Origin of the sequence: Litoreibacter ascidiaceicola (assembly GCF_900129235.1) — a bacterium.
GTDB lineage: Bacteria > Pseudomonadota > Alphaproteobacteria > Rhodobacterales > Rhodobacteraceae > Litoreibacter > Litoreibacter ascidiaceicola.
Genome location: NZ_FQUV01000001.1, coordinates 226,862 through 455,334, shown reverse-complemented (window position 1 = coordinate 455,334; position 228,473 = coordinate 226,862). Strand labels below are relative to the sequence as shown.

The 228,473-nt window shown below is 59.5% G+C and carries 212 protein-coding genes, 2 tRNA genes, 2 pseudogenes and 1 riboswitch (1 of these 217 cut by a window edge); of the genes and pseudogenes, 113 read left to right on the top strand and 103 right to left on the bottom strand.

The features are described from left to right. Positions 1–131 precede the first annotated feature (131 nt). The 8 genes from BUB72_RS02105 to serS all read right to left on the bottom strand — a co-directional run bounded on the left by BUB72_RS02105 (position 132) and on the right by serS (position 12,297). A complete protein-coding gene (locus tag BUB72_RS02105; protein ID WP_073139792.1) occupies positions 132–794 on the bottom strand; it encodes a hypothetical protein in 663 nt (220 codons plus the stop codon). A gap of 18 nt (positions 795–812) precedes the next feature. After that, positions 813–5,492, bottom strand: a complete 4,680-nt coding sequence (locus BUB72_RS02100; protein ID WP_217653834.1) for a PKD domain-containing protein — start codon at positions 5,490–5,492, stop codon at positions 813–815. A gap of 815 nt (positions 5,493–6,307) precedes the next feature. After that, positions 6,308–7,363 carry a Hint domain-containing protein gene (locus BUB72_RS02095; protein ID WP_073139786.1) on the bottom strand — a complete coding sequence of 352 codons (1,056 nt, stop codon included), beginning with the start codon at positions 7,361–7,363 and terminating at the stop codon, positions 6,308–6,310. 122 nt (positions 7,364–7,485) lie between these two features. Then, positions 7,486–8,631, bottom strand: coding sequence for a M23 family metallopeptidase (locus tag BUB72_RS02090; protein ID WP_073139783.1), 1,146 nt, complete (start codon positions 8,629–8,631; stop codon positions 7,486–7,488). A 78-nt stretch (positions 8,632–8,709) separates the two neighbouring features. Next, positions 8,710–9,363, bottom strand: coding sequence for a protein-L-isoaspartate(D-aspartate) O-methyltransferase (locus BUB72_RS02085; protein ID WP_073139779.1), 654 nt, complete (start codon positions 9,361–9,363; stop codon positions 8,710–8,712). After that, entirely contained in the window at positions 9,360–10,145 is a 786-nt protein-coding gene (gene surE, locus BUB72_RS02080) for a 5'/3'-nucleotidase SurE (RefSeq protein WP_073139776.1), read from the bottom strand. The genes BUB72_RS02085 and surE overlap by 4 nt, the downstream gene beginning before the upstream one ends. Positions 10,146–10,205: 60 nt before the next feature. Then, positions 10,206–10,910: a hypothetical protein gene (locus BUB72_RS02075; RefSeq protein ID WP_073139775.1), complete on the bottom strand. Its 705-nt coding sequence runs from the start codon at positions 10,908–10,910 to the stop codon at positions 10,206–10,208. 97 nt (positions 10,911–11,007) lie between these two features. Next, the gene (serS, locus tag BUB72_RS02070) at positions 11,008–12,297 is read right to left on the bottom strand and encodes a serine--tRNA ligase (protein WP_073140478.1); all 1,290 of its coding nucleotides are present in this window, start codon (positions 12,295–12,297) and stop codon (positions 11,008–11,010) included. A 172-nt stretch (positions 12,298–12,469) separates the two neighbouring features. Between serS and yajC the strand changes: the two genes are divergently transcribed. Genes yajC through BUB72_RS02050 form a run of 5 tightly spaced genes read left to right on the top strand, consistent with a single transcriptional unit; the run spans position 12,470 to position 16,539 of the window. After that, positions 12,470–12,790: a preprotein translocase subunit YajC gene (gene yajC / locus BUB72_RS02065; RefSeq protein ID WP_073139774.1), complete on the top strand. Its 321-nt coding sequence runs from the start codon at positions 12,470–12,472 to the stop codon at positions 12,788–12,790. A 3-nt stretch (positions 12,791–12,793) separates the two neighbouring features. Next, a complete protein-coding gene (gene secD, locus BUB72_RS19010) occupies positions 12,794–14,464 on the top strand; it encodes a protein translocase subunit SecD (protein WP_245814688.1) in 1,671 nt (556 codons plus the stop codon). A 3-nt stretch (positions 14,465–14,467) separates the two neighbouring features. After that, positions 14,468–15,436: a protein translocase subunit SecF gene (gene secF, locus BUB72_RS19005; RefSeq protein ID WP_245814687.1), complete on the top strand. Its 969-nt coding sequence runs from the start codon at positions 14,468–14,470 to the stop codon at positions 15,434–15,436. Next, a complete protein-coding gene (locus BUB72_RS02055; RefSeq protein WP_073139771.1) occupies positions 15,429–16,181 on the top strand; it encodes a sulfite exporter TauE/SafE family protein in 753 nt (250 codons plus the stop codon). Before secF ends, BUB72_RS02055 begins: the two co-directional genes overlap by 8 nt. Positions 16,182–16,185: 4 nt before the next feature. Next, positions 16,186–16,539, top strand: coding sequence for an Mth938-like domain-containing protein (locus tag BUB72_RS02050; RefSeq protein ID WP_073139768.1), 354 nt, complete (start codon positions 16,186–16,188; stop codon positions 16,537–16,539). Positions 16,540–16,549: 10 nt separating this feature from the next. Here BUB72_RS02050 and BUB72_RS02045 read toward each other — a convergent pair whose 3' ends face one another. The 5 genes from BUB72_RS02045 to BUB72_RS02025 form a co-directional block, all read right to left on the bottom strand. Beyond that, on the bottom strand, positions 16,550–17,086 hold the full coding sequence (locus BUB72_RS02045; RefSeq protein ID WP_073140475.1) for a flavodoxin domain-containing protein: 537 nt from the start codon (positions 17,084–17,086) through the stop codon (positions 16,550–16,552). Positions 17,087–17,211: 125 nt separating this feature from the next. Next, a complete protein-coding gene (locus tag BUB72_RS02040; RefSeq protein ID WP_073139764.1) occupies positions 17,212–17,646 on the bottom strand; it encodes a VOC family protein in 435 nt (144 codons plus the stop codon). Beyond that, on the bottom strand, positions 17,646–18,560 hold the full coding sequence (locus BUB72_RS02035; protein WP_073139761.1) for a DUF817 domain-containing protein: 915 nt from the start codon (positions 18,558–18,560) through the stop codon (positions 17,646–17,648). The genes BUB72_RS02040 and BUB72_RS02035 overlap by 1 nt, the downstream gene beginning before the upstream one ends. A 1-nt stretch (position 18,561) precedes the next feature. Further along, positions 18,562–19,914 carry a surface lipoprotein assembly modifier gene (locus BUB72_RS02030; RefSeq protein WP_073139758.1) on the bottom strand — a complete coding sequence of 451 codons (1,353 nt, stop codon included), beginning with the start codon at positions 19,912–19,914 and terminating at the stop codon, positions 18,562–18,564. Between the two features lie 25 nt (positions 19,915–19,939). After that, on the bottom strand, positions 19,940–20,893 hold the full coding sequence (locus tag BUB72_RS02025; protein ID WP_073139755.1) for a hypothetical protein: 954 nt from the start codon (positions 20,891–20,893) through the stop codon (positions 19,940–19,942). Between the two features lie 251 nt (positions 20,894–21,144). Between BUB72_RS02025 and thyX the strand changes: the two genes are divergently transcribed. Together thyX and BUB72_RS02015 are read left to right on the top strand one after the other, a co-directional pair. Next, the gene (gene thyX, locus BUB72_RS02020) at positions 21,145–22,050 is read left to right on the top strand and encodes an FAD-dependent thymidylate synthase (RefSeq protein ID WP_073139751.1); all 906 of its coding nucleotides are present in this window, start codon (positions 21,145–21,147) and stop codon (positions 22,048–22,050) included. A gap of 89 nt (positions 22,051–22,139) precedes the next feature. After that, positions 22,140–22,979 carry a TIR domain-containing protein gene (locus BUB72_RS02015; protein WP_073139750.1) on the top strand — a complete coding sequence of 280 codons (840 nt, stop codon included), beginning with the start codon at positions 22,140–22,142 and terminating at the stop codon, positions 22,977–22,979. Positions 22,980–23,478: 499 nt separating this feature from the next. Here the strand turns inward: BUB72_RS02015 and BUB72_RS02010 are convergent, their stop codons facing one another. Then, positions 23,479–23,688, bottom strand: a complete 210-nt coding sequence (locus tag BUB72_RS02010) for a cold-shock protein (RefSeq protein ID WP_021099906.1) — start codon at positions 23,686–23,688, stop codon at positions 23,479–23,481. A gap of 286 nt (positions 23,689–23,974) precedes the next feature. Between BUB72_RS02010 and BUB72_RS02005 the strand changes: the two genes are divergently transcribed. Continuing rightward, on the top strand, positions 23,975–24,283 hold the full coding sequence (locus tag BUB72_RS02005; protein ID WP_073139742.1) for an arsenate reductase family protein: 309 nt from the start codon (positions 23,975–23,977) through the stop codon (positions 24,281–24,283). Here BUB72_RS02005 and thrS read toward each other — a convergent pair. The 4 genes from thrS to BUB72_RS01985 all read right to left on the bottom strand — a co-directional run bounded on the left by thrS (position 24,276) and on the right by BUB72_RS01985 (position 29,155). Next, positions 24,276–26,222, bottom strand: a complete 1,947-nt coding sequence (gene thrS / locus BUB72_RS02000; protein WP_073139738.1) for a threonine--tRNA ligase — start codon at positions 26,220–26,222, stop codon at positions 24,276–24,278. The two genes, BUB72_RS02005 and thrS, sit on opposite strands and share 8 nt — an antisense overlap. A gap of 88 nt (positions 26,223–26,310) precedes the next feature. Then, positions 26,311–27,399 (bottom strand): ABC transporter ATP-binding protein, encoded by a 1,089-nt coding sequence (locus tag BUB72_RS01995; RefSeq protein WP_073139736.1) that lies wholly within the window; start codon positions 27,397–27,399, stop codon positions 26,311–26,313. Then, complete coding sequence (locus tag BUB72_RS01990) at positions 27,396–28,196, bottom strand: ABC transporter permease (RefSeq protein WP_073139732.1); 801 nt, start codon at positions 28,194–28,196, stop codon at positions 27,396–27,398. Before BUB72_RS01990 ends, BUB72_RS01995 begins: the two co-directional genes overlap by 4 nt. Then, positions 28,193–29,155 carry an ABC transporter permease gene (locus BUB72_RS01985; protein ID WP_083588523.1) on the bottom strand — a complete coding sequence of 321 codons (963 nt, stop codon included), beginning with the start codon at positions 29,153–29,155 and terminating at the stop codon, positions 28,193–28,195. The genes BUB72_RS01990 and BUB72_RS01985 overlap by 4 nt, the downstream gene beginning before the upstream one ends. 42 nt (positions 29,156–29,197) lie before the next feature. Here BUB72_RS01985 and BUB72_RS01980 point away from each other — a divergent pair, with 42 nt between their 5' ends. The 5 genes from BUB72_RS01980 (at position 29,198) to BUB72_RS01960 (ending at position 33,949) form a co-directional block, all read left to right on the top strand. Beyond that, positions 29,198–30,478 carry an MFS transporter gene (locus BUB72_RS01980; protein ID WP_073139728.1) on the top strand — a complete coding sequence of 427 codons (1,281 nt, stop codon included), beginning with the start codon at positions 29,198–29,200 and terminating at the stop codon, positions 30,476–30,478. 63 nt (positions 30,479–30,541) lie between these two features. Beyond that, the gene (locus BUB72_RS01975; protein WP_073139724.1) at positions 30,542–31,282 is read left to right on the top strand and encodes an alpha/beta fold hydrolase; all 741 of its coding nucleotides are present in this window, start codon (positions 30,542–30,544) and stop codon (positions 31,280–31,282) included. After that, positions 31,282–32,262: an alpha/beta hydrolase gene (locus BUB72_RS01970; protein ID WP_073139721.1), complete on the top strand. Its 981-nt coding sequence runs from the start codon at positions 31,282–31,284 to the stop codon at positions 32,260–32,262. The genes BUB72_RS01975 and BUB72_RS01970 overlap by 1 nt, the downstream gene beginning before the upstream one ends. 108 nt (positions 32,263–32,370) lie before the next feature. Next, on the top strand, positions 32,371–33,012 hold the full coding sequence (locus BUB72_RS01965) for a hypothetical protein (RefSeq protein WP_073140469.1): 642 nt from the start codon (positions 32,371–32,373) through the stop codon (positions 33,010–33,012). A gap of 241 nt (positions 33,013–33,253) precedes the next feature. Continuing rightward, positions 33,254–33,949 (top strand): alpha/beta fold hydrolase, encoded by a 696-nt coding sequence (locus tag BUB72_RS01960; RefSeq protein WP_073139718.1) that lies wholly within the window; start codon positions 33,254–33,256, stop codon positions 33,947–33,949. Here the strand turns inward: BUB72_RS01960 and phaZ are convergent. Next, entirely contained in the window at positions 33,946–35,238 is a 1,293-nt protein-coding gene (gene phaZ / locus BUB72_RS01955) for a polyhydroxyalkanoate depolymerase (RefSeq protein WP_073139715.1), read from the bottom strand. The two genes, BUB72_RS01960 and phaZ, sit on opposite strands and share 4 nt — an antisense overlap. Positions 35,239–35,351: 113 nt before the next feature. On the opposite strand from phaZ, the gene BUB72_RS01950 reads away from it, so the two are divergent. Next, positions 35,352–37,163: a PHA/PHB synthase family protein gene (locus BUB72_RS01950; RefSeq protein ID WP_073139712.1), complete on the top strand. Its 1,812-nt coding sequence runs from the start codon at positions 35,352–35,354 to the stop codon at positions 37,161–37,163. A gap of 207 nt (positions 37,164–37,370) precedes the next feature. Further along, positions 37,371–37,820 (top strand): phasin, PhaP, encoded by a 450-nt coding sequence (locus BUB72_RS01945; protein WP_073139709.1) that lies wholly within the window; start codon positions 37,371–37,373, stop codon positions 37,818–37,820. A 99-nt stretch (positions 37,821–37,919) separates the two neighbouring features. On the opposite strand, the gene BUB72_RS01940 is transcribed toward BUB72_RS01945, so the two are convergent. After that, positions 37,920–38,519 (bottom strand): hypothetical protein, encoded by a 600-nt coding sequence (locus BUB72_RS01940; protein ID WP_073139706.1) that lies wholly within the window; start codon positions 38,517–38,519, stop codon positions 37,920–37,922. Between the two features lie 176 nt (positions 38,520–38,695). Here BUB72_RS01940 and phaR point away from each other — a divergent pair, with 176 nt between their 5' ends. Both phaR and trhA read left to right on the top strand, forming a co-directional pair. After that, positions 38,696–39,262: a polyhydroxyalkanoate synthesis repressor PhaR gene (gene phaR / locus BUB72_RS01935; protein ID WP_073139703.1), complete on the top strand. Its 567-nt coding sequence runs from the start codon at positions 38,696–38,698 to the stop codon at positions 39,260–39,262. 71 nt (positions 39,263–39,333) lie between these two features. Then, the gene (trhA, locus tag BUB72_RS01930) at positions 39,334–39,984 is read left to right on the top strand and encodes a PAQR family membrane homeostasis protein TrhA (protein WP_073139700.1); all 651 of its coding nucleotides are present in this window, start codon (positions 39,334–39,336) and stop codon (positions 39,982–39,984) included. Here trhA and BUB72_RS01925 read toward each other — a convergent pair. Together BUB72_RS01925 and BUB72_RS01920 are read right to left on the bottom strand one after the other, a co-directional pair. Next, on the bottom strand, positions 39,981–40,769 hold the full coding sequence (locus BUB72_RS01925) for a CatB-related O-acetyltransferase (RefSeq protein WP_073139696.1): 789 nt from the start codon (positions 40,767–40,769) through the stop codon (positions 39,981–39,983). The two genes, trhA and BUB72_RS01925, sit on opposite strands and share 4 nt — an antisense overlap. Before the next feature lie 11 nt (positions 40,770–40,780). Continuing rightward, positions 40,781–42,163 (bottom strand): aminotransferase, encoded by a 1,383-nt coding sequence (locus BUB72_RS01920; protein ID WP_073139693.1) that lies wholly within the window; start codon positions 42,161–42,163, stop codon positions 40,781–40,783. A 91-nt stretch (positions 42,164–42,254) separates the two neighbouring features. Between BUB72_RS01920 and BUB72_RS01915 the strand changes: the two genes are divergently transcribed. After that, positions 42,255–43,223 carry a LysR family transcriptional regulator gene (locus BUB72_RS01915; protein ID WP_073139690.1) on the top strand — a complete coding sequence of 323 codons (969 nt, stop codon included), beginning with the start codon at positions 42,255–42,257 and terminating at the stop codon, positions 43,221–43,223. Here the strand turns inward: BUB72_RS01915 and BUB72_RS01910 are convergent. From BUB72_RS01910 to secG, 14 genes are all read right to left on the bottom strand, one after another. Beyond that, positions 43,220–44,404 (bottom strand): DegT/DnrJ/EryC1/StrS family aminotransferase, encoded by a 1,185-nt coding sequence (locus tag BUB72_RS01910; RefSeq protein ID WP_073139687.1) that lies wholly within the window; start codon positions 44,402–44,404, stop codon positions 43,220–43,222. The genes BUB72_RS01915 and BUB72_RS01910 overlap by 4 nt on opposite strands. A 73-nt stretch (positions 44,405–44,477) precedes the next feature. After that, positions 44,478–45,773, bottom strand: coding sequence for an NAD(P)/FAD-dependent oxidoreductase (locus tag BUB72_RS01905; protein ID WP_073139684.1), 1,296 nt, complete (start codon positions 45,771–45,773; stop codon positions 44,478–44,480). Beyond that, a complete protein-coding gene (locus tag BUB72_RS01900) occupies positions 45,770–47,152 on the bottom strand; it encodes a glutamine synthetase family protein (protein ID WP_073139681.1) in 1,383 nt (460 codons plus the stop codon). Before BUB72_RS01900 ends, BUB72_RS01905 begins: the two co-directional genes overlap by 4 nt. Beyond that, a complete protein-coding gene (locus tag BUB72_RS01895) occupies positions 47,142–47,843 on the bottom strand; it encodes a type 1 glutamine amidotransferase (protein WP_073139678.1) in 702 nt (233 codons plus the stop codon). Before BUB72_RS01895 ends, BUB72_RS01900 begins: the two co-directional genes overlap by 11 nt. Positions 47,844–47,957: 114 nt before the next feature. Next, on the bottom strand, positions 47,958–49,292 hold the full coding sequence (locus BUB72_RS01890; protein ID WP_073139674.1) for a glutamine synthetase family protein: 1,335 nt from the start codon (positions 49,290–49,292) through the stop codon (positions 47,958–47,960). A 3-nt stretch (positions 49,293–49,295) separates the two neighbouring features. Continuing rightward, on the bottom strand, positions 49,296–50,102 hold the full coding sequence (locus BUB72_RS01885) for an ABC transporter permease (RefSeq protein WP_073139671.1): 807 nt from the start codon (positions 50,100–50,102) through the stop codon (positions 49,296–49,298). A gap of 85 nt (positions 50,103–50,187) precedes the next feature. Beyond that, positions 50,188–51,054: an ABC transporter permease gene (locus BUB72_RS01880; protein WP_073139668.1), complete on the bottom strand. Its 867-nt coding sequence runs from the start codon at positions 51,052–51,054 to the stop codon at positions 50,188–50,190. An 84-nt stretch (positions 51,055–51,138) separates the two neighbouring features. Further along, on the bottom strand, positions 51,139–51,870 hold the full coding sequence (locus BUB72_RS01875; protein ID WP_073139664.1) for a transporter substrate-binding domain-containing protein: 732 nt from the start codon (positions 51,868–51,870) through the stop codon (positions 51,139–51,141). 39 nt (positions 51,871–51,909) lie between these two features. Then, positions 51,910–52,689: an ABC transporter ATP-binding protein gene (locus BUB72_RS01870; protein ID WP_073139661.1), complete on the bottom strand. Its 780-nt coding sequence runs from the start codon at positions 52,687–52,689 to the stop codon at positions 51,910–51,912. Between the two features lie 84 nt (positions 52,690–52,773). Beyond that, positions 52,774–53,499, bottom strand: a complete 726-nt coding sequence (locus BUB72_RS01865; protein WP_083588522.1) for a phosphate/phosphite/phosphonate ABC transporter substrate-binding protein — start codon at positions 53,497–53,499, stop codon at positions 52,774–52,776. Positions 53,500–53,531: 32 nt separating this feature from the next. Then, positions 53,532–53,978 (bottom strand): tellurite resistance TerB family protein, encoded by a 447-nt coding sequence (locus BUB72_RS01860; RefSeq protein WP_073139654.1) that lies wholly within the window; start codon positions 53,976–53,978, stop codon positions 53,532–53,534. A 38-nt stretch (positions 53,979–54,016) separates the two neighbouring features. After that, positions 54,017–54,310 (bottom strand): DUF1330 domain-containing protein, encoded by a 294-nt coding sequence (locus BUB72_RS01855; protein WP_073139651.1) that lies wholly within the window; start codon positions 54,308–54,310, stop codon positions 54,017–54,019. After that, entirely contained in the window at positions 54,310–55,953 is a 1,644-nt protein-coding gene (locus tag BUB72_RS01850; protein ID WP_073139646.1) for a CTP synthase, read from the bottom strand. Before BUB72_RS01850 ends, BUB72_RS01855 begins: the two co-directional genes overlap by 1 nt. Positions 55,954–56,133: 180 nt before the next feature. Then, the gene (gene secG, locus BUB72_RS01845; RefSeq protein WP_073139643.1) at positions 56,134–56,502 is read right to left on the bottom strand and encodes a preprotein translocase subunit SecG; all 369 of its coding nucleotides are present in this window, start codon (positions 56,500–56,502) and stop codon (positions 56,134–56,136) included. Between the two features lie 142 nt (positions 56,503–56,644). Here secG and BUB72_RS01840 point away from each other — a divergent pair, with 142 nt between their 5' ends. Next, positions 56,645–57,940, top strand: coding sequence for an adenylosuccinate synthase (locus BUB72_RS01840; RefSeq protein WP_073139640.1), 1,296 nt, complete (start codon positions 56,645–56,647; stop codon positions 57,938–57,940). A 4-nt stretch (positions 57,941–57,944) separates the two neighbouring features. Beyond that, complete coding sequence (locus BUB72_RS01835; RefSeq protein ID WP_073139639.1) at positions 57,945–58,184, top strand: DUF2842 domain-containing protein; 240 nt, start codon at positions 57,945–57,947, stop codon at positions 58,182–58,184. A gap of 388 nt (positions 58,185–58,572) precedes the next feature. Here BUB72_RS01835 and BUB72_RS01830 read toward each other — a convergent pair whose 3' ends face one another. After that, entirely contained in the window at positions 58,573–60,918 is a 2,346-nt protein-coding gene (locus BUB72_RS01830) for a hypothetical protein (RefSeq protein WP_139250587.1), read from the bottom strand. Between the two features lie 99 nt (positions 60,919–61,017). On the opposite strand from BUB72_RS01830, the gene BUB72_RS01825 reads away from it, so the two are divergent. From BUB72_RS01825 to BUB72_RS18740, 10 genes are all read left to right on the top strand, one after another. Beyond that, positions 61,018–61,722, top strand: coding sequence for a thiamine diphosphokinase (locus BUB72_RS01825; protein WP_281250171.1), 705 nt, complete (start codon positions 61,018–61,020; stop codon positions 61,720–61,722). Positions 61,723–61,818: 96 nt separating this feature from the next. After that, positions 61,819–62,904, top strand: coding sequence for a Hint domain-containing protein (locus tag BUB72_RS01820; protein ID WP_073139633.1), 1,086 nt, complete (start codon positions 61,819–61,821; stop codon positions 62,902–62,904). Positions 62,905–62,965: 61 nt separating this feature from the next. Further along, complete coding sequence (gene rpiA / locus BUB72_RS01815; protein WP_073139630.1) at positions 62,966–63,754, top strand: ribose-5-phosphate isomerase RpiA; 789 nt, start codon at positions 62,966–62,968, stop codon at positions 63,752–63,754. A gap of 15 nt (positions 63,755–63,769) precedes the next feature. Further along, positions 63,770–65,128: a glutathione-disulfide reductase gene (gene gorA, locus BUB72_RS01810; RefSeq protein WP_073139627.1), complete on the top strand. Its 1,359-nt coding sequence runs from the start codon at positions 63,770–63,772 to the stop codon at positions 65,126–65,128. A gap of 72 nt (positions 65,129–65,200) precedes the next feature. After that, positions 65,201–66,388, top strand: coding sequence for an FtsH protease activity modulator HflK (hflK, locus tag BUB72_RS01805; RefSeq protein ID WP_073139624.1), 1,188 nt, complete (start codon positions 65,201–65,203; stop codon positions 66,386–66,388). Continuing rightward, on the top strand, positions 66,388–67,272 hold the full coding sequence (hflC, locus tag BUB72_RS01800; RefSeq protein WP_073139621.1) for a protease modulator HflC: 885 nt from the start codon (positions 66,388–66,390) through the stop codon (positions 67,270–67,272). Before hflK ends, hflC begins: the two co-directional genes overlap by 1 nt. After that, a complete protein-coding gene (locus tag BUB72_RS01795) occupies positions 67,272–67,475 on the top strand; it encodes a DUF2065 family protein (protein WP_073139617.1) in 204 nt (67 codons plus the stop codon). Before hflC ends, BUB72_RS01795 begins: the two co-directional genes overlap by 1 nt. Before the next feature lie 45 nt (positions 67,476–67,520). Further along, positions 67,521–68,522: a sterol desaturase family protein gene (locus tag BUB72_RS01790; protein ID WP_073139614.1), complete on the top strand. Its 1,002-nt coding sequence runs from the start codon at positions 67,521–67,523 to the stop codon at positions 68,520–68,522. A gap of 251 nt (positions 68,523–68,773) precedes the next feature. Continuing rightward, positions 68,774–70,192, top strand: coding sequence for a DegQ family serine endoprotease (locus BUB72_RS01785; RefSeq protein ID WP_073140463.1), 1,419 nt, complete (start codon positions 68,774–68,776; stop codon positions 70,190–70,192). 110 nt (positions 70,193–70,302) lie between these two features. Further along, complete coding sequence (locus BUB72_RS18740) at positions 70,303–70,479, top strand: hypothetical protein (RefSeq protein ID WP_175549106.1); 177 nt, start codon at positions 70,303–70,305, stop codon at positions 70,477–70,479. Between the two features lie 66 nt (positions 70,480–70,545). Here the strand turns inward: BUB72_RS18740 and BUB72_RS01780 are convergent, their stop codons facing one another. Next, entirely contained in the window at positions 70,546–71,106 is a 561-nt protein-coding gene (locus BUB72_RS01780; RefSeq protein WP_073139612.1) for a peptidoglycan-binding domain-containing protein, read from the bottom strand. A 204-nt stretch (positions 71,107–71,310) separates the two neighbouring features. Between BUB72_RS01780 and BUB72_RS01775 the strand changes: the two genes are divergently transcribed. Continuing rightward, positions 71,311–71,634, top strand: a complete 324-nt coding sequence (locus BUB72_RS01775) for a 2Fe-2S iron-sulfur cluster-binding protein (protein WP_073139609.1) — start codon at positions 71,311–71,313, stop codon at positions 71,632–71,634. 2 nt (positions 71,635–71,636) lie between these two features. After that, complete coding sequence (locus tag BUB72_RS01770) at positions 71,637–72,383, top strand: FG-GAP repeat domain-containing protein (protein WP_083588520.1); 747 nt, start codon at positions 71,637–71,639, stop codon at positions 72,381–72,383. 75 nt (positions 72,384–72,458) lie between these two features. Here BUB72_RS01770 and purD read toward each other — a convergent pair whose 3' ends face one another. Then, a complete protein-coding gene (gene purD / locus BUB72_RS01765) occupies positions 72,459–73,721 on the bottom strand; it encodes a phosphoribosylamine--glycine ligase (RefSeq protein ID WP_073139606.1) in 1,263 nt (420 codons plus the stop codon). A gap of 64 nt (positions 73,722–73,785) precedes the next feature. On the opposite strand from purD, the gene xseA reads away from it, so the two are divergent. Beyond that, a complete protein-coding gene (gene xseA, locus BUB72_RS01760) occupies positions 73,786–75,336 on the top strand; it encodes an exodeoxyribonuclease VII large subunit (protein WP_073139602.1) in 1,551 nt (516 codons plus the stop codon). 111 nt (positions 75,337–75,447) lie between these two features. Here xseA and BUB72_RS01755 read toward each other — a convergent pair whose 3' ends face one another. After that, a complete protein-coding gene (locus BUB72_RS01755) occupies positions 75,448–75,849 on the bottom strand; it encodes a hypothetical protein (protein ID WP_073139599.1) in 402 nt (133 codons plus the stop codon). 31 nt (positions 75,850–75,880) lie between these two features. Then, on the bottom strand, positions 75,881–76,924 hold the full coding sequence (locus BUB72_RS01750) for an alkane 1-monooxygenase (protein WP_073139596.1): 1,044 nt from the start codon (positions 76,922–76,924) through the stop codon (positions 75,881–75,883). Positions 76,925–77,108: 184 nt separating this feature from the next. Here BUB72_RS01750 and BUB72_RS01745 point away from each other — a divergent pair, with 184 nt between their 5' ends. Together BUB72_RS01745 and BUB72_RS01740 are read left to right on the top strand one after the other, a co-directional pair. After that, on the top strand, positions 77,109–78,794 hold the full coding sequence (locus tag BUB72_RS01745) for an NAD(P)H-dependent oxidoreductase subunit E (RefSeq protein WP_073139593.1): 1,686 nt from the start codon (positions 77,109–77,111) through the stop codon (positions 78,792–78,794). 4 nt (positions 78,795–78,798) lie between these two features. Further along, positions 78,799–79,386, top strand: a complete 588-nt coding sequence (locus tag BUB72_RS01740; protein WP_073139590.1) for a lysoplasmalogenase family protein — start codon at positions 78,799–78,801, stop codon at positions 79,384–79,386. On the opposite strand, the gene BUB72_RS01735 is transcribed toward BUB72_RS01740, so the two are convergent. Continuing rightward, entirely contained in the window at positions 79,383–80,252 is an 870-nt protein-coding gene (locus BUB72_RS01735) for a lytic transglycosylase domain-containing protein (RefSeq protein ID WP_073139587.1), read from the bottom strand. The two genes, BUB72_RS01740 and BUB72_RS01735, sit on opposite strands and share 4 nt — an antisense overlap. A 580-nt stretch (positions 80,253–80,832) precedes the next feature. Here BUB72_RS01735 and ftsY point away from each other — a divergent pair. From ftsY to BUB72_RS01720, 3 genes are all read left to right on the top strand, one after another. Beyond that, on the top strand, positions 80,833–81,969 hold the full coding sequence (gene ftsY, locus BUB72_RS01730) for a signal recognition particle-docking protein FtsY (protein WP_342742144.1): 1,137 nt from the start codon (positions 80,833–80,835) through the stop codon (positions 81,967–81,969). A 73-nt stretch (positions 81,970–82,042) separates the two neighbouring features. Further along, on the top strand, positions 82,043–82,948 hold the full coding sequence (locus tag BUB72_RS01725; protein WP_073139579.1) for a DMT family transporter: 906 nt from the start codon (positions 82,043–82,045) through the stop codon (positions 82,946–82,948). Positions 82,949–82,951: 3 nt separating this feature from the next. Then, a complete protein-coding gene (locus tag BUB72_RS01720; protein WP_073139576.1) occupies positions 82,952–83,557 on the top strand; it encodes an inner membrane-spanning protein YciB in 606 nt (201 codons plus the stop codon). On the opposite strand, the gene arsH is transcribed toward BUB72_RS01720, so the two are convergent. The 6 genes from arsH to BUB72_RS01690 all read right to left on the bottom strand — a co-directional run bounded on the left by arsH (position 83,554) and on the right by BUB72_RS01690 (position 88,853). Next, the gene (gene arsH / locus BUB72_RS01715) at positions 83,554–84,255 is read right to left on the bottom strand and encodes an arsenical resistance protein ArsH (protein WP_073139573.1); all 702 of its coding nucleotides are present in this window, start codon (positions 84,253–84,255) and stop codon (positions 83,554–83,556) included. The genes BUB72_RS01720 and arsH overlap by 4 nt on opposite strands. A gap of 120 nt (positions 84,256–84,375) precedes the next feature. Continuing rightward, positions 84,376–84,612 carry a thioredoxin family protein gene (locus BUB72_RS01710; protein WP_073139570.1) on the bottom strand — a complete coding sequence of 79 codons (237 nt, stop codon included), beginning with the start codon at positions 84,610–84,612 and terminating at the stop codon, positions 84,376–84,378. 14 nt (positions 84,613–84,626) lie between these two features. Then, the gene (locus BUB72_RS01705; protein WP_073139567.1) at positions 84,627–85,637 is read right to left on the bottom strand and encodes a permease; all 1,011 of its coding nucleotides are present in this window, start codon (positions 85,635–85,637) and stop codon (positions 84,627–84,629) included. A gap of 199 nt (positions 85,638–85,836) precedes the next feature. After that, positions 85,837–86,928, bottom strand: a complete 1,092-nt coding sequence (folE2, locus tag BUB72_RS01700; RefSeq protein WP_083588519.1) for a GTP cyclohydrolase FolE2 — start codon at positions 86,926–86,928, stop codon at positions 85,837–85,839. 88 nt (positions 86,929–87,016) lie between these two features. Next, positions 87,017–88,198, bottom strand: a complete 1,182-nt coding sequence (metZ, locus tag BUB72_RS01695) for an O-succinylhomoserine sulfhydrylase (protein ID WP_073139564.1) — start codon at positions 88,196–88,198, stop codon at positions 87,017–87,019. 58 nt (positions 88,199–88,256) lie between these two features. Further along, positions 88,257–88,334: riboswitch (SAM riboswitch) on the bottom strand. An 87-nt stretch (positions 88,335–88,421) separates the two neighbouring features. Then, complete coding sequence (locus BUB72_RS01690) at positions 88,422–88,853, bottom strand: Lrp/AsnC family transcriptional regulator (protein ID WP_073139560.1); 432 nt, start codon at positions 88,851–88,853, stop codon at positions 88,422–88,424. Positions 88,854–88,979: 126 nt separating this feature from the next. Here BUB72_RS01690 and BUB72_RS01685 point away from each other — a divergent pair, with 126 nt between their 5' ends. From BUB72_RS01685 to BUB72_RS01605, 17 genes are all read left to right on the top strand, one after another. After that, on the top strand, positions 88,980–90,038 hold the full coding sequence (locus BUB72_RS01685; RefSeq protein ID WP_073139556.1) for a saccharopine dehydrogenase family protein: 1,059 nt from the start codon (positions 88,980–88,982) through the stop codon (positions 90,036–90,038). Positions 90,039–90,165: 127 nt separating this feature from the next. Next, a complete protein-coding gene (locus BUB72_RS01680) occupies positions 90,166–91,614 on the top strand; it encodes a TrkH family potassium uptake protein (protein WP_073139552.1) in 1,449 nt (482 codons plus the stop codon). A gap of 1 nt (position 91,615) precedes the next feature. After that, entirely contained in the window at positions 91,616–93,199 is a 1,584-nt protein-coding gene (locus BUB72_RS01675) for a thiamine pyrophosphate-binding protein (RefSeq protein WP_073139549.1), read from the top strand. Positions 93,200–93,842: 643 nt separating this feature from the next. After that, complete coding sequence (locus tag BUB72_RS01670) at positions 93,843–95,078, top strand: ABC transporter substrate-binding protein (protein ID WP_073139546.1); 1,236 nt, start codon at positions 93,843–93,845, stop codon at positions 95,076–95,078. 83 nt (positions 95,079–95,161) lie between these two features. Next, positions 95,162–96,184 carry a carbohydrate ABC transporter permease gene (locus tag BUB72_RS01665; RefSeq protein ID WP_073139542.1) on the top strand — a complete coding sequence of 341 codons (1,023 nt, stop codon included), beginning with the start codon at positions 95,162–95,164 and terminating at the stop codon, positions 96,182–96,184. A gap of 12 nt (positions 96,185–96,196) precedes the next feature. Beyond that, positions 96,197–97,078, top strand: coding sequence for a carbohydrate ABC transporter permease (locus BUB72_RS01660; protein WP_073139539.1), 882 nt, complete (start codon positions 96,197–96,199; stop codon positions 97,076–97,078). An 11-nt stretch (positions 97,079–97,089) separates the two neighbouring features. Beyond that, complete coding sequence (locus BUB72_RS01655) at positions 97,090–98,142, top strand: ABC transporter ATP-binding protein (RefSeq protein ID WP_073139536.1); 1,053 nt, start codon at positions 97,090–97,092, stop codon at positions 98,140–98,142. After that, positions 98,142–98,627: an ester cyclase gene (locus BUB72_RS01650; RefSeq protein ID WP_073139531.1), complete on the top strand. Its 486-nt coding sequence runs from the start codon at positions 98,142–98,144 to the stop codon at positions 98,625–98,627. The genes BUB72_RS01655 and BUB72_RS01650 overlap by 1 nt, the downstream gene beginning before the upstream one ends. A gap of 12 nt (positions 98,628–98,639) precedes the next feature. Further along, positions 98,640–99,971: a histidinol dehydrogenase gene (gene hisD / locus BUB72_RS01645; RefSeq protein ID WP_073139527.1), complete on the top strand. Its 1,332-nt coding sequence runs from the start codon at positions 98,640–98,642 to the stop codon at positions 99,969–99,971. After that, positions 99,968–100,732 (top strand): SDR family NAD(P)-dependent oxidoreductase, encoded by a 765-nt coding sequence (locus BUB72_RS01640; protein ID WP_073139524.1) that lies wholly within the window; start codon positions 99,968–99,970, stop codon positions 100,730–100,732. The genes hisD and BUB72_RS01640 overlap by 4 nt, the downstream gene beginning before the upstream one ends. After that, positions 100,732–101,745: a LacI family DNA-binding transcriptional regulator gene (locus BUB72_RS01635; protein WP_073139520.1), complete on the top strand. Its 1,014-nt coding sequence runs from the start codon at positions 100,732–100,734 to the stop codon at positions 101,743–101,745. The genes BUB72_RS01640 and BUB72_RS01635 overlap by 1 nt, the downstream gene beginning before the upstream one ends. 3 nt (positions 101,746–101,748) lie before the next feature. Beyond that, entirely contained in the window at positions 101,749–102,759 is a 1,011-nt protein-coding gene (locus BUB72_RS01630; protein WP_073139515.1) for an ester cyclase, read from the top strand. Beyond that, the gene (locus tag BUB72_RS01625; protein ID WP_073139512.1) at positions 102,756–103,727 is read left to right on the top strand and encodes a nuclear transport factor 2 family protein; all 972 of its coding nucleotides are present in this window, start codon (positions 102,756–102,758) and stop codon (positions 103,725–103,727) included. The genes BUB72_RS01630 and BUB72_RS01625 overlap by 4 nt, the downstream gene beginning before the upstream one ends. Before the next feature lie 140 nt (positions 103,728–103,867). Beyond that, positions 103,868–104,836: a cupin domain-containing protein gene (locus BUB72_RS01620; protein ID WP_073139509.1), complete on the top strand. Its 969-nt coding sequence runs from the start codon at positions 103,868–103,870 to the stop codon at positions 104,834–104,836. Positions 104,837–104,899: 63 nt separating this feature from the next. Continuing rightward, complete coding sequence (locus BUB72_RS01615) at positions 104,900–106,024, top strand: cobalamin-independent methionine synthase II family protein (RefSeq protein ID WP_073139506.1); 1,125 nt, start codon at positions 104,900–104,902, stop codon at positions 106,022–106,024. Continuing rightward, the gene (locus BUB72_RS01610) at positions 106,021–106,716 is read left to right on the top strand and encodes an alpha/beta fold hydrolase (protein WP_073139503.1); all 696 of its coding nucleotides are present in this window, start codon (positions 106,021–106,023) and stop codon (positions 106,714–106,716) included. Before BUB72_RS01615 ends, BUB72_RS01610 begins: the two co-directional genes overlap by 4 nt. After that, on the top strand, positions 106,713–107,405 hold the full coding sequence (locus BUB72_RS01605; RefSeq protein WP_073139500.1) for an RraA family protein: 693 nt from the start codon (positions 106,713–106,715) through the stop codon (positions 107,403–107,405). The genes BUB72_RS01610 and BUB72_RS01605 overlap by 4 nt, the downstream gene beginning before the upstream one ends. A gap of 17 nt (positions 107,406–107,422) precedes the next feature. On the opposite strand, the gene BUB72_RS01600 is transcribed toward BUB72_RS01605, so the two are convergent. Further along, the gene (locus tag BUB72_RS01600; protein WP_073139497.1) at positions 107,423–109,162 is read right to left on the bottom strand and encodes a serine protease; all 1,740 of its coding nucleotides are present in this window, start codon (positions 109,160–109,162) and stop codon (positions 107,423–107,425) included. A gap of 190 nt (positions 109,163–109,352) precedes the next feature. On the opposite strand from BUB72_RS01600, the gene BUB72_RS01595 reads away from it, so the two are divergent. The 8 genes from BUB72_RS01595 (at position 109,353) to glmM (ending at position 119,993) form a co-directional block, all read left to right on the top strand. After that, on the top strand, positions 109,353–110,294 hold the full coding sequence (locus BUB72_RS01595; protein WP_073139494.1) for a glycine--tRNA ligase subunit alpha: 942 nt from the start codon (positions 109,353–109,355) through the stop codon (positions 110,292–110,294). Continuing rightward, positions 110,291–110,815 (top strand): DUF6446 family protein, encoded by a 525-nt coding sequence (locus tag BUB72_RS01590; protein ID WP_073139491.1) that lies wholly within the window; start codon positions 110,291–110,293, stop codon positions 110,813–110,815. The genes BUB72_RS01595 and BUB72_RS01590 overlap by 4 nt, the downstream gene beginning before the upstream one ends. Position 110,816: 1 nt before the next feature. Further along, complete coding sequence (glyS, locus tag BUB72_RS01585) at positions 110,817–113,063, top strand: glycine--tRNA ligase subunit beta (protein WP_073139487.1); 2,247 nt, start codon at positions 110,817–110,819, stop codon at positions 113,061–113,063. A gap of 61 nt (positions 113,064–113,124) precedes the next feature. Then, positions 113,125–115,716: a putative PEP-binding protein gene (locus BUB72_RS01580; RefSeq protein WP_073139484.1), complete on the top strand. Its 2,592-nt coding sequence runs from the start codon at positions 113,125–113,127 to the stop codon at positions 115,714–115,716. 159 nt (positions 115,717–115,875) lie between these two features. After that, on the top strand, positions 115,876–116,547 hold the full coding sequence (locus tag BUB72_RS01575) for a cell wall hydrolase (protein ID WP_073139480.1): 672 nt from the start codon (positions 115,876–115,878) through the stop codon (positions 116,545–116,547). Positions 116,548–116,650: 103 nt separating this feature from the next. Next, positions 116,651–117,589, top strand: a complete 939-nt coding sequence (locus tag BUB72_RS01570; protein ID WP_073139478.1) for a dihydroneopterin aldolase — start codon at positions 116,651–116,653, stop codon at positions 117,587–117,589. Positions 117,590–117,598: 9 nt separating this feature from the next. Next, a complete protein-coding gene (folP, locus tag BUB72_RS01565) occupies positions 117,599–118,600 on the top strand; it encodes a dihydropteroate synthase (protein ID WP_073139475.1) in 1,002 nt (333 codons plus the stop codon). A gap of 49 nt (positions 118,601–118,649) precedes the next feature. Next, positions 118,650–119,993 (top strand): phosphoglucosamine mutase, encoded by a 1,344-nt coding sequence (gene glmM, locus BUB72_RS01560; RefSeq protein ID WP_073139472.1) that lies wholly within the window; start codon positions 118,650–118,652, stop codon positions 119,991–119,993. Here glmM and BUB72_RS01555 read toward each other — a convergent pair. Further along, positions 119,983–120,903, bottom strand: coding sequence for a DMT family transporter (locus BUB72_RS01555; RefSeq protein WP_073139468.1), 921 nt, complete (start codon positions 120,901–120,903; stop codon positions 119,983–119,985). The two genes, glmM and BUB72_RS01555, sit on opposite strands and share 11 nt — an antisense overlap. 90 nt (positions 120,904–120,993) lie before the next feature. Next, the gene (gene ilvC, locus BUB72_RS01550) at positions 120,994–122,016 is read right to left on the bottom strand and encodes a ketol-acid reductoisomerase (RefSeq protein WP_073139463.1); all 1,023 of its coding nucleotides are present in this window, start codon (positions 122,014–122,016) and stop codon (positions 120,994–120,996) included. Positions 122,017–122,152: 136 nt separating this feature from the next. On the opposite strand from ilvC, the gene BUB72_RS01545 reads away from it, so the two are divergent. From BUB72_RS01545 to BUB72_RS01530, 4 genes are all read left to right on the top strand, one after another. After that, the gene (locus BUB72_RS01545) at positions 122,153–122,608 is read left to right on the top strand and encodes an Lrp/AsnC family transcriptional regulator (protein ID WP_073139459.1); all 456 of its coding nucleotides are present in this window, start codon (positions 122,153–122,155) and stop codon (positions 122,606–122,608) included. After that, the gene (locus tag BUB72_RS01540; RefSeq protein ID WP_073139455.1) at positions 122,605–123,057 is read left to right on the top strand and encodes an Lrp/AsnC family transcriptional regulator; all 453 of its coding nucleotides are present in this window, start codon (positions 122,605–122,607) and stop codon (positions 123,055–123,057) included. Before BUB72_RS01545 ends, BUB72_RS01540 begins: the two co-directional genes overlap by 4 nt. Positions 123,058–123,127: 70 nt before the next feature. After that, positions 123,128–123,409, top strand: a complete 282-nt coding sequence (locus BUB72_RS01535; protein ID WP_139250584.1) for a hypothetical protein — start codon at positions 123,128–123,130, stop codon at positions 123,407–123,409. Between the two features lie 213 nt (positions 123,410–123,622). Then, positions 123,623–124,750, top strand: coding sequence for an aminotransferase class V-fold PLP-dependent enzyme (locus BUB72_RS01530; RefSeq protein WP_073139448.1), 1,128 nt, complete (start codon positions 123,623–123,625; stop codon positions 124,748–124,750). Here BUB72_RS01530 and BUB72_RS01525 read toward each other — a convergent pair. Next, positions 124,747–125,931 (bottom strand): UbiH/UbiF family hydroxylase, encoded by a 1,185-nt coding sequence (locus BUB72_RS01525; RefSeq protein ID WP_073139444.1) that lies wholly within the window; start codon positions 125,929–125,931, stop codon positions 124,747–124,749. The two genes, BUB72_RS01530 and BUB72_RS01525, sit on opposite strands and share 4 nt — an antisense overlap. Positions 125,932–125,970: 39 nt before the next feature. After that, the gene (locus BUB72_RS01520; RefSeq protein ID WP_073140454.1) at positions 125,971–126,618 is read right to left on the bottom strand and encodes a pyrimidine 5'-nucleotidase; all 648 of its coding nucleotides are present in this window, start codon (positions 126,616–126,618) and stop codon (positions 125,971–125,973) included. A gap of 102 nt (positions 126,619–126,720) precedes the next feature. Here BUB72_RS01520 and BUB72_RS01515 point away from each other — a divergent pair, with 102 nt between their 5' ends. Continuing rightward, positions 126,721–127,371 carry a GntR family transcriptional regulator gene (locus BUB72_RS01515; RefSeq protein WP_073139441.1) on the top strand — a complete coding sequence of 217 codons (651 nt, stop codon included), beginning with the start codon at positions 126,721–126,723 and terminating at the stop codon, positions 127,369–127,371. Here BUB72_RS01515 and BUB72_RS01510 read toward each other — a convergent pair. Further along, the gene (locus BUB72_RS01510) at positions 127,300–129,279 is read right to left on the bottom strand and encodes a glycosyltransferase family 2 protein (RefSeq protein ID WP_073139437.1); all 1,980 of its coding nucleotides are present in this window, start codon (positions 129,277–129,279) and stop codon (positions 127,300–127,302) included. The two genes, BUB72_RS01515 and BUB72_RS01510, sit on opposite strands and share 72 nt — an antisense overlap. A gap of 60 nt (positions 129,280–129,339) precedes the next feature. Then, a complete protein-coding gene (gene carA / locus BUB72_RS01505; RefSeq protein ID WP_073139434.1) occupies positions 129,340–130,494 on the bottom strand; it encodes a glutamine-hydrolyzing carbamoyl-phosphate synthase small subunit in 1,155 nt (384 codons plus the stop codon). Positions 130,495–130,662: 168 nt separating this feature from the next. Between carA and BUB72_RS01500 the strand changes: the two genes are divergently transcribed. Next, positions 130,663–131,121 carry a GatB/YqeY domain-containing protein gene (locus BUB72_RS01500; RefSeq protein WP_073139431.1) on the top strand — a complete coding sequence of 153 codons (459 nt, stop codon included), beginning with the start codon at positions 130,663–130,665 and terminating at the stop codon, positions 131,119–131,121. A 323-nt stretch (positions 131,122–131,444) separates the two neighbouring features. Here BUB72_RS01500 and BUB72_RS19145 read toward each other — a convergent pair whose 3' ends face one another. Continuing rightward, a complete protein-coding gene (locus BUB72_RS19145) occupies positions 131,445–133,913 on the bottom strand; it encodes a Hint domain-containing protein (RefSeq protein WP_073139427.1) in 2,469 nt (822 codons plus the stop codon). A gap of 583 nt (positions 133,914–134,496) precedes the next feature. Between BUB72_RS19145 and BUB72_RS01490 the strand changes: the two are divergent. After that, positions 134,497–134,817: pseudogene (locus BUB72_RS01490) on the top strand (GatB/YqeY domain-containing protein); the annotation flags it as partial. A gap of 404 nt (positions 134,818–135,221) precedes the next feature. Then, positions 135,222–135,632: a hypothetical protein gene (locus BUB72_RS01485; protein WP_073139423.1), complete on the top strand. Its 411-nt coding sequence runs from the start codon at positions 135,222–135,224 to the stop codon at positions 135,630–135,632. 54 nt (positions 135,633–135,686) lie between these two features. Here the strand turns inward: BUB72_RS01485 and BUB72_RS01480 are convergent, their stop codons facing one another. The 4 genes from BUB72_RS01480 to BUB72_RS01465 all read right to left on the bottom strand — a co-directional run bounded on the left by BUB72_RS01480 (position 135,687) and on the right by BUB72_RS01465 (position 139,349). Beyond that, positions 135,687–136,217: a DUF2244 domain-containing protein gene (locus BUB72_RS01480; RefSeq protein WP_073139420.1), complete on the bottom strand. Its 531-nt coding sequence runs from the start codon at positions 136,215–136,217 to the stop codon at positions 135,687–135,689. A gap of 6 nt (positions 136,218–136,223) precedes the next feature. Continuing rightward, on the bottom strand, positions 136,224–137,894 hold the full coding sequence (ctaD, locus tag BUB72_RS01475; RefSeq protein ID WP_073139417.1) for a cytochrome c oxidase subunit I: 1,671 nt from the start codon (positions 137,892–137,894) through the stop codon (positions 136,224–136,226). 196 nt (positions 137,895–138,090) lie between these two features. Next, positions 138,091–138,810: an anti-sigma factor gene (locus BUB72_RS01470; RefSeq protein WP_073139412.1), complete on the bottom strand. Its 720-nt coding sequence runs from the start codon at positions 138,808–138,810 to the stop codon at positions 138,091–138,093. Continuing rightward, the gene (locus tag BUB72_RS01465; protein ID WP_073139409.1) at positions 138,807–139,349 is read right to left on the bottom strand and encodes a sigma-70 family RNA polymerase sigma factor; all 543 of its coding nucleotides are present in this window, start codon (positions 139,347–139,349) and stop codon (positions 138,807–138,809) included. Before BUB72_RS01465 ends, BUB72_RS01470 begins: the two co-directional genes overlap by 4 nt. A 303-nt stretch (positions 139,350–139,652) precedes the next feature. On the opposite strand from BUB72_RS01465, the gene BUB72_RS18735 reads away from it, so the two are divergent. Further along, positions 139,653–139,802, top strand: coding sequence for a hypothetical protein (locus tag BUB72_RS18735; RefSeq protein ID WP_175549105.1), 150 nt, complete (start codon positions 139,653–139,655; stop codon positions 139,800–139,802). A 13-nt stretch (positions 139,803–139,815) separates the two neighbouring features. Here BUB72_RS18735 and lipB read toward each other — a convergent pair. Continuing rightward, positions 139,816–140,475: pseudogene (gene lipB / locus BUB72_RS01460) on the bottom strand (lipoyl(octanoyl) transferase LipB); the annotation flags it as partial. Between the two features lie 108 nt (positions 140,476–140,583). Here lipB and BUB72_RS01455 point away from each other — a divergent pair. Further along, positions 140,584–141,948, top strand: a complete 1,365-nt coding sequence (locus BUB72_RS01455; protein ID WP_073139402.1) for a peptidoglycan-binding domain-containing protein — start codon at positions 140,584–140,586, stop codon at positions 141,946–141,948. Positions 141,949–142,078: 130 nt separating this feature from the next. Continuing rightward, positions 142,079–142,165 (top strand) — tRNA-Leu (locus BUB72_RS01450). 72 nt (positions 142,166–142,237) lie between these two features. On the opposite strand, the gene BUB72_RS01445 is transcribed toward BUB72_RS01450, so the two are convergent. After that, a complete protein-coding gene (locus BUB72_RS01445; RefSeq protein ID WP_083588516.1) occupies positions 142,238–143,215 on the bottom strand; it encodes an autotransporter outer membrane beta-barrel domain-containing protein in 978 nt (325 codons plus the stop codon). 250 nt (positions 143,216–143,465) lie between these two features. Between BUB72_RS01445 and BUB72_RS01440 the strand changes: the two genes are divergently transcribed. Next, positions 143,466–144,104 carry a Hint domain-containing protein gene (locus BUB72_RS01440; RefSeq protein WP_175549104.1) on the top strand — a complete coding sequence of 213 codons (639 nt, stop codon included), beginning with the start codon at positions 143,466–143,468 and terminating at the stop codon, positions 144,102–144,104. Here the strand turns inward: BUB72_RS01440 and BUB72_RS01435 are convergent. Genes BUB72_RS01435 through BUB72_RS01405 form a run of 7 tightly spaced genes read right to left on the bottom strand, consistent with a single transcriptional unit; the run spans position 144,070 to position 150,433 of the window. After that, positions 144,070–144,999 (bottom strand): AEC family transporter, encoded by a 930-nt coding sequence (locus tag BUB72_RS01435; protein ID WP_073139389.1) that lies wholly within the window; start codon positions 144,997–144,999, stop codon positions 144,070–144,072. The two genes, BUB72_RS01440 and BUB72_RS01435, sit on opposite strands and share 35 nt — an antisense overlap. Continuing rightward, positions 145,000–145,794 (bottom strand): MBL fold metallo-hydrolase, encoded by a 795-nt coding sequence (locus tag BUB72_RS01430; protein WP_073139386.1) that lies wholly within the window; start codon positions 145,792–145,794, stop codon positions 145,000–145,002. Then, positions 145,791–146,576, bottom strand: a complete 786-nt coding sequence (locus BUB72_RS01425; protein ID WP_073139383.1) for a TatD family hydrolase — start codon at positions 146,574–146,576, stop codon at positions 145,791–145,793. The genes BUB72_RS01430 and BUB72_RS01425 overlap by 4 nt, the downstream gene beginning before the upstream one ends. Before the next feature lie 11 nt (positions 146,577–146,587). Further along, the gene (locus BUB72_RS01420) at positions 146,588–147,712 is read right to left on the bottom strand and encodes a DNA polymerase III subunit delta' (protein WP_073139379.1); all 1,125 of its coding nucleotides are present in this window, start codon (positions 147,710–147,712) and stop codon (positions 146,588–146,590) included. Continuing rightward, positions 147,709–148,338, bottom strand: a complete 630-nt coding sequence (gene tmk / locus BUB72_RS01415) for a dTMP kinase (protein ID WP_073139375.1) — start codon at positions 148,336–148,338, stop codon at positions 147,709–147,711. The genes BUB72_RS01420 and tmk overlap by 4 nt, the downstream gene beginning before the upstream one ends. Next, the gene (locus tag BUB72_RS01410; RefSeq protein ID WP_073139372.1) at positions 148,335–149,504 is read right to left on the bottom strand and encodes a D-alanyl-D-alanine carboxypeptidase family protein; all 1,170 of its coding nucleotides are present in this window, start codon (positions 149,502–149,504) and stop codon (positions 148,335–148,337) included. Before BUB72_RS01410 ends, tmk begins: the two co-directional genes overlap by 4 nt. A gap of 23 nt (positions 149,505–149,527) precedes the next feature. Next, positions 149,528–150,433 carry an SPOR domain-containing protein gene (locus BUB72_RS01405; RefSeq protein ID WP_073139367.1) on the bottom strand — a complete coding sequence of 302 codons (906 nt, stop codon included), beginning with the start codon at positions 150,431–150,433 and terminating at the stop codon, positions 149,528–149,530. Positions 150,434–150,656: 223 nt separating this feature from the next. Between BUB72_RS01405 and BUB72_RS01400 the strand changes: the two genes are divergently transcribed. Then, positions 150,657–150,746: transfer RNA gene (locus BUB72_RS01400), tRNA-Ser, on the top strand. 797 nt (positions 150,747–151,543) lie between these two features. Here BUB72_RS01400 and BUB72_RS01395 read toward each other — a convergent pair. From BUB72_RS01395 to BUB72_RS01350, 10 genes are all read right to left on the bottom strand, one after another. Beyond that, on the bottom strand, positions 151,544–151,726 hold the full coding sequence (locus BUB72_RS01395) for an RraA family protein (protein ID WP_073139363.1): 183 nt from the start codon (positions 151,724–151,726) through the stop codon (positions 151,544–151,546). 92 nt (positions 151,727–151,818) lie between these two features. Continuing rightward, a complete protein-coding gene (locus tag BUB72_RS01390; RefSeq protein ID WP_073139360.1) occupies positions 151,819–152,742 on the bottom strand; it encodes a sugar kinase in 924 nt (307 codons plus the stop codon). Positions 152,743–152,754: 12 nt separating this feature from the next. Continuing rightward, a complete protein-coding gene (locus BUB72_RS01385) occupies positions 152,755–153,498 on the bottom strand; it encodes an SDR family NAD(P)-dependent oxidoreductase (RefSeq protein ID WP_073139357.1) in 744 nt (247 codons plus the stop codon). A 45-nt stretch (positions 153,499–153,543) separates the two neighbouring features. Beyond that, positions 153,544–154,425, bottom strand: coding sequence for an NAD(P)-dependent oxidoreductase (locus BUB72_RS01380; RefSeq protein WP_073139354.1), 882 nt, complete (start codon positions 154,423–154,425; stop codon positions 153,544–153,546). 39 nt (positions 154,426–154,464) lie between these two features. Beyond that, entirely contained in the window at positions 154,465–154,797 is a 333-nt protein-coding gene (locus tag BUB72_RS01375) for a cupin domain-containing protein (RefSeq protein WP_073139351.1), read from the bottom strand. A gap of 19 nt (positions 154,798–154,816) precedes the next feature. Further along, positions 154,817–157,138: a DUF4962 domain-containing protein gene (locus tag BUB72_RS01370; RefSeq protein ID WP_073139348.1), complete on the bottom strand. Its 2,322-nt coding sequence runs from the start codon at positions 157,136–157,138 to the stop codon at positions 154,817–154,819. Between the two features lie 76 nt (positions 157,139–157,214). Then, on the bottom strand, positions 157,215–158,777 hold the full coding sequence (locus BUB72_RS01365; protein WP_083588515.1) for an extracellular solute-binding protein: 1,563 nt from the start codon (positions 158,775–158,777) through the stop codon (positions 157,215–157,217). Between the two features lie 29 nt (positions 158,778–158,806). After that, the gene (locus BUB72_RS01360) at positions 158,807–159,688 is read right to left on the bottom strand and encodes a carbohydrate ABC transporter permease (protein WP_073139344.1); all 882 of its coding nucleotides are present in this window, start codon (positions 159,686–159,688) and stop codon (positions 158,807–158,809) included. 12 nt (positions 159,689–159,700) lie between these two features. After that, positions 159,701–160,702, bottom strand: a complete 1,002-nt coding sequence (locus BUB72_RS01355; RefSeq protein WP_083588514.1) for an ABC transporter permease — start codon at positions 160,700–160,702, stop codon at positions 159,701–159,703. 5 nt (positions 160,703–160,707) lie between these two features. Next, positions 160,708–161,784: an ABC transporter ATP-binding protein gene (locus BUB72_RS01350; RefSeq protein ID WP_073139339.1), complete on the bottom strand. Its 1,077-nt coding sequence runs from the start codon at positions 161,782–161,784 to the stop codon at positions 160,708–160,710. Between the two features lie 160 nt (positions 161,785–161,944). On the opposite strand from BUB72_RS01350, the gene BUB72_RS01345 reads away from it, so the two are divergent. The 5 genes from BUB72_RS01345 to BUB72_RS01325 all read left to right on the top strand — a co-directional run bounded on the left by BUB72_RS01345 (position 161,945) and on the right by BUB72_RS01325 (position 167,667). Beyond that, a complete protein-coding gene (locus BUB72_RS01345) occupies positions 161,945–162,640 on the top strand; it encodes a GntR family transcriptional regulator (protein WP_073139335.1) in 696 nt (231 codons plus the stop codon). Between the two features lie 69 nt (positions 162,641–162,709). Beyond that, on the top strand, positions 162,710–164,083 hold the full coding sequence (locus tag BUB72_RS01340) for an MATE family efflux transporter (protein WP_073139332.1): 1,374 nt from the start codon (positions 162,710–162,712) through the stop codon (positions 164,081–164,083). 166 nt (positions 164,084–164,249) lie between these two features. Next, positions 164,250–165,386, top strand: a complete 1,137-nt coding sequence (locus BUB72_RS01335) for a Gfo/Idh/MocA family protein (protein WP_073139329.1) — start codon at positions 164,250–164,252, stop codon at positions 165,384–165,386. Further along, positions 165,383–166,609: a D-mannonate dehydratase ManD gene (manD, locus tag BUB72_RS01330; RefSeq protein ID WP_073139325.1), complete on the top strand. Its 1,227-nt coding sequence runs from the start codon at positions 165,383–165,385 to the stop codon at positions 166,607–166,609. The genes BUB72_RS01335 and manD overlap by 4 nt, the downstream gene beginning before the upstream one ends. 5 nt (positions 166,610–166,614) lie before the next feature. Continuing rightward, on the top strand, positions 166,615–167,667 hold the full coding sequence (locus BUB72_RS01325) for a Gfo/Idh/MocA family protein (protein WP_073140445.1): 1,053 nt from the start codon (positions 166,615–166,617) through the stop codon (positions 167,665–167,667). 640 nt (positions 167,668–168,307) lie between these two features. Here the strand turns inward: BUB72_RS01325 and BUB72_RS01320 are convergent. Next, positions 168,308–169,003 (bottom strand): helix-turn-helix domain-containing protein, encoded by a 696-nt coding sequence (locus tag BUB72_RS01320; protein ID WP_073139321.1) that lies wholly within the window; start codon positions 169,001–169,003, stop codon positions 168,308–168,310. A gap of 233 nt (positions 169,004–169,236) precedes the next feature. Here BUB72_RS01320 and BUB72_RS01315 point away from each other — a divergent pair, with 233 nt between their 5' ends. From BUB72_RS01315 to BUB72_RS01275, 9 genes are all read left to right on the top strand, one after another. Further along, on the top strand, positions 169,237–171,936 hold the full coding sequence (locus tag BUB72_RS01315; protein ID WP_073140442.1) for a nitrate/nitrite transporter: 2,700 nt from the start codon (positions 169,237–169,239) through the stop codon (positions 171,934–171,936). Between the two features lie 66 nt (positions 171,937–172,002). Beyond that, entirely contained in the window at positions 172,003–175,737 is a 3,735-nt protein-coding gene (locus BUB72_RS01310; RefSeq protein WP_073139317.1) for a nitrate reductase subunit alpha, read from the top strand. Further along, complete coding sequence (gene narH, locus BUB72_RS01305) at positions 175,734–177,272, top strand: nitrate reductase subunit beta (protein WP_073139314.1); 1,539 nt, start codon at positions 175,734–175,736, stop codon at positions 177,270–177,272. The genes BUB72_RS01310 and narH overlap by 4 nt, the downstream gene beginning before the upstream one ends. Position 177,273: 1 nt before the next feature. Next, positions 177,274–177,978, top strand: a complete 705-nt coding sequence (gene narJ / locus BUB72_RS01300) for a nitrate reductase molybdenum cofactor assembly chaperone (RefSeq protein WP_073139310.1) — start codon at positions 177,274–177,276, stop codon at positions 177,976–177,978. A gap of 12 nt (positions 177,979–177,990) precedes the next feature. Continuing rightward, complete coding sequence (gene narI, locus BUB72_RS01295; protein ID WP_073139306.1) at positions 177,991–178,707, top strand: respiratory nitrate reductase subunit gamma; 717 nt, start codon at positions 177,991–177,993, stop codon at positions 178,705–178,707. Between the two features lie 5 nt (positions 178,708–178,712). Continuing rightward, positions 178,713–179,510, top strand: coding sequence for a peptidylprolyl isomerase (locus tag BUB72_RS01290; RefSeq protein WP_073139303.1), 798 nt, complete (start codon positions 178,713–178,715; stop codon positions 179,508–179,510). 18 nt (positions 179,511–179,528) lie between these two features. Then, the gene (locus BUB72_RS01285) at positions 179,529–180,059 is read left to right on the top strand and encodes a hemerythrin domain-containing protein (protein WP_073139300.1); all 531 of its coding nucleotides are present in this window, start codon (positions 179,529–179,531) and stop codon (positions 180,057–180,059) included. 4 nt (positions 180,060–180,063) lie between these two features. Further along, on the top strand, positions 180,064–180,681 hold the full coding sequence (locus tag BUB72_RS01280) for a carbonic anhydrase (RefSeq protein WP_073139296.1): 618 nt from the start codon (positions 180,064–180,066) through the stop codon (positions 180,679–180,681). Between the two features lie 48 nt (positions 180,682–180,729). After that, entirely contained in the window at positions 180,730–181,239 is a 510-nt protein-coding gene (locus tag BUB72_RS01275) for a DUF2478 domain-containing protein (protein WP_073139293.1), read from the top strand. Positions 181,240–181,269: 30 nt separating this feature from the next. Here BUB72_RS01275 and BUB72_RS01270 read toward each other — a convergent pair whose 3' ends face one another. Continuing rightward, the gene (locus BUB72_RS01270; RefSeq protein WP_073139290.1) at positions 181,270–182,100 is read right to left on the bottom strand and encodes a shikimate dehydrogenase family protein; all 831 of its coding nucleotides are present in this window, start codon (positions 182,098–182,100) and stop codon (positions 181,270–181,272) included. Then, positions 182,090–183,034 (bottom strand): LysR substrate-binding domain-containing protein, encoded by a 945-nt coding sequence (locus tag BUB72_RS01265; RefSeq protein WP_073139287.1) that lies wholly within the window; start codon positions 183,032–183,034, stop codon positions 182,090–182,092. The genes BUB72_RS01270 and BUB72_RS01265 overlap by 11 nt, the downstream gene beginning before the upstream one ends. 168 nt (positions 183,035–183,202) lie before the next feature. On the opposite strand from BUB72_RS01265, the gene katG reads away from it, so the two are divergent. After that, positions 183,203–185,377 carry a catalase/peroxidase HPI gene (katG, locus tag BUB72_RS01260; protein ID WP_073139284.1) on the top strand — a complete coding sequence of 725 codons (2,175 nt, stop codon included), beginning with the start codon at positions 183,203–183,205 and terminating at the stop codon, positions 185,375–185,377. Positions 185,378–185,434: 57 nt separating this feature from the next. Here the strand turns inward: katG and BUB72_RS01255 are convergent, their stop codons facing one another. Next, entirely contained in the window at positions 185,435–186,289 is an 855-nt protein-coding gene (locus tag BUB72_RS01255; protein WP_073139281.1) for a universal stress protein, read from the bottom strand. A gap of 136 nt (positions 186,290–186,425) precedes the next feature. On the opposite strand from BUB72_RS01255, the gene BUB72_RS01250 reads away from it, so the two are divergent. Next, complete coding sequence (locus BUB72_RS01250; RefSeq protein WP_073139278.1) at positions 186,426–187,376, top strand: DnaJ C-terminal domain-containing protein; 951 nt, start codon at positions 186,426–186,428, stop codon at positions 187,374–187,376. Between the two features lie 3 nt (positions 187,377–187,379). After that, the gene (locus BUB72_RS01245; protein ID WP_073139273.1) at positions 187,380–187,691 is read left to right on the top strand and encodes a chaperone modulator CbpM; all 312 of its coding nucleotides are present in this window, start codon (positions 187,380–187,382) and stop codon (positions 187,689–187,691) included. A 7-nt stretch (positions 187,692–187,698) separates the two neighbouring features. On the opposite strand, the gene BUB72_RS01240 is transcribed toward BUB72_RS01245, so the two are convergent. Further along, positions 187,699–188,355: a DUF2238 domain-containing protein gene (locus tag BUB72_RS01240; protein WP_073139270.1), complete on the bottom strand. Its 657-nt coding sequence runs from the start codon at positions 188,353–188,355 to the stop codon at positions 187,699–187,701. Positions 188,356–188,406: 51 nt separating this feature from the next. Between BUB72_RS01240 and BUB72_RS01235 the strand changes: the two genes are divergently transcribed. Continuing rightward, entirely contained in the window at positions 188,407–189,111 is a 705-nt protein-coding gene (locus tag BUB72_RS01235; protein WP_073139267.1) for an endonuclease/exonuclease/phosphatase family protein, read from the top strand. On the opposite strand, the gene BUB72_RS01230 is transcribed toward BUB72_RS01235, so the two are convergent. Further along, positions 189,108–189,818: a VIT1/CCC1 transporter family protein gene (locus BUB72_RS01230; protein ID WP_073139264.1), complete on the bottom strand. Its 711-nt coding sequence runs from the start codon at positions 189,816–189,818 to the stop codon at positions 189,108–189,110. The two genes, BUB72_RS01235 and BUB72_RS01230, sit on opposite strands and share 4 nt — an antisense overlap. Positions 189,819–189,942: 124 nt before the next feature. Between BUB72_RS01230 and BUB72_RS01225 the strand changes: the two genes are divergently transcribed. The 3 genes from BUB72_RS01225 (at position 189,943) to BUB72_RS01215 (ending at position 191,290) form a co-directional block, all read left to right on the top strand. After that, positions 189,943–190,299, top strand: a complete 357-nt coding sequence (locus BUB72_RS01225; protein WP_073139260.1) for a phasin family protein — start codon at positions 189,943–189,945, stop codon at positions 190,297–190,299. Between the two features lie 127 nt (positions 190,300–190,426). Continuing rightward, on the top strand, positions 190,427–190,768 hold the full coding sequence (locus tag BUB72_RS01220) for a protein tyrosine phosphatase family protein (RefSeq protein ID WP_073139255.1): 342 nt from the start codon (positions 190,427–190,429) through the stop codon (positions 190,766–190,768). Between the two features lie 126 nt (positions 190,769–190,894). Next, the gene (locus BUB72_RS01215; protein WP_217653832.1) at positions 190,895–191,290 is read left to right on the top strand and encodes a potassium channel family protein; all 396 of its coding nucleotides are present in this window, start codon (positions 190,895–190,897) and stop codon (positions 191,288–191,290) included. A 28-nt stretch (positions 191,291–191,318) separates the two neighbouring features. On the opposite strand, the gene BUB72_RS01210 is transcribed toward BUB72_RS01215, so the two are convergent. The 6 genes from BUB72_RS01210 to BUB72_RS01190 all read right to left on the bottom strand — a co-directional run bounded on the left by BUB72_RS01210 (position 191,319) and on the right by BUB72_RS01190 (position 196,865). Further along, positions 191,319–192,650, bottom strand: coding sequence for a TRAP transporter large permease (locus BUB72_RS01210; RefSeq protein ID WP_073139252.1), 1,332 nt, complete (start codon positions 192,648–192,650; stop codon positions 191,319–191,321). Next, a complete protein-coding gene (locus BUB72_RS18985; RefSeq protein WP_073139249.1) occupies positions 192,650–193,279 on the bottom strand; it encodes a TRAP transporter small permease subunit in 630 nt (209 codons plus the stop codon). Before BUB72_RS18985 ends, BUB72_RS01210 begins: the two co-directional genes overlap by 1 nt. A gap of 81 nt (positions 193,280–193,360) precedes the next feature. Continuing rightward, positions 193,361–193,699, bottom strand: coding sequence for a type 2 periplasmic-binding domain-containing protein (locus BUB72_RS18980; RefSeq protein ID WP_245814684.1), 339 nt, complete (start codon positions 193,697–193,699; stop codon positions 193,361–193,363). 6 nt (positions 193,700–193,705) lie between these two features. Beyond that, positions 193,706–194,464 carry a type 2 periplasmic-binding domain-containing protein gene (locus BUB72_RS01200; protein WP_245814683.1) on the bottom strand — a complete coding sequence of 253 codons (759 nt, stop codon included), beginning with the start codon at positions 194,462–194,464 and terminating at the stop codon, positions 193,706–193,708. A gap of 134 nt (positions 194,465–194,598) precedes the next feature. After that, the gene (locus BUB72_RS01195; protein WP_073139246.1) at positions 194,599–195,267 is read right to left on the bottom strand and encodes a TerC family protein; all 669 of its coding nucleotides are present in this window, start codon (positions 195,265–195,267) and stop codon (positions 194,599–194,601) included. Next, positions 195,264–196,865, bottom strand: coding sequence for a GMC family oxidoreductase (locus tag BUB72_RS01190; RefSeq protein WP_073139243.1), 1,602 nt, complete (start codon positions 196,863–196,865; stop codon positions 195,264–195,266). Before BUB72_RS01190 ends, BUB72_RS01195 begins: the two co-directional genes overlap by 4 nt. Before the next feature lie 153 nt (positions 196,866–197,018). On the opposite strand from BUB72_RS01190, the gene BUB72_RS01185 reads away from it, so the two are divergent. Then, complete coding sequence (locus BUB72_RS01185; RefSeq protein WP_073139238.1) at positions 197,019–197,804, top strand: IclR family transcriptional regulator; 786 nt, start codon at positions 197,019–197,021, stop codon at positions 197,802–197,804. Here the strand turns inward: BUB72_RS01185 and BUB72_RS01180 are convergent. Further along, complete coding sequence (locus BUB72_RS01180) at positions 197,801–198,784, bottom strand: alcohol dehydrogenase catalytic domain-containing protein (protein ID WP_073139234.1); 984 nt, start codon at positions 198,782–198,784, stop codon at positions 197,801–197,803. The two genes, BUB72_RS01185 and BUB72_RS01180, sit on opposite strands and share 4 nt — an antisense overlap. Before the next feature lie 251 nt (positions 198,785–199,035). Between BUB72_RS01180 and BUB72_RS01175 the strand changes: the two genes are divergently transcribed. The 4 genes from BUB72_RS01175 to BUB72_RS01160 all read left to right on the top strand — a co-directional run bounded on the left by BUB72_RS01175 (position 199,036) and on the right by BUB72_RS01160 (position 207,623). Next, positions 199,036–202,587, top strand: coding sequence for an Ig-like domain-containing protein (locus tag BUB72_RS01175; RefSeq protein WP_073139230.1), 3,552 nt, complete (start codon positions 199,036–199,038; stop codon positions 202,585–202,587). Positions 202,588–202,657: 70 nt separating this feature from the next. Further along, positions 202,658–204,157, top strand: coding sequence for a TolC family protein (locus tag BUB72_RS01170; RefSeq protein ID WP_175549103.1), 1,500 nt, complete (start codon positions 202,658–202,660; stop codon positions 204,155–204,157). Then, on the top strand, positions 204,154–206,454 hold the full coding sequence (locus BUB72_RS01165; protein ID WP_083588511.1) for an ATP-binding cassette domain-containing protein: 2,301 nt from the start codon (positions 204,154–204,156) through the stop codon (positions 206,452–206,454). Before BUB72_RS01170 ends, BUB72_RS01165 begins: the two co-directional genes overlap by 4 nt. Beyond that, a complete protein-coding gene (locus BUB72_RS01160) occupies positions 206,454–207,623 on the top strand; it encodes an HlyD family type I secretion periplasmic adaptor subunit (protein ID WP_073139227.1) in 1,170 nt (389 codons plus the stop codon). The genes BUB72_RS01165 and BUB72_RS01160 overlap by 1 nt, the downstream gene beginning before the upstream one ends. Before the next feature lie 3 nt (positions 207,624–207,626). Here the strand turns inward: BUB72_RS01160 and BUB72_RS01155 are convergent, their stop codons facing one another. Next, positions 207,627–208,883: a glycerate kinase type-2 family protein gene (locus BUB72_RS01155; RefSeq protein WP_073139224.1), complete on the bottom strand. Its 1,257-nt coding sequence runs from the start codon at positions 208,881–208,883 to the stop codon at positions 207,627–207,629. Between the two features lie 344 nt (positions 208,884–209,227). Between BUB72_RS01155 and BUB72_RS01150 the strand changes: the two genes are divergently transcribed. The 6 genes from BUB72_RS01150 (at position 209,228) to BUB72_RS01125 (ending at position 213,089) form a co-directional block, all read left to right on the top strand. Further along, complete coding sequence (locus BUB72_RS01150; RefSeq protein WP_073139221.1) at positions 209,228–209,854, top strand: ATP-dependent Clp protease proteolytic subunit; 627 nt, start codon at positions 209,228–209,230, stop codon at positions 209,852–209,854. Positions 209,855–210,009: 155 nt separating this feature from the next. Beyond that, positions 210,010–211,275 (top strand): ATP-dependent Clp protease ATP-binding subunit ClpX, encoded by a 1,266-nt coding sequence (gene clpX / locus BUB72_RS01145; protein ID WP_073139218.1) that lies wholly within the window; start codon positions 210,010–210,012, stop codon positions 211,273–211,275. Next, on the top strand, positions 211,275–211,664 hold the full coding sequence (locus tag BUB72_RS01140) for a RidA family protein (RefSeq protein WP_073139215.1): 390 nt from the start codon (positions 211,275–211,277) through the stop codon (positions 211,662–211,664). The genes clpX and BUB72_RS01140 overlap by 1 nt, the downstream gene beginning before the upstream one ends. A gap of 70 nt (positions 211,665–211,734) precedes the next feature. After that, on the top strand, positions 211,735–212,118 hold the full coding sequence (locus BUB72_RS01135) for an NADH:ubiquinone oxidoreductase subunit NDUFA12 (RefSeq protein ID WP_073139211.1): 384 nt from the start codon (positions 211,735–211,737) through the stop codon (positions 212,116–212,118). Positions 212,119–212,142: 24 nt separating this feature from the next. Beyond that, positions 212,143–212,592 carry an outer membrane lipid asymmetry maintenance protein MlaD gene (mlaD, locus tag BUB72_RS01130; RefSeq protein ID WP_073139207.1) on the top strand — a complete coding sequence of 150 codons (450 nt, stop codon included), beginning with the start codon at positions 212,143–212,145 and terminating at the stop codon, positions 212,590–212,592. Further along, positions 212,589–213,089 carry a DUF2155 domain-containing protein gene (locus BUB72_RS01125; protein WP_073139203.1) on the top strand — a complete coding sequence of 167 codons (501 nt, stop codon included), beginning with the start codon at positions 212,589–212,591 and terminating at the stop codon, positions 213,087–213,089. The genes mlaD and BUB72_RS01125 overlap by 4 nt, the downstream gene beginning before the upstream one ends. Here the strand turns inward: BUB72_RS01125 and aat are convergent. The 9 genes from aat to BUB72_RS01085 all read right to left on the bottom strand — a co-directional run bounded on the left by aat (position 212,995) and on the right by BUB72_RS01085 (position 221,367). Next, positions 212,995–213,633, bottom strand: coding sequence for a leucyl/phenylalanyl-tRNA--protein transferase (aat, locus tag BUB72_RS01120; RefSeq protein WP_073139199.1), 639 nt, complete (start codon positions 213,631–213,633; stop codon positions 212,995–212,997). The genes BUB72_RS01125 and aat overlap by 95 nt on opposite strands. A 40-nt stretch (positions 213,634–213,673) precedes the next feature. Next, positions 213,674–215,017 carry an acetyl-CoA carboxylase biotin carboxylase subunit gene (accC, locus tag BUB72_RS01115; protein WP_073139195.1) on the bottom strand — a complete coding sequence of 448 codons (1,344 nt, stop codon included), beginning with the start codon at positions 215,015–215,017 and terminating at the stop codon, positions 213,674–213,676. A 6-nt stretch (positions 215,018–215,023) separates the two neighbouring features. After that, a complete protein-coding gene (accB, locus tag BUB72_RS01110; RefSeq protein ID WP_073139191.1) occupies positions 215,024–215,521 on the bottom strand; it encodes an acetyl-CoA carboxylase biotin carboxyl carrier protein in 498 nt (165 codons plus the stop codon). 134 nt (positions 215,522–215,655) lie between these two features. Beyond that, positions 215,656–215,970 (bottom strand): hypothetical protein, encoded by a 315-nt coding sequence (locus BUB72_RS18575; RefSeq protein WP_139250582.1) that lies wholly within the window; start codon positions 215,968–215,970, stop codon positions 215,656–215,658. A 136-nt stretch (positions 215,971–216,106) separates the two neighbouring features. Continuing rightward, positions 216,107–216,862, bottom strand: coding sequence for an ABC transporter ATP-binding protein (locus tag BUB72_RS01105; RefSeq protein ID WP_073139187.1), 756 nt, complete (start codon positions 216,860–216,862; stop codon positions 216,107–216,109). Between the two features lie 11 nt (positions 216,863–216,873). Next, a complete protein-coding gene (locus BUB72_RS01100) occupies positions 216,874–217,632 on the bottom strand; it encodes an ABC transporter ATP-binding protein (protein ID WP_073139182.1) in 759 nt (252 codons plus the stop codon). Between the two features lie 12 nt (positions 217,633–217,644). Further along, positions 217,645–218,838 carry a branched-chain amino acid ABC transporter permease gene (locus BUB72_RS01095; RefSeq protein WP_073139178.1) on the bottom strand — a complete coding sequence of 398 codons (1,194 nt, stop codon included), beginning with the start codon at positions 218,836–218,838 and terminating at the stop codon, positions 217,645–217,647. 4 nt (positions 218,839–218,842) lie between these two features. After that, complete coding sequence (locus tag BUB72_RS01090) at positions 218,843–219,874, bottom strand: branched-chain amino acid ABC transporter permease (protein ID WP_073140430.1); 1,032 nt, start codon at positions 219,872–219,874, stop codon at positions 218,843–218,845. 134 nt (positions 219,875–220,008) lie between these two features. Further along, the gene (locus BUB72_RS01085; protein ID WP_073139175.1) at positions 220,009–221,367 is read right to left on the bottom strand and encodes a substrate-binding protein; all 1,359 of its coding nucleotides are present in this window, start codon (positions 221,365–221,367) and stop codon (positions 220,009–220,011) included. A gap of 253 nt (positions 221,368–221,620) precedes the next feature. Between BUB72_RS01085 and BUB72_RS01080 the strand changes: the two genes are divergently transcribed. The 5 genes from BUB72_RS01080 to BUB72_RS01060 all read left to right on the top strand — a co-directional run bounded on the left by BUB72_RS01080 (position 221,621) and on the right by BUB72_RS01060 (position 227,533). Further along, on the top strand, positions 221,621–222,910 hold the full coding sequence (locus BUB72_RS01080; RefSeq protein WP_073139172.1) for a short-chain fatty acyl-CoA regulator family protein: 1,290 nt from the start codon (positions 221,621–221,623) through the stop codon (positions 222,908–222,910). 77 nt (positions 222,911–222,987) lie between these two features. Beyond that, positions 222,988–223,371: a response regulator transcription factor gene (locus tag BUB72_RS01075; protein ID WP_073139169.1), complete on the top strand. Its 384-nt coding sequence runs from the start codon at positions 222,988–222,990 to the stop codon at positions 223,369–223,371. A gap of 8 nt (positions 223,372–223,379) precedes the next feature. Further along, positions 223,380–223,730 carry a hypothetical protein gene (locus tag BUB72_RS01070; RefSeq protein ID WP_245814682.1) on the top strand — a complete coding sequence of 117 codons (351 nt, stop codon included), beginning with the start codon at positions 223,380–223,382 and terminating at the stop codon, positions 223,728–223,730. Further along, on the top strand, positions 223,730–226,414 hold the full coding sequence (locus BUB72_RS01065) for an ATP-binding protein (RefSeq protein WP_073139166.1): 2,685 nt from the start codon (positions 223,730–223,732) through the stop codon (positions 226,412–226,414). The genes BUB72_RS01070 and BUB72_RS01065 overlap by 1 nt, the downstream gene beginning before the upstream one ends. A 60-nt stretch (positions 226,415–226,474) precedes the next feature. Further along, on the top strand, positions 226,475–227,533 hold the full coding sequence (locus BUB72_RS01060; RefSeq protein ID WP_073139163.1) for a FliM/FliN family flagellar motor switch protein: 1,059 nt from the start codon (positions 226,475–226,477) through the stop codon (positions 227,531–227,533). Positions 227,534–227,588: 55 nt separating this feature from the next. Here BUB72_RS01060 and glnA read toward each other — a convergent pair whose 3' ends face one another. Next, on the bottom strand, positions 227,589–228,473 hold the 3' portion of the coding sequence (gene glnA / locus BUB72_RS01055) for a type I glutamate--ammonia ligase (RefSeq protein ID WP_073139160.1). 522 nt of this gene lie beyond the right edge of the window; the window shows 885 of its 1,407 coding nt (coding positions 523–1,407); the start codon falls outside the window, past its right edge; it ends in the stop codon at positions 227,589–227,591.

Here is a 228,473-nt window from a genome sequence, read left to right as displayed (position 1 = left end):
GCACCGAAAAAGAGATTGAGAAACTTCCAAATCAATGTGAGCAAGGTAGCCGAGGGCCAGGCCATGATACATTATCCCCTAAACCAGAGCTATTGCACCTCCTGGCCGACACGCACAGCTCTGGGACAGGGTTACCTCGCACTGACGGTAAGCCTGCCAAGGAAGTAGCTGCCCGGCGTGTTTGGCGTGACTTGCTCGTATGCGACCTGCACACGTTCCAGTATCCCGAAATCACTTGCCGCCATCGGTGCTGCGGCCTCGATCACCGGTGCGGTCAGTGGGGAGTTGGGGCCCAATCCCTGTCCGAACTGGCGAATGTTAACAAAGCAGCGATCCGCAATGCGCAGGATCACACGATGCTCATCGGCCTGCGCACTATAGGTGCCGATCACGTTGGTCCCGTTGCCGCTCACAAGGCGGAACTCGCCTCCGCTGATTTCAAGCCCGCAACCAAGGCGTTGACTGGTGTCAAAAACATCCACCGCGACCACTGGCTGCGCTGTGATCAGGGTGATCACGCCCGCAAAGGACAGGGTGTATTCATCCGGGCTGCCGTGGTCTTCATCAGGCCGAAAGGCGACGCCGGTCTGATTGCCCGTCGTGGCTAACAACTGCATACTGCCGCCGTTGAACAACACTTGCCCCGAGGCACTCATGCTATCGCCCGGTGGTGGACCGGGAAGATCGCCGGGGCCAGCGGGTGATGAGCCATTTCCATGGGAGTCGATGATGGCGGTGCAACTTGCCAAAAGAATGGCTGAGGGGCCAATGAGAGCAATCAGGGAACGTGTCATAGCGAGATATCCTTTCGATTAACCGGGTTGAGGGAATGGTAGCTGAGCCGTGAATTCGTCCGGCCCCGCATGTCCTGGGCTGTTGTTGACGCAGAGCCTGTGCAAAGTGCCGCGCCGCGCGCTGAACAACTCCAAGGTGGCGATCCCCGCGGCGGTGACGGTCAGTTCGCGGATCCCAGCCTGAGTGCTTTGGTCGGATGCAAGCAGCGCGCCGCCGGCCGAACGGGCCCGCAGTTCGATCAACTGATCTGGCGGGCCGGACACTGTCGCGGTTGCTGAGCTTGCCATTCCTGGCGGGGTGACAATTAGGTGATTAGGCCTGTCGCTGTCAGGAATGAGCAGCTTGCGCGCACCCGCCGGCGCCCCAAAGGTCACGGTCGTGAGGTTGCCACCGCTGGCCAGCTCGAACGAGAAATCGCCAAAATTGAGCGGAGAGGTAAATGGAGGCGTCAGGGTCAGTTCGCGCAGCAACACACAGACTTCTTCGTCCGGCGGATCCTCGGGCTGGCCGCATGGCTCTTCTGGTTCGGTCTCTTGCGGTGGACATGGATAGGCATGCATCGCAACAGCATCAAGAATGAGCGACTGATTGCCCGGTTCGCGCACTTCAGCAAAGACGGTGACCTGGTCTGCCGCGGCCACCGCGCGAGTGGACACGCCTTGCCAACCCTCAACGGCGGCAAGGCTGCGCCAGACAATCGAAGAGGCCGCGCGATCGTCGCCGCCCTCCGGATCGATGCCTAGCCAACCCGTGGCCGTGCGCCCGGTGATCTGCATCCGGGCCACCACTTGGTATTCCCAGCCTACATTCGCACCGAAACTCTGCAAAAGGCCCGCATACTCGTATCCCAGCGCGCGGATCGATTGCGCACTGTCACCTTCAAAAACGATGCAGCTTTCACATGCAAACACCGGCTCGGGTGGCGGAACAGACGTGGCCGGACGCGCATATGGCTGCCAGTGTCGTCCTACATCGCCAAGGTCAAACCGCGCGAAGCCATCTTCGAAACTGCCGTTTTTCAGATCGCTATAGGTGACGACCAGCGAGTCTGTACCGACACCGCCATCGTCGTCTGTGACTGTCAAGCGCACCTGCCAAACGCCGCAGTCGGTATAGCAATGCGTCGCTGTGGCCGTGCCGCGTCCGATGTAAGGCTCGTTCGTCTGTTCGATGGTGGCCGGAAATGGGGCGCTGCAATCCCCGAAATCCCAGACACCGGTGTGAGTGTCGCACCATCCAGGGTCCGTGAAGTGCCCGACAAGCCGGATTGGCACGCAGGGATGCGCAAACACATCCGGGCCCGCCTCTACCGTCGGAGGTACGTTTTCGATCAGCGCGCGGGTTTCGCGCCGTTCCGTACCACCTTGTGCGTCTTCAATAATTACCGTGACGATGAATTCGCCATTGTCACAATAGCGGTGCCGCGCAGTCAGCGCGCCGGTTGTTTGGGGTGGTCCCAGAATTTCGGTCAACTCGGCAAATTCAGGCAAGGAGTGATCACCCCAGTGCACGATAGCGCGATGCGCATCGGTATAGGCACTATCGGTAAAATCTGCCGTCAGCACGATTTCTTCGCCTTCAAGGCCCGAAAGCTGCGGCAGGACACCAAGAACGGGGGGGACATTGCGCACATCAACGCGTGCCAATGCACTTGTTCGTCTCTCAGCGATCAAGCGCGTGTTGAGCCCCGAATACGCGGCCACATAGGTGCCGCGTCTGATGTATGTGTGCGCCGCAGATGGTCCGTTGAGCAGCGCACCATCACCCGTCTGCCAGCGATACGCGGTGGCTGGCGCCGGTCCACTGCCCAAAAGCTGACCGGGCTCAGCGGCAGTGAAGGTAAAAGGCCCCATGGTCTCGGCCCGCAGCTCGTCCGTTTCAGGATAAGCGCTGGCCGGTGTCGCCTGCCCGGCAAACAACAAACCGTCCGGCGATATCTCGATCGGGTTGTTCAGGATCGGCGATAGAAAGACACCCAGCCCACGAAGCTGGTCTTCAATCGGCAAGTCAATAACATCGGGAATGTCGAACCCGTTTGCCTTGCGCTTCAGCAGGTTGCGAAAGACGTTGCGCAAGATGACTCCGACGACAGCGGCAACCACCCCGCGCAGAAAGATACCACCGGGCACGACTAGCCCTGCAATCGCGCCGCCAATGGCCGCCAATGCTTCGAGCAAAGGGCTGTCGAGGTTGACGTCAACGTTTCCGATGCGGCGTACATCCGTGCCTTGCCCGCCTGCGCGGCGACGCACCGTAGCGTTCTCGGGTGGTTGACCAAAAAGCTCCCACAACAGCGCGTCGTTCGAAAGTTCTGGAAGGAGCCTGCGGATCTCATCGACCGCCTGATTTTTCAGCAGGACCTCTGCGGCGTTGCCGACAATCTCCACATCCTCCATGCGGTTGCCTTCATTGTCGAGCGGATTGACCACTTTGAAGGTGCCGTTGATCCCGGCGATGGTCAGTTCCGTCCCGCTTGGGATCGTCCGACTGATGCTTTGAATGGCGATGGTGTCGCCCAGTGCATCGTCCTGAGCCACAATGGCGCGTCCGGACCAGCCACCGCTAATTGTCACCCGATCACCCATATCAGGGGCCGAGGTCAGCTCGTCATCCAGCCGCTTTGACAGACGCACTGTTGCTGTTCCGGCAACGGCGATGGCAGCGTCATCTTCTATCCGGAAACGCACGCCCGATACGATTAGGAACGCGCCGGACGGAATGAGCCCCGCGCCTTCCGTCAAGTTGCCAAGACGCAGTCTGTCATCTGACTGGGACGCCCCAAGCACGCGCCCGATGGCCAACCAGCGCAGAGAGACCATGGCCCCGTCATCCGGCGACTGGCCCAGCGGTTCCGACAATTCAAGCGTTGTGTCGCCCGCCGCCGCATCATCGCTTACGCTATAGACAGTGCGGTCATCATCGACCACGACAAGCGATCCCTCGGAATAGCTGCGCAGCGTTTCGGAAATGGTCGCGATAGCCAGGCTGTCTCCAATCTGCCCGCCGCCGCGCACTGTACCGGTCCCTTCCCAGCCCATCCCAAGGCGGAGCGAGATATCGGCGCCAATATCCGGCAAGGTTCGTATCAGCCGTCCGCGACCGGCAAGGCGAATTGCCCCGTTCTCGAGACTCGGCGTGACGTCGTCATTAACGCGGAAATCCCAAAGGCTGGTGAGCCGCTGCGTGATCGGCAAGCCGAGACCGAATTCCACCCGCACTCGCGTATCATCGCTGAAGTCTTCAGGCAGTGCAGTGTCGATAGACACCTCAGCTTGGTTGCGGTTATTGCCCTCTGACGGGTCATTATCGTCGTCATCCAACCGCGAGATTTCGGCGTCCGCCAACACCCGATAGTTGAACCCGTCGATCACCAGCCGTGTGCCAGCACGCACGGTTCCGCTTTCGCTCTCGAACCCGCGCAGGGTGATGTTGGTAGAGCCTTCGGGCGTGATGGTGGCAAGGCGCAAGACACCCGCCACATCATCGTATTCCGCAGGAGTGACCAGCAATATCGCGATTTCCTCAAGCAGCGGCTCACCGCTGACGCGCACGGCAAAATCACGGTTGGTCGGAATAAAGACCTCCGTGTCGGCGATGTCGCTGCCACCATCACCATTGATCCCGATAGAAAGCGCATCGTCGGTGATGGCCACGTCGACGGTGTCGATTTGCTCATCACGTGCGGTTTCCCACAGCGAAATGAAATCCGGCTCACCATCGTCGTCCCGGTCCGTGATCAGCGCATCACGCATTAATCCGACCAGTAATCCAATGATCTGATCGGTCGACAGCATCTGAATGGTCTGATCGCCAATGTCTTCCAACACCGCTTGCACACGGTCGCGCACGAAGTCCTGAATCGCATACCACAATGCGGGATCCGCGGTGATATCGGGACCTGAGAGAATTTGCAGTATGTTCAGTTCGATCACGGCATCCGCTAGGCGAATTGTTATCTGAGCCGGAGTGTTGCCACCAGGATTGAGATCGCGCAACACAGCGACATCGGCGGAGATTTCAGCCAGCGCGTTGACCGAATTCAGCGGTGTCTCGCTATTGGGCAATTCCAGGCTGGCGGTGAACTCCAACGGAACGACGAAGCGGAATGCCGGTCCAGGCACTGGCGAAGGCTCGACCCGCGCTGACAGTGCATCGGTCGACTGAATACTCTCATTGAACCAGATAAAGGTCGAAATTTCGAACGGCATCCCAGGCAGCGGTGCGTCCTGAATTTCCTGGGTCATCGGGAAGCCGCCGTCGTTCAAAAGCGCCTGAAAAATCCGGTTGAGAAGCCCCAACAGAACCGCGTCATCTTCAAGCGGATGGCCATCGGAGAGGGCTGCACTGACGGTGCCTGCGCCAAAATCAGCCGGATCGGAGCCCACGCGCACCCGGTCCGGATCCGACGTATCTGTCGAGATCGGCAACCGTAGCAAATAGGCTATCTCTGTCTCGTAAAGGGTATCCCCGCCTGCAACTCCAGAGGTCGCAACAAGCTGCAAAGGAATTTCCGGCATCGAAAGCTCGATGACCTGATCACTCTCGTCAAGCGAAAGTGGAAACACGTGGTCCGGGATATTGATCACCGCCGACACCGACGTGCCGTCGCCCAAATCTATCGGCAGCGGCGTCGTCAGAGTTTGGGGAAAGATGGGAAGCGCGGCTTTGCGCATTGCGTCAAAGATGCGGAAAATCATTACATCGCGAATCTGAAAAATAATCTCAAACATCAGAGACCTGCATGAAAAATTGACGGAAAAAGGTAAATGGAGCGCAGTTACTATACCACAGATTGCAGTTTTTTTCGATTGACCGCCTGAAAGGAGATTTGCCGCGCATCGTCGAGCGGGCGGGAGCAGCAGGGCCGCGAGGCCTTGATGTCTCATGAAAGGCGCATCTACAGGCGAATTTACCCGCGCCGTTTTACCGTCGTGAGCCCCCCGGCGCAGCTCGGATTTCCTGTACCTCAGATTGTTCGGACTGCGCATCAAGCTCGTGAACGGAGGATTGGCTTGAAAATGAACTTATCGATGGTCGAAATTCATGAAAGCAGCGGTTGGCGCAGGTGAACCGAATGTCTAAAAAGTCCGCGTCTTACCAGTTCGTGCACAGCGCAGCGAACGGCTATGTTTCCTGCAGCGGCCCTTCGCAGCAAACGCGGCAAAGGCGTCAGGAGAGAGCCCAGTGTTACTGTTCAATCGGCCATCATTCTTCGGTCTTATCTTCACAAATTTTCTGTATGATTGGTTCAATCAACCACCATAGCAACGCCGCACTTGCAGTCGCTATTATAAGCGTTTTTCCAAAGAAGAAACCTACCAGTAGCCCAAGATTTTAAGGTCAAAAGAAGTTTTCTGTTATTCATTGAGGCTAACATTTCTGTCGAACTTGAGGTGGTTCAATTTATGCCATGTTTGTTAAAATTTAAAAACTCAATTCTCTTAGTTTGAGGCCGCGACACTAATATGCCGAACGGCGGCTTCGTCCGCATAGCTGCCATTGAGCCAATCCCTCAATGCAACAAGCACACCGCCTCGAACCCTTTCAGGCTCATATGCGCGGCAGGCATGACAGGCGCCGACACATTGGACAGATCGGGGAACAGGCGCAGCAGCTCGTCGCGGGGGCCTTGGTCCAGCGCGCCAAAGGCTTGCGGGCCGGGGTGGAAGCTTTCCGACGCTGCCCCTTCCGCAAACACCACTTGGTGGTCCTCGAACAGAATGTGGTGATAATTGACCTTGCCGCCCTCGCGGACATAGATCGTATCGTCGTTCACGAGGTCTTTGGCTTTCACGAACACTTCCGCCTCACCAAACCAAAGCTCGGCCTGCCAGCCCTCGATCAGCATGCGGTGCTGGGGCGAGACCACCAGATCGCGGTCGTTGCCAAGCGCGCCTTTGGTGATGACGATGGGGGCCAGATCGCCCGTTGCATCCACGCGACGACCGCCGGTCCATGTCAGTTCCTGAAGCCCGGCATCGCGGGTCATGATCCTGTCACCGGGTTGCAGATATTGCACCTCGACGGGGCCATTTTCGGTCTCGATCAGGGTTCCGGCGGCGAAGCACACAACTTGCGCGCCAAGACCCGTATGGGGGGTCATGTTGTCGTTTTCGACAATGCCGCCAATGGTATAGTTGACGCCTGCTGGTGGCACGCCGTCAGGGAACACCAGATAATAGCCGTTTTCCGCAACCCCGCCGACGGTGTCTTCGACGTCGTCGTCGGTGTTCAAATCAACGTCGATGACGCCGATGCGGTATACTGTGCCATCGGGGGCGGTCACTTGGAACGTGTAGTCCCAGATCGTCTGGTAATAAGTTCCGCCGATAAGCGTGACCTGCTCGCCGACCCCGCCAAATTGCTCTTGGGCACTGATTTGTTCGTTGGTCGGATCACCATTGTACTGGGTCGCGCCGTCGTTTTCGCGCACATGGAAGCTGGTGCTCACCCCGGTCCATGTCCAAGTCCCGCCGGAGGGCGGGCCATAGGCATAGTTATGCGCCGAGCCGTTGACAGTGCTCTGCGTGCCAAAAATGGCGTTGGAATATCCGTAGTAGATGGGCATTGGAGGCCCCGATCACTGTTTACGCTAAGTGAACAATGACCTCCAAATCGGGGTATTTACGGGCCGAATTGAGACGAAAGCGGGGAGTGTTTTGGCAAAACTCCCCGCCTTTGCCTTAATTGCTACTTCAGGAATGGCGCCGGATCGACGCTTTCAAACCCTTCGCGCACTTCGAAATGCAGGAAGCTCGGGGAGCCCTTGCCAACTTTCGCAATGGTCTTGCCACGCGTGACTTTGTCACCCTTTTTCACCGTAATATCCGAGATATTGGCATACACCGTCAGCAGGTTTCCGGCGTGGCGCAGCACCAGAATTGGCACCTGATCCGTGTCACGGGTGATCGCTGCGACCTCGCCATCGGCAGCCGCTTTGACCGGAGTTCCGGTGCTGGCCGAGATGTCGATGCCTTCGTTCTTGCGCTTCTTGTAGGGGCGCAACACGCTGCCGGACACGGGGGCCAGAAGCTTCGCCGTTTTGCTTGCCGCCGCCGGGGCTGCCGGTGTTGCGGCAGGGGCCGCGGCTGGTGTGACCTTTGGCGCGATCTTCTCGGCCGGAAGCGGTTTTGTCGCTGAGGGCGGTTGCGGGGTAGGGCTGCCAGCGCCGGGGGCTACAACCGCGGCCTCCTGAACCGGTGCTTTCACCGTTGGCGAGCCGTCCTTGGCCACGGGGATCAGCAGGTATTGACCTTCGCGGACCTCCAGATCGGGGCCAAGCCCGTTCCATTCGGCCAGCGAGCGCGCGGACACGTTATACAGCCGCGAGATGGAGTAGGCGGTCTCGCCACGGCCCACCTGATGGCGAATGGGCTCTGGCCCGTCGATACGTTTGCTGGCGGTGCCTTGCGGGACCTGCGATTGCGGCGCGCGCCCGATGGCGGTCGTCGCAATCTCGGTAATGTCGAGCGGCTGGGTGTTGCCACCTGTCGTTGTAGGCGCGGTCGCAACCGTGCCACGCAGGGCCAGAACCTCGCCCTTGTTCAGCTTGTCGCCTGGGCGCAACCCGTTGTAGCTAGCCAATTCTTGCGGGTTCACCCCGATACGGGTGGCGACCGAGGACACGGTGTCGCCACGTTCGGCCACGGCCACTTGGTAATTCGGGTAGGAAATCACGCCCCTGTTGTCGGGTCTTGGCCGTGTTCCGGTCGCTTGGCGTGCCGCGCTGGACGTGTCCAAACCGCCGGCAGTGCCGCGCAAATCCAGATCCAGATTGGCAATGCTTTGCCCGATCTGCCCGTCGCAAGCCGACAGCCCGAATCCCAGTGCCACCATAGGCAATATCTTGCTAAAACGCCTGCTGCGCATAATCTTCTTCCTCAATCCATGGCCCTTATGTCTGGGCCTTTTGGTTTAGTCCTGCCCCAAACCCTCTAGCAGAGGGACGAAGCGAACCGGCATTAGTTCTTCGTAGTCAAACCCTTGCGGGGTCTTTGTCACCTTGATCAGGCTTTGCACCGCGTCGGACTGCCCCACCGGCACAACCATGATACCGCCCTCGCGCAGTTGCGCCAAGAGGGGGCCGGGAGGATCTTCCGCAGCGGCGGTCACAAGGATGCGATCAAACGGCGCTTGTTCGGGCAAGCCATAGCTGCCGTCGCCGGTCACGATGGTGACGTTGTGGATGTCCAGGTCCTGAAACAGCTTGCGCACAGGGCGTGTCAAGCGCGCATGGCGGTCGACGCTGTAGACGCGGCGGGCGAGGTGGCTCAACACCGCCGCTTGATAGCCGGAGCCGGTGCCGACTTCCAACACCTTGTTGCGCGGCTGCACGTCCAACGCCTGCGTCATCAGCCCCACAACCGACGGCTGCGAAATGGTCTGCCCGCAGGCAATCGGCAGGGGCATGTCCTCGTAGGCGCGGTCGGAAAATGTGCCGGTGACGAACGCGCCACGGTCGACCTTCTCCATGGCGGTCAGAACCCGTTGGTCCATCACCCCCTTGGAGCGCAGACCAAAGAGAAACTGCATTTTGCGTTCCGCTTCAGAGGTCGTCGCGTCATTCATGGCAAGCGGCTCTCCAGATCGTCCAACAGGTCATGCGCCGTCAGGTCGCAGCGCATCGGGGTGACCGAAATCCAGCCGTCAATATTGACCGTGGCGTCTGTGTTCTCGCCCGAACAGGTGTTTTGCGGATTGCCCTTGATCCAAAGGTACCTGCGACCGTTGGGCGGCATGTGGCTTTGCACGCCCATTCCTCCGGTTTTTCGCAAGCCTTGGCGCACCACACGGGTGCCTTTGACATCCGCGCCCGCAACAGGCGGGAAGTTGACATTGTAGAAGGTCTGGTAGCCATCACCGCCCCAAATGCCGTTTTCAAGCAGGTTTTTGACAAGCGCTGCGCCGTGCTGGGCCGACGCATCGAACTGATTTTCCAGCTTCACATTGGCAGGGCCGAAATATTGCGACATGGCAATCGACTTCACCCCCTGCAACGCGCCTTCCATGGCGGCACCGATGGTGCCGGAATAGACCGTGTTCTCGGCAGAGTTGTTGCCCTTGTTGACGCCTGACAGGATCAGGTCCGGCTTGGCCAGTCCCATAACCTCGTGAACGCCCGCCAGCACGCAATCCGCAGGCGCGCCCTCGGCGGCGAAGCGGCGCTCGCCCAGCTCCACGAGCATGGTGGGGTGGGCGTAGTTGATGCAATGGGCGACGCCGGATTTCTCGAAGGCGGGGGCCACGGTCCAGACCTCACCACCGGCACCAGCGACCTCGGTTGCGATGGCGTGAATGACCTCTAGGCCCGGTGCGTTAATGCCGTCGTCATTGGTAATCAGAATGCGCATGGAAGTGACCGACCTTTTTAGCCTAGCTTTAGGGAAAACTGGGCGGTCGGTAAAGCGGGGTCAGGCTTCGGCGCGCAACTGACGCAGGGCAAGTCCCGAAATTACAACAACTCCGGCCAGTGCAAACAGCGTGACGGACAAAGTCTCGGTGCCATTGCGGACCATGACGCCGACCAAGGCCCAAGCCAGCGCCAGCGCGTAAGTCCAGATACCGAAGGCCTGCTTTTGTACCAGCACGCCGATCAGCATGGCCACGCCAACCATCAGCAAGGCCCACATGACCGCGTTTCCGCCAATGCCATACCCGGCCCCCAGCAGCCCGATGGAGACACAGGACGCCGCGGTCAGCCACCCTGCATATAACCCGACAGGTAAGGCAAATTCCCAAGCGGGCTTGATCGCGCGCCCAGCAACCAGCGCCCAGATCGCGGTCAGCAGCATGGCCCAGATCAACACGGTCGCCCAGATAACAGAGAGCGTCGCCACCTTGATCCAGAACGCCCCGATGGCAAGCGACGCGATCAGCGGCAAGTGCGCGGCCTCCCAAGCAGGGTTATCGCGATGCTTCCAGACACCGACCACAGCGGAGACCAGCAACCACAGATAAATCACCGACCAGATGGAAAAGGCGTAGCCTGACGGCTGCACGGGTGCGTCGTCTTGCGGAATCGGGAACTGGTCAGGCCGGAAGCCTGCGAAACCTTCGGTAACAAACGGCGACACAACAAATGCCACTGCCGCGATCAATACTGCCCAAGCTTTCATATGCGCCACCCTTCTTGATTTAGCGGGCAAGCCGCGCTCTCAAACGCGATATATAGCGTTCAGGTTCCAAGAAAACATCCGCCACGTGCTGATTGCGTTATATCAGCGTACCGAACGGGTCCAGCGTGGTTTTGCCGCCCAGATACGGGTGCAGCGCCACGGGGAGTTCCACAGAGCCATCCGCCTGCTGCCCGTTCTCCAGCACTGCAATCAAGCAGCGCCCGACCGCTAGACCAGAGCCGTTCAGCGTATGCACATATTCCGGCTTGCCGCCATCCGCAGGCTTGAACCGCGCATTCATCCGCCGCGCTTGGAACGCGCCCATCACGGAAATCGAGCTAATCTCGCGGTACGCCTGTTGGCCGGGCAACCACACCTCGATGTCATGCGTGCGCTCTGCTCCGAAGCCCATGTCGCCGGTACACAGCACCACCGTGCGGAACGGAATAAGCAGCGTTTCCAGCAAGTTCTCGGCGGCGGCGGTCATGCGGTCGAGTTCCGACCGCGAGTCCTCGGGCTTGGTGATCGACACCATCTCGACCTTTTCGAACTGGTGCTGACGCAGCATGCCCGACGTGTCGCGGCCCGCGCTGCCCGCTTCGGAGCGGAAGCATTGCGAATGGGCGCACATGCGCATTGGCAGCTTGGCCTCGTCCACGGTCTCGCCGTTGACGATGTTGGTCAACGTCACCTCGGAGGTCGGGATCAGCCATTGGCCGTTGGTCGTCTGGTAGCTGTCCTCGCCGAATTTCGGCAGCTGGCCCGTGCCATACATCATCGCTTCGTTCACCAGAACGGGGGTCCATGTCTCGGTCAGGCCGTTCTCCACATGGGTGTCGAGCATGAACTGCGCCAAGGCACGGTGAATACGTGCCACAGCACCCTTCAGCAGCACAAACCGCGAGCCGGACAGCTTCGCCGCCGTCTCGAAATCCATGCCCGGCACGACGCCCGGCAATTCGAAATGCTCTTTCGGCGTAAACGGAAAGCGACGCGGGGTGCCCCAGCGGTTGATTTCGACATTGTCATCCTCGCTGTCACCCTCGGGGATGCCGTCCATCGGGATGTTGGGTAGGCCCATCAGCAACTCGGTCAGCTTGTCGTCTTCCAGCTTGGCTTCGTCATTCAGACGCGCCACTTCGGCTTTCTTGTCGCCGACCAATGCACGCAGACGCTCGAACTCGGCTTCGTCGCCTTTGGCCTTCGCGGCCCCCACTTCCTTGGAGGCGGCGTTCTGTGCGGCCTTGGCTTCCTCGGCCGCACTAATCTTGGCGCGGCGGGCCGCGTCGATGGCCAGAACGTCGGACGAGGACACATCCGATTTGCGCTGCTTCATGGCGGCGTCAAAGACCTCTGGGGTCTCGCGGATCATGCGGATGTCGTGCATCTCTGTCTCGTCCTTATTCAAAAGTTGATCGTGAGGCCCCATATGCCTCATCACAAAGACCAATTGAACCTATATTTTCCGACTGAACCCGCCTTGCGGCCCCTAGGCCCCGAAGGTAGGGTGCGGCGCAACTGACAAAGGCCGCTCTTGGCCCATAGATAAAGGACTGCAGATGTTCGTCACACCTGCCTACGCACAGGCCGCCGGAGGCGCAGGAAGCGCTTTCACTTCATTCATCCCCCTCATCCTGATTTTCGCGATCATGTATTTCTTGCTGATCCGCCCTCAGCAGAAGAAGCTCAAAGACCACCAAGCCATGGTTGAAGCCGTGCGTCGTGGCGATCAGGTGATCACCCAAGGCGGCATCGTGGGCAAAGTGTCCAAAGTCAAAGAAGACGGCGAAGTTGAAGTCGAAATCGCGGAAGGCGTCAAAGTGCGCGTGATCAAATCGACCTTGGCTTCCGTGGTCAGCAAAACCGAACCGGCGAAATAAACCATGCTTCAGATGTCTTCCTGGCAGCGGGTGATGATCCTGCTGACGGTGCTTGTGGGGTTGGCGTTGGCGCTGCCCAACGGCTTCTATCCGACCGTTGAAAAGCACAACGACGCCGTAACCGCGCTCGACGCGGGGGCGGCGGCCACCCCGGAACTTACAGCGGACGCCGCTGGCTGGCCGGGGTTCCTGCCGTCAGGGCTGGTCAATCTGGGTCTCGACCTTCGGGGCGGGGCGCATTTGCTGGCCGAGGTGAATGTTGAAGACGTCTATGACAGCCGCATGGACGGTTACTGGCCGGAGGTGCGCGACGCCTTGCGGGACGCCCGCGATACCGTGGGCACCATCCGCCGCCAGAACGCCGCCCCCGGCACGCTGAGCGTCAAAATCTCGAACCCCGCCGGAATGCAGGAGGCCATCCGCCTTGTGCGTGAATTGGCGACCCCTGTGGTCAGCCTGACGGGTGCGGGCAGCAACGACATCGAAGTGTCGGGGCAGGGCGACATCCTGACGGTAACGCTGTCGGATGCGGAACGTGTTGCCACCGATGACCGCACCATGCAGCAATCGCTCGAAATCATCCGCCGCCGCGTGGACGAGGCTGGCACCCGCGAGCCGACCATCCAACGCCAGGGCGACCGCCGCATCCTTATTCAGGTGCCGGGCATCGGCTCCGCGACCGAGTTGAAAGAGCTGATCGGCACCACCGCCAAGCTGACCTTCCATCCGGTCATCACACGGACCTCTAACCCGAACGAGCGCGTGTCTGGCCGCCAAATTCTGGTGCCGTCCATCGACCCTCAAGAGCAAGGCACGTTCTACATTCTGGAGCAAACCCCTGTCGTGACGGGCGAGGATCTGGCCAACGCGCAGCCCGCTTTTGACCAGAACGGCAGCCCTTCCGTGACCTTCCGCTTTGACACATCCGGTGGACGCAAGTTCGGCGTCTTCACCAGCGAAAACGTCGGCGCGCCGTTTGCTATCGTGCTCGACAACGAAGTGATCTCTGCGCCCGTTATACGCGAGGCGATCCTTGGCGGCTCCGGTCAAATCAGCGGCAATTTCACGGTGGAAGAATCCACCAACCTCGCCGTGCTGCTGCGCGCGGGCGCCTTGCCTGCCGAAATGACATTCCTTGAAGAACGCACCGTCGGGCCTGAACTGGGTCAAGACAGCATCGACGCCGGCAAAATCGCCTGCATCATCGCCTTCATCGGCGTGCTGGTCTTCATGTTCCTCAGCTACGGCACCTTCGGCCTCTTCGCCAATATCGCGCTGATCATCAACGTGGGGCTGATCTTCGGCCTGCTGTCCCTGATCGGGGCCACGCTGACCTTGCCGGGTATCGCGGGCATCGTGCTGACAATCGGTATGGCGGTCGATGCCAACGTGCTGGTGTTCGAGCGTATCCGCGAGGAGCTTAAAACCTCCAAAGGCCCCGCCCGCGCGATCGAACTGGGCTACGAAAAGGCCCTGTCGGCCATTCTCGACGCCAACGTTACCACATTCATCGTGGCCGTTATCCTGTTCGTGATGGGCTCCGGCCCTGTTCGCGGCTTCTCCGTGACGCTGGGCCTTGGCATCATGACATCGGTCTTCACCGCGATCTACGTGACGCGCCTGATCATCGTGTTCTGGTTCGAACGCCGCCGCCCCAAACAGATCGAGGTCTAAGCCATGCGATTGAAACTCGTCCCCTCCGAGACATCTTGGGATTTCTTCGGCAAATGGAAGCTCTGGCTGGGTATCTCGGCGCTGCTGATCGTGATCGGCTTCGCGTCCTTCCTGATCCAGGGCCTCAACTACGGCATCGACTTCCGTGGCGGCACAACGATCCGCACCGAAAGCGCGCAACCTGTGGACGTGGCCGCCTACCGTGCTGCACTTGAGCCTGCGGGCTTGGGCGATGTGTCGATCACCGAGGTGTTCGATCCGACCTTCGCCGATGACCAGAACGTCGCCATGGTCCGTATCGAAGCCCAAGAGGGCGACGAGTCCGTCACGGCAGAAACCATCGCCGCGGTCGAGGCGGCCTTGCAAACCATTGATCCGCAGATCACCTTTCCGTCGGTTGAATCCGTTGGTCCCAAGGTCTCGGGCGAGTTGATCCAGACCGCCGCCATCGCCGTGATCCTCGCGATCACCGCCGTGCTGATCTACATCTGGCTGCGTTTCGAATGGCAGTTTGCGGTCGGTGCCGTGGTCGCATTGGTGCATGACGTGGTGCTGACACTCGGCATCTTCTCGGAGCTGCAAATCAAGTTCGACCTCGCCATCATTGCGGCCCTGCTGACCATTGTCGGCTATTCGATCAACGACACCGTGGTGGTCTTCGATCGCGTCCGCGAGAACCTGCGCAAGTATAAAACCAAGGACCTGTCCGAGGTGCTGAACCTGTCGATCAACGAGACCCTGTCGCGCACCATGATGACCTCGGTCACCACTTTGCTGGCGCTGATCGCGCTGTTCGTGCTGGGCGGCGACGTGATCCGTGGCTTCGTGTTCGCGATGATCTGGGGCATTATCGTCGGGACATACTCGTCGATCTTCGTGGCCTCAACGATCCTGCTGTTCCTTGGCGTCAAGCGCGACTGGTCCAAGAAAGACCCGAACGCTGGCGGGCAATACGCCAACATCGATGCTTGATTTTCTGGCTCCAGCCCTTGCCCAACCGGGCTTGGGCTGGGTCACCTGTATCACCATCATCGCGGGCATCGTCTACGGGTTTGCAGGCTTCGGCGCGGCGCTGATCTTCATGCCGGTCGCCACGATCTTCTGGGTGCCGGAGCTTGCGGTCGCCTCCTTCTCCGTCTCCGCCCTTGCGTCCTTGGTCACGCTGGTCCCGCGCGCGTGGCCGCAAATGGACCGACCGTCCGTGCTGACGATGATCGCCTTCTCCGTGCTCGGCGCGCCCATCGGCATCTACCTGCTGCGCACCAGTGACGTCACCCATATCCGCTGGGCGGTGCTGATCGTGGCCGCGATCACGCTGGCCGCGTTGATGAGCGGTTGGCGGCAAAAACTGTCGTCACTGCGCAGCACGCAAGCGGGCATCGGCGTCGCCACAGGCTTCATCGGCGGGGCCACGGGGCTCTTGGGTCCGGTGATGCTTCTCTTCCAACTCAGCGGCTCCGAGCCGGTCGCACGGGTCCGCGCCAATTCTCTGGTGTTCCTGACCATCAGCAGCCTGTTGCTGCTCCCCAGCATGGCGCTGCAAGGCATTCTGACCACCGAGGCGATTATCCTCGGCGTAATCCTGCTTATTCCCTACGGTATCGGGGCCAAGCTGGGGCAGGCGATCTTTATTCCGCGTTTTGAGGTGTTTTACCGCAATATCGCTTATGCCATAATTGCGGCGGCCATTCTTATGGGCCTGCCACTCTGGGACTGACACCATGCGCCTGACAGAAATCACCTATGATATCGCACCCCCGATCGACGGCTACGGTCCGGGGTTCTTTCGCATCGGTGGCGAGGTGGTGCAGGGCGGCCAGTTGTTGCTCCCGACCGAGCGGTTCGCGTGGGGCGGCTTCGACGACCGCGAAACGATCCTGAGCCGTGCCAAGCTGCTCGACGTATTGTTTATCGGCACCGGCCCCGAGATCACCCACATCCCCAAAGCCCTGCGCGACGCGCTGGACGAGGTCGAAATCGGCGTGGAGCTGATGGCAACCCCAACCGCCTGCCGCACCTACAACGTGCTGCTCTCCGAAGGCCGCCGCGTCGCAGCTGCGCTTATTCCGGTTTAGAAGTCGCGCTCTAGGCGCTCGCAGGGGCGTCGATGAACCCCGCCACGGTGGCTTTTAACGCGTCCCAATCAGTGAACTCGTGGCTCTCTGCTCCGGGATCAAACTCGCGGTCGCGCAGCACCACATGGCGCAGCACTTGGCTGGCGTAGTAGTCGTAGCGGTGGTTGCGCACGGCGCCTGCGACCAGCGCGACGGTCCGGGGCTTCACGCCCGTGCGCAGCATCATCTCGTCGACGTAATCCTGCGCCTCTTCATGTCCTTCGGGGAACGCCGCGTTCATGCTGATCGACAGCAGCAACGTGTCGCGCGCATTCAGGTCCCGATGCGCCGAGGTGATCAGCGTCTCGAACGGCTTGGGATGACGTCGCTCATGCACGGGGGCCGCCAGTATGACCTTGTCGATGCCGTCAAACGACACATCCACCAGCTTGTCCGCCGCATCGACCAGCCGCGTTTCGTGCCCTGCGGAGTTGAGCTGGGCCTCGATAAATCGGGCGACTTTTCCCGTCTGTCCCTCGATGGTCGCGTAAATGATTAATACAGTCATGCGTGCCTCCTCCCGAAAACGCTCGGCCATTTGCTAGCACGGAGGCGGGGCAGGGTGCTTTGTTCAAGATCAAAGTCGCATAAGGTGGCCTTGGCCGCGCCTTCTGACGGGCCAAGGCAACAGGCTTACCAGTGCCCGGTGTTTTCCATCGACGCCCAAGGCTCTTGGGCGGGCAGGGCATCACCCATCTGCAGCAGCTCGATCGAGATGTTGTCGGGCGAGCGCACAAACGCCATATGCCCGTCCCGCGGTGGCCGGTTGATGGTGACGCCCGCGTCCATCAGCTTCTGGCACATCTCGTAGATATTCTCGACGCGGTAGGCGAGGTGGCCAAAGTGGCGCCCGTCAGACGGCAAGCCGTCATCGCCATCCCAGTTGTAGGTCAGCTCCACATCGGCGCGCCCGTCTGCCTGATCCGGTGGGCACAGGAACACCAGTGTGAACCGGCCACCTTCGTTTTCCATACGGCGGCGCTCGATCAGGCCAAGCATTTTGTAGAATTCGATCGACTTATCCAGATCCTTGACGCGGACCATGGTGTGCAGAAATTCGACTTTCATCAGGGACTCCTTGTTTGCTGTCCCTGATAGTCTAGCGCCTCTGGCGCGGATGGCGAGGGCCGAAGCTCCGGCTGAATGGCGTGGCGCGACAATGCCTTGCGCGACACCAGCGTGACGGTCACAAACGCCACCCATAGCAGCAGATACCACGATCCCATCTTGGCAAAGCTGACCATCTGCAACGCCGACTGCCCTGCATAAATCCACGTGCCTGTCATGGTGCCGACGTTCTCGGCGATCCACACGACGAAGGCGCATAGGAACGCGGCCACCGGCATCGGCATCCAGCGCGGGGTTTGGCCCGCGTAGAACCAGATGCGGGTGCGGGCGAACAGGATCAGCGACGCGGCGAACAGCCCCAGCCGGATGTCGATCGTGTAGTGATGCGCGAAGAAATTCACGTAGATGGCGGCACCAAACACGAAGGTCACCCACAAGGGCGGGTAGGGCGCAAACCGCATGTGGAAAATGCGGATCACCCGCGCGATGTAACTGCCGATGGAGGCATACATGAACCCCGAAAACATCGGCACGCCGCCCAGCACGAACAATCCGGGTTCGGGGTAAGACCATGATCCCATTCGGATTTTGAACAGCTCCATCGCGGTGCCGGTGATGTGGAACAGCAAGATCACCCGCGCTTCGTCCCATGTCTCCAGCTTGAAATAGAGCATGGCAATCTGCGTGGTGACCGCAAAGATGAACAGCCCGTCATAGCGCTGCAACGCCCAGTCGTCCTGCCAGATCAGCTTGGTCCCGATCAGAGCGATGATGAACAGCAACCCGAACAGCGCCGCCCAGCCTTGCTTGAGGAAAAACATGAGCAGTTCGCCCATGCCCCCTTGCATCCGCGTGCGAACAAAGTCGCCAAGAGCGCGCTCTAGGCGGCGGGTCGTGGGGAGGCGCTCGGTCATGTCAGAAGGTCGACCGCAATCCGAGCTTCACACCAAGGTCTTCGACATCGAACTGCCCCAGCGTGGAAGTCGTGCGCTTTGCACTGACTTCTGCAGTGGGGGCGAAGCCCATATAGTCGAGGTTGTTGAAGATCATCGTGGCCGAGGCGCTAACCGTATCGTCCTCGCGCCTCGCGAAAGGGAATTGCGCGCGGTCAAAAGACTTTTGTTCATACCCAAGTGACAATTCCAGGTTGGTGGATGCGAAGATCGGTTTGCCATGCGCATAGCGGATACGTGCGCCGAAGGTTTCTTGCGCGATGGCGGTGGATTTCGATGAAGTGTCACTGGCATATCCGGTCACCCAAAGGCTGCTGCCGTTCTTTAGACCATGCGCCCAAGTGGTTGAAAAGTTTACGACATCAGCCGACCGAAGTGCTGCATCTTGCCGCCATTGTCGCTCTGCCCCAAGATTGAAACTCAGGCTTGATCGGTCACCCGACCGGATTTGCCGTCCGACGCCAACTCCGGCAAAGCGTGTCAGGACAGAGCCGCCATACCAGTTTTGTCCCGTCTTGACATAAAGGCTCGTCGCGCCTCTCCGGTCCGCATCAGGCCTGCTTGCTGACAGGCTGAACTGGAGCTGGTGAAAGGCATAGTCGGAACCGGACACATTGGGGGCAGTGGCTTTGGCGCTCGATGACAACGTATAGTGTTTCGCATCAACGACGGCTCCGGCCGTTAAGTTCCACGCGCCGCTTTGTGGCAATTTGTACGATAGCGCCGCGCCAAGCGAGTATTCTACGCCCGACAAGGCTTGCGCGTCGCCACTTAGCGTAAATGGCAGGCCGAAAATTTCTATCGAGTCCGATTTGGAGCCGTTGTTGATGTTGGATGATGGTGCAACTGACACATCGAGGGACAGGGCAAGAGGGCTGGTTCCGCGTACATGGCGCAAATCTCGCACAGCGGTGGATTTCAACTTGTCGTTCGGTGCGACCTCGGCCGCGCGTCGCAGCCACAACTGGGCCCCGATCTTGTTGCCGGAGGAGGAAATCGCCTGCGCGGTAAGCATCGCTGCTGTGAAGCGGTCTTCGGAGGTCGTTGCCGCTTTCCACGCGCGCTTTCCTGCGATTTTGGCTTGCTGGCTATTGTCCAGAAGCCGTTCTGCGCGGGATAAGATGAGCAAGGCTTTCACGTCCTCGACATCACGTTGAAGCAAGGCTAGGGCAATTTCTTTGGCGGCCAGCGGTTGTTTTTGCAGCAGAAGCCGAAAACCGAGGTCACGGCTTTCGGCAATGGAAATTACCGTGGGCGCGGTCTGGCCCGCGGTTCCAGCCAAAACAAGTACATGTGAAACCAGCAGTGCTCGCATCCCCCGAGCGAGGCACTGCCTGATTTTATTGGGCAACCAACAAAATACCCAGCTCGCGCACATCCACACCCGGGATAACCGGGTCGGTGGGCGTTGCGCCGGGGGTGGAGGGGGTGGTGCCGTTGAGAATCACATAGGCAGCGATTTCATTCCCGGTTGGCCCGCCGAACACGCCCTCCCATGTGCCGCTAAGCAGGCCGTCTTGCGAGCTTGCACCGCTTTCGTTGATGGTTTGCGTCGGGCGGTCAATAAGCGCCTCTGCAAGGCTGACATTGGACAGGCTTCCCAAGAAGGTCCCGTTCACGTCGTAGACGTTGCGATTGGAAATGGAGCCGACGATGTCACCAGTTACGTCGAAGTCACCATAGTCAACGCGCACAAGTGCGTCTCCGGTAACCAAAGTGATACCCGGAACCGTGCCCGTGGTGTCCAGATCATTGTCGATCTCGCGAATACCCGAATAGGAACCGTTATAGTTGAAAATGCCAGCTACAGGTAATGAAACTGGCGTGCTGGATCTTCGGATTACGGCACCGGCGTTCCCGATAGATCCGCGATATTGCGGGGACGCCGCGACGCCACCTTCAACGTCGGCCGTTGCGGATTGGTTGAAGACCGCAAAATACTGAAGGCGGCCCTCAAGATTACGCTCGGTGTTTTGATAGAGACCCCAACCATTGGGTAGGGTGCCCGTGCGGTCATATTCGCCGGTCGTCGTGTCAAACGGGATATTGTTGATCACCAACTGGTCATCCGAAGGGTCACCGGCAACATTTTCGCGAAACTCGATGCTGTTCGCCACCAGTCCGACCGTTCTGTCGAAGGCAAACTTCTGGCCGGTGACGACATTCGGGTCCGTCGGATCGACGTCGGTATCAACCGTGCCGCCCGTCACCGGATTGTCGCCGGAGCCGCCACACGCGATCAGCGCGGAAACGGAAAGAATACCAAAGGCCTTCACGGCGGAATTAAGGATCATAGCTATATCTCACTGCCCGAATATGCGCTCACGGCGCGTTTTGTAGGAAAGTCCGTTGATGACGGTCAAAAGTCAACGACCCAGCGGCAGCATTTGGGGGCGAATTTGTGGAGTGTTGCTAAACAATCGCCCGAAGGTGCGGCGAATTGGGATTACCCTGTGGATAACCCCAACATCATCTTGATGCATACGCCACCTTTGACGCAATATATGGTCTCAACCCACGAATCCCCTTACGCCGGAGACCGCCCATGCCCATTTCCCCAGATCAAGCTCAGGAAATCGCCGACGCGCGGTCCCAGCAAAACACCACCATGCGCGCCACCGTGCCGGGGATGGAGGCGCATCTCTATACCGCCCACGAGGTGCTCGACCATGGCTTCATCCGCGTCATCGACTACATGGGCGACGATTCAGCCATCTGCCAAGCCGCCCGCGTCTCTTACGGCAAGGGCACCAAGTCGGTGCAAAACGACGAGGGCCTGATCCGCTACCTGATGCGCCACTGGCACTCCACGCCCTTCGAGATGTGCGAGATCAAGCTGCACGTCAAACTGCCCGTCTTCGTTGCCCGCCAGTGGATCCGCCACCGGACCGCCAACGTCAACGAATACTCCGCCCGCTATTCAATCCTCGACCGCGAGTTCTACATCCCCGCGCCCGAGCATATCAACGCGCAGTCCGTGGTGAACAACCAGGGCCGCGGCAAAATCCTCGAAGGGGAGGAGGCCGCCCGCGTCCTCGAAATCCTCAAGGCCGACAGCACCCGCGCCTATGACAACTACGAGGCGATGATCTCCGACGATGGCCAAGACGGCCTCGCCCGCGAGCTGGCCCGCATGAACCTGCCTGCCAACATTTACACTCAATGGTACTGGAAGGTGGACCTCCACAATCTGTTTCACTTCTTGCGCCTGCGTGCAGATAGCCATGCACAGTATGAAATAAGGGTTTACGCCGACGCGATTTGTAAGGTCGTCGCCGACTGGGTCCCCGCCGCATACTCCGCCTTCGAGGACTACCGTCTGGGCGGCGCGCAACTCAGCGGCAAAGCCGTCGACTGCGTCCGCCGGATGCTCAAAGGCGAGGAGGTCACACAGGAAACCTCCGGCATGAGCAAGGGGGAGTGGCGGGAGTTTATGGGGGTTATTGGGTGATAAGGGGGCGAAATTTTGGTATTTTGCGGTTGGCCCTGAACCATTTTTTTCGAACTGAATCTTTATTAATATGACTGTGAGAACACTCTATGAGCTTTGACCGCTTCTTGAATGACTTGAAAGAAATCGAAGCAGAATTGAATCTGCTTCAGGCTGAAGCGAACGATCCTCACAGCTATGGTTCTCGAGAATTTGATGAAAATCATTTGGATGAGCTGTTGGAAGATTTGACAGATTATTCAAGAAGTAATGGGAATGGCGCACTGACCACGAAGTTGAGCAGCCTTCAAAAGGTGGAGGAAACATACGGGTACAATCGGAATAGTAAGATCACTGAAATTCGGGCTCGAACATTGAGAGTAATCCGAGTTCTTGAGACCTTCGGAAGTGATTTTCTTTCTAGGGAGGGCGTTGAACAAAATGAAATTGCAACGAAGGCGAGTGCTGGGTCATCTGTACCCCCTGATTCTGTGGTAGTAAAAACGAAGGTTTTTGTGGTGCACGGGCATGACAATGCAGTGCTGTTTCGCGTTAAGGAGACTTTGGGGTCGCTTGGATTGCGGCCTGTGGTTTTGCGGGAGCAACCTAACGGCGGTAAAACAGTTATTGAAAAATTTGAAGAGTACTCAGATGTGGGATTTGCTGTAATCTTGATGACTGCAGATGACATGGGCGGGGCTCTCGCTGAGGTGGAGCGAGACAAAGCCTCTCCAAGGGCGCGCCAAAACGTCGTAATGGAATTAGGGTTTTTCGCCTCCAAGCTAGGCCGATCTAAGATATGTGTTCTCAAATCTAAGGGGGTTGAGGCACCCTCAGATATTATGGGTGTTGTTTACACAGAAATTGATGGCGCTGAGGCGTGGCGGATGTCGCTTGCTCAAGAGCTTTTACATGCAGGTTACGAAATCGACTTGAACAGGCTAATTTAGCTCCAGCCCGTTCTGATATCAGTGCGGTTGCACTTGGGACATTGAATTGGAGACGTCGGGCGGTTCTGTTTTTCGTATTCTTGCTTTTCTGACCGCTCCAATATTTCCCTTTCGAACCGCTCCCCGCAATTGAGGCATTGCAATTGTGCTAAAATAGTCATGTTTTAGCCTATCAATAAATTCTGTATAAATCTGACTTGGTGATCTGGAGCTATTTTTTCAATAGATGTAATGGCTAGGTTTCTGGAATGTATTGCGCAATGCACGATCAAAGATCGTGCCGCGCCCGAACCGTCCCCACGGGGCGGGCGCGTTCCGCTCCCACCCCTCGGTTCGGGCGTGGCGCAGCGCTTCCGGTGAATGAAGCACTACCTACACGATGCCCGACAAAAAGCCGACACTTTGCCGACGCTTGGCAGACAGCCCCCAAATCTTAACGCCACAAAGCAAAAAGCCCGCCGGTGGGGCGGGCTTTCATCACTTCTTAACGGTCTGGAGGTTAATCAAGTGCTACCAGATCACCAGCCGATGCGCGGCCATCGCGGCCTTCGATCATCTCGTACTGGATCTTCTGGTCGTCACGCAGGCCGGTCAGACCAGCGCGCTCGACCGCGGAAATATGGACGAAGACGTCCTTGCCGCCATCGTCAGGTGCAATAAAGCCGAAGCCTTTGGTTGTGTTGAACCATTTTACGGTGCCAGTGGCCATTCCGTGTCTCCTTCTAGTCTCCGCCCGCGGTATGCGGCGGGGTGGTGCAGCAGTGTCTTCAAGTTGGGCGCGTGCATCCGTAGAAGTAGGCCGAAACGTAAAGTCTGTCTCACAATCAATAGATTAGGCATGCTTTTTGAAACTTCAATAACAGAAATCAGACGCCCGATTTTCGGCGGAGTTACGTTAGGTAAGTCTTTGATCCTCAAGCATTTCGCGTGGGCGAATTCTGGACAATTTTTGTGACAAACCCCATAAAACTAAAGGAATCAGAGGGGGAAACCGCATGAAACTCTATGGCATCAAGACCTGCGACACCTGCCGCAAGGCGCTCAAAGCCCTGCCGGATGCGCAGTTCATCGACGTCCGCGCAACGCCTCTGGACCGCGCCGAATTGCAGCGGTTTCTGGACGCCTTCGGGTCCGATCTGGTCAACACCCGCTCCACCACATGGCGCGGCATGTCCGAGGCAGAGCGCGCCGCCGACCCGCTGGACCAACTCATCGCGCACCCCACATTGATGAAGCGCCCCGTCATTGATAACGGGACGCTTTATTTAGGCTGGAACAAGGACTTAGAGGAAACTCTTACGTAAGATCAGGCGGGCAGGCCTCGGCCTTGAGGTCCGCAATCAGCCCATCCGTCGCCACGACGGAAGTTTGCTTTTCCCCCAGACGGCGCAGCGTGACCGTGCCGTCCTCGACCTCTTTCTTGCCGACCGCAAGGATCACCGGAACCTTGCCGACCGAGTGCTCGCGCACCTTGTAGTTGATCTTCTCGTTCCGAATATCCGCCTCGGCACGGATGCCAGCAGCTTTCAGTTTCTCAACCGTTTCAAGCACATAGGCGTCCGCATCCGACACGATGGAGGCCACAACCACCTGACGCGGGGCCAGCCAGAACGGCAGCTTGCCCGCGTGCTCCTCGATCAAAATGCCGATGAACCGCTCGAACGAGCCAAGCGTCGCGCGGTGCAACATCACCGGACGGTGCTTGTTGCCGTCCTCGCCGATATAGTTCGCATCAAGCCGCTCAGGCAGCACGAAGTCCACCTGATGCGTCCCACACTGCCAGTCCCGCCCGATGGCGTCGGTTAACACAAACTCAAGCTTTGGCCCGTAGAAAGCACCCTCACCAGGGTTCAACTCCGGCTCGATCCCCGCGGCACGGGTGGCCGACAGCAACGCGGCTTCTGCCTTGTCCCAGACCTCGTCGCTGCCCGCGCGGGTGTCGGGGCGGTCGGAAAACTTAACGCTGAACTTCTCGAACCCGAGGTCTTTGTAAACATTTGACAAAAATTCGATGAAGATCGCAGTTTCGTCCTCGATCTGGTCCTCGCGGCAGAAGATGTGGCCATCGTCTTGGGTAAAGCCGCGCACCCGCATGATGCCATGCAACGCGCCGGACGGCTCGTAGCGCGCACATGAGCCGAACTCGGCCATGCGCAGGGGCAGGTCGCGGTAGGATTTCAGGCCCTGATTATACACTTGCACGTGGCAGGGGCAGTTCATCGGCTTCAGCGCGTTAACCGTCTTTTCGCGGGCGTGGTCTTCGTCCACTTCGACCACAAACATGTGCTCTTGGTACTTCTCCCAGTGGCCGGACGCCTCCCACAGCCTGCGGTCGACGACCTGTGGTGTGTTAACTTCGACGTAACCACCCTTGCGCTGCATCCGGCGCATGTAGTCCTGCAACTCGGTGTAGATCGTCCAGCCATTGGGGTGCCAGAATACCTGACCGGGGGCCTCTTCCTGCATGTGATAGAGGTCCATTTCACGGCCCAGTTTGCGGTGGTCGCGCTTCTCGGCTTCCTCGAGGAAGTGCAGGTATTCTTTCAGCTTTTCCTTGTTCTGGAACGCGACACCATAGATGCGTTGCAGCTGCGCACGGTCGCTGTCACCGCGCCAATAGGCGCCGGCGATGGACATGAGTTTCCATGCATCCCCGGGCACTTGGCCGGTGTTTTGCAAGTGCGGGCCACGGCACAGATCCTGCCAGTCGCCATGCCAATACATGCGCAAAGGCTCGTCGCCGGGGATGCTTTCGATCAACTCGACTTTATAGGGCTCGCCCTTGTCTTCGTAATGCTTGATCGCGCGGGCGCGGTCCCAGACTTCGGTACGTACGGCGTCGCGCTTGTTGATGATCTCGCGCATCTTTTTCTCGATGGCGGCAAGGTCTTCGGGCACGAATGGCTCGGCGCGGTCGAAATCGTAGTACCAGCCGTCTTTGATCACAGGCCCGATGGTGACCTGCACGTCAGGCCACAGCTCTTGCACCGCGCGGGCCATGATATGGGCCAGATCGTGGCGGATCAGCTCCAGCGCAGGGGCCTCGTCCTTCATCGTGTTGATCGCGATGGAGGCGTCAGCGTCGATCGGCCAAGCCAAGTCGTGATGCGCGCCGTTTACAGTGGCGGAAATGGCCTTCTTGGCCAGCGACGACGCGATGGAGGCGGCGACTTCGGCAGGCGTTACGCCCGCGTCATAGTCGCGCGAATTGCCGTCAGGAAATGTCAGAGAGATTGAGGCCATTGTATAGGCTCCTCGTCAGTTTGGCGCCCACGGAACGCCCGGTTGCGGGTTATGTGTAGGGGGTAAATGGCGGCCTGAAGCGCGAAGGTCAAGCGGCGAAGATCACCAGCGACCGCTCGTCCCACTGAACCCGTGTTTTTGTGCCACGCTCCAGCACGGGGCGGGAGATCAGGTTCTTCATGGAAATGGTGACGGGCGTCGACGAGCCTTCCAGCGTGACTTCGTAATAGGTCATGTCGCCATAGTAGGCGAGGTCTTGGACGGTGGCATCGGCCACGCGGCCTGTGGATTTTTGCCCCTCGAACAGGATCGACAATGCCTCGGGGCGCAGCCCCACCACATCGGCCGAGGCGCGTGCGCCTTCGGGGAATTGGTCGATCCCGATTTCAGCTGCACCAAGCCCTTCGACATCGAAATTGATGGTTTTTTCGGAGGTGCCGGTTTGCTTGGCCTCTAGGAAGTTCATCACCCCGATAAATTCCCCCACGCGGCGGGTGGCGGGGCGGCGGTATAACTCTTGCGGGGAGGCCATTTGCGCGATTTCGCCTTCGAACATCACGGCGATACGGTCCGACATAATCAGCGCTTCTTCTTGGTCATGGGTGACCAGAATGAAGGTGATGCCCACTTGGCGTTGCAAGCGGCGCAGCTCGCCCTGCATCTGCTCGCGCATTTTCTTGTCGAGCGCGGAGAGCGGCTCGTCCAGCAGCAAAACCTTCGGTTTCAAAACCAGTGCACGGGCCAAGGCCACCCGTTGCCGTTGGCCACCTGACAGAGCATGCGCCGCGCGGTCGCCATAGCCCGCGAGGCCGACCATCTCCAACGCCTCGGCGGCCGCCTTTGCCATGTCGTCCTTGGACAACCCCTTCTTCCGCAACCCAAAGGCCACGTTCTGACCGACGGTCAAATGCGGGAAAATCGCATAGCTTTGGAACACCATATTGGTCGGGCGCTTGTTCGCAGGCACGCGGGCCATATCGGCGCCATCAAGCAATAGCACGCCCTCGGACACGTCCTCGAACCCTGCAATCACCCGCAGCAACGTGGTCTTGCCGCAGCCTGAGGGGCCGAGCAGCGAGAAGAACTCGCCCTGCTTTATCTCGAGGTCGATGCCGCGCAAGGCGTGGTAATCCCCGTAGTATTTCTGAATGCCGGAAAGCGAGATGATGGAGCTCACAAGAACCCTCCACTGTCTTTAGCCCCGGTGCGGCGGATGCCCCGGCGGCGGAAATATTCAGCGATGCTGAGCAGCACCAAAGAGGCCACGATCAGCAACGTCCCTAGGGCCATGACCGAGGGCAGGCGTTTGGGGAAGCGCAGTTGTGACCAGATATAGACGGGCAGGGTCGGGTCCGCGCCGGTCAGGAAGAAGGCGATGATGAACTCGTCCATGGATATGGTGAAGGCGATCAGGAAGGACGCCACGATCCCCGGTGTCACCAGCGGCAGGATGATTTTGCTGAACGCGCCCCAGCGGGTTTCGCCCAGATCGACGGCGGCTTCTTCCAGCGACTGGTCCAACCCTTGAAAGCTGGAGCTGAGGATCGCGATGGCGAAGGGCGTGCAGATCAAGGTGTGGCCCATGATGACGGTCCACGAGGTCAGCGAGAAGCCAAGCTGCATCAGGACCACCAGCAAGGACACGGCGACGATGATCTCTGGCAGGACCAAGGGCAGCATGATCGCGCCCATGATCGGGGCCTTGAACGGGAAGCGGTAGCGGGTAGAGGCGCGGGCGGCGCAGATGCCAAGGATCGTGGACAGGGTGGCCGACACGATCCCGATGAACAGCGAGTTCTTCAACGCGCCATGCAGCGCGTCGATGCCGGCCAGCTCTTTGAACCACTGGGTGGTGAACCCTTGCAGCGGGAAGGCGATAACCGTGGCGTCGTTGAACGAGAACACAGGCAGCAGAAGCACCGGCAGGTACAAGAATACCAGGTAGACGATGGCATAGACACGTAGCCAGTTCATTTGAGGAACCTCCTGTTTGCGAACAGGAAGATCAGCGAAATCAGCGTCACGGCCCCCATGGCCAGCACCGATAGTGCGGCCCCCATCGGTGCGTTGTTCAGCTTCAGGAATTGCGTCTGGATCATGTTGGCGATCATCAACCCGTCCGGCCCGCCCACAAGGCGCGGGGTGACATAGTCGCCGATGGTCGGGATGAACACGATCAAGGTTGCCGCCACCACGCCCGGCATGGCCAGCGGTAGCGTCACGCGGAAGAAGGTGCGCGCGGTGCCTTCGCCAAGGTCTTGCGAGGCTTCCAGCAAGGATCGGTCGATTTTCTCCAGCGCGACATAGATTGGCAGGATGGTAAACGGTGCGAACGCATGGGCCAGCGTGATCACCACGGCGTTGGTGTTGTAAAGGATGAAAGTCAGCGGCTCGTCAATCAGGCCAAGGCCCAGTAGGCCGGAGTTCAGCACACCATTGAAACCAAGGATCACCTTCCACAGGAACGCACGCAGCAGGTAGCTGGTCCAGAACGGGATGGTGATCAGGAAAATCCAAAGTGCCTTGCGCTCGGGCGGGACGTGGAAGGACACGAAATAGGCGATGGGGAAGGCCAGCACGACGGTGACCACGGTCACCACGCCGGAAATCCACAATGAGCGCAGCAGGAACACGCGGTAGATCGGGTCGGTGAAGGCCTCGCGGTAATTTTTGAGGGTCAATGTGCGGTCGATGCTCAGAAAGTCCTGTGACCAGAAGCTGAAGGCAAAGATCGTCGCCAAAGGCACGGCGAGCAGCAGCAGCACATATATGGCCGTCGGGCTGATCAACGTCAGCCCGCGTTTCGCGTCAGTGTCAAAACGTGTAGAGATTTGTTTCGCGCCCCCTTGGTCCGCGTCACAGCTTACGGCAAAGGTGGCGTGGGGCAAGCGGATTTGCAGCCCAAGCCGACCGGTACTCAAGGCCGATGACATTTTCTCCGTTTGCGTTAGCTTCTGCCGAAAGGAGTGCAGGTTATGAAATCTCCGGGACTCAATGACGTGTTCGAGTTGCTGGTTGACCATCCCAAAGCCGGTGGCGGGCTAAGTGAAGCTGCAAAAGCGTATGAGCCGCAAAGCTTTTTGCGCCACACTGCCGCGTTGGCGATGACCAAGCTCGCCGACGGGTTGATTGACCCGAAACTGGTGCTGAGCTGGCTTTTGACCTCGCTCGGTGCACCGGCGTTCTACGTAGGGTTACTGGTGCCGATCCGTGAGGCAGGGGCATTGCTGCCGCAACTGGCGCTGGCATCTTGGGTTGAAGGGCTTGCGCGGCGCAAATGGGCATGGGTGGCAGGCTCTGTCGGACAGGGAATATCGGCCTTGGCGATCCTGTTCTGTGCGCTGCGGTTTGAGGGGGCTGTTGCTGGCGGTCTCATCTGCGGTGCCTTGGCAATTCTGGCGCTGTCGCGCAGCCTGTGCAGCGTGTCCTACAAGGATATTCTGGGCGACACTGTGGCCCAAAGCCATCGGGGCAGCGCCACTGGCACCGCCAGTTCCCTTGCGTCGGCGGGTGTTATTGTCTTTGCGATCTTGCTGATGAGTGGGCTGCTGCCCCGCGAAGGGCTGGTTCTGGTCGCCATAGGGCTTGCGGGCTGCCTTTGGGGTGTGGCGGCATCCGTGATGGCGGGGCTGCATGAGGAGGGCTCGGTAGTGTCCGGAGTATCCCGCAACCCATTGTCACAATTCCGTATTCTGCGTGACGACGCACAGTTGCGCCGTTTTGTCATTACCCGCGGGTTGCTGGTCTCCACCGCATTGGCCCCGCCTTATATGATCTTGCTGGCCGGCAGCGAGGGGGCGTTGTCGCAGCTGGGTGCCTTGGTTTTGGCCTCGTCGCTGGCCTCGTTGCTCAGCTCATACGTTTGGGGGCGGCTGTCCGACCGCTCGTCGCGCCGCGTGCTGCAATTGTCAGCTGTTGGCGGGGCGCTTGCATTGATCTTGGCGCTTGCCCTGTCGGCCTTTGGCTTTTTGCAAACCATCTGGGCGTTGCCTATGGCGCTGTTTATGTTGATGATTTCCTACCACGGCGTGCGGCGGGGGCGGTCGACCTATCTGGTGGACATGTCGCCCGAGGGGCAACGCGCGGCCTACAGCGCGGTGTCGAACACGGTGATCGGGGCGTTGCTGCTGGTTTCCGGTGCGTTCGGTGCTTTGGCAGGACTTGTCGGGCCTGCGGTAACATTGCTGGTCTTTGCGATCATGGCAGTGGCCGCAGCCGTGGTTGCGCACGGCCTTGACGAGGTGGAAGAGGCGTAGTGTTTCGGTTGCAACCGTTTCGCAAGCCGCTAGCTTGGCGGCAATCACATCTGGGGAGGGGCCATGCCCGACTATCTCGACACCGCCGCGGGCCGGCGCATTGCCTATCATCAAAGTGCGGGAACAGGCCCGGGTATAGTGTTTCTGGGTGGCTTCAAATCCGACATGGACGGCACGAAGGCCATTCATCTGGAAGCATGGGCCAAGGCCCAAGGTCGCGCGTTCTTGCGGTTCGACTACTCTGGGCATGGTCAATCGTCAGGGGCTTTCACCGACGGGGCAATCGGGGACTGGGCCGAGGACGCGCAAGCCGCAATCGAAGCGCTGACCGAGGGGGCACAGGTCCTCGTAGGCTCGTCGATGGGAGGCTGGATTTCGCTGTTGATGGCCAAGCGCATTCCCGAGCGTATTGCGGCACTGGTCACCATCGCAGCCGCGCCGGACTTCACCGAAGACAGCATGTGGGGCGGCTTTACGGACGCGCAAAAAACCGAGCTTGAGGCGGGGCAGGTGGCCTTGCCGTCGAACTATGGCGAGCCCTACATCATCACCAAACGGCTGATCGAAGACGGCCGCAACAATCTGGTGCTGCGCGCAGCGTTGCCACTGCCGTTTCCGGTGCGTTTCTTGCAAGGGACGGCCGACGCGGATGTGGAGATGTCCGTGGCGTTGCGATTGATGGATCATGCGGACGGGCCTGACATGCGGCTGACCTTGTTGAAAGATGCGGATCACCGTTTCTCTGACCCGCAGGCGCTTGGGGTGATCGAAGCGGCGGTAATTGACGTGCTTGGGAGCGTGTGATGCAGACATTCGGGAAATGGTTGGGGCGGTTTTTGCTTGCCTTGATCGTCATCGGCGGGGCGATCTGGATGTTTGTGCCGCGCGAGCCTGTCGATACGGTCATATCCTTTGATGAAAGCGCGTTGGGCGATGATCTTGACGCTTATCTTGCGACGTCTGAAAGGGCATTTGACGACATCACTGACGGTGTTGAAAAGCGGATCGTCTGGGCCGGAGATGCGGGGGCGAAGACGCAGCTATCCATCGTCTATATTCACGGCTTCTCGGCCACATCCGAGGAAATCCGCCCTGTACCGGACAACTTGGCATCAGCGCTGGGGGCAAATCTGTTTTTCACCCGTTTGGCGGGACACGGGCGGGGCGGGTTGGCGATGGCCGAGCCTGTCGCGGGGGATTGGTTGGAAGACACGGCCGAGGCCCTCGCCATCGGGCGGCGTCTTGGGGAGGAGGTGATCGTCATTGCGACCTCTACGGGCGGCACGGCTGCCGCTATTGCCGCCACAGATCCGGCCTTGATGGAGCGGGTGAAAGGCATTGCGATGGTGTCGCCAAACTTCCGCGTCCGATCCCCTGCAGCGGTTATTCTGGAATGGCCTTTGGCGCGCAGCTGGACGGCCATCGTTGCCGGAGCCGAACGCAGCTTCGCCCCGCAAAACGACGCCCATGGCAAATACTGGACGACGCTCTACCCGACCACAGCCCTGATCCCGATGGCGGCTTTGGTGAAATACGCCCGCGATGCGGATTATTCCGAGGTGACGACGCCGGTTTTATTCGTGTTCTCGGATGATGATGGCGTTGTGTCGGCGGAAACGACTCGTGCGATCTCGACCAAATGGGGCGGGCCGGTCACCTTGGCTCCGCGGGTGATGGGCGAGGGGGGCGATCCGTTCAACCACGTCATCGCCGGAGACATCCTGAGCCCCGGCCAGACTGAAGGCACTGTGGAGCTTATGAAAACCTGGGTCGAGGGGTTGTAGGATATGGGGCTACGGGGGGCTGTCATCAGGTCCGGAGTTGTGGGTATCGACCGGGGCGCTGCCTCCGGCGGGAATATTTGAGCCAAGATGAAACGCAAGCCCGCCTCCATGTGGTCGCTCGAGACTTTGGGGCGGGAGCGTCTGTCCAAGTATTTCTTTATGCGGGAATTTCTGTATTCGGAGATCGGCAATTTTCATCAAGTTCAAAACATTCCCGAAAATGTGGAGTTGACGCTTGAGGTAGGGCGGGCCTTTTGTCGCGACCTGCTTGATCCGCTGCATGAAACTTTCGGCTGTGTCAGCGTGCGTTCCGGCTACCGCTCACCGGAGTTGAACCGTTTTGGCAACGAGAACAAGCTGAACTGCGCACGCAATGGCTATCCGGGAGAGTGCCATATCTGGGACCGTTCGGCCGCATCGCCGATTGGTGGGGCGACCATCGTGATCCCGTGGTTTGCAGACCAATACGCACGGGGCCGTGACTGGCGGGATCTGGCCTATTGGGTTCACGATCATCTGCCCTATTCGGAGCAGTGGTATTTCCCGAAGCTTGCGGCCTTCAATCTGACATGGGAGGCCACGCCCCGCCGCACGATTTCCAGCTATATCGCCCCACGTGGCAAGCTGTTGGCGGCGGGGGCCGAGCCTGACGAAAACCGATCTACGCGTGCGGCTCGGTACGCAGATTTCCCGCGCTTTCGCGGGGTAGCGCAACCGGTGATCCCCGAGAAATGGAACGCCGGTGGCTAGGAGACCGTGATTGGCAATTGCATCGCGCGGCAGTATGTCAGACAAGTTGAGACAGCTAGGGAGAGCTGGATGATACGTAAAAATCGCTGCCAATCGGGGTGGTCCAAAGGACTTTTGGCTTTCAAAATCGAACAGTACCCGAGCCTTAGTTTTGTCGAATTGCCAAATAATTGTCTTTTCCCTACATTTTTGAGCAACCTTGCCAATTGTGTGCCGGAGATGGCCATTCAGGGAGGACACCATGCCTGAACCCCTCGTCTTTTTGCCGGGAATGATGTGTGACGGGCGGCTCTATGGCCCCCAGATCAAGGCGCTTGGGCGGGATCGAGCGATCCATCTAGCGCCGATCTGTGCGCATGAAACGGTCGAGGCTCTGGCGACCGAGGTTCTTGCGAGCGCGCCCCCGACCTTCGCGTTGGCAGGGTTGTCCATGGGTGGGATCGTAGCGATGGAGGTGGTGCGGCGCGCGCCTGCCCGCGTCACCCGACTGGCCTTGATGGACACCAACGCGCTGGCCGAAACACCGGCCTATGCCGCCGCCCGCGAGCCGCAGATCGCGCGGGTGATGGCCGGATCACTAGTCGAGGTGATGCGCGAGGAAATGAAACCTGACTATCTTGCCCCCGGCGCCGGGCGGCAGGCGGTCCTGGATTTGGTGATGGATATGGCGCTGGATATGGGGGAGGGCGTGTTCTTGCGGCAGTCGCGGGCGCTTCAACGCCGACCTGACCAGCAGAATGTCCTGCGCAAGCTGAAGATTCCGACGCTGATTCTATGCGGTGAGCATGATCGGTTGTGCCCCGTGGCCCGCCATCAATTCATGGCGGACCTAATTTTCAGGGCAACATTGGTTGTCGTGCCGGATGCCGGACATTTGCCGACACTGGAGCAGCCCGAGGCGGTCAATGCCGCCTTGAAGCAGTGGCTTGCGGCCTAGGCCTTCTTTTTCTTGAGCTCGGAGACGTTGCTTTTTGTCCGCTTGGCGGATCGTGGCGCGTCCGAGTTCTCGTCGATGAAGTCCAGAACCAGCGGGCGGATGTTATTACGCCAGCTTTTCCCGGCAAAAATACCATAGTGACCGGCACCTGGCTCGACGTGAGAGGCCTTCTTGCTGTCCGGCAAACCGGTACAAAGGTCTAATGCTGCAATGCACTGACCGGGGGCCGAAATGTCGTCTTCGGCACCCTCAACCGACTTCACAGCCACCGAAGTGATCTTTCCGATGTCCACGGTTTTACCATTTACGGTGAACCGATTCTCGGCAATTTCGCGGCCTTTGAAGATGCGTTCCACTGTCGACAGGTAGAACTCTGCGGTCATGTCCATGACTGCCAGATACTCGTCGTAGAACTTGTTGTGCTTCGCTTGCGCGGCGATGTCGTCTTGCGACACTGCCATGATGTGCTCTTTGAACGCAGTGCCGTGACGGTCGGAATTCATCGACATGAACGACGCGAGTTGCAGCAGGCCGGGATAGACCATGCGACCCACGCCGTTGTGCTTGAATCCGACGCGCTGGATGGCTGTCTCTTCGAGCTGGCCCATGGTGATGCGGCGGCCAAAGTCGGTAACGTCGGTGGCGGCGGCATCCGGGTCGATCGGGCCACCGATCAGGGTCAGGGAACGCGGCTGCGCATCGGGGTCTTCATCGGCAAGATAGGCGGTTGCGGCCAAGGCAAGCGGGGCCGGTTGACAGACGGCAATGACATGCGTGTCGGGGCCCATCTCTTTCATGAAATCAACAAGATAGAGGGTGTAGTCCTCGACGTCGAACTTGCCGTCGCTGACTGGAATATCACGGGCGTTGTGCCAGTCGGTGATGTAGACTTCCGCCTCTGGCAGCAGGCTCACAACGGTGGACCGCAGGAGCGTTGCGTAGTGGCCGGACATGGGGGCAACCAGCAAGATTTTGCGATCTTTCAGCGGGCGGTCCGTGACGTTGAAGTGGATCAAATCGCCGAACGGTTTGGTCACGACATGCTCGATTTTCACAAGGTGATCGCGGCCGTCTTCGCCCACCACAGAGGCAATATTCCAAGCGGGTTTCGTCACCATTCGTGCGAATGTGCGTTCAGTTACTTCACCCCATGCACCCAACATTTTGAAGAAGGGATTGGGGGTCAGGGCGACGGCAGGATTGGCGCCGATGGCTTGCGCAGTTGCGCCCAACCACTGGTTGGTGACGCGCATCGTTTCCATCAGGTCATAAGTTGCCATATACTTCACAGGAGGCTCCTTTCGAGCGTAAACTTGTCCCTACGTCAATTCGTCGCTTTGCCTCCCAAGCTAGCAGACGATACTTCGCAGGTGCAGCATCAAGGTATTGTGGAAAGCTTAAAATGACAACCAAAACTGACACACCGGACGATATTGCCGCGGCAGAGAAGCTTGAGCGCCTCAATGCGAATCTTGCCAAGATGGACGAGCTGTCCAAACGTCTGGTTGCGGCGATGGGCAAGAAAAAGTCCGCTGACCCGGGTTTGCAAGCCCCGGGCCAAGAGGTCTACATGCAAGCTGCCGCGGCCTATATGGCCGAGATGATGAACAACCCTTCCAAGATTCTTGAGCAGCAAGTCAGTTATTGGGGCAAATCTTTAAAACACTATGTAGATGCCCAGCAGCCGTTTGTGCATGGCAAGATTGCAGCCCCCGAGGACAAAGGGCCGACCGACCGCCGCTTCAAGTCGGAGCTTTGGGACACGCATCCCTATTTCAACTTCATCAAGCAGCAGTACATGTATTCTTCGGCGGCGATCACCGACGCGATGCAGAACCTTGAGGGGCTGAGCGATCACGAAAAGGGCAGGGTTTCGTTCTTTGCCCAGCAGATCGTCGACATGTTCGCGCCGACCAACTTTCTGGCCACCAATCCCGAAGCCTTGTCCAAAGCGGTCGAGACGGACGGGGCGTCGCTGGTGCAGGGGTTGGAAAATCTCGTGCATGACATCGAGGCCAATGAGGGTGACCTGCTTGTCAGTCTGGCTGACGAGACCGCCTTCAAGGTGGGAGAAAACATCGCGGCCACAGAAGGCTCGGTTGTGTTCCGCAACCATATGTTCGAGCTGATCCAGTACAAACCCACCACGGAAAATGTCCATGCGACCCCGATCGTGATCTTCCCGCCTTGGATCAACAAATTCTATGTGATGGACCTGAAGCCGCAGAACTCCTTGATCAAGTGGGTCGTCGATCAGGGGCATACCTTGTTCATCGTCTCATGGGTCAATCCTGACGAAAGCTACGCCGATGTGGGCATCGACACCTATGTGGATGATGGCTACCTGACCGCGTTCGAGCAGGTGAAGAAAATCACTGGCCAGAAGCAGTTGAATGCCGTCGGTTATTGCATCGCTGGCACCACGCTGTCGCTGGTCTTGGCCTTAATGAAGAAACGCGGGGACAAGACGGTCAAGTCCGCCACGTTCTTCACCATGCTGTCCGATTTCGAAGACCCGGGCGAGATGGGCGTCTTCCTAGAGGATGATTTCGTCGACGGGATCGAGCGTCAGGTGGCTGAAAAGGGTTTCCTGCATTCCTTCTTCATGTCGCGCACTTTCTCTTACCTGCGGGCAAACGATCTGGTCTACGGTCCCGCAATTCGCAGCTACATGCTGGGGGAGGCGCCTCCGGCCTTTGATCTTCTTTATTGGAACGGCGACAGCACCAACCTGCCTGGGCGCTTCGTGGTCGAGTATCTGCGCGAGCTGTGTCAGGGCAACAAGCTGGCCAAAGGCACGATGGAGCTGTTGGGCGAGACTTTGTCGCTGGCGGATATCGAACTGCCAATCTGTGCGATCGCGTGTGAGACGGATCACATCGCGGCTTGGCGGGGGTCCTACGCGGGAATCAAGCAGTTCGGATCCGAGGATAAGACCTTCATTGTGTCTGAGTCGGGCCATGTCGCTGGCATTATCAACCCGCCATCGAAGAAAAAATATGGCCACTATACCAACAAGGACATGTCCGGCACGCAAGATGACTGGTGGGCTGGTGCGACCTTCAATGAAGGGTCGTGGTGGCCGCGTTGGGATGCGTGGTTGGCAGAGAAATCCTCCAAGATGGTGCCCGCACGGGAGCCAGGAAGTGAGCAATTTCCGATACTTGGACCGGCTCCGGGAACATATGTTCAGGTGAAGTCCAACAAGGGGTAGGCTATCCGAAGACCCTTACTGCTAAGGCGCGGACGCGAGAAATCGCTCCGCGCCTTGCTCGTTTTAAGGGTGGTTTGCGTAGGGGAAAGAAAAATTATGCTGCAGTGCAGAAAGTACTTGCAATGCCGCAGTGCAGCACGTACATATGCTGCAGACGCAAACAAGACATCGGGCCGCAATTGGCCCACATAACTGGAGACCATGACAATGGCTAACAAAACACAAGACTTCACTAAAGTATTCTCCGACATGGCAGCTGCCTTCCCGGTAGACATGTCCGCTTACAACGAAGCAGTTAAAAACTCTGCTGCTCTGGGCGAAAAAATGTCCAAAGTTGCACTGGACGCAGCAGCGACTTCCGCTGACCTGTCTTCCAAATGGACTAAAGAAACTCTGGCAAAAATGTCCGGCGTGACCAAAGCCCAAGCAGAGCCTGCTGACTACGCAAAAGCCGCTTCCGACTTCGCGTCGTCCGCTGCTGAAACTTCCGCTGAGCACATGGCTGCTTTCGCTGAAGTTGCGAAAAAAGTTCAAATGGAAACTGTTGAGCTGCTGATGGCTGCTGGCAAAGACATCCAGGAAGACACTTCGGCTGCTGTTAAAAAAGCAACTGACGAACTGGCTGCTTCGGCTAAAAAAGCTGCTAAAGTAGCTTAAGCCTAAGTTCAAAATACTGCCGCTTATCCTCCCTAAAGCGCGCAGATTTATAGGGTGGGCCTTGTGCCCACCCTTTTTTATTGCGCGATAGGGAAGAGGCTAGGCTTTGCTGTTGCGCCCCAGAAGTTTCTTCGCAGTCACGAACATCACCAATGCCAGTGTAAGCAAACCCACCGGCTGGTTCGGGTTGTAGCCTTCGATAGACTCCATCGGACCGCTTGCCTTACTGATTTGGGCCGTCAGCGTCTGGGTCTGCTGCTGGGTCAGCACGATATCATCACCACCTTCGGTAATAGCTTTCAGAGCGGATTTGACCCCGTTCATGATTGCCACTTCGTCGCTGACAGGGGTGGTGGCCGCGTTGATCAAATCGGCGATCTTGTTCAGCAGGGCCAGCAAATCCTTCCGCAGACGGCTCATATTTCCCATCTGGCTGGCATAGCTTTGTTTGGCTTCGTAATTTCCGTGCTTCTTCAAGCTGCTGCCATGCGATTTGTTCAGCAGGCCTTCTTTGGAGCGCACAGCTTTTTGCATCGCCGCAGCACTTCCGCGCCATTGGTCAATCTTGCGGGCAAGATCAGCATGGGCCGCCGTTCCCGCTTTCATCGGCTCGGTGCGTCCGAGGAGTTTGGTCAGTTCGATATCGACCTCGGCAGACAGTCTGCGGATCGCGATAACTTGGCCTTCATAATTCACCATGAGGCATGTCCTTCTAAAATGTGTTGGTCTTAAAATACATCGACGGGGCGAGGATTGCGCAGTTTATGGTTGCTTTGCAAGGCCGATGAGCCTTAGGCGGCAAGTTCCGCGCCCCCTTTCTTTTCTTCTGCACCTGCGCTAGCGTTTTTCTGCGCTGCAATATTGGGAGATATTTCGTGGGTAAGGCTGATCTGAAACCGTTGTTGATTAAACGTTATGCCTCTCGGCGGCTCTACAATACCGAGACCAGCGATTATGTGACGCTCGATGATATCTCCGGCTTCATCAAAGAAGGCCGTGACGTTCAGATCATTGATCTGAAATCAGGTGACGACCTAACCCGCCAATACCTGCTGCAAATCATTGCCGATAATGAAAGCAAAGGCGAAAACGTGTTGCCGATCAATGTCTTGACCGACCTTGTGCGCAGCTACACCACCAATGCCCAAAGCATGGTGCCCGACTTCCTCGCCGCCAGCTTCGAGATGCTGCGCGAAGGCCAGAGCAAGATGGTCGAACGTATCGCCAGCCCGATGAACGCCGTCCCGGGGTTCGAACAGATCAAGGCGCAGCAAGAGGCGTTCATGAAGACCATGATGGGCGGTTGGACCGGCCCGGGCTCCGACGAATACGCCGAAACCGAGTCTGGCACCAAACCCAAGAAAGAAGACACCTCAGAGCTTGATGCGATCAAAAAACAGCTCGCAGACATGCAGGCGGCCGTCGCCAAAATGGGCAAGTAGCCGGGGTGACGTCACGGAAGTTTCCGTGGCGGTCGCATCGAAATGTGAAGTTTTGGGTCTATGATTGCAGCATGGCTGATCATGACACTCCTTATCCGCAATATTCCCGTGCCGAGAAAATCGCCGACGGGTTGGTCCACGGGCTTGGATTGGGTGCGTCGTTAATCGGGATCGTGTTGTTTCTGGCCTACCGCTGGGACCACATTACGACAGGCCAGCTTGTGGCGCTGTGCGTCTACTGGGTCGGCTTGATTGCCATGTTCACCGTTTCAGGGGCCTATCACATGACCCCGTGGGAGCATTTGCGCACCCATCTGCGCCGCGCCGATCACGCGACCATTTTTCTAAAAATCGCAGGGACGTATACGCCATTCGTCGTCACCATCGGTACCGCGTTCGGCTATGTGGTGCTGGCGATCGTCTGGGCCTTGGCGTTGTTCGGGGCGATTACCAAGCTGTTCCGGTGGTCCGCTCCGGGTCGCTGGAACGCGGCGCTCTATGTGGGCTTGGGCTGGATCAGCGTCGCTTTGATGTGGTCGGTCTTTGAGACCTCACCCGCTGCGGGCTGGTGTGCTGCGTCCGGCGGCATTCTCTACACCGCCGGGATTTTGTTCTTCAAATGGGAAAGCCTGCGTTTCTCCAACGCGATCTGGCACGGCTTTGTCGTCGTGGCCTCCGGCTGCTTCTTTGCTGCTGTGACGCTGTCGACAGGCGCGGCCTAGGTCGGCGTGGGGGGCGAAGCAGGGCTTTGCAGGACGTGGAAGCCCTTGGTCGTCAAGTGGATCTGACCAAAATCCTCCGGCCTGCGGGCGATAGTTCCCGCAGCTTCCTGCTCGGCAATCTTCAGCAATGTAATTAAGGGCTGGTTGAAGGGCAGTTCGGCCAGATCATTGGCGTCGAACTCCCACCACCGCACCAGATGCATCGCTTCGATCACTTTGTCGGGAAAACGGTAGCGCAGTATCTTGGCCGGAACTCCCGCAACGATGGCGTATGGCGGCACGTCCTTAACCACAAAGGCCCCGCCACCGATGACGGCACCGGTGCCGATGGTAACGCCGCGACGGACAGTGACATTGGTGCCGATCCAGACATCATGGCCAATGTCGACATCACCCGTCGCCGCATCGTGCGGGGCTGCGTCCATCGGCAAAACCCGCGCCGCCGCGGCCTCTTTTTCGGGAGGGTAGAAGCTGAACTGGTCAGCCCGGTGAAACGCCGTCGAACTTGAGAGCCAATTCGTCATATGCTCACTCTCACCCAGCGTGACATTGGGAGCGATCGAGCAATAGCGCCCGATCCTCCGGACATGCCGCACGGTGCCGGTGCGCAGGTAGGAGTAGGCCCCGATCTGCAAGTCATTGTAATAAAAAGCCGGTCCGTTGTTGAGTTGCGACGGGGTCTCGAACGCGAGGTTCAAAGACCGGCCGCGCGTATTGAACCCGGGCGCAACGCGCAGCCCTATTTTTTTCAGGTAGCTAAGGTTCTTATTGAGCTTCGGGGCCACGAGCTTGCCCCTTAGACGACGTCCTCGAACACCTTGTTCAACGCCGCCTCCAGCTTCTGGAACATCTCGTCCATTTGCGGCTCGGTCATGATGAAAGCAGGGCAGAGCACCACGGCCTGACCCAACGGGCGACAGATCAGCCCATGGTCGGTACAGGTGTTTGCAATCCGCTCCGACACGCTCAGCGAGCCGTCGAAAGGTGTTTTCGTCGCCTTGTCCTTCACCGCTTCCAGCGCGCCCATCAGGCCAATGCCCCGCGCTTCCCCGATATGTGGGTGCTGCGCCAAACGCGCCATTTCCGCCTCGAATTTCGGGGTGATGGCGCGGACATTGTCGATCAACGGCGCGGCCCCGTCAGAGCCTTCCATAATCACCTCGATTGCCTTTAACGCGATGGCACAGCCAACCGGATGGCCTGATGCGGTGAAGCCATGCGGGAATTCCTCGATTGCATCTGCCGCCGCCTGCAGGCGGTCGGTCAGTTCCGGCCCAAGGATCACAGCGCCCATCGGGAAGTAGCCTGCTGTCAGGTTCTTCGACGAGATGATCGCGTCGGGCATAAAGTCATATGCCTGACAGCCCCAATCTGATCCGGTGCGCCCGAAGCCGGTGATGACCTCGTCGGCCACCAATGGAATGCCGTGCTTTTTCAAAATTGGCGCGACGATCTGGAAATATCCCTCGGATGGCGGGATGACCCCGCCAGCGCCCATCACAGGCTCCGCCACGAAGGCCGCAATGGTATCCGCCCCTTCGCGGGCGATGACTTCTTCCAGCTCCGCGCCCATGCGGGCGGTGAACTCTGCTTCGCTCTCGCCGTCGCGGCCTTCGCGCCAGTAATGCGGGCAGGTTAGGTGGATGAACCCGTCCAACGGCAGCCCGAACACCGAGTTATAGGGCTTGCCAGTCATCGACGCAGATACCGCCGTCACCCCGTGATAGCCGTTTTTGCGCGTCAGGATTTTACGGCGTTCCGGCTTGCCTTCGGCTCCGCCCAAGAACCACAGCATCTTGACCAGCGTGTCATTCGCCTCGGAGCCGGAGTTAGTGTAGAACACCTTGCCCCGCTCGAACGGCGAGACCTCGATCAGCTTTTCGGACAGCATGACCGTCTGGTCCGACATCCGGCCAAAGAAGGCGTGGTAGCCGGGGAAGCGATCATATTGCGCCTTCGCGGCCTCGGCCATGCCTTTGTGATCAAACCCCGCGACCATATTCCAAAGCCCGGAGTTGGCGTCGAGATATCTGCGCCCGTGAACGTCGATCACATATGGCCCTTCGCCATGGGTCAACACCACCGTACCGCGCTCCGCAATCGAGGGCAGATCGGTAAAGCCATAGAAAGAATGGGCGTCCGCACGGGCCTCCCAGCTGTTGGGGCTATCGTCACGCATGTCTCTGGTCTCCATGTTGAGTTGAGGGTAGCTTACGCGTGGCGCGAGACCTCGGCAATCGGGATTAACGCCTGTGTGCTAGGGATTTCATATGGTCGACACACCGGGAAAAATAACGCTGTGGCAGATAGAAATTTTCGTCGCTGCCGCCGAAGAGCCGTCGATTACCGCCGCCGCGCGCAGGTTAGGGTCCAGCCCGTCCGCCGTCAGCCAGCAGCTGTCCAATCTGGAAGCCGCCCTTGGCGCGCGCCTGCTGACACGGACCGAACGCCCGATGCCGCTGACCCAAGCCGGAGAGTTGTTCCTGCGCCGCGCTCAGACTATTCTGCACGAAGCCGCGTTGGCCACGTCGGAGCTGACCCTGAAAGACCTCTCCGCCCGCATGCGCCTGCGCCTTGGCGTGATCGAGGATTTCGACGCTGACGTAACGCCCGCGCTGCTCACTCGGCTGGCCGAGCAAATGCCTAAGGCGCAATTCCTGCTGGAAACCGGCGCGTCGCACCGCTTGCTGGACCAGCTCGAAGCTCGCGCACTGGATATGGCTGTAGCCGCAGAGCCGGGCGATCTGCCACCGTCCTACGAGGTCCACCCGTTGATGGAGGATCCGTTCGTTGTCGTGACCCCACGGCGTATGGTGCGGGAAGGCGGCGACCTGATGACCGCTCTCAGGGCCAACCCGCTGATCCTCTACACCTCGCGCCATGTGATGGGGCGCCAAATCGCCTCGCACCTCTCGCGGGTCAAGCTGCAAGCCTCACACCGGTTCGAGTTGGACAGCTATCACGCGATCATGGCCATGGTCGCGCGCGGTGAGGGCTGGACCATCCTGACCCCGCTCGGGGTGATGCGGGCCAAGCGGTTCATCGACCGCGTCGACGTGTTCGAGCCGCCGTTCGAGCCGCTGTCGCGCCGCATCTCGCTGATGGCGCGTGAAGGGGCCACCCAAGACATTCCAGCCCGCGTCGCGGCCGAGATGCGCCCGTTGTTCCAGCGCGATATCGTCGAGTACTGCACTCATAAGATGCCGTGGCTCAAAGATAAAATGCGGGTGTTGAGCTAGCCGCGCACGTCTTGCGCCGCAGCGATCAGGGCGTCCGCGATATAGTCCAGTTCCTCACGGGCCAGCCGCGCGGGTAGGCGGGTGTCGCAGGCTTTCGCCAGCATGGCACGGGTTTTGGGCAGGTCGGGTACGTCACCTGGGATGAACTGCCAGTTCCAGAACGCGCGAGCATTGTCCTTCGACAGGCCGAACACCTGCGTGCTGACCCCGCGCGCTTGGGTGGCGTCCATGAAGGCGCGGGCTTGTCCTTCCGAAAACTCATTTAGGTTGAACTGGATCGAATCCGGCGCGCGCAGTTCCGGCCCTAACGGGGCGGGAACGGTGAAATAGCCGCTGGCCTCAAGCCGTGCCGCCACATAGTCGTGGTTGCTGCGCCCGTCCGTCACGCGCCGCGCAAGTTCCGGCAATTGAGGCCGGATCACGCAAGCGCTGAGGTTCTGCATCCGCAAATTATACAGCGGCAGCTTGTTTTGCCACTTTGCGGCCTCTTCACCCACGATGGCATGTTTTGACCAGTTCTGCTCATACGCGCCGGACATGATGACCGCGCGGGCCACCAGTTCCGCGTCGTCGGTGATCATGATGCCACCTTCGCCTGCGTTGATCATCTTGTAGCTCTGGAACGAGAAGCAGCCGATCTTGCCCAGCGTGCCAATATTCTTTCCGTTCCATGTGGTGCCAAGCGAGTGCGCGGCGTCCTCGACCACGGGCAAGCCGTGCTGGTCCGCCAGTCGCAAAATCGCATCCATATCGGATGTATGGCCCCGCATGTGGCTGATCAGAACGGCGTCTGCATCGACAATTTTGCGTTCCAGATCGTCCAGATCAACACGGTAGTTGTCTTCGACTTCGACCAGAACCGGCAAGCAATCCGCATGAACCACCGCGGATGGCACGGCGGCGAAGGTGAAGGCAGGGATCAACACTTTGGCGTCGCGGGGCAGGTCCAGCGCTTTCAAGGCAAGGAACAGAGCGGCGGAACAGGACGACACCGCCAGCGCGTATTTGGACCCCAGAAGCGCTGCGAACTCTTGCTCCAGCAGGGTGACTGGGGAATTTTCCGGCGCGGTGTAGCGGAACAGATCGCCCGAGCGCATCAGCGCGTCGATTTCCGCGCGCGCCGCTTCGGGGATCGGCTCTGCGTTATAGGTGTTCGGGGCTTCCATCGGGAGGTCACGCATTGCAGCTTCGCCTTTTCCAAAATTTACCTTCGGAAAATCTGTAACCTAGTTTTTGATCTTCGAAAAGGGGGTGCTAGATCCCCAGTTTGTCGCGGGTCGCATACCACGTCATCGCAAGCGCCAGCAGCGGAGAGCGCAGCGCCGCCCCACCAGGGAACCGGCCGGTAGGAAGCCGTGCCAACCGCTCAAACCCGTCGGTGTCGCCGCGCACCGCATCCGCCAGAACCTTGCCCGTGAACCCCGCCAAGGCGACGCCGTGACCGGAATATCCCGCCGCCGCCAGCACGCCGGGTTGCGGGCGCGAGATATGGGGCAGGCGGGACATGGTGATCGCCAGCGTGCCGCCCCATGCATGGGTGATCTCTATGCCTTTGAGCTGCGGAAACACCTGCTCCATCGGCTTGCGCACGACGGCGGCGATATCTTTAGGGAAACGATATCCATAGCTTTCCCCGCCGCCGAACAGCAGGCGGTTGTCCTCGCTCAGGCGGTAGTAGTTCACCACAAACTTGCTGTCAGACACGGCAATGTCGCGGCGTAGAACCTCGGCCACGCGGTCACCCAACGGGGCGGTGGCGGCGATGAAATTGTTGATCGGCATGACGCGGGCCGCCGTCGGGCGGCTCAGTCCGGTGCCGTAGCCGTTCGTCGCCTGAATGACGTGCGATGCGTTAACCTGTCCGTAATCGCAGCGCACGGTCGTGCCTTTGATCTCATGCGCGCGGGTGGTTTCGAAGATGCGCACGCCCGCCGCCACACAGGCTCGCGCCAACCCCAAAGCGTAACGCAACGGATGCAGATGCCCCGCGCCGTGATCCAGCGTGCCGCCCTGATAGGCAGGCGCGCGAAGGATGTCGTAAAGCGTGTCCCGCGACAGGGTTTCGATCTGGTCGTAGCCGTAATGCTCGGCCAGATAGGCCGCCTCTGCGTGGTCGTCGCGGGTCTCGCTGGCCTGCCAGTTGGCATGGGCAATGCCGGGTTTGAAACGGGCCTCCGGCGCATGGGTGGCGCAAAGGTGCTTGGTCAGCGCCATGGCGTTCTGAGACATCTCCCACAACTTGCGCGCATCCTCCTGCCCTGCAATCTTTTCAAGAGCTTGCTGGGATTTGTTAAAGCCCGATTGCACCTGTCCGCCATTGCGCCCCGACGCCCCGAAGCCCACCCGTTGGGCGTCGATCAGTACCACGTCCAACCCCGCTTGCGCCGCATGCAACGCAGCAGACAATCCGGTGTAGCCGCCGCCAATCACGCATAGATCAGCGCGGGTGTCACCGCGCAACGGGGCGAACGGCTCCAAAAGGTCGGCGGTTTCGGCATACCAGCCGTCCGGATAGCTGCCCCGCCGGTCGTTGGCGTCCAGCAGGTTCATACGTTGGTAAGCAAATGCTCGCGCTCCCAAGGGGAGATCACCTGCAGGAATTCGTCATACTCGGCGGTTTTCACGATGTCGTAGACACGGGTAAAATCAGGATGAAGAACCTTATGTATCTCTTTGGCATTGCGCAATAATTCCAGTGCCGAGAACAGGTCCCGCGGGATTTCACCCTCGCCTTGATAGGCGTCACCTTTGAATTCCTTGGTCGGGCGTTTGCGTTGCTTCAGCCCCAGATAGCCGCAGGCCAAAGACGCGGCGATGCCCAGATACGGGTTGCAATCCATGCCCGCCAAACGGTTTTCCACGCGGCGCGACGCGGCGTCGGAAACCGGCACTCGAATACCCGTTGTGCGGTTGTCGCGGCCCCATTCGAGATTGATGGGTGCTGCGTGGTCTTTGACGTAGCGGCGGTAGCTGTTCACGTAAGGAGCGATCAGGGCGATGACCGAGGGCATGTGGTTCTGCAACCCTGCGATGAAGTGGTAGAACGCATCCGTCTCCGCCCCGCGCGCACCGGTAAAAATATTTGCGCCGGTTTTGGTGTCCACGACCGAGTGGTGGATATGCATCGCGCTGCCCGGCTCGCCCTCGATGGGTTTGGCCATGAAGGTGGCAAAGCAGTCGTGGCGCAGGGCGGCCTCGCGGATCAGGCGTTTGAAATAGAATATCTCGTCCGCCAGCTTCACCGGATCGCCGTGGCGCAGGTTTATTTCCAACTGTCCCGCACCGCCTTCCTGCGTGATGCCGTCGATCTCGAAGCCCATATCCTCGGCAAAATCGTAAATGTCGTCGATCACGGGGCCGAACTCGTCCACGGCGCTCATGGAATAGGCCTGACGGGCAGCGGCAGGGCGGCCGGAGCGGCCCATCATCGGCGCGATTTCTTCCGCCGGATTGATATTGCGGGCCACAAGGAAGAATTCCATCTCGGGGGCCACGACCGGCTCCCAGCCTTCCTTGCGGTACAAGTCCACCACGCGCTTCAACACGTTGCGCGGGGCAAAGGCGATCGGCTCACCGGCTTGGTCAAAGGCGTCATGGATCACTTGCAAGGTCCAGTCGCCCGTCCAAGGCGCGGCGCAGGCGGTGCTCATGTCCGGCTTCAAGACCATATCCGGCTCGGTAAAGCCGCCTTCGCCTGCGGCCTCGCCCCAGCCACCTGTGATGGTTTGGAAATATATCGAGTTGGGGAGGAAGAACTGCGATTGCCGGGCAAATTTGGAGGCAGGTACCGCCTTTCCCCGTGCAATGCCGGGCAGGTCGGAGACCACGCATTCGACCTCGTCCAAGCGGTGCCCTTTCAGGTATTCGGCAGCCGCTTCGGGCAGGTGCTCCATCCAGTCGACATCTTTGACCTTGGGTTTAGCTGGCATTGGCGACCTCTCGGGGTTGCTTGAAAAATTCGGCGATCTTGGCACCGAGGATGTGGTTATCCGTGCCTTGGGCCGCGTTTTTCGCGGCGCGGTCCATGATGTCATCGGGGTAATCGGCGCTGCCTTTGCGCAGGCGGACATATTCACCGATGATCGGCCCGCCGAATTCCGGATGCGGCTGCACGGTATAGGCGCGGGTGTCGTAGACCAGCGCCGCATTCTCGCAGAAATCGTTAGAGGCAACGGTTTTGGCGCCGTCGGGCAGTCGCAGCACCTGATCCTGATGCCATGCGTTCAGCTTCACGGGGCCCAGATCGTCGAAATTGTAATCAGTGAGGCCAATGGCCCAACCGCCGTTAAATTTCTCGACATGGCCGCCAAGAGCCTGCGCGATGATCTGATGGCCAAAACAGATGCCGACCATCGGCACATGCGCGGCGTAGGCTTGCTGGATGAATGTCTCTAAGAGCGGGATGAAGGCGTGGTCTTCATAAGCCCCGTGACGCGATCCGGTCAGCAGCCAACCATCGCAATCGTGGATATTGGCAGGGAACTGAAGATGCTCCACATCGTAATCCTCGAAGGTGAAGTCATGGCCGTCGAGCAGGGCATGAAACATGCCGGGATAATCCCCGAACTTTTCTGCCACTTCGGGGGCTGCGTGACCGCAGGTTAGTATGCCGATTTTCATCTGTGCCTCTTTGAGCGTATCTTTGGTGAGGCTATCCGAGCGTTTTGAAGCTGGATAGGGGGCTATGCCTTCGGCGAGAATATTTTTGCCAAGATGAAACCCAAGGAGACAAAACTAGACCGTGTCGAGATACAGGTCGATGCGCTCGGCCTCGGTCAGCTCCTCGTAATATTGGCATTCCTGCTTCTTGGTCATCAGGAAGTTGCGGATCAGCTGGCGCGGCAGAATGCGGTATAACAGCTCCGAGCTTTCAAAGGCGGCGATGGCGTCGGGCCAAGTGGTAGGCAGCTGTGGCAGGTCGGCCTCGTAGGCGGATCCGGTGATCGGCGCAGGGGCCTCCATTTCGTCTTCCAGCCCGACCAAAGCCGCGCCCAAGACCGCGGCCAGCATCAGGTAGGGGTTGATGTCGCCGCCCGCGACGCGGTGCTCGATCCGGCGGGCCTGATGGGCACCGGCGGGCACGCGAATGGCGGCGGTGCGGTTCTCATAGGCCCAAGCGATGCCTGTGGGGGCGTGCGCGCCGGGGGTGAAGCGCTCGTAGCTGTTGCCATGGGGGGCGAGGATCAACATCGAGGCGGGCATGGCCGCGATGCAGCCGGCAATGGCGTGGCGCAGGGCGGGGGTGCCTTCCTCGCCGCCATTGTCGAAGATGTTTTTGCCTGCCTCGTCAAGGATCGAGAAATGCGTGTGCATGCCCGTGCCGGTGTGTTCCACATAGGGTTTCGCCATGAAACTGGCGGCAAACCCGTGTTTGCGGGCAAGCCCGTGGATCAACAGTTTGAACAGCCACGCATCATCGGCGGCCTTCATCGCGTCATCGGTGTGCACGAGGTTGATCTCGTACTGGCCCATTCCGGCTTCCGAGATGGCGGTTTCGGCGGGGATGTCCATGGCTTCGCAGGCGTCATAGAGCTCGGTGAAAAAGTCGTCGAACATGTCCAGCGCACGCATCGACAAGACCTCGCCACCCAATCGGCGTTTGCCGGAGCGCGGTGAGGGGGGCGGTTGCAGATCCTCGCCGGAATCGTCGATCAGGTAGAATTCCAGCTCGGTCGCCACAACGGGGCGCAGGCCTTTTTCGGAAAACCGGTCGATTACGGATTTCAGCGCGTGGCGCGGGTCGCCCTGAAACGGCGTGCCGTCTTCGAGAAACATCCACATCGGCAGCAGTGCCGACGGGTTGGCGAGCCATGGCATCGGCACGAAGCCGCGTTCGGTCGGCATCAGCACGCCGTCACGGTCGCCGGAGGCAAAGACCAGCGGGCTGTCTTCGATATCCTCGCCCCAGATGTCTACGTTCAGCACCGACATCGGCATGCGGGAGCCGTCGGTGGTCAGCTTATGGGCAAAGCGGGTGGGCATACGCTTGCCACGCGCCTGACCGTTCAGATCTGCGACCGCTGCGCGAATGTTGCGCACGGTCGGGTTGTCGCGAAGCCAGCTGTCCATAATTTACCTGATGATTTGAGGACGATAACGGATCTTGCGCCGTTGGTCTTGTGGGAGGTGGCGGTTCAAATATCTGTTTACAAGCCCGAACGCGGTGATGACGACCAGCGTCAGCAAAATAAAGTACCCCGCCACGATCGGGTAGGGCACGAAGGGGTTGAACGTCTTGTCCGCAAAGTAGCTGGCGTAATACAGCGCGTCGCCTTTTTGCTGGAAGGCGGGGAAGCCGGAAAAGAACACCAGCGTGGTGGCGTGGAACAGGAAGATCGCCTCGTTGGTGTAAGCGGGCCAAGCAAGGCGTAGCATTGTTGGCCACACAACACGGCGAAAGCGGGTCCAGCCGGCCATGCCGTAAGCGTCTGCGGCCTCGACCTCGCCTTTGGGGACCGAGCGCAACGCGCCGTAGAAAATCTCGGCTGAATAGGCGGCGGTGTTGAGGAACAACACGACCAGCGCGCCCGCCCATGCCGAAGTCAGCCAAGAGAAGCCGCCGGTGGATTGCTTGAGGTTGAGGAACAGAAAATAGGCGAGGAAGAACTGGATGAACAACGGCGAGCCGCGGAAGATCAGGATGAACCAGTCCGCAGGCTTGCGGAACCACGGGTTCTGCGCGGCCTTGGCGACCGCCACCAGATTGGCAAGGAAGAAGCCCGCGATCAGGGCCAGAAGGCCGAAATAGATGTTCCAGATCATGCCGGAGCCGATCAGGGTTACCTGCTGGCAAATGGTGAAGTCATCGCGCGGCAGGAGGCGTTCGCCATAGCCGAGGCTGCGGAAGGCGTAAGATTGAACGGTGTCCCAGCAGCTCATGACCGGCGCTCCCGAAGGGGCGACGCGTGCGCGAAAGCCTGTGCGGAGCACATGCGTGCGTCACTCATTGGCAAGTCCGGACGCGTCATTGGCTGCCCCCTAGCGTGGCTTGGCCATGGGTCAGGCGTTTCATCACGCGCTCCAGCACAAACTCGGAGAGTTTGGTGAAGGCGAGGTAGAAGACCAGCAGTGCGAGGAAATACCACAGACGCCAGTCGCCATGGGGATAGTCGGTAAAGCGCGGGGTTTTGGTGCCGCCCAGCTCGCGGGCCCAATAAACGATGTCCTCGACGCCGAGCAGGAACAACAGCGGCGTGGCCTTGATCAGCACCATCCACAGGTTGCTGAGGCCGGGCAGGGCATAGACCCACATTTGCGGGACGGTGACGCGCCGGAAAGTTTGTGCCGCGGTCATGCCGTAAGCTTGCGCGGTCTCGACCTGCGCTTTGGGGACCGCATTCATCGCGCCATAGAGCACGTTGGCGGCGAAGGCACCGAAGACGATGGCGAAGGTCAGCACGGCGGTGAAGAAGCCGTAGACCTCATGCACCCATTGCGGGGCGTCGCCTTGGGGCAGTTTGGCCGCTTGGCAGACGACGAAATCATTGCCTTGGCGGATGGGCTGGTCCCAGTCGGGGCAAAGGTACTGGTGGCGCATCCACTCGAAGCCCTGATCGAGGGCGATGACGAAAAACAGGAAAAAGGCGATGTCGGGGACGCCGCGCACCACCGCAATGTAGCTTTTGCCGAACCAGCGGATCGGCAGGATGCGGGATCGGGCGGCCATCGCGCCGCCAAACCCGAACATCAGCGCGGCCGGGGCGGTGATCGCCAGCAGGATCAACACGGTGCCGAAGGCCCAATACAGCCCCATATGCTTGCCTGTGGTCAGGTAGCAACTAAGCCAGGACAGGCCCTCGAGGGTGGTGGGATCGGCGCAATAACTAAAGATGGGGTGGCCTGTCGAAAGGTCAGGATTCAGGTATTTATAAAGCAGTGATGAGGTGGAGCGCTGTGCCCCACCTCATGCGTTTTCCTAGAACGTGGCCGAGCCGGGCAGGTGCTTAGTGATCAGCGCGTTCAGGGAGCCGTCAGCCTTCATCGACTGGATGGCCTTGTTGAACATCTCTTTCAACTCGCCGTCGCTTTCGCGCACGCCCAAACCGATGCCGCCGCCCAGCAGGACGTCATCACCGATGAGCGACAGGTCGGCTTCGGCTTCCGCGATGGGCTCGAGATAGGCTTTGTCGGCCAGAACCGCGTCTGCTTCGCCGTTTTTGACCGCTGCGACGGTTTCTTCGGGGGTTGCGAACTCGACCAGAGTAGCGCCTTCCATCGACGCCACATGGCTGGCCTGAATGGTCGACGCCTGAGCCGCAATCACGGCGCTGGTCAGGTCAACATCGGCGGACAGGCCCAGATAGGCGGATGGATCCGGCTGGGTGTACGGGTCGGTGAAGTCGATGACTTCGTCGCGCTCGGCGGTGATCGACATGCCGGCGATGATGGTGTCGTAGTTGCCGGACACGAGGTTCGGGATGATGCTGTCCCACTCGTTGGTGACCCATTCGCAGGTCAGCTCGGCGCGTTTGCACAGCTCGTCGCCCAGTTCGCGCTCGAAGCCGTCAACTTCGCCGGCATCGTTGATGAAGTTATAAGGAGGGTACGCGCCTTCGGTGCCCATACGGATGGTTTTGCCGTGGCCGTCAGCCAAGGCGATGCCGGCGGACATCACCAGTGCGGTGGTGGCGAGGATCAGATTTTTCATGTTGGATTCTCCTGGTTTATGAGTCGTTCTTAAGGTTACTTATGCCGGAACTGTTGCGCTTAGGAATTGCTGCAGCCGTTCCGTTTTGGGCTTGCCGAACAGCTCGTCCGGCGCGCCTTCTTCTTCGATCTTTCCTTGATGCAGGAAGATCACGTGATCGCTGACATCGGCCGCAAGACGCATGTCATGGGTCACGATAATCATCGTCCGGCCCTCGGCGGCAAGGTCCTTGATCACCTTGACCACCTCTTGCTCCAACTCGGGATCAAGGGCGGAGGTCGGCTCGTCAAAGAGCAGGGCTTTCGGCTCCATGCACAACGCGCGCGCGATCGCGGCGCGTTGCTGCTGACCGCCGGACATCTGGGCTGGATAGACGTCGCATTTGTCGCCGATGCCCACCTTATCGAGCAGCGCGCGGGCGCGGGGTTCGACCACCGTTCGGTCCTCGCCCAGCACGGTCAGCGGGGCTTCCATGACGTTTTGCAGAATCGTCATATGCGCCCAGAGGTTGAACTGCTGGAACACCATGGACAGATTTGTGCGGATGCGGGTGACCTGTTTGTGGTCGGCGGGGCGGCGGTTCATGCCAGAGCTTTTCCACGTCACAGGCTCGCCGCAGAACAGAATTTCACCCTGCTGGCTATCTTCGAGCAAGTTGGCGCAGCGCAGCAATGTTGACTTGCCGGAGCCCGAGGAGCCGATCAGCGACACCACATGACCCGCCTGCGCCGAAAGGGAAACGCCCTTGAGCACCTCCAGCGAGCCATAGGCTTTGTGCAGGTTACGGATTTCTAGAACAGGAGGTGTGTTGGCAGACACGGAAACTCGCAGATTGTATTACAGTGACGCAATAGGGCCGAAATCCTAGAGTTTTGCAATGGGGTTTCGCGACTTAACGCTAGGTCATCTGTCCGGAACGGGCGGGATCGGCACCGCCAGATAGGTCGTGGACGGGATCAATGTGACGCCTGAAATACCGAGCGTTGCACGATCGGCTGCACTGAGGGCGGCGGTCGCCAGTTGCAACGCGCGCAGGGTCTTTCCTGCGGGCAGGGAGCGGGCGCAGATATAGGGCAGGGCCGGCGTGGGGGCGGTTTGGTCGATCACACACAGCTTCTTCGCGAAATCGTCCCATTTGCAAATCATCTGCCATGTCAGCGCGTCGATTGCTGCCAATGCGGCCCGCCCGTCGGCCACCGCGCGCGCCGAGGCCCGATGCGCGCCAGTGGCGAGCGTTGACCCCAAGGTCAGACCGGCACCGGTCATATGGCTATGGAGCGCGGCCCAGCCGCTTTGCGACATCGGGTCGTTATAGGCAGCGGTTGCGCCGTCGAACTCTGCCAGCGACGCACCAGCGCGAGTCCGATGGGCGATGAGGACCGAATAATAGTGCCCCGCCGCACAGTCGAGGTCGAGCACCGGGGTGGCGACAAGGTTTACCTTGTCCGCAAGCTGCGCGCGGTAGGGGAAGCCGCAGGTTTGCGACAGGACAAGATCTGGGGACTGCCAATGTGCCATCAGGTCGGGGATGTCGCGCGTCAGCTGCGCAGGGGCCTCGCCGCCCAGATGGTCGCGAATAAGGCGCCAGAACCGGTCATTGGCGGCGGCCGTTTCCGGCCTGTCATACATAGGCAGGCTGGCATACTTAGATGGGCTGGCAATCATGCCAATCTGGCTTCGACTCTTTGGCGCGCAAGGGCGCTGTCGCGGTCGTTGATGCCCAGAAGCGGGGCGATCAGGCGCAATGCGCCCTCCTCTTCGGCGTCCCGCTCGCCGTCGGCCAACACCAGCTCCCACAGAGCCTCGACGACCTCCATCCGGTCGTCCAGATCCACCGCGTCCTTGATGGAGCGGGTGAATTTTATGGTGTCGTGGGCGCTGTCCTCGATCTCTTCGGCCTCCGCGCGCAAGGCGGCAGCGCCGGAGGCGTCCAGATCGGGGTAGTGGCGCGCCAAAATCACGTCGATTTTGGCCACTTCGCTGTCAGCGTAGTCGTCATTGGCGCGGGCCACACGGACCAGCAGCGCAGCGAGGGAAAGACGGGCGTCGCCAGCATCCAGCGGGGCGTCTTTTGCGGCGGTTAGCCGTTGGAAAAAGTTAGCAATCATGCGGATAAAGGATAGGCCGGACGGGGCGGTGTCAACCTTTAGGCGTCGTAGCCTTCGACGATCACCAGATCGCCTTCGGAGATCGGGTCGCGGATCGCCTTGGCCGCTTGGTATTCCGCGCTGTTGTAACACTCTTGTGCGGCTTGGAGGGACGGGAACTCGATCACCACCGTGCGCGATTTCGAGGCACCTTCGCGAACCTCTTGCGCCCCGCCACGCACGATGAAGCGTGCGCCGTAGGTTGCAAACGGGGCCGCGTTCGCGGCTTTGTAGTGCTCGTATGCCTCGGGGTCCGAGACATTCACATGGGCGACCCAGTAGGCTTTGGGCATTACACCAACCTCGAATTGTCCTTGGCCGCCCGCACGAAGTCGCGGAACAGCGGGTGGGGGGCGAAGGGCTTGGATTTCAGCTCGGGGTGGAACTGCACGCCGATGAACCACGGGTGGTCCTCGACCTCGACGATTTCGGGCAGGCTGCCATCCGGTGACATCCCCGAGAAGATGAGCCCCTTATCCTCAAGCGCTTCTTTGTATTTGGTGTCGACCTCGTAGCGGTGGCGGTGACGTTCCTCGATCGAGGTCGTGCCATAGACTTCGGCTACCTTGGAGCCTTCGGTCAGCGTGGCGTTATAGGCCCCCAGACGCATAGTGCCGCCCTTGTCGTCGGTTTCCTTACGCTTGACCTTGTGGTTGCCCTGCACCCATTCTTTCAGGTGGTAAACTACGGGTGTGAAACGCTTTTTGCCAGCCTCATGGTCAAACTCTTCCGATCCGGCATCGGTCATGCCTGCCAAATTCCGTGCCGCTTCGATCACCGCCATTTGCATGCCCAGACAGATGCCAAGGTAAGGGATTTTCTTCTCGCGGGCGAATTGTGCCGCCTTGATCTTGCCCTCGGTGCCGCGCTCGCCGAAGCCGCCGGGCACCAGAATGGCGTGGTAGCCTTCCAGATGCGGTGCTGCGTCCTCGCGATCGAAAACCTCCGAGTCGACCCATTCCACGCGGACTTTCACGCGGTTGGCCATGCCGCCATGCATCAATGCTTCCTTGATGGATTTGTAGGCGTCTTCAAGCTGGATGTATTTGCCGACGATGGCGATACGCACCTCGCCCTCGTAGTTATGGACGCGGTCGGAGACGTCTTCCCACACCCCCAGCTTGGGCTGCGGCGCGGGGGAGATTCCGAACGCATCCAGAACCGCCTGATCCAGCCCTTCCTTGTGGTAGGCCAGTGGCGCGTCATAGATCGAGCCGAGGTCATAGGCCGCAATCACGCTGTCGGGGCGGACGTTGCAGAACAACGCCAGCTTTTCGCGTTCCTTCTCGGGGATCGGATGCTCGGAGCGGCAGACCAGAATATCGGGCGCGATTCCGATGGATTGCAATTCCTTGACGGAGTGTTGCGTCGGCTTGGTCTTCAGCTCGCCCGATGCGGCCAGATAGGGCAGCAGCGTCAGGTGCATGAACAGGCATTGTCCGCGCTCGCGTTCATGCGCGAACTGGCGGATCGCCTCGAAGAAGGGCAGGCCTTCGATGTCGCCCACGGTGCCGCCGATTTCGCACAGCATGAAATCGACCTCATCCTCGCCGATGGCGATGAAGTCTTTAATCTCGTTGGTCACATGCGGGATCACCTGAATGGTTTTGCCCAGATAGTCGCCGCGGCGCTCTTTCTCCAGCACGGTGGAGTACACCCGACCCGACGAAATGGAATCGGTGTTGCGCGCCGCCACTCCGGTGAAGCGTTCGTAATGTCCAAGGTCCAGATCGGTCTCGGCGCCGTCATCGGTGACGAAGACCTCGCCATGTTCGAACGGGCTCATCGTGCCGGGATCGACGTTCAGGTAGGGGTCCAGCTTGCGCAGGCGTACCGAATATCCGCGTGCTTGTAACAGCGCGCCAAGGGCCGCCGAGGCCAGACCTTTGCCCAAAGAGGAAACCACCCCGCCGGTGATAAATACGAATCTTGCCATGGCTGGATATGTCCCGTGTAACCTGAATTTATTGGTATTTCAGGGCATGAAAATGCCCTTACTCACGGGATTTAAGACATAAAGGATTCGCGGCACTCCCGCAACCGCGCGCCGCAACATTATGTGGGCGGTTTTGCTTAACCGCCCAGAATTAGTGGTTTTTTGGTTTTATGCGCCGGATTAGTCGTCGATGCGCGGCGGGGCCAGAGGCGCATCACCGGTTGCAGGCAGGGTCGGCGGCAAAAGCGCGTCGCCCGCAGGGGCCTCGACCTCGGCAGGGGCGGTTATCGCAGAGGTGTCCAGTACCGAGCTGTTATTCGAATTGCGCGCGGCCATCACCGTCAGGCTGATCGAGGTGATCACGAAGGCGACGCCAAACAGCCATGTCAGCTTGCCCAATGCAGAAATCGCGGGACGTCCCGACATAGCGCCACCGCCGCCACCACCGCCGCCCATTCCAAGGCCACCGCCTTCTGAGCGTTGGATCAGAACGATCACGATCAGGCACAAGGCGACGATCAGGTGGACGGTGAGAATGATGTTTTCCATGGGGCAGGGGCCTATGACGCAATTGTTCCGGTGGTATGTAGTAGGGGCGGCGTCGTGGCGCAACCCGCCAATTGAGGCTTTCCCCCGTGGGGCAGCGCTTGTATACGGGCGCGGGTTTAATCTCCGGGACAAGGAATTCAGCATGGCCAATGTGGTAGTTGTCGGCGCGCAATGGGGCGACGAAGGCAAAGGCAAGATCGTGGACTGGTTGTCGGAGCGTGCAGACGTCATCGCGCGCTTCCAAGGCGGTCACAATGCAGGCCATACGCTGGTCATTGATGGCAAGGTCTACAAGCTGTCGCTGCTGCCCTCGGGCATCGTGCGCGGCGGCAAGCTGTCTGTCATCGGCAACGGCGTGGTGCTGGACCCGTGGCATCTGGAAAAAGAGATCGCCTTGCTGCAAGGCCAAGGCGTCGAGATCAACCGCGACAACCTGATGATCGCGGAAAACACCCCGCTGATCCTGCCCGTGCATGGCGAGTTGGACCGCGCCCGTGAAGAGGCCGCGAATCCCGGCACCAAGATCGGCACCACCGGTCGCGGCATTGGGCCAGCCTATGAAGACAAGGTCGGCCGTCGTGCCATCCGCGTCGCCGATCTGGCCGACCGCGAAACGCTGGAGACCCGTGTGGACCGCCTTTTGGTGCATCACGACGCGCTGCGTCGGGGCATGGGGCTGGAACCTGTGGATCGCGACGCCTTGCTGGCGTCGCTCGAAGCCATCGCGCCCTCGGTGCTGCAATTCGCGGCCCCCGTCTGGAAGGTGCTGGCCGAGAAACGCAAAGCGGGCAAGCGCATCCTGTTTGAAGGCGCGCAAGGCGCGTTGCTGGATATCGACTTCGGAACGTACCCGTTCGTGACCTCCTCCAACGTGATCGCAGGGCAGGCGGCGACCGGCTCCGGCATGGGGCCGGGGGCGATTGATTTCGTGCTGGGCATCGTCAAGGCCTACACCACCCGCGTCGGCGAAGGCCCGTTCCCGTGCGAGTTGAACGACGCAGACGGTCAGCGTCTGGGCGAGCGGGGCCACGAGTTCGGTACCGTCACCGGACGGCAGCGCCGCTGCGGCTGGTTCGACGCGGTTCTGGTGCGCCAGACCTGTGCCACTTCCGGCGTGTCGGGCATCGCGTTCACCAAGCTGGACGTGCTCGACGGCTTCGAGGAGCTGAAAATCTGCGTCGGCTACGAGCTGGACGGCGAACGCATCGACTACCTGCCCACGGCCTCCAGCCAACAAGCGCGTTGCACACCCATCTACGAGACCATGCCCGGCTGGTCGCAATCGACCGAAGGCGCGCGCTCTTGGGCCGATCTGCCAGCGGAGGCAATCAAATATGTGCGCCGTGTTGAAGAGTTGATCGACTGCCCTGTGGCCTTGCTGTCGACCTCGCCGGAGCGTGAAGACACGATCCTCGTCACCGACCCGTTCTCGGATTGATCTGATGGCGCTGAGCTACAAAGCCCGTCGCCGTTGGGCGTTGGTGATCCTTGTCATCGGGCTGCCGCTCTATATCGCTGTGGCGTGGTGGGCGGTCGGCACGCTGGAGCGGCCCAACGTTTTGGTGGAGTTGGCGATTTATCTGGGCCTCGGCATTGTCTGGGCGCTGCCGTTCAAGTTCATCTTCAAGGGTATCGGCCAAGCCGATCCTGACGCGGATGACGAGCGAGATCCAAATTCCTGAGACAGAGGTCTGGCCCCGTCGCTGCGCGCGGTGCCCTCAGCAAAAGTTAACCGCACTGCGCTATACCCCTTCTCGACGTCAACAAACGTGGTTCAGGATCCTGCGTACTGGAAAACCTCCGGTCTCGTGGGGCAGTCCGAAAATCACCGGTGAGCAAGGGGCTGTCATGCCCCGAAAGGACATGCGGGGGTAAAACCCTGTCCGGCAGAGCCATATCGGCGGCGCCGCCTTTTCTAACCCCAGCACCGAGATACGCGACACCGCGCGGGGAAAAATCCCCCGACGCGGCAAAACCTGTGCCCGCAAACGCGAAACGGGGGACGCATTGCTGCGTCCCCCGTCCCGTGGTTGGTGCCCGACCGGGAGCAGACCCGGTCAGCGGGCCTCTTTAGGCAAATTGCGAACTCTTGGAGAGCGTGAATTTGCCATTGTCGGTTTTGACGATCTTGCCGGTCCGAAGCAGCGTGCCGAAGGCGCGCAGGCCATCCTCACGCGATGGGGCTTCGGGGCCGGAGACCTGTGCCAGTTTGCGCATCAGCATCGGACGGGTGAAATGCTCGGCCCCCTCGATTTCAATGTAATGCGCAGCGGCGGCTTCCAGCAGGTCGGGAAGTTCCAAAGCACCGGCTTTCGCGGCATATTCTGCGAAGGTGATCTGGGCGTCCTCGGTGAACAGGTTTTCGTCGTCGAATTCCTCTTCCATCTCTTCTTGCAGGGCCAGGTTGCCACGGGTCACGCGACGTGGGCGCACATCAATGTCGGCGGCAGAAGCTGCCACTGCATCGGGTGCGACCGCTGGATGATCGATACGCTGCTCGCTGACCAACACCAAAGGTGACGGACGGTCAGAGCGACCACCGGAGGCCACAGGGCGCGAAGGGCGAACCACACGGGCCAGATCGTCGCGATACTGGTCCAGTTCTTCTTCGTCACGCTTGTCTGCGGCTTCCGCGATGCTGCTGTCGGCTTTGGTCGCAGCCACAGCGGCCTTGAGATGCGCGATGGAGGCGCGGCGGACCGAGCTTTCATCATTTTCCAGACGCGAGCTTGTGGTGCTCATCAGGCGCTCGATTGCGTCGTCTTCGGCCATTGCGGCGAAAGACTTGCGTTTCGGGGCGTCCTCTTCGGCATGGGTTTCGGCAGCTTCGTCTGCGTTGTCCTCAACGTCTGCTTCCACGTCAGCGGCTTCGACCTCAGTTTCAGCCTCGGCTTCTACTTCGGTTTCAGCTTCTGCCTCGACTTCAGCGTCGACTTCGGCGCTGTCAGCATCTTCCATCAAGGATTTCAGCACATCGTCCGAGTCGTCATCCTCGTCCATGATGGACGTCGGCGCGACCTCTTCGTGATCTGCAACCGGATCATCAAGCGAGTCCGTCAGACGGGACAGGATGTCATCCGCATCGTCGTCCTGTGGCTCGTCCTCGACAGCTGCTTCAACATCGTCAGCGACATCTTCTGCAACACTGTCCTCGACAGCTGCTTCCTCAACAGGTGCCACTTCGGCCTCAACTTCGGCCAGCTCGGCCATCAGCTCGGCTTCCAACTCTGGCGGAAGTTCGGCCTCTTTGGCAGCGCGAGCGGCTTCCATGTCAGCACGGGAGATTTTTTGAACAACGATCCGGCGGCGCGGCTTGGTGCGCAGGGGTTCGATTTCCTCTGGCGCCGCATCTGTTGTGTCGTCCTCGGCCACAGCTTCACGCAGGGCGTTGGCTTCGGTGTCGTCATCCTCAACCGCTGCGTCGTCGGAAGCTTCGACTTCCGCCTCTACTTCGGCCACGTCGTCTTCAGCTTCCGGCTCGGCGTCTTGTGCAGCCTCTGCCTCAACAGTCTCGACGTCGTCCTCAGCCACATCTTCAGTGACCTCGGCTTTGACTTCTTCCACCGCTTCAGCTTCGACTTCGTCAGTTGCTTCAGCTTCCGCCACTTCAGCTTCGGCCTCTTGGGCCTCGACGTCTGTGTCGTCAGAAATATCTTCTGTAACGTCCTCGACGACAGGGTCGTCGGCGACGTCCGTGTCTTCCTCGGCAACACCGTCTGCGGCGTCGGCGTCCGTCAGGCCAGCCATCACAGCGTTCAGCGCATCTTCGTCTTCCTCTTCGAAGCCTGCATCGAAACCGGTGTCCAAGGGCGTGTCGAACAGTGCGCTAGGCGCGTCTTCTTCGAGGTCCTCAAATCCGGTCGCGCCAAATTCCTCGGCGTGCTGGTCTTCGCTGTAGGGGGCAGGGGCCGCGTTTTCGCGGGCCACTACGGCACGGATGCGTTGCAACTTCTCGGCAACCGTATCGCCACCGCCATGTTCCGGCGCGGCAATCGTGGAGGCCACGGCGGCACGGACAGGAGACCGCTGCGGTGCGGTCGGCACGTCGGACACGGAGGACATGACGTCTGCCTTCGGCGCGGGGCTCTGCTCTTCCCGGCGCTCGGCTTTCGGCATCTCGACCGCCAGGGCGCGTGCCTCTGGGGCGGGCTGCTGGCTCGCCTCGGTCTGGCGCAGGATCACCCCGTTCTCTGCCAGTTCGGCAGCGACACGGCGCTGGATCGTGCGCTCTGCAATCTGGTGCAGCATTTCGGTATCCGGCGTCGGAGGCTCCGCGCCGAAGTAGCGGTCATCAGCCGCCAGATCGCGGAAATACTCCGCAATTGCCTTCATCGTCGAGAACGGCTCGTCGAACCCCTCTAGCGTACATGAAAACGTCCCATACGAGACTGTTAGAATCTTACTATCACCAACCACGGTAAACTCACTTTCTCCCCAACCACCTGTTCAAACTACCACCCCGAAAATTCCGAACCAAAACGAAATCGTCTGTTTTCCGATGAATTATACGTAGAAATGTTGCCGTTTGTTTCCAGTGTGTCCATTAATACACGCAGTATGGCAAGAATTGTGCACACCCCCTTATTTATGACACTTTTGGGTGGGGCTTCGACACATTTTAGCCATGTGAATCAATCGCTTAAGATGGCTCCGATTCTGGTTTGCGCGGATGGCGGGGCCGACCTTGCCGTCGAGCACGGTCTGCAGCCCGAGGCGGTGATCGGCGATCTGGACAGTCTGAGTGATGCCGCGCGCCGCAAGCTGGACCCGTCCCGCGTGCATCATATCGCCGAGCAGGACAGCACCGATTTCGAAAAATGCCTGCGGTCGGTCTCTGCCCCTGCCATTCTGGCGCATGGCTTTTCTGGCGGACGGCTGGATCACCAACTGGCCGCCTGCACCGCGCTTGTGCGCCACCCCGACCAGCGCTGCATCTTGATGGGGGAGGAAGACCTGTGTTTCCTTGCGCCCCTGACGTTCGAGATCGACCTGCCTGTGGGCACGCGCTTTTCGCTGTATCCGATGGGGGAGGTTTCGGGGACCAGCACGGGGCTGCTCTACCCGATTGACGGGCTTGTCATGTCGCCGTCGACGCGCGGCGGTACGTCCAACGAGGTGACCGGGCCGGTGTCGCTGTCGCTGTCGGCACGGCTGATGCTGGTGCTTTTACCGGTCGCGCATGTGGATGCGGTTTTGGACCGGCTTGTCGCGTCTTCATAAGGTTTGGCTAAAACTTTCGGCATTTAGCTCCGCGTTGTAGGCCCGAATTAGCTTTTCGCTGTCAGGCAGGGCTTCGGATGCTCCGGAGCGACTGCCATGGCCAACTACAGTTTTCATACCTACGCCCCTGACGCGCTGGTGTACGATCCTGCGACGGACACGTTTACACTGTCGTCGTCCTATGACTTTAAAACGGACCGCAATCTGGTCGAATATAGCGACGACGATAGTCAGTTTGACGGATCAGATGAAGGTGACCCGGAAGGTGAGGACGGCAATCAGGTCGGGACGGCCTATGATGATCAGGGCAATGTGATAGAGGCGGGGGACGTCTATGCTGATGCATTTGCCAAACTCGAAGCGCCGGACGGGACGAAGATCACAATTGACCGGATTGAGGTCGACGGTGTTCATGTGGGCTACCTACCAAGCCAGCCCCTTGTGCCGGGAATGGTGTATGACGTTACTTTTTCCACTTGGATCAACTCGAATAACACCATGGGTCATGGCTACTATACGGCGCATTCCGTGCCGTGCTTTGATGCAGGCACGCTGATCGAGACGCCGGATGGCCCGATGGCCGCGGGCGATGTCCTGCCAGGCCAATTGGTGACGACGCTCGATCACGGCCCGCAACCTGTGCAGTGGCGCTGCGACCGGCGGGTGGACTTGCGACGGGCGCGAGACGCCGACCTTCCGGTTTTTATTCCAGCCGGTGCCTTGGGCGCAGGGCGGTCCGCGCGCGATTTGATCGTCTCGGGGCAACACCGGATACTTTTGGGCCATGACGCGCAGGCGGCAGGGCTTGCGCCCAAGGAAATGCTGGTTCCCGCCAAGGCGCTGATCGGGCAGCTGCGCGGGGTGCGTTTCATGCGCGGACGCCGCTTTGCACGCTGGGTGCACCTTGCGTTCACGCACCACCAGATCGTCACCGCCAATGGCGCTTTTGCGGAAAGCCTGTTGCTGGGGCAGCTGTGCTTGGACACCCTTCTACCGGCGCAGCGCAACTGTTTGGAAAGGTTGATCGCGAACGGGGAAATCCAGTCGCCCGCCACGCCTGTGCGCCCGTGCCTCGGGGCCAGCGCCGCGCAACGTATGATGGCCTCCATGCGCTCTCAGTCGGGGCGGGGTGCAACCGCAACTCGGGTTTCCGAAAGGGAGCGGTATTTTTCGCTCCATTAAGCCTCGCCCCTCGCGGTGATAGCGCGTATAAGCGCCTCGGACACCACACGAGGATGCAACTATGTCAGGCACGCTTTCCCCTATCGACAAAGCCAAGTTCGTCGCCGCCAAGCGCGCGGTGGATTATGTGGAGGACGGCATGAAGGTCGGCCTCGGCACGGGCTCAACTGCGGCGTGGATGGTAAAGTGTCTTGGGGAAATGGTGCGCAATGACGGATTGAAAATCACGGGCGTCGCCACCTCCACCCGTACCGCCGAGCTGGCGCGACAGGTCGGCGTTCCGATCGTGACGCTGGACGAGGCCAAATGGCTGGATCTGACCATCGACGGCACGGATGAGTATGACCACAACCTGAACCTGATCAAAGGCGGCGGTGCGGCGTTGCTGATGGAAAAGATCGTCGCCACGGCGTCGGACCAGATGATCGTGATCGCGGACCTGTCCAAACAGGTCGAAACCCTTGGCGCGTTCCCGTTGCCCGTGGAGGTTATCCCCTTCGGCTGGCAAACCACCAAGGCCCTGATCGAGGAGACATTGGTCAACCTTGATGTGCTGGGCCGCACCGCGTCGCTGCGGATGAACGGCGCGTCACCCTGCATCACCGACGAGGGTAACTACATTCTGGACCTGCATCTGCGCCGCATCGGCAACCCGCGCCAGCTGTCTTTGGTGATGAACCAAATTCCGGGCGTGGTGGAGAACGGGTTGTTCATCGACATCTGTGACGTGGTTGTGATTGGCAATGGCGACGGCTCTGTGGAAGTCCGCGACATCAACAACGGGACCGTGGAGCACGAGCAGATCGACGTGCAGGAAACGGACAACCTGTTTGTCGATATTGCAGATTAAGTAAGGACAGCGCAGATGGATTTCGACTTCGACCTTTTCGTTATTGGTGGCGGCTCTGGCGGCGTACGTGCGGCGCGTGTGGCCGCGGGCGGCGGTGCCAAGGTCGGTCTGGCCGAAGAAAGCCGTATGGGCGGCACTTGCGTGATCCGTGGCTGCGTGCCCAAGAAACTGATGGTATTCGCATCCAGCTACCGCGACGCGATGGGCGAGGCGGGCGATTACGGCTGGGAGGTCTCCATGGGGGACTTCGACTGGACCAAATTCGCCACCCGCCTGAACAACGAGCTGGACCGCCTTGAAGGGGTGTACCAGAATCTGCTGAAGAACTCCGGCGTGGAGGCATTCGCCTCCCGCGCGACCATCGTCGATGCGCATACCGTGGCGCTGGGCGACGGCACCAAGAAAACCGCCAAGCATATTCTGATTGCCACCGGCGGGCGTCCTGTCCGCCCAAGCGAGAATTTCGACACCAGTCTGGCGATGGTGTCCGATGACATCTTCCATCTCGACAAGTTGCCCAAATCCCTGCTGATCGTCGGCGGCGGCTTCATTGCCTGCGAGTTTGCCTGCATCATGCACGGGCTGGGCGTCGAGGTGACGATGTTCTACCGCGGCGCGCAAATCCTGCGCGGCTTTGACGACGAGGCCCGCGGCTTGATTGCCGACATGATGGAGGCGCGGGGCATCGCGATCCATACGGGCACCAATATTCTGGACTTGCAGCAAGCCGATGGCGGGCTGACGGTGAAAGCCACCAACGGCACGGAGACCCATTTCGAGAAGGTGCTCTATGCCACGGGTCGCGCGCCCAATACCGAAAACCTCGGGCTTGAAAATGTCGATGTGGAAGTGGGACGTCGTGGCGAGATCGTCGTCGACGAATACAGCCAGACCGGCCAGCCCTCGATCTATGCCATTGGCGATGTGACCAACCGCGTGAACCTGACCCCTGTGGCAATCCGCGAGGGCATGGCGTTTGTGGAAACCGTGTTCAAAGGCAACCCGACGCCGGTCGACCACGAGCTGATCCCGTCGGCGGTGTTCACCCAGCCGGAGCTAGGCACCGTGGGCATGTCCGAGGAACAAGCGCGCGATGCGGGGCCGATTGATATCTACGCGACCTCGTTCAGGCCGATGCAGCAAGCCTTCGTTGGCCGCGAGGACCGCGTGTTGATGAAGCTGGTCGTGTGCAAGAACACCGATGTCGTTTTGGGCTGCCACATCGTGGCCCCAGGGGCGGGGGAGATGATCCAGCTGGCGGGCATCGCCGTAAAGATGAAGGCCACCAAGGCGCAGTTCTATCAGGTTTGCGCCGTGCATCCGACCATGTCGGAAGAATTGGTCACCATGAAAACACCTGTAAGAAGTGCTTGATTTCGAAGGGTCAGAGACCCACCTAAGACATAACCAAAGAACGTAGAAGAATTCATAAGAGGATAATGCTGCATGGCCGGTAACAATGGCGGACCTTGGGGCGGCGGTGGAAACCGCGGCGGAGGAGACGATCAAGGCGGATCTAACGGTTCGGGCAACGGGGGCGGCGGTGGCCGCAAACCTGGTGGCGACAGCCCCCAGATCCCGGAAATCGACGAGCTGATGAAGAAAGGCCAGGAGCAACTGCGCGTGCTGATGGGCGGTCGCGGTGGCGGCTCCAATAACAACGGCACAGGCGGCGGTGGCGTCGGCGGCGGCTTCTCCAAAGGCACGTTCGGCCTGATCGCGCTGGGCGCGGTTGCGCTGTGGCTGTTCCAGTCGTTCTATACCGTGAAGCCTGAAGAACAATCGGTCGAGCTGTTCCTCGGCGAATACTCCGCCACGGGTGGCCCCGGCCTGAACTTCGCGCCTTGGCCCGTTGTGACTGCCGAAGTGCTGCCTGTGACGCGAGAGCAGACCGAGGATATCGGTGTTGGCGGTCGCGGCGAAAGCGGCCTGATGCTGACCACGGATGAAAACATCGTCGATGTGGACTTCCAAGTGGTGTGGAACATCAACGACCCTGCCAAGTACCTGTTCAATCTAGCCGCGCCGCGCGAAACCATTCGCGCCGTGTCTGAATCTGCGATGCGCGAAGTTATCGCACGCTCCGAGCTGGCACCCATCCTGAACCGCGATCGTCAGTCGATTGCCGATACCACGCTCGAGCTGATCCAGAACACGATGGACCAATACGATTCCGGCGTGAATATCGTGCGTCTCAACCTCGACAAGGCCGACCCGCCGCGTGAGGTGATCGACAGCTTCCGTGAGGTGCAAGCCGCCGAACAGAAACGCGACACGCTGCAACGCCAAGCCGACACCTATGCCAACCGCAAACTTGCGGGTGCACGGGGTGAAGCGGCCCAACTTCTGGAGCAGGCCGAAGCCTACCGTGCCCAGCAGGTCAACCAAGCCGAAGGTGAAGCATCGCGCTTCTCGGCGATCCTCGAAGAGTACACCAAAGCCCCTGACGTGACACGCAAGCGTTTGTGGCTGGAAACGGTCGAGCGGGTCTATGGCGGTGCCAACAAGATTATCCTCGACAGCAAAACGGATGGCAGCGGAGGGCAGGGCGTTGTTCAATACCTGCCGCTCAACGAGCTGATCCGCTCTGGCACGTCCAACTCTGGCACATCTAACACTGGAGGGTCCAACTGATGACCAAAGGAACCCTGTCACTCGCAGCCCTCGTGGGCATCGTTTTCGTGATCCTGTCGTCGGTGTTTATCGTCGACGAGCGCGAAAAGGCACTGGTGCTGCAATTCGGGCAGATCAAATCTGTCAAGGAAGACCCGGGCCTCGCCTTCAAAGTTCCGTTCATTCAGGATGTGGTCAAATATGACGACCGCATTCTGTCGCTGGACACCGTGCCAACCGAAGTGACGCCCTCCGATGACCGTCGTCTGGTCGTGGACGCCTTCGCGCGCTACCGCGTCTCTGACGTGGTCCAGTTCCGCCAAGCGGTGGGTGTTGGTGGTCTTGCCGCCGCCGAGGATCGTCTTGAGGGCATCCTGAACCCAGTTATTCGGGAGGTTCTGGGCTCGGATGGTGTGACGTCAAACACCATTTTGTCCGCTGACCGTGCCGCGCTGATGCAGCGCATCACCGTTCAGGCCCGCGCCAAAGCCTTGCCGCTGGGTCTTGAGGTTGTGGATGTGCGTCTGAAGCAAACCAACCTGCCGGAGCAGAACCTTGAATCGACCTTCAGCCGGATGCGCGCAGAGCGTGAACGTGAAGCTGCGGACGAGATTGCCCGCGGTGAAGAGGCGGCCCTCAGGGTTCGGGCGCAAGCCGACCGTACCGTTGTGGAGCTGGTCTCCGAGGCGCAAAAATCTGCGGACATCACCCGTGGTGAAGCCGACGCCCGCCGCAACGCGATTTTTGCGGATGCCTATGGCGCGGACGAGGAATTCTTTGAATTCCGTCGCTCGCTGGATGCGTATGAGAATGCGATCAAGGGCAGCAACTCGACGCTGGTGATCAACCCTGACAACGCGTTCTTCGACTATCTGAAGTCGGACCAAGGCGCGGCAGCAAACTGATGCTAACCCATATTGCACTGGCCATTGGTCTTGTGCTCGTGGTCGAGGGGCTGGTGCTTGCACTGGCCCCTTCGCGCATGGAGGACATCGTGAAGGCGTTGGCCGAAATCCCGCCCGAAACCCGCCGGATGATGGGGCTGGGCGCGGTGGCGCTTGGGGTGCTGTGCGTGTGGCTGGCCAAGGGAGCGTTCAGCGCTCCTTGAAGTTACCCTTGACTGATGACGACCGCGCGGCGCTAATTTGACCGCATGAGCAACGACGACACCAACATCGACGAGCACGGGCAAGAGCGTGACCGCCGTGGCGAGTGGCGCCCGGAACGCCCTGTCGGCTTCATGCCGCTCTTTGACTGGCCCACGACACCGAAAATCGTCGCCAAATGGTTCTTTGGCGTGCCCGGATTTCTGGTGCCTTGGTACGGGGTCTATTTGCTGATCACCGTCATCGCCTACCTGTTCTTCACGCCCGAGATGGCGCGGATGCAGGTCTTATCGCCGGGATGGGTGTTGGAAATCCTGCTGCGCAATGTGGTGATGGTCGGGTTGTTCACCGGCGCGTTGCACCTATGGCTGTACCGTCTGCGCGGGCAGGGGCGGAAGCGGAAGTATAACGCCAACTGGATGGCGACGAACGACAAGCGGTTCCTGTTTCGCGATCAGGTCTATGACAATGTGTTCTGGTCCATGGTTGGCGTGTTGGTCTGGTCCCTGTTCGAGGTGGGCCTGTGGTGGGGCTATGCCAACAACGCCTTGCCCTTTAGCGGGTTGGCTGCGAACCCTGTCTGGTTCGTGCTGTGGATGCTGCTCATGCCGTTCTGGCGCAACTTCCATTTTTACTGGATACACCGGCTGATCCATTGGCCACCGCTCTACCGCACGGTGCATTATCTGCACCACAAGAACGTCAATGTCGGGCCGTGGTCGGGCATGGCCATGCATCCGGTAGAGCATGTCATCTACTTTAGCTGCATGCTGATCCACCTCATCGTGCCGTCGCATCCGCTGCATATGATGTTCAACGGGGTGACCACGGCCTTGGGGCCAGCCGTCAGCCATTCCGGTTTTGACGAACTGATCTTTGGCGACGCCGCCGCGATCCGCAAGGAAAAGCTGATGCATTACCTTCATCACCGCTATCACACAGTGAATTTCGGCGAGAGCGCGGTGCCGTTGGACAAGTGGTTCGGCAGCTTCCACGATGGCACGCCAGAGGCGGATGCGCGGTTCCGTGCAGCGCGGACCAGACCGTAATCCGGCGTGAATTCGCCATCCAGCCGCGCTGATGTGCTATGTTGTCTTGCGCGTCACTGACACAACTCTCACAGTGAGTTGAAGGATTGCGACAGCCGAGGTGCTTGATAACACCCGCGCAGGCGCTCAGTTTAAAGGGACGACGCGGCCTTCCTGTTTCAGGGTGGGGGCTCGCGCACAGGTAGAGTTCGCAAAGGAGCGAAGACGTGAAAGCAGATATTCTCACTCAAACAAACAGGCAGACAGGCACGATGCGGGCGTTTACCGCGTTGATGCTTGGTTTGGCGCTGGTTCTGGCGCAGGCGATTTCCGCCAATGCCAAGATGCCCGAGAGCTTTGCGGATCTGGCCGATCAGGTTAGCCCCGCAGTGGTAAACATTACCACATCGACCACCGTGGCCGGTGTGGATCAAGGCCCGCGCCCGATCGTGCCGGAAGGCTCGCCACTGGAAGACTTCTTCAAGGACTTCCTTGATCGCCAGCAAGAGGGCCAGCGTCCGCGCCGCTCCTCCGCGCTTGGGTCGGGCTTCGTGATTTCCGAGGACGGCTACATCGTTACCAACAACCACGTGATCGACAAGGCTGACGAGATCGAAATCGAGTTCTTCTCGGGTGAAAAGCTGGATGCCAAACTAATCGGCACCGATCCGAAAACCGACATCGCACTGTTGAAGGTCGAAAGCGACAAGCCGTTGCCATTCGTCTCCTTCGGTGACAGCGACGCCGCCCGCGTGGGCGACTGGGTCGTGGCTGTTGGGAACCCGCTGGGCCAGGGCTTCTCGGTCTCTGCAGGGATTGTGTCGCAACGTGGCCGCGCATTGTCGGGCACCTATGACGACTTCATCCAGACCGACGCCGCCATCAACCGCGGCAACTCCGGCGGCCCGCTGTTCAACGTGAACGCGGAAGTTATCGGTGTGAACACCGCGATCCTGTCGCCGTCGGGCGGCTCCATCGGGATCGGCTTCTCCATGGCCTCCAACGTGGTCACCAAGGTTGTGGACCAGCTCAAAGAGTTCGGCGAAACCCGCCGTGGCTGGTTGGGCGTCCGTATTCAGGACGTGACCGCAGATGTGGCCGAAGCGCTGGAGCTGGCGGATGCCAAGGGCGCGCTGGTCACGGATGTGCCGGAAGGTCCGGGCAAAGAGTCCGGGATCAAGGCCGGTGATGTGATCATCACCTTTGACGGCAATGAGGTCGAAGACACTCGCGAACTGGTGCGCTTGGTGGGTAACACGAGCGTTGGCAAAGCTGTCCGCGTGGTGGTGATCCGCGAGGGCAAATCCGAGACGCTGAAGGTGACCTTGGGCCGCCGTGAAGAGGCAGAAGCCACCGCCGTACCGGTTGCCATGGATAAGGCCGACGTCGAGGAGACGAAAATCCTTGGCATGACGGTTGCCGTGTTGAACGACGATCTGCGCGAGCAACTTGGTCTGGACGCCGGGCTTGAAGGTCTTGTGGTCAAGGACGTGGCCGAAGACAGTGACGCGTTCGAGAAAGGCCTGCGTGCAGGTGATCTGATCGTGGAAGCTGGCCAGCAAAAGATCGCGTCCGTGGACGATCTGGAGGCCCGCATCGACGAGGCCAAAGAGGGCGGGCGCAAATCCTTCCTGATGCTGATCCGCCGCGAGGGTGATCCGCGTTTCGTGGCACTTAGTCTCGAAGAGTAAGCGCTGCCTTACCGAAGACATGAAAGGGCGCTCCGGTCGGGGCGCCCTTTTTCTGTCCGCAGGGCCTGCTCGTGTTGCCTAGGATTTGTGGACCTGCTACGCTTGATTTTATGAAACATGTCCCTAAAGAAACCACAGATGATGCGCTTATCCAGGAGTTCCTGAACAAGGGCGGCACAGTCAGCGTCGGCAAGACCAAACCCCTGCCGGCCGAGCTGGGCCTGAGCAACAATGTGTGGAACAACAAGCTGACCAAAGAAGAGAAAACCGCGCGCGACAAGAAGTAATCGCGCGGGCTTGATTTGGTAGGGCCTCGGCCAGACAGTCCTTTTCGGAGTGTCCGGTAGGTCTATTCAACCGTCATCGGTGGCGGGTTTTTCCAGTTCAACCGCGATCAGGCCCAGCTGCTGCGCCGCAGACTGGCTCAGGATGGCGCTGTCGAGCCCTTGAGGCGTCTGATACTCATGCACCGCCCGCAGCGTGCGCTGGTCCATCACACCGTTGATATCCCCGCGATAAATCCCGCGCGCCGAGAGGGCGCGTTGCAAGGTCATCACAAACTCGGGCGTCATGTCGGCGTCACAGGCGCGGGTAAACCAGCGCCCGTCACCCTCGTTGAAGGTTTGCGGTCGGGTGACCTCGCGGTAAATGGCGGGGGAAAGTTCCTCACCGTTCGGGCCGGTCTGCGCGGGGGTGGCCACCACGATGTCGGTCACGATCTGGGTGATTTGCGGTCCGGGAACATGGCCCCAACACACGCCGGGCATATCGGCGGGCGGCTTCATGTCGGTGGCGGTGATATGCGTCGGAGAGATCAGCTTGGTCACATCCGGTCCGGGCAGGGGGCCACACCCCGCGAGAACCGCAAGCGAGACGACAGCCGCAAGGCTGTGTTTGGATGTCATTCGGGACATGGCTGCTCGGCCCTATATGTGTACGGTCTGGTGCCGCGTTCCACACACTTTAGCGCAATACGCCCCCCGCCGCCAAGCGTCGCGAAGATGGCGCGGCAAACACTGCGGCTTTCGGGCCGCAGGGCGGTGCCACTCTGGGACTGGCAAAACCCCGCCGCTTGCACTACATGGCTGGTGACAAACGCTAAGACAGGGGCCGGACAGATGGCAAAAATCACCTATATCGAGCATAATGGCACAGAGCATGTCGTGGATGTGGCCAACGGGCTGACCGTCATGGAAGGCGCGCGCGACAACAACATTCCGGGCATCGAGGCCGATTGCGGCGGTGCCTGCGCCTGCTCGACCTGCCACGTATATGTGGACGAGGCCTGGGTGCCGAAACTTCCGGCCAAAGAGGCGATGGAAGAAGATATGTTGGATTTCGCCTACGAGCCTGACGCAGAGAAATCCCGTCTGACCTGCCAGTTGAAAGTCACCGATGCGCTGGACGGCCTTGTGGTGCGTATGCCCGAAAAGCAGATCTGAGCATGGCGCGGCGTCTCCCGTCGCGCTTACTGCCCCGTGTCGCGCGCCGCGCGTGGCTGGCCGCGTGCCTGATTGCAGGCGGGGCTGCCGCCGCTGACACAATTGTCGAGGCGCGTTACGCCGAGCCCACCAGCCGCTACGCCCACGGCATCCTTGGCGATGCCATCGAGTGGGGTGCGCTGGAGCTGCTGGTCGAAGACTCGGCGCATAAGACCAAACGTATAATCCGGCTACCAAAGGACCGCGTGTTCGAGGACGTGGCCCCGCGCTTGGCCGATGTGGATGGCGACGGCAAACCCGAGGTGGTGGTCGTCGAGACGCAGGTGAACACCGGCGCGCAACTGGCCATCTATGACGAAACCGGCAAGAAGATCGCCGCCACCCCGCATATCGGGCGCGCCAACCGCTGGCTTGCCCCTGTGGGCGTCGCTGATCTGGACGGGGACGGGCAGATCGAGCTGGCCTATATCGACCGCCCGCATCTGGCGAAAATCCTGCGCATCTGGCGCTACCGCGACGGGGCTCTAGAGCACGTGGCCGACCAGCCGGGCCTGACCAACCACCGCATCGGAGAGCGCGATATCGGCGGCGGGCTGCGCCTTTGCGGCGGCACCCCCGAAATGATCACCGCCTCCGCCGACTGGCGCCGCGTCATCGCCACGCGCTTTGACGGCACCTCCTTCACAATGCGTGATCTGGGGCCACATAAAGACCGCCAGTCCCTAACCGCAGCACTCGGTTGCAGCTAACACACCTTAGGCTTCATCTTGGCTAAAATATTCCGGGGGGCCGCAGGCGGGGGCAGCGCCCCCTCCAGACCTAGCCTATAAAGCGCGCCAGCCAATATCGGTCCGGTTGAACCCCTCGGGCCAGTCGATCCGCTCGACCATCGCATAGGCACGCTCTCGCGCTTCCGCCAATGATGCACCACGCGCAGTAACGCTCAACACACGCCCCCCCACAGCAATAATCTGCTCGCCCTTGGCCTTGGTGCCCGCATGGAACACCATGTTGGAGCTGTCCTCGGGCAATTCATCCAGCCCGCCAATGACCGAGCCTTTTTCATAAGCTCCGGGATAGCCCTTGGACGCCATGACCACGGTAATCGCATGATCGTCCGCCCAATTGACCGTCGCTTCCGCCAGCCGCTCTTCGGCGCAGGCCAGCATCAGGTCCAGCGCCTGCGCGCCCAACCGCATCATCAGCACCTGACATTCAGGATCGCCAAAGCGGCAGTTATACTCCACCAGACGCGGCTGCCCGTCCTTGATCATGAATCCTGCGTAAAGCACGCCTTGGTAGGGGGTGCCGCGCCGCGCCATCTCGTCAATGGTCGGCTGCACAATCTCGGCAATGGCTTTGGCCGCGATTTCGTCGGACAAAACGGGGGCAGGGGAATAGGCCCCCATGCCGCCGGTGTTCGGCCCTTCGTCACCGTCATAGGCGCGTTTATGGTCTTGCGCGGTGCCGATGGGCAGCACGGTCTTGCCGTCGGACAGCACGAAATAGGAGGCTTCCTCGCCCTCCATAAATTCCTCGATCACAACTTCCGCACCAGCGTCGCCAAAGGCCCCGCCGAGCATGTCGTCCAGCGCGTCCAGTGCGGTGGCCACGTCCATCGCCACCACGACCCCCTTGCCTGCGGCCAAGCCGTCGGCCTTGATCACGATCGGCGCACCTTGCTCCTCGACATAGGCCTTCGCGGCATCCAGATCGGTGAAATGCGCATAGCCGGCAGTGGGGGCATTTGCCGCGTCGCAAATCTCCTTGGTGAAGCTCTTGGACGCCTCCAGCCGCGCCGCCGCTGCCGACGGCCCGAAGCACAATACCCCCGCCGCGCTCAATGCATCCGCCACCCCTGCGGCCAACGGATCTTCGGGGCCGACGATGACAAAATCTACCGAGTGGTTCTGTGCGAAATCCACCACCGCATCGGGGCTCATAATGTCGAGCGTTGCGCATTCAGCCACGCTGGCGATCCCGGCATTGCCCGGTGCCACGATCAGCCGGTCGCATTTGGGGTTCTGCATCACCGCCCATGCCAAAGAATGCTCGCGCCCGCCGCTTCCAAGGATCAATATGTTCATCGCTGCTTCCCCTCCGGTTTCGGGCGTTCTAAGCTGCGCGCGCAGGCATCACAAGAGCGACAACATGGACCTTCTCGAAGACGACACACCCGGGCGCAACGAGCCTGAATACACGGTCTCGGAGATTTCCGGCGCGGTGAAGCGCACCATCGAGGGTGAGTTCGGCCGCGTGCGCATCAAGGGCGAGGTCGGTCGGGTGATGATCGCGCGCTCCGGCCATGTGTATCTAGACCTCAAGGATGACCGCGCGGTGCTGGCCTCGATCATCTGGAAGGGGCAGGCAGCCAAGCTGGCGGTGCAGCCCGAGGAAGGGATGGAGGTCGTGGCCATCGGCAAGCTGACCACCTTCCCCGGGCAATCCAAATACCAGATGGTCATCGAGGACGTCCGCCCGGCAGGTGTCGGCGCACTGATGGCGATGCTGGAAAAGCGCAAGAAGGCGCTGCAGGCCGAGGGTCTGTTCGACCCCGCCCGCAAGAAGCCTATTCCGTACCTGCCGGAAATCATCGGAGTGGTAACCTCGCCGCAAGGGGCGGTGATCCGCGACATCCTGCACCGGCTGCGGGATCGCTTCCCGCGCAAGGTGCTGATCTGGCCCGTCGCCGTGCAAGGCGAGGGCTGCGCGCCGCAGGTTACAGCGGCCATAGAAGGCTTCAACGCGATGACACCGGGTGGGTCCCTGCCGCGCCCCGACCTGATCATCGTGGCGCGTGGCGGCGGCTCCATCGAGGATCTGTGGGGCTTCAACGAAGAAAGCGTCGCCCGCGCGGCTGCGGCCTCGGATATCCCGCTGATCTCGGCGGTGGGCCACGAGACGGACACAACCCTGATCGACTACGTCTCCGACATCCGCGCACCCACACCGACCGCCGCCGCCGAGATTGCCGTGCCGGTGCGGCTGGACCTTTTGGCCGCCGTCGACAGCTTTGGCGCGCGCATGGCGCAGGCGCTCAGCGGCATGGTTGGCGCCCGCAAGCAGCGGTTGGCCGATCTGTCCCGCGCGCTGCCACGCGCGAGCGAACTCACACAGACCGCGCGGCAGCGCTTCGATCTTGCGGGCGGGCGGCTGGATGCGTCGCTTAAGGCAGGGACCGCAACAAAGCGGCTGTCCTTCGAGAAAGCAGCCTCGCCGTTACGCCCGTCCATTCTTGCGCGCCAGACAGAGCGGATGACCGCGCGCCTGACCCAAACCGCAGGGCGTCTCGACACTGCACTGGACCGCCGTGCCGAGCGGTCGCGCGCGCAGTTTGACCGCGTATCGGGCGGGCTGTCGCTCAAGGGTATTCAGCGCGACCTCGGTTTGCAGCGCGACCGCCTCGGGCGCGCCACCCGCACGGCCTCGCAAGCGGGTAGTATCCAAGTCAAATCATGGCGCGACCAGATGGAAAAGCTCGACCGCCTGCGCGAGACGCTGGGCTATCAAGCGACGCTGGAGCGTGGCTATGCAGTCGTCTGGGATGGTGACAAGGTCGTCACCAACAGCACGCAGGCCAAAAAGGCCACGAGTTTGGAGGTGCAATTCAAAGACGCCCGCATTCCGGTCGGCGCCGCTGCCAAACCCGCCGCCAAACCAAAACCTCCGAAATCCGGCCAACCCGGTCTCTTCGACGACTAACCGCCCCCATCATTGCTTCAAAAATACCTCGGGGTGTGGGGCAGCGCCCCACTAAATCCGGGGGCGCGGGGGCTGGCTCCCGCTCTGGCGACTGCCACAGGCAGGCGCACCTCAAGGCCGGTAGCTGACACCCACATCGGGACCCGGGCAGACCAGCGGCTCGGAGCTTTTGCCGACCACAACCAGATCATCCGCCGGATCATCACCGACGATACGCGCGCTCTGGCGCGCGCCGTCATCAAAGAAATACCAACACAACGCGTCCGGTTGGTCATCATACAGAAAACAAATCTCGTCGCCTTCGCCGAACCAGACCCCGCGCTGGCAGGTGCCGTCCAGAAAGCTCCAGACCACCCGCTTGTCGCTCAGATATTGTTCCGCCCCGTAGGGCGCGTCGTGACGGTTGAAAAACACCGTGGTGTCGCGGGTGAAGGTTTCGAACTGGGATGGGGTCATCTTCGTTTCAGCCTGCGCAGGGCAGGCGAGCAGGACAAGTAGGCAAAGATATTTCATCCGCACAGGATGCGGGTTGCCAGAGCTTGCGTCAAGCGCTCCGCCAGGCCTCGGCGTGGGGGGTCATCACGCGTCTCCACGGCTTGGGCCACAGCGCGATACAGGCCATGACCGGCAGCGCGTAGGGCAACATCGGGGCTTCCCCGCGGGCGGGGATTTCCAAGGCAGTGTAGTGCTTTGCAGGATAGGCGTGATGGTCGGAATGGCGCGGTGCGTTCAGCATCCACAGCGAGGACAACCAATGCGGCGCGTTCCACGAATGAACTGCGCTGACAGGCTCGAAAGAGCCGTCTTCGCGCCTTGCGCGTTCCAGCCCGTAATGCTGGACATAGTCGGACAGCATCAACTGTGTCTGGGCAAACGCCGCGAGCAGCAGATGCACCATCACACCGCGCCAGCCCGCGATGATCAACGAGACCAGCAGCATCAGCACCGCCCCCCCGATATACAGCAGATAGGGATTGCGCCGGTCCCAGCGTCCGGCCCCGATCTGCGCAAGCCGCGCTTCCTCGGCTTTCAAGCCTGCTTTGAAGCTGCCAAGCCATGCGCGACGGGCAAAGCTGTAAAAACTCTCGCCCATGCGGGATGTGTTGGGATCGTTCGGGGTGCCCACATGGGTATGATGCACCAGTGGATGGGCAGAGGCATGATGCCCGAACAGCAACGAAATATAGACCCATTTTCCGGCCCGCCGCAGCCCGCGCGCGCCGCGGTGGATCAATTCATGCGCGTTGGAATTGCTGACCTGCCCCATGAACAGGCCCGTGGCCGCAAACAAGGCCAAACCACTGAGCGAAAACAGCCGCGTACCGTGGCCGGACAGGGCCCAGACCATCAAGAACAGCAAGAAAAAATGCGCACCGACCAAGACCAGTGACAACAGATCGGCCTCGTCATCCTCGGCCGGTTCGCCGTCGCGGGTCAGGGCTGGAATGAACTCGTCGACGCCCGCGACAAACAGGGTGATGTAGAACAGCGCGATCCACACGGCCCACCCGCCAAAAAGCGCGCCCGCCACCAGAAACGGCAGGGGAAAGAGCGTGGCGAGTGTGAAGGCCAGAAATGAGCGTGGCATAGATAATCGGTCCCTGAGTAAGCGCGTCAATGCTTCCTAAATAGTATGAATACGCCCAAATCATGGAAGCCTTTTGAAAATTTGCGGCAAAGGCTGCGCAGGAACGTCCATAGAGGTCGTTTTTGCGTATCCCGAGGGCGGTGTCACGGACTAGGTTCACGCTAAGCAAGATCGGGAGAGCATCATGGCGCTGGATGAACGCAAGGGCGTGTGGAAATCGGGCAAGGGACGGGGACGCAAGTTCACCAAGGGGCGTCAATATGATGATGCCGCTCTGGCCGAGGTGCAATCCTTGCTGGGCGAGCGCCCGCGCAACCGCGACTTGCTGATCGAATTCCTGCACCTGATCCAAGACAAGCACGGCCATCTGTCCGCCGCGCATCTGCGCGCGCTGGCCGAAGAGATGCGCCTGTCCATGGCCGAAATCTACGAGGTTGCCAGCTTCTATGCCCATTTCGACGTGGTCAAAGAGGGCGAAACGCCGCCGCCCGCGCTGACGATCCGTGTCTGCGACTCGCTGTCTTGCGAGTTGGCGGGCGCGCAGGCGTTGAAGGCGGCCTTGGAGGACGGGTTGGACGCCTCCGAAGTCCGGGTTCTGCGCGCGCCTTGTATGGGGCGCTGCGACACAGCACCGGTGCTGGAACTGGGGCATCATCATGTGGACCATGCAACCGTCGACAAAGTGAAAGCGGCGATTGCGGCGGGTCACACGCACGCGCACATCCCCGACTATGAGACTTATGATAAATACAAGAATACAGGGGGTTACGCGGCTCTCCTCACCTTGCGAGACGATGGCCACTGGGAAGATGTTCAGGCGCTGATCAAGGAAAGCGGTTTGCGCGGTCTTGGTGGCGCGGGCTTTCCGTCCGGCACCAAATGGGGCTTCGTGCGCGGCAATGCAGGGCCGCGCTATCTGGCGGTGAACGGCGACGAGGGCGAACCCGGCACGTTCAAGGACCGCTACTATCTTGAGCGCACGCCGCATCAGTTCCTTGAAGGCATGTTGATCGCCGCATGGGCGGTCGAAGCCGACCGCTGCTACATCTACAAGCGCGACGAATACCCCGCCGTTCTGGAAATCCTGCGCCGCGAAATAGCAGCGTTGGAGCAAGCGGGACTTGTTCCCGAAGGCTATATCGAGCTGCGCCGCGGAGCAGGGGCCTATATCTGCGGCGAAGAAAGCGCGATGATCGAATCCATCGAAGGCAAACGCGGCCTGCCACGTCACCGCCCGCCCTATGTGGCGCAGGTCGGGCTGTTCGGCCAACCTACATTGGTTCACAACGTCGAAACCCTGCACTGGATCACCCGCATCTGCCGCGAGGGGCCGGAAGTGTTGAACACCACCGAGAAGAACGGCCGCACAGGCCTGCGCAGCTATTCGGTTTCGGGGCGTGTGGCGAAACCGGGCGTGTATCTGCTGCCTGCGGGCTCCACCATCACCGATATTATCGAGGCCGCCGGCGGCATGTTGGAGGGCCATGTGTTCAAGGCCTACCAGCCGGGTGGGCCGTCCTCCGGCCTGCTGCCCGCCAGCATCAACGACGTGCCGCTGGATTTCGACACGTTGCAACCTTTGGGCAGCTTTATCGGATCGGCGGCTGTGGTGGTGTTGTCGGATCAGGACTCGGCACGCGCGGCGGCGCTCAACATGCTGCGCTTCTTCGAGGACGAGTCGTGCGGACAATGCACGCCGTGCCGTGTGGGCTGCGAGAAGGCGGTGAAGCTGATGCAGGCCGACACATGGGATCAACCGCTGCTCGAAGAGCTGTGCGTCGCCATGGGTGACGCGTCCATCTGCGGGCTGGGCCAAGCCGCGCCAAACCCGATACGATTGGTGATAAAGCACTTTAGCGACGAGGTCTAAGTCGTTGCTTTTCATTGTGTCTGCCTTGTGTGCAGCCGTTTACGGCGGCTACTATTGCTACCGTGACCCGCATTGGATCGGCGGGCTGGTCAAGACAGCCTCCACCGCCATTCTGGCACTCGCAGCCATTGCGTCGTTGCAGTTCGGTCTGGCCTTGGCGCTGGCCTTGTCCTCTGCGGGGGACTTCGCCCTATCTCGCAAAGGCGAGCGTTGGTTTATCGGCGGTCTCGTCTCTTTCGCGCTGGCCCATGCGGTCTACATCGCGCTGCTGGCAGGCGCGGGAATGCCGCCCGTCCTAGTCATGCTCGTCTTGGCGGGCTTGGCGCTCTCCAGCCTGTGGTGGCTGCTGCCCTATACCGGCGCGCTGCGCATTCCGGTGGCGATCTATGTTGTGCTGATCACAGGTATGGGGATGGCGGCTTGGGGCCATGACAACTGGCTTTTGCGCCTCGGGGCGAGCCTGTTCATTGCCTCTGACGTGGTCTTGGCATGGCACCTATTCCGCGCGAAGACCCCGTTCGCTCCGCGCCAGATCACGCTTTGGACGTTTTACTATACAGGCCAGGTCGCCCTGATGGCTGGTCTCAGCTAGTTTTTGTAAACCGCGCAGGCGCAGCCTTGTTTGCGGAGCTTGTTGCACAATGATTGCGCAGCACCCCGCGTGTTGCGACTGATACGGGCCATGTACCAGCCCTTCAACTTGGCGACGCGGTGCTTTTTGTAAATCACGTCCAGTTTTTCGCCCGCAACAGTGCCACGGCAACTTGCTGTGCGGGTTTTGAACTGCGCCCGCGCGCCTTTCTTGGTGCGGTCGGCGGCCATTTGTACCCCCCATGGCTTGTAGCGCGGGGTTTTGCGCAGCGGGGTCAGCTGCCGCTTTCGGGCCAAGGCGTAACAGGCGCTGCGGAAGGGTCCGGTTTTGGACAGCCGCATGTCGTGTGATGTCGGGGCCGCATCGCGCCACGCCTCGGCCTCCAGCCCGGTGATGATCGGCACATAGTCGATGGTCTCCGAGGCGAGGCCCTTACCCTGCAAAAACCCCTCCGCCCGCGCTTCGCCGCCATTATAGCCAATAGCCGCCATCCCCTCATTGCCGTAGCGCGCGACCATTTCCGCGAGGTACTGCGCGGAATGATCCAGCGCATCGGCAGGGTTATACGGGTCTTCCAGCCCGCGTTTGGTGGCGGTTGAGCGGATGAACTGCGCGATCCCCATGGCGTTGGCAGGCGACAGGGCGTTGGGGTTGAAGCGGCTTTCCTGCCAGATCAGACGGGTGAAGAAATGCGGGTTCAACCCGTGGGTTTTGGTGCTGGCCTCGATCAACTGACACAGGTCAAACACGAAATGCTCCGCGCGGATGCACTGCACCTGACCCCATTTTCCCGATGTGCACATCGGATCGGGCGGGGCGGCTGCCGCAGGGGCCGACAGCATCAAAAACGCAAGCATCCATCTCATATGCCCAGACCTAACCTGACAGGCATTTAAGCGCCACATCTTCCATCTGACCGCGCGAGAGGTTAGGTGGGGTAAAGTCGGAATATACAAGGCCTCGCAGACCCCAATGTCCTTTTTCAAGAAGCTCAAGAGCAAGTTGTTCAAATCGTCCTCCAAGCTGGAGGAGGGGCTGGACGCGATTGTTGGCGATGGCGGTGTCGAGGAAGAGCTGGAAGACACGCAACCTGTCGCGGAGCCGGTTGATAACAGTGCCGAAATCGAGGCCGCCCGACAGGCGGAAGAGGCCCGCATCGCAGAAGCTGCTGCACAAGCGGCAAGGGATGCCGAAGCGGCAGACGCCAAGCGCGTGGCAGAGGCGGAGGCGGAAAAACGCGCCGCTGCGGCATTGGCGGAGGCCGAGGCTGCCCGAAAGGCCGAGGCCGAAGCGGCCGAGCGCGCCGAAGCGGTTGCCCTTGCAGCACAGAAAGCGGCAGACGCGCGCGCAGCACAGGCCGCAGCGGACGCGCAGCTTGAAGACGAACGCACCAGAGAGGTTGCGCGCCTCGCCGCCGAGGCGGACGCCGCCGAGAACGCCCGAAAGCTGAAAGAGGCAGAAGACAGGCTCGAAGAACAAAGAGCCTTAGCCGCGGCGCAGGCCGCAGAAGCAGACCGCCGCGCACAGGCTGCCACTGAGAAAGCCGCCAAAGACGCTAAAGCCGCAGAGGAAGCCGCTGCACAAGCGGCCCGGGATCTGGAAACCGCCAAAGCCGATGTCCCATCGGCGCTGGACGCCCCTGACGCTGCCGCGACACTGGCGGACCCCTCCCAATCTGATGCGCCGGCCAAAAAACCCGGCCTGTTCGGGCGCCTGCTGGGCCGAAAGGAGCAAAAGACCGTCATTCGCCGCGAGCTGGATGACGACATGCTGGAAGCGCTCGAAGAGTTGCTGATCGCCTCTGATATGGGCGTCGATACGGCCCTGCGCGTGACGGCGAATATGGCCGAAGGCCGCTTTGGCAAAAAGCTGTCGACACAGGAAATCAAGGAACTGCTGGCCGCCGAGATCACCAAGATCATGGAGCCGGTCGCCAAACCCATGCCGATCTACCCCAAGCGCCCGCAGGTGGTGCTGGTGGTGGGCGTCAATGGCTCGGGCAAGACCACGACCATCGGCAAGCTGGCGTTGCAGTTTTCGAATGCGGGCAAAAAGGTGGTGATTGCCGCGGGCGATACGTTCCGCGCGGCGGCGGTCGAACAGTTGCAGGTCTGGGGGGACCGCGCCGGTGTTCCCGTGCTGACCGCACCCGAAGGCTCCGACCCCGCGTCGCTGGTCTATGATGCAATGACCAAAGCCGAGGCTGACGGGGCGGACCTGCTGATGATCGACACCGCGGGCCGTTTGCAAAACCGCGCCGATCTGATGGAGGAGTTGGCCAAAATCGTCCGGGTGATCCGCAAGAAGGACGACACCGCCCCGCACAACACGTTGTTGGTCCTCGATGCAACCACGGGGCAGAACGCCCTCAATCAGGTCGACGTCTTCCGCCAGATCAGCGACGTCTCCGGCCTCGTGATGACCAAGCTCGACGGCACGGCCAAAGGCGGCGTGCTAGTGGCGCTGGCGGATAAGTTCGGACTGCCGATCCATGCCATCGGGGTGGGGGAGCAGATCGACGACCTTGCCCCGTTCGACCCCGAGGAATTTGCGCAAGCCCTCACGGGTGCCGCCACCGAGTAACGCCGCATTAAGGTTAACGCGCCCCCATGGTTTCATCTTGGCATAAATATTCCCCCCGGAGGGTCCCTGCATCATGAGCGCATGGCTCGTCTCGCTGGAAGGCACCGAGGCCGGACACCAGCTGGCGCTAATCCTCGCCCTGACTGCAGCACTTCTACACGCCATCTTCGGCGCGCTGCAAAAAGGCCGTCACGACCCGTGGCTGTCACGCGGGGCAATCGATTTCAGCTACGGCCTCATCGCCGCGCCCTTCGCGCTGTTCGTCGTTCCGTGGCCGGAGCCGCATATGTGGCTGATCTTCGCCACCGCCTTCGTGATCCACTCCGTCTATAAGGTCCTGCAAGCCTTCACCTACAGCAAAGGCGCCTACACGGTTGTTTATCCCGTGGTCCGAGGCACAGGGCCGCTTTTCGCGGTCATCGGCGCGTATTTCATCTTTGGCGAGACCTTCAACTTGATCCAGTGGCTCGGCGTCGCCACGCTCTTGGCGGGTATTTACGGGCTGGCGGTGTATAACCTGCGCACGATCACGTTGAACCGCGACACGCTGGTACCAGCCTTGTGGCTGGCGGTGGCCACGGGGATGTTCGTGGCGCTCTACACTACCTATGACGCCTATGGCATCCGCGCCACGGCGGACCCGTTCACCTTCCTTGCGTGGTTCTTCTTCCTCGACGGGCTGTTCTTCATCCCGCCCATCGCCGCGCGCCGTTGGTGGCGCATGGCCGACCGACCGACATTGGGCCCGCTGATGCAACGCGGTGTGCTGGGCGCGTTCGTGGCGTTTTTCTCGTTCGGAGCCATCATGATGGCGACACGGCTCGACAATGTGGGGGAGGCTGCGGTATTGCGCGAGACCTCGACCGTGTTTGCCGCCCTGATCGGCTGGCTCGTCTTGGGGGAAAAAGTCGGGCCGCGCCGGTTGACTTTGATGGCGCTGATCGCGCTTGGCGCGGTGATCGTGGAAGCAGGAGGCTAGAGCATGGCAGAGAAGAAAATCTCGCAAGGGCTGAAATCGGCGCTGGAACTGGGGCCGGTGCTGCTGTTCTTCGTGGCCTATCTGAAGATGAAGGAAGAGGTGTACCTGATTGGTGGCACTGAATATTCCGGCTTCATCGTGGTGACCGCCCTGTTCGTACCGCTGCTTTTGCTCTCCATGTCGATTTTGTGGAAACTGACGGGCAAACTTAGCCGGATGCAGGTTCTGACGGCGTTTATGGTGATCTTCTTTGGCGGGCTGACGGTCTATTTCAACGACGAGAAATTCTTCAAGATCAAAACCACCATCGTTTACGGCTTCTTCGCCTCGATGCTGGGGTTGGGACTGCTGCTCAAGCGCTCTTGGCTGGAATATGTGATGGACGATTTCCTGCCGTTGAAACCGGAGGGCTGGATGATCCTGACCAAACGCCTGACCGCCATGTTCGCGGGGTTAGCCATCGCCAACGAGCTGGTCTGGCGCTTCATGTCTACGGACGCGTGGGTGAAGATTGAAACCTTCGGCTTTCCCGCTGCGTTATTCGTGTTCTTTATGCTTCAGGCCAGCATGCTACAACGCTATTCCGACGAGCCGGAAGACGCGGCCTAGCCCTTCTTGTTCACCCGTTTGGACAGTTCCGCATGGCTTTCCTTGCGCTCGGAATAGCGGTCGACCAACTCATCCTTGATGTCGCGGGTCAGCAGGGTGAAGCGCATCAACTCCTCCATCACATCGACCATGCGGTCGTAGAACGGCGAGGGTTTCATCCGGTAACGGCCATCGAATTCCAGAAACACCTTGGGCACCGACGACTGGTTGGGAATTGTCAGCAGCCGCATCCAGCGGCCCAGAATGCGCAGCTGGTTGACGGTGTTGAACGACTGCGACCCCGCGTTGACCTGCATCACGGCCAGCGTCTTGCCTTGCGTTGGGCGCACGCCGCCCATGCTGAGCGGTATCCAGTCGATCTGCGTTTTCATGATACCGGTCATGGCCCCGTGACGCTCGGGCGAGCACCAGACCATGCCTTCAGACCATGTCACCAACTCGCGCAATTCCGCCACCTTCGGATGATCCGCGTCCTCGCTGTCGGGCAGGGGCAGGCCGGTCGGGTTAAAGATGCGCACCTCTGCGCCCATGCGGGTCAGCACCCGGGCGGCTTCCTCGGTCATGGACCTCGAAAAGCTGCCCTGACGCAGCGAGCCATAGAGCATGGCGATGCGTGGCTTATGCGTGCCGGGGCTTTGTGCCTGTAGCTGAACCGGGACTTGGAAGTGGACGTCGTCGAGTTGCGGCGTGTCGGTCATGAGGTGCGGGCTTTTCAGTCGTTGCGGGTCGGCAACGGTGTAATCGGGGCGGGTCGAATATGCTAGTGCCTGCTTAGAACTCAAAGCGCAGACTCTTTGCGCACAAGGTCCGGCAGCTGCTTAAGACTCTTGGAGAAGCGCGCCAATTTCGGATGCGCTCAGCACGCGCCCTGAAGCCACAACTTTTTCGTCGATCACGAGCCCTGGTGTGGACATGACCCCGTAGCCGGCTATTGCGACAATATCGGTGACTTTCTCAATGTCGGCATTGATAGCTGCGGTTTTTGCAGCCGCCTTAGCGTTCTCTTCCAAGGCCGCGCATTTCTTGCAGCCGGACCCTAATATCTTGATGATCATTCCATTTCTCCTTTTTAAACAAATAGATGGGCGGTGGCATTAAAGGTGTAGCCTATCAGTATGATCCCCACAGTGACGATACCGATGAAGACTATCAGCAAGGGGAGTTTTACGACCCGTTTGAGCATAATCATTGAAGGCAAAGACAGCGCGGTCACGGCCATCATAAAGGTCAGGGCCGTACCAAGCCCGACGCCTTTTTGCACCAAGGCCTCAGCAATAGGGAGCGTGCCAAAGATGTCGGCATACATCGGCACGCCCACAATCGTTGCGACCAAAACCGACCACCACTTGTCCTGACCCAAAAGGGCAGAAATGAAGGTTTCAGGAATCCAGTTGTGGATTGCCGCGCCAATGCCGACGCCGATCAAAACGTACAGCCAAACCCGGTGCACTATTTCGATGACTTGTTCGGCGGCGTATGACACCCGTTCGCGCCGGCTAATCGCGCCATCATTGTCGTGATCGCTGACGGGGCTTTGATAGACAAAACCCTCAACCTGATCTTCCAGCTTCAAGCGCCCGATCAGGGTGCCGCCCAAGACAGCCAGCACCAACCCGATTGCCACATAGGCCAAAGCGATGCTCCAGTTGAAAATGCTGGCCAGCAAGATAACCGAGGCCAGATCGACCAGCGGGGAGGAAATCAAGAATGAAAAGGTTACGGCCAACGGCAGCCCCGCACTGGTAAACCCGATAAACAGTGGAATGGAGGAGCATGAGCAAAACGGCGTGATGGTCCCAAGAAGCGCCGCAATAACATTGGCGCCCAATCCCTCACGTTGCCCCAGGATGCGACGGGTTCGCTCGGGCGGGAAATAGCTTTGCACGTAGGAAATGCTGAAGATCAGAACCGAGAGCAGGATAAATATCTTGATCACGTCGTAGATGAAGAAATGAATGCTTCCGCCGACCTGACTTGTCGGATCTAGCCCAAAGCCGTCGCGCACCAAAAGAGTGACCAAGTCGGACAACCATTGCATCCGCAACAATTGGTCGTTTAGCCAGATCAAGACTTCGCGCATGCGCTAAACTCCGTCAAAAGTCGCCGATTGGATGGCCACTTCTGTCTGGCTTAAAGAACCCCAAGCTGCGCCGTGTTGATCTCTGTCAACTTAACCCAGATTGTGGTTGCGGTGTCGTGTGCTTCACTGCGACGTGAAGAATGACTATTCAAGAAAAGCCGGAGCGACGACGTTGTCGAGCTGTGCTGTTCTTAACCCGTCACCCCACATGAAACAGCGTGTTAAACAGCTTGGGATCCAAGCTGTCAGCCGCAAATGTCGGGCCTTCTGTCATCACGGAGACCGCGTCGTGGCTGTGCAGGCTTTCCTGATGTGACGCGATCACGCGGAAGTCCTTGATGCGGGGATCGGCTTGCAACTGCTCGCAGAAGGACCGCGCGGCGTCTTCGACGAAGATCGGGTTGGCGGCGTTCAACTCTGCAAAGGCCTGCTCGTCCTCGCGTTTGACCATCACCTGCGTCTCGGTCGGCACGGCGGTGCGACACAGTTCGATCAGGTCTTCGAACCACAGGCAGTTGCGCTCGCAATCCACTTCCACCGACACCCGCGCGACGGAGCGCTGCGAATGGGGCGTGGCAAGCTGGCCGCGGAACTGGCGGGCGTGTTCCGACAACTCAAGCGAGCAGGGGCAGGTGGAGGAGTAGACATAGTCCAGATGCAGGATTTTCTTGCGGGTGCCTTGCGTGTCGACCACCTCCAAAGCGATGTCGTAATATTGGTATCCCTCAAGACCCGAGCGCAAGGATTGCACCTTCATCGGGAAGGAAAAGCGCATCTGGATGCGGGCGTCGAAGCTCTCCAGATCGGTTTTATAAGCGTCCAGCGTGGCTTCGATCACCTCGAAGCTGAAAGTCTGCTCGGCTTGGGCGTAGAAGCTGCGCATGATGCGGGACATGTTAATGCCCTTCTTTTCCGCCTCCAGCGACACTGTGCCGGTGACGGACGTCTCCAACGTCAGGTCGTCACCGCCACGGGTATGAAACCGTATGGGCAGGCGAAAGTTGGAGATGCCGACGTGCTGGATGTGCTGCTTGGCCCCACGGATCAGCGAGGAGGGGCCGTTTTGCAGGTCGGGCATGGAGGCTTTGTAGGCCTCGTCCACCGCGAATTCTTCTGGGTAGGCGCGCGCCAGCGCGGGGTAGTTCGCCAGTTCCTGACCGGGGATCAGGCGGGAGACCAGCGGGTCCAGATCGGCCACCTCGACGGCTGAGACCTTGCCCGCCCACTGGCGCAGCAGGGCGAGGGCGGCTTCGGCCTCCTCGCGGGTCGGCTCGGGTGTGTGGACGTTCATGGCTTTCCCTCCTCGGGATGCGGCGTCGGCGTGCGCCACTATATGGGGCGGCACGCCGGCGTTACAAAAGAAAACCGACCTTTTTGGCCTAGACCGCGTCTAGTGCTGTGCGGATATCCGCCAGCAGATCGGCCTTGTCTTCCAAGCCGATGGAGATGCGCACGAGACCGTCAGTGATGCCCAGCTCTTCGCGTTTCTCGTCGCTCAGGCGTTGGTGCGTGGTGGTCGCAGGATGGGTGACAATGCTTTTGCTGTCGCCCAGATTGTTGGAGATCAGGATGATATCCAGCGCGTTGAGGAAGCGAAACGCCGCCTCCTTGCCGCCTTGTATATCCAGCGAGATCACCGTGCCGCCAGCGCCCATTTGTTCTTTTGCAACAGCCTGTTGCGGATGGGAGTTCAAGTAGGGGTATAGCGTGCGGTCCAGCTTGTTGTGGCCCTCTAGCGCCTCTGCAATGAACAACGCGCTCTCAGCCTGCGCATTGCAGCGCAGGTGCAGGGTTTCCAGACCTTTCAGCATCACCCACGCGTTGAACGGCGACAGCGCGCCGCCGGTGTGCTTGAGGTAAGGCTCGGCGGTTTTGCGGATGAACTCTTTGGTGCCGCAGATCACGCCGCCCAGACAGCGGCCCTGACCGTCGATATGTTTGGTGGCGGAATAGACGATGACGTCGGCCCCAAGCTCCGCCGCTTTCGAGAAGGCGGGCGTGGCGAAGACGTTGTCGACTACCACAGTCGCCCCTTTGGCGTGCGCAATCTCGGCCACGCCTTTGACGTCGATAACTTCCAGCGTGGGGTTTGAGACGGATTCAAGAAAGACGGCCTTGGTGTCGTCGCGGACGGCAGCTTTCCATGCGGACAGGTCGGTGCCGTCGACAAAGGTGACCTCGACCCCGAAGCGGGTCAGCACGTCTTCCAGAATATACAGACACGATCCGAACAGCGCCTTGGCGGAGACCACATGGTCGCCCGCCTTCAGCATGGAGGTCAACGCGCCACTGACAGCAGCCATGCCCGACGCGGTGGCGAAGGCGTCTTCGGTGCCTTCTATGGCCGCGATACGGTCTTCGAACATGCGCACGGTGGGGTTGCCGTAACGGGCGTAGATGAATTCTTCGGGGCCGCTTTCGATGAAACGCGCCTCGGCCTGCTCGGGGCTGTCATAGACGAAGCCTTGGGTCAGGAAAATCGCTTCGGACATTTCGCCATATTGGGAACGGCGGGTGCCGCTGTGGACGGATTTCGTGCGGGGGGACCAGTCTTTTGTCATGTCATCCTCGTGCGGGCGCTTGCCCGAATAAAAAAGCCTCCACCGGGAAAAGGGGGAGGCTCATAGCAATCCATCCTCTTTAGCAGCATATTTAACGTGGCCCGCAATCCGGTAACAAATCGCCACGGGAGAGGGAATACGCCCGCTGGGCAGGAGGGTCAAGACCATGGCGCGTTGTCTGTGCAAAGTTGGGCAGGAGCCTTGGTTGCAAAATACTGCGCGTTTAACGATTGTCCGCTTTGCTGGAGGATAGCCGGATATGGCTTTGCGTTTCCGCGACCTCAGGCAAGGCGCGTATACTGTCCAGAACGGTATCCAGATTTGACAGCGAAGACGCCCGCACCTCGGCGACAAGATCAAAGCTTCCACTTAGGGTGTGGATGTCCAAAATCGCAGAAATACGTCGCAAGGACTGAATGGTGGCCTTCCCGTCATCCGCTTTCAACCGGATCAGTGTAAAGGCGCTCACTTGCGAATCTGTTTTGCCTGCTGACAGCTCAACGGTGAACCGTTTGATCACGTTTTGATGCTGCAACCGGTCAATGCGGTTTTGAATTGTGCCGCGTGAGACGCCCAGATTTCGGGCAAGAACTGTCGCTGAGGCGCGCGCGTCCTTGGTCAGGAGCTGCAAAAGCTGGTGGTCTAGATCATCCATACGCCGTGTTATCTGCGGCCTCTGCCTAAATGTCAAAACTTTAGCGATTTGCAACGATTTTTGCCATTTTTGGTAGCGGTGGAATAGGATTTTATCGTGTCTGACAGCACGCGAAGGATTTGTTGAATGAAGAAGATTGCGGTTTTGGGTTTGGGTAAAGTTGGCTCTCTGGCGGCCGAGTTGTTGCATGGATCAGGCTTTGACGTGACGGGCATTGATCTGGCGACCCGTGGCGACCTGCCGTTTCCGGTAGAGACGTTGGATTTGACTGATACAAGCGGTGTAGAAGCGGTTTTTGCCAAACAGGATGCCGTTCTGTCGTGTTTGCCGTTCCATCTGAATATTTCTGTGGCTGAAATTGCGCATCGCGTAGGTATTCACTATTTCGACCTGACCGAAGATGTGCCGACCACAAACCGTGTCATAGAGCTGAGCAAGACTTCAAAGGGCCTTATGGCCCCGCAATGTGGACTTGCTCCCGGTTTTATCGGGATTGTCGGCGCGTCGTTGATTGCCGAGTTGGATGAATGCCGCTCGTGCAAGATGCGTGTTGGCGCATTGCCACAAAACCCGACCGGATTGATGGGCTATTCCTTCAACTGGTCCCCCGAAGGCGTGGTGAATGAATATCTAAACGACTGCGAAGTGATCGAGGATGGCGCGCGCAAGCTCGTGTCGCCGATGGAATGGATAGAAGACATCTATATCGACGGCATGAAGCTTGAGGCGTTCACCACCTCGGGCGGCTTGGGCACCATGTGCGAAACCTATTTGGGTAAAGTCGCAAATATCGACTACAAAACCATGCGATATCCGGGCCATGCGAAGTTGATGAATTTCTTCTTCCACGAGCTTTTGATGCGGGACCGCCGCAAAGAAGCGGGCGAAATTTTGATCAATGCGAAACCGCCCGTCGAAGACGATATTGTCTATGTACACGCGTCCGCCGAGGGCATGATCGACGGTAAGTTACAGCGCCGCGAATTCGTCCGTGCGTACCGCCCCGTCGAAGTTGCAGGCAAACAGCGCACCGCGATTTCGTGGACGACCGCCGGCTCGGTTGTCTCGATTATCGAAATGGTGCGTGATGGCGCACTGCCGGCAACGGGGTTTTTGAAGCAAGAGGAGATCGGCCTCAAAGCGTTCCTTGCGACACCGACAGGCGGTTTATACGCGGCAAACTGAGTGCAACAGAGGCCGACAGATGTCGGCAAAAGCAAGCCCTGAATGCCAACTCAACAGAGCACCGAAGTTGGCCTTATGTCACGGCACTGCTTGACAGTTTGCCAGCACCGCTCCAAGCCTTGGCGCTATGTTTGACGCGCGCCCAGTGGCCTATGTGATTGGCCTGCTTACCGCCTGCCTCGGGGCTTCGATGCTGATTCCGATGGCTTTAGACCTGTGGGTGGGCAATGATCATTGGCCCGCTTTCGCCGAAAGCGCGATCATCACTACGGGGATTGGCGTGTTGATGGCGCTTGCCTCTTCCAACGGGGTGGGCGACCGGTTGTCCATTCAGCAAACCTTTTTGCTGACCACTGGCGTCTGGCTGGCGCTGCCGATTTTTGGCGCGCTGCCGATGTTTCTGGGCGCCACCGAGGCGCGCTATGTCGATGCGTTTTTCGAGGCTATGTCAGGGCTAACCACCACCGGTGCCACGGTCTTTACCCAGTTGGAGGCGTTGCCGGACGGGCTGAAGCTGTGGCGGTCGATGCTGCAATGGTTCGGCGGCATCGGTATCATCGTTGTCGCCATGGTGTTCCTGCCCGAACTCAGGGTCGGGGGGATGCAGATTTTCCGCTCCGAGGCGTTTGACACGATGGGCAAGGTGCTGCCGCGGGCGGTGCAGATTGCCGCGCAGATTTCCTATTTCTACGTGGGCCTGACGATCGCGTGTGGCGTGTCTTATGTCGTCGTCGGGTTGTCTCCTTTCGAGGCGATCAACCACGCGTTGACCACGATGTCGACCGGCGGCTTTTCGACCTCGGACGCCTCGTTCGGGGCGTTTCAGGGGACACCGGAATATGTGGCCTCGTTCTTCATGATCTTGGCGTCGCTGCCGTTTGTGCGCTATGTCCAGCTGCTCTCCGGGTCGGCCAAGCCGCTGCTGAGGGACAGCCAGTTGCGGGCCTATCTGGCGACCATTCTGGGCTTTACCCTGCTGTTTACCTTGTTCCGCCTGTTCGTCTTCGGGGATCATCCGGAGGAGGGGTTCCGTGAGGGGCTGTTCAACGTGGTGTCGATCATTTCCGGCACGGGCTATGCCAGCGTGGACTACCAGCTTTGGGGCAGTCTTGCGGTGGCCGTGTTCTTCTTTCTGGGTCTGATCGGCGGCTGTGCTGGCTCGACCGCGTGCTCGGTCAAAATCTTCCGCTACCAGTTGTTGTTTGCCTCGATCAAGGCGCAGGTGCGTCGTATCCACTCGCCGCACGGCCTGTTCCAGCCGCGGTATGACGGCAAACCTGTGAGCGAGGATGTGTTGTCCTCGGTAATGTCGTTCTTTGTGATGTTCGTTGTCTCGTTGGGAATGCTGTCGGTGCTGCTGGGCCTGACCGGGCTGGACTTTATCACCTCGGTTTCCGGTGCGGCGACCGCCTTGGCCAATATCGGCCCCGGCCTTGGCAGCGAGATCGGGCCGTCGGGCAACTTCTCGGGGCTGAACGACACTGCCAAGTGGCTGCTGGCTGCTGGCATGTTGATCGGACGGCTGGAGCTACTGGCCGTCTACGCAATTTTCACCATACGTTTCTGGAGAGCCTGATATGTCCACCAAACCCCTCGGCGCGCAGCTGTCGCATATGTTGAAATCCCGCGGCGTGCAGGTCATTTTCGGCATTCCCGGTGTGCACAATCAAGAAATGTATCGCGGGATCGAGGAGGCGGGGATTACCCATGTGCTGGCCCGCAACGAGCAAGGTGCGGGCTTCATGGCGGACGGCTATGCGCGGGCGACGGGCACGCCCGGCGTGGCCTATGTGATCACCGGGCCGGGGCTGTGCAACATCATGAACCCCGTCGGGCAGGCCTATTCGGATAGCGTGCCGCTGCTGGTCATTGCGTCCTGCCTAGACGAGACGGTGGCGACCCGTGGCCAATTGCACCAGATGCTGGACCAAGAGGGCGCAGGTGCGACCGTTGCCGAGTGGTCGGAGACCCCGCGCACTGCGAACGCCGCGTACCATCTGATCGACCGCGCACTGCTGGAGTTCCAGACCTCGCGCCCGCGCCCCAAGCTGATGAACGTGCCGATCGCGTTGCTGGAAGCGGAGGCCGCGCCCGCAGCGGATCGCTCGGTGCAGGTGGCGTTCGACGCCCCCAACTCCGACCAGATCGCCCGCATCGCGGGGATGCTGTCTGCGGCCAAGCGTCCGGTGGTGATCCTTGGCGGCGGCGCGTGTCGCGCGGGGGGGCTTGCTGCGGAGGTTGCGACCCGTGCAGGGGCTGCCGTGTTCATGACCAATGCGGGGCGCGGCCTGTTTGGCGACGACGCACCGTTGAGCTTTGGCGCGTGTCTGAGCCGCGCGGGTAGTGCTGATATCATGGGGCAGGCGGATCTGGTGCTGGTACTTGGCAGCGAGCTGTCCGAATGTGACCTCTGGCGCGAGCCGCTGGGCCATGACTGCCCGATGATCCGCGTTGACCTTGATCCTCAGATGCTGGTGGATCGTCATAACGTCACCGATCCTGTGCTGGCCGATTGTACGGTCTTTTGCGAGGCGCTTCTGGCGGTGATGGAGCCGACCGGCAGCGATTGGGATGCGGCTGCGATCACCGCCTTGCGGGCGAAGTGGCGCGCCGAGACGGATGCGGACCGTCCGGGGATCGTCCCGCTGGTGGACGCGCTGCGCGCGGTGCTGCCGCGCGAGACGATGATCTTCTCCGACATGACCCAATTCGCCTATGTCGCCAACGAGACCTTCCCGATGGACCGCCCCGGCCACTGGCACCACCCCTCGGGCTTCGGCACATTGGGCTACGCGCTGCCAGCGGCTATCGGCGGCAAGGTGGGGGCAGGGGACAATCCGGTGATCTCGATCAACGGCGACAGCGGCTTTCAGTACAACATTCAGGAACTGGCGACGGCGGTGGAGCTGGGTCTGAGCCTGCCGATCATCGTGTGGGACAACGGCAAGCTGAAAGAGATCGAGGACGGCATGATCCGAGCGCAGATCGCGCCCAATGCGGTGGTCGCCCGCAACCCCGATTTCTGCAAACTGGCGGAAGCTTACGGTGCCCGCGCGGTTGCCCCGCGTTCACTGGAGGCGTTCCAGCACGCGGTGACCGAGGCGCTGGCCGCCGACGGGCCGACATTGATCCATGTGACGCCGGAGACCGCGCTCGGCTAATCTTTGATCTGCCGTCTGCACGAATTCTGTTTGAAAAACCCTCTTGTGGTTGCATTCGCATGCAAAGCCTGTCTGTCGGGTTGAATTGGCTTTTTGGCCGTAAGTCTGGCACTTCTGTCGGCACCTGCCGCGCGCCGGGGCCACATATTCGGATGCACTTGGAAACCCGCTGACCGTGCGACCTATCAGTCCATTGGCGAGAGAGCCTTTGCCGATGCGATTTAAAAGCACAGCGATCCAGTTTTTATTGAGGAAAAAATGGGTAAATCAGTCGGAAACGTAAGATTTACGCCAGAGAATCAGCCTCTTGAGATTCGCTCTTTAGACGGAGTCGGAGCTGGTGAGCCTTAGGCGCATAAAGCGTCGGAATGCCGTCTGCCAAGGCAGTGGTTCTGGCATCCGAGCGATGGCCTATCCCCAAGTAAACTGCGGTTTTCTTGTTAGAATTTTTGTGAACCATGCCAGCGCGCATCCCTAGGTGGATGGGGTTTGCAGCGGCGAAACTAAAATTATTGCATGCGTATTCAACAATCGCTACCGTTGGGGACGTCAGGGCCGCTTAACGGTCCGGCCAACTATTATAAAAATCCGGTGATCCCCTTCGGGAGGCACGGGACTACTGCCAACAACGGGAGAATCCGCAATGAAAACCTTTATCAAATCGACGGTCGCCGCGAGCGCCCTTGTCGTCGCCGCCGGTGCTGCGAGCGCTGCTTGCACGATCGACAGTGGCCGTGTGAACATCATCGGCAACGAATTCCCTGCCATCCAGACAGTTGCCGCTGCCGCAGCCGAGTGCACTGGTGCAACGATTGAGTCAAACCTGACTGCTGACCACCAGACACTGAATGTGGCTGGCATGTCCGGCAACCCGGCTGAATACACCAGTGCGATCGTTGCCAACTCGTCCATCGTGGCGTTGATCAACGAAGACGTCATCCAGCCGCTGGACGCCCTTGTCGCGGAATATGGCAAAGACATCCCACAGCGCCAGTTGATCACCGTTGGTGGCAACATCATGGCTGTTGCCTTCATGGCAAACTCGCAAACATTGGCCTACCGGTCCGACGTTCTGGAAGAAGTCGGTCTTGATGTTCCGACCTCCTATGAGGACGTGCTTGTTGCGGCCAAGGCGATCCGTGACGCGGGCATCATGGAAAACCCTGTGGGCGGTGCATATGCCGCCGGTTGGAACCTCGCGCAGGAATTCAACAACATGTATATCGGCCATGGCGGCGAATTCTTCGAGCCGGGCACTGCGAACATCTCGATCAACAACCCGCAAGGTGTTGCCACGCTGGAGATGATGAAAGCGCTGACCGAATACATGAATCCTGACTACCTGACCCACGATTCCAACGGCACGCAGGCCGAATGGGAAGCTGGCAATGTCGCGCTGATGAACATGTGGGGCAGCCGGATGCAGAACCTGATGGACGACGAAGGCTCCGAGCCGGTCGTTTATGAAAATACCAAGGTTTCAGGCCCGCTTATGGTCGGCGACAGCGGTGTGCCTGCAACCACCTTGTGGTGGGATGGCTGGACCGTTGCGAAAAACGTCAGCGACGAAGATGCCGCTGCGACGTTCCAAGCACTGGTCCATGCGGTTTCGCCTGAAATCCTGAACGACACGACCATGAACCAAGCGGTTTGGCTGATTGAAGGCTACAAGCCTGCACCGGTCTCGGCGGGGGTTCTGGCTGCGGTTGAAGCCGGATCGAAGCCTTACCCGATGCTGCCTTACATGGGTCTGCTGCACACCGCGTCCGGTGACAACATTGCAGACTTCCTGACTGGCAAGGAAAGCGCCGAACAGACGCTGGCCGACATCGAAGCGGCCTACACAGCTGCCGCAAAAGAGCAGGGCTACGTCAAGTAAGCCGTCTCTTCCAAAAGGGCGCGCCGACCTGACGCCGTCGCGCCCTTTTTTACTGCCCCCATTCACAACAGGCAGCTCAAGCTATGAAACACAGTTCATTCTTCTGGTTCGTTCTTCCGTCCACCTTGTTGATGCTGGCTTTCATTGCCTTTCCGATTGTGTCGGTGGTCAGCCAGTCTTTCTACACCGCCCATGAGCAGGTCGTTGTTCAAGTTAAAAACTGCGGGCCGTTCGGCTGCTCGATGGAAACCTCCGTCGACCAAGAGGCCACCGCCGCCCTCCGCGAGGCCGAGCCTTTGGGCAAATTCGCGGGACTGGACATCTACAAGGACCGCAACCATCTGGCCTTCGGCGAAGTCGCCGCGGCTTGGGTGAATTCGGACGGGCTGCCGGATTTCGGGCGCAGCCTGATGAACCTGCCGTTCTACAAGGCGATGGGATTCACCTTGACCTACACCGCCGTTGTAACGCCGCTGACCATTCTTCTGGGGTTCTTTGTCGCCATTGCCGTCAACTCCGTCGCCAAGGCCCTGAAAGGCCCGACGATCTTTTTCTCGCTGCTGCCGATGATCGTGACACCACTTGTGGGGTCGCTGATCCTGTTCTGGATGGTGGATGCGCGCGGTATTTTGGGGACCGGATTGCAATGGCTAACCGATGATCCGAACCTATCGGTCAAGGCATCAACGGGGCTGATGTGGATCATGCTGATGGTCTACGGGGTCTGGCACGCGGCCCCTTTCGCTTTCGTCGTGTTTTATGCCGGTCTGCAAACGGTCAACACCGATACGCTGGAATCCGCGATGGTCGACGGGGCAACCCGTTGGGAACGTATCCGCTTTGTGGTGGTGCCGCATTTGTTGCCGCTGGTGACCTTCGTGGCGTTGATCCAGTTGATGGACAACTTCCGGGTGTTCGAGCCGATTGTCAGTTTTCAGGCCTCGGCGCATGCCACGTCGCTGTCCTATGCGATCTACAACGACCTTGGGGGCGAGACGCGCTTGCTGTCCTCGGCCGCTGCGACATCGGTGCTGACCATCATCGGCATTGCCATCCTTCTCTCGCCGGTCCTTGTTCGGACATGGCGCGACTTTGACCGCAAGTAGGGGGGGCAAGATATGTCCAGCAAAGCTACACGCCAACCACCCACGATCCGGATCATGGCGACCTCGTTTCTGGTGATCTGGCTGCTTGTCGCCGCCTTCCCGTTTTTGTGGACTCTGTGGGGGTCGTTCAAGGTCGAGGGGGATTTCTTCTCCAAGGCCAACTGGGCCAATGCCCTGTTCGGCACCCTGACACAGGCCGAAACAGGGGGCAGCTTCACCGGTGCCGGTTATGAGGGCGCTTGGGTGCAAGAAGAGTTCTGGCGCGCGGCACTGAACACCACAATCGTGTGTGTGTTCGTTGTGACCGTCTCGCTGACCTGCGGCACGTTGGGGGGCTACGCCCTTGCGCGCTCGACCCACCGCTATGCGTTCTGGTTCTTGCTGTTCGCGCTGATGTTTCGCGCCATGCCGCCGATCACGCTGGTGTCGGGCTACCTGTTGCCGTTCTTTGAGTGGAACCTTTGGGGCCATCTTTACACGACCGTGATCGTGCTGGTGGCGATCAACCAGCCGTTTACCCTGTGGATGCTGCATTCGTTCTTCAAGAACATCCCCAAGGATCTGGACGAAAGCGCCATGGTCGATGGCTGCACGCGGTTTCAGGCCTTCCGCCACGTGATCATTCCGGTGATGTGGCCGGGAGTTATCACGACGGGCCTGTTCAGCTTCCTGCTGGCCTATAACGACTTTGCCGTGACCACGATGCTGCTGAGCAAAGAAAACCAGACCATGATACCCAAGATCGCAAGCTTCCTTGGCACCACGCAAACCAAGGGTAACGTCATGTTCGCCGTGTCGGCAGTTGTCTCTGCGACGGCACCGCTATTCGTGATGGTTATGTTCTTCCAACGTCAAATCGTAAGCGGGCTGACCGCTGGCGCCGTCAAAGGATAAAGGGGCTCACTATGGCCAGACTTCAACTCAAGAACGTCAACAAGCGTTGGGGCTCCTTCGTCGGTGTCGACAACTTCAACCTCGACATTGCAGATGAGGAATTCCTCGTGCTGCTGGGCCCGTCCGGCTGCGGCAAGTCCACGACCATGCGGATGATTGCAGGGCTAGAAGACGTGACCGACGGCGAGATCATTCTGGGCGACCGTGTCGTCAATGATCTGGAGCCGAAGGACCGCGACATCTCCATGGTGTTCCAGTCCTATGGTCTTTACCCGAACCTGACCGTCTACGAGAACATTCGTTTCCCGCTACGAGTGCGTAAGGTGCCGAAAGAAAAGCACGACGAGATGGTCATGAAGGCCATCCATATGACCGAGCTTGAGGACTTCATGCACCGCCGCCCCGCCGAGCTGTCCGGTGGCCAGCGCCAGCGGGTCGCCTTGGGGCGCGCCATTGTGCGCAAGCCCACAGTGTTCCTGATGGACGAGCCGTTGTCCAACCTCGACGCCAAGCTGCGTGTCAGCACGCGGGCGCAGATCAAAAACCTGCAATCGAAGCTGAAGACCACGACCGTTTATGTGACCCATGACCAGATTGAGGCCATGACCTTGGCGGACCGTGTGGTGGTGATGAACGCAGGCAAGATCCAGCAGGTCGGCACGCCGACGGATATCTACGACATGCCTGCCAACACCTTTGTGGCCAGCTTCATTGGCTCGCCAGCGATGAACCTTGTCGAAGGCGCGCTGGAAGGTGGCACCTTTACCGGAGAGGGTATCAGGGTCGAAGGCCTGCCCACCGGTCCGTCCGGCAACATCACGCTTGGCTTTCGTGCCGAGGATGCAGAGATCGTCGACACAGGCGGGCAAATCTCCGCGCCCATGTATTCGATCGAATTGCTGGGCGAGGCGTCGATGATCACATGGCGGCTTGGCGGCGCTTTGGTGTCGATCAAGACCAACAAGGAATACCGCGCCGAGATCGGTGACGTCGTGCAGGCCAGCATTCCGGCCAGCATTTGCCACCTGTTCGACACGGCTTCGGGCGAAAGGATTGCGCTGTAATGACACCCACTGAACAAGCTGAGGCAACCCGTCAGGTGATCTTGCGGATGGAGGCAGCGCTTGGGGCCGACTCCAATGACATGGCGGCCCATTTCCACGAGGATTTTCGCTGGATGGGCAACCAGGGCTGCGGCACCAAGCCGGATTTGCAGGCGTTCCGCAACAACTGGCAATTGCCACTCCGTGCCGCGTTCACCGAGCGCGACTACAAAACCGACCGCTTCATCTGCGAAGGTGAATGGGCGTCTTGCTTCGGCCATATCGAGGCGACGCATTCCGGCCCCTTCATGGGGATCGAGGCGACCGGAAAACGCGTGAAAATTCCGTATATGGATTTCTGGAAGGTCGAGGACGGGCGGATCAAGGACAACTGGGTCTCCGTCGACTTTCCATCCATCCTCGCCCAGCTGGGTCGTGACGTGTTCGATGGCCATGGTTGGGAGCATTACGACGACGGCACCGCCACGCCGCAACACCCGAAATAAGGACGCAAGACAATGACCATTCGCCATCTGAAAACCGCCCGCTCCGAAGCTGCCCGTGCAGAAGATGACGCCAAAGTACGTGCCATCGTCGAAGACGGGTTGAAGGCGATTGAAGCCCGTGGCGACGCAGCGGTGCGGGAAATGGCCGAGAAGTTCGACAATTACAGCCCTGCGAGTTACCGCCTGTCCGACGAAGACATCCAGTCCATCATCGCCAAGGTGTCCGACCGCGACATGGCCGATATCCGTTTCGCGCAGGAACAGGTGCGCAAATTTGCGCAGGCGCAGCGGGACTCGATGCTTGATATTGAGGTGGAGCCGATGCCGGGCGTGATCCTCGGTCACAAGAACATTCCCGTGCAGTCTGTCGGCTGCTACGTGCCGGGCGGCAAGTTCCCCATGGTCGCCTCGGCCCATATGTCCGTTGCCACCGCCAGCGTCGCCAAAGTGCCGCGCATTGTGGCTTGCACTCCACCGTTTAAGGGCGAGCCGAACCCTGCCGTTATCGCCGCCATGCATATGGGCGGGGCGCATGAGATTTACGTACTGGGGGGCATCCAAGCCGTCGGTGCCATGGCCATTGGCACCGAGACGATTGAGCCGGTGCATATGCTCGTCGGTCCCGGCAACGCCTTCGTCGCCGAAGCCAAACGCCAGCTGTTTGGCCGCGTCGGCATCGACCTGTTCGCAGGCCCGACCGAGACCATGGTGATCGCCGACGAGACCGCCGCAGACGGAGAGCTTTGCGCGACCGATCTGCTGGGGCAGGCGGAGCATGGCTACAACTCGCCCGCGGTGCTGCTGACCAACTCCGAGAAACTGGCGAAGGACACGCTGGCCGAGATCGACCGTTTGTTGGAAATCATGCCCACGGCCGATACCGCTGGGAAAAGCTGGGAAGATTACGGCGAGGTGATCGTCTGCGACACATATGACGAAATGCTGGCCGTGGCCGACGACATTGCATCCGAGCATGTGCAGGTGATGACCGACCGCGACGACTGGTTCCTTGAGCACATGACTTGCTATGGTGCGCTGTTCCTCGGGGCGCGGACAAATGTGGCCAATGGCGACAAGGTCATCGGCACCAACCACACGTTGCCCACCAAGAAGGCAGGGCGGTATACGGGCGGCTTATGGGTCGGCAAGTATCTGAAAACGCACAGCTACCAGAAGATCACCACCGACGCCGCCGCCGCCGAGATCGGCGCTTATGGCTCGCGCCTGTGCCTGCTGGAAGGCTTCGTGGGCCATGCCGAGCAGTGCAACGTGCGCGTGCGCCGCTATGGTGGCGTTAACGTGCCCTATGGCGGTCCAGCCCCGTATAAGGACGCCGCAGAATGAACCTGCCACAGACACCTTCGTTCAACCTGACCGGTAAACGCGCGCTGGTGACGGGCGCGTCCTCTGGCATAGGGCTTGCCTGTGCCGTGGCGCTGGCAGAAGCGGGGGCGGAGGTTACGCTGGCCGCACGCTCCGCAGACAAGCTGGAGGCCACCGCGCAGGAGTTGAAAGACGCAGGGTTCAATGCCCTCGCTCTGCCGCTGGATGTCGCGGATATATCCGCGATGCAAGCCGCCGTGGCCGAAGCCGGCCCGTTCGACATTCTGGTGAACTCCGCCGGTCTCGCCATTCACAGCCCCGCGCTTGAGACGCAGGAAGAAGACTTCGACCGCGTGTCCGACCTGAACTTCAAGGGCGCCTATTTCCTGACCACCGCCGTGGCCAAAGGCCTGATGGATGCAGGTAAACCCGGCTCGCTGATCAATATCACCAGCCAGATGGCCCATGTCGGCGGCATCGACCGCGCGGTCTATTGCGGCACCAAACACGCGGTGGAAGGTTTCACCAAGGCCATGGCAATCGAGTGGGGGCCGCAGGGTATCCGCGTCAACACCATCTGCCCGACCTTCATTCGCACGCCCCTGACCGAAAGCACGTTTGATAACCCCGAACGGGTCAAATGGATCGAGGAAAAGATCAAGCTGGGCCGTGTGGGTGAGGTCACCGACATTATGGGGCCGGTGGTTTATCTGGCCTCGGATGCATCTGCGCTAATGACAGGGACCCACATGCTCATCGACGGCGGATGGACGGCAGATTGATGCCACGCAAAATCACCTCTCTTCAGGTTGCGGAGCGCGCGGGCGTCAGCCAATCGGCTGTCAGCCGGGTGTTCACCAATGGCGCCTCCGCGTCACCTGCAACCGCTGCGAAGGTGAAGAAGGCTGCGGCCGAGCTGGGCTATCGGCCCAACGCCATGGCCCGCGCGATGATCACCGGCAAAAGCCGGATGATCGGGCTGGTGGTCGCCTATCTGGAAAACCAGTTCTACCCCGAAGCGGTAGAGCGGCTGTCCAACGCCCTGCAAGAGCGTGGCTATCACGTGCTGATGTTCATGGCCTCACCCACGGCGGGCGACGGGGTACAGGACGTGATGGAGGAAATCCTTGACCATCAGGTCGAAGGGATCGTGTTGGCCTCGGTCTCCATGTCCTCCAGCCTCAGCACCCGCTGCGCGGAACACGGCATCCCAGTGGTGTTGTTCAACCGCGAACAAGATGACGCGCGCATGTCGTCGATCACAACCGATAACTACGGTGGCGGTTTTGCCATCGGGACGCATTTTGCGGAGCTTGGTCACAAACGCATCGGCTATATTGCCGGTTTCGAGGAGGCCTCGACGCAGCGCGACCGCGAGCGCGGTTTTCGCGATGGCTTGGCGGCCTCGGGGCTGGAATTGTCTGCGCGTGAAGCGGGCAACTTCCTCTATGCCGACGCTCGCGCTGCAGCCCTTGAGATGTGTGCAGGAACTGATCGTCCCGACGCGATCTTCGTCTGCAACGACCATATGGCCTTCGCCGTCATGGACGCCTTGCGCTTCAAGCTCGGTCTGCGGGTTCCCGAGGATATCAGCGTCGCTGGGTTCGACGACGTGCCAATCGCCGCGTGGCCCGCCTATGACCTGACCAGCTACCGCCAGCCAATCAACCGCATGGTCGCCCAAACGGTGGAGGCATTGATGCAGCGGATAGAGGACCCCACGCGCCCTGCACATCGGGCAAAACTAGAGGGCGCATTGATCCAGCGTGGATCGACGGCTCCGGCAAAAGGATAAACCATGCGCGGATTTGACAGCAAATGGCGTGACGTCCCCGATTTTATCATCGGCATCACCAAGGAAATCTGGGAGGACCGCGAAATCGGCTCCCTGCGCAAACGCTATGCGGACGGGCTGATTGTGCGCTCTCCGGCGTCGGTGGTGGTCGACAATTCCCGCGTCATCGCCGCAACTATGGCGACGCTGGCCGAGTTCCCCGACCGCGCGTTGCTGGGCGAGGACGTGATCTGGTGCGACGACCCTGAGGGTGCGACCGAAACCTCGGACGCCTACCTGTCTTCGCACCGCCTTTACTGCACCGCGACGCACACCCATCCGGGCATGTATGGCGCACCCACGTGGCGACGCTTTGCCTACCGCATCCTTGCCGACTGCGCGATCCGCGACGACGCGGTCTATGACGAATGGCTGGTGCGCGACCAGTCGGCCATCGTGCAGCAGATGGGGGCCGACATCGTGGACTGGACCCGCGACCTGATTGCCCGCGAAGGCGGGGCAGAGCACTGCGTGAGGCCGATGACCCCCGCCAATGATGTGTTGGGGCCGTATACCCGCACGGGCAATGACAGTGAATGGGGCGAACGCTACGCAGATACGCTACGCGCGATCATGGCCGCCGATATGCACGTGATCCCCAAACGATACGACCGCGCCTGTGCACTGCATTACCCCGCCGCGCATGACGCGATGGGTTGGTCCGAAGCGGACCAGTTCTGGATGAGCCTGCGCGCGGCGTTTCCCGATGCGACGTTTACCATCGAGCACGTCATTGGCCGAGACGACCCGCTGATGCCGCCGCGTTCGGCGGTCCGCTGGTCTCTGCACGGCAAACATTCCGGCTGGGGCCGCTTTGGCACGCCAACAGGGGCAGAGGTCTACATCATGGGCATCAGCCACGCCGAGTTCGGCCCGTTCGGAACCGGCGAGCCGACCATCCGCCGCGAATACACATTGATTGATGAAACCGCGATCTGGAAACAGATATTGCTACAGACAGGACATCACGAATGAAGGGCTTTTCGAACCAGTTCAAGGACTTGCCGGACTACATTATCAAAATCACCAAAGAGATTTGGGAGGATCGCGGCCTTGCCACCTTGCACCACTATTACGGCAAGGACATCCCGATGCGCTTTCCCTCCGGCCTGGTGACGGGCAATGCCAGCGTGATCGACGGGACGCTGGCGACGCTGGCCGAATTCCCCGACCGCTACCTGCTGGGCGAGGATGTGATCTGGTCGCAAGATGGCGACCGCTACCTGTCCTCGCACCGCATTGTGACGGGCGGGACGCATACGGGTCACGGGGCGTTCGGGCCTCCGACAGGGCGGACATTTCAGGTCCGCACCATCGCTGATTGCGCGGCCAAGGATGACGTGATCGACGACGAATGGCTGATCCGTGACGTTGGCGGCATCGCACGGCAGCTCGGCTGGGACCCGAAAGACTACGCCGCTTGGCAGATCGAGCAAGAGGGCGGGCCGGAGAAATGCACGCGCCCGTTCCATCCGTCGCATGACGTCGACGGCCCTTACATGGGGCGTGGCAATGACAACGAATGGGGTGCCAAGCTGGCGGGTATCCTGCAACGGATCATGGACAAGGACTTCACGGTCATCCGCAACGAATACGACCGCGCGGTTTGCACCGAGCATTGGGGCGCGCGCAATGGCTGGTCTTGGGAATTCCCGGAGACCGACTGGATGCGCCTGCGCTCAAGCTTCCCGACGGCAAAGTTCGAAATCCACCACCAGATCGGCCGCTCTGACGCTGGAACACCCAACCGCGCCGCCGTGCGCTGGTCGCTGACCGGCAAGCATAGCGGGCCGGGCTACTTCGGCGCGCCAACAGGGGCCGAGGTGCATGTTATGGGCATCACCCATGCGGAATGGGGCGAATGGGGCCTGCGCCGCGAGTTCACGTTGATCGACGAAGTGGCGATCTGGAAGCAGATTTTGCTACATCAGGGCGCGCAGTAATGTTGCAACGCGCCCGCTCGCTGTTGCCTGTGCACGGGTTTTTGAAGAGCCGCAGGGCGCGCAGGCTGAATTTGCGCCCGCCGTCGGGGTGGGTGCAAGAAATTCACATCCCTAGATAATTTCAGTCAGGAACCAATCAAATGACACCTCAAGACATGGAAGCCCGCATCGTTCGCTATGGCGATCTGCAGCCTTGCAAAACCGCCTTCATTGACGCCCATACGCCGGGCAGCGACCAGAAGGAGAACTTCACCATTATCGGCGGCGGGGTCTCTGAATCCCCCGACCAGCATGTGCATATTAGCATCCCTCACGGGTTCAACATCGGCGCTGCGGGCCAGCCGCCCCATTGCCGCAACTCGTTACACAACCACCGCACGGCGGAGGTGTTCTTCATCCTCAAGGGCCGCTGGCGCTTCTTCTGGGGCGAGCATGGCGATCTGGGCGAGGTGGTGCTGGAGGAGGGCGACATCTTCAACATCCCCACCAACATCTTCCGTGGCTTCGAGAATATCGGCACGGATTACGGGATGATAATGGCCATTCTGGGCGGTGACGACGCGGGCGGTGGCGTGATCTGGGCACCGCATGTGATCAAGGACGCCAAGGCGCACGGCTTGGTGCTGGGTGACAACGGCAAGCTTTATGACAGCAAGAAGGGCCAAAGCCTGCCTGACGGCGTAAAACCCATGCAGCTTCTGACACAGGACGAGTTGGACAAGGTCGACAAGCCCACCCCGATGGACGTGATCGGCGGCTATGTGCGGCGCTATCTCGACATGAAGGCGCTGGGGCGCAGCGGCAAGCCGGTCAAGGTGATCGGCGAGAAAGGCCTGATCCGCGACAAGCCGGGTTTCGAGGTCGATCTGATTACCCGCGAAAGTGCGTCCGACAAGAAGCACAAGCATGACCGCCCGTCGGTGCTGATGCCTATGCACGGCCACTGGCGCGTCGACTATGACGGCGGCTCAGTCACGCTGGCCCCCGGCGACACGATGTCGGTGCCTGAGAACCTGATGCATTCCGCCGTGCCGTCGATGACCGGAGAGGCGTCGCTCTATCACGTGGTCGCCACCGATGACGCCGCCGGAGCGACTTGGAAAGGCTAGCAGGATTTGCCGGTTCCCCGCGGGGAACCGGCGCTTCACCAGATGACCGTTGAAAGGGCACCAATGACCAAAGTTATGACAACCCATGTCGGCTCTCTGCCACGCACGCAAGAGGTGGTCGATTTCATTTTCGCCCGCGAGAATGGCGAGGATTATGACGCAGATGCTTTCGATAAAGCGATGACCCAAGCGGTCAGCGACACCGTGGCCAAGCAGAAGGCGGCGGGGGTGGATATCGTCAGCGACGGCGAGACGTCGAAGATCAGCTATGCCACCTATGTCAAGGACCGCTACACCGGCTTTGACGGCGACAGCCCGCGCAACGCACCTGCGGATCTCAAGAAATTCCCCAGCTTCCTGAAGCGGTTGGCCAATGACGGCGGCACGCCGCAATATGCGCGGCCTATGTGCGTGGGCGAGGTGAAGTCCAAGGGGCAGGGGGAGCTGGAGAAGGACATCAGCAACCTCAAGGCTGCGATGGCGGAGCATGGCGTGGAGCGCGGCTTCATGAACGCGGCCTCGCCTGGGGTGATTTCGCTGTTCCTGCAAAACGACCACTACAAAACGCGGGAGGCCTATCTGGCCGCGTTGGCGGACGCGATGAAGGCGGAATATGAGACCATCGTGGCCTCCGGCCTTGATCTGCAACTGGACTGCCCCGATCTGGCGCTGTCGCGTCATATGCTGTTCAACGATCTGTCGGATGACGAATTCCTGAAGGTCGCGGCCAGCCATGTGGAGGCGTTGAACCATGCGCTGCAAGATGTGCCTGCCGAGAAGGTGCGCGTGCATATTTGCTGGGGCAACTACGAAGGCCCGCATGTCTGTGACATTCCGATGTCGAAGATGTTCGACACGCTGATGGCGACCAAATCGCGCTATGTATTGTTCGAGACTTCCAACCCGCGCCACGGCCATGAATGGGCTGTGTTCCGTGATCGCAAGGCGGATATACCTGACAACAAGGTGCTGGTGCCGGGTGTGGTGGATACGACGACCAACTTCGTCGAGCACCCCGATCTGGTGGCGGAACGTATCCGGCGCTTTGTCGATATCGTCGGGGCGGAACGGGTTATTGCAGGCTCGGATTGCGGATTTGGCACGTTTGCGGGCTTTGGCGCAGTGGACCCTGAGATCGCCTATGCCAAGCTGGGCGCATTGGCCGAAGGAGCGGCGCAGGTCCGATGACGCCGCTTGTCATTTTGCCCGGCATGATGTGCGACGCGCGGCTGTTCGCGCCGCAGATCGCTGCGTTTTCCGTCGACCGTGCGGTGCAGGTCGCACCGATTGGTGCGTCCGATAACATAGCGGACTTGGCCGCGGAGGTGCTGGCCCACGCGCCGCCACGCTTTGCGCTGGCCGGGCTCTCCATGGGCGGGATCGTGGCGATGGAGGTTTTTCGCCAAGCACCCGACCGGATCGACCGGATCGCGTTTCTGGACACCAACCCCAAGGCCGAAGCCGACGCAGTTGCAAAGGGCCGCGAGCCGCAGATCGCGCGGGCGAAAGCAGGCGAGTTACGCAATATCATGCGTGACGAGATGAAGCCGCGCTATCTCGCTGACGGTCCTAACCGTGCTGCCATCCTTGATCTGTGCATGGACATGGCCGACGCCCTAGGGCCGGAGGTGTTCGTGCGCCAGTCTCGCGCGCTGCAAACGCGGCCCGACCAGCAGGACACGCTGCGCCAGATCAAGGTGCCGACGCTCGCGTTGTGTGGGCGGGAAGACAGTTTGTGTCCGATCCATCGCCACGAGCTGATCTGCTCGCTCGTGTCCGGTGCGACCTTGGAGATTATCGACGGTGCGGGCCATTTACCCACACTTGAACAACCCGACGCGACCAATGCGGCCTTGGCCCGCTGGCTGGAGAGATCATGAGGGAAAGTTTGCTTACCCTGCTGCGCAGCGTCGACACACCGACGGTTTGCAACGCCATCGAAGTGGCCCAAGGCAAGCGCGGGTTTAACGACTTCACCCGTGGCACGATGCTGATCAACGAGCCGACCGGCGTGGTCGTGGGTTATGCCAGCACCGCGAAAATTGCCGCTATATCGCCTCCGACTGAACCGCCAGAGGTCATCCGCACGCGGCGCATGGCCTATTACAAGCAGATGGCGGACGCGCCGCAGCCTTCGGTCTGCGTGGTCGAGGACGAGGATTACCCGAACGCCATCGGTGCCTTCTGGGGTGAGGTCAACACGGAAGTCCACAAAGGGCTTGGCATGTCTGGTACGCTGACCAACGGGGTCATGCGCGATCTGGGCGATATGGCTCCGGACTATCCGGTGGTGGCGGGCAGCATCGGGCCTAGCCACGGCTTTGTGCATGTGACCGCGCTGGATGTTCCGGTGACGGTGTTCGGCATGACCGTGCGCCCCGGTGATCTGGTCCATGCCGACCGCCACGGGGCCGTTGTCGTGCCGCCGGAGGTGATCGACCAGCTTGAAACTGCGATCCGAAAGATGCAGGAGACCGAGCATCTGGTACTTGGTCCTGCCCGCGAAGAGGGCTTTAACTTCGCCAAGTTCGAAGCCGCGTGGGCGGCCTTCGAGAAGGCTCGGACGTAACAGGATTAGCCCGAGACTTATTCCCAGCAGCCGACAAGCACAGTCATATCTGTGCCCAAAACCACGATATCTTCGGCGTCCAGTTGCGCTGTGTCCTCGGAGGCGGCGGCGGTGATGCCGTTTTCGCTGAGGAAGGTTGCCAGCTCGCTGGCTTTCAACGAAAAGCGCACCGCGCTGGGCAGGGCTTTGCCGGTCAGATCGTGGTCGACCAACATACCGGAGACCGCACCGGTCATATCCAGAACCGGCCCGCCAACGTCACCGGGCAGGGCGTCAAGGTCCAGACGGGACAGTTCGGCTTCGCCCCCAAGACCTTTGAGGTCTTCCAGCGTGCCATAAGTCAGGGTCGGCGCGTCCAGCGCTCCTTCGTAGGAATATCCCGCCACGGCAACCGGAGCGCGCAGACGACCGACCGAGGTGGCAAGGCGGGCATAGTTGAGCGGCACGAGGCTGGTGGATGGCTCCAGCAAGGCCAAGCCGTTGCCTGTGGCTTTGACGGTGGCCTCGTAGGTGTCATCCAGCGTGATGCGACCGCAGGAGGCGACAGCCTCGGCTGTGGTCAGAACATGGCCACGCCCGTCGACATAGAAGCCGGAGCGTGACAGCGCAGGCTTGCGCACGTCGAGGCCCGACAAAAGATCCACGCCTTGCGCGGCAGCATCCGACAGGTCGGGTGTCAGGGTGCCTTCGGTGACGACCATGCTGTCTTGCATAATCTCGATCACACGGGCCATGTCAGCCGCCTTGGCAGGGGGATAGACCAGCGTGAAGCCTTTGACATAACCGCCTTCGGCACGGGCATAGGTGTAGGAATGGATGTCGTCACCTTGCCCCGTCAGGGTGAAAGAGCGCCGTCCTTTGGACCGCTCACCCTCCAGCGGCACGATTTCGAGCGTTTGCATGATCTCGTAGAGGCCAAACAGCGTGTTTTCGTCACCGGGTTGCGAGATCAGCAACGCCTCGATGCCGGAGCTGTCTTTTTCGCGGTATTGCACGAAGGGGTATTCGTATTTGTCGAACTCCACGAGGCCGATCGGCATGGTGATCTCGATGCCCGCTTTGACCTCTTTGACCTGACCCAGCCCCAGTGCGGCCAGCGCGCCGTTGTAATTGTCCATCAACATCTTGCGCTGCTTGGTGGTCAGGATGCCTGTCGCGTCGTAGCCGTTGTTCTTTTGCCATTCCGCCATAGAGCCGCGCGTGCCGCGTCCGAAAGAGCCGTCGATGGCGGAGTTGTAGAAACCGAACCATTGCATGGCGACCTGCAGCTCTTTTTTCTGATCACGGCTTAGCAGCGCTTCCGAGGCACGGGCCTCACGCGGGGTTTCGTCCAGATCAACGGGGGCTGCCGGAACCACAGGTGTCGGGGTCGCTTCTGGCGCAGTCGTGTCTGGTGCAGGTTGCACCGGGGTAACGGGCGCAATGTTTGTGGCGCCAGCACCAATGGGCCAGAACCGCTGACGGTACGGGCCGTTGTCGGAAATATAGCTGTCGCGCGGGATGATGCCCGCTCCGCGCAATTCGCGTAACTTGGATTGCGCCTCTGCGTCGCTGTAGGGACCAAGCGTCAGGGCATACCAGCCGGAACGAAGTCGGAACCCGTTCACATCCTTCAGCGCCGAGCTATACGCCCGTGCGCGCTCCTCTGCGGTGCGCAGGTCCGGAAGCGCCTCGACCTGCACCCAAGACTGGGCTGCGGCGGAAAACGCGACGCCTGACGCTGTCAGAAACAAGGCTGCAAAAATACTGCGCGACATACTCAAATCCCCATTGGTCCGACGGGCGATCTGCGTGCCGCCCCGAATCTTATCTGGCGCAAGTTATCACTTAGGACGGCGGGCGCATCTGAAAAGGTCGTGTTCACGGGGTTCTTTGGGCTGTTCTGTTGATTGACCCCCCCACACGGGTTGCCTATTGAGAGGCCAAACGAACATCAGGGCGACCATCATGGCCGAAAAGCTGCAAAAACCGCGCTCCTTTCAGGAGATCATCATGCGTCTGCAAAGCTACTGGGCGGCGCAGGGCTGCGCGGTGTTGCAGCCCTATGACATGGAAGTGGGGGCAGGGACCTTCCACCCTGCGACAACGCTGCGCGCACTGGGGTCAACGCCGTGGTCTGCGGCCTATGTGCAGCCGTCCCGTCGCCCGACCGACGGGCGCTATGGCGATAGCCCGAACCGTTGGCAGCACTACTACCAGTATCAAGTGATCATCAAACCTTCGCCGCCGGATTTGCAGGCTCTGTACCTTGGCTCGCTGGAGGCCATCGGTATCGACATGAAGATGCACGACATCCGCTTCGTCGAAGACGACTGGGAAAGCCCGACGCTGGGCGCTTGGGGCTTGGGCTGGGAAGTCTGGTGCGACGGCATGGAAGTGTCGCAATTTACCTATTTCCAACAGGTTGGCGGGCATGACTGCAAGCCGGTGTCAGGCGAGCTGACCTACGGGCTGGAGCGCCTCGCCATGTATGTGCTGGGTTTCGACGACGGCAACGAGATGCCGTTCAACGACCCCGACGCACCGATCCCGCTGACCTATGGCGACGTGTTCCGCGAGGCGGAGGCGCAATATGCCCGCTGGAACTTCGACGTGGCCGACACCGACACGCTGCTACAGCACTTCAAGGACGCGGAGGCCGAATGCGCCCGCATTCTGGCGCAGCCCGCAGACGACCCCAAAACCGGCCGCCGTATTGTCATGGCGCAGCCCGCCTATGATCAGGCGATCAAGGCGTCGCATCTGTTCAACCTGTTGGATGCGCGCGGGGTGATTTCGGTCACCGAACGTCAGGCCTATATCGGGCGGGTGCGTACGCTGGCGGTGGCCTGTGCGGATGCCTTCGTGCAGACGAAAGCTGGCGGCTACACGCCGGAAAACGCGGCATGAATGGCAAATATATCGGGATCGGGCTGATGGTCATTGCATTTATTGCAGGCGCGAGCCTCTACTACCTGCAGGTCTACCACTACTACGCGAAGGTGGAGACACCCGACGCGGTGCAACTGGTCTCGGTCGTTACTGGCGAGCCGGAGGAGATCATCGCGGATGGTATCACCGCCATCGACGCCACGTCCTCGCCCATCCGCTACCGCGCGTGTTTCAGCACACCCATGTCCCATTCCATGCTGACGGAAACCTACCAGCTTGCTGACGGGGCGATCCCCCTCACTGCGCCCGAATGGTTCGACTGCTTCGACGCCACGGAAATCGGGACGGCGCTGGAAGACGGCACCGCGCTGGCCTTCCTTGGCAAGGAAAACATCGAATACGGGGTCGACCGCATCGTGGTCATCTTCGAGGACGGGCGCGGCTATGTGTGGCAGCAGCTCAATGATTGCGGGCAAAAGGCCTATGACGGCACCGCCGTCGGCCCCGAATGCCCGGCACGACCGACAGAAAGCAACTGATATGCCTGATCTTCTGATCGAACTCTTCTCCGAGGAAATTCCCGCCCGCATGCAGGGCAAGGCCGCCGCTGATCTGAAAAAACTGGTCACCGATGGCTTGGTCGAGGCGGGGCTGACCTATGCCTCCGCCGGTGCGTTCTCGACGCCGCGCCGTCTGGCGCTGTCGGTAGAAGGCGTGCTGGCCGCATCGCCCGCCGTGAAGGAAGAACGCAAAGGCCCGAAAGTAGGCGCGCCGGAGCAGGCTTTGGCGGGTTTCCTGCGCTCGACCGGACTAACGCAAGACCAGCTGGAGGCCCGCGACGACAAGAAGGGTCAGGTCTGGTTCGCGGTGATCGACAAGCCGGGTCGTCCGGCGGCGGAGATCGTGGCGGAGGTATTGGAGCAGACCGTGCGCAGCTTCCCGTGGCCGAAGTCGATGCGTTGGGGTGACGGTACTTTGCGTTGGGTGCGTCCGTTGCATTCGATCCTGTGCATCCTGTCGGATGAGGCCGGGGCAGAGGTGGTCCCGCTGGACATTGACGGCATCAAGGCAGGCGACACCACGCACGGCCACCGCTTCATGGCGCCGGATGCGTTTTCAGTAACGTCTTTCGATGATTACGCGGCGAAGCTAAAGCGTGCCAAGGTGGTTCTGGACGCCTCCGAGCGGGCCGATCACATCTGGGCAGAGGCCACCAATCAGGCGTTCGCGCAGGGCATGGAGGTGGTCGAGGATCGTGGATTGCTGGCAGAGGTTGCAGGGCTTGTCGAATGGCCCGTGGTGCTGCTGGGCAAGATCGAGGAGCAGTTCTTGGACCTGCCGCCGGAGGTGCTGAAAACCTCGATGAAGGAGCATCAGAAGTTCTTCTCGGTGAAGAACCCAAAGACGGGCCGGATCGAGCAATATGTAACCGTCGCCAATATCGAGACCGCCGATCAGGGTGCCACCATTCTGGCGGGCAACGGGCGGGTGCTGTCGGCACGTCTGGCCGACGCGAAGTTCTTCTGGGAGAACGATCTGCGGGTTGCGAAAGCGGGGATGCAGCCGTGGATTGATGCGCTGGAAAATGTGACCTTCCACAACAAGCTGGGGTCGCAGAAAGAGCGCATCGAACGCATCGCCGCTCTGGCGCGCGAGATTGCCCCTGCGGTGGGCGCCGATCCCGATCTGGCAGAGCAGGCGGCGCGGGTGGCGAAGGCCGATCTGTCGTCCGAGATGGTCTATGAATTCCCTGAACTTCAAGGGCTTATGGGGCGTTATTACAGTGACGCCGCAGGTTTGCCTGCCGAAGTGGGTGCTGCTTGCGAGGAACATTATTCGCCGTTGGGTCCATCGGATGACGTGCCAACTGCGCCTGTGTCGGTTGCGGTCGCACTGGCCGACAAGGTCGACTTGCTAGCATCATTTTGGTGGATTGACGAGAAACCAACAGGCTCGAAGGACCCGTTTGCTCTACGACGTGGGGCGTTGGGGATTGTGCGCCTGTTACTTGATAATTCGCTCAGTGTGAGTTTGAGCGATCTCATCTTGGATGCGTATATGCCTCATTACCATAAGATGAATCATGAAGAAGAAAGACTTGTTGATGCAGACCGTGAAATGGTCGCAGAACACCTTGGGATCACTTCATCAGATGTTACGAGCATAGAAAATCAAATATATGAAAAGAAAAAAGAGTCGGGCGAGTTGAAAAGCTCTTTTAGTTTTAAAGATATAGATCTCAGTGATGTTTCTCACCCGAGTGCCGACCTCCTCTCCTTCTTCCACGACCGTCTCAAAGTCTTCCTCAAGGACAAGGGCATCCGCCACGACATCATCGACGCCTGCATCGCCATGGAGGGCAGCGACGACCTGAACCTTCTGGTGAAGCGGGCAGAAGCACTCTCGGAAGCGCTGAAAACCGACGACGGCGAAAACCTGATCCAAGGGTTCAAGCGGGCGAACAACATCCTCTCGGCGGAAGAGGCCAAGGACGGCGTCTCCTACGAGTTGGACCCCGATCCCAAATTCGCCGAAAGCGACGAGGAAAAGGCGCTGTTCGCGGCGCTCGACGAAGCCGAAACCGCGATCAAGCCCGCTATGGACGCCGAGGACTTCTCAACCGCCATGGCCGCCATGGCCAAGCTACGCGGTCCGATTGATGCGTTTTTCGAGGCCACGCAGGTGAACTCGGACAACCAGATCGTGCGCCGCAACCGGTTGTGCCTGTTGCACCGCATCCGCACCATTTGCGGCGGTGTGGCCGATCTGACCAAGATCGAAGGGTAACACCCGCCAAAAATCTGCGGTGTGCCGGCGCGTCGCCCTTGTTTGAACACTTAACTTCCCTATGCTGCGCCGCAGTATGTTGGACCATTTGAACTTTGAGCTGATTACGCCCACCGCTGCTATCCATCGGAAGCTGCATGGCGCGCGGGCGAAATGCCTGCAGCGCCTTATCAGGCTGGATATGCCGGTGCCGGATACCGTGGCGATCTCGACCCCGACAGTGCGCTCGATTGCCAGTGGCCAACAGCCTGAAATGAAACGGCTTCTGGAGCATTTCGGCAGCTGGCCGGTGTTGTCCGTGCGCTCGTCTCCGGTGATGCCGGATTGGGGCGGGCCCGGGACGATCCTGAATATCGGGATGAACCGCACGAACGAGGCGTTTTTTGCGTCCAAACTTGGCTCCAAGGCTGCCGCCGCACTTCATCTGACGTTTATACGTTCCTACGCGGTCGACGTGGCGCGGCTGGATGACGAGATGTTCGATATCCCCGACCTGACCGTCGACAAAGCCCTGACCGCCTATGAGGACGAAACCGACGAGGCGTTCCCGCAGGACGTGGAAATCCAGCTGTTCAACGTGCTGAAATCCATGGCGCGGGCATGGGAGGGGACCTCGGCCCGCCTGCTGCGCATGTCCAAAGGCGCGCCGGAAAACGCAGGGTTGGGGCTGGTCGTGCAGCGCATGGCGTTTGGCATGGGTCAGGGCGAAAGCGGCTCTGGCGTGATCCAGTTCATCAACTCGGACAGCGGCGACGCGCAGGAAGTGGGCCGCTACAAGCGCCAAAGCCAAGGACGCGACGCGCTGAGCGGGGCGCATGACGACACGATGTATTTGACCCGCGACAAGCGCGGCCCCTCCTTGGAGGAATGCCAGCCGGAAGTTTACGCCGAGCTGTGCCGACTTGGCGATGTGGGGCGCACGGGCCTGCGCGAAGAAATGCAGATCGAGTTTACCGTCGAGGGGGGCAAGTTGTTCATCCTTGATGCGGTGAATGCCCCGCGTTCGGCCCGCGCGGAAGTGGCTGTGGCCACCGCCTTGGCCAATGACGATATCATATCGCGTGAAGATGCCGTGTTGCGGATCGAGCCGCGTGCGATCTCGGAGTTGCTGCACCAACAGGTGGCCCCGAAAGCGAAGCGTGACCTGATTGCGCGCGGGATTGCCGCCAGCCCGGGGGCTGCCACGGGCAAGCTGGTGTTTGACTCGTTCGCCGCGCAAACCGCCGCCGCACAGGGCGAGGCGTGTATTCTGGTGCGCCGCGAAACCAGCCCAGAGGATGTGCGCGGCATGCACGCGGCCAAGGGTATCCTGACGGAACGGGGCGGGGCCAACGGCCATGCCGCCGTGATTGCGCGCGGGCTGGGGCTGCCTTGTGTGGCCGGAGCGACGGATGTCGACATCGACACGAAGGCCCGCACGCTGACTGCGTCTGACGGGCGGGTGTTTTCCGAAGGCGACATGGTGACGTTGGACGGCACCAAGGGGCAGGTTCTGGCGGGGGCCATGCCGATGATCGAGGCTGGCATTGGCGGCGCGTTCCGCGAGCTGCTGACATGGGCCGACGAGATGCGCGACATTGGCGTGCGTGCGAATGCCGACACGCCCGAGGACGCCGAAGTGGCGAGCCTGTTCAATGCCGAAGGCATCGGGCTTTGCCGCACGGAGCACATGTTCTTTGACGAGGACCGTCTGACCGTCTTGCGTGAAGCGATCTTTGCCGAGGACGCGGAGGACCGCGCGGCCGCCTTGTCGCGCTTGCTGCCGATGCAACGCGCGGACTTCGCGGATATGTTCCGCATCATGGCACCGCGCCCGGTGTGTTTGCGCCTGTTCGATCCGCCCTTGCACGAGTTTTTGCCTTCCACCCGCGCGGGTATCGTGGAATTGGCTGATGCGCTGGATATGAGTGCACGTGAGGTGCAGGCCCGCGTGGATGACCTGTCCGAGGTCAACCCGATGCTGGGGATGCGCGGCGTGCGCCTTGGGATCACGGTGCCGGAGATTTACGAAATGCAGGCCCGCGCGATTTTTGAGGCGGCAATCGAGGCGTCCTCGGAAGGGGCCGTTGTGGTGCCGGAGGTGATGATCCCGCTGGTCTCGGCCAAGCGCGAGGTGGAGATTGTGAAATCCCGTATCGACGCGGTCGCGGCGGATGTGATGAGCGAAACCGGCCAGAAGCTGGAATACCGCCTTGGCGTGATGGTGGAGACCCCGCGCGCCGCTTTGCGCGCCGGTGACATCGCAACCCATGCCAGCTTTCTGAGTTTCGGGACAAACGACATGACCCAGATGACCTACGGGCTGTCGCGCGATGACGCAGGGCGCTTCATGTCGGCCTATGTGAACCAAGGTGTCTTCCCCGAAGACCCGTTTCTGGCTCTGGATCAGGACGGGGTGGGCGAGTTGTTGGCGCTTGCGTCCGAGCGCGGGCGCAAGGTGCGCTCCAAACTGACCTTGTCGGTCTGCGGGGAGCATGGCGGCGATCCCGAGAGCATCGCATTTTGCAGGTCTTTGGGGATGGATTACGTGTCCTGCTCGCCATATCGGGTCCCGATTGCGCGCTTGGCCGCTGCCCAGTTGGCGATTCGCCAACCGGTCGAAGAAGACGACATGTTCGAATTTCCCGAAGATGAAGGATTTGTCCCGCTCTAGGATGTTCCTACCACATCTTGAGGTATTTGGCTCAAATGTGGGCTAAGTGACGCGGGTTTTGACCAATGGGTAGATTTTTTAACGCTCCCGCACTAAATCACGCGGCTGACGGTCATCTGGCGTCCGTTGTAAAGGGGTAAGGCCCCAAGGCAGAGCGTAATGGGTTTTTGTAGTGCAGTGATCAAAGCGGCTGGGGCCGCGTGCATTGTTTTGTCGATGGGGTCCGCATCGGCGGACGGTGTCGCATCCACCTCTGCCGGGGCGTCGCTTGCCTTCAACTCGGCACTGCTGAATGCCGAACGTGTGCATCAGGAAGGTCTGGCGTCTTTGCAGCCGGAACGTCTGATTAAGATTTCTACACCACTTGGCCGCCAAGGCGTGGGCTCCGGCAAATTGATCACCGACGCCAGCACGCTGCGCGCGTTGCCTGCCGCGACCGGTGGGCCGCAATGGCGCTGTCTGGCCGAAGCCTTGTATTTCGAGGCGCGCGGGGAAACCGTGAAAGGCCAGATTGCCGTGGCCGAAGTTATCCTGAACCGTGTATCTTCCTCGCGCTTTCCCGACACCGTGTGTGGCGTGATCAAGCAAGGCACAGGCCGTAAATACGCTTGCCAGTTCACCTATACCTGCGACGGGCGTCCCGAACATATCAGCGAGCCAGGCGCGTTTGACCGTGTGGGCAAAATCGCACGCATGATGCTGAACGGCGCACCGCGTAAACTTTCTGGTGGGGCCACATTTTACCACACGACTGCCGTGAACCCGCGTTGGGCGTCCAAGTTCCGCCGCACGGCGCGTCATGGGGTCCACCTGTTCTACGCACGCTCCTAAGCCTCGTAGACAGCAGTAAAAAGGTCGCAATTGGCCTGTTCGGGATGTGGCTTGGGCTGCTAGAGAACGCGCAACACTGCTTTGCGACCGGAAGGCCCGCCCTATGAGTTCCGATATCCGACTGGCCTTTGCGCACCCGTCCGAGCGCGCCGAGGCAACCTCTGGCAGCGAATTGCGCGACCGCATCTCCCTGCGCGACCATATTCGCGAGGTCGAGATCGGTGCTTTCCAGCAAGAGCGCGGCACCCTGCAACGCATCTGTTTCAACATTGTGGTCGAAGTGCGTCTGCCCGAGCTGACCGGCGCGGGCGGGGTGGATGACGACGTGGACAAGATCCTGTCCTATGACACCATCACCGAAGCGATTGACCGCGAGCTTCAGGCCGAACGGCTGAACCTGCTGGAAACCTTGGCCGCCAAAGTGGCCGAGGATATTCTGGCGGACCCGCGCGCCGCGCGGGTGTTCGTGCGCATCGAGAAGCTGGATCGCGGACCGGGTGCGCTTGGCGTCGAGATCGTGCGGGACCGCGAAATGATGAAAGGCGTGGCGGAACACGCGGCGGATATCGCACCACTGGTGGCGTTTTTGGGCAATGACGTGATCGGGTCGGAAGACCTGACGGCTGCCTTGGATGCGTTGGAGCGTAACGCGGCCCCCGTAATTCTGTGCGTTCCCATGGGCGCGACCGCTGCGCCGCAAGCCGATCATCCGGCTGCGCAACGCCGCATCGACCTGCTGGCGCTTGAGCAGAACGCATGGGTCTTGGCCGCGCGGGATCGTCGCTGCGTGGTGGTGTCGACCCGAACCGAGCTGGACTGGGCAATCAAGCATGGCCAGATGAGCGTCTGGGCCCCGTCGAAGCTGGTGCTGGACGCGACCGACGGGCCGGACGCCGACACAACCGACGCAGTGGTTCTGGCGGACTGGCTGGCCGGAGAGTTCGCCGCCACCCGCACCGTCTCCATCGGGAATATGGCGCGCGGAGCAGGGGAACTGATCACCTTGCCCGACTTGTTGGCATCGGGGTCGTTGCTGCGGTAAGTACGGCCCATGTCAGTCTATTTTCGCCCGATCATCCAAACCGACCCGAAACACCCCGCAGACGCGGTGCCGCTTCATGGCGGCCCGTTGTGGTTCAATATGGTGGAGCCACTGGAGCGCGCTGCGCATCATGCCCTGATGCCTGCCGCCGAATTGCCGACCGTGGTGCTGGATCAACTGACGGTGCCGCGCGTGTTGCCCGGATTGCCGAAAGACCGCGCGGCCTTGATGGGTGTGCTTAATGTCACGCCAGACAGCTTCTCGGACGGTGGCAGGTTCACCGCACCGGACGCCGCCGTCGCGCACGCGCAGGCCATGGTTGCCGCAGGGGCGGACATTCTGGACATCGGCGGGGAAAGTACACGTCCGGGGGCCGCACTGGTGCCGGAGGTCGAGGAAGTCGCCCGCACCGCGCCGGTTATCACCGCGCTGCGTTCCGCTGGGGTCAAGGTGCCGATCTCGATCGACACGCGCAAGGCCGTGGTGGCCGAGGCCGCGTTGTCTGCGGGGGCGACCATGCTCAACGATGTCTCCGCGATGACCTACGACACTGCGATGCCCGCCACGGCCGCACGGTCCGGCGCGCCGATTTGCCTAATGCATGCGCAGGGCGACCCTGAAACGATGCAAAAAGACCCGACCTACGGGAATGTGCTGCTGGATGTGTATGACCATCTGGCCGATCGGATCGCCGCGGCCGAGGCGGCTGGCGTGTCCAAAGACCGCATTATCGTGGACCCCGGCGTGGGCTTCGGCAAGACGCAGGCACATAATCTGGCGCTGATCCGCGGGCTTAGCCTGTTCCATATGTTGGGCTGTCCGGTGCTGCTCGGGGTTTCACGGAAACGCTTCATTGGTAACATTGCCGGGGTGGAACGGGCGGAAGACCGCGCATCCGGCTCGGTATCCGTGGCGTTGGAGGGCATCCGGCAGGGTGTTCAGATCATCCGTGCCCATGATATAGAAGCGCATCAGCAGGCCTTCGCCCTATGGCGGGCCATGCACACATAACCACAATCTTCGCGAGGAAATCGCGGGACCAATGACAGGAATGCCCAATATGGCACGGAAATTCTTCGGCACCGACGGGGTACGCGGCCGCGCAAACACCTATCCAATGACAGCCGAAATGGCGCTGAAGCTGGGCGCTGCTGCGGGGCGGTATTTTCGCAAGGACCAAGGCCGCCACCGCGTCGTGATCGGCAAGGATACGCGCCTGTCCGGCTACATGTTCGAAAATGCGCTAACGGCTGGCTTCACCTCCACCGGTATGGATGTGCTGCTGCTGTCGCCGGTGCCGACCCCTGCGGTGGGCATGCTGACGACGTCGATGCGCGCGGATGTAGGCGTGATGATTTCCGCCTCCCACAACCCGCATTACGACAACGGCATCAAGTTCTTCGGCCCCGACGGGTTCAAGCTGTCCGACGAGGATGAAATGGCCATCGAGGCACTGTTGGAGCAGGATATCCAGCCTGCCCAGTCGCACAATATCGGCCGCGCCAAGCACATCTATGACGGGCGGTTCCGCTATAACGAGCGGGTCAAATCCACCTTGCCCTACGGCATGACCTTGAAAGGGTTGAAGGTCGTGATTGATTGCGCGAACGGGGCCGCTTACGCCACCGCGCCGGAGGTGCTTTGGGAGCTTGGCGCCGAAGTTATCCCTGTTGGCGTCTCGCCAAACGGGTTCAACATCAACGAAGGCTGCGGCTCGACCGATGTGCGGACCGCGGCCGAGGCCGTTGTGGCGCACGGGGCGGATGTTGGCATCTGTCTGGATGGCGACGCCGACCGCGTGATGATGCTGGATGAAACCGGTGCTGTCGCGGATGGCGATCAGTTGATGGCGTTGATGGCGACCCGCTGGGCCGAGGAGGGGCGCCTGAAAGGTGGTGCTCTGGTTGCCACGGTAATGAGCAATCTGGGGCTGGAGCGGCACTTGGAAAGCCATGACATACGGCTGGAACGCACCAATGTCGGCGACCGCTACGTGGTCGAGCGCATGCGTGAAGGCGGCTACAATTTGGGTGGCGAGCAATCGGGTCATATCGTGATGACCGACTATGCGACCACCGGTGACGGCTTGGTGGCAGGGTTGCAATTTCTGGCGGCGATGAAGCAGTTGGACAAGCCTGCGAGCGCCTTGGTCAAACAATTCGAGCGTTGCCCGCAACTGCTGGAAAACGTGCGCTATGGCGAAGGGCAGACACCGCTGGAAAATGCCGCCGTTAAGGCCGCTATTGCTGATGCCGAAGCCGCGCTGAAAGGCAATGGCCGCTTGCTTATCCGCAAATCAGGCACCGAGCCGTTGATCCGCGTCATGGCCGAATGCCAGGACGAGGGCAAGCTGGCGCAGGTCGTGGGCGGTGTCGTGTCCGCGGTGCAATCCGCTACCGCCTGATCATCGCCATCAGCGCGCGCGACTGGCTGAGGCCGATGCCCGCAAGAATGATTGCCAGCGCGAAAAACAGTTGTGGGGGAAGGGTTTCGCCCATGAAGCTCACCCCCAGAATGACGGACCAGACCGGCACTTGATAGCTTGTCAGGCTCATGAACAGGGACCCCGCAGTGGTGATCACACGAACGCGGATGACGGCTGCTAAGGCGGTCGGAAACAGCGCGACATAAATCAGCGCCGCGGTCGGAGTTGCGGGGAAATCGCTCGGCCAGCCTTCTGTGAATGCAGCAATCGGCACCAGTATGACGGCGGCCAACAGCAGCGTTGCCGTCGCGAAAGCAATCGGCGGCATCTTGGGCGCGCGGCGGGTGACCACCGACCCCGCAGCATAGCATCCGGCGGCGGCAAGGCAGGCGATGCGGCCCAACCATTCGTTCTCGTGGCCCGTGGACGCCGCCGCGCCGGGGCCAACCAATATGAATAATCCGACGAAGCCCAATAGCATGCCCAACACGCGGCGGGGCCCGATGCCTTCCTCTTTGGAAAACAGATAGACCAGCGGCAGCACCAGCAAAGGCACCGCGCCCATGGCGACGCCCGCAAAGGCCGAGGGGATGAATTGCTGTCCCCAGCTGAGCAGGGCAAAGGGCAGGGCGACCGCACCAGTACCGATGATGCCAGCGAATATCCACGCCCGCACAGTCGGGATTTTGTGCATGCCTTGGCCCAACATTGCCCCGATGATGGCAAGGGCGACGCCGCCCAGTCCGGTGCGCCATGCGGCGACAGTCCAAGGCCCGAACCCGTCGAGGGAGAGGCGTACGGACATGAACGCACCACCCCAGGTGACGCCAAGGATGATCACAAGAATCCAGTTCAGCAGGCCGGGGTTTTCGGGGGAAGGGGTGCTCATGGCACAAGCGGTAAATGAAAAAGGCGCCTCTTGCGAGACGCCTTTTCCGATTGCAGCCCATAGTTCGGCCAGAGACGAACTGTGCAGCGATTAGTTCTTCGCTTTGTCGACCATTTTGCCAGCGGAAATCCACGGCATCATGCCGCGCAGCTTCTCGCCGGTGGCTTCGATCTGGTGCTCGTCATTGATACGGCGGGTTGCCTTGAAGGACGGCTGGCCAACTGCGTTTTCCAGCATGAAGTCACGCACGAACTTGCCGTTCTGGATGTCTGTCAGAACCGCTTTCATCTTCGCCTTTGTTTCGTCGTATGGCAGGATGCGCGGGCCGGAGACGTATTCGCCGTATTCCGCCGTGTTGGAGATCGAGTAGTTCATGTTGGCGATGCCGCCTTCATAGATCAGGTCCACGATCAGCTTCACTTCGTGCAGACACTCGAAATAAGCCATCTCGGGCGCGTAGCCGGCTTCCACCAGCGTCTCGAAGCCCATGCGGATCAGCTCGACCAAGCCGCCACACAGAACCGCTTGCTCACCGAACAGGTCGGTTTCGCATTCTTCGCGGAAGTTGGTCTCGATGATGCCGGAGCGGCCGCCACCGATGGCGGAGCAGTAGGACAGGCCGATTTCCAGCGCTTTGCCGGAGGCGTCTTTGTCGACAGCAACCAAGCACGGCACGCCGCCGCCTTTGGTGAACTCGCCGCGGACGGTGTGGCCGGGGCCTTTGGGGGCCATCATGATGACGTCGACGCCTTCTTTCGGCTCGATCAGGCCGAAATGCACGTTCAGGCCGTGGGCGAATGCGATGGCCGCACCTTCACGGATATTGTCGTGCACGTATTTCTTGTAGGTTTCGGCCTGCAATTCGTCGGGCATGGTGAACATGATCACGTCGGCCCAAGCTGCGGCTTCGGCGATTTCCATGACCTTCAGGCCTTCACCTTCGGCTTTGGCTTTGGAGGCAGAGCCTTCGCGCAGCGCAACCACAAGGTTCTTCGCACCGCTGTCGCGCAGGTTCAGCGCGTGGGCGTGGCCTTGGGAGCCATAGCCGAGGATGGCGACTTTTTTGTCTTTGATCAGGTTCACATCGCAATCGCGATCGTAGTAAACGCGCATATCGGGCGTCCTTATGATTTGGTTTCGATTGCGGCCAACATACTGGTCTGGCGGGCAGGGGCCAGAGTTGAAGTGACGATGATTTCCGTAAATATGTTGGCTAGTATTCGTCAAGATATTGATTTAGTAAAAAATCATGCTTGATGATGCCGACCGCCGCCTGTTGCGCTATTTGCAATCCGATCCGACCGCCCCTGTGTCGGACCTGGCGGAGCGCTGCGCCATGCAACCCGCCACCGCCGCGCGGCGGTTGGAGAAGCTCAGCGCCAAGGGGATTCTCAAGGGGCAACATGCGGTAATCGACTGGACGAAGCTGGGCTTCGCGGTGGAGGTCTCGTTGCGGTTCACCTTGGACAAGACAGCACCACGTGCCTTTGACGAGTTCCAAGACGCCGCGCGTTTGATCCCTGAAGTGATCGCCATCCAGACCTTTCTGGGCCGTGTCGACCTGCGCCTGTCGGTGATTGCCCGCGACATGACGCATTACCAGAGCCTCTACCGCAACCAGATCCTGACCCTGCCGCACATCGCGGAAGTGGAGGCACTGATGCATGTGGCCACCATCAAGACGACTGAGACGTTACCGATATGAGTTGGGACGCCACAGATTTCACCATCCTGCGGGCGCTTGGGGCAGACGCGACCCTCAGCGCGGGGGCGTTGGGCCGTGATCTTGGCCTCAGCCAGCCCGCCACATGGCGGCGTATCAAGCGGTTGCAGGACGAGGGCGTGCTGGCAGGCCGCCGCGTCGATCTGGATGCGGAGGCGTTGGGGTTCGGTGTTACGGTGTTTCTGGGCGTGAAGCTTGCCACCAAGGGGCGCGTCAGCCTAGAGGATTTCGAGCGCGCGGTGACGGCGATCCCAGAGGTGCAAACCGTGCAGCATGTGCTGGGGCTATATGATTACCGCCTGCGCGTCGTCGCCCGCGACCTGTCCGACTTCGAGCGCGTGTTACGCCGCCGCATTATGACCTTGCCGGGGGTCGGCGATGTGGAGGCCAATGTGTTGCTGAGCGAGGAGCGCTTGGCGGGGCCGTTGTGAACTTGAAACGCTCTACGTTCATCATTAGCGTTACGAAAGTATTAGAAAAAGAATTGCGGTGGAGTTTGATGTGGCAGAACTTCTTTTTGAGATTTGGGAGTGCAAGGAAGAAGGCTCTTTTGAATGTAGTATGATTAGTGAACAAGCTGACCGTTTACGAAAAAACACAAATCCCAATTCTGTACTTCTCTCAACCTTTTCCGCGAGTTCATATTTGGAATCAGGTCAGAAGAACTATGATTTTCACGAATATGGGGACTACGATCTAGGCCCTGTTCCTAACCAATTTTACTCGGAGGAGGACGCCTTAGAGCAGCAAGAGTATCTCAAAGTTAGGGTTGATTGGAAATAGCAAGACGACTGCTGAGCGAGGAGCGGTTGGCTGGGCCGCTCTGAGGTGGCAAATCCTCTTCGAGGATTTGTGCGCAGACTTTCGATGAAAGTCTGGCTGGCGCGGTTTTTGGCTCCGGCGGGCGAGTAAGACCAGTCGTCGCATCTGAAAAATAGCTCGTGCATCCCCCCTCGATCCCCCCTAATTTCCTCCTGAAACTCAGGAGGTTTACCCATGTCTGCATTGCTCGAAAACGTCGATCCCGAAGGTCTGCGCGAATTCTCGGTGGTGTTCACCGACCGCTCGCTCAACTCCATGTCCAAGGCCTTTCAGAAGGTGATGACCGACATCTCGGAGATGTTGAAAGACGTCTACAAGGCCGACAGCGTGGCCCTAATCCCCGGTGGCGGCACCTACGCGATGGAGGCTGTGGCCCGTCAGTTTGCCCGCGACCAGCGCGCGTTGGTGGTGCGTAACGGCTGGTTCTCCTACCGCTGGAGCCAGATCATGGAGGCGGGCGGCCTGCCGTCCGAGGCGACCGTGATGAAGGCCCGCCAGACCGGCAACGACACCCGCGCCCCGTTCGCGCCGTGCCCGATTGACGAGGTGGTGGCCCGCATCCTTGAGGAAAAACCTGCCGTGGTGTTCGCGCCGCATGTGGAAACCTCCGCCGGGGTGATCCTGCCCGATGACTACATCAAGGCCATGGCCGACGCCGCCCACGAGGTTGGCGCGTTGATGGTGCTGGACTGCATCGCGTCGGGCTGCGCTTGGGTGGATATGAAGGCGACGGGCGTGGACGTCCTGATCTCCGCGCCGCAAAAGGGCTGGTCCTCCACGCCCTGCGCCGGGATCGTGTGCATGTCGGAGCGCGCGCGGGAGAAGATCGACGTGACCACGTCCGACAGCTTCTCCATCGACCTGAAAAAATGGCTGACGATCATGGAAACCTACGAGGGTGGTGGCCACGCCTACCACGCGACTATGCCCACCGACGGGCTGCGCACGTTCCGTGACGCCATGTTGGAAACCCGCGAATACGGGTTCGAGGAATTGCGCGAGGCGCAGTGGAAGTTGGGCAACGGCGTGCGCGATATGTTGAAGGCCAAAGGCATCACGTCCGTGGCGGCAGAAGGCTTTGGCGCACCGGGGGTCGTGGTCAGCTACACGGATGATCCCGATATCCAGAACGGCTCCAAGTTCCTTGCGATTGGGGTGCAGATTGCCGCAGGTGTGCCGCTGCAATGCGACGAGCCGGATGACTTCCGCACCTTCCGCATCGGGCTGTTCGGCCTCGACAAGCTCTATGACGTCGATGGAACGCTGAAAGCGTTGCAGGAAATCATGGATACGGTGCTTTAACGGGCGCCAAGTCCCAGTTTCATAAGCGATTTGCGGATCGGGGCGGCGTCATGGATCGCCCCAATACCCGCCGAGCGCAGATCCCTGATCCATGCCGTTTGCGACATGGAGGTGCGGTTCAGCAGGTCAATCCCCATCACCCGTGCCTTCACAGCCAGACGTCGCTTCTTGTCATAAGCGTCGAGCATGGCCTTGCTGCCAAGCGGGTGCAGGCGGGCAAGCTCCAGCAACTCACTCAGGTCAGTCAGTGACATGTTCAGACCCTGCGCCCCGATGGGCGGGGCCACGTGGGCGGCTTCGGCGATCAAGGCCACGCGCTCGGCGCTGAACCGCTCGGCGATCTGGCTGATGATCGGCCAGAGCGTGCGCTTCGAGGCCAAGGTGAGCGGCCCGAACAGGTGGCAGGACCGCTCCGACATTTCTTGGTTGAAAGCGTTTTCGGACAGCGCACAGAGACGGGCGGCTTCAGGGCCTTTTTCCATCCACACGATGGCGGAGCTTGGTTGGCCGTCATGATCGGGCAGCGGCACCAAGGTGAATGGTCCGCCGGTGCGGTGAATCTCGGTTGAAACATTGTTGTGGGGGATCGGATGCGTCACCGCGAAAGCCAGTGCCTTCTGTCCGTAGCGCGTTGTTTTGACATCAATTCCCATACTCTCGCGGATGAGGGAATTGCGCCCGTCCGCAGCGATAACCAGCTGGGCGCTGCGTGTTGTCCCGTCACTAAGCCACAGCTTGGCAGTGGCGGAGCGGGTGAAAATTTTGGTGCAGGCGGTGCCGAGCAAGAATTCGACGTTGGACAATTCCGCCAGTCGCGCGACCAGCTCGCGGCGGATCAGCCAGTTGGGCAGGTTCCATCCGAAAGGCAGCTCCGAGATGTCGGAGGCGTTGAAATCACGGGTGGCGCGGGGTTCGGCGGCCTCACCGCCTGCGTCCACGATCCGCATGGTTTGCAGCGGCATCGCATGGGGGCTGAGTTTGTGCCAGACGCCTGCCATTTCCAGCACCGGAATAGCGGGCTGCAAGAACGCGGTGGAGCGCAGGTCCGCGCCATCCGCATCGCGTTCGGTGATCGGCGGGGCGGGATCGACGCAGGTGACGTTGAACCCTTGGCTGCCGAACAGGCAGGCCGCAGTCAGGCCCGCAACGCCACCACCGGAGATGAAGATATCTGTGCTCATGGGGTGTAACCTATGCTTCGGGCGGGCACTCGCCAAGTGTCAGCGGGTCAGCTGGGTCAGAAAGCCGCGCAGGTCATTGGTGTGGTGGTGAATGTGATCCTGCGCCAGCGGGTCGGGCGCCACATGCACCGTGCGCATCCCCAAAGCGTGCGGTACGGCGAGATTGCGGGGGTCGTCCTCGAACATCGCGGATGTGCGCGGATCTAGCCCGTCTTGTGCGAAGACCTGCTCGAAGGCAGCATGGTCCGGCTTGGGATGAAAATCCGCATGCTCAACGCCGTAAATTGCATCAAATATGCCTGATAAGCCGCGGGCTTTTATGACATTTTCCGCATAGGGCGCTGTGCCGTTGGTATAGATGATTTTGCGTCCGGGCAGGCTGGTGATGGCGTCCCGCAGATGCGGGTCGGACGACAGAACGGTGAAGTCGATGTCGTGCACATCAATCAGGTAGCCTTCCGGTGCAACCCCGTGGATACGCATGAGGCCTGCCAAGGTTGTCCCGTGCTCGCGCCAGTATTTGGCGCGCAGATGGTTGGCCTCTTCACGGTCCACGCCGAGTTCTCGCATCACCCAGTCGATCATGCGAATCTCGATCTGGTCGAAAAGCTGCATTTCGGGCGGATAAAGCGTGTGGTCGAGGTCGAAGACCCAAGTTTTGACATGTGTGAAGTGTTCAGCTGGCATGATTGGGAACGTAGCGCAGATGCGTCGCTGTGCAACCGTGAAAGGTTGCACCATATGGGGGGGGCGGCTAGCTTGGCGCAACAAAAGTGAGAGTTGCGAATAATGTCCATTGAAATGCCCGCCTCAAACGACGCTTACGGGTTGATCCTGCACGCGATTGACACCGGAATATACAAGCCGGGCAGCCGATTGGTGGAAAGCGAATTGGCGGACAGGTTCGGGGTGTCGCGCACGCCGATCCGTGAGGCGTTGCAGCGGCTGGAAACCCAATCAATGCTGACGCGCGACGGGCGGTCATTGATCGTAGCGTCGCTGGACCACAACCAGATGGCAGAGCTGTATACCGTGCGCACCGCGCTGGAAGGGCTGGCGGCGGAACTTGCCGCGCAACATGCCGCTGTGGAAGAGGTTAAGGTGCTGTACGCCATGGTCGAGGAGGACCACGCGTTCCTGTCGGACCCGTCAAAGCTGTCGCAAGCAAACCGGCGGTTTCACCGGCAAATCCATCTGGCGTCGCATAATCAGTTTCTGGTGCAGCAGCTGGACCTTGTTTACCGCTCCATGGCGCTGCTGGCCACGACGTCGCTGGCGGCCGAAGGGCGCGGCGAGGTGGCTTTGGCGGAACATCTGGCGATTGTGCAAGCCATCGAGGCGCGGGACGGGGCTGCGGCGTCAAAGGCGCTACGAGACCATTTGTCCATCGCCTTCCAGACGCGATTGCGGATCGACGCAGGGGCGATCAGTGCCGAGTGAGCCGTCGCTTGCCCCGCCGAACATGCCGTGTTCGGTTTTGTCCCAGTAGAACGGGTTGAACAGCAGCTCCGCCAGTCCTTTATAGGCGGCTACCGTGCCGAAGATGAAGTAAGCGGGCAGGGTGAGAATCCATCCGATATGAGGGCGCTGCCCGATACTTGCGGTGGCCGTGACAAAGACCGCCAGGGTCACGAGTTCTGCCAACAGGAAAAATCCCGACGCTCCGACGACCAAGGCTTTGGGCATCGGATCGAACACGGGGTTCGGCCAGTTGAACAGAAATGTCAGCAAGCTCCACCACAGCACGGGGGCCAAGAAGAATGACATGAGCGTGCTTAGAAACAGGATTTGAAACCCGATGAACTTCCACGTCCCCAACTCGCGCCATAACAGGAGCGGCTTGCGCATGTGGACGCACCACGTCACCGCATAGCCTTTAAGCCAGCGGGAGCGTTGTTTGACCCATGGCCAGACATGGCTGTTTGCCTCTTCCTGAGTGACCGACTGCATCATTTCACACCGGTATCCGCGCCGTGCGAGGCGCATGCCCAGATCGGCGTCCTCGGTCACGTTATGGGCGTCCCATGCACCAAGTTTGACCAATACGTCTCGGCGAAAAAACAGCGTGGTGCCACCAAGCGGAATGGCGAAGCCAAGTTTTTGCAATCCCGGTAGCATGACCCGAAACCAGCCCGCATATTCGAAGAAAAAACAACGCGATAGCCAGTTTGTTTTGGCGTTGTAGAAGCTGAGGATACCTTGCACGCAGGCCAGATCCGCACCACCTTCGGCAAATTTTCGGGCGACCTGATGAAGCTGGTCGGCATCCGGCGCATCTTCTGCGTCATAGACCCCCACAAGCGAGCCGGAGGTGAAATCCAGCGCGTAGTTCAACGCGCGGGGCTTGGTTTGAACACCACCTTTCGGCACCCGCACGACCCGCATCCAGCGGGGTAACCCGCCTTTGGTGAGGGCGTTTTCGGTGACCGTGTCTGATGCCTCCACCACCAGACAGATTTCCAACAGCTCGTGCGGATATGACAGGCGGGCGAGGCGTTTGACCAAGGCACCGGCAATGTCGCGTTCGCGAAACAGCGGCACGAGAATGGATATTTTGGGAAGGCGGAGCGCGGGATGCGGTCCCTTCGCCGGAGCAGGGTGCGGGCGCTTTTTCAACGCAATAACAGCACAGGCAGCCTTGAGCATGCTGTTGAGGGCCAGCGCCAGACTTGCGGCCCCGAAGACGGACCAGATGAGCCATACCGGCGCGAAAAGCGCGCCTGCAACCGAAAGTGCCGCCACCGTCAACAACACGAGCCGCATCGCGCCTGTTGACCAGTTTCGGCAGCTGTCTTGCGGCGCTGTGCGGTGCTCGGCTTGCGCGGCGAGGGTGTCGCCGTATTGGGTGTGGATTGCATTCTGGACATCGCTATGGGCGGCCAGCACGAATTTCGCATCGCTCATCTCGGGCGGCAGCTTCACGCGAATGCTGGCAATCCGTTCGGGATGGGCTGTGGCGATCACCACGCGGTCGCCGCACCGTCGCCACGGCATGAACCCCAGCCGCAAACAGTCCTCTGCAACAAGGAGCGCCGCAAGCCTCGGGTCAGGTGGGGAAGCTTCGAGATTTACCAGATGGGTGCCGTGCTGTTTGGCAAGAATGCGCAGGATGTCCTCTTCCGCGACATGGCCTTGCGCGATCAGGATTTCGCCCAAGGGCACGTTTTGGCGCGCTTGCAGGGCAAGGGCGATGAGCAGCTGCGGAGGAGTTATAAGCCCTTGATCTACCAGCAATTTGCCCAGCAGGGGATGGCTTCTATCACCCCCATCAAGAAGGGTCGCGTCGAGAAAGACCCGCTGATCGGAATGCGCGTCGATCCGAACAGGGGCTTTGAGTGGCGCATTCATCTCGCGGTCTCCGGCGCAGCATATACACCGGAACTCTGGATGATCTAGGTTAAGGGCCGGTTAAGCGGAGACGTTGGCCTTTTCCGCCATGGCCGCAGCGAACCGCTCGAACAGGTAGTAGCTGTCTTGCGGTCCGGGGGAGGCCTCGGGGTGGTATTGCACCGAGAACACCGGACGGTCCGCCAGTCGGATACCACAGTTCGAGCCGTCGAACAGCGAGATATGCGTCTCCAGCACGCCGTCGGGCAGGGTCTGGCTGTCCACTGTAAAGCCGTGGTTCATCGAGGTGATCTCGACCTTGCCGGTATCCAAATCCTTCACAGGGTGGTTGGCGCCGTGGTGGCCGTGGTTCATCTTGATGGTTCTCGCCCCAAGGGCGAGCGCCAGCATTTGGTGGCCAAGGCAAATGCCGAAAACGGGAATGTCCTTTTCCAGCACGCCTTTGATCATTGGCACGGCATATTCGCCCGTGGCCGCCGGATCGCCGGGGCCGTTGGACAGGAACACGCCGTCAGGGTTGTGGGCGAGCACCTCTTCCGCGGTGGCCGTGGCTGGCAGGACGGTGACGTCACAGCCGGCAGAAGCGAGGCAGCGCAGGATGTTGCGTTTTGCGCCATAGTCAATGGCGACGACCTTATGGCCCGCACCTTCGCGCTTGGTGAAGCCGTCGGGCCATGCCCAGCGTTGCTCGTCCCATGTATAGGACTGCGCGCAGGTGACCTCCTTGGCGAGGTCCAGCCCTTCGAGCCCTGCAAAGCCGCGCGCGGCAAGGACCAAGGCTTCAAGGTCGAAATTGCCTTCGGGGTCATGGGCCATCGCCACATGTGGGGCCCCTTGCGCGCGAATGGCGCGGGTCAGGCGGCGGGTGTCGATGCCACCTAGGCCAATGCGGCCCGTTTTGGCCAGCCAGTCGGTCAGCTCTCCGGCGGCGCGCCAGTTGGACGGTTGGGTGGGGTCCCATTTGACAACCATGCCAGAGGCGACAGGATCAGTCGCTTCGTTGTCCTCGTCTGTGACACCGGTGTTGCCGATATGGGGGAAGGTGAACGTCACGACTTGGCCCGCATAGGACGGGTCGGTCATGATTTCCTGATAGCCGGTCATGGCGGTGTTGAAGCACAGCTCGGCGGTGGTTTGTCCCGTGGCCCCGAAGCCGTGGCCGTAGAAAACAGTACCATCGGCCAGAACAAGACAGGCTGTCGGTTTGGCGGTCATGGCGGCTTCTCCCACAAAGCTGGTGTAAAACTTGCCGATATCTACGGGCGGCGACGCGGGGCGTCAACCACGGCTGAGGGCCTTTTTGAACGGCGCAAAGCCACTGTTGTGATGTGCAGGCGTTTTGGGTAAAAGACCCGACTTACGAGGTTTCAGGGAAGGCACCTTATGACTCAGGATCTGCGCACACGCATCACCGACGCGCTAAAAGAGGCCATGAAGGCCAAGGACGCCGCGCGTCTTGGGACTTTGCGGCTGATCAACGCGGCGATCAAAGACCAGGATATCGCCCTGCGGGTGGATGGCAAGAGCGTCGGCGACCCTGAGATTCTGGCGATTCTCGGCAAGATGGTGAAGCAACGCCAAGAAAGCGCGCGTGCTTATGAGGAAGGCGGGCGTCTGGAATTGGCGGAGCGCGAGCTGGCCGAGGTCAAAGTGATCGAGGACTTCCTGCCCGCGCAACTGTCCGAGACCGAAGCCGAGGCGGCGGTTGATGCCGCGATCAAAGACGTAGGCGCCGAAAGCATCCGCGACATGGGCCGCGTAATGGGCGTGCTGAAGGGCAAGTATACGGGACAGATGGATTTCGGTGCCGTTGGCCCGATGGTGAAGACGCGGTTGGGGTAGGGAGACGAAGGTCAATACTGCGGGACCTTGCCGACCTTCTTAAGTTTCAAGCGAAGGGTTGCTTTCAGATCGGGCGGTCCAATAATCGGTGGTTTTGGGTAGGACGGTGAATGCCGGCTCCGAGTGCTTCATGTCGGAATTGGGTTTGCGGTACCCCGTCACGGTTCTTGAGGCAAAACGCATCCTTAGCTAAGCGAGGTTTTTGGTACATCGTAAACCTTGAGAAGACACGAGACGGCAGCCAATACAGGACGAATTAGGGTATCGGAGGTCAAAGCAGCGATCTGCTGCCTACAATTCAATCTAAGTTCACCCAGTGAAATTCAAGCCGCCAATGACATGTACAAATCTTGTGCAATCAGCAGTTTCGCTTCATGTGCTTTCAGGCAAACTCGTGCGGTGCTGCCATATGATTTGGGGTCGCTACGCAGCGCCGGGAAAGCGGCAAAAAGATCTTCGCGAACATTGCCGGAAATAGCGGCAAGACCAACATCACCAGCATAGAAACTCTCAGTCGCGGCCCCTTCAGCATAGATCACCTCGTGGGTGTCAAACATCAAGTGAATGTAGGTCACCAACTGGCATGGCGCACGATATACATTCAGGCCGTCCTCCAGATGTGTGGCCGCAACCAGCACTTCATCCGAGCCAAAATTCAGCTCGCAATTATAGCCCGCGAACAACACGCGGTGCTGGGGCGAGACCAGCAAGGAACGTCGTGCACCAATCACATGGCTTGAGATGCGCACGGGGGCGAAACTTCCCTGGCCCGGAACGGTCGATACACCCACCCAACGCAATGGCTGCGCGCCATGGTCGCGAGTGATCACCTTGTCGCCGGGTTTGAGGCTTTCGATCGGGCGCTCGCCCGCTTCGGTCAAGATCAGAGTGCCGGGGGTGAAACAGATGATGTTCTCGATGTCCGAGAAATTCACCAACGTGCCATCCGCCATGGTGAAATAGCCGGAAGAAGCACCGATATCCGTGCTGGCGGTAAATGTAATATCGTCCAGCGTAACGTCCGGAGTCAGCTGCAGCGTATCATTGTCAGCGCCACCTTCGTCGCCGCCTATGATGGTAATTGTATCGGTGCCTGCCTCGCTTAGATCGGCCAGCGTGAAATAGTCATCACCATCGCCACCATCGGCTGTATCGCCCTGCGCGACGGTAAAGCTGTCATTGCCGTCGCCGCCGAACATACTGTCGGAACCTTCGCCACCGATAAGCGTATCATCGCCCGCCTCGCCAAACAGCGTGTCATCACCAGCGCCGCCATCCAGAGTGTCATCGCCGCCGGTGGTCGGGGCGGGGATAGTTTCAAAATGTACATCCGAAACCCAGACAGCCTGCGTGCCGCTCTGGCCGTTTGCGTAGATGATTTCAATCTGGGAAACCGGCCCTTCGATCTCAATCAACGCCGACCCGCCCGCGCTGTTCGGGTTCTCACCTACGGTTTCGGCGGTGATGGTATTGCCTGAGACGGTATCTCCACCCTCGGGCGTGATTGTCACGGTCACCGGATTGCCATCGGCGTCATAGGCGTTGATCGTTACGATATCAGTATGGTTGCCCGACCCCCAGTCAATGTCGTTGATGCGCAACGCAACATTCTGCACCTCGTCCGACATGCCACTGCCAGATTGGGCCGCAAAATCAATCGTCGTGGTCGATGTAGCCCCATCGCCATCCCCAAAGATATAGGCGCTGGAATTGGGGTCAAACGGCTCGCCGGATTCAACATAGGTCGTGTCGCTGGTTTCAACCTGCAAAAGCGGATTGTTGTTGCCATCGTTCGTCATGCTGACGGAAACATCCATATTGCCGGTGTCTTGGGTAAACCCACCCGCAATATTGGTGCCGTCACCACCTTGTGCATCCCAGTTCAGCGATTCGGCAGTAACATCGGCCAGATCGCTGTCGCCATAGAGCACATCGTCACCGGCCTCTCCCTCCAGCGTGTCATTGCCGGACCCGCCGTAAACGATATCATTCGCGTCCCCCGCTTCGACACTGTCATTGCCGTCACCGGCATTGACCAGATCGGCATCTCCGGATCCACCGCTGCCATCGCCACCGTCAATTACTTCGCCCTCGCCATCACCGACATAACTGGCGTCAATCGTATCGTCACCCGACGTGCCGCTGACAACACCGTCCGGCAATACCGGAACGCCGCTCTCGAAGTTGATCTCATAGGTGCCATTGGGATCGCCACCGTTGAAATCATTGCTCTCATAGGCCAGCAGTTCAGTGGCGTTGCCCGAGCCGTCCAGCAACACATCATTAGCGCCGCCATCGGTCCAGCCCACGTCGGCCACATCGCCGCCCCCGCTGCCGGCCCACTGGATATCCTCATAGATATATTCAACCGTGAAATCGCCGCCGCCGTTGTCGGTCAGCACCACCTGAAACGAGTTGTTGCCGCTGCCCGAATAGGGCGCAACACCGTCCCAAGTCATGGTAATCGTGCCTGCGGCCGGGTCTATGTCCCAGTAGATCTCGCCGCCGGAACCGACACTCACATCGGCAAAGAACGGCGCCAGCATGGGCGTCGTTTCAGCGCCCAGATTGGTTGTGCTGTAATCGGTAAATGCCGACCCGAACGAAATCGTGCCGTTCGAGTTCAGATAAATCTCTGTGTAGTTGGTGCCATAGAAGTTGATGCCGCCCCCGCCGAAGACGGACGTAACATCAATCTCAACCGAGCCGTCATCAACCCCGCCCGCAGCCTTGGGCGCGGATGAGTAAACACCCTCGCCGTATCCGGCCAGCCCCCCCAGACCTGTGTTCATTGTTGGCACTGCTCTGCTCCTGTCTCGCGGCCTTTTGAGCCACCCCTCGTCTCTGGATTGGCGATCTGATGCCACCTGATCCGCTGTCTTCAGAGGGTGCCGTTGATTAGCTTGCACACACTGTTTCAAAATTGATTACAGTTGATCTGAGGCCGCAAAGCAGCGGGATTTAGTCAATTTTTCAGCAAATTAGGGTGATTTTGGGGCAGGTATTCCGTACCTCCCCTCCAAATTTCTCGTTTGAATCCCAAGGGCTTGTAAAGGGGTTTGGCCTTCCCTGTGTTCGCAGACAATTGTGCGTCGCGCAGCAGCGAGAACATTGGATTCAAATGTATGTACCGGCTGGTGTTCGCAAATGATTTCTAGCATGTTCTCGGAGGTCGCTCATATGTATCCGGCCTGTTGATCGACACGCGGGTCATGGTCTTGTTGGAGTGACACACGCGCCGTGAACTCACTAGCGGACATGTCGATTATGACCTTAAGGGCCGTCAGACTCTGGGGGCGCAACAATTCCGTTCCATGCTTTTCTATCTATCGCGAACTCCTTTGGATTGCTGCGGGTTTTTCAGATGCCGATGGCAAGAGCATCGGCGACCCTGAGATGCTAGCGATTCTTGGCAAGATGGTGAAACAACGCCAAGAAAGCGCGCGTGCTTATGAGGAAGGCGGGCGTCTGGAATTGGCGGAGCGCGAGCTGGCCGAGGTCAAGGTGATTGAGGACTTCGTGCCCGCGCAACTGTCCGAGACCGAAGCCGAGGCGGCGGTTGATGCCGCGATCAAAGACGTAGGCGCCGAAAGCATCCGCGACATGGGCCGCGTAATGGGCGTGCTGAAGGGCAAGTATACGGGACAGATGGATTTCGGTGCCGTTGGCCCGATGGTGAAGACGCGGTTGGGGTAGGGGCGTTTCAGGTTTGCTTTGGTCGTATAAGTTTAGCCGGGATCGGCGCGCCAACTGACTGCCTTCGCCAAGCTGACTTCAACCTAGCTGCTCCACAATGACGTGTATTGCCCAAGACACCCGATGCGCCCAGATTGGTTGTCCGTTGTGTTCGGGCATAATTTCCAAAATGTGCGATGCTCGGATGGGCGCAGGTTTTCAACTTGCGTCCTTAACTGAGGGTGACGGCAGTTCGAGCCAACCCAAACAGTCATCCGGCAGAAGTATCTAACATCAACCGCTTAGGCGACGGCTTGGGGCTGCGCTGTTTGTTGCCAGCCAGCAGGTGCAGTTAAATTTTGAAATTGGTGCCGCTTGGGGCATACTCCCGACATTAAATCATTAAATTTTAGTGGAGTTTTATTATGATTGGACTATCGATTGCGATCACCGGCGACGGGCAGTTATTTCAGATATGGCCCAGCCACGCAGGAAAAAAGTTCCCTGCGGCAACCATCTATGACCGCAGCGCCAAGGTAACGGCTTTCCGCCAAGCTGAAGTCAACCTTGGTAAGGAGGGGCATTTGAATGCCGCTGGACAAGCCTCTGCAAAGCGCACTGCGTGGAACCTTGCCAACCCACCAGCCGTAGATGTCACGCTTTCGTTTAAAGGTCCGGTGCAAAACGGGACTGTGAAGGTTAAGTGCAAGAATGGTGTCGAAAAAGTATTCCAAGTCCGGCTTCAAGCGCTGGATGACAAGTCGATCCAACAGGCCTTTGCTCAAGTCGATGCCGCCATTACGAGTTGCAAGATTCGTGGGGCTCGGGTCTGCTAATAGTGCACAAGTTTTCCCGGATGCGCCTTTCGAGAGGCTTGAATTAATGGCGGTTTAAACCGCCAAGAACCGCAGCTTCTCCTCTAGTTCTTCCTTCAATTCGAGCCGCTCCTCGGGCGTCAGGAACGCGCCCAGCTCTACCTCTCGCGGGCCGCCGCGCAGGGTGAGGTAAGCGGCGACAGGTTTGTCGTGCGACACCACCTCCACCCAGTAGGGATTGGTTGCCCAGTCCTGCCGCCTGCCATCCGGCTCGCGGCGCACAAGGGTGATGTGGTCGGGCCAGAGGCTCAACTCCTCCACCAGATGACCGGAGCGATAGCTGCGCATGATGAAGACCCAGAGCAGGGTGACCGTCAGCACCAGAAACGGCAGCAAGACCCAGATAGCGGCGGTGCCGATCAGGGGCAGCAGCGGAAAGGTGAGCATGACGCAGGTGATCGCGATGAAGAACACGAAGCCACCACGCGGCAGGGAGCGGTGGGGCCAAAGGACAACGCGGTAGACCGGCGCGCTGCCGTCGTAAGTAGAAAGGGCCTCGGGATAATCCGAGGCCCCTTTTGTCAGGTTTATGCGTTGGATTGGCATGGCCGGTTAATGGCTATGGCCTTTGTCCCAGTCCGACTGCTTGGGCAGGATCTCGAACGTGTGCTCTGGTGGTGGGCAGGGCAGGGTCCATTCCAGCGTGTCGGCATACTCGTTCCACGGGTTGTTCTCGGTAACCTTGCGGCCCCATTTCAGGGTGTAGAACAGAACGCCGATGAAGAAGATGAACGACGCAAAGGACAGGAACGCGCCCCAGCTCGACACATAGTTCCAGTAGGCGAAGGCCTCCGGGTAGTCGATGTAGCGACGAGGCATGCCTTGGCGACCCAGGAAGTGCTGTGGGAAGAACGTCAGGTTGGCCCCGATGAACATCGCCCAGAAGTGCAGCTTGCCAGCCCATTCAGGATACATGCGGCCCGAGAACTTCGGCAGGTAGAAGTAGATCCCTGCGAAGATACAGAACACGGCGCCGAGGCTCATCACGTAGTGGAAGTGTGCCACAACGTAGTAGGTGTCGTGATAGGCGCGGTCGATGCCAGCCTGAGACAACACAATGCCGGTAACCCCGCCCACGGTGAACAGGAACAGGAAGCCGAAGGCCCAGAGCATTGGCGTTTTCAGCTCGATCGAGCCGCCCCACATAGTGGCGATCCACGAGAAGATCTTGATGCCTGTCGGCACCGCGATCACCATTGTGGCCATCATGAAGTAGGACTGCTGCGACAGGCTCATGCCGACGGTGTACATGTGGTGTGCCCACACGACGAAGCCCAACGCGCCGATTGCAACCATCGCGTAGACCATCGGCAGGTAGCCGAAGACCGGCTTCTTGGAGAAGGTCGCGATGATGTGGCTGATGATGCCAAAGCCCGGAACGATGATGATATACACCTCTGGGTGGCCGAAGAACCACAACAGGTGTTGGTACAGGATCGGGTCGCCGCCGCCTTCAGGCTGGAAGAAGGTGGTGCCGAAGTTCCGGTCGGTCAGCAGCATGGTGATTGCACCGGCCAGAACGGGCAGGGACAGCAGGATCAGCCACGCGGTTACGAAGATGGCCCAAGAGAACAGCGGAACCTTGTGCAGCGTCATGCCGGGGGTGCGCATGTTCAGGAAGGTGGTGATCATGTTGATCGCGCCAAGGATCGACGACGCACCGGACATGTGAACCGCGAAGATGGCGAAGTCCATGGACATGCCCGCCTCGGAGGTGGACAGCGGCGCATAGAGCACCCAGCCAACGCCGGAGCCAAGCTGGTCGTTGCCGCCGGGGGTCAACAAGGAGGCCACGGCCAGCGAACAGCCAGCCACATACATCCAGTAGGACAGGTTGTTCATGCGCGGGAACGCCATGTCAGGCGCGCCAATTTGCAATGGCATCAGGTAGTTACCAAAGCCGCCGAACAGGGCAGGGATCACGACGAAGAACATCATCAAGATGCCGTGGCCGGTGATCAGCACGTTCCACAAGTGGCCGTTCGGGGTACAGTCAGCAACAGCGGCAGCTGTCAGACGTGCGCCTTCGAGACACATGTATTGAACGCCGGGCTCCATCAGCTCCATCCGCATGTAGACGGTGAAGAGGACAGACACCAAGCCCATCAGGCCGGCGGTGAAGAGATACAAGATCCCGATATCTTTATGGTTTGTGGACATGAACCAGCGGGTGAAGAACCCCCGCTCGTCGTGGTCATGTTCCTGGATGGCGGCGTCGGCCATGCGATTCTCCCGTTTCCACTCGTTTTGCGCAGAGCTGTTGGTCCCTGCACGAAGATCGGGGCAGACTCGCCCCGTTATTATTCGTCTGTTTTAGAGACGATAGGCGGGAGGGGCAATGTTTCAACCACCTGAAACACGCGCAAAATGTCGCATTTTATGCGAATGGCCGGACGCAAGCCCGACCATTTGCGCAGGTCTAGATGTCTGTGACCTGGCCAACCGCCAGCACTGCGCCTGTCGGCGCACCCGTCGGCGAGCCGCCCAGTGGTTCGTCCGAGATGGCAAGCACAAGGCTGGCAACGTCACCGCGCAGATTTTCAGGCAGGACCAACTGGCCTTTCTGGCCTTCCGGCAGAACACCCAAAGAGACAGGTGGATTGTCGCCCGCGATGGCCCAAAGCTCCAGCGCCCGATCCGGTGCCGCAGAGCCTGTGGTGCGATTGACCTGCACACTGCCCGTGTCCGCGTCATAAACCGCCAGAACCCGTAGGCTGTCATCGCCCGCCGCGATTTCCGACACAAAGAGCGCGCCGCGCTCGGCCGCTGGGAGTTGCGGGGCTGGGACGGGGGAAGATTGTGTGATCAGCATCACCGCCATCACAGCCGCCGCAGCCGTTGCGACAAAGCTTGCAGCGCGCCACAACCCGACACGCTCCCATAGGGAGGCCGCGGCAGGGGACTCGCCGAATAAGTCGGCAAGCAGCGCGACTTTGACCGCACGCGACGGCGTTTCTTCGGCGATTTCATCGGCGAGGGGGGCAAACTGGTTCACAGTTTCGGCGACCAATTCTTCAAGATGCCGGTCGTCGAGCATTCGCGCCTCGAACGCGGCTTCCTCGTCCTTGGACAGCAAACGCAAGGCGTATTCTGCGGCGAGGGCGCGATCTTCTTCCGGAATTTCGGGATGAGTGGTCATTGGGCCATGCACTCCCGAAGACTGATTAAACTGCGGCGCAACCACGTGCGCATGGTGTTTAGCGGCACATCAAATCGCGCGGAAAGGTCGGCATAGCTCAGCCCGTCTAGGTATGCCCCGCGCACGGCGTCGCGCTTGTCGGCCTCTAACTGCTCCATGCAGCCCATGATCTGGCGCGCGTCACTGGAGGCCACGGCGGCTTGCTCCGGCGTCGGGCCGGACGCAGGCATAGTGTCCATCACATCAGCGACGTCACTTTCGGTCTTTGTGGCCCTCAGCCGGTCGATGGCTGTGTTGCGGGCGATGGTGATTAGCCAAGTCATTGGGCTCATCCCGTTTGATGAATATCTATCTGCGTATCGCCAGACCTTCATGAATGTCTCTTGCAAGACGTCCTCGGCGCTGGCCCTGTTCTTCAACACACGCAACGCCACGCCTAAAAGTTTCGCGCTGGTCGCATCATACAGGTCGGAGAACGCCGAACGGTCGCCCAAAGCGACACGGGAGATCATGTGTTCGATGTCAGAGTTTGAAGTCATATCAAAGGGTTCCATCGTCTACTTGTGTCTTACGATTGCATAAAGAAAATTCTATGGCCAGAGATTGTATGGGGCGTGGAGGATGTGAGATTTCAGAAGCTCGCCTTTCAAGTAGGGTGATTGAAGCCGCAGCAAACGCAAATGCGATATGAACACACAAAGATGCCGTTTGATCCTCTAAATTAATTGATTTAAAACAGTGACTTGGTGAATTTTTAATAGAATTTCGCATTTTCCTGAAACTCTCGGCGCGTTTCTTGCGTGAATTCAGTCAGGGGCTGAAAAGCAAAACGGAGAGATAGCATGACGAAATTGCTTGAACAGATGGCAAACCTGCTGCCAGCCCCGCTAATCACGCTGCCCGAGGATTCCAGCGTCGCGCGACCAATCCTGACGCGCGACGAGGTCGAGGTTTTGTTTTCCCGCGAGCTTGGTCGCCAGCGCTTTCACTGAACCTGTCGACTGATTAGGGACCGAAAACCGTATCGAACTGGTTTCGCAACGCGACATCCAGATCGCCCATTGTGACGGGAAGACCCAAATCAACAAGCGACGTCACCCCGTGCTGGCTGATCCCGCAGGGGACGATGCCGCTGAAATGCTCAAGGTCTGGCTCGACATTGATCGACAGCCCGTGAAACGTGACCCACTTGCGCAGACGCACGCCGATGGCGGCGACTTTGTCCTCGGCCAAAGTGCCGTCCGGTTGAAGCGGTTTGTCAGGACGCTCGACCCAGACACCGACGCGGCCCTCGCGGATATGGCCGGTCACGTTGAATTCTGCCAGTGTCGCAATCACCCATGCTTCCAGATTTTGTACGTATTTCCGTACGTCACGGCCCCGCTTGTTCAAGTCCAGCATGGCGTAAGCCACGCGCTGGCCAGGTCCGTGATAAGTGTATTGCCCGCCGCGCCGCGTCTGGTGCACAGGAAACCGGTCTGGAGAGACCAGATCGGCCACATCCGCGGAGGTGCCCGCGGTGTAGAGCGGCGGGTGTTCCACCAGCCAGATGCACTCAGACGCCGTACCCAGATGGATCGCATTGGCGCGGTCTTCCATGAAGGCAACCGCCTCCGCGTAGTCCGTTAACCCGTTACTTGTGATCCATTCCACCATATTATCGGCTTTTTCTCCTGAGGCTTTCGCCTGATTTCACGCCTTTTTGCTAGGCCAAGCTTTGGTCAACGTGTTACGCTAAGGAAAGTGTTTTAGTTGCGTATTAGGAGGAAATGCATGTTTATCAAAAATATTACAATGGCTTGTGCAGCCGCGGCGATGATCACGGTGCCAGCGACTCGCGTGTCGGCTGATGGTGGTGACTTCGCTGCCGGGATCGTTGCAGGGGTTGTCGGCTCGGCGATCGTGCGCAACGCAGGAAAGCAAAAGCGGGTTGTCCGCAAGAAAACCTACACCAAAAAGAGAACCGCATCCGTTCCATCATACGTTCGTCAAGAGCGCCGCGAAATCCAGACATCGCTGAACTATTTCGGCTTTCCTGCCGGGACGCCGGACGGTGTGCTGGGCCGGAACTCCCGCGCGGCCATCGCCAACTATCAGGCGCATATGGGCTACCCCGCGACGGGGCAGCTGACCGATTATGAAAAAAACTTCCTGCTGCAAAGCTACAACCGCGCGCTTGCGGGTGGGGTGGCGACGACGCAGCTGATCGCGGCAAGCCCGACCGGCCCGCGCGGCCTTTTGACCCGTTACCGTAATGAGGCGGCTGGCGTTGCCACTGCCACTGCCGGTGTCGCTTTGGCCGCGCCCGCTACGACAGTTGTTGTGGCTCCGCAGCCGCAAGCCCTGCAACCGCAGATGTTGGGTGGAACAACCACGACGACAACCACGGTCACAGCCGTTGCTGGCGCCGAAGGAACTCCGCAGACAGGATCACTGCCCAGCTTTATGGGGACAACGACCGCTGTGTCGCTGGCGTCGCATTGCAATCAGGTGTCGCTTCTGACCTCGACCAATGGCGGCTTCTTGACCACCGCGACAATGGTGGACGCCAATCTGGCCCTGAACGAGCAATTCTGCCTCGCACGGACCTATGCCATCGCCGAGGGCGAGCAACTGGCGGCCAAAATCCAAGGCTTCACGCCAGACCAGATCGCGCAGCAATGCGAGGGGTTTGGTCCAGCGCTGAAAGAGCACGTGGCGGCTTTGTCGTTGAAACCGCACACGGCTGTCTTGCAAGACGTGTCGGGATTTGTGCTCGGCTCCGGCATGTCACCGGTGCAGTTGTCCGGCACCGCCAAAATCTGTTTGTCGGTCGGATACCGCACGGACAACATGGATGTGGCTTTGGGGTCGGCGTTGCTGCTGTCTGTGTTGGGCGAGCAAGCCTATAGCGAGCTGATGGGCCACCATCTGGCACAAGGCTTCGGCGTTTCCAAGCGCGCCGATCTGGCGCTGCCATGGTACGACATGGGACTGACCGCAATCGAGAACGGGGCGACCCCTGTCTTCGCGCCGGGCCAGCCGGAGCGCAACGCGCTGCTGCGCAAAGCGTCCTTCACATTGGGTGGCAACAACGCGCAGGCCCTGCCTCAGGTGCAGCCCGCGTCGGCCTTGCCGATCTTCAAAGTCGAGCCATAAGCGACGCTTACCAGTGTAAAATTGAGGCCGGAGATGTGATGCATCTCCGGCCTTTTTCAATGGATGCGTTTTTGCGCTTCACAAGGGCGGGGGGGCAGGCTAGAACGCCGCCCACATCCCCTGTGATTTTGCGGTCGTGGCGGAATTGGTAGACGCGCAGCGTTGAGGTCGCTGTTCTGTAACAAGAGTGAGGGTTCGAGTCCCTCCGACCGCACCATTCTCCGAACATCCGGTTAGACTGTTCACACGGGTAACGCTGTGTTCTTAATCCGAAAACAGCGTCTCCCCCTCAGAACTGCCAGAAATATCCCGCGCTTGCGCCGATGGTCGTTGTGCCCTCGGACGTGCGCGACACGTTCGCGCCTAGGTTCAATGCGCCTGTGTCACTGATGATGGTCACACCGCCGCTGATGCGCGGGGTGGTGAAGCTGTCGACATTGCCGAAGCCGTCATCGTTACGGACATAGTCGATCTCGAAACCGGCATTGGGCAGATAGGTCAGGTTGCCTTTGTCGATGGCGTTGTAATGGACGCCCGTGCCGACTGTGGCGACGAAACTTTTGATCTCGGTCGCGCCATAGGCCACGACGGGGACGACGCTGCTAAAGGCAGGGAGTTTTTCGCGAACAGAGGCCACGCTGATGAACGGCGACAGTTCCGCGCGCTGAAGCGGGATGCTGCCGGTCAGTGTCAGGTTGCCGAAGGTCTTTTCACCGGTGAACTTGCCGCCATCAATGTCGTAGTCGGGTTTGCCGAAGCCGATGAAGCCGTCAAGGCTAAGCGAGTCGGACAGGCGGGCGGAGAAATAGGGCCCGACGGAGAAGCCTTTGGCCTTAATCTTTTGGGTGCCCGGCACGGTCACGGTGGAGCGGTTATAGCCCCCGATCAGGCCCACGACGAAGGAATCGCCCAGCAGGGTGTCGGCCCCGAAAATCACGTTGGCGGAGTTGCCGGAATAGGTGCCGCTCAGGCGTTTGGCATCAACAGAGGCCCATGCGGAGGAAATCCCGCCCCAAGTCGGTGCCGTGCCACCAGTCAGGCTGGTGTCATCTTGGCGCACGGATGGCTGTGCCGTGCCGCTGCGCCGGTTGGCTATCGCATTACGGAAACTGGCGAGGTCGGAGCCCAGAAGCTGTCCGGACGCCTCGGCGCGCGGGTCCATTGAATAGCCGTAGACTTGGGCATCGGCGGCTTGTGGCGCGATCATCGGTGCCAAAAGAACCGGAAGCAACATGCACGAGCGGCGAAAGAATGCGGAAATAGTCATGGAAATTACCTTGGCTGGAACAATGTCTAATCTTACCCCAGACCGCTTGGTTTACCTATAGTCAACCCTCAAGCGGGCGATGTGGGCTGCTTAATTGGCAACAGATCGCTCATTTGACGGCCAAGTCACTCACCCGCGCAAACCGCCTCCTTTGGAAACACAGCGTTTCTTTGAACTGGTGATTTGCCACGGAATTGACACGTTTGGCGCATCGGCGGCCAGTATTGAGACAAAGTTAATCCCTAGGACGGTGACGAGACGTATTTTTCTAGAGGTTTTTATGCCGCGCCATCTGGTTCAGATTTCACAAGAGACCAAGCTTTCAGTCTCTCGGGCGCGCGCAAGCAAACCGTGCTTCGCCCTCGGCACACATATCCTGACCCCTATGGGCGATCGGCTGATTCAAGACATTCAGGTGGGTGACTTGGTCGAGACGCTGGATCACGGGGCGCAGCCCGTGCGCGCAATGGGTGTCCGCCGTTTCGAGGCGCTGGGTGACGCGGCCCCGATCCGCTTCAAGGCGGGAACGCTCAACAACGAACACGACCTGTGTGTCACCGCCGGTCACCGGATCCGGTTTGCCGGATGGCAGCCGGATTTGCTGTTTGGCGAGTGGGAGGTGCTGGTCGCGGCGCGGGACTTCGTCAACAACGTGGATGTGATCCGCGATATTGGCGGCATGGTGCGCTATGCGTATCTGGACTTTGACGCGCATCACATCATCTTCGCCGAGCGGGTTCCGGTTGAAAGTTCCCAGATGGGTGCGCGCGGGGCAGCGGAGCATCCCACCAAGGATAAACTGGCCTTCCCGCCCTTGGCGGACCACGAGGCACAGGTACTGTTGCGGTCCTACACTAAGGCAAAAGAGCCAGCCACACCCACAGCGTAAGCACCGACAGTGCGGTGGAGATCAGAACTGCCGACGCCGCAACCCGTTTGCCGACGCCATACATGTTGGCGAACACGTACGCGTTGACGCCCGGTGCCATGGCTGATGTCAGCACAACAGACCGGAACGCGCTGGTTCCGACACCTGTAGCCCCCGCGACGAGCCATGTCAGGCTTGGTTGCACCACCAGCATCAGCGCGCAGACCATGATTACCGGACCGGTGTCGCCTTCCAGCTTGTAGCGGGCCAAGACGCCGCCCAGCCCGAAGATTGCCGCAGGCAGCGCCGCGCGGATCATCAGGTCGATGGCGTCGGTCAACACACCGGGCAGCGGCAGGGAGGTGATGTTGACCACAAAGCCCAACGCGATCCCGATGATCAGCGCGTTATGGGTGATCGCGCGCCAGACGGCTTTGGCCGTGTGCCACAGCCCGCCACCCTTGTTACGCACGACCTCCATCGCGGTGATGCCGATGCCGTAGCAGATCGGCGCGTTGACCGCGATGATGGCATAGTTCGGTGACAGGGCACCCTCGCCATAGGCGCGCTCGGTGATGGGCAGGCCCAGCAACACGGCGTTGGAAAACAGGCAGCAGAAGCCGATGGCAATGCTGTCTTCCCAAGGCCGCCCGAAGATCAGGCGTGCGCCGAGCGTACCAAGGGTAAAACCGGCGATGGCGGGCAGGTAGTAGGACGCCAGCAGGCGCGGCTCGAAATATGCACCCAGCTCCAACTCCGCGATGCCGCGAAACAACAGGCAGGGGATGGCGAAGCTTTGAGTAAACTTCATCAGCGCATCCGCGCCCTCGTTCGAGAAGAGATCGCGTTTGACCGCTATGTAGCCCGCGCCGATGACCAGAAACACCGGCAGGATGACTTCCAGCAACGCCCCCATCTAGAGGTTGTATTCGATCGTCATGCCGTCATAAGCAGGGGTGACGTTGTCGGCTGTTTCGGCGTCCACGGTCGCATAGTCGAGGTCGATATGCATGTTGGTGATGACCGCACGCTTGGGGGCCAGCTTTTCGATCCACTTAAGAGTGTTTTCCAGATGCGAGTGGCTGGGATGCGGTGCGCGACGCAGGGCGTCGATGATGAAACAGTCGAGGCCCTGAAGTGCTGCCCATGTCTCGTCGTAGAACTCTGCCACGTCCGGCAAATAGGCCAGCCCTCCGATGCGAAAGCCCAATGCGTCAATCGTGCCGTGGTTCGCCCTGAACGGGGCTAGCGGGATTGTGCCGCCCGGGCCTTTCACCTCGATCAGTCCTTTGATCGACTTCAAGGTCAGGATCGGCGGGTAGGGGGAGCCTTCGGGCTGAACGAACGCATAGCCAAACCGCGAGATCAGGCTGTTGGTCGTGTCGCCGTCCGCCCAGACCTTCAGGCGTTCTTTCATGTTGAACACAATCATACGCAGGTCGTCGATGCCATGCACATGGTCGGCGTGGGAATGGGTGTAGACCACCCCGTCCAAACGCCCGACATTGGCGTCCAGAAGCTGCGAACGCAGGTCAGGGGAGGTGTCGATCAGCACCGACGTGGTGCCTTCGGGACCGATTTGCTCGATCAGCAGGGAACAACGGCGGCGGCGGTTCTTGGGATTGGTTGGGTCGCAATCGCCCCAATGTCCGCCAAGGCGCGGCACCCCGCCAGACGAGCCGCAGCCCAATATGGTGAACCTGCGCTTCATTTGGCTTTCCAGAATAGACGCTCGAAATTGGCCTGCGTCTGCGCGGCAAAGTCGGGGTAGTCGAGATCAAACACCTCCGCGCCGACGCGTGCCGTATGGGCAGTATAGCCCGGCTCGTTGCGCTTGCCGCGATAGGGCGGCGGCGCGAGGTAGGGCGCGTCGGTCTCCACCAAGATGCGCTCCACGGGGGCGCTCGCGAAGATGTCGCGTAGCTCTTGGGATTTGGGGAAGGCGGAGATGCCGGACATGGACAGGTAGAAGCCCAAATTCAGCGCCGCTTGCGCCAGCTCTTTCGAGGACGAGAAACAGTGCATGACGCAGGTGAATGCGCCCTTGGCGTGCTCGTCCGACAGGATGCGTGCCATGTCGTCATCGGCAGCGCGAGCGTGGATGATCAGCGGCAGCTTGGTTTGCCGCGCGGCCTCGATATGGACCCGCAGGCTTTGCTGCTGAATGTCTTTGCTCTCGGCGGTGTAGTGGTAGTCCAGCCCGGTCTCGCCGATGCCGACGAATTTGGGATGCTCGGCCAGCTTCACCAATTCCTCCACCGTGGCCAGCGGCTCGTCGGCGGCACTCATCGGGTGGGTACCGGCGGCGTAGTAGACGGACGGGTGGGCTTCCGCGATGGCGCGAACCTGAGGTTCCAGCCGCAGGCGCGTGCAGATCGTCACCATGCGCGTCACGCCCGCGTCATGGGCGCGGGTGATGATATCCGGCAACTCGCCTTCGAAATCTGGGAAGTCGAGATGGCAGTGGCTGTCGGTGATCTGGGGGATGCTCATTCTCGGCCTCGTCAGGCCGCAGTTTTCGCGGCCACTTCGTTCATTGCCAGAACCATATCAATGACCAGCGCGGAAGGGTCAAGGTTCACCGCACGCCCGTGTTGCGCGCGGGCGGAGATATCGGCCGACACGGAGGCCCATGCGCGCGCTGCGTTCGCATCGGGCGACAGGCGGGCGAGCATCTCCAACTCACCGCGCGCAGCCTCGCTCTGGGGCTGGCCCAAACCCGCGCGCGCAAGGCGGGCCAGCAACACGTCGGCAAGGCGCAACATCAGCTCGTAGCGGGCTTCTTGACCGCGGGCGGCGGCCTTTTCGCCAAGGGCGATCATCTGCGTGCGGTCGAGCTTGGGGAACGTGGCGGCGAGTGCTACGAGGTCGGCGTAAACCTCCAACCCGCCAAGGTTCAACATCCGAAGCGCTTCACCTACCGAACCACTGGACAGTTCGGCCAGCGCCGAACCATGCGTGCCGATATCGGCCCCTGTGGCAGTCAGGGCGGCGGACATATGATCGGCGTCAAGCGTCACACAGCGCAACTCGCGGCAGCGCGACCGGATGGTCGGCAACAGGCGGGAGGGCTGGTGGCTGATGAGGAACAACAACGCGTCGGCGGGCGGCTCCTCCAACACCTTCAACAGGGCGTTGGCGGCAGAGACGTTCATGTCGTCGGCGGCATCCACGATGACGATGCGGCGACCGCCCTCGGTGGCGGAGAGGGAGAAAAACCCTTTCAGCTTGCGCACCTCGTCGACGGTGATCTGCTGTTTGAACTTCTTCTTGTCCTCATCATAGGGACGTTTGAGAACGAACAACCCCGCCTCGCTGCCTGCGTTCATACGGGCGATAACGGGGTGGTTGGGGTCAATGTCCAGAGTTGTGGGCGCGGGTGGGGCACCGAACATGTCATTTGCATCCACCGGTGGATTTGCCAGCAGGAACTTCGCCAGCTTCCACGCCAGTGTGGCCTTGCCGACGCCGCGCGGGCCGGTGATCATCCATGCGTGGTGCAGGCGGTCGCCGTTGAACGCCTCAAGGAAGTTCTCCTCGGCCACATGCTGACCCACCAGTGTCGCCGTTTCGCGCGGGTGGGGCGCGCCGTCGATCTGGTCCGATTGCGGGAGGGCGTCGTCACTCATGCGCGTGCGGCCAGATACGTGTCGACCAACGCAGCGACATCCGCCCCCACGTCATGCGCGCCACGGGTGCCGTCGATCAGGCGTGTGCGATCAGGGAAGTCTTCGAGCAGGCCAAGAAAGCCCGCCCGCAGCTTGTGCTGGAACTCTGCCCCGAACTCCTCGAACCGGTCCTCGCCAGAGCCACGGGCCAGACCACGCTCAAGTGCGGCGTCAGGGTCCATGTCGATGATTAGCGTCAGGTCCGGCTCGCGCCCGATCATACGGGTGTGCAGCGCGTCGACGGTCTCGCGCAGGTCGCCACGGGTGGCCCCCTGATAGACGCGGGTGCTGTCGGCGAAGCGGTCGCAGATGATGATCTTTCCGGCTTCTAGGGCAGGGAGGATGGTGCGCTCCAGATGGTCGCGGCGGGCGGCGGTGAACAGCAGGATTTCGGTTTCGGCGGACCAGCGCCCCGGCTCGCCCTCGACCAGCAAGCGGCGGATGTCTTCTGCCCCCGGCGAGCCGCCGGGTTCGCGTGTTAGCACGACATCAAAGCCCGCAGCTTCCAGATGGCCTGCCAAAAGGCGCGACTGTGTGGATTTGCCCGAGCCGTCAATGCCTTCGAAGGTCAGAAATATCCCGCTCAAAACAAGGTCGCTGCTTGTCCGGTCAGCTGGCGGAACAGCACTGTGGCCGCCGTCCGTACACGCACCATGAAGCCGCCGGAATTGATCGTCTCTGTGGCGACCAGATCATGGGTCGCGTCCCCGATGCCGGGCACGTTCACGATCAGCTCAGCCACTTTGTCACCGGCCTTGATCGGGGCTTCGAGCGGGCCTTGATATGTGATCTTAGCGGTCACGCCGTCTTTTTTCAGCACAGGCACCAAGACTTTGATGTCTTCCGTCGCAGCAAGGCCGACTTTCGCGGCGGTGCCCATCCAGACCTCGGCCTCGGCCATGATCACGCCTTGCTCTGCCAGTTGTTGCTCGGCGAACTGGCGGAAGGCCCAGTTGGCGATGCGTTCGCTTTCAGAGGCGCGGTCTTGCTGAGTGCCGAGCCCCGACATCACGAACACGATGCGCCGTGTGCCTTGCTTAGCAGATCCGACAAGCCCGTAACCTGCTTCCGAGGTGTGGCCGGTTTTCAAGCCATCGGCCCCGATATTCAGTTTTAACAAAGGGTTACGGTTGAAGCGGTTGTCAGGCGCGCGGTTGTCAAAGGCGAATTCGGTTTCTGCGAAGTAGCCGTAATATTGCGGGAAAACGGTGATCAGGCGTTTGGCCAGAAGGGCCAAGTCGCGCATCGACATACGTTGACCGGCTGCAGGCCAGCCGTTCGAGTTGGCGAATGTGGAATTGGTCATGCCCAGATCCTTGGCACGCTCGTTCATCATTTGCGCGAAACCACGCTCGGTTCCATCGGGGGAGATGGCCTCGGCCAAAACAGCAGACGAGTCGTTGCCGGACAATACAATTACGCCACGGATCAGGTCCTCCACCGAAACGCGGTCGCGGGTGTTCAGGAACATGGTCGAGCCGCCATAGGCCTGCGCGGCTTCGGACACGGGTAGGCGTTGGTCCAGAGACAAGCGGCCGTCTTCGAGCGCTTCAAACGTCATGTTCAACGTCATCAGTTTCGACATGGAGGCCGGTGGAAGCGCCATGTCGGCGTTTTTCTCCATCAGCGTCAGGTCTGTTCCAAGGTCCAGAACAATCGCAGATTTAGCAGATGTTTCAAATGCCTGCGCTGCAAAGCTCATGCAGATTGCAGACGAGAGTGCGGCGATAAGCGTGGCAGCGCGGATGCCCATGGTGGCTCCTTTGTTGATCTTTGCTAGTTGGTCACGAAATAGGCGTCGTTGAAGCCCAGTTCTTTGACCTTTTTGAGGAGGGTGGCGCGCTCGGAGGACGAGCCTGACGGCCCGACGACCACACGCCAGAATTTCTTACCCTGACTTGATCCCTGTTTCACGGATGGCAAAATGCCGATGCCGCGCAGCGATGTCGCAGTGTTGTCGGCATTGGCCTTCACGGAGAAGATGCCAATCTGGATGAATGGTTTCGACAAGCTGGACGATTTGCGCGCCGGGGCGGCTGCAACCTGAGTAGGTTTCGCGGCTGGGGCCGCCGCCGGGGCCATCGTGACAGGTTTGGCGGTTTTGTCTAAAGCCGCCTTGGCCTTGTCGATCGGGTCCAAAGGTTGCGCCTCGATGCTGTCGGGCGCGGGCAGGCTTTCGGAGCCGGCGGGGTCGGACACGGCGGGTTGTGCGACCGGCACGGCCTCTGTGCGCAGGGCGACGACGCTCATCTTTGTCGGTTGTCCGGCGATCATGTCCAGTGTCTGCGCCGCATCTGACGACAACTGCAGCTTGGGACCGGGATTATCGCGTTCGCGGCGGAAAAGGGCGCCGATAACCGTTTTGTTGTTTGAAAGATTACGGATCACCACGCGTTCGGGGTCTTTCACGCCGGGATAAGCGACCCAAACGCCGCCCAGCGACGGACGACCGTCCCAGAGTCCGTCTTCATTGGCTTGGAAAACATCCGGTGCTTCGACTTCGCGTTCCACGGTTCCGGCAGCTTCGCCGCCTGCGGTTTCGACCGCTGCGACCTCTTTTCCGGTGTCATTTTTCTTTAGGAAGTCAAAGCCTTGACCCTCTTCGCAGGCCGCCAACGCGGCGGTGGCCCCCAGTAAAATCGCGATCCGCCATGCCCGTGTCATAGTCTGTTGATGACCCATGTTGTTGCCCTCTGCCCGCTGCACCCTTTTGGGCGCGCTTTTTCGCTACTTTTCGCAGCATTGTCCAAGATCACCCGTAACTGGGATATCCCTTTGGGCGCACCCTAGTAAATAAACTTGTTTTTGCAAAGCGGTCCATTGCGTGGTCGGCAAAAATTGGCGTGAACAGGCGGGCAGGGAAGGGCTTCCAGAATCGAACATGCGCGGTTAAGTCGTGTGCGTCGGAGGAGTGGCAGAGTGGTCGAATGCACCGGTCTTGAAAACCGACGAGGGTGAAAGTCCTCCGTGGGTTCGAATCCCACCTCCTCCGCCACCATACATTTTGTGTCGCTTTGATTGGGTCGCCTTGGGCGGCCCTTTTGCTTTGTTTTGTTGGTCTTTGAGCGTCTTTCAGATTTCCTCAACTTCTTTCGATAGCGTTCGTGTGCTTTCCTTTAGCGGTACAGGATATGGTTTAAATGGATGGCGGCGCTGGATTGTTCGTGTGGTTATTAAAGGTCAGAAGAACTATATGGGCGCGCCCATGCGGACCGGCTTAGGCTTGGGCGGGGCTGACATTGTCACAATCAACCAAGCTCTCGATATTTGATTTTGCGGCGGTGTGCGACGAGTTGAAAAGGCGTGCAGCGGTAAAGGCGACAGACAGTATGTCGGCGTCGTCGATCAAGCCTACCGTCTTGCATCTCGGCACATTGAGAGGAGACTCGTTGGTATCGCTTCAGATCATGCACTTTGACATAGAACAGCCGACGGAATCTCTGCTGTGCTCCATTACGTGATAGCAAAATATCGGTGAAATCACTATGATTTACGCTCTACTTTTCAAAGGCTGATCAGAAATAACCCGCCAAAGGGCGCTGTTGCATTATTTGGTCGTCGCGGTGACTTGATTAAAACCAGTCATCGGATGTGGCTCCATTGGTTATCAACAGCACGAAGCTCGCCGACGGTGCACGCTTGCGCATCTTGAACGAGTGCGCTTCCGGAAACCTGTTACTTCGACATCAATGGAAATCATGTGGCCGATGGATAGCTGTTCGCCACCATTACAACGGATAAGCTGATTGACTAGACCGGTTTCTCCGCCATCCAAGAAATTCGGCGTGGGACCTATGGCAACCCGTTGCGGTGGTCGGGTTCGCGGAATTTGCCCAGAGGGTCGGTGCCGGGACGGGTGGGAATGTAGCGTAGGGTATAGGCTGGCCCGACCATGGTTTTGACATTGAGATTTAACGGGTTAGCCCCTTGGATGTAGGCGTTGCGATACCCGCGTTTGAACAGCAACTTTGCCATGCTCGCTGTACTGGCCTATGCCAGCTTCTCAAGCGTTTCAGGCGTCAGGTCGATGATCTCCGCAGGTCGGGGGGGTCGGCAAGGGGTGTCTTTTAGCTGTTGGTCGGGCGGGGCAGGCTGGCGGGATCAACGGGCACAAGCGCCCCGCGTTGCTGCACGACGGCCCTTGAGAGGGCGCAGGCGTAAGCAACGCCGTCTGAAATGGTGTCACCGGCGGCATGGCGGGCAAAGACACCTGCATTGAAGCTGTCGCCCGCAGCCGTCGTATCGACGAGCGTCGCCACGGGCGCTACAGCCACTTCACTGCGCGCACTCCCATTAACGTAGAGCACCGGATCGGCTCCGTTCTTGACGATGATAGTACGCGCGCCCGCCTCAAGATACCGCTCCGCTGTGGCAGTCGGGCTGGCATCGTCGAACCAGACGGCTTCGTCCTCGAACGACGGCAAAACCAGATCGCTGACGGCAGCGCCCTCCATGATGGCGCGTTTCATGTCACCCGGTGACACCCAGAGTTTTGGCCGCAAGTTAGGATCGAAAGCGATTGTTTTGCCGGCGGCCCGGGCCTTGCGCAGCGCGTTCAGGAGCGCGGCGCGGCGTTCGGAGTTAAGGATCGCTAAAGTGATCCCTGAGAAGTAGATGAGATCGCCATGAGCCATCGCACTGTCCAACGCGGTCGGATCATCCGCCAGCCCGCGCGCGGCCGATTGGCCCCGCCAGTACGAGAAACTGCGCTCGCCTTCATCCAGCGAGATCAGGTAAAGCCCAACCGTTTTGTCGGGCGAAACCTGCACGAAACGATCGACGATCCCGCTGTCGCGCATGAAGTCGGTCATCTTATTTGAGATGGCATCGTTCCCTACGACGGTCAGGTAGGAGACCTCGACCTGAGGAGCGCAGCGAGCCAGGTACCAGGCCGTGTTGAAGGTATCGCCGGCAAACCCCAGTCGAAAGTCACCTTCCGTTTTGGTCGGGGCCAGTTCGGCCATACATTCGCCAATGGCAAGAACGCGCATGGTTCCGACTTTCTATGAGAACAGCATGCCGCCGTTGATGTCGATGTTCGTTCCGGTCAGGAACGCGCTATCATCACATGCAAGGAACAACACGAGATTCGCCGCGTCGTCTACGTGGCCTTGACGTTTCAGCGGAGCATTGGCCTCAAACCCTTTGCGGCCTGAATCGGGTGTGTGGATGTTGTGGAAATCCGTGTCGATCATTCCGGGGCAGAGCGCATTGACGCGGATATCGGGGCCAAGTTCCTTGGCCAGTCCACGGGTCATCGTCATCACCGCCCCCTTGGAGGTCGCGTAGGCAACGGCACCCGGGCCACCGCCGTCGCGACCCGCTTGGGATGCGAGGTTCACTATGGCACCGTTTTTCATGTGGGCAAGGCAGGCTTTGGTCATCATGAAAGTGCTGGTCACGTTCAAGGTCATGACCGCCTCCCAATGGGACAGTTCCATCTCCGCGATAGTCTTGCGGGCAATGAGGCCGCCCGCGTTATTCACAAGCACATCCACGCCACCGAAGGTTTCGACGGTTGCGCCGACCAGCTTATCCACACCGCTTTGTGTGTTCAGGTCTGCCTGCACTGCGAGGGCCTTGCCGCCCGCGGCCTCGATATCCGCCACGACAGCATCGGCGCCTTTGGAGCTCTCGAAATAGCTGATCGCCACATTCGCGCCCTCGGCGGCGAGCTTCTTGGCCACCGCTGCGCCGATATCGCGCCCGCCGCCGGTGATAATTGCTGTTTTCCCTGCAAGTTTCATGATCGTCCTTCCTGTTGTTGGTGCCGCGCGGAGAGGGTCTTGCGCCTAGGCTTCAAGCTTCATGAAATAGTCGAAGATTTCCGGAACGTTGCCGTTCCCCATGCCCGCGTCCACGGCTGCCTGTAGGTGGTGCGAGGTGCCCTCGGCAATCTCGGCACGGGTGCCCATGTCTTCGGCCATTTTCAGGAAGTACCCCAAGTCCTTGTTCGCGTTGTTGATGGAAAAGCCCAAATCGCTGACACCGTCCACGGCGTAGTTCTTGCAAAACCCCATGAACGGTGAGTTGGACGGACCCGTCGACATGATGTCGTAGAGTTGCTCGCGATCGACACCGGCCCTGTCGGCTACGGCGAAAGCCTGGCTCATGGTGCAGACGGTGGTCATACCCATGAAATTATTGATCAGTTTGGTTACGTGACCAGCCCCGAGTGCGCCAAGATAGAAGATATTCTCGCCCTGATCCTCAAGCACAGGCTTGACCTTCTCGAAGGTCTCTTTGTCACCGGCCGCCATGATATTCAGCAACCCGTCCTTTGCGTGCGCCGGGGTCCGGCCCAATGGCGCATCGACCATGCCCGCACCCTTCTTGGCAAGGTCCGCGCCGATCTTGCGGGTCGAGGCCGGTATCGACGTCCCGAAGTCGATCAGCACCGCGCCTTCCTTGATGCCCGCGAGGACACCGTTATCGCCGTAGACAATCTTCTCGACAACCTCGGATGTCGTGAGGCAGAGCATGACGATATCACTCTTTTCGGCGAGCTCTTTCGGCGAGGCTGCCTCTTGCGCTTTGCCACGGGCAAGCACAGTCGCAACGGCATCTTTGTTAAGGTCCATCACGACCAGTTCGTAGCCGCGATTCTGTAGGTTCTCCACCATATTTCCGCCCATGAGGCCGAGGCCGATGAAGCCGATAACGGGTTTGATCATGATGTGTACTCCGTTGGAATTACTATTTTAATTGTTGGATCAGAGGAAATCTTCACGATGCGGTGTGAAGACATCCAACAGCGTGCCAGCCTCAAGGCAGGTTGCGCCGTGTTCGATGTTGGGTTGCTTGTAGAGCGAGTCACCGGCGGTCACGATGTAGGTTTCGTCACCGACAGTGAATTCGAACTTGCCGGACATGACATAGGTGATCTGTTCGTGCGGGTGGTGGTGCATCGGGGCTGTCGTACCCGCCTCGAAATGCACTTCGACGACCATCAGATTGTCATTGTGGGCACCGACTTTCCGGCCCAGCCCGTCGGCGACGGTCTCAAGCTTGGCCTCGGCTCCGGGGAAATAGTTCTTTACCGTCATATCGGTCTCCGCGTCATTATTAGCTGTTTGCGAGTTTCTTCATCACGACCTTGAACGTGTTTTCATCCGGGTCGGTGAAATAGAGATCGGCGTCGTAGCCCTGATCGTCCATGAAGTTGAAAATCCGCTTCGGTGCGTCGAGCCTGTAGGGCACGAGCAAGGTCGCGATCCGGTGGCGGGTCGCGGCAGGGTAGTGCGCCGTCAGGCAGGTGCTAACTGGCAGCCCCTCGTAGTCGGCGGGGTCCACGCCCGGAAAACCGGTTTCCTGCGTGATCTGCGGCTTGCCGCCCTCGGACCAGACGACCTGACCGTAGAAGCCCGATCGTTGCTGGGTGTTGCGAAACGAAGATTTGCCAAGCTCGTAAGGGTTATTGGCGTGCAGCAGCCAATCGACCGTGACCGGCGTTTCTGCGTCCACCTTGTCGATGATAACGAAGTATGAATTGCGCACGAAGTAGACCTCACGCGCGGCACGGGTCACTTCGGGCGAAAGGCTCTGGTACGCCGGCGTCGCATCGCCATGGATATAGATGTGGTCGTCACGTTGTTCGGCGGCGACGATGCGGCCCCGCGCGGCAAGGGCCTTGGCCTTGTCCTTTTCCGCATACTGCCCTTTGCCGTTTATCAGGATGGCGTTCTTGGAGCGGGTTTGGCGGCGCCAGTTGCGGTGCATCGAGGAATTGAAGGCCACGTAATGCCCTGACTGGATTGCCATGTCTTCGCCGAAGGCTGCCATGCAAAAAGCGTTCTGGTCGCCGTGGCTATGGCTGATCGACCCGTAGGGGGAGGACTTGAAGACGAACTGGATGTGTTCGTCGGGATTGGCCATGGCGTGCTGGATGCCGACCCAGCCGACACCTTTGAAATGGCGGAACCCGCTTTCGGGCGGGGTTGCCTCGACCGAGGGCCAGTCCGTGCGGAAAGCCAGCTCGTCAAAGCGGGTGTCCCACCAACCCCAGTTGTAGAAATCGCCCTCGGTGCCTGGGTTCAGGCGGTGGTTCTCATCGCAATACCACTGAAAGGCGCCATTTCCCGTTACTCCACCGAACTGGCGCAGGTTCATGCCGATCTTGATGCAGGTCAGATCGCCCATGGTGCTGTCGTCGCCGAAGGTCGCGCGGCGAGTGTTCGGGGCCTTGGTGTAAAGCGGGAAATCACCTGTATTCTGGAAGAACGGGCGTTCATAGACGTTGAGGCCGGTGTAGGACTTCAGCCAATTTGCGGCGTCCAGCAGATAGGAAATGCCGGTCATCCAGTAATGCGGCCCCTCGGCCCAGCCACCTTCGGCGTCGCCCCAAGGTGAATAAACTGTGTATAGAAACTCGATCGAGTAGTTCAGCCAGTCGCGGGCCTGTCCCGTCTCGTCGTCGTGAAGCAGGGCAATACAGGCGGGGATGATGCACGAGGACACCGACCGGACCGCGTGGCTGTCATAGGGAAACAGGTGGATCTTGGCGTTCAGGATCGCATGTTCGGCGATGTCGCGGGTGCGTTCGAGAAGGGCGGCGCGGACCGTGTCGCGCTCTTCCTCGCTCAGATCATCGTAGAGCCAGTCATAGCCCCAAGACAGAGCATTGCAGATCCGATAGGCCCATTCATCGGTATAGGCGCGCGAAGTGACACCCATCGGGTCCCAGCTTGCCGCTTCCAGCAGCCACTCCTTGGCGCGGAGGGTCATTGCCGCATCATTCGTAACCCTACCTCCGATGGCGAGGTTGCGGATGGCGTACCAGACTTCTTGCAGGTCGATATAGGTTTGCCGCCAGATCGGAGCCGTGCGTTGGTGATCGGGGTAGCCCGCTGGCTCGCGAATGATGTCACGCTCCATCCAAGGCAGTACAGATTTTTCGTAGAAGGTCGACCACGTGCAGTGATCGGGGTCGGCTTTCACCGCCTTCTTGAAATCGTCCAGCCGGTCATTGGTCATCCACAGACGCGGGTGATCTTTGGCGACATTTGCCAGACGGTCCTTGCGCGACGGCAGGGGTGTATCGGCCAGACCTTCGGCGATCGAAAAACTGCGGGTGCTGCTCCAGCTGCTGGAGGGTGCGCCCTTGTCCGCGTCCCACGTGGCGTAGGACCAATGATAGTCTCCAGCGTCCAGCGTGGTGTCGGGGGTAAAGAAATTGAGTGGCAGGTCCTCGAAGATCTGCGATTTTCCTTTGGGGAACTTCGGGTCGGTCGAGAGGCGCAGCACGTAGCGCGCGTCATCATCGACGACAGGAATCCACATGAAACGCGGAGGATTTTCGGCCACGTCCGTCTCGGCTGTTGGACTATATTGAATAGTCAAACGACCTGCTTTCGGTTCATCGAGCATTGGAAGTGTGGTGGCCGACATCGATCAGGGTTCCCGCATGATTTGTAGGAAAGGAAGGGGTCGGGGCGACGACGGTCGCCGCCCCGAACATGTGGATTTACTTGGCGCCGTACTGACGTTCGTAGGCGGACTGCATAACAGCCAGAAGCTCTTGCAGGCCCATCTCGTCGAGCTGAGCAAGATAGTCGTCCCAGTCTGCCTCCACGTCGCCATTGCCGAGAATCCAGCTTTGCTGGCGCTCAAGCATATAGTCGCGGATGCTGTTCCATGTGCGATCGTAGACTTGTTGTTCGTCTGCGGTGAAAGCCACGCCGAGGAAGTCGGGGATCAAATAATCACCCTGTTCGTAGAGTTCGATACCGGCTTTGGCGAACTCGTTGGTCCACTGCCATTCATAGTCGTAATCCTGGAAGTAACCACGGGCCTGAAGCTGTGCGCCAGCCTGATAGAGCGACCGGTTGACCGGCCCCTGTGCAAGGAATTCCTCGGTGAACACAGGCTTGCCATCTACCATTTCGTAGTGCTGTCCCTCGACGCCGAAGTTGGCAAGACGGCGGCCTTCCTCGGTAAAGAAGAAGTCGAAATACTTGACGGTTTCGACAACATTTTCGTTGGTATGGCCAATGGCCCAGCCATCAGGTTTTACGAGGATGCGGCGGTGCTCTTCGATGCGGCGGCCGGAAGGAGAGGCAGGCGGCAGCATTGCTTCCCATTTGAAACCGTCGATTTTTTCCGAGAGGCTGTTGTAACCACCGGTCGAGGCGAACCAGTCGTGCGTCGCACCACCAAGGTTTTCGGACAGCAGGAAGTCACGCGCAGAAGAACCGCGGGTGAAGATTTCCGCGTCGATCAGACCGTCAGAATACCAACGGGCAAGATTTTTGACCCCTTCGCGATAGCCTTCCCCGATGTAGCCGTGGGTGACCTGACCATCTTCCACGAGGAAGTCGTGGTACGTGTCAGAGCCGTGAGCGCGACCGTCCCAGAGTGTTACCAGACGGATAAGCTCAGGCCACTGGCGGGCAAAGAAAGGAACTTCGTCGGCTTCGCCGTTGCCGTTGGGGTCTTGGGTTTTGAAGGCTCGCAGAACCGCTTCATACTCATCAACCGTCTCAGGCATCTCAAGGCCGAGGGCATCCAGCCAGTCGGTGCGGATCCAGAACGCGCGACCGTATTTGCCATCGGGCAGATAGGGTACGTAATACATCTGGCCGTCGGCAGCTTTAACGGCTGCTTCGATATCGGGGCGTTCGGCGTAGTAGGCCGCGATATTCGGCGCATGCTCTTCGATCAGATCGTTGAGTGGCACAAATGCACCCTCGGGGCCGAACTGGTTCACAAAGTCGCGGATCCGGCTGGAGCCGACAATGTCGGGGATATTACCAGAGGCCAGCATCAGGTTTAGCGCCTCGGTGCGGCCTGTGTTTTCATCGGTCCGCATGTTCGCGCCGACGGTGTCGTTGATCAGGTGGATGCCTGTCAACTCGCGGGCGGCCTGCTCAACGGGCCAGCTTTCCTCGTAGATCGGATAGCGGGCGTGGTTCATCTGGATTGTCAGTTCCAGTGGCTCATCAACGATCATCAGATGACCGTCAGCGAAAGTCGGTGTTGTGACGGCACTCCCTGCAAGCAAGGCTGCCAATAGGCTCAGTTTACGCATAAGTTTTCCTCCCTTTTGCGATTTCGTAGTTATTCTTTGACGCCCCCAAGCAGGATGCCCTTCTCGAAGTATTTCTGGATAAACGGGTAGACGATCAGCACGGGGATGATCGAACAGACGATGATCGCCGCAGTGACGGTTTCGGCGCTGAACCCGGCGGCCGTCTGGACAATCGCGAATTCGTCATCGTCGCTGAGGTTCGAGATCGTGTGGCGCAGGAACACCTGCAACGGGATCTTGCTTTCGGACTGCAGCAGCACCATGGCCCAGAAGAAGCCATTCCAGCGGGCGACAATCAAGAACAGGGTGATCGTGGCGATGGCGGGCTTGCTGAGCGGGATGAAAACCTTCCACAGCACTTGGAAATCGTTGGCGCCGTCCATTCGGGCGGCTTCTTCAAAGCTCTGCGGGATCGACTCAAAGAAGTTGCGCAACAAAATGATGTTGAAGGCATTTATCGCAAAGCCGAGGATGATGCCGAACATGCTGTCGAGCAGTCCAAGATCACGCATGTTCAAGAAAAACGGAATGAGCCCGGCGTTGAACCACATTGTAAATGCGATGAAGAGATTGAAGAATCTGCGCCCCTTAAGTTGCGGCCGCGACAAGGCGTAGGCGCAGGGGATGATAAACATCAGCGACATGATCGTGCCGCCGATCGTGTAAATGAACGTATTGCGGTACGAGATCCAGAACTGGGGGTCCTTCAGAATGTAACCGTAAGCCTCGATTGTTGCATCGATGGGTGTCAGCACCACCTTGCCCGCTTGTGCCGCAAAGCCTGAACTGAACGACACAGCAGCGATGTAAATAAACGGGTAAAGGGTGGCGACCGTGAACAGGCCGATCAGGACAGAGACAACAATGGCAAAGAACTTGTCGCCGCGTGAATAGAGGTTCCATTTCATCATAGCGTGTTCCTCCTACCAGAGTGAGGTGCGCGAGAAGCGGCGCGACAAGGTGTTGGCGGTCATGACCAGAACGAAGGCGACGACAGCATTGAAGAGGCCTGCAGCAGCAGCGAGATCGTATTGACCGGACTGGAGACCCTGGCGATAGACCCAGGTATTGACCACATCCGCAGTCTCATAGGTTGATGGCTGATAAAGCAGGATGACCAACTCGAACGAGACTTCCATCACGTTGCCGATACGAATGATCAGCATGATCAGGATCGTTGGCAGGATCGAAGGAATGGTAATTTTCCACATCATCTGCCAACGGTTCGCTCCGTCCACTACCGCACTTTCGTAGAGCGACGGGTTAACACCGGCAATGGCCGCAAGAAACACAATGGAGCCGAACCCCGCCTCTTGCCAGATGCCCGTACCCACGAAGATCGGGCGGAACCATTGTGGCTGTGTCAGAAAGTAGACTGGCTCAAAACCAAGCCATCCGATGAACGTGTTGATGATGCCCGCTGTCGGGGAAAATGCGGTGATGACGATACCTGCGATAATCACCGAAGAGATAAAGTGCGGCAGGTAAACGATCGTCTGAGATGTCCGCTTGTAGGTTGCGTGCATGACCTCGTTGAACATCAGTGCAAGGATGATCGGCGCGGGGAAACCAAAGAGCAGATTGTAGAAACTGATTGTGATCGTGTTTTTGACGGCCCGAATGAACTGATCGTTCGAAAAGAGCGTTTGGAAGTGCTCCCATCCGACCCAAGGGCTTCCAGCGACGCCGCGGAAGATCGAATAGTCTTTGAAGGCGATTTGCAGGCCATACATTGGCTTATACAGGAAGACGAGGAACCAGATGATCGTCGGCAGCAGCATCGCGTAGATCTGCCACTCGCGCTTGAAATGATCAAAAATGCGGGTCCAGCGACCATCATCGAAACGCTGTCGATTTGCTTCGCTGGCCTCAATCACGGACTCTTCATAAGACTGTCCGCCGGCGGTTGTGTGTTCATCGGTCATCAGCTTCAATCCCCAAGCACAAGTGCTTTGCCGGTATCTGCATCGAAAATCTTGACCAGATGAGCCGGTATGTGGACTTTGTTGACGCCGGAGAGGCTATCAATGTCGTTTTCGGTATTCGCTTTGAAGACAAGGTTGTCTTCGCCGTGGCGGGCGTGCAGCAAAGCTTCCGAGCCAAGCGGTTCCACCAGATCAAGGTTGATCGGTAGGGGAGATGTCCCTTCTTCAGCCGTGAGGGTCACATGTTCCGGGCGAATGCCGACGATAACATTTCGACCCGCATGTGGCCCCGTCGCACCGTTGATTTTGATTTCCACATCACCAACCAGAGCGCCTGAGTCTGTCAGCGTCCCCTTCATTTGGTTCATTGGCGGGGAGCCGAGGAAGCCTGCGACGAATGTATTGCTCGGGTTGTTGAACAACTCCATCGGGGTGCCGATCTGCTCTATGGCACCGTTGTTCATCACGACGATCCGGTCGGCAAGGGTCATGGCTTCAACTTGATCGTGGGTCACGTAGACGGACGTTACCCCCAGTCGTTTGTGCAGACGTTTGATTTCAGCGCGCATCTGGGTGCGCAACTTTGCATCAAGGTTAGAGAGTGGCTCATCAAACAGAAATACTTTGGGATGACGGACAATCGCACGGCCCATTGCGACCCGCTGGCGCTGGCCGCCAGAAAGGTCGGCGGGACGGCGGTCGAGGTATTCGGTTAACCCGAGAATTTCGGCGACGTCGTCGATTGTCGTTTTGATCTCGTTTTTAGGCATTTTGCGAATGCGCAAGCCGAACGCCATGTTGTCGGCCACATTCAAGTGCGGGTAGAGAGCGTAGTTCTGGAACACCATCGCGACATCGCGGTCTTTAGGTGCGATCCGATTAACACGGCGGTCATGGATCGTCAGATCGCCTGCTGTGATTTCTTCAAGACCCGCAATCATGCGGAGCGTCGTGGATTTGCCGCAGCCGGATGGGCCGACAAGTACAACAAATTCTTTTTCTGCCACCGTCAGGTCGATCCCGTGGACCACCTGCATAGCACCGTATGATTTCACGATACCGCTTAGATTTACACCGGACATGGTCCCCTCCCTTTGGTGCGGCCCGAACGGGCGGCTCACCTGCGACGAATCGCTCGCCTGCATCTGGTATACTAGTCGATAAATTAAAATACTAGTCTGGCATACTAGTTTTGTTTTTGCTAAGCCTGTACAGATTGATAGCTCGGGAGGGGCTGAAAAGATGGCGCCATCAATAGCTCGAAGCAAACGTCGTACCAGTGTTGACGATATATTCGATTACCTTCACGAGCAGATAGCCTCGTTGCAGCTCAAGCCGGGTGACAAGATATCCGAGGCCGAGATCGCTGCGGACTTCGGCGTCTCGCGGCAACCTGTTCGGGATGCTTTCGGTCGCCTTGCCAACCTTGATCTCCTGCTCATTCGCCCACAGCGCGCAACGGAAGTACGACGCTTCTCGATGCGTCAGATTGAGAAGTCCCGCTTTATCCGCACCGCGATCGAAACGGAGGTCCTTCACCGGGCTGCCGCCAAGTGCGACACGATGGGTGCTGCACAACTGGATGCGGAGCTGATCCAGCAGCAAGCCGTTGCCGAAGCCAAAGACGTCGAACGGTTTGGCCAGCTCGACTATGATTTCCACCGGACCCTGTGCGAGATCGCAGAGGCCGACTACGCCTTCGACGTCATTCTTGAAGAAAAGGCTAAGGTTGATCGGCTGTGCATGTTGGGGATGGAAAAAGAACAACGGATGCCCGAGCTCGTAGCCGATCACCGCGAGATCGCAGAGGCCATCAAAGTCCACGATGCGAACAAAGCCGTTGAGGCCGGGTTGAAACACCTGTCTCGCCTCGACGACACGATCGCTCGGATCACAGCCACAAACGCAAACTATTTTGAACGCCAGACGACAGATTAGACCATCTGTTTGCAGGCGATCCTCCGCATGGTTCGACCGTAAGGCGACGTGCAGTTACGGAACCGGTCCATGCCCACAAAGTCAGTGCAGAAAGATGCGATGCCTTCACCGGGTGCGAAAGACGTGTTCTCTCTCGCTTGGCCGATGACGCTAAAGGCGATTTTTCTGCACGGAACCGTCGTGATCGACGGATTTTTGCTGTCTTCTCTTGGCGAAGGTCCACTTGCTGCGATGGGTCTCGCGGCAGCCCTTGGCGGGATCGTCCTTGGTGTGATTTTCGCATTCTCCCATGCCATGCAGATCCGGACCGCGCAGGCGTTCGGAGGCGGAGATCAGATTTTCTTGAAGTCGGTGTTGGCGTCGGGTTTGGCCGTCAGTTTGAGCATTGGCGTCATTGGCGTTGCGGCCATCCACATCTGGGGCGGCACGTTGATCAACGCATTGGCCCCCTCGGTCGAGATTGCACAACAGGCGCAAACCTATCTGTCTATCTTCACCGTTGTCATAATTGCAGAGGCCGTCGGTCAGTGTATTGCAAGTTTCTTCAATGGCTGTAGCCGCAGCAAGTTGCCCCTTTATGGCTACCTGCTGTCTGTGCCGGTCAATATCACCATCAGCATCGTCCTGATCCATGGTCTTTTTGGCTTTCCCGCGCTGGGTGTGGCGGGGGCGGCCCTTGGCAGCGCCATCGCAATCACGCTTCAAACAGCGTTTTGGAGCGTCTTGCTGTTACGCACCAACGGCCATCTGCGCCACGTGGTCGGTTGGCATCGTGGAACCTTCGTGCCCACCGTCAAACGACACATGCATTTCGCTCTGCCCATTGCTGCAACTTTTGTAAGCGCGACGCTTGCCACCCATGTCTGCTCATTGATCTATGCAAATATGTCGTTGAACGGATTTGCAGCCATGACCCTCATTGCGCCATGGAACTTACTGGCTGGACAGGTCGCGATGCAGTGGACACAGGCGACAGGTATCCTCGTTGCCCAACTGCTGGGCAAACGCACACCCGAAGACGTCCTCGATCACTTCCTGTCGCGGGCTTGGATGGGGGCCTTCGTGGCAGCCGGTATCGTCTCGATGATCTTTCTGGCCATGTGCTTGTCACTCGACTGGATCTATCCGAACCTTGAGGTGGAAACCCGTGCCATCCTTTTCAGCTTCCTGCCGATCCTGATGATTATCCAGTTCCCTCGCGCAACAAACGCGATCTGTGGCAATACCCTGCGCGCAGCGGGGGACACCGTCTATGTCATGCACATTTTCATTTGGACCCAATGGGCGTTCCGAGTGCCCGCGACGGCTTTGTTTGTGCTTTACTTTGATTTTTCCGCCTTCTGGATCCTATCGCTGTTTCTTTGGGAAGAGGTGCTGAAATTTCCCGCCTTCCACCGCCGCCTCTGGCGCGGCGACTGGAAACGGTCCGACGTCGCGGCCTGATCACCGCACCACAACATTCTGCATCACAGGAGAAACCAATGCTCAAAACCAACCTTCGCCGGGCCGAGCCGGAACACATCGCCGGGGCTGCCACCTACCTTGCCTCGCCCGCTCTACGCTTTGTGACAGGCATTACGCACCCCGTAGACGGGGAATGGGTGGGACAATGACGCGGCCAAAAATTCTTGTCGCAGGCACCGGATTTGCCGGCAAAGGCCACACAGCGGCCTTTCGCGCAGCAGGCACACAGGTCGTCGGAATGGTGGGGCGTACGGGTCACGTGGTACGTGATGTGGCAGCCGAGCTGGCGATCCCCTATGCTGGCACAGATTGGGCGGCCGCCTTGTCCGAATTGAAACCGGACATTGTCTCTATCGCGACGCCCGGCGGAGCCCACTACGAGCAAATCAAACAGGCCATCGCGGAAGGCTGTCACGTGTTCTGCGACAAGCCGATGACGACCAAAGGCTCCACGGCGAGCGAACTTCATGAATTGGCCACAGCCAAGGGCGTCAAAACCGCCTACGCCGCCAGCTTTCAATACACGCCCAGCGTCCAGCACGCCAAACGGTTGATCGCGGACGGTGCGATTGGTGAGCCGACCGAGATCGAGAGCATTTCGCATTTCAACCTTGAACGCGGCATTCCGTTTGGCTGGTCACATCGGGCCGAAGACGGCGGTGGGCGGCTCAACAACAACTTCACTCATTCACTCGCCATTGCGCAGGCGCTTACGGGAGGGGACATCCTGCAAATTGCAGGCGATGTTCGCGATGATCTTGGCCGCGCGCCCAAGATCAGTGGCGTTCACGACTTCACCAAACGCCGGGCTTTCATTCCCGACGATCTGGACGATCCGTCGCTTGAGTGGGGCGAAAGCAATGTCGAGTGGTCCTATACCGTGATGGCGCGTCTGGGCAGCCCGCTGGCTCGCCAGCCCGTCTCTGTGCTCTTCAAACACGGCGGTCTGGTGCCGCGTTTCCACGACGACCACATCGCAATTTACGGCACCAAAGGCGCTATTTATCTTAAGGGGCACTACGGCTCCGGAGCACTCTATGTGCATGACGGATCGGACTGGATAGAAACGCCAACACCCGCCGACCTCATCGAGGCTGTGCCCAAAGGGTTGGGCGAAACCGAACAATGCTGGCACGTTCTGGTAAACCATTTCTTGCGCGACATCCGCGGCGAAGCCGTGCCAACTTATCCGACCTTCGCACAAGGGAGCCTCTATCAGAACATCATCGACGTGATCCGGAAATCCGGCACGTGGGCCGTAATATCAGAGGTGACACCATGAAAATCAGTGATGCAAAGGTCTTCGTCGGCGGACCGGGAAAGAACTATGTCACGCTCAAGATCATGACGGATCAGGGAGTTTACGGGTTGGGCGATGCAACGCTGAACAATCGCGAAACGCTGCCTGCTGCCTATTTGCAGGACTACTTGATCCCGAACTTGATCGGGATGGACCCGCGCAACTCCGAAGACATCTGGCAGTTCTTCTATCGCGGGGCCTATTTTCGACGCGGTCCAATTTCCATGGCCGCGTTTGGCGCGATCGACATGGCGCTCTGGGACATCAAGGGCAAACTGGCTAACATGCCCCTTTATCAATTGTTCGGGGGCAAAAGCCGCGATGGGGCGATGGTCTATGCCCATTCCACTGGGGTCGATCTGCCGGATCTGATGGACAGCGTCGAGTCTTACGTCGAGCAAGGCTACAAGGCTGTTCGCGTACAATGCGGCATTCCCGGCATGCCGACCGCCAGTTATGCGGTGCCCGAGGAAAAGAACGCTGGCGGTGATTACATTACTGATTTCAGCGGAATTCGTCCCAAGACCGAAATCTGGGACACGGACCGTTACATGCGTTTCATGCCCGGCGCATTGGCCGAAATTCGTGATCGCTTCGGGCCGGATCTCAAGATCCTTCACGACGTGCACCACCGGCTTCTACCACGCGAGGCGGCTGAGCTTGCCAAAGCCGTCGAACCCGTTGGTCTCTACTGGCTCGAAGATCCGACACCGGCTGAGGATCAGGATGCGATCCGTCTCATCCGTCAGCATTCCACCACACCACTCGCCATTGGTGAGGTCTTCAATTCGATATGGGAGTGCAACAAGCTCATCGAGAATGAGTTGATCGACTTCATACGCATCGCCGTGACCTATGCGGGCGGCATCACGCATGCGAAGCGCGTCGTCGATCTTGCTGGCCAGCACCACGTCCGCACAGGTTTTCACGGCGCGCCCAGTCATTCGCCCATTTCGATGGCGGCCCAGCACCATCTGAATGCATGGGCCCCGAACTTTGGCATCCAGGAATACCTTGTCCTTGGAACACCCGAATGCGACGCACTATTCCCGTCAGAGCATAAGATGCGGGACGGGTTGTTTTACGTAAGTGAGGCACCCGGTCTTGGTGTGGATTTCGATGAAACCGAAGCCAAGCGGTATGAATACAAGCCTGGCAGCCATCCGGTTGTCAGGCTCGAAGACGGGACTCTTTGGAATTATTGATGACCATGGCTGATATTAAAACACCTGTCGGCGTCGCCTTGGTCGGTGCGGGCATGATTGCAAAAACTCATGTGTCAGCTTTGTCGTCCGCTAGAGGAAAAATACGCCTTGAGGCGATCGTCTCGCGACATCCCGACCGCGCACAGCCGCTTGCAGAATTCTATTCAGGTGACGCGCCGACTTTCACATCTGATTTGGACGCGATTGCCGCAAATCCGAACATTCACATCGCGATTGTGGCGACACCGCCCAGCGTACGACTTGAGATCATCGAGGGCCTGGCAAAGGCAGGCAAACACATCCTTCTCGAAAAACCCGTCGCGAGGACCGTTGCGGAAGCGGAAGAGATTGTTGAACTTTGCGAACGCGCGGGCGTGGCCCTCGGCGTGGTGTTCCAGCACCGGAAGAGAGCGCCTTCAATTGCCGCCGCCCGACTTGTTGCCAGTGACACACTTGGGAAGCTCGGCCTCGTCGAGATCGCGGTGCCGCTTTGGCGCGATCAATCCTATTATGACGAGTTGGGGCGAGGCACCTACACCCGCGATGGTGGTGGGGTGATGATCACCAACGCGATCCACTCAATCGACCTCGCGCTGAGCCTTACTGGTCCCCTAACACGCATTCAGGCGATGACGGCGACTACGTCTTTGCACCGGATGGAGGCGGAAGACTTCGCCGTCGCTGGTCTGGAATTTGCCTGCGGGGCTGTGGGCTCATTCGTGGCCAGTACAGCGATGTATCCACATCGCACTGAGGTGATCCGGCTGCATTTTGACCGGGCGTCATTGCGCATCGACAAAAATGCTCTCGAAGTCGATTGGCGTGACGGGCGGCACGAGGTCTGCGCGCAAAGAGGGGCGGGCCACGTCGTTACGCCGCTGTCGGGAGGCACGCATGAATGGCATCAAGCCGTGATCGAGGACTTCGTCCATGCTGTCCAGACCGGCGGAAGGCCGATGGTGACAGGCCGCGAAGCGCTGATCTCTCAGCGGGTGATAGAGGCGATTGAGATCTCGTCCAGTACGGGCCGATCAGTTGATCTGCCTGCCGTTCCCTGAGCAATAATTGTTGTTGTTTTGAGAGCCGTTTATACCGCGCGACGCTATACGGCCGGAAATATTCTTATGGGTGCATAACTGCTTAGCAGACACGAAGGTTCGCATGGATTGCCATCTGTCGATGCATCGTGGCAGAGGAACCCGGCGTGGAACTCAGAGCCGAAAATGATTGCTTTTGCTAGGCCGATTGTCCCAATGCCGGTTTTGCCCAACTGATCCCCCCGTGGCCCAAAGGGCTTATTGTCAGAAGCTTGGTATGAACCTTTATGGCTCGCCCGCCGCAGCTAGCGCGAACTGCAACTCATGGGACGAACCAGCTGCTTCACCCAGCAGGTTAGACTTGGCCTTTTTCTGCAATTTGGAGAGTTAGAATGGTGAACAGTAGGATGGATGGGCTGATGTCGATCGGTATCAATAGGGGACCCAATCAGTAAAGGCGTCGGTGCCTCGTATGTTAGCATTTGGCCCTGAATATCGGCATGCCCGTGGTTTATGGAAGAGCAAAATCAGTAAGTTTTTAGAATTGGCGTGGTATTGATTGCGGTATCTGAGAATTGAATCCTAAGAAATTCATTTAATAATATTGACCTATGTTTCTACTATTGCGGACCTTTGCCGTCACAGCGGCTGAACGCCGCTCTCAGCTTTGCATGTTGTCGATCAGGACGCTGGGTTTTGCGAAGGCTTCGAGCGTTTCGACGTCGCCGATTTTGATCTGGCTGCCGGAGACCGTCACACCAAAAGGGCTTAGTCCTTTGAAGGCGCGGCTCAGGTTTTCGGGGGTCATCCCCAGAAACGAGGCCAGTCGTCGTTTTTCCATGCTCAGATCAATCACCGACGAGCCTGTTTTGTTGTGCTGGCGCAGCAGGTAGTTTGCCAGCCGCTCCAGCGAGGAGCGCAGCTTGAGGTCTTTGGTGTTCTTGACGACCGTGCGATAGCACTGTGCCAACTCGTTCACGATGGCGCGGGCGAAGGCGGCATCAATGTCAAAAATCGCCCGTACGTCCTGCGATGGAATAAGGGCAATGCGGCTTTTCTCCAGCGTGCGTGCGGACATCAGGTAGGGCGCGTCCTTGATCGTTGCGGCTAGAATGAACGTCGAGACCGGCCTGATCGTCGCCATGCTCGTCTCCTGGTCGTTCCAGCATGAATAGAGATCGACAGAGCCGGACAGCACGACATGCAGAAAGTCGGAACTCTCTCCCTCCATGATCAGCTCGATTCTTTGCGGGAAGTTCTGCACGTAGGATCCGCGCATCAGAGCTTTGAAGTTGCTCTCTTCCATCTCCGAAAAAAGATCAAGGCTTCGGATGTCAGCGTGGTGCGACTCAGGCATGTTCGGTTTCCCTAGGTTCAGGATGCATTGTCGCCGCTTCAATTGATTAATGTCAAACGGTTGATTGATCTATCCGGTCATCAGCCTTGATATTGCAATGGCTCCGCTTGACTAAAGTTTGTAACCCATTTGTTTTGCTGCGTTTTCCCCCTGTTTTGACTCAGATCAATCTTAATGAGCCCCTCAGTATCCTAGTTTGCCGCGTAATTGATGTGCCGTTCGGGCGCATGCAAATGAAAGGACACGTCGTGAACGCACTTTCCGGAGTAACGCGTGGAGACCAAAACCGGGCTCTGTCTCTCAGTACAATCGCATTTACGCTCAACTTTGCAGTCTGGACTATTTTTGCCATTATCGGCGTTCAGATCAAATCCGAGTTGGGGCTTAACGAAACACAATTTGGCATCTTGGTGGCAACGCCGATCCTGACAGGGTCGCTTACACGATTGATGTTGGGTATCTGGACAGAGCAATACGGGGGCAGGATCGTTTTTCCGGTCCAGATGCTTTTGGCAGCGGCAGCCACTTTCCTGCTGACCATGGCCGATACCTATATAATGTTCTTGGTCGCAGCACTTGGTGTTGGCCTCGCTGGCGGCTCGTTCGCAGTCGGGGTCGCTTACGTGTCGCACTGGTATCCGCGCGAGAAGCAGGGCACGGCGCTTGGCATCTTCGGGGCTGGTAACGTCGGTGCTGCAGTGACCAAGTTCGGTGCTCCGTTTGTGATGGTCGCTTATGGCTGGGAAGCTGTGGCGAATATTTGGGCGCTTGGCCTTGCCGCAATCGCGATTGTCTTCTTCCTTTTCGCCAAGGATGATCCGGTCTTCGAGGCCCGTCGCAAATCCGGTGGCAAGGCCCTGACGCTGAGCGCGCAGCTTGCACCGCTCAAGAACATTCAGGTTTGGCGTTTCTCGCTCTATTATTTCTTTGTTTTCGGCGCCTTCGTCGCTTTGGCGCTATGGTTGCCGCACTATCTGGTTGATGTGTACGCGGTCGATATTCGCACCGCCGGTATGGCTGCTGCCGCGTTCTCTTTGTCGGCTAGTATATTCCGAGCATATGGTGGCCATTTGAGCGACCGTTTCGGCGCACGGGCAGTGATGTACTGGACATTCGGGTTCTCGCTACTGATGCTGTTCATGCTGTCCTATCCGTCGACCAGCTACACAATCCACGCCAAGGGTGGGGACATTTCATTCTCCACCGAAATGGGGTTTGGAGCATTTGTTTTGATGATCTTCGGTCTTGGCTTTTTCATGAGCCTTGGTAAGGCGGCGGTCTACAAGCACATCCCTGTTTATTACCCTGATAACGTCGGTTCAGTTGGTGGTCTTGTCGGGATGATCGGTGGTCTTGGCGGTTTCGTATTGCCGATTATCTTTGGCGCTTTGCTGGACTTGACTGGAGTTTATACAACCTGTTTCGCCTTCCTGTTCCTGTTGGTCGCAATCGCGCTGACATGGATGCACTTCTCGGTGCGCAACATGGAGCGTGCCAACCCTGATGTTGCCCGCGACGCGTTGCCTGAGTTGCCTGAATTCGAAGGTATGCCAATCCCGGTTGCCCCGTCTGCTGCAACGTTGACCGAGTGGGAGCCCGAGAACGAAGAGTTCTGGGCGACGAAAGGGCGCAAGATTGCACGCCGCAATCTGTGGATCTCGATCCCGGCACTGCTTTTGGCGTTTTCGGTCTGGATGGTGTGGTCGGTCGTGGTTGCGCGTTTGCCTGCCATCGGGTTCGACTTCTCCCAAGGCCAGCTGTTCTGGCTTGCGGCGCTTCCTGGTCTGTCCGGTGCAACGCTACGCATCTTCTACAGCTTCATGGTGCCGATCTTTGGTGGGCGGCTCTGGACAACCCTGTCCACCGCATCGCTGCTGCTGCCCGCAATGGGCATCGGCTACGCCGTGCAGAACCCCGAAACGCCATACCTGATCTTCTTGGTGCTGGCGCTGCTCTGTGGTCTGGGTGGTGGTAACTTTGCGTCCTCCATGGCCAATATCAGCTTCTTCTATCCAAAAGCTGAAAAGGGGAACGCACTGGCGCTGAATGCCGGTCTTGGCAACCTCGGTGTGTCCGTCATGCAGTTTCTGGTGCCGCTGGTCATCACCATGGGTGTCTTCGGTGCTTTGGGCGGTGAGCCGGTAGCCCTTAGCGATGGCGGCGAGCTTTGGTTGCAAAACGCAGGCTTCGTCTGGGTACCGTTCATCATCTTGGCTACAATCGCGGCCTATCTGGGGATGAACGATATTGCTTCGGCCAAATCGTCCTTCTCGGATCAGGCTATTATCTTCTCACGGTTCCACAACTGGATCATGTGTATCCTATACACGGGTACATTCGGGAGCTTCATCGGGTATTCAGCGGGCTTCCCGCTGCTGATGAAAACCCAGTTTCCTGAAGTCAACGCGCTGCAATTTGCCTTCCTTGGCCCACTTGTAGGAGCTTTGAGCCGCGCTGGTACCGGATGGATATCTGACAAGTTCGGTGGTGGTCGGGTGACGTTCTGGACGTTTGTCGGAATGATCGTAGCGGTCTTCGGTGTGCTGCAATTCCTGCCAGCTGATGGGGTAGGCGGTAACTTCTGGATGTTCTTTGCCTGCTTCATGGCGCTGTTCTTCCTGACAGGTGTCGGCAATGCATCGACCTTCCAGATGATCCCGGCAATCATGCGCCAGGAAGTTCCGCGCCTGATGCCTGATCTGGATGCTGGATTGCTGCAAAAGCAGATCGAACGCGAAAGCGCCGCGATCATCGCTTTCACCAGTGCAATCGCGGCTTACGGGGCCTTCTTTATCCCGAAAAGCTACGGCACCTCGATTGCAATGACAGGTGCACCGAATGGCGCACTCTGGGCCTTCCTTGTTTTCTACGCAATCTGTGCGGTGATTTGCTGGGTCTACTACAGCCGCAAAACAGCACCTGTTCCTTGCTGAACCAAACAACCTCCTGCGCCGCCCGAGGACGGGCGGCGCACTTAACGCCACTTAGGAGACAATGACATGAGCCACCTGCTCGACAGATTGAACTTCCTCCAGTCCAAGGAATTGGAACAGTTCTCGAACGGACACGGACAAGTGACCCGTGAAAACCGCGATTGGGAAGACACGTATCGCAATCGCTGGCGTCACGACAAAGTGGTGCGCTCGACCCACGGGGTGAACTGCACCGGGTCGTGCAGCTGGAAGATTTACGTGAAGTCCGGCATCGTGACATGGGAAACCCAACAGACCGACTACCCGCGCACGCGTCCTGATCTGCCCAACCACGAGCCGCGCGGCTGCGCGCGTGGGGCGTCCTATAGCTGGTATTTGTATTCTGCGAACCGGGTGAAAAACCCGTTGATCCGCGGCAAGTTGATGAAGATCTGGCGCAAAATGCGCGAGACGATGGACCCGATTGCGGCATGGACCGCGATCCAGAGCGACCCGATCCTGCGCGCGTCCTATGTCGAGACACGCGGCAAGGGCGGCTTCGTGCGCGCCACTTGGGACGAGGCGACCGAGATCACCGCGGCGGCCAACGCCTATACCGCCAAAACCTACGGCCCTGACCGCGTCTTCGGCTTCTCGCCCATTCCAGCAATGTCGATGGTGTCTTACGCGGCGGGCTCCCGGTATCTGTCGCTGTTGGGCGGCACCGTCATGTCCTTCTACGACTGGTATTGCGATTTGCCACCAGCCTCGCCGATGACTTGGGGCGAGCAGACGGACGTTCCCGAAAGCGCCGACTGGTACAATGCGGGCTATCTGCTGCTCTGGGGTTCGAACGTGCCGCAAACACGGACACCTGACGCGCATTTCTACACCGAAGCCCGCTACAAAGGCACCAAATCTGCTGTCATCTGCCCTGACTATTCGGAGGCCGCCAAGTTTGGCGATGTTTGGTTGAATGCCAAGCAGGGGACTGACGCGGCGCTGTCGATGGCGTTCGGTCACGTGATCCTTCGCGAATTCCACCTTGATCGTCAGGCCGAGTATTTCGAGGACTACACCCGCAAATACTCCGACTTCCCGATGCTGGTGAAGCTGGAAGAAAAGGACGGGCGCATGATCCCGGGCCGCTTCCTGCGGGCGGATGATCTGGCAGGCAAGCTGGGTGAAAAGAACAACCCCGAGTGGAAAACCGTTGCCTATGACGAGACGTCCAAGGCGTTTGTCGCCCCGAACGGATCGGTCGGCTACCGCTGGGGCGAGGACGGGGAATGGAACCTCGAAGAACGTGCATCGGCGGCTGATACCAAACTTTCGATGAGCTTCGTTCTGGAGGAAGAACACGACGAGGTTGTCGGCGTTGATTTCCCATATTTTGGCGGCGAGGCTGTTGGCCAGTTCGCAACCGATGCGGATCATCCTGATGTCCTGACACGCAACATTCCCGTCAAGATGATCAAAGGGCCGAAAGGCAAGAAGATCGCCGTAGCAACGGTGTTCGACCTGTTTTGCGCCAACTACGGCCTTGATCGTGGTTTGGGTGGCGATTGGGTCACCAGTGACTATGCCGACGACATGCCCGGTACTCCGGCTTGGGCAGAGAAGATCACCGGTGTGCCGCAGGACAAGATCATCCACGTCGCCCGCGAGTTTGCGGACAATGCAGAGAAGACCAACGGCAAGTCGATGGTCATCTTGGGCGCCGGTCTGAACCACTGGTACCACATGGACATGAACTACCGCGGCATCATCAACATGCTGGTGATGTGTGGGTGTGTTGGTCAGTCCGGCGGTGGCTGGGCGCACTATGTGGGGCAGGAAAAGCTGCGTCCGCAAACCGGCTGGCAACCATTGGCCTTCGCACTTGATTGGAACCGTCCGCCACGGCACATGAACTCCACCTCGGCGTGGTATGCGCACACGGATCAGTGGCGTTACGAGACGCTGGAGTCGAAGGAAATCCTAAGCCCGACAGCACCGGACGGCGATTGGGACGCAAGCCTGATCGACTACAACATCCGCGCCGAGCGGATGGGGTGGCTGCCGTCTGCGCCACAGCTGAAGACGAACCCGCTGGAGGTTGCCAAGGCGGCGAAGGCGGCAGGCAAGGAGGTTCCGGCCTACGTGACGGAGCAGCTGAAATCCGGCGATTTGCAGATGGCCTGCGAAGACCCCGATGCGCCGGAAAACTGGCCGCGCAACTTGTTTGTGTGGCGCTCCAACCTGCTTGGCTCGTCCGGTAAGGGGCACGAGTACTTCCTCAAGCACCTGCTTGGCACCGATCATGGCGTCATGGGCAAGGACTTGGGCGAAGAGGGGGGGCAACTTCCCAAAGAGGCCAAATGGCATGACGAAGCGCCACGCGGCAAGCTGGACCTGCTGGTGACCATCGACTTCCGTATGTCGACCACCTGCGTCTATTCCGACATCGTTCTGCCTACGGCGTCCTGGTACGAAAAAGACGACATGAACACGTCGGACATGCACCCGTTCATCCACCCGCTACAGGCGGCTGTGGACCCTGCCTACGAGTCCAAATCGGATTGGGAAATCTTCAAATCTCTCGCGAAGAAATTTCAAGAGATCACTCCGGGCTATCTGGAGCACGAGACGGACATCGTTGCCTTGCCGATCCTTCACGACACACCTGCCGAGATTGCGCAGGATCAGGTGATGGACTGGAAAAAGGGCGAATGCGAGCTGATCCCCGGCAAAACCGCACCGAACTACATTACGGTCGAGCGGGACTACACAGCAATCTATGATCGCTTCACTGCCCTTGGTCCGCTCATGGACAAGCTCGGGAATGGCGGCAAAGGCATCAATTGGAACACCCAAGACGAGATCGACAACCTGTCGGCCTTGAACGGGGTCCAGCTAGACGGTGCCGCTGCGGGTCGTCCAAAAATCGACACCGCCATCGACGCCTGCGAGGTCATCTTGATGCTGGCGCCGGAAACCAACGGCGAGGTTGCGGTCAAAGCGTGGGAAGCGCTCGAAAAAGCCACGGGACGCGAACATGCGCATCTGGCCGAAGGCGAACACCACAACAAGATCCGTTTCCGGGACATCGCGGCGCAACCGCGCAAGATCATCTCGTCGCCCACATGGTCGGGCATTGAGAGCGAGAAGGTCAGCTACAACGCGGGTTACACCAACGTGCACGAGTTGATCCCCTGGCGGACCCTGACAGGTCGTCAGCAGCTCTATCAGGATCACCTGTGGATGCGCGCCTTTGGTGAAGGGTTCATGAGCTACCGGCCTCCGGTCGACCTCAAGACCATCACCGATGCGGTGAAGGATGAAGGTGACAGCCTTGTGCTGAACTTTATCACGCCGCACCAGAAATGGGGCATCCACTCGACCTATTCCGACAACCTGTTGATGCTGACGCTGAACAGGGGCGGGCCGGTGGTCTGGATTTCGGAAGTGGACGCCAAATCGGCGGGCATTGTCGATAACGACTGGATCGAGCTGTACAACATCAACGGTGCCTTAACGGCCCGTGCGGTGGTGTCCCAGCGGATCAAGGAAGGCACGACCTTCATGTATCACGCACAGGAAAAGATCGTGAACACCCCCGGCTCCGAGAAGACGGGCAACAGGGGCGGTATCCACAACTCGGTCACCCGCACGGTGCTGAAGCCGACCCACATGATCGGCGGCTACGCGCAGCAGTCCTACGGGTTCAACTACTACGGGACCGTGGGGTCGAACCGGGACGAGTTCGTCGTTGTTCGTAAAATGAAAAATGTCGACTGGCTTGATGATGAAGCAACCGACAACAAGGAGGCTGCAGAATGAAAGTTCGCGCTCAAATCGGCATGGTGCTGAACCTCGATAAATGCATCGGGTGTCATACCTGCTCTGTGACCTGCAAGAACGTATGGACCAGCCGCGACGGTGTCGAATACGCATGGTTCAACAACGTCGAAACCAAGCCGGGCCTTGGCTATCCCACCGACTGGGAAAACCAGGCCCGCTGGAACGGCGGTTGGGAACGCAGCAAGGGCGGCAAACTGCAGCCCAAGCAAGGTGGCAAGTGGCGGATTTTGGCGAATATCTTCGCCAACCCCGACCTGCCCGAGATCGACGACTACTACGAGCCGTTCGATTTCGACTATGATCACCTGAAATCTGCGCCCGAAGTGAAGGCGTTCCCGACGGCACGCCCACGCTCGAAGATTACCGGCGAGCGGATGCAGAAGATCGAGAAAGGCCCGAACTGGGAAGAAATCCTTGGTGGCGAATTCTCCAAGCGCTCGGAAGACTACAACTTCGAGGGCATCCAGAAGGAGATCTATGGCGAGTACGAGAATACATTCATGATGTATCTCCCGCGTCTGTGCGAACACTGCCTGAACCCGGCTTGCGCGGCCTCGTGCCCGTCAGGTGCGATCTACAAGCGTGAAGAAGACGGCATCGTTCTGATCGACCAAGAGAAATGCCGCGGCTGGCGGATGTGTGTGTCCGGCTGCCCCTACAAGAAGATTTACTACAACTGGGAAAGCGGCAAATCCGAGAAATGCACGTTGTGTTACCCTCGCATTGAATCCGGCAACCCGACCGTGTGTTCGGAAACCTGTGTGGGCCGCATCCGCTATCTGGGTGTGATGCTTTATGATGCAGACAAGATCGAAGAGGCTGCGAACGCACCTGAGACGACCGATCTGTATGATGCACAGCTTGGCGTGTTCCTTGACCCCAAAGACCCCGAGGTGATCAAAGCGGCCCGCCGCGATGGTGTGCCGGAGGATTGGATCAAATCTGCCGCCGAAAGCCCGATCTGGAAAATGGCGATGGATTGGAAAGTCGCGTTCCCGCTGCACCCGGAATACCGGACGTTGCCTATGGTGTGGTACATCCCGCCGCTCTCCCCGATCCAGAACGCAGCAGAGGCCGGTGCAATCGGTATGACCGGCGGAATGCCGGATGTGCGCAACCTGCGTATCCCGCTGAAATACCTCGCCAATATGCTGACGGCAGGGGATGAAGCGCCTGTTGCCACCGCGTTGGAGCGGATGCTGGCCATGCGTGCCTATATGCGGTCCAAAACCGTAGAGGGTGTGATCGACGAAGGCATCGTCGAGAAGGTCGGGCTGAGCGGTCGGATGATCGAGGACATGTATAAGATCATGGCCCTTGCCGACTACGAGGACCGTTTCGTGATCCCGACAACCCACCGTGAACAGGTCGAGGATGCGTATGAATTGCGCTCCGGCTGTGGCTTCACCGATACCAACGGATGTTCTCCGGGTATCTCCAAAGGCTCGCTTTTCGGCGGGTCGAAGAAAGCCCTGAAAATGCCTGATCTGAAAATCCCGCAGGAGGCGAAATAACATGGACCGTACTCTTAAAGCGATCTCGCTGATCCTGAGCTACCCGACGCGGGATTTGCAGGAAGCCATGCCGGAAATCGGCGGTGTTCTTGCCGCCGAGTCCCGCCTTACAACAGCGGCACGGCGGGCGTTGCGCCCGCTGGTCGAAGCCCTCAGCGAGAGCGACATCTACGAGCTGCAAGAGCAGTATGTGATGCTGTTCGACCGGTCGCGCACATTGTCGCTCAATCTGTTCGAGCACGTTCACGGCGAAAGTCGCGACAGGGGTGGGGCGATGGTGTCTCTGGTAGAAACCTACAGAGATGGCGGGTTTGAGCCTGCCACCTCGGAGCTGCCCGATCATTTGCCGGTGTTGCTGGAGTTTCTGGCGACCCGTCCGGCGGATGAGGCTCAAGACATCCTGGCGGATGCGGCCCATATCTTTGACGCGTTGACCGAACGGTTGGCACGTCGCGAAAGCGCTTATGGCGCGGTGTTTGCCGCTCTATTGCAGCTTTCAGGCGCGAAGGTTGACAGCGCGGCGGTTGCCGAACTGCTGGAGCAACCCGACGTCGATCCCAACGACCTAGAGGCGCTGGACGAGATTTGGGAGGAGAGCGAAGTGCTGTTCGGCCCTGATCCGAACGCCGGCTGCCCACAAGTGCGCGACATGCTTTCACGCATGGACGAACCTGTCACCCCCGCGCCGCAGCATGCGGCCGAATAGGGAGAAAACAACATGCAAGAACATCTTGATTACTTCATCTTCGGGATCATGCCCTATATCGCGCTGACCGTTCTGGTTGTCGGGTCGATCGCACGCTACGAGCGTGATCCGTTCACGTGGAAGTCGTCTTCCAGCCAGCTATTGCGGCGCAAACAGCTTGTGTGGGGCTCTATCCTGTTCCACGTGGGCATCATCACCGTCTTCGGCGGGCATCTGGTTGGCCTGTTTACCCCGGTTTGGGTGTTGGACGCGCTTGGCGTTCCTTATGCGCTCAAGCAGTGGATGGCCGTTATCCTTGGCGGCACGGCGGGTATTATGGCGCTGATCGGCGCCACGCTGTTGATCCATCGCCGCGTCACCGACCCGCGTATCTGGCGGCACACAAGCTTTGCGGATATCGGAATTCTGGTTCTGATCTGGCTGCAACTGCTGATCGGTCTAGGCACCATCACGCTGACGCTCCAACATATGGACGGGGCCGAAATGGTGCGCTTCATGACATGGTCACAAAGTGTGGTCTTCCTGAAGCTCAACGCGTGGGCGATGGTTGTGAATGTTCACTGGCTCTACAAAATCCACATCTTCCTCGGGCTTCTGATTACGATCCTGTTCCCGTTCACGCGACTGGTGCACATGATCTCGGGATTTGCGGCACCGTTCCGCTACCTCTCGCGGCCCGGCTACCAAATCGTGCGGTCTCGCCGCAAATCAGTAAAACCTGCGGAGTAGGATCTATGAACGCATCTTTGTTCCCTGACCTTGTGGTCAACGGCGAAACCGTCCCGCACGCATTGATCGCGGCCGAGACGCAGCACCATGATGCCCCGAAGGGCAAACCCGGTATCGCGTGGCGCAAAGCGGCCAATGCTGTGGCCGTGCGCACCTTGCTCTTGCAAGAAGCCAAGCGGCAGGGTTTGCAAGCTGAACCGGCCGAAGTCGGGCCGGGACGCTTCGAGACAAAAGAGGAGGCCCTGATCAGGGGCCTTCTCGATCAGGCGGTGGATGTCGGCGCGCCCGACGATGCCGACATCCGCGCCGAGTTCGATCGCAACCCCGAGCGGTTCCGCTCGCCCGTACTTTGGGAGGTGTCGCATGTTCTGTGCGCCTGCGATCCGCGTGACAAAGCGGCCACGGAGAAAGCGCTCAAACGCGCCGAACTGATCGCCAAAATGGCGTTCAAGGAGCCCAAAGGTTTCGCGTCGTTGGCTAAGCGCGAAAGCGATTGTGGCTCCAAGTCTTCGGGTGGGGCGTTGGGCCAGCTTGGTCCGGGCGATACGGTGCCGGAGTTCGAAGCCGTTCTACGCGAGATGTCGGAGGGTGAAATTACCGAAAATCCGGTTTTGAGCCGTCACGGTTATCACATCATCCGCTTGGATGCGTTGGCCGAGGGACAACCTCTGCCATTCGAGAGCGTGCGTCAGAAAATTTCTGATGCCATGGAAAAGGCGACTTGGGCGCGTCAGGCGCGGGAGTTTGTCGATCAACTGGTTCAGGCGTCCGAAATCAAAGGGGCCGATTTGAAACCTGTCTAGCGATCCGAGGGTGACTTCATGACCGGCTCACATCGAAGAATTGGATATTTCCATTCAGCACGGGAGCTTGGAAATCCACTGGATTTTCTGGTGGAAGACAACACCCGCGAACGTGGTATCTGTGATCTGCTTGACCAGATAGCCCAGTCCGCGGCCCCAGAGGCCGCGGACGTGACAACCGTCATCACCTATTTGAAGGAAGAGCTTCCCTTGCATCTACAAGACGAGAACGAGGACCTGGTTCCGCTGATGCGTTTGCGGTGCAAGGCCGAAGACCGGATCGACGACGTGATCACGCGACTGCACTCCAACCATGGCCATGCGATGGTCGACCTTCCGGCGATTGTCTCGCTTCTGGGCAAGGCGACGCCGATGTCGCAGCGGACCCGCCGGATGATCCGGAACTTCGCGTCGCATGCCCGCAGTCATATAAGCGTCGAGAATGCAATTTTGCTGCCCATCGCGCGGGTCCGCTTGAAGGCAAATGACCTTGATAAAATGCGGCGGCACATGCTTGAGCGGCGTGGGCTCCACCGTGTGATAGGATAGCGCCATGCTAAAAACCCTTCTTGACCGGAATGCGCAGTGGTCGCGCCAGCGCAATGAAGAGGAGCCGGGCTACTTTGCCCGCCTCGCCACGCGCCAGACGCCGGAATTCTTCTGGATCGGCTGCTCGGACAGCCGCGTGCCGGCCAATGTCGTCGCAGGGCTTGATCCCGGCGAGGTATTCGTTCACCGCAACGTCGCGAATGTGGTTCATTCGACGGATATGAACCTGTTGTCGTCGCTGGAGTTCGCGGTCGATGCACTAAATATCCGCGAGGTGATCGTCTGCGGCCATTATGGCTGCGGTGGCGTGAAAGCGGCGACGGATGATCTGCCGCACGGCTTGGCCGACCATTGGCTGGAACCCATCCGGCGCTTGGCGCGGTCCTATGCGGTTGATCTATCGACGCTGGCCAATGCAGAGCTGGGGCAGGACAGGCTGGCGGAATTGAACGTGATCGAAGGTGTCCGGCGGATTGCCGAGACGCCGATTATCCAACGCTCGTGGAAAGCCGGTGTTGGCGTGCGCATTCACGGCTTGATCTACGGCCTGAAGAACGGCCTGCTGCGCGACCTCGATTGCACCGTCGGCCCCGGTCACTTTCAGTCGGAGGCTCAGTCGTGAGCCGGAATAACCTCTTTAACTCTCTCTCTTTGCAGGAAGGCTGAGCATATGAACATTGCTTACACAATCGCGCCCGGTCGCGGCGACACGGACTTGATGCTGGCAACGCTTGCCGAAACACTCGCTGGCAAGGGGCTGCGCTTGTGCGGCACCGTTCAGGTGAATACCGAACGGGTCTGCGACGGCCCGTGTGATATGGATGTACTGGTGCTTCCAGACGGGCCTGCCATCCGGATTTCGCAAAGCCTTGGCAAGGAGTCGCATGGATGTCGCCTTGACCCCGACGCGCTGGAACGCGCCGTTGGCATGGCCACGCAGCAGCTTCGGGCGGGGGCGGATGTGCTGATCGTCAACAAGTTCGGCAAGCACGAGGCCGACGGACGTGGCTTCAGGGATATTATAGCGGAGGCCATTTCGCTCGGCGTTCCGGTTCTTGTTGGAACAAACGGGCTCAGCGAGCACGCGTTCCTGGAATTTACCGACGGGTGCGCCCAAATGGTAGAGCCAAACGCTGAGGCTTTGGTCGAATGGGTCGAGGCGACGATGGAGCCGGCTTAGGCGGTCACAGATCAAGAGCGGCAGATTTGATTATAGCGCGTCGCCTTGAATGGCAGCACGAAGTGCTGCGTGATCTATGGCGATACCGGTGAAGATATCCCAAGCGTCGACACCTTGGCCAAAGAACAGCTCGTAGCCGGAAATGATGCGTAGATCTGCGTGCGTCGCATCTTGCAGGAAGTTGGTATCGACAGGGGTATAAACTGCATCGAAGGCCCAAGACGCACCGCGCATCGCGTCGGCGGGCAGGGGGGTGCCACCAATGCCGCCCATGCCCAGCGGTGTGCAGTTGATTATACCGCCCGCACCTTGCGCGGCGGTGATCACGTCTGAGGAGACTGTAACGTGGATGTCAGGGGCAAAGGCGATCAACGCCTCGGCCAGCTCGCGCGCTTTATCACCGTCGAGATCGACAAGGCGGATTTCTCTCGCGTTCAACGCGATCAGGCCGAACGCGACTGCCTTGCCGACGCCTCCTGTCCCGATCAGGCAGACCTTCCCGGGGTTTTCGTCGCGCGTAGAGCGGTAGGCCCGCACGAAGCCACTGTAATCGGTGTTGTGTCCTTGTGGTCCATCTGGCGTGAACACAACCGTATTCACCGCGCCAATCGCACGCACCAAGGGATCGGTCACGGTGACCTTCTTCACCACCAGCTCTTTATACGGGTAGGTCACGTTGAGCCCGCGAAACCCGCTGGCTTGCGCCTGTGCGAAAACCTCTTCGAAGGTCAGGCCCATCTCTTTGGGGACGAGGCGGTCATAGGTGACCTCTACCCCTGTTAGCTGCCCTGCTGTTCGGTGCAGGTGAGGGGCCTTTGATGCGGCGATATTATCCCCAATCAGTCCGAGTTTAATGGTCATGGTGTCGTGCTCTATCTGCAACTGGGTTGTTAAATGACTTCGCTTGGCTTGTTCCCACGTCACGGAACAACTCCGCAATGCCCGTCAGGTGGTCGGCCAAAGGGTTGGTGTTGCGCCACACCATGCCGATTGTGCGGGAGGGTTGGGGCTTGGGCAGTCGCGCGACAGACACAGCGGCGGAGCGGGTCTCGATTGGCACTGCCATCTCGGGGATCAAAGTGACGCCAATGCCCGCACCGACCATTTGGACCAAGGTCGAGAGCGAACTCGCCTCCATCAAGTCGCGCGGCAGGGATGACGACAGGTTGCAATACGAAATCGCCTGATCGCGGAAGCAGTGGCCTTCCTCTAGCAAAAGCAGCCGCATTTCACGCAGCTTGTCAGAGCTGGGGACAGGTTTGTCGGCGTCAGCAAGAGGGCGCACCAACACGAAGTCCTCGTCGAACAGGGCCACCTCGGTCAGGGATGCCTCCGATACCGGAAGGGCGACGATTGCCGCATCGAGCCGCCCGTCCAGCAGATCGTCGATCAGGCGTTGCGTGACGGCCTCGCGCGGGTGCGGATCCAGATCAGGGTGGTGTTTCGACAGGCGTTTGACGAAGGCAGGCAACAGGTACGGTGCAATCGTCGGGATGATACCGATGCGGAACGGACCGGACAGCTCGTTTCGGGAGGCGCGGGCAAGGTCGCTTAGCTCGTCCACGGAACGCAGCACCTCGCGGGCGCGGATGGCGAACTCTTCACCCAGTCGGGTCAGGCGTATCTTGCGGGTGCTGCGTTCGACCAGCGGCGCGCCGAGGATTTGCTCCAGCTCTTTCATCTGCACAGACAGCGCGGGTTGCGAAATCGAGCACACATCGGCAGCCCGCCCGAAATGGCCGTGATGGGCAAGTGCTTCGAAGTATTTGAGATGTTTCAAGGTGATCTGACTCATAATCAGAAGTTATAGATATAATTAGAAAATACAAATTTTAACTATAGATTTTAACGCCTATAATTGACTCGGAAGAAGAGGTGTCCTTGGGGGGATTCTTTTGGATCGCGAGTGCCTGATCGGGCGACGCCAAGACACCACAGTTTTAGACAGCAAGCGGAGAACATCATGGACGGAAACAAACTTGGCGGTGCGGGCGGATGCCCTGTCATGCACGGGTCTCACACCGATTTGGAGGCCACTGTCATGGATTGGTGGCCGAATGCGTTGAACTTGGACATTTTGCACCAGCATGATGCGAAGACCAACCCCATGGGGGAAGAGTTTGATTACCGTGAAGAGGTCAAAACCCTCGACCATGATGCTGTGAAGAAAGATCTGTACGCGTTTATGACAGACAGTCAGGACTGGTGGCCAGCAGATTGGGGCCATTATGGCGGCTTGATGATCCGCATGGCGTGGCATGCGGCTGGCACATACCGTCTGGCTGATGGCCGTGGCGGTGGTGCTACGGGAAACCAGCGCTTTGCGCCATTGAACTCGTGGCCTGACAACGTGAACCTCGACAAGGCGCGTCGCCTGCTGTGGCCGATCAAGAAGAAATACGGCAACAAGCTCAGCTGGGCCGACTTGCTGATCCTTGCGGGAAACGCCGCTTACGAATCCATGGGGCTGAAAACCTACGGGTTTGCTTATGGCCGTGCCGATATCTGGGCACCTGAGAAAGACGTCTATTGGGGTGCGGAGAAAGAATGGCTGGCCCCGAGCGACAGCCGCTACGACAACCTTGAAGACCCGTCGACCATGGAGAACCCGTTGGCAGCCGTCCAAATGGGCCTGATCTACGTGAACCCGGAAGGTGTGAACGGTAAGTCCGACCCTCTGAAGAGTGCCTTGCAAGTGCGCGAAACCTTCGCTCGCATGGCGATGGATGACGAGGAAACCGTGGCTCTTACGGCTGGTGGCCACACTGTTGGCAAATGCCACGGGAACGGCAATGCGGACGTGATTGGCGAGTCACCGGAGGGTGCCGGGCTAGAGGGGCAAGGCCTTGGCTGGCACAATCCGACGGGAACCGGCGTGGGTGGCGACACGGTCTCCAGTGGCCTTGAGGGCGCTTGGACCACCAACCCGACCCGGTGGGACAATGGCTATTTCTACCTGCTGTTCACCTATGACTGGGAGCTGACCAAAAGCCCTGCAGGCGCGAACCAGTGGGAGCCGGTCAACATCAAGGAAGAAGACAAACCCGTCGATTCCGCGAACCCGTCCGTGCGCCGCAACCCGATCATGACCGACGCCGATATGGCGATGAAAATGGACCCGATCTACCGCGAGATTTCCGAGAAGTTCTACAAGAACCCCGACTATTTCTCCGAAGTGTTCGCACGGGCTTGGTTCAAGCTGACGCACCGCGATATGGGACCGAAAGTCCGCTACATCGGGCCGGAAGCGCCGCAAGAAGACCTGATCTGGCAAGATCCGGTCCCGGCGGGCAACACCGGTTATGATGTCGATGCGGTGAAGGCAAAGATCGCCCAAAGCGGATTGTCGATGAGCGAGATGGTTTCGACCGCATGGGACAGCGCGCGGACCTATCGCGGCTCTGACATGCGCGGGGGTGCGAACGGTGCGCGTATCCGTCTGGCCCCGCAAAAAGACTGGGACGGTAACGAGCCGGATCGCTTGGCCAAAGTTCTGGGCGTGCTGGAGGGCATTGCGTCCGACACGGGTGCCAGCATAGCGGATGTGATTGTGCTGGCCGGCAATGTCGGTGTCGAGCAGGCGGCGAAGGCCGCGGGCTTTGATGTCACTGTTCCTTTCTCCGCAGGGCGGGGCGATGCGACGGACGAGATGACCGACGCTCCATCCTTCGAGCCGCTGGAGCCGATCCACGACGCCTACCGCAACTGGCTGAAGAAGGACTACGCCGTTGGCGCAGAAGAGCTGATGCTGGACCGCACGCAACTTATGGGCCTGACGGCGCATGAGATGACCGTATTGGTCGGCGGAATGCGGGCTATGGGCACCAATCATGGCGGCACCAAGCACGGCGTGTTCACAGATCGCGAGGGGGCGCTGACGACAGATTTCTTCGTCAACCTCACCGATATCAACAACACGTGGAATCCTGTGGGCAACAATCTCTACGAAATCCGTGATCGCAAGACCGACGCGGTCAAGTGGACGGCCACGCGGGTTGATCTTGTGTTCGGGTCGAATTCGGTGCTGCGGTCTTACGCGGAGGTCTATGCGCAGGACGATAACACAGAGAAGTTCGTAAAGGATTTCGTTGCCGCATGGACCAAAGTGATGAACGCGGATCGTTTCGATCTGGCCTAAGAATAACCCCCGCGCGGCTGTCTGGCTGCGCGGGGGCTTTTTGCCGTCTTACAGGTCTTAATGGGCCATAAACACGGCGACGTCTGTTTGTTCTGACAGGCTGGCGGTGGTGCCACCAAACAGGTTCTCGCGCAGCCGCGAGTGGCCATAAGCCCCAGCAACCACCAAATCCGTCCCGACTTCCGCCGCACGCTCCAAAATGCAAGTGGCAACCTCTTTGCCGCCGCTTGGATGCTGTTCCACCGTGACGTTGCAGCCATGGTGCGTCAGCCACTTCCCGACGTCGGAGCCCGGATTTTCACCGTCTGCCAATTCACTCATTTTCGGGTCAAAGCACGCAATGGTGACGCTTTCAGCCTGTTTGAGCAGAGGGATCGCACGCTTGACCGCGCGGGAGGCCGGCAGGCTTGTGTTCCACGCCACGAGAATATTTTTCGCCGACAAGGTTTTGACGCCCGCGCTATCGTTGAGGACCACAGGGGCCGCAGAGTTGAACAACAGACCGTGAAGGACGTTCTTGAACGTCAGAGGTTCGCTGCGCAACCCGTTGCAAATGAGGGCTAAGTCACACACTTTTGCGCGCCATGAGACCAGCTCTGCCAGCCCTGCGGGTTCTGCGTAAACCGAGGACACGTCCCCCGACAATCCTTCCTTGGCCAGCATGGCCTCGACCTCGTCAAGTTTGGCCTTCAAGTCGGTATTCACCTGCTGGACCGACTCTTGCCACGTATCAGGGACGACGGGGCTTCCATAGGGCAGCATGCCGACGCCGAAATTCGGGAATTGCGGGATGGCACCGACCGCGAGGTAGGCCAGATGAAGATTATGTGCACGCGCCGCATCGGCCACGGGTGACAGGGTCTCCGTCGGGCAGTTCGCTCCGATGATCGATAGGATGGTTGCATTTTTCATATCAAAACCTCTTGGCTGTTTGGCTTAATCTAACACGAATGGTGGGGGTCCTGTTTGCGATGTCTCAATACGCGTGCGAAAAATCCGTGATACACTTGCTTGCAAAGCGACTATTCAACCGGAGCATCCGCAGATTATGGACTACAAGGACTATTACAAGGCTCTGGGCGTCGACCGGACGGCGACTCAGGATGAGATAAAGAAAGCCTATCGCAAGCTGGCGCGAAAATATCATCCGGATGTGAATGCCGATCAAGACGCGGACGCCAAGTTCAAGGAGGCTGGCGAAGCCTTTGCTGTCTTGGGCGACGCCGAGAAACGCGCTGCCTATGATGCGCTCGGGGCAGAGCCGCCTAGGGGCGGGCAGGGCTTCCGACCACCGCCTGATTGGGAGCAGGGCTATCAGTTTTCCGACCCGCCGCATGGTGCGGGCGGTCCCGAGGATGCGGCCTTTAGCGACTTCTTCGAGAACCTGTTCCGCTCTGGCGCGCGGGCTGAGGGACGGACGTCAGGCATGCGGGCCGCAGGGCAAGATCAACATGCCCGCGTGACCCTAGATATCGGGGATGCGTTCAACGGCACCAGCCGCGTTTTAACGATGCGGGTTCCCGAAATGGACGATGCAGGACGGATGATGCTGAAAGATCGCAACGTATCTGTTAAAATCCCTAAAGGCGTTCGTGAAGGCCAGCATATCCGGTTGAAGGGCAAAGGCTCTCCGGGGATTGGTGGCGGACCTGCGGGGGATTTGTTCCTTGAGGTGGCGTTCGCGCCGCATCCGACCTACCGCATCGACGGGCGCGATATCTATGTCGATCTGCCCGTAACCCCTTGGGAGGCGGCATTGGGCGGCAAAGTCACGATGCCAACGCCGGGGGGCGAGGTGGGGATCACCATTCCCGAAAACGCCCGCACCGGCCAGAAGCTACGCCTTAAGGGACGCGGGCTTCCTGGCAAGTTGGCCGGCGATCTTTATGCGGTTCTGAAGATCGTGAACCCGCCCACCACAACGCAGGCGGGGCAGGCGCTGTACGAGCAGATGGCGAAAGAAATGAGTTTTGATCCGCGCAAAAGCATGGAGGCCTAGACCATGAAGAAGGCAAAATCACATAGCGACGAAGACAATCTGGTGGACGAGTTGACCCTGCACGAGCTGTGCCGCTTTTGCGACGCGGACGAGGCTTGGGTGGTGGAGCTGATCCAGCACGGCGTCGTGGAACCGCATGGTGCGGGAGAGGCGGAATACAGCTTCAGCCAGATCAGCGTTTTGCGGGCCAAGAAAGCCCGCAGGCTGGAGCGTGACCTTGGCATCAACATGCCCGGAATTGCTCTGGCGCTGGACCTGTTGGAAGAACGTGACCACCTGCGCCGCTTGCTGGGGCGGTTTGGAATGGCATCATAGTTTGGCGCTATTTGCGCAGTTTGTTGCGTGACTTCAGGTAGAGCCTTCGGTTGAGGGCGACAAATTGCCGTATCGGCTGGGCCAGCAGGCCTTTGTCCGATCCTGTCAGATAAAGATAGCCCGCGAAGGAGCCCAATGCCCCGCCAATCGCGTCAACGATCAGATCGCCCATAGTGTCGTCGAGGCCGGTTTTCTGCATGTTCAACCCGAACAGGCTGTCCATGGTGAACTCGAATACCTCCCAAAGTGCTCCTGTCGTCATGGCAATCGAAAACGCGATCAGCGCCAGCGCCCAGTGCGGGGCCGCGAAACGGTCGCCTTCGAACAGCATGAACGCGAACAAGAATCCGGTGAGGCCGAACCCGATGGCGGAGGTTCCATGGAGCGCGATATCCCACCACCAGAAGCGCCCGTAGAAATCGAAAGCCTCGCCGAGAAAGACCGTGGCAAAGAGAAACATTGTGATCGCCACAACGAACGGAACGGGCAGTGCAATCTTGAAGCGCGACGCCAGCAGGTTGGGGGCCAGTGACAAACCAAAGGTCGCAAAGGCCACGAAGGCCATGGAATAACGGCCCAAGACCAGTGCGATCAGGGACACGGCCAGAAGCAGCCCCCAGATGAGCAACAGCAACGGGCTTTGGTTTTTCAATGTAAATGCCACGTGAACGCCCTCCTTCTTCAAACGTGGGGAGCCTGACCCTATCTATCAAGCATGAGCCGCCTCAAGTCATCCCCGACGCTGCGTGTCGCCAGCTACAACATCCGCAAGGCGCGTGGGCTGGATCAAAGGCGTGACCCGATGCGCATACTTGAGGTCATCAACGGCTTGGAGGCCGATGTGGTGGCTCTGCAAGAGGCCGATATGCGCCTCGGCGCACGCCCCTCAGCCCTCGCACGCGACCTGATCTCACGAGAGACGGATTTCGAGGTCGCACCAATTGCCCGCAACGCAGTGGCGCTTGGCTGGCATGGCAATGCTGTGCTGGTGCGCAAGGGCATCTCGGTTGGCAAGGTGACGCATCTGGACCTGCCCGGCCTGGAGCCACGCGGGGCGGTGCGCCTGACATTGGGCGGGCCGTTCGAACTGGACTTGATCGCGGCGCATCTGGGCCTGATCCGGCGGAACCGCGTGCAGCAATTCGAGACCATTCTGAAACAGACCGATAGGGACCGCCCGACGGTCCTGATCGGTGATTTCAACGAATGGTCGACCCGCCGCGGCATGGAGCCTTTGGCGGGACGCTTCGAGGTTCACATTCCAGGGCAATCCTTTCATGCGCGACGTCAGATCGCCTCGCTTGATCGGATTGCCTTAAGTGGCGGCCTCGAGTTGCGCAGCGCTGGCGTCGAAGAAGGACCATTGGCGCGCCGCGCGTCGGACCATCTACCGATCTGGGGCGACATCGCTCCCGTCTAGATGTGGAACATCGTTCCGACGAAATAGGCAATCGCCGCGGCCGTCGAGCCGATGGCAAGTGTTTCCAACCCCGACCGCCACCACGGTGCCAGCGACCAGCGGCTTTTGCCGGTGCCGATGGCGAAGAACACCAAGGCCGTGGCACAGGCCGCGATCAGGAACGGGTTGGGCAACCCCAGCAGGAACGGCAACAGCGGTACGATGCCTGCAACCAGAAACGCCGCGAAAGTTGCGATGGCCGCCTTCATTGGGGCAGGGGGTGTCGGGGCCAAACCGTATTCATCGGTCAGCATGATCTCCACCCATTTTTCCGAATTGTTGGTGATCGCGTCCGTCGCATCTTCCAGCAACGCGCCGCTGAGGCCTTTGAGTTCCAATATCTGGCGCAACTCCTCGCGCTCACCTTCAGGGTATTCCTTGATGTGCCGATGCTCCAGCGCGCTCAGCCGGTTGCGGTCATCCAGATCGGCCTTGGTGCCGGAATAGTTGCCAGCCGCCATGGAAAACCCGTCCGCCAGCACATTGGCAATGCCTAAGGCGATGATGATGGTCGGCGACAGCCCTGCACCCTGAACTCCGGCGACGATGGCAAATGTCGTCACCGCGCCGTCAATCCCGCCATAGATCATGTCGCGCAGATGCGAGGCTTGACCCTCGCCGGAAATCCGCTTGGCGATCTCGGCTTTGCTGTGTCCGTGGTCCTGCATCGGCGGGTTTCCTCCTAAAAACCCATTCTGGCAGGGGATGGCAAAGGTGACCTTGACCAAAATCAAAGAGCATTTTGTATAAAGGTGAAATACTGCAACTGCCTTTTACCCAGGAGACTGCACCATGGCTGCCAAAACAACATCTACAACCAAACCCGCCTTAGACAATCCGGCGCTTGCCGCAATCCGCGATATGCAAAGCGCGGGCTTTGCCTCGACCTCCACGATGGGGACGGCATGGCTGGAAGCGATGAGCGATCTCGGCTCTGAAGTTCTAAGCTTTGTCGCTGATCGTGTGAAAGAAGACGTAAAGACTCAGCATCAGATTTTGCATGCAAAATCACTGGCGCAGGTTCAGCATATTCAGGCGGAGTTCGTGCAGAAAGCGGTGGATCAGTACTCTGCCGAAACGGGCAAGCTGGTCGAACTGGGCAAAGTCGCCATGGCGAAGATGCCTGCCACCAAAATAATGCCCGACTAGATTGGGCGCGATCACGCCGCATTGGTATTTGATATAGATTAAGGATCGCCCGGCGGCGTGATGCTAGCACTTGTGAAATTGCAGCATCACGCGGGGTTTCCCGCAGTTCCAAGCGGAGGACTACCCTATGGTGAAGACCCGAAAGATAACGCCTGAAATCAGTGTCTGTGCGCAACCATCTGCCAAGGATTTGGCGTTGATCCATACGCTTGGCTTCAACTCGATTGTCAGCAACCGCCCAGACGGCGAAGCGATTGATCAAAGCCTGTTTGAGGAAATGCGCCAAGCCGCGGTCTATGCCGGGATGGAGGCTGCATATTTGCCGATTGATATGAGTGGTCCAACGGCGGATGACGTCGATGCGATGGCCGCGTTGATGAAAACGCTGCCTCACCCCATCCTGGCCTATTGCGAAACCGGAGCGCGGTGCGAAGCGCTGGTCAACGCATTAATGGCGAAAGAAGCCTGAGGATCTGCATTGCTGGCTATATCTGGTGGCATGCCTGCGACAGTGACGTTACCCTGATCCAAGTGATTTAGGTTTTGGAAGATCAGGGAACTGGCACCGTTGATTAAAGCTTTGTTTGTCGGATCCGTGGTGATCATAATCTCGATGCTAATCGCAGCGTGGTTGTTCGAAATTGCCGGACGGGCGCTCCGCAAGGTTGATGCCCGCCTGCGGCGCAAAGGCCGTGCGGTCCAGACCCTTGTCGTGTTGATCATCGCACTGTTCTGGATATTGACGGTGCTGACCTTGTCGATTTGGGGATGGGCAGGGGTTTATCTTTATATCGGCCTGTTTGATCGCCTCGAAACCGCGCTCTACTTCGCGATCGTATCGTTCACGACTGTTGGTTACGGCGACGTCGTGATTGACGAGAACTGGCGTTTGCTGGCCGGGATGACGGCCACAAACGGGCTGTTGGTGTTTGGCCTGTTCACCGCGTTTTTGGTCGAAGTTCTGGATGTTGTTCGGTTCCGGCAACGCTAGATGCTTCGTTGCCGGAACGAAACGGGGGTCAGCCGCCGCCGTACAGATACACCGGCAACCACGTCGCGATAGCGGGGAAGGCGAAAACCATCCCGAGGCCGACCAGCTGGATCACCATGAACTGCATCATGCCCAGATAGATGTCCTTTAGGTCCCACTCCGGCACCACGCCTTTCAGAAAGTAGGCCGATAGCGCCACGGGCGGACTGAGCCACGCGGTTTGCAGACAGACCGCCACAAGGATCGCGAACCACAGCATGTCGACCTGCAACTCCAGCAGCACAGGTGCGAGGATCGGCAGGATGATCAGCACAATCGGCACCCATTCCAGCGGCCAGCCCAGCACGAAAACCAGCGCGAGGATCAAGATCACCACCACGGATGCCGACACGTCGAGGTTCAGCAACAGCTCGGTGATCATTGTTGGCGTACCAAGGCGGGAGAACACCGCGCCAAAGAAGTTGGACGCCGCCACAAGGAACAGGATCAGCACCGAGATTTCCAAGGTTTTGATCAACGCGTCGTAGAAGCCTTTCAGCGTGAACTTGCGGTAACCCATCGCCAGCAGGATGGAGCCGAACGCGCCCATACCTGCGCCCTCGGTGGGCGTGGCCAACCCGAACAGGATCGAGCCGAGCGCGAAGGCGATCAGGATCGTGGGTGGCACAAACCCCCAAAGCAGTTCCCAAGCGATCTTGCTTTTGTCCGGCTCGATCAGCTCTTCCGGCAAGGGCGGGCCAAGCTTGGGGTTTATCCAGCAGCGCCCGACCGCATAGATCAGGTATAGCGCAGCCATCATGACGCCCGGAATGATCGCGGCGGCGAACAGGTCGGTGACCGGGATTTCCAGCACAGGGCCCATGACCACCAGCATAATCGACGGCGGGATCAGGATGCCCAAGGTTCCGCCCGCCGTGATCGTCCCTGCGGCCAGCCGCACGTCATAGCCGGAGCGATTCATGGTTTTCGCCGCCATGATGCCCAGAATGGTGACCGAAGCCCCCACGATGCCCGTTGCTGCGCCAAAGACCACGGAGACGAACAGCACGGCCACATAAAGCGAGCCTTTCATGCGGGCCAGCATCATCTGGATCGCCGCGAAGAGGCGTTCCATCAAGCCTGCCTGTTCCATCATAAAGCCCATGAAGACAAATAACGGGACAGCCGCGAGGGTCTGCTCCATCATCGAGTTGTAGAATTGCAGGGTCATCAGGAAGATGGTCAGCTTTACTCCAAATCCCCACGCGCCGAAGACGACACCAAGGAAGATCAGGGTGAAGGAAATGGGGAAGCCGATGAAAATCGCGAACAGCATTGCCCCGATCATGAACAGGCCAATTATTTCATTAGAGAATTCCATTAGACCGGCCACTTTCCACGGGTCGCGGCGTACCACGATTTGAGTATTTCAGACACGCCTTGGATGCAGAGGAAAAACACACCGGTGGTCAGAGCGATTTTGACGGGCCACACGATGGGCGCCCAGGTGCTGTCGCCCGCACGCTCGCCCTGAAGGAAGGACTTTAGCGAGAAGTCGTAACCGGCTTTCAGGAAGAACATCATCGAGGGCATGAACAGCACGAGATAAAGGATCAGGTCGACGCGGCCTTGCGTGCGCTCGGTGAAGCCGCGGTAAAGGAAGTCGGCTCGGATGTGCAACCCGCGCATCAGCGCGTAGGCAGCCCCCAGCATGAAGGACACGCCGTAAAGGATGCGAGATAGATCATAGGCCCATAACGTGGGCGCAAGAAAGAAGCTGCGCGCGATAACCTCGTAGAACATCCCGAAGATGATCGGCACCACCAGCAAGCAGGCGATCCGGCCTTGCCAATTGGAGAAATTGTCGATGGCGTAAATGGCCTTGCGGGCAAGGGGGTGCATGTCGTCGGGCAGTTTCTTGCCCACGGCTCCGCCCGCATCCGCGAGAAGCTCGTCGCCGACATTCTCGTATTCCGAGAAGTCGATCTTGTCTTGATCTTCGTTGATCATGGGACTGTTCCCCTTGGCGATAAGGCCGTGACGTTTGAGGTCCTGCCCGCAATACGTGACGCGGGCAGGGAAGGTCAGGCGTTACTTGCCTGCAGCCAGTTCAGCCGCATAGGCGCGGCCCAGATTGGCGTTGGAGGTCTGTGCACCGGCCCAGAACGGAACTGCGGTCCGTGCGAAGTCCTTCTGAGACTGCCACACTTCCGCAAAGAACGCGTTGTCGGCGGCGTTGGTTTCCAGAGCCTTGTTGGCAGCGGCCATATACTCGGTGAAGTAGTCGGCAGGCGTGTCATGCAAGATCACGCCGTCCTCGTTCACCAGCTTGTCCAGTGCCAGCCCGTTTTCGCGGATGCGGTAGGCCATGGACTTCATCAGCGACGCGTTGGCGGCCACTTCGATGGCTTTCTGCTGCAAGGGTGTCAAGGATTTTTAGACGTCGCCATTGATGTAAAGATCAGCGTTCACAACCACTTGGTGCAAGCCTTGAAGGTAGTAATGCTTCAGGACTTTCTGGAAACCAAAGACGCTGTCAGGCTTAGGGCAGCACCATTCCGCCGCGTCGATTGTGCCTTTTTCCAGCGCGGGCAGGATGTCCCCACCGCCCATGGCAACCGAGGCCACGCCGATGTCCTTATAGGTCTGGCCCGGAATGCCCGGAGGTGTCCTGAAGCGGTATTTGCGGAAGTCGGCCATGGTCTCGATGGGTTCTTTGAACCAACCCAGAGCCTCTGGGCCAACCGGTTGCAGCATGAAGCCTTTGACGTTCACGCCCATCTCGACCCACAGCTGGTCATACAGCTCCTTGCCGCCTGCATTCAGGAACCACGACATGAACGCGATGTTGTCGATGCCGACACCGGCACCGGCCACAGGCGAGCCGAAGAGCATGGCGGCGGGGTGCTTGCCGGACCAGTAATGCGTCCAAGCGAAGCCGCCCTCGATCAGGCCCGCGTCAACCGCGTCCAGCGTTTCCTGCACGCCCACGACGGAGCCTGCGGGCAGCACTTCGATGACGACTTCACCGTCGGTCAACGCTTTCACGTCTTCGGCGAAGTCTTTCAGCATGACGATTTCATCCGCAGATGACGGAATAACCGACTGCACGCGAATTGTGGTCTCGGCAAATGCCGCCGAGGCCAACATCGACAAGCCTAGCGCGCCTGCCGTGATGGTTTTCAAGTTCAACATAAGGTCCTCCCTTAAGGTCCAAGCCTTCTGCTTCATCTTTGGCGGATCGGGGAAGGCATCCCGAGCCGCCTTTTCTTCAACGGGTCACCGCGCTCCTCCTCCAAGGTGCGGTGGTTGAATTCTGCGAGCAGGGGCTAGTGGCCCTTGCCCATCTCATACCCTTCGATCCAGCCCATCATCGGGCCGATCCCGGTACTGGCGTCAAAGACGCCGCGGTAGAACATCTCGCCGGCCACGTAGAGCAGCACGATCAGCCCCAGCCAGCTGATCCAAGGATAGTGGGTTAACAGTTTCATGATCATGGTTGCGGCAAAGGCCATCAACACGATGGCAAGGCCAAGCCCGAAGATCAGCATATTGGTGTCGCCATCGGCAATCGCGGCAACGGCCAGCACGTTATCAAGCGACATCGAGACGTCAGCGATGGTGATCGACAGCAGCGCCGAGGCCATCGTCCGCGTGGGCTTGCCGGTATAGCCTCTGTTCGGGTCTTCGGCGCGCTCTAGCGCAAGTTCGGCCTGTTCATCTACGTTATCGCGAATTTCGGTGTAGAGCCGCCAGCACACCCAAAACAGCAGCAGGGAGCCAACAAACAAGATGCCGGGAATGCCCAGCAGTTTCGTCGCGACCACAGCGAAGGCGATGCGCAAAACAGCGGCGATGATCATGCCGTAGAGAATGGCCTTCTTGCGTAATTCAGGCGCAAGACCTGCCGCCGCCATGCCGATGATCAACGCGTTGTCGCCTGACAGGATCAGGTCAGCGACGACGATTTTGCCGAAATCCAGTAAAGTGTCGATCATGCTGCGGTGTCCTCAAGGATCATATCAGAGACTTTCTCGCCGATCATGATCGCCGGCGCGTTGGTGTTGCCGCTCACGATCGTCGGCATGATGGAGCAGTCCGCGACCCGCAAACCTTCGATGCCATGCACCCGTAAGCGCGCGTCAACGACGGACATGTCGTCTTGCCCCATCTTGCAGGTCCCGGTCGGGTGGTAGATCGTAACGGCGGTGTTGCGCGCCCAGTCGAGGGTGCCGTCATAGTCGTTAAAGGCCACGTCCTGACCCGGCGCAAACTCCTCAAGAATATGTTCTTTTAGCGGGCTGAACTCTGTGATGCGCCGGGCGATCTGGATGCCTTTCACGATCGTACGTTGGTCGGTTTCCGTCGCCAGATAATTCGGGTGGATGGCGGGGTGGTCCTGCCAATTGGCCGATTTCAACTCAAGATGGCCCGCGCTTTCGGGGCGCAGTTGCAAGACCGACGCGGTAAAGGCCGAGAATTTATGCGGGCCTTCCGCAGGATGCGTCGCAGAAAAGGGCTGTATGTGAAACTGGATGTCGGGGACCTCCATATGTGGCTCTGTCTTGAGAAAGCCGGTGCCAAGGCTCGCGGCCATCGCCATCGGGCCGGTGCGTTTCAGCGCGTATTCCAACGCGATCAGACCCTGCTTGAAGTAGTTGGACACTTCCACGTTGATGGTCGACAGGTCCGTTTTAAACACCGGACGGGCTTGCAGGTGATCTTGAAGGTTGCGCCCGACGCCCTTCAGCTCATGCACCATGTCGATGCCATGAGGTTTGATCGTGTCCACATCCCCGATGCCCGACAACATGAGGATTTGCGGGGAACCTATTGATCCTGCTGACAAAATAACTTCCCGTCGCGCGCGAATTTCGGTGTGCTGGCCGTTGATGTCAACCTGCACGCCGACGACCCGTTTACCATCAAGGACGAGCCGTTTGGCTTGGGCATGCGTGATAACCTCAAGGTTTTGACGACCACGGGCTGGTTTCAAATAGGCCACCGCCGAAGAGCAACGGCGACCCTTCGACATCGTGAGTTGGAAATAGCCCACGCCCTCTTGGTCGCCATCGTTGTAATCGGGGTTCTTTTTATAGCCAGCGGCCTCGGCGGCGTCGATCCACTTGTCCACGATATCCCGCTTCAGGCGCGTGGGGGAAACTTGCAAAGGTCCGCCAGTTCCACGGTCCGCACCAATGTCTGCGCCAAGCCAGTTTTCCGATTTCTTAAAGTAGGGCAGGACATGGTCCCAGTCCCATCCGGCATTTCCCAGTTGGGCCCAATGATCGTAATCTTGCGATTGACCGCGCACATATAGCAGACCGTTGATCGAGGAAGAACCGCCCAGAACACGGCCACGCGGCCACGGGATAGACCGCCCGTTCAAGCCCGGATCGCTGGCCGCCTTGTAGCGCCAGTCCGTTTTCGGGTTATCCATGGTTTTGAAATAGCCAACGGGGATGTGGATCCACGGATTGCTGTCGCGCCCGCCTGCTTCGAGCAGGGCAACGCTATGTTTACCGCTCTCGGAAAGGCGGTTCGCAATAGCGCATCCAGCCGAGCCGGCGCCCACAATCACATAGTCAAATTCCAAAAATCCCTCCAGATATCAAAAATTGAGACTTGTGGTCTCGTTTTTGATGGGTTTAACCTACAGGGATTCGCGACTGAAACAAGTGATTTCCATTTTTCGGTTGCGTGGCGGGCTGAGCGAGAAGGTCTCAGGCGCGTTTGCCTTGGAGGACTTATGTCAGCGACCGGAACTCAACAGACCGACACGGATGCGCGTATCCCGACAAATATGCGCACGTTGTTATTGCTGGAAGCATTGGGGCATAGCGACAAGGCCATGACACCGACCGAGATGAACGCTTCGGTCGGATTGCCCAAGCAAACCGTGCATCGGCTTTGCACCACATTGGAGGCCGAGGGGTTTTTGGTGCGCGACGGTGACGGCAAAGGCTACCGCGCCGCACGCCGCACGCGTCTGATGTCGGCGGGGTTGCTGCATGCAAGCTGGGCCAATATCGCGCGCCACCAAGTGCTGTCGGAAATTGCCAAAACGGTTGGGGAAACGGTGAACTACGTTGTGCCGGAAGAGGCGGGGATGCGTTATCTGGACCGTGTGGATACCGACTGGTCATTTCGCATTCAGCTGCCTGTGGGCACGAATGTGCCATTTCATTGCACGGCGTCGGGCAAGGTGTTCATGGCTTCGTTGACCCCGAAAGCGCGGGTCGCCTTCGTAACTGCGCTGAACTTGACGGGCCATACCCGCAAAACCCATGTGTCAGCCGAGGCATTGATGGCGGAGCTGAAGCAGATCGCAAAGCAAGGCTATGCCGAAGATGACGAAGAATTTCTGGATGATATGGTCGCCGTAGCGGTGCCTATCCGTGATTTGACGGGGCGCTACGTCGCCTCGTTGGCGGTACATGGTCCGACCCAAAGGATGAGCCTGTCCCATGCGCGCGACATGCTTCCGGTGCTGCAATCGGGGGCAGAGAAGCTTCGCGATGCGTTGTTTATCTAGGGATGTAAAATCACTTTGGGCGTCATAACGCGGCCCCCAAGGATGTCCGCAAAGGCTTGCGGCCCTTCTGACAGCGGGCGGGCTTCGGCCCAATCGAGCGCACCCAGACGCCCGTCTGCCATGGCTGCAACGGTGTCTTGGAAGTCTTTCTCGGTATAGGCGTAAGTCCCGAAAACTGTTATTTCCTGCAAGGTTATGCGGCGAACATCAAGTCCTCCGTTGCTGTCACCAAGACCGATATGGCAGATCGTTGCGCCAGGGGCTGCCATGGCGCAGGCCGCCTCGCGGGTGGCCTTATAGCCGACGCAATCAACAACCAACGCGGCTTGGCCCATGGAAATATCCGAAGGCTCGCACACTGGAATGTCGATCAGCCCGCGCAAATGTGCAGCGCGGAGCGGGTTGGTTTCGATCAAGGTCACGTCTGTCGCGCCAAACGCTTTCAGCGCCAAGGCAGACCCGAACCCGATAGCCCCGCCGCCAATCACGACCGTAGGGGCGGTGAGGTCGACATAGGGCTGCGCCGCGCAGAGCCGTATGGCGTGCCAGCACACGGCCAGCGGCTCTGCCAGTGCGGCTTGGTCGAAACTCAGGTGGTCGGGCAGGGCGATCAGATTGCCTTCGGGCATCGTCAGCCATTGCGCGAAAGCCCCTTCGCGCGGTGGCATGGAAATGATCTGGCGGGTGGGGCAAAGATTGGTGCGCCCGCTGCTGCATGCCGGGCAGGTGCCGCAGGTTACCAAAGGATTAACCGTGACGCGGGTTCCGGTCTTAGGGCCAGATGTCACAACGCCCGCAGCTTCGTGGCCAAGCACCAGCGGGGCGGGTCGGCGGTCGTCGTGCCCTAGATAGCCGTGCATGTCCGATCCGCAAATTCCGACCGATTTCACCTCAATCAAAGCCTCCCCGTCCTGCGCAGTCGGGGTTGGGAGGTCTTGCATCTCCATGGCCTTGGGGGCGGTGTAGACGAGTGCTTGCATCGGGTGGCCCTATTTTTTGCAGGTTTGGCCCAGCTTTGCTGGAGGTGCGATGTCGAGCAAGGGATAACTCGCAATTCTTGGGCACATTTCGCCGTTAGGCACTTGCCGTAAGGTTAAGAAAAACCACAACATATGGGAATAGATCAAATATATCGGCTTTTCCCCTTGGATAAATCGAACATTTCTGATTTAAGATCGCTTAATAAATCGAGGTGCAGAAGCGCCCGAGAGTCAGAGGCGGAGTGGTAACTATGGAAGCGATTGAGTTCGTTGTTCGTGATCGTGCGGGCAACATTAGGCGTGGTATGCTGGCGCAGACCGAAACCGCCGATACAATTTTCATCAACAGCGGCGACGACATCTCCCTGAACCTGCGCAGGTTTCAGGTGGCTGGGTACGAGCGTTCGGGCGATGCGGTTATTGTAACCCTTGCCGACGGGCGCAAGATCCGGCTTGAGGGATACTTCAGTGCCGATGCTGATCTCTTTATAAGCGCGGACGGTCTGCTGACCGAAGTTGATTTGGCCGGTGCTCAGGAAGGGCTGGTCAATGCGGAATACGCCGAGGCGCAGGTCTTCGGCAAGTGGAGCCCGGATGATGCGCTGTTCTATGTAGGCGGCTCCGAGGTTGATACGATTATCGCGGCAGATGCCGCGGGCGAAGAAACGGCGACAATGCTGGCGGCTCCGATCCTCGCCGGATTGGGTGGCGCGGGTGCTGGTGGTCTTGGTGCCGCGGCGGCCGTTGTAGGTGGTGCTGCAGTTGTTGGCGGTCTTGGTGGCGGCGGAGGTGGAGGGACGACTCCTGACACCGAAGCCCCCGAGGTGACGTTGGACTCCGGCGTTGTTTCTGTTGATCACGTGTTTGACGCCGATGATCACGCCGATGGCGTTGAGATCGGCGGCTCCGGCGAAGCTGGTGTTGCGATTGTCGTCGAGATTGACGGCGAGACGCAGGAAACAGTGGTTGACGAAGATGGCAACTGGCAGGTTGTGTTCGACCCGACGCAAGTTCCCGAGGGCGAATATGACGTCGACGTGACGATCACCGCCACGGACGAGGCGGGCAACGTGACAACGATCACCGATGTGGTGCGTGTCGATACCGTTACTGTGGTTGACGTGGTTACCATTGATGGCGCCCCGACCGGATCGGGTGACGTCATCAATGCTGTCGAGCATGCGGATGGTGTAACCTTGACGGGCACCGGCGAAGTGGGGGCCAATGTGGTCGTCACAATCGAAGAGAACGGTGCAACGGTAACTGCGGTTGTTGATGCTGACGGCAACTGGTCGGTCGATTTCGGCGCGGATCAGGTCTCCACCGGTGAATATACCAGCACTGTTACTGTGACGAGCACGGATGCTTATGGCAACATGGCGACCGCGACTGCTGAAATGGTCGTCGACACCTTTGCTGAGGTGGCAATCACGGGTAACAATTCCGGTGCTGACGGTATCTATAACGGTGCTGAGGTTGGCAATGCGACTGTGATGAACGGGACGGCTCAGGCTGGCTCGTCTGTCGTGGTCACTTTGACAGGGCAGAGCGGTGAAGTTCTTGGAACTCAGGCGGTTGCGGCAACTTCTTCAGGTACATGGTCGGCCGAGTTTGCGGGTGGCACGCTGCCCGGTGGCGAATATAACGCGACCGTAACGGCTGTAGCGACCGACACTGCTGGGAACAGCGCAACGTCCAGCTCCACATTCCCTGTAGATACCATCACCAATGTGGCGATCACTGGAAATAACGCGGGCGCAGACAGCACTTATAACGACGCTGAAGCTGCGACTGTTGCAGCGCTGAACGGCACGGCGCAGCCCGGTGCTTCGGTTGTGGTGACGTTGACAGGGCCAACTGGCGCGACACTCGGTACGCAAACGGTCACAGCGACGTCCGGCGGCACGTGGACGGTTCAATACCCTTCCAATTCGCTTCCGGCGGGTGAATATGATGTGACTGTAACGGCGGTGGCCACTGATGCTTCGGGGAACTCCGAGACCACATCGGCAACCATCCCTGTTGACACGATCACCCATGTCGAGATTGCGCAGATCGAAGGTCAAGCTGCTGGCACGGGCGTCGTAAACGCGGCGGGCCACGCGGATGGCGTGACGATGTCCGGCACGGGCGAGCCTGGTGGCAATATCACGGTCTCCGTTGCGGGCGGTGGCACGGCAACCGGTGTTGTGGGTGCGGACGGCACGTGGAACGTCGCGTTCCAAGCGTCGCAAATCCCGACGGGCGAGCGTACGGTGGATGTGACCGTGGCCATCGAGGATGCGCACGGGAACACCGACACTGCGACATCGACCATGGCGATTGATACCATCACCAACGTGGCGATCACGGGCAACAACACGGGCTCTGACAATGTGATGAACCTTGCGGAAAGCGCGAGTGGCACGGCTTTGACCGGCACTGCCCAGCCGGGTGCGTCTGTGGTTGTGTCCATGGCATCCGAGGCGGGCGTTATGTTGGGCAGTCAGACCGTTATCGCGAATTCCAACGGAACGTGGACGGCGAACTTCTCGGCCAGCACGCTGCCTAGCGGTGAGTATAACGTAAACGTATCTGCGGTCGCGACCGATGGCGCGGGCAACACGGCCTCGACCACGTCAAGCTTTGCGGTCGACACGATTGCGAATGTGTCGGTCAATACGCTCAATGTTGAGGGCGACAACGTTATCAACATCGCGGAAGCCAGCGACGGTGTGCAAATCACCGGCACGGCAGAAGCGAACTCCCGCGTGGAAGTCGATTTCGGCGGTGCAACGCGCACTGTCGTTACCGACAACAACGGCAACTGGCAGGCTTCTTTCGGTCCGGGCGATGTTCCGGCAGGGGTCGAGACCACCATTCCGGTTCAGGCAACCTTCACGGATGCGGCGGGGAACACCGCTGTCGCCAATGGGACGGTTCAGGTCGATACTATCGTCCGCAACCTTGGTGTGAATGCGGTCACCGGTGACGGTGTCGTGGACGCGAACGAGGCAGGAACCGGCTTCACGCTGACAGGGACCACCGAGCCGGGCGCACAAGAGGTGATGGTGACGTTCCACAACCTGCCACCGCGCGCAGCGACAATCGGCTCCAACGGCAGCTGGACGGTCACATTTGGCCCGAACGAAATTCCGCAGGGCGAATACACCTCGGACGTGACGGTCACTACGATCGACCGCAACGGCAACCCTGACAGCGTGTCGACACCTGTCACGGTAGACACCGAGGTGCCGGACGCACCTGTGGTGATCTCCTACACCGAATACTTCCGCGGTGATCCGGGCGTGTCCGGAATCGGCACCGAGCTGACCGACGATATCGTCGCGATCAGTCAGGTGAGCGAGACTGGGGCTGTTGGCAATGTGAGCTATGACACCAATGTGGTGCGCGGCGACGAGCTTCAGTTCACCTTCAACAACCGCATTCCGGACGGATCGAACCTTGTCGTGAATGCCGAAGATGGCGTTGGCAACGAAAGCGCCACTTTGTTGGTACTGGATGACAACGCGGTCGGCACGGTCAGCGTCTCGTTGAACGGCTTGTCGAACTTCAACGTCAGCGCGATTGATCTGTCCATCGTGGCCGAAAGCGAACTGACATTGTCCGAGGCAGACCTGTTGGGGCTGTCGGAAGACACCAACGCGCTGCTGATCCACGGCGACAACACCGACACCGTCAACATTGCCGGTGCCGTCAAAACGACAAACACCGAGGTAATCGACGGGCGCTCTTACGACGTCTACACCTTGGGTGACGATGGCAGCTTGCTGATCGAGCATGACATCACAGTGAACTACTAAAAGCGGGCGGGGGCATATCCATCAGGATATGCCCTTTCCAACCTCTCGAATTTACAAGAAGGGGCTCCGCATGGGACAGGGTACAAGTAAACGCGCAGTTTTGCGCATGGTGTTGGCAGGCACCACAGCAGTTTCACTAATGGGCTGCATGGGCGACGAGGCGACACGGGGTGCATTCTCCGGTGCCACGCCCGCGATTACAGATGACGTAAAAACCACAGGCCGCTTTGCGGAACGTGTTCAGGTCGAGCGCGATGGCGAAGAAACCACGCCGATTTTCGGGTTCCTGAAGCGCAAACCCAACCCAGATACCGCGACACGCAACGCGTCGTCTATCGACGTGGGCGAGAACCTCAACGGCGCGTCTGCGCAGCCCCAAGCGCAAGCCGCTTTGGCGGGTGGCACGGGTGGCAAAGAAAGCTCCGCGCTGATCGACACATTGTTGCGCCGCCAAGCTGTTCTGGACGCGCGCTCCCCTTATGGCAAGGTTGCGGGCTCCGTTCTGGCGGCGAACTCCCGCGCGGCCGAGGCCGAGCTGCGCTCTGCCAAGTTGCGCGCGGAAGCCGCGTCGAAGAACTGGCTGCCGACAATTGGCCCTGCGCTGACATTGTCGTCCTTGGGTGAGGTCATCGCCTCCATGGTCATTGACCAGGTGCTGTTTGACAACGGCCGCAAGAAGGCCGAACGCAGCTTCGCGAAATCCGATGTGGAAGTTGCCGCTGTCGCACTGGCGCAGGACACGAATGACCGCGTCTACGCGGCGCTTGATCTTTATATCACCGCAGAGAAAGGCCGCGCGCAAGCCGAAGCGGGAAGCCGAGCAGCGGATCGTTTGGGCGAATTTGCATGGGTCATGGACCAGCGTGTGCGGGGTGGGGTATCCAACCCCGCCGACTTGCAGATCGTGAAGCAGAAGCTTGCCGAAGCCGAAAACCAGCGCAACTCTGACTTGGAAACGGCGCGCACCGCGATTGCAGAGCTGAACGCGATGTCGTTGAAGCCGCTGAGCGACGTACGTGGCCTTGCACCCATCGGCAATTCCAAAGCGGCCAAACCGCTGTCTATCCTGAAGGCCGAGGCCGAGCGTGACCGCGACATCGCGGAAGCCACGATCAACCGCGCAGGGTTCCTGCCGGGGATTTCCGCGAAAGGCACCTTGCAAAAAGGCGGGGCAACTGGCGGGATTTCCGTGGGCGCGCCGAACGGGTTCGGATTTGGCACCAAGGCCAGCCTGAAAGCTATCGAGGCCACCAAGGAAGCCGCCGCGCGCCGTGTGTCGCAAGCCTCCGAGGACCAATCGCGCAAAATGCGCCGGTTGGAGCAGAACCTGATTTCACTGAAACGCCAGCAGGCACAAGGGCAGGGGCTGTTGTCTTCGGCCAATGAAAACCTGTCGCTGTTCGACCGCCAGTATAAGGCAGGCCAGCGTCCGGTGATGGATGTGGTGCGCGTCTACGAGACCAAGGTCGCCACAGAGCGCGACCAGATCGGCCTCAAGTATCAGATTGCCTTGGTAGAGTTGCAGATTGCCCATCTTATGGGCGCGTTGGTGGATGGTGAGGATATATGAGCACGCCCGTCATTGCGTTTGACATGGCGCGAGCCAAAGCGGCTCAGGCATCAAATACTGCGAAGCTGAAACCGGTTGAGACCCCGACCTCGGTGGCCAATGATCCCGGTTTGCGCGTTCCGATGCCACAGACGCCTGAGAAGGCAGGGCGGTTCTCCAAGAAATTGCGCAATCGGGCCAATCTGGTGTCGGTCTATGCGGGCTTGCTGGGGGTTGATTTGCAGCCCTCAGACGTGCTCGACGCCGCTGTCGAAATGCCACTGGACGCTGGTGGTGTGTCGCCTGAAATGCTGGCAAACGCGATGAAAAAACTGGGGCTGGTCTGCTCCGTGCGCGATGTGCGCTTGCGCGCTGACTTGTGGCCCGCTTTGGTCGAAATGAAGACCGGCCAGCTGGTCTTGGTTCTGGAACAGCATGACCAAACCCTGACGATCTTTGACGAGACGATCGGCGACCGTCGTACGGAAGTGCCACTGGGAGAGTTCGCCAAAGTGTTCTCCGGTAAGGTACTGAAGGCCGAAAGCTCTATGCGGCAGGTCGAGGAAAAGCACCGACTGGACGCAAAGCCAACGCATTGGTTTTGGGGAGAGTTCCCGAAATACAAACGCCACCTCATCGAGATCACCGCAGGCTCTTTCGTGGCCAACATTCTGGCCGTAGCCGTCGCGCTGTTCTCGCTGCAGGTTTATGACCGCGTGATCCCGCACCAGTCCCACGCGACGCTGTGGGTCTTGGCCATCGGCGCGATGGGCGCGCTGACGCTGGAGGCGTTTTTGAAGATCGCCCGCGCCCGCATGATGGACGGGGCAGGGCGCAAGATCGAACTGGCCGTGCAGCAAACCCTAATGAGCCGCCTTTTGGGAATGCGCGCTGGCACGCCCGGTGCGACGCCGTCGGGTACGTTCTCCGCAATGCGCGAGTTTTCCTCTATCCGCGAATTTTTTACCGCCTCGACCATCGGGTCGTTGACGGATGTGCCGTTTATCTTCTTGTTCCTGCTGCTGGTCAGCTCGATCGCTGGCAATGTGGTTTGGGTCTTGGTCGCAGGGGGCATCCTGATGCTCCTTCCCGGTTTCTTCCTGCAAAAGCGCATGATGAAACTGACCGAAGAGACGCAAGGCGCCTCGGTCAAAGCAAACCGCTTGCTGCACGAGGCCATCTACGAAGCCGACACGGTCAAATCACACCGCGGCGAAGATCGGTTCGCACGTCTTTGGGGCGAATTGAACGCGCTATCCGCGCTGAAATCATCCGAGCAACGCCGTCTGGCCTCGGCCCTGACCTTCTGGTCGCAAGGCGTTCAGCAGGCCACCTATGTGGGCGCGGTTGTTGTTGGCACCTTCCTTGTGTTTGCAGGTGAATTTACCGTCGGCTCGATCATCGCTGTGGGCATTCTGACGTCCCGCACCCTTGCACCGCTGACCCAACTGGCGGGTACGATGTCGCGGTGGTCGAATGTGAAGACCGCACTTGTCGGTCTCGACGCGGTCGTGGAAAGCCCGCAGGATTATGACGCCGAACGCAGCTATTTGCGTCGGGAACGCATCACCGGACGGTTTGAAGCGCGCGACCTGATCCACCGCTATGACGAAGATGCTGCACCCGTGCTGGATCTGGGTGGCTTCGCCATTCCGGCTGGGCAGCATGTGGCGGTTCTTGGGGCCAATGGCTCGGGCAAGTCGACGCTGATCAAACTGCTTTCGGGCCTGTATGCGCCTGATAAAGGCCGCGTGCTGATTGACGGCATCGACATGGGGCAAATCCATCCCAAAGACCTGCGCCGTGGCGTTGGCTACCTCAGCCAAGAGGTGCGCCTGTTTGCCGGATCGCTGCGCGAGAACCTGAACCTGTCGGGGCTTGAGCGTGACGATGCGAGATTGTTTGCAGCCCTCGATTTCGCCGGGCTTGGCCGCTATGTGCGCGAACACGCCAAAGGGCTGGATTTGCCAATTCACGACGGCGGCTTGGGCCTGTCTATCGGTCAGCGCCAGTCTATCGGCTGGGCGCGGCTGTGGCTGCAAGACCCGTCCGTGGTGTTGCTGGACGAGCCGACTGCGGCGCTGGACCAATCGCTGGAAACCGCTCTGGTCGCCAATCTTCAAGGCTGGCTTAAAGGCCGTACGGCGGTGATTGCCACGCACCGCATGCCGATCCTTGCCCTGACTGAACGTGTGATGATCCTCAAAGGTGGCAAGCTGTCGGTGGACGGTCCACGCGAACAGGTTCTGGATCATCTGAAAAAGACCAAAGCGGGCGCCCAAGGTGTTCAAATCAATACACCGAAAGGGGGCAAGTGATGGCCACCATCGACGCTGCATTCGACGATGACCTGCGCGGCCCTTCTTGGGTTATCCGCATCATCGGCCTTACCGTCGTGGCCTTCATTGTCTGGGCGTCCTTTGCGTGGGTCGACGAGATTGTGCGCTCGGAGGGGGAGTTCGTGTCTTCCTCCCGCCCGCAAATTATCCAGAACTTTGAAGGCGGTATCCTGTCGGAGCTTCTTGTTGCCGAAGGCGACACCGTAAACCCCGGCGATATTCTGGCGCGCCTGTCCGTTACCAATTTCCAAACCTCCGTGGATGATCTGCAAGACCAGATAGACGCGCTGGAAATCCGCCGCATGCGTTTAGAGGCCGAGCTTGCCGGTCAGTTTGATTTCTACGTTGCAGGTGATCTTGAACGCCGCCAGCCCGAGATCGTCGCGTCCGAGCGTGCGTTGCTGAATGCCCGCCAGACCGACTTCGAAGGCCGCACGGACAGCGCGCGCGCCATTTTGAAAGAGACCCGTCGCGAGGCGGCGTTGATGGAAGACCTCTTGACCCAGAACATCGTCTCTCTGGTCGAGGTGTCGCGCGCCCGCAAAACCAACACCGACGCCGAGGCGAAGTATAAAGAGATCGTCTCCAAGGCGGAGCTGGACCGCGCCTCTGCCTATTCCGACACGCTGAAAGAACTGGCCACGCTGCGCCAGAACATGAAGCTGAGCAAAGACCAGTTGGCGCGAACGGTCATCCGCTCCCCGATGAAGGGCATCGTGAACAACGTGGCAATCTCGACCATCGGCGGCGTTGTTCGTCCGGGCGAGGAGATTTTCCAGATCATCCCGATGGGCGAGGAATTGTTCGTCGAAGCCAAGGTGAAGCCCAAAGATATCGCCAGCCTGCGTCCGGGTCAGAACGCCACCGTGAAGCTGTCGGCCTATGACTACACGATCTATGGCACCCTGACGGGTAAGGTTCAGGTTATCTCTGCGGACACCTTCAAGGACGAGCGCGTGGCGGATGGCGACCCGCATTATAAAGTGCTGCTGTCGGTTGATATGGAGCATCTGTCACCGCGTCAGAAATCGGTGGAAATTCGCCCCGGTATGTTGGCGCAGGTTGAATTGCACACAGGCGAGAAGACCATTTTGCAGTATCTGACCAAGCCGCTTTACAAATCGCGCGAAGCATTCCGCGAGCCGTAGGTTTTAGCTGCGGATAAATATCTGCACATCAGCGACGTTGGTGCCTGTGCCGCCCGTCATCAGCAAATCACCCGACGCGTCAAGCGCTGCATAGGCGTCATTATTTGCCAACAGGGCTTCCGGATTAACACCAGCGGCTTTCATCCTTGCGAGAGAGCCCGCGTCCACCAACCCGCCAGCCGCATCGGTAGGCCCGTCCCGCCCGTCTGTGCCACCAGACAAGAACACCCAGTCACCGGGGATGTCTTGCAGCGCAATGCGCAGGGCAAGATCTTGATTACGCCCGCCTTTTCCGTTTCCGGATAGGGTCACCGTGGTTTCCCCGCCAAACAGCAGAACCGCCGGTTCATCTTGTGGAAGGGCGCGGAAAATCTCTGCCAGTTGCGGGGCGACGTTTGCCACGTTGCCCTCCAGCCGGTCATTGATGATCTGCGCCTCCGGACAGGCGGCGCGCATGGCGTCGAGGCTTTGGCGGTTCGAGGCAATCAGGTGATTGTCGGCGGTCGGCAAGGTTTCGATATCCAGCTCCGCGCCGCTTAGGTGAGCCTGTACGCTGGCAGGCATGTCATTCCAGATATTGGCCTGCTCCAGCAACGCCTTTGCGCTGGCACGGGTGCCGATCGGTGCGACCGTTGGTCCGGACGCGATCGCGCGCAGGTCGTCACCCACGACGTCGGACAGGATGTAAGCGGTGACCGGAGCAGGGGCCGCTGCACGCAACAACCCGCCGCCCTTGAGGCGGGAGAGCTGCTGGCGAATGTGGTTCATGTCGTTGATTTCTAACCCCGAGCCCAACAACACTTTGTTAACGCGCGCCTTTTCCTCAAGGGTAATGCCTTTTGCAGGGGCGGGAAGAAGCGCTGATCCACCGCCCGAGATGAAGGCAATGACGCGGTCCCGAGGCCCCGCTTTGCCTAACAACTCCTCAACGGCCCGTCCGGCAGCCTCGCCTGCAGCGTCCGGTACCGGATGGCCTGATTGCAAAACACGGCAACCAACGACCGGTGCCGCGTTTTCCGGATTGGTGACGGCGAGCGCCTCGAATGTGCTGGACGCCGCGACATGGTTAATCGCTGCGCGCATCATGGGGACGGCAGCCTTGCCAACGGCGATCAGGAAGAGCGTCCCGTCGGAGTCTAAGGTGGTGTTTCGCAGCGCACGTTCGACCGCATGTCCGGGGTGCGCTGCCAGTATAGCAGCGTCAAAAAGGCGTATCGCTTTGGTGCGCATGGCGTCAATGGTGACAGAGGCGTATTTCATAATATTATATTTAATCAGTGTATTGTGGCATATAGTTAAAGTATTGTTGGTGGAGTGATCGGTGATCCGTCCCACTTGTTTCCATCGCGTTCAGCTTTGCATTCCCCAAAGAGCCTCAGGGGCTTTGAGAAGTCAAGACGGGCCACGCGTGGTGCCTCGTACCGGAGCCATCCGGTGCCGGAGTTTGGTGCGAACGGTGCTGGCTTGAAATCGTGTGAACCCGCCCCAATCTAATCGGTCTCACATCAATGGGCGAGATGCGCTTGCGCCCGTTTTTCTCCGCTACTAACCTCACGTTCATATTTACGCATTACGAACCGCTCAAAAGCAGAAGGCAGGCAGGCATGTACGATCCAGTCGAAACCTATATGAATCTCGTTCCGATGGTGGTCGAACAGACCAGCCGTGGCGAACGGGCTTACGACATTTTCTCGCGCCTGTTGAAGGAGCGGATCATCTTTATCAACGGCCCGATCCATGATGGCATGTCCCATCTGGTTGTAGCGCAGTTGCTGCACTTGGAGGCGGAAAACCCGTCCAAGGAAATCAGCATCTACATCAACTCGCCGGGTGGCGTGGTGACGTCGGGCCTGTCGATCTATGACACGATGCAATATATCAAACCCAAGGTGTCGACGCTGTGCATCGGGCAGGCGGCCTCCATGGGGTCGGTGCTGCTGGCGGGTGGTGAAAAAGGCATGCGCTTCTCATTGCCGAATTCGCGGATTATGGTTCACCAGCCTTCCGGCGGGTACCAGGGCCAAGCGTCGGACATCATGATTCACGCGGCTGAAACCCAAAAGCTGAAAGATCGTCTTTATGACATCTACGTGAAGCATACCGGTCAGACCAAGAAAGCGGTCGAAAAAGCGCTGGACCGTGACAACTTCATGTCACCGGAAGAAGCCAAGGACTGGGGCCACATCGACGAGATCGTCGAGAATCGCGTCAAAGAAGACGACGCGAAATAATCAAGACCTGCGCCTTGTTTTGTTACAAAAAGCAGGGCGCAGGAAATACGTTTTTGGCGTTGTGCCTCCGTTGATGCTGCCCTAACTTATGGCAACAGGCGTAAACGAAGTGCCACGCAGCAAAAAGCGGCGGGCAAAACAAAATAGGTGGTGCAATGGCAAACAACTCTGGTGACGGCAAAAACACCCTCTATTGTTCGTTCTGCGGCAAATCCCAACACGAAGTTCGCAAGCTTATTGCAGGGCCGACGGTGTTCATCTGTGATGAATGCGTCGAGCTGTGCATGGACATCATCCGCGAGGAAACCAAGACCGCAGGCCTCAAGGCCGCTGACGGGGTTCCGACCCCGCAGGAAATTTGCGAAGTTCTGGATGACTATGTGATCGGGCAGGGCCACGCCAAACGCGTGTTGTCTGTTGCTGTTCACAACCATTACAAGCGTCTCAATCACGTCGGCAAATCCGGTGATATAGAACTGGCGAAATCTAACATTATGCTGATTGGCCCGACAGGGTGCGGTAAAACGCTGCTGGCCCAAACGCTGGCCCGTATCCTTGATGTGCCGTTTACCATGGCGGATGCCACGACCCTGACCGAGGCCGGTTATGTCGGCGAAGATGTCGAGAACATCATCCTCAAGCTGCTTCAGTCGTCCGAATACAATGTCGAGCGCGCGCAGCGCGGCATCGTCTATATTGACGAGGTCGATAAAATTACCCGCAAATCCGACAACCCCTCGATCACCCGCGACGTGTCGGGAGAGGGTGTGCAACAGGCTTTGCTGAAAATCATGGAAGGCACCGTTGCCTCCGTGCCTCCACAAGGCGGGCGTAAGCATCCGCAGCAGGAATTCCTGCAAGTGGACACCACCAACATCCTGTTCATCTGTGGCGGCGCGTTCGCTGGCCTCGACAAGATCATCGCGCAGCGCGGCAAGGGCTCGGCCATGGGCTTTGGTGCGGATGTGCGAGAAGAGAACGACAAGGGCGTCGGCGATCTGTTCAAAGAACTGGAGCCGGAAGATTTGCTGAAATTCGGCCTGATCCCGGAATTTGTCGGTCGTTTGCCGGTAATTGCGACTTTGGAAGACCTCGACGAAGAGTCGCTGGTCACCATCCTGACCCAGCCGAAAAACGCATTGATCAAGCAATATCAGCGCCTGTTCGAGCTGGAGGATGCCAAGCTGACCTTCACCGACGACGCGCTGGTGGCCATTGCCAAACGCGCGATCGAGCGGAAGACCGGTGCGCGCGGGTTGCGGTCCATTCTGGAAGACATCCTGCTCGACACCATGTTCGAGCTACCTGCGTTGGACAATGTCGACGAGGTGCTGGTCAATGAAGACGCTGTCGGCCGCACCGCCAAACCACTGATCATTTATGGCGAGGCCAAAGAAAAGGCCGAGGCTGAAGCTGGCTAATGACGATCCGCCGGATTTCGTCAGGCGGCGCGTTTGAGCCCAAGGTCGGCTATTGCCGCGCCGTCGTTGCTGGCGACTGGGTTCATGTTGCGGGCACCGTGGCCGCTCCACTGCCCGAAACCGGCGAGCCGCCCGAAGGGGCGGCGGCGCAATGTAAATCTGCATTGGCGATTATCGAACGTGCTTTGAACGAGGCAGGGGCCGGTTTTTCCGATGTCGTGCGCGTTACGTACATGCTGCCGGCGGCCGACGAGTTCGAAGCTTGCTGGCCCGTTCTAAGTGCGACATTCGGTGACAATCCGCCCGCGGCCACGATGATTGAATGCGGGTTGATCGACCCGAAATACCGCATCGAGATCGAAGTCACCGCGTATAAACCCGCGCGTTAGCGGGGCGCTGTGCTCTGGACTGTGGCGCGGCGATGGTCCATATAATGCGAGACGAATTTTGGAGGCCGGTATGGGCATTCTCAACACACTTTTTCGCGCGGTCACCTGGTGGGACAGCCAGACGTTGAACACACAGCTGTTCACATGGCGCAAAGGCGAGAAAGTCGGCGAGGACGAAGGTGGCAACATCTATTATCAAACCTCTAACGGTAAACGCCGCTGGGTGATCTTCAACGGAGAGGCCGAGGCGTCTCGCGTGAACCCTGATTGGCATGGCTGGCTGCACCACACGTGGGACGAGCCGCCCACCAAGGCACCGATTGCGCATAAAGCATGGGAAAAGCCGCACCTGCCGAATCTTACCGGGACGGCGATGGCCTATGCGCCTCAGGGGTCCTTGCGGCAGGCGAAACCGAAGTCACGTCAGGACTACGAGGCATGGTCGCCGGAATAGCGGCCAAAGCTTGCGGGGGCACAGATGTCTGAAAACACAACAGAAGTCATTGTCGGCACGGGCGTTCTGGCCGTGGCAATCGGCTTTTTTATCTTCGCGACCGGAGCCACCTCCTTTGCGACTGGTGGGGATGCTTACCCGCTTGCGGCCAGCTTCCGCTCGGCTGAAGGGGTGAAAATCGGCACAGATGTGCGCATGGCAGGGGTCAAAGTTGGCACCGTAACCGCACTGGATCTGAACCCTGAAACCTTCCGCGCCGACGCGACTTTCACCATGAAGAACGGCATCGAAGTTCCTGATGACAGCGCCATCGCCATCAGCTCCGAAGGGCTGTTGGGGGGCAATTTCGTCGAGGTTATTCCCGGTGGCTCCCCGTTCAATCTTGAACCCGGCGGAGAGATTGAAGACACGCAAAGCTCTGTATCCCTGATTACCCTGTTGATGAAGTTCGTGGCCGGGAACGGCGACGAATGAAACGCCTGATCGCCGGATTAGTGCTGCTGGCCCTGCCGGCGGTAGCTCAAACGACCATTGAAGGCGACGACACTGTTATCCGGCTTGGGAATACGCCCGTCGCCGAGAGCAAAATGCGGCCAGCGGCCTCCAGTGCGGCGCAGGCGGTGATGCGTGGATTGGACAAGCTTGCAGGTGCCAGCGAAGACATCATCCTGACCGCAGGCGAGGCGACGCAGTTCGGCCCGCTGACGATTACGATGAAGGACTGCCGCTATCCCAAAGGCAACCCGAGCGGGGATGCCTTCGTGAGCCTGTCGGTGATTGATACCAATACCAACAAATCCGCGTTTGAGGGGTGGATGATCGCGTCCAGCCCTGCGCTGAACGCGATGGATCACCCACGCTACGACGTCTGGGCGATCAGGTGCAAACTTGATGACCGGACACCGTCAGTGGTTGCCGGAGAAAGTTCGCCTTTCCCGATAATGCGTCCCGAAGGGCTCGGCGGTAACTAGCGCGCGGGATTTCGACACCCCCAAGGGATGCCAGATGCGGCGTCAGGAATTGGGTGTCGAGAAGCTTGAAGCCACCCGCATTCAACCGTGACACCAGATAAGCCAGCGCGATTTTAGACGCATCGCGGCGGCGCGAGAACATGGATTCACCGAAGAATGCGCCATTCAACGTCACGCCGTAGACGCCGCCGACCAGCTCTTTACCGTCCCACACCTCGACAGAATGGGCGTGACCGGCATGAAACAAATCCATGTAAATGCTAAAAATCGGGGCGTTGATCCACGTCTCTGCACGATCCGCGCAACCTTCGATCACACCAGCGAAATCAGTGTCGATCTTGATTTGAAACGGTTCGCGAAGGATCGTTTTGCGAAGCGAGCGCGAGATGTGGAAGCCGTCAAGCGGCAAGACACCGCGAAACTCCGGATCAAGCCAGAACAGCTCATCCTCCTCGCGGCTTTCAGCCATCGGAAAAATCCCTTGCGCATAAGCGCTCAGGATCAGTTCCGGTGTCAGCTCAAGAGGGCGTTCATCCTTGGCCATAATAGCAGGAAAGCAGGGCTGCGCTATGCGCGCAACTCACTTAGACGTTTTCCTCAAGCCAATGTTCCAGCCAGTGAATGTTGTAGTCGCCGGTTTGGACGGCGTCTTCTGCCAACAGCGCGTGGAACAATGGGGTCGTGGTGTCTATGCCGTCCACGATCAATTCCCCCAACGCGCGGTGCAATCGCGCCAACGCGGCGGGGCGGTCGGGGGCGTGAACGATCAGCTTGCCGATCAGGCTGTCATAGTAAGGCGGGATCGAATAGCCGTCATACAGCGCCGAGTCCATGCGCACGCCAAGCCCGCCAGGGGCATGATATTGCGTGATTTTTCCGGGGCAGGGGCTGAAGTTCGGCAGCTTTTCAGCATTGATGCGGACTTCAATGGCATGGCCGTTTACCACAAGGTCTTCCTGCTGGAAGGACATCGGCAGGCCTGCAGCCACGTTGATTTGCTCGCGCACCAGGTCGACGCCGAAAACGGCTTCGGTCACGGGGTGCTCTACCTGTAGGCGGGTGTTCATTTCGATGAAATAAAACTCGCCGTTCTCATACAGAAACTCGATTGTTCCCGCGCCCGCGTAGTCGATATTTGCCACGGCGTCGGCACAAATCTTACCGATCCGCGCGCGGGTTTCCGAGTCAATTGCGGGGCCGGGGGCTTCCTCGAACACCTTTTGGTGGCGGCGTTGCAGCGAGCAATCGCGCTCACCTAAATGCACGGCACGGCCTTTGCCGTCACCGAACACCTGAATTTCGATGTGGCGCGGCGTGGTCAGGTATTTCTCGATATAGACTTCGTCATTGCCGAAGTTTGATTTGCCCTCGGCACGCGCGGTCTGGAACGCGCTTTTCATCTCGTCCTTGTTGGCCGCGACTTTCATGCCCTTGCCACCGCCACCAGCGGTGGCTTTGATGATGACCGGATAGCCGATTTCATCCCCGATACGGTACGCATCTTCCAGTGAGCCCACACCACCACCAGACCCGGGAACGCATGGCACACCCAGCTTCTTCATGGTTTCGATTGCGGTGATTTTATCGCCCATGACGCGGATATGTTCGGCGGTCGGGCCGATGAATTTCAATCCGTGATCTTCGACGATCTGCACGAAGCCAGCGTTTTCCGACAGGAAGCCATAGCCCGGATGAATCGCTTCCGCGCCGGTGATTTCGCAGGCCGAGATGATGGCAGGGATCGACAGGTAGCTTTCGGTGCTGGAGGGCGGGCCGATGCAGATGGCCTCGTCCGCCATGCGCACATGCATCGCGTCGCTGTCGGCTGTGGAGTGCACGGCAACGGACTGGATGCCCATTTCGCGGGTGGCGCGAATGACGCGCAGGGCGATCTCGCCCCGGTTCGCGATAAGGATTTTTTTAAACATGGAGGATTACTCCACAATCATCAGCGGCGCGCCGAATTCCACCGGTGTGCCATCCTCGACCAACACGCGCTTTACGGTGCCGGATTTCGGGGCAGGGATGTGGTTCATGGTTTTCATCGCTTCGATGATCATCACGGTCTGGCCTTCGGTGACCTTGTCGCCGACGGCTGCAAAGGGCGGTGTGCCGGGTTCGGCTTGAAGGTAACAGGTGCCTACCATGGGCGAGGTCACGGCACCGGGGTGCTGTGCAGGATCGTCGTCGCCGGATGCGGCGGGTGCGGCAGCGACCGGGGCTGCGGCGGCAGCAGCGGGTGCGGCAGCGGCCACAGGGGCGGCGGCAACCGATTGCTGCACCACGTTGACCTGCTTGGAGACGCGCACGTTCAGGCTGTCGTCTTCGCCATATTCGCGCTTCACCTCAAGTTCGGTGAGGTCGTTGCTTTTCAAAACCTCGGCCAGCGCCTTCACAAATGCGACGTCGCCGTCATGGGAGTTCTTTGCCATTTATCTAGTCCTCGACCCGTGTGCCGTTCTTACTTGCCGGTGATTATCCGGTAATGCGGCTTTGAATTGACTTGAATGCTTATAGGCCAAGGCGGTTTAGGTGAAAAGCGATGAATTCATGCCAGTATATGCAGTTAGGGATCAAGGGAGGACGGTCGCGGGACCAGCAGATCGACCCGTTCGCCCTTTGGTTGGGGTGGCTCGATCCCCTGCATGTTGCGCAGCAAGCTTTGCAACTCGTGCTGTTCACGGTCCCTTAACGGGCCGCGCGGATGCTGGTCGGGCGTGAGTTGTGCCGCACCGGACGGTGCTACGGGTGTGACCGGAAGGGTTTGTGACTGGGGGGCGGGCGGCCCGGTAAAGGGGCTTTCCGCGGGCTGTACCCTGACGGGCAGGTGTTTCGTTGTGAACGGCATCAAGCCGGCCAAATGTTGAGAAAGTAGCATCATCGCTATGCCCTTCCAAAAAGAGGAGCCCACCCGCAGACGACCGTGCGCTGCACGCCCTAATGACACGTTAACGATGCGCACGAAAAAAGGCGCAGTTTGAGTAAACTGCGCCTTAAATTCTGTGCGTCAAACGGGCTTAGATCGCCAGATATTCCGCCCGCAGTGCGTCATTCTCCAGCACCTCTTCGGCAGAGCCGTCGAAAACCACCGAACCGGTATCAAGGATCACCGCGCGGTCCGCCAGCTTCAGCGCTGCCACGGCGTTTTGCTCCACGATGATGGTCGTGATGCCTTGGTCACGGATGATTTGAAGCGTTTTGGCGATTTCCTGCACGATAACAGGGGCAAGGCCCTCATACGGCTCGTCCAGCAGCAGCACCTTGATGTCCCGGCACAAGGCCCGCGCAATCGCCAACATCTGTTGCTCGCCGCCCGACAAGGTCACGCCCTCCTGCTTGCGCCGCTCGCCGAGGCGCGGGAACAGCTCATAGACACGTTCCAGCGACCAGCCAATCGGCGGGGCGATTTGTGCCAGTTGCAGGTTTTCCTCGACGGTCAGACCGGCGATGATGCGGCGATCTTCCGGCACCAAAGCGATGCCCGCCGCCGCTGCCTCATAGGATTGCATGCTGTGCAGCGGTTTATGGTCCAGCCAGATTTCGCCATGTTGCAGTTGCGGATCACCCAAGCGTGCGATGGTGCGCAGGGTCGAAGTTTTGCCTGCCCCGTTGCGGCCCAGCAGGGCGAGGATCTCGCCCTCGTGGACGTTGAAGCTGACACCTTGCACGATGTAGCTTTCGCCATAATAGGCCTCGATCTCCCAGACGGAGAGGAAGGCAGGGGCGGTCGCTGCGTTGTTGGCGTTCTTGTTGAAGTCGGGTTTTACATTCATTGGGCCAATCCTCAGACTTGGGCTTCACCCAGATACGCTTCACGCACCTTGGGATGGCCTTTGATGTTTTCGGGGGTTTCTTCGACCAGCGGCGTGCCTTGGGCAAGCACGGTGATCCGCTCGGCCAGCGAGAACACAACATGCATGTCGTGTTCGATGATTGCCATGGTGATGTCGCGCTTTTCCTTGATCTCTTTCAGCAGGTCGATCGTGTTGTTGGTATCGGCGCGTGCCATGCCTGCAGTCGGCTCGTCGAGCAGCAGCAGTTTGGGTTCTTGGACAAGGCACATGGCCATTTCCAGGCGACGCTTGTCCCCGCGCGACATGCTGGACGCCGTCATGTGACGCTTGTCGAGCATCTTGACGTCTTCAAGGATGGCCTCAGCCGTTTCCTTGATGTCGTTTTGCCCACGAACAGCGTTTAGGGCATTCAGCTTGAACGACCCGTCCCGTGCCGCAAAGCAGGGGATCATGACGTTCTCGAACACCGTCAGTTCCGCGAAGATTTCCGGTGTCTGGAACACGCGGGAAACCCCCATCTGGTTGATTTCATGCGGCTTGCGGCCCAGCAGGGACTGGCCTTGGAAGGTGACCGACCCCGTGTCAGGGATCAGCTTGCCCACAAGGCAGTTCAAAAGCGTGGACTTACCCGCCCCGTTGGGGCCGATGATGGCGTGGACGGTGTTCTCCGCCACGCTCAGGTTCACATCGGACAGCGCCTGCAACCCGCCGAAGCGTTTGCCGACATTTTTGATCTCTAGGATTCCCATGTCATTCGCTCCTTATTCAGCAGGGGTGGTGTCAGAGGCAGCAGGGGCGTCGTCTTTCGCCTTTTTGCCACGGAATTTGCTGGCAATTTTCTGGCCGCCTTCAACCAACCCACCGGGCAGGAAGATCACAATGGCCATGAACATCAGACCCAGCGTCAGGTGCCAGCCCTTGCCCACAAACGGGTGGACGATGGCAATCAGGAAGTCCTCGATACCGTCAGGCAGGAAGGCAAACCACTGGTGCAGCACGGTGTCGTTGATTTTGGAGAAGATGTTCTCGAAGTATTTGATGAAACCGGCACCAAGGACGGGGCCGATCAAGGTGCCAGCACCCCCAAGGATGGTCATCAGAACAACCTCGCCAGACGCGGTCCACTGCATCCGCTCCGCACCGGCCAGCGGGTCCATAGAAGCCATCAAGCCACCTGCGAGACCGGCATACATGCCGGAGATCACGAAGGCCGCCAGCGTGTAGGGGCGCGGGTTCAGACCGGTGTAGTTCAGGCGCGTCTGGTTGGTCTTGATCGCCTTCAGCATTAGCCCGAACGGCGAGCGGAAGATGCGGATGGCAATGTAGAACATGCCCAGCATGATCAGCGCACACAGGTAGTAGCCGGTGTTGAAGTCAAAGCTCCACGCGCCCGCGTCCAGCGTGTAGGTGGACTGCATTTCCTGCCCGAATAGATGCGGGATATTCGGCATCGCGTCGGAGTGGAAATATTGCGGGTCGGAGTTGTAGACCTGCAAGCCGGTCTCGCCATTGGTCAGCGGTGTCAGCACCGAATAGGCGAGTGCGAACGACATCTGCGCGAAGGCCAGCGTCAGGATCGAGAAGTAGATGCCCGACCGCCGCAGCGAGATATAGCCGATCAGCAAGGCGAACAGGCCCGATGTGATGACCGACAGAAAGATGCCCGGCAGGATGTTGTAGCCCAGCAGCTTGAACATCCACACGGCAGAGTAGGAGCCTATGCCAAGGAAGGCCGCGTGGCCGAAGCTGAGGTAGCCGGTCAGCCCGAACAGGATGTTGAACCCGATGGCGAAGATGCCAAAGATCACGAAGCGCTGCATCAGGTCGGGATAGCCCGCGTTGAACTGCGCCATCGCCGAGTCCGCAGGGAACGGGTTCAGGATGAAGGGAGCACACATCGTCAAAATGGCGACGATGATGAGCAGGGAGGTGTCTTTCTTTTCGAGACCTAGCATTGTCTTAGTCCTCCATCACGCCCTTGCGACCCATAAGGCCACGGGGACGTACCAGCAGAATGATAATTGCAACGAGATAGATGATGATTTGGTCGATACCCGGCAGGATTTGCTTGATTTCGTTCATCGACGAGAAGCTTTCGAGGATACCCAGCAGGAACCCCGCGAGCACGGCCCCGGGCAGGGAGCCCATGCCGCCGACCACAACCACCACGAAGCTCAGGACAAGGAAGTCCATGCCCATATGGTAATTGGGCGAGTTGATGGGTGCGTACATCACCCCCGCAAGCCCCGCCACCGCGGCCGCTATCCCGAACATGATGGTAAAGCGGCGGTCGATGTTGATGCCCAGCAGCCCCACGGTTTCGCGGTCGGCCATACCGGCGCGGACGACCATGCCGAAGGTGGTGAATTGCAGGAAGCCGAAGACGGCGGCGATAATCAGTGCGGCGAAGAAGAAGTAAACCAAGCGCCAGTAGGGGTAGATGACCACATTCGGATCAAACCCCAGCAGCGAGCCAAAATCGAACGAGCCTTTGAACGCGTCAGGGGCAGGGGTCGGGATTGGGTTCGCGCCGTAGAATTGCTTGATGACCTCTTGAATGACGATGGCAAGGCCAAAGGTCACAAGGATCTGGTCCGCGTGTGGACGCTTGTAGAAGTGCTTGATCAGGCCGCGTTCCATAATGTAGCCGACACCGATCATGATCGGGATGGCGAACAGAATGGCGAGCGGCACAGACCAGTCGATGATCGAGCTGCCCAGCTCAGGGCCGAACCAGCTTTCTATATAAGGCGTTTTGATCTTTGCGGGATTGCCAAGAAAGTCGGTCTTGGTCGGGTCGATCGTCTCGAAGGACAACGACAGGATTTTTTGCAGCGTGACTGCACAAAAGGCACCCAGCATGAACAACGCCCCGTGGGCGAAGTTCACCACGCCGAGCGTGCCGAAAATCAGGGTCAGGCCCAAGGCAATCAACGCATAAGCGGAGCCTTTGTCCAAACCGTTCAATAATTGAAGAATGATTACGTCCATCGTTCCCGTCTCGCCTGTTGGGTTGATCTTGCCAAAACCTGTGCCGCGCGTGCGGCTCAAGTGGGCAGGGGGTGCTTTGAGCCTGCTCCTTTATAGAAAGGAACAGGCCCTGAGCTTTTTATCGTCAGATCAGCTTATGCGCCGGGGTTGCACTTGCCCAACTCGCCGCCGGCGAACATTGGGTGGTCAACCGCGTACTCAACCTGTGCACGTGGGGTGATTTCCACGATTTCCAGAAGGTCGAACTCGGATGTCGGGTTGTCTTTACCCTTCACAACCAGAACGTCTTTGAAGCACTGGTGATCTTCCGCACGGTACTCGGTCTCGCCGTTGCCCAAGCCATCGAACTTGAAGCCTTCGAGCGCTTCGGCGATGCCACATGGGTTGAACGTGCCAGCACGTTCTGCCGCATCCGCATAGAGCATGGTTTGCACGTAGCATGTGTGCGCTGCTTGGCTGGGTGGGAAGCCGTACTTTTCGCCGAAGGACTTAACGAATGCTTTGGAGCCTTCGTCGGTCAGCGACCAGTGCCAGTTGGTGGAGCCGAAGATGCCTTTAACGTTTTCGCCAGCACCTTTCGCCATCAGACGCGAATACAGCGGAACAACGATTTCGAAGTTCTTGCCGTTCACCTGCTTCTCGCGCAGACCGAACTGCACGGCGGATGTCAGCGAGTTCACCATGTTCCCGCCGTAGTGGTTTAGAACCAGAACGTCGGCACCGGAGTTCAGAACCGGAGCAACGTAGGACGAGAAGTCGGTCGTTGCCAGCGGTGTCAGCACGTTGTTTGCAGTCTTCCAGCCCATAGCCTCGGTCGCGGCTTGGATGGATTCCTGCTGCGTCCAGCCCCATGTGTAGTCAGCTGTCAGGTGGTATGCGGTACGATCTGTGCCGTAACGTGCTTTCAGCACAGGCGCCAAAGCCGCAGCAGACATGTAGCCGTTAAAGAAGTGACGGAAGCCGTTGGCTTTCTTGTCTTTACCGGTTGTGTCGTTGGAGTGGGTCAGACCCGCCATGAAGATCACGCCAGCTTCCTGGCACAGACCTTGAACAGCAACAGCCACACCCGAGGACGAGCCACCGGTGATCATGATTGCGCCGTCTTTTTCGATCATCGACTTCGCAGATGCGCGGGCCGCGTCGGATTTCGTTTGCGTGTCGCCTGTGACGAACTCGACTTTCTTGCCCAAGATGCCGTTGCCTTGCAGGGCTTTGGACGAGAAGGTGTTCATCATGCCGCCGTCGCCGCCACCATTCAGGTGCTCGACTGCCAGCTCATAGGCGCGCAGCTCGTCTGCACCTTCGTCGGCGTAGGGGCCGGACTGTGGTACGTTGAAGCCCAGCGTCACAGTGGAGCCGGTCGGCGCGTTCAGGTAGCCCGCATGGGCATCGGCCCAGACAGAGCCGTCATAAATTGTTGGCATCGCCAATGCGCCGCCTGCCATTGCAGACGTCTTGAGCAAGCCACGACGCGTGAAGTTCGAATTGGACATTTAAATCCTCCCTAAGTGATTGTGGCCCCTCCTCCTCAGGGGAAGCCGTGGTCTGATTGTGTCTCAGGCCTTCCCCAGTATTGCGGAGGTGTCGTAAATCGCACAACAAACCATTGGGTTCGCTTCAAAAATTTGTAAACAAATGGACATTGCTTGCGCAGAAACTGTAAACTAATTTTCAACGCAGCGCGGAAAGCCTCTGGATTCGCTCAGGAAATGAACGGTCGGCCTGCCGCTAGGGAAGGATTAACGCATGCCAAAGTCTGCTTTGACCGGATCCAGAATTCGCGAGCACCGGTTGATGCGGGGGCTAAAGCAAGCTGATCTGGCGCGTGATATCGGCATTTCCGCCAGCTACCTCAACCTGATCGAACATAATCGACGCAGAATCGGCGGTAAAACGCTGCTGGCGCTGTCCGAAGCGTTGAAAATCGACCCCTCGACCTTAAGCCAAGGGGCAGAGCGCGCGGTGGTCACCGAATTGCAAGACGCAGCGGCATCGGACGCCGATATTCCGGTGGAACTGGATCAGATCGACGATCTTGTCGCGCGGTTTCCGGGCTGGGCGGCGAAAATCACCGCACAGCACCGACGCCTGCGCGCGTTAGAGCAAACGGTGGGCGGGTTGAACGACCGACTAACCCATGACCCTGTTTTGTCGGAACGCATGCACGAAGTGTTGTCGACGGTGTCCGCCATCCGCTCGACCGCCGCGATCCTTGTCGGAACGCCGGATTTGGGGGCGGAGTGGCAGGCGCGCTTTTATTCCAACATCGACACCGAAAGCCGCAGGTTGGCAGACAGCTCTGCCGCGATGGCGGCGCATCTGGACAACCTGTCGCGCAAGGACACCAGCACGGCGACACCTCTGGAAGTTGTGTTCTCGGCCTTTGATGCGCGTGGGCACCATTTGCGCGAACTTGAAGAGGGGGGCGACCCCGAAGCGTTCGCGGCGAAAATGTCCGAAATTGACAGCACCGCCGCGCGGACGCTGGCGGCGGAGTATTTCAGAACCTACAGCGCCGACGCGAAAGCCATGCCGCTGGAGATATTTGAGCCCGCGGCTCACGAGATGAAATTCGACCCGGCGGCTTTGGCCGTGCGCTTCGGCGTTCCATTGGAGGCCGTCTTTCGCCGCCTTGCCAGCTTGCCCCGCGGGGCAACGGTCCCGGATATCGGCTTGGTAAGCTGTGACGCGGCAGGGGCGTTGCTGGTGCGCAAGTCGCCGTCCGGACTGGCGCTTCCATGGTTCGGGGCGGGATGTCCGCTTTGGCCGCTCTATGCAGCACTCAGCGCGCCGGGCGTGCCGATCCGCCGCGTCATCGAGGGCGAGGATGGCGCGCGGTTCACCGCGATGGCGTTGGCACATCCATCCGGCCCGCTGCGCTTTGACCGCCCGCCAGTGTATCACTCGATCATGCTGCTGGTCGCGCAAGACGACGCGACGGGTGAGGTGGCAATTCCGGTGGGCAGTTCGTGCCGGATTTGCGCGCGAAGTGACTGCGACGCACGGCGCGAGCCGACAGTTTTAACGCATGGTTGACGCAGCGGCGTTTTGACAACGGCTGAAAATGGGGCCTAATGGGGGAACACGGCCAAACTTGGGGAGGGGTAAGGCGTATGTCAAAGACCGTTTTGCTCGTCGAGGACGAGCCGAACATCATCGAAGCGATCAGCTTTTTGCTGGAACGCGACGGCTGGACCGTACGCATCCATTCACAAGGCGATGATGCGGTCGACGCCGTATTGCGGGTAGCCCCTGATGTGCTGGTGCTTGATGTGATGCTTCCGGGACGCAGCGGGTTTGATATATTGCGGGACCTGCGCAGCAACACCGTGACCAAGGACCTCCCGATCCTCATGCTCACCGCCCGTGGCCAAACCAAGGACCGCGAGCTGGCCGAGAGCTATGGCGTGAGCCACTTTATGACCAAGCCGTTCTCCAATGACGAGATGCTTGGCAAGGTGCGCGACCTCTACACTGCCTCCGCTGACAAGCCCTAAGTGCGTTGATGCCCGAACCAGAAGAGCCAAAAGGGCAGGGCCGCCGCCGCATCGGGTTGACCGCCACCAGCCCCAATTCCCGTACCTTGTTTCTGGAGCGGCGCGTCTATCAACGCCGCCGCCTTATCGATGCCGCCAAGCTGCTGCCCATCGTCGGGCTGTTCCTGTTTGTGGTGCCCGCGCTGATCCTCGGCACCCCCGGCGAGGAAAACGCCACCGGCACGACGGCGCTGCGCCTGATCTATTTCTTCTTCGTCTGGGCCTGCCTGATCGCCACCTGCGCCACGATTGCGCGCGGCTTGGCGGGGGTGGATCATCCGGCGGGTGACAAGGACAAGGCTGACGAGGATCAAGCCTGATGGTCAGCTTTAACATCCTGATCACCGTTGCGGTGATCTACACCATGCTGCTGTTTGGCGTCGCGTTTTATGCAGACCAACGGGCGCAGCGCGGCCCGTCACGCTGGCTACGCTCACCTTGGACCTACACGCTGTCACTCAGTGTCTATTGCACGGCATGGACATTCTACGGGGCGGTGGGCAACGCCGCACGGTCGGGGTTGGAGTACCTGACGATCTATCTTGGCCCGACCTTGGTTTTCCTCGCGTGGTGGTGGTTACTGCGAAAGCTGGTGCGCATCGGCAAGGCCGAGCGGATCACCTCCATCGCCGACATGATCTCCAGCCGCTATGGCAAGTCACCGACCATCGCGGTGATCGTCACCGTGCTCGCCATTGCGGGGACCACGCCTTACATCGCGCTGCAATTGCAGTCGGTGACGCTGTCTGTGGCCGTGTTTACCGAGTTCCCGACGGGCGGCGGCGGTGGCTCCGACCTGAACGCCACCGCGTTCTGGCTCTCGGCGGGGCTGGCCCTGTTCACCATCTTCTTCGGCACCCGAAACCTTGACGCCAACGAGCGGCACCACGGCGTGGTGACGGCCATCGCGCTGGAAGCCATCGTCAAGCTGGTGGCTTTGCTGGCGGTCGGCATCTTCGTGGTTTGGGGCGTGTCCGGCGGGGTCAGCGAGACCCTGCGCGCGATTGATGCCAGCCCCGTGGCAGATTGGCAGCCGAGCCCCAGCCGCTGGACCTCGATGATCTTCTTGTCGGCGGCGGCAGTGATCTGCCTGCCGCGCATGTTTCAGGTGCTGGTGGTCGAGAACGCCGACGAGCGGCACTTGCGCACCGCCGTCTGGGCCTTTCCCACCTACATTCTGGCGATGAGCCTGTTCGTGCTGCCCATCGCGGTGGTCGGCCTGGCGGTCATGCCCGAAGGCTCCAACCCCGACCTGTTCGTGCTGACCCTGCCGCTGGAACTGGGGCAGGAGGGGCTGGCGCTATTGGCGTTCCTTGGCGGTTTCTCATCGGCCACGTCGATGGTCATTGTCGCCTCCATTGCACTGGCGACCATGGTGTCGAACCATATCGTCGTGCCGATCTGGCTGAATACCCGTCCGGCAGGCGCGTCGATGTCCGGCGACATGCGTCAGGTCGTACTGCTGTCGCGCCGCTTGTCCATCATTGCCGTGCTCGGGCTTGGCTACGTCTATTACCGGACCACGGGCGGCTCGGCTGCACTGTCGGCCATTGGTCTGGTGAGCTTTGCAGGTGTTGCGCAGGTGGTGCCGGCCTTGATCGGTGGATTGTTCTGGCGCGGGGCCACACGCAAGGGCGCGATTGCGGGCCTTCTGGTGGGCTTCGGGCTGTGGATTTACACATTGTTTATGCCAGCGATCGGTGCGTTCCCCAGCTCGATGCTGTTGCACGGGTTGTTCGGGGCAGACATGCTGCGACCGCAAGCTTTGATGGGGTTCACGGATATGGACCCGCTTGTCCACTCGATCCTGTGGTCGATTTCGCTGAACACGCTGGCCTTTATCATCGTGTCGCTGGTGTCCTTCCCGACCCCGATGGAGCGCCTTCAAGGCGCCGCTTTCGTCAACGTGTTCGAGCGTGGCGACGGCGCGGTCTCGCCCATCGGCGGTCAGGCCGAGGCGGAAGACCTTCTGGTCATGTCACAACGCCTGCTCGGTGCGCGCGAAGCCCAGACCTTGTTCCAGCGCGAGGCCACGCGGCAGGGCAAGGCGGGCTACCTGCCGGACCCGACACCTGATTTCATCACTCTGCTGGAGCGCGAACTTGCGGGCTCCGTCGGCGGGGCCACGGCCCACGCGATGATTGCGCAGATCAACGGGCAAACCTCGATCACCGTGCGCGACTTGCTGGCGGTGGCAGATGAGAGTGCGCAGATGCTGGAATATTCCAGCCAGTTGGAAGCGCAGTCGCGCGAGTTGGAGCAAACAGCACGGAAACTGCGCGAGGCCAACACCAAGCTGACGGCGCTATCGGTTCAAAAGGACGCGTTTCTCAGTCAGGTGAGCCACGAGCTGCGCACGCCAATGACCTCGATCCGGTCGTTCTCCGAGTTCCTGATGGAAGGCGGCATGGACGAAAAGGCGCAAGCGCGCTCCGCCGGCATTATCCACGAGGAAAGCATCCGCCTGACCCGACTGCTGGATGACCTGCTGGACCTCAGCGTGTTGGAAAACGGGCAGGTGGTGCTGAACGTGCAGACCGCGCGGTTGAGTGACCTGCTGGACCGCGCGGTGTCCTCCGCAGGTGTCGGATCGCCAAAGCCGGACGGGCTCGAGGTGATACGCTCGGCAGAGGACGAAGGCGTGCTTTTGAAAACCGACACGGACCGGCTGACGCAAGTGTTCATCAACCTGATATCCAACGCGCAGAAATACTGCGTCACGGACACACCGCGCTTGCGGATCGTGGTGACCCGGTCTCAGGACAGCGTGGACATTGACTTCATCGACAACGGGCTGGGCATTTCGCCAAAAGACGCGACCGTGGTGTTCGAGAAGTTCGTGCGCCTTACCGATCAGGCCTCCGCAGGGAGTGCAGGGCTGGGTTTGGCCATCAGCCGCGAGATCATGCTGCGGTTGGGCGGCTCGCTGGATTATGTGCCGGGTCAGGGCGGCGCTGCCTTTCGCGTGCAATTGCCGCTGGTCTGGGTTGAACGGCTTGGGTGAGATTTTTCTGCAAATGGGCGGTTCCGGTTAATCAAATCGCAGCATCTTGCGGGTCATTTTATGCAGGACCAAACCAAGAACACGCAGGCAGGCACTTTGACCGGACCCAACACCGCTTTGGCACTTATGGTGCGCCCCAGTAAGCCCAAACGTGGCGCGAGCCATGTTTTGCTGGAAGATATCGCCGACACGTTGTTTCGCGGCCCTGCGAAGACGGGTCATGGCATCGACCTTCTGATCCGCAATGCACAAGCGCAAAGCCTTCCGCAGGCCAGCGCGCTGGCGCGGCTTCCCGATATTGCCGTGCCGCATATTCTTGAGGGGCCGGATGGCGTGACGGGGCTTCTGGTCTTCGATGGCGTGCTGGTGGATGCCTTGATCGAGCAGCAGACTTTGGGGCGGATTTCATCCGCACCGCGGGTGGACCGGCCGGTGACGGCTATTGATGCGGCGCTGAGTACGGGTTTCGCAAACTCGGTGGTTGGCAAGCTGGCGGAGCTGGTGGAGGCCCGCCGCGATGCCTCCGCCTTGGCGGGCTTTGCCTGCCGCGCGACCCAAACAGACCGTGCGGCGCTTAGTCTGATGATGTCGGCCAAGGCCTATGACGTTTTGCAGATGGATGTTGATCTTGGCCCGGGCCTGAAAACGGGGCAGGCGCTTTTGATGTTTCCGGCGATTACCGTCGACGCTAAGCCGAAGCCAAAAAAGGTAAATCCGGACATGGTCGCGGTCTTGCAGGACAGCCCGCTGCACCTGTCGGCATTTCTGCCAGCGGTTCCATTGCAGGTCAGGGCGCTGCTGGATTTGGAGGAGGGCACGGTCATTCCCCTGCCGGACGGGATCCTTGCGCGGACGCAGCTGCGGGATCGCCGCAAGACGCTGCTGGGGAAGGGGCGTTTGGGGCAGTTGAACGGACGCCGCGCGATCCGTCTGGATGGATCGCCGCACATGCGCGCGCAGCGAATGGACGCGCAGATAGAACCGGCGCAGATTGCGGCTGATGGGGCGTTGCCGTCAGAGTTGGAGATCACTGCGGAAAGCATCGCGCGCACGGAAGCGGCGCCAATGGGCGGCCCGACCGTAGAGGATGCGGTGCCGGAACTGGCCGCGTCCTCCTGATCAACTGAAAAAGGCACCCGCAGGGGGTGCCTTTTCCGAACTCTTGGTGCTGGTCTTAGCAGCTGTAGTAAAGCTTGTACTCAATCGGGTGTGGCGTGTGCTCGTAGGCGTAAACCTCTTCCCACTTCAGCTCCATATAGCCCTCGATCTGCGACTTGGTGAACACGTCACCGGCCAGCAGGAACTCGTGATCTTCTTCCAAAGCTTGCAGCGCTTCGCGCAGGCTGCCGCACACTGTCGGGATGCCCGCCAGCTCTTCCGGTGGTAGATCGTAAAGATCCTTGTCGGATGCGGGGCCGGGATCAATTTTGTTCTTGATGCCGTCGAGGCCAGCCATCAGCAATGCCGCAAAGCACAGATAGGGGTTCGCAGCCGGATCGGGGAAGCGGGCTTCCACGCGCTTGGCTTTGGGCGACTCGGACCACGGGATACGCACGCAGCCGGACCGGTTACGGGCGGAATAGGCCCGCAGAACCGGAGCCTCGAAGCCCGGGATCAGGCGTTTGTAGCTGTTGGTCGCAGGGTTGGTGATCGCGTTCAGCGCCTTGGCGTGCTTCAGGATGCCGCCGATGAAATACAAGGCTTCCTGCGACAGGTCGGCATACTGGTCGCCCGCAAAGATCGGCTTGCCGTCTTTCCAGATCGACATGTTCACGTGCATGCCGGTGCCGTTGTCGCCTGCGATTGGCTTCGGCATGAAGGTCGCCGTTTTGCCGTAAGCGTGCGCTACGTTGTGGATCACGTATTTGTATTTTTGCAGCTCGTCTGCTTGATGCGTCAGCGAGCCGAAGATCAGGCCCAGCTCGTGTTGACAGCTGGCAACTTCGTGGTGGTGCTTGTCGACCTTCATGCCCATGCGCTTCATGGTGGACAGCATTTCAGACCGCAGGTCCTGCACCGCGTCAGTCGGGTTCACAGGGAAATAGCCGCCCTTGATGCC

What these genes read in the sequence shown, in the direction of transcription:
- BUB72_RS02105 (WP_073139792.1), bottom strand. Translation starts at nt 794, where the DNA reads ATGACACGTTCCCTGATTGCTCTCATTGGCCCCTCAGCCATTCTTTTG.
- BUB72_RS02100 (WP_217653834.1), bottom strand. Translation starts at nt 5,492, where the DNA reads ATGATTTTCCGCATCTTTGACGCAATGCGCAAAGCCGCGCTTCCCATC.
- BUB72_RS02095 (WP_073139786.1), bottom strand. Translation starts at nt 7,363, where the DNA reads ATGCCCATCTACTACGGATATTCCAACGCCATTTTTGGCACGCAGAGC.
- BUB72_RS02090 (WP_073139783.1), bottom strand. Translation starts at nt 8,631, where the DNA reads ATGGTGGCACTGGGATTCGGGCTGTCGGCTTGCGACGGGCAGATCGGG.
- BUB72_RS02085 (WP_073139779.1), bottom strand. Translation starts at nt 9,363, where the DNA reads ATGAATGACGCGACGACCTCTGAAGCGGAACGCAAAATGCAGTTTCTC.
- surE (WP_073139776.1), bottom strand. Translation starts at nt 10,145, where the DNA reads ATGCGCATTCTGATTACCAATGACGACGGCATTAACGCACCGGGCCTA.
- BUB72_RS02075 (WP_073139775.1), bottom strand. Translation starts at nt 10,910, where the DNA reads ATGAAAGCTTGGGCAGTATTGATCGCGGCAGTGGCATTTGTTGTGTCG.
- serS (WP_073140478.1), bottom strand. Translation starts at nt 12,297, where the DNA reads ATGCACGACATCCGCATGATCCGCGAGACCCCAGAGGTCTTTGACGCC.
- yajC (WP_073139774.1), top strand. Translation starts at nt 12,470, where the DNA reads ATGTTCGTCACACCTGCCTACGCACAGGCCGCCGGAGGCGCAGGAAGC.
- secD (WP_245814688.1), top strand. Translation starts at nt 12,794, where the DNA reads ATGCTTCAGATGTCTTCCTGGCAGCGGGTGATGATCCTGCTGACGGTG.
- secF (WP_245814687.1), top strand. Translation starts at nt 14,468, where the DNA reads ATGCGATTGAAACTCGTCCCCTCCGAGACATCTTGGGATTTCTTCGGC.
- BUB72_RS02055 (WP_073139771.1), top strand. Translation starts at nt 15,429, where the DNA reads ATGCTTGATTTTCTGGCTCCAGCCCTTGCCCAACCGGGCTTGGGCTGG.
- BUB72_RS02050 (WP_073139768.1), top strand. Translation starts at nt 16,186, where the DNA reads ATGCGCCTGACAGAAATCACCTATGATATCGCACCCCCGATCGACGGC.
- BUB72_RS02045 (WP_073140475.1), bottom strand. Translation starts at nt 17,086, where the DNA reads ATGACTGTATTAATCATTTACGCGACCATCGAGGGACAGACGGGAAAA.
- BUB72_RS02040 (WP_073139764.1), bottom strand. Translation starts at nt 17,646, where the DNA reads ATGAAAGTCGAATTTCTGCACACCATGGTCCGCGTCAAGGATCTGGAT.
- BUB72_RS02035 (WP_073139761.1), bottom strand. Translation starts at nt 18,560, where the DNA reads ATGACCGAGCGCCTCCCCACGACCCGCCGCCTAGAGCGCGCTCTTGGC.
- BUB72_RS02030 (WP_073139758.1), bottom strand. Translation starts at nt 19,914, where the DNA reads ATGCGAGCACTGCTGGTTTCACATGTACTTGTTTTGGCTGGAACCGCG.
- BUB72_RS02025 (WP_073139755.1), bottom strand. Translation starts at nt 20,893, where the DNA reads ATGATCCTTAATTCCGCCGTGAAGGCCTTTGGTATTCTTTCCGTTTCC.
- thyX (WP_073139751.1), top strand. Translation starts at nt 21,145, where the DNA reads ATGCCCATTTCCCCAGATCAAGCTCAGGAAATCGCCGACGCGCGGTCC.
- BUB72_RS02015 (WP_073139750.1), top strand. Translation starts at nt 22,140, where the DNA reads ATGAGCTTTGACCGCTTCTTGAATGACTTGAAAGAAATCGAAGCAGAA.
- BUB72_RS02010 (WP_021099906.1), bottom strand. Translation starts at nt 23,688, where the DNA reads ATGGCCACTGGCACCGTAAAATGGTTCAACACAACCAAAGGCTTCGGC.
- BUB72_RS02005 (WP_073139742.1), top strand. Translation starts at nt 23,975, where the DNA reads ATGAAACTCTATGGCATCAAGACCTGCGACACCTGCCGCAAGGCGCTC.
- thrS (WP_073139738.1), bottom strand. Translation starts at nt 26,222, where the DNA reads ATGGCCTCAATCTCTCTGACATTTCCTGACGGCAATTCGCGCGACTAT.
- BUB72_RS01990 (WP_073139732.1), bottom strand. Translation starts at nt 28,196, where the DNA reads ATGAACTGGCTACGTGTCTATGCCATCGTCTACCTGGTATTCTTGTAC.
- BUB72_RS01985 (WP_083588523.1), bottom strand. Translation starts at nt 29,155, where the DNA reads ATGTCATCGGCCTTGAGTACCGGTCGGCTTGGGCTGCAAATCCGCTTG.
- BUB72_RS01980 (WP_073139728.1), top strand. Translation starts at nt 29,198, where the DNA reads ATGAAATCTCCGGGACTCAATGACGTGTTCGAGTTGCTGGTTGACCAT.
- BUB72_RS01975 (WP_073139724.1), top strand. Translation starts at nt 30,542, where the DNA reads ATGCCCGACTATCTCGACACCGCCGCGGGCCGGCGCATTGCCTATCAT.
- BUB72_RS01970 (WP_073139721.1), top strand. Translation starts at nt 31,282, where the DNA reads ATGCAGACATTCGGGAAATGGTTGGGGCGGTTTTTGCTTGCCTTGATC.
- BUB72_RS01965 (WP_073140469.1), top strand. Translation starts at nt 32,371, where the DNA reads ATGTGGTCGCTCGAGACTTTGGGGCGGGAGCGTCTGTCCAAGTATTTC.
- BUB72_RS01960 (WP_073139718.1), top strand. Translation starts at nt 33,254, where the DNA reads ATGCCTGAACCCCTCGTCTTTTTGCCGGGAATGATGTGTGACGGGCGG.
- BUB72_RS01950 (WP_073139712.1), top strand. Translation starts at nt 35,352, where the DNA reads ATGACAACCAAAACTGACACACCGGACGATATTGCCGCGGCAGAGAAG.
- BUB72_RS01945 (WP_073139709.1), top strand. Translation starts at nt 37,371, where the DNA reads ATGGCTAACAAAACACAAGACTTCACTAAAGTATTCTCCGACATGGCA.
- BUB72_RS01940 (WP_073139706.1), bottom strand. Translation starts at nt 38,519, where the DNA reads ATGGTGAATTATGAAGGCCAAGTTATCGCGATCCGCAGACTGTCTGCC.
- trhA (WP_073139700.1), top strand. Translation starts at nt 39,334, where the DNA reads ATGGCTGATCATGACACTCCTTATCCGCAATATTCCCGTGCCGAGAAA.
- BUB72_RS01920 (WP_073139693.1), bottom strand. Translation starts at nt 42,163, where the DNA reads ATGCGTGACGATAGCCCCAACAGCTGGGAGGCCCGTGCGGACGCCCAT.
- BUB72_RS01915 (WP_073139690.1), top strand. Translation starts at nt 42,255, where the DNA reads ATGGTCGACACACCGGGAAAAATAACGCTGTGGCAGATAGAAATTTTC.
- BUB72_RS01910 (WP_073139687.1), bottom strand. Translation starts at nt 44,404, where the DNA reads ATGCGTGACCTCCCGATGGAAGCCCCGAACACCTATAACGCAGAGCCG.
- BUB72_RS01905 (WP_073139684.1), bottom strand. Translation starts at nt 45,773, where the DNA reads ATGAACCTGCTGGACGCCAACGACCGGCGGGGCAGCTATCCGGACGGC.
- BUB72_RS01900 (WP_073139681.1), bottom strand. Translation starts at nt 47,152, where the DNA reads ATGCCAGCTAAACCCAAGGTCAAAGATGTCGACTGGATGGAGCACCTG.
- BUB72_RS01895 (WP_073139678.1), bottom strand. Translation starts at nt 47,843, where the DNA reads ATGAAAATCGGCATACTAACCTGCGGTCACGCAGCCCCCGAAGTGGCA.
- BUB72_RS01890 (WP_073139674.1), bottom strand. Translation starts at nt 49,292, where the DNA reads ATGGACAGCTGGCTTCGCGACAACCCGACCGTGCGCAACATTCGCGCA.
- BUB72_RS01885 (WP_073139671.1), bottom strand. Translation starts at nt 50,102, where the DNA reads ATGAGCTGCTGGGACACCGTTCAATCTTACGCCTTCCGCAGCCTCGGC.
- BUB72_RS01875 (WP_073139664.1), bottom strand. Translation starts at nt 51,870, where the DNA reads ATGAAAAATCTGATCCTCGCCACCACCGCACTGGTGATGTCCGCCGGC.
- BUB72_RS01865 (WP_083588522.1), bottom strand. Translation starts at nt 53,499, where the DNA reads ATGTATGACAGGCCGGAAACGGCCGCCGCCAATGACCGGTTCTGGCGC.
- BUB72_RS01860 (WP_073139654.1), bottom strand. Translation starts at nt 53,978, where the DNA reads ATGATTGCTAACTTTTTCCAACGGCTAACCGCCGCAAAAGACGCCCCG.
- BUB72_RS01855 (WP_073139651.1), bottom strand. Translation starts at nt 54,310, where the DNA reads ATGCCCAAAGCCTACTGGGTCGCCCATGTGAATGTCTCGGACCCCGAG.
- BUB72_RS01850 (WP_073139646.1), bottom strand. Translation starts at nt 55,953, where the DNA reads ATGGCAAGATTCGTATTTATCACCGGCGGGGTGGTTTCCTCTTTGGGC.
- secG (WP_073139643.1), bottom strand. Translation starts at nt 56,502, where the DNA reads ATGGAAAACATCATTCTCACCGTCCACCTGATCGTCGCCTTGTGCCTG.
- BUB72_RS01840 (WP_073139640.1), top strand. Translation starts at nt 56,645, where the DNA reads ATGGCCAATGTGGTAGTTGTCGGCGCGCAATGGGGCGACGAAGGCAAA.
- BUB72_RS01835 (WP_073139639.1), top strand. Translation starts at nt 57,945, where the DNA reads ATGGCGCTGAGCTACAAAGCCCGTCGCCGTTGGGCGTTGGTGATCCTT.
- BUB72_RS01825 (WP_281250171.1), top strand. Translation starts at nt 61,018, where the DNA reads ATGTTGCCGTTTGTTTCCAGTGTGTCCATTAATACACGCAGTATGGCA.
- BUB72_RS01820 (WP_073139633.1), top strand. Translation starts at nt 61,819, where the DNA reads ATGGCCAACTACAGTTTTCATACCTACGCCCCTGACGCGCTGGTGTAC.
- rpiA (WP_073139630.1), top strand. Translation starts at nt 62,966, where the DNA reads ATGTCAGGCACGCTTTCCCCTATCGACAAAGCCAAGTTCGTCGCCGCC.
- gorA (WP_073139627.1), top strand. Translation starts at nt 63,770, where the DNA reads ATGGATTTCGACTTCGACCTTTTCGTTATTGGTGGCGGCTCTGGCGGC.
- hflK (WP_073139624.1), top strand. Translation starts at nt 65,201, where the DNA reads ATGGCCGGTAACAATGGCGGACCTTGGGGCGGCGGTGGAAACCGCGGC.
- hflC (WP_073139621.1), top strand. Translation starts at nt 66,388, where the DNA reads ATGACCAAAGGAACCCTGTCACTCGCAGCCCTCGTGGGCATCGTTTTC.
- BUB72_RS01795 (WP_073139617.1), top strand. Translation starts at nt 67,272, where the DNA reads ATGCTAACCCATATTGCACTGGCCATTGGTCTTGTGCTCGTGGTCGAG.
- BUB72_RS01790 (WP_073139614.1), top strand. Translation starts at nt 67,521, where the DNA reads ATGAGCAACGACGACACCAACATCGACGAGCACGGGCAAGAGCGTGAC.
- BUB72_RS01785 (WP_073140463.1), top strand. Translation starts at nt 68,774, where the DNA reads ATGCGGGCGTTTACCGCGTTGATGCTTGGTTTGGCGCTGGTTCTGGCG.
- BUB72_RS18740 (WP_175549106.1), top strand. Translation starts at nt 70,303, where the DNA reads ATGAAACATGTCCCTAAAGAAACCACAGATGATGCGCTTATCCAGGAG.
- BUB72_RS01780 (WP_073139612.1), bottom strand. Translation starts at nt 71,106, where the DNA reads ATGTCCCGAATGACATCCAAACACAGCCTTGCGGCTGTCGTCTCGCTT.
- BUB72_RS01775 (WP_073139609.1), top strand. Translation starts at nt 71,311, where the DNA reads ATGGCAAAAATCACCTATATCGAGCATAATGGCACAGAGCATGTCGTG.
- BUB72_RS01770 (WP_083588520.1), top strand. Translation starts at nt 71,637, where the DNA reads ATGGCGCGGCGTCTCCCGTCGCGCTTACTGCCCCGTGTCGCGCGCCGC.
- purD (WP_073139606.1), bottom strand. Translation starts at nt 73,721, where the DNA reads ATGAACATATTGATCCTTGGAAGCGGCGGGCGCGAGCATTCTTTGGCA.
- xseA (WP_073139602.1), top strand. Translation starts at nt 73,786, where the DNA reads ATGGACCTTCTCGAAGACGACACACCCGGGCGCAACGAGCCTGAATAC.
- BUB72_RS01755 (WP_073139599.1), bottom strand. Translation starts at nt 75,849, where the DNA reads ATGAAATATCTTTGCCTACTTGTCCTGCTCGCCTGCCCTGCGCAGGCT.
- BUB72_RS01750 (WP_073139596.1), bottom strand. Translation starts at nt 76,924, where the DNA reads ATGCCACGCTCATTTCTGGCCTTCACACTCGCCACGCTCTTTCCCCTG.
- BUB72_RS01745 (WP_073139593.1), top strand. Translation starts at nt 77,109, where the DNA reads ATGGCGCTGGATGAACGCAAGGGCGTGTGGAAATCGGGCAAGGGACGG.
- BUB72_RS01735 (WP_073139587.1), bottom strand. Translation starts at nt 80,252, where the DNA reads ATGAGATGGATGCTTGCGTTTTTGATGCTGTCGGCCCCTGCGGCAGCC.
- BUB72_RS01725 (WP_073139579.1), top strand. Translation starts at nt 82,043, where the DNA reads ATGAGCGCATGGCTCGTCTCGCTGGAAGGCACCGAGGCCGGACACCAG.
- BUB72_RS01720 (WP_073139576.1), top strand. Translation starts at nt 82,952, where the DNA reads ATGGCAGAGAAGAAAATCTCGCAAGGGCTGAAATCGGCGCTGGAACTG.
- arsH (WP_073139573.1), bottom strand. Translation starts at nt 84,255, where the DNA reads ATGACCGACACGCCGCAACTCGACGACGTCCACTTCCAAGTCCCGGTT.
- BUB72_RS01710 (WP_073139570.1), bottom strand. Translation starts at nt 84,612, where the DNA reads ATGATCATCAAGATATTAGGGTCCGGCTGCAAGAAATGCGCGGCCTTG.
- BUB72_RS01705 (WP_073139567.1), bottom strand. Translation starts at nt 85,637, where the DNA reads ATGCGCGAAGTCTTGATCTGGCTAAACGACCAATTGTTGCGGATGCAA.
- folE2 (WP_083588519.1), bottom strand. Translation starts at nt 86,928, where the DNA reads ATGAACGTCCACACACCCGAGCCGACCCGCGAGGAGGCCGAAGCCGCC.
- metZ (WP_073139564.1), bottom strand. Translation starts at nt 88,198, where the DNA reads ATGACAAAAGACTGGTCCCCCCGCACGAAATCCGTCCACAGCGGCACC.
- BUB72_RS01690 (WP_073139560.1), bottom strand. Translation starts at nt 88,853, where the DNA reads ATGGATGATCTAGACCACCAGCTTTTGCAGCTCCTGACCAAGGACGCG.
- BUB72_RS01685 (WP_073139556.1), top strand. Translation starts at nt 88,980, where the DNA reads ATGAAGAAGATTGCGGTTTTGGGTTTGGGTAAAGTTGGCTCTCTGGCG.
- BUB72_RS01680 (WP_073139552.1), top strand. Translation starts at nt 90,166, where the DNA reads ATGTTTGACGCGCGCCCAGTGGCCTATGTGATTGGCCTGCTTACCGCC.
- BUB72_RS01675 (WP_073139549.1), top strand. Translation starts at nt 91,616, where the DNA reads ATGTCCACCAAACCCCTCGGCGCGCAGCTGTCGCATATGTTGAAATCC.
- BUB72_RS01670 (WP_073139546.1), top strand. Translation starts at nt 93,843, where the DNA reads ATGAAAACCTTTATCAAATCGACGGTCGCCGCGAGCGCCCTTGTCGTC.
- BUB72_RS01665 (WP_073139542.1), top strand. Translation starts at nt 95,162, where the DNA reads ATGAAACACAGTTCATTCTTCTGGTTCGTTCTTCCGTCCACCTTGTTG.
- BUB72_RS01660 (WP_073139539.1), top strand. Translation starts at nt 96,197, where the DNA reads ATGTCCAGCAAAGCTACACGCCAACCACCCACGATCCGGATCATGGCG.
- BUB72_RS01655 (WP_073139536.1), top strand. Translation starts at nt 97,090, where the DNA reads ATGGCCAGACTTCAACTCAAGAACGTCAACAAGCGTTGGGGCTCCTTC.
- BUB72_RS01650 (WP_073139531.1), top strand. Translation starts at nt 98,142, where the DNA reads ATGACACCCACTGAACAAGCTGAGGCAACCCGTCAGGTGATCTTGCGG.
- hisD (WP_073139527.1), top strand. Translation starts at nt 98,640, where the DNA reads ATGACCATTCGCCATCTGAAAACCGCCCGCTCCGAAGCTGCCCGTGCA.
- BUB72_RS01640 (WP_073139524.1), top strand. Translation starts at nt 99,968, where the DNA reads ATGAACCTGCCACAGACACCTTCGTTCAACCTGACCGGTAAACGCGCG.
- BUB72_RS01635 (WP_073139520.1), top strand. Translation starts at nt 100,732, where the DNA reads ATGCCACGCAAAATCACCTCTCTTCAGGTTGCGGAGCGCGCGGGCGTC.
- BUB72_RS01630 (WP_073139515.1), top strand. Translation starts at nt 101,749, where the DNA reads ATGCGCGGATTTGACAGCAAATGGCGTGACGTCCCCGATTTTATCATC.
- BUB72_RS01625 (WP_073139512.1), top strand. Translation starts at nt 102,756, where the DNA reads ATGAAGGGCTTTTCGAACCAGTTCAAGGACTTGCCGGACTACATTATC.
- BUB72_RS01620 (WP_073139509.1), top strand. Translation starts at nt 103,868, where the DNA reads ATGACACCTCAAGACATGGAAGCCCGCATCGTTCGCTATGGCGATCTG.
- BUB72_RS01615 (WP_073139506.1), top strand. Translation starts at nt 104,900, where the DNA reads ATGACCAAAGTTATGACAACCCATGTCGGCTCTCTGCCACGCACGCAA.
- BUB72_RS01610 (WP_073139503.1), top strand. Translation starts at nt 106,021, where the DNA reads ATGACGCCGCTTGTCATTTTGCCCGGCATGATGTGCGACGCGCGGCTG.
- BUB72_RS01605 (WP_073139500.1), top strand. Translation starts at nt 106,713, where the DNA reads ATGAGGGAAAGTTTGCTTACCCTGCTGCGCAGCGTCGACACACCGACG.
- BUB72_RS01600 (WP_073139497.1), bottom strand. Translation starts at nt 109,162, where the DNA reads ATGTCGCGCAGTATTTTTGCAGCCTTGTTTCTGACAGCGTCAGGCGTC.
- BUB72_RS01595 (WP_073139494.1), top strand. Translation starts at nt 109,353, where the DNA reads ATGGCCGAAAAGCTGCAAAAACCGCGCTCCTTTCAGGAGATCATCATG.
- BUB72_RS01590 (WP_073139491.1), top strand. Translation starts at nt 110,291, where the DNA reads ATGAATGGCAAATATATCGGGATCGGGCTGATGGTCATTGCATTTATT.
- glyS (WP_073139487.1), top strand. Translation starts at nt 110,817, where the DNA reads ATGCCTGATCTTCTGATCGAACTCTTCTCCGAGGAAATTCCCGCCCGC.
- BUB72_RS01580 (WP_073139484.1), top strand. Translation starts at nt 113,125, where the DNA reads ATGCTGCGCCGCAGTATGTTGGACCATTTGAACTTTGAGCTGATTACG.
- BUB72_RS01575 (WP_073139480.1), top strand. Translation starts at nt 115,876, where the DNA reads ATGGGTTTTTGTAGTGCAGTGATCAAAGCGGCTGGGGCCGCGTGCATT.
- BUB72_RS01570 (WP_073139478.1), top strand. Translation starts at nt 116,651, where the DNA reads ATGAGTTCCGATATCCGACTGGCCTTTGCGCACCCGTCCGAGCGCGCC.
- folP (WP_073139475.1), top strand. Translation starts at nt 117,599, where the DNA reads ATGTCAGTCTATTTTCGCCCGATCATCCAAACCGACCCGAAACACCCC.
- glmM (WP_073139472.1), top strand. Translation starts at nt 118,650, where the DNA reads ATGGCACGGAAATTCTTCGGCACCGACGGGGTACGCGGCCGCGCAAAC.
- BUB72_RS01555 (WP_073139468.1), bottom strand. Translation starts at nt 120,903, where the DNA reads ATGAGCACCCCTTCCCCCGAAAACCCCGGCCTGCTGAACTGGATTCTT.
- ilvC (WP_073139463.1), bottom strand. Translation starts at nt 122,016, where the DNA reads ATGCGCGTTTACTACGATCGCGATTGCGATGTGAACCTGATCAAAGAC.
- BUB72_RS01545 (WP_073139459.1), top strand. Translation starts at nt 122,153, where the DNA reads ATGCTTGATGATGCCGACCGCCGCCTGTTGCGCTATTTGCAATCCGAT.
- BUB72_RS01540 (WP_073139455.1), top strand. Translation starts at nt 122,605, where the DNA reads ATGAGTTGGGACGCCACAGATTTCACCATCCTGCGGGCGCTTGGGGCA.
- BUB72_RS01530 (WP_073139448.1), top strand. Translation starts at nt 123,623, where the DNA reads ATGTCTGCATTGCTCGAAAACGTCGATCCCGAAGGTCTGCGCGAATTC.
- BUB72_RS01525 (WP_073139444.1), bottom strand. Translation starts at nt 125,931, where the DNA reads ATGAGCACAGATATCTTCATCTCCGGTGGTGGCGTTGCGGGCCTGACT.
- BUB72_RS01520 (WP_073140454.1), bottom strand. Translation starts at nt 126,618, where the DNA reads ATGCCAGCTGAACACTTCACACATGTCAAAACTTGGGTCTTCGACCTC.
- BUB72_RS01515 (WP_073139441.1), top strand. Translation starts at nt 126,721, where the DNA reads ATGTCCATTGAAATGCCCGCCTCAAACGACGCTTACGGGTTGATCCTG.
- BUB72_RS01510 (WP_073139437.1), bottom strand. Translation starts at nt 129,279, where the DNA reads ATGAATGCGCCACTCAAAGCCCCTGTTCGGATCGACGCGCATTCCGAT.
- carA (WP_073139434.1), bottom strand. Translation starts at nt 130,494, where the DNA reads ATGACCGCCAAACCGACAGCCTGTCTTGTTCTGGCCGATGGTACTGTT.
- BUB72_RS01500 (WP_073139431.1), top strand. Translation starts at nt 130,663, where the DNA reads ATGACTCAGGATCTGCGCACACGCATCACCGACGCGCTAAAAGAGGCC.
- BUB72_RS19145 (WP_073139427.1), bottom strand. Translation starts at nt 133,913, where the DNA reads ATGAACACAGGTCTGGGGGGGCTGGCCGGATACGGCGAGGGTGTTTAC.
- BUB72_RS01485 (WP_073139423.1), top strand. Translation starts at nt 135,222, where the DNA reads ATGATTGGACTATCGATTGCGATCACCGGCGACGGGCAGTTATTTCAG.
- BUB72_RS01480 (WP_073139420.1), bottom strand. Translation starts at nt 136,217, where the DNA reads ATGCCAATCCAACGCATAAACCTGACAAAAGGGGCCTCGGATTATCCC.
- ctaD (WP_073139417.1), bottom strand. Translation starts at nt 137,894, where the DNA reads ATGGCCGACGCCGCCATCCAGGAACATGACCACGACGAGCGGGGGTTC.
- BUB72_RS01470 (WP_073139412.1), bottom strand. Translation starts at nt 138,810, where the DNA reads ATGACCACTCATCCCGAAATTCCGGAAGAAGATCGCGCCCTCGCCGCA.
- BUB72_RS01465 (WP_073139409.1), bottom strand. Translation starts at nt 139,349, where the DNA reads ATGACTTCAAACTCTGACATCGAACACATGATCTCCCGTGTCGCTTTG.
- BUB72_RS18735 (WP_175549105.1), top strand. Translation starts at nt 139,653, where the DNA reads ATGACGAAATTGCTTGAACAGATGGCAAACCTGCTGCCAGCCCCGCTA.
- BUB72_RS01455 (WP_073139402.1), top strand. Translation starts at nt 140,584, where the DNA reads ATGTTTATCAAAAATATTACAATGGCTTGTGCAGCCGCGGCGATGATC.
- BUB72_RS01445 (WP_083588516.1), bottom strand. Translation starts at nt 143,215, where the DNA reads ATGACTATTTCCGCATTCTTTCGCCGCTCGTGCATGTTGCTTCCGGTT.
- BUB72_RS01435 (WP_073139389.1), bottom strand. Translation starts at nt 144,999, where the DNA reads ATGGGGGCGTTGCTGGAAGTCATCCTGCCGGTGTTTCTGGTCATCGGC.
- BUB72_RS01430 (WP_073139386.1), bottom strand. Translation starts at nt 145,794, where the DNA reads ATGAAGCGCAGGTTCACCATATTGGGCTGCGGCTCGTCTGGCGGGGTG.
- BUB72_RS01425 (WP_073139383.1), bottom strand. Translation starts at nt 146,576, where the DNA reads ATGAGCATCCCCCAGATCACCGACAGCCACTGCCATCTCGACTTCCCA.
- BUB72_RS01420 (WP_073139379.1), bottom strand. Translation starts at nt 147,712, where the DNA reads ATGAGTGACGACGCCCTCCCGCAATCGGACCAGATCGACGGCGCGCCC.
- BUB72_RS01410 (WP_073139372.1), bottom strand. Translation starts at nt 149,504, where the DNA reads ATGGGCATCCGCGCTGCCACGCTTATCGCCGCACTCTCGTCTGCAATC.
- BUB72_RS01405 (WP_073139367.1), bottom strand. Translation starts at nt 150,433, where the DNA reads ATGGGTCATCAACAGACTATGACACGGGCATGGCGGATCGCGATTTTA.
- BUB72_RS01395 (WP_073139363.1), bottom strand. Translation starts at nt 151,726, where the DNA reads ATGGCAAAGTTGCTGTTCAAACGCGGGTATCGCAACGCCTACATCCAA.
- BUB72_RS01390 (WP_073139360.1), bottom strand. Translation starts at nt 152,742, where the DNA reads ATGCGCGTTCTTGCCATTGGCGAATGTATGGCCGAACTGGCCCCGACC.
- BUB72_RS01385 (WP_073139357.1), bottom strand. Translation starts at nt 153,498, where the DNA reads ATGAAACTTGCAGGGAAAACAGCAATTATCACCGGCGGCGGGCGCGAT.
- BUB72_RS01380 (WP_073139354.1), bottom strand. Translation starts at nt 154,425, where the DNA reads ATGATCAAACCCGTTATCGGCTTCATCGGCCTCGGCCTCATGGGCGGA.
- BUB72_RS01375 (WP_073139351.1), bottom strand. Translation starts at nt 154,797, where the DNA reads ATGACGGTAAAGAACTATTTCCCCGGAGCCGAGGCCAAGCTTGAGACC.
- BUB72_RS01370 (WP_073139348.1), bottom strand. Translation starts at nt 157,138, where the DNA reads ATGTCGGCCACCACACTTCCAATGCTCGATGAACCGAAAGCAGGTCGT.
- BUB72_RS01365 (WP_083588515.1), bottom strand. Translation starts at nt 158,777, where the DNA reads ATGCGTAAACTGAGCCTATTGGCAGCCTTGCTTGCAGGGAGTGCCGTC.
- BUB72_RS01360 (WP_073139344.1), bottom strand. Translation starts at nt 159,688, where the DNA reads ATGATGAAATGGAACCTCTATTCACGCGGCGACAAGTTCTTTGCCATT.
- BUB72_RS01355 (WP_083588514.1), bottom strand. Translation starts at nt 160,702, where the DNA reads ATGACCGATGAACACACAACCGCCGGCGGACAGTCTTATGAAGAGTCC.
- BUB72_RS01350 (WP_073139339.1), bottom strand. Translation starts at nt 161,784, where the DNA reads ATGTCCGGTGTAAATCTAAGCGGTATCGTGAAATCATACGGTGCTATG.
- BUB72_RS01345 (WP_073139335.1), top strand. Translation starts at nt 161,945, where the DNA reads ATGGCGCCATCAATAGCTCGAAGCAAACGTCGTACCAGTGTTGACGAT.
- BUB72_RS01340 (WP_073139332.1), top strand. Translation starts at nt 162,710, where the DNA reads ATGCCCACAAAGTCAGTGCAGAAAGATGCGATGCCTTCACCGGGTGCG.
- BUB72_RS01335 (WP_073139329.1), top strand. Translation starts at nt 164,250, where the DNA reads ATGACGCGGCCAAAAATTCTTGTCGCAGGCACCGGATTTGCCGGCAAA.
- manD (WP_073139325.1), top strand. Translation starts at nt 165,383, where the DNA reads ATGAAAATCAGTGATGCAAAGGTCTTCGTCGGCGGACCGGGAAAGAAC.
- BUB72_RS01325 (WP_073140445.1), top strand. Translation starts at nt 166,615, where the DNA reads ATGGCTGATATTAAAACACCTGTCGGCGTCGCCTTGGTCGGTGCGGGC.
- BUB72_RS01320 (WP_073139321.1), bottom strand. Translation starts at nt 169,003, where the DNA reads ATGCCTGAGTCGCACCACGCTGACATCCGAAGCCTTGATCTTTTTTCG.
- BUB72_RS01315 (WP_073140442.1), top strand. Translation starts at nt 169,237, where the DNA reads ATGAAAGGACACGTCGTGAACGCACTTTCCGGAGTAACGCGTGGAGAC.
- BUB72_RS01310 (WP_073139317.1), top strand. Translation starts at nt 172,003, where the DNA reads ATGAGCCACCTGCTCGACAGATTGAACTTCCTCCAGTCCAAGGAATTG.
- narH (WP_073139314.1), top strand. Translation starts at nt 175,734, where the DNA reads ATGAAAGTTCGCGCTCAAATCGGCATGGTGCTGAACCTCGATAAATGC.
- narJ (WP_073139310.1), top strand. Translation starts at nt 177,274, where the DNA reads ATGGACCGTACTCTTAAAGCGATCTCGCTGATCCTGAGCTACCCGACG.
- narI (WP_073139306.1), top strand. Translation starts at nt 177,991, where the DNA reads ATGCAAGAACATCTTGATTACTTCATCTTCGGGATCATGCCCTATATC.
- BUB72_RS01290 (WP_073139303.1), top strand. Translation starts at nt 178,713, where the DNA reads ATGAACGCATCTTTGTTCCCTGACCTTGTGGTCAACGGCGAAACCGTC.
- BUB72_RS01285 (WP_073139300.1), top strand. Translation starts at nt 179,529, where the DNA reads ATGACCGGCTCACATCGAAGAATTGGATATTTCCATTCAGCACGGGAG.
- BUB72_RS01280 (WP_073139296.1), top strand. Translation starts at nt 180,064, where the DNA reads ATGCTAAAAACCCTTCTTGACCGGAATGCGCAGTGGTCGCGCCAGCGC.
- BUB72_RS01275 (WP_073139293.1), top strand. Translation starts at nt 180,730, where the DNA reads ATGAACATTGCTTACACAATCGCGCCCGGTCGCGGCGACACGGACTTG.
- BUB72_RS01270 (WP_073139290.1), bottom strand. Translation starts at nt 182,100, where the DNA reads ATGACCATTAAACTCGGACTGATTGGGGATAATATCGCCGCATCAAAG.
- BUB72_RS01265 (WP_073139287.1), bottom strand. Translation starts at nt 183,034, where the DNA reads ATGAGTCAGATCACCTTGAAACATCTCAAATACTTCGAAGCACTTGCC.
- katG (WP_073139284.1), top strand. Translation starts at nt 183,203, where the DNA reads ATGGACGGAAACAAACTTGGCGGTGCGGGCGGATGCCCTGTCATGCAC.
- BUB72_RS01255 (WP_073139281.1), bottom strand. Translation starts at nt 186,289, where the DNA reads ATGAAAAATGCAACCATCCTATCGATCATCGGAGCGAACTGCCCGACG.
- BUB72_RS01250 (WP_073139278.1), top strand. Translation starts at nt 186,426, where the DNA reads ATGGACTACAAGGACTATTACAAGGCTCTGGGCGTCGACCGGACGGCG.
- BUB72_RS01245 (WP_073139273.1), top strand. Translation starts at nt 187,380, where the DNA reads ATGAAGAAGGCAAAATCACATAGCGACGAAGACAATCTGGTGGACGAG.
- BUB72_RS01235 (WP_073139267.1), top strand. Translation starts at nt 188,407, where the DNA reads ATGAGCCGCCTCAAGTCATCCCCGACGCTGCGTGTCGCCAGCTACAAC.
- BUB72_RS01230 (WP_073139264.1), bottom strand. Translation starts at nt 189,818, where the DNA reads ATGCAGGACCACGGACACAGCAAAGCCGAGATCGCCAAGCGGATTTCC.
- BUB72_RS01225 (WP_073139260.1), top strand. Translation starts at nt 189,943, where the DNA reads ATGGCTGCCAAAACAACATCTACAACCAAACCCGCCTTAGACAATCCG.
- BUB72_RS01220 (WP_073139255.1), top strand. Translation starts at nt 190,427, where the DNA reads ATGGTGAAGACCCGAAAGATAACGCCTGAAATCAGTGTCTGTGCGCAA.
- BUB72_RS01210 (WP_073139252.1), bottom strand. Translation starts at nt 192,650, where the DNA reads ATGGAATTCTCTAATGAAATAATTGGCCTGTTCATGATCGGGGCAATG.
- BUB72_RS18985 (WP_073139249.1), bottom strand. Translation starts at nt 193,279, where the DNA reads ATGATCAACGAAGATCAAGACAAGATCGACTTCTCGGAATACGAGAAT.
- BUB72_RS01200 (WP_245814683.1), bottom strand. Translation starts at nt 194,464, where the DNA reads ATGTTGAACTTGAAAACCATCACGGCAGGCGCGCTAGGCTTGTCGATG.
- BUB72_RS01195 (WP_073139246.1), bottom strand. Translation starts at nt 195,267, where the DNA reads ATGATCGACACTTTACTGGATTTCGGCAAAATCGTCGTCGCTGACCTG.
- BUB72_RS01185 (WP_073139238.1), top strand. Translation starts at nt 197,019, where the DNA reads ATGTCAGCGACCGGAACTCAACAGACCGACACGGATGCGCGTATCCCG.
- BUB72_RS01180 (WP_073139234.1), bottom strand. Translation starts at nt 198,784, where the DNA reads ATGCAAGCACTCGTCTACACCGCCCCCAAGGCCATGGAGATGCAAGAC.
- BUB72_RS01175 (WP_073139230.1), top strand. Translation starts at nt 199,036, where the DNA reads ATGGAAGCGATTGAGTTCGTTGTTCGTGATCGTGCGGGCAACATTAGG.
- BUB72_RS01170 (WP_175549103.1), top strand. Translation starts at nt 202,658, where the DNA reads ATGGGACAGGGTACAAGTAAACGCGCAGTTTTGCGCATGGTGTTGGCA.
- BUB72_RS01165 (WP_083588511.1), top strand. Translation starts at nt 204,154, where the DNA reads ATGAGCACGCCCGTCATTGCGTTTGACATGGCGCGAGCCAAAGCGGCT.
- BUB72_RS01160 (WP_073139227.1), top strand. Translation starts at nt 206,454, where the DNA reads ATGGCCACCATCGACGCTGCATTCGACGATGACCTGCGCGGCCCTTCT.
- BUB72_RS01155 (WP_073139224.1), bottom strand. Translation starts at nt 208,883, where the DNA reads ATGAAATACGCCTCTGTCACCATTGACGCCATGCGCACCAAAGCGATA.
- BUB72_RS01150 (WP_073139221.1), top strand. Translation starts at nt 209,228, where the DNA reads ATGTACGATCCAGTCGAAACCTATATGAATCTCGTTCCGATGGTGGTC.
- clpX (WP_073139218.1), top strand. Translation starts at nt 210,010, where the DNA reads ATGGCAAACAACTCTGGTGACGGCAAAAACACCCTCTATTGTTCGTTC.
- BUB72_RS01140 (WP_073139215.1), top strand. Translation starts at nt 211,275, where the DNA reads ATGACGATCCGCCGGATTTCGTCAGGCGGCGCGTTTGAGCCCAAGGTC.
- BUB72_RS01135 (WP_073139211.1), top strand. Translation starts at nt 211,735, where the DNA reads ATGGGCATTCTCAACACACTTTTTCGCGCGGTCACCTGGTGGGACAGC.
- mlaD (WP_073139207.1), top strand. Translation starts at nt 212,143, where the DNA reads ATGTCTGAAAACACAACAGAAGTCATTGTCGGCACGGGCGTTCTGGCC.
- BUB72_RS01125 (WP_073139203.1), top strand. Translation starts at nt 212,589, where the DNA reads ATGAAACGCCTGATCGCCGGATTAGTGCTGCTGGCCCTGCCGGCGGTA.
- aat (WP_073139199.1), bottom strand. Translation starts at nt 213,633, where the DNA reads ATGGCCAAGGATGAACGCCCTCTTGAGCTGACACCGGAACTGATCCTG.
- accC (WP_073139195.1), bottom strand. Translation starts at nt 215,017, where the DNA reads ATGTTTAAAAAAATCCTTATCGCGAACCGGGGCGAGATCGCCCTGCGC.
- accB (WP_073139191.1), bottom strand. Translation starts at nt 215,521, where the DNA reads ATGGCAAAGAACTCCCATGACGGCGACGTCGCATTTGTGAAGGCGCTG.
- BUB72_RS18575 (WP_139250582.1), bottom strand. Translation starts at nt 215,970, where the DNA reads ATGATGCTACTTTCTCAACATTTGGCCGGCTTGATGCCGTTCACAACG.
- BUB72_RS01105 (WP_073139187.1), bottom strand. Translation starts at nt 216,862, where the DNA reads ATGAATGTAAAACCCGACTTCAACAAGAACGCCAACAACGCAGCGACC.
- BUB72_RS01100 (WP_073139182.1), bottom strand. Translation starts at nt 217,632, where the DNA reads ATGGGAATCCTAGAGATCAAAAATGTCGGCAAACGCTTCGGCGGGTTG.
- BUB72_RS01095 (WP_073139178.1), bottom strand. Translation starts at nt 218,838, where the DNA reads ATGCTAGGTCTCGAAAAGAAAGACACCTCCCTGCTCATCATCGTCGCC.
- BUB72_RS01090 (WP_073140430.1), bottom strand. Translation starts at nt 219,874, where the DNA reads ATGGACGTAATCATTCTTCAATTATTGAACGGTTTGGACAAAGGCTCC.
- BUB72_RS01085 (WP_073139175.1), bottom strand. Translation starts at nt 221,367, where the DNA reads ATGTCCAATTCGAACTTCACGCGTCGTGGCTTGCTCAAGACGTCTGCA.
- BUB72_RS01080 (WP_073139172.1), top strand. Translation starts at nt 221,621, where the DNA reads ATGCCAAAGTCTGCTTTGACCGGATCCAGAATTCGCGAGCACCGGTTG.
- BUB72_RS01075 (WP_073139169.1), top strand. Translation starts at nt 222,988, where the DNA reads ATGTCAAAGACCGTTTTGCTCGTCGAGGACGAGCCGAACATCATCGAA.
- BUB72_RS01070 (WP_245814682.1), top strand. Translation starts at nt 223,380, where the DNA reads ATGCCCGAACCAGAAGAGCCAAAAGGGCAGGGCCGCCGCCGCATCGGG.
- BUB72_RS01065 (WP_073139166.1), top strand. Translation starts at nt 223,730, where the DNA reads ATGGTCAGCTTTAACATCCTGATCACCGTTGCGGTGATCTACACCATG.
- BUB72_RS01060 (WP_073139163.1), top strand. Translation starts at nt 226,475, where the DNA reads ATGCAGGACCAAACCAAGAACACGCAGGCAGGCACTTTGACCGGACCC.